This window comes from Gammaproteobacteria bacterium (assembly GCA_028819075.1).
Taxonomy (GTDB): domain Bacteria; phylum Gemmatimonadota; class Gemmatimonadetes; order Longimicrobiales; family Gaopeijiaceae; genus BD2-11.
Window position 1 is genome coordinate 1 of the sequence record JAPPMM010000040.1, and the last position, 230,686, is coordinate 230,686.

General features: G+C 68.4%; 187 protein-coding genes, 1 tRNA gene, 6 pseudogenes and 1 riboswitch (1 of these 195 cut by a window edge). Of the genes and pseudogenes, 88 read left to right on the forward strand and 106 right to left on the reverse strand.

Annotation, left to right across the window (positions count from 1 at the left end; all coding sequences use genetic code 11):
* The first annotated feature begins 253 nt into the window (after positions 1–253).
* The 4 genes from OXU32_09350 (at position 254) to OXU32_09365 (ending at position 7,045) form a co-directional block, all read left to right on the forward strand.
* Complete coding sequence (locus OXU32_09350; GenBank protein MDE0074153.1) at positions 254–787, forward strand: hypothetical protein; 534 nt, start codon at positions 254–256, stop codon at positions 785–787.
* Positions 788–962: 175 nt separating this feature from the next.
* Positions 963–4,547, forward strand: a complete 3,585-nt coding sequence (locus OXU32_09355) for an amidohydrolase family protein (protein ID MDE0074154.1) — start codon at positions 963–965, stop codon at positions 4,545–4,547.
* 39 nt (positions 4,548–4,586) lie between these two features.
* Positions 4,587–4,811, forward strand: coding sequence for a SelT/SelW/SelH family (seleno)protein (locus tag OXU32_09360; protein ID MDE0074155.1), 225 nt, complete (start codon positions 4,587–4,589; stop codon positions 4,809–4,811).
* A 167-nt stretch (positions 4,812–4,978) separates the two neighbouring features.
* A complete protein-coding gene (locus OXU32_09365) occupies positions 4,979–7,045 on the forward strand; it encodes a serine hydrolase (GenBank protein ID MDE0074156.1) in 2,067 nt (688 codons plus the stop codon).
* Positions 7,046–7,070: 25 nt separating this feature from the next.
* On the opposite strand, the gene OXU32_09370 is transcribed toward OXU32_09365, so the two are convergent.
* The 5 genes from OXU32_09370 to OXU32_09390 are packed head-to-tail and all read right to left on the reverse strand — an operon-like array spanning position 7,071 to position 12,228.
* On the reverse strand, positions 7,071–8,192 hold the full coding sequence (locus OXU32_09370; GenBank protein MDE0074157.1) for a DUF3667 domain-containing protein: 1,122 nt from the start codon (positions 8,190–8,192) through the stop codon (positions 7,071–7,073).
* 5 nt (positions 8,193–8,197) lie between these two features.
* On the reverse strand, positions 8,198–8,899 hold the full coding sequence (locus OXU32_09375) for an SDR family NAD(P)-dependent oxidoreductase (GenBank protein ID MDE0074158.1): 702 nt from the start codon (positions 8,897–8,899) through the stop codon (positions 8,198–8,200).
* A gap of 34 nt (positions 8,900–8,933) precedes the next feature.
* The gene (locus tag OXU32_09380; protein MDE0074159.1) at positions 8,934–9,899 is read right to left on the reverse strand and encodes an N-acetylmuramoyl-L-alanine amidase; all 966 of its coding nucleotides are present in this window, start codon (positions 9,897–9,899) and stop codon (positions 8,934–8,936) included.
* Positions 9,896–10,861 (reverse strand): L-histidine N(alpha)-methyltransferase, encoded by a 966-nt coding sequence (gene egtD, locus OXU32_09385; GenBank protein MDE0074160.1) that lies wholly within the window; start codon positions 10,859–10,861, stop codon positions 9,896–9,898. Before egtD ends, OXU32_09380 begins: the two co-directional genes overlap by 4 nt.
* Complete coding sequence (locus OXU32_09390) at positions 10,837–12,228, reverse strand: ergothioneine biosynthesis protein EgtB (protein ID MDE0074161.1); 1,392 nt, start codon at positions 12,226–12,228, stop codon at positions 10,837–10,839. The genes egtD and OXU32_09390 overlap by 25 nt, the downstream gene beginning before the upstream one ends.
* A gap of 214 nt (positions 12,229–12,442) precedes the next feature.
* On the opposite strand from OXU32_09390, the gene OXU32_09395 reads away from it, so the two are divergent.
* The 3 genes from OXU32_09395 to OXU32_09405 all read left to right on the forward strand — a co-directional run bounded on the left by OXU32_09395 (position 12,443) and on the right by OXU32_09405 (position 17,222).
* The gene (locus tag OXU32_09395) at positions 12,443–13,204 is read left to right on the forward strand and encodes an ATP-binding cassette domain-containing protein (GenBank protein ID MDE0074162.1); all 762 of its coding nucleotides are present in this window, start codon (positions 12,443–12,445) and stop codon (positions 13,202–13,204) included.
* A 2-nt stretch (positions 13,205–13,206) separates the two neighbouring features.
* A complete protein-coding gene (locus OXU32_09400) occupies positions 13,207–14,952 on the forward strand; it encodes an ABC transporter permease subunit (protein ID MDE0074163.1) in 1,746 nt (581 codons plus the stop codon).
* Between the two features lie 719 nt (positions 14,953–15,671).
* Positions 15,672–17,222 carry a DUF222 domain-containing protein gene (locus tag OXU32_09405; GenBank protein ID MDE0074164.1) on the forward strand — a complete coding sequence of 517 codons (1,551 nt, stop codon included), beginning with the start codon at positions 15,672–15,674 and terminating at the stop codon, positions 17,220–17,222.
* A 29-nt stretch (positions 17,223–17,251) separates the two neighbouring features.
* Here OXU32_09405 and OXU32_09410 read toward each other — a convergent pair whose 3' ends face one another.
* Complete coding sequence (locus OXU32_09410) at positions 17,252–17,680, reverse strand: VOC family protein (protein MDE0074165.1); 429 nt, start codon at positions 17,678–17,680, stop codon at positions 17,252–17,254.
* A gap of 37 nt (positions 17,681–17,717) precedes the next feature.
* Positions 17,718–19,028, reverse strand: a complete 1,311-nt coding sequence (locus OXU32_09415; protein ID MDE0074166.1) for an MFS transporter — start codon at positions 19,026–19,028, stop codon at positions 17,718–17,720.
* Positions 19,029–19,303: 275 nt separating this feature from the next.
* On the opposite strand from OXU32_09415, the gene OXU32_09420 reads away from it, so the two are divergent.
* Both OXU32_09420 and OXU32_09425 read left to right on the forward strand, forming a co-directional pair.
* The gene (locus OXU32_09420; GenBank protein MDE0074167.1) at positions 19,304–19,810 is read left to right on the forward strand and encodes a VOC family protein; all 507 of its coding nucleotides are present in this window, start codon (positions 19,304–19,306) and stop codon (positions 19,808–19,810) included.
* Positions 19,811–19,841: 31 nt separating this feature from the next.
* Positions 19,842–20,492 carry a sigma-70 family RNA polymerase sigma factor gene (locus OXU32_09425; GenBank protein MDE0074168.1) on the forward strand — a complete coding sequence of 217 codons (651 nt, stop codon included), beginning with the start codon at positions 19,842–19,844 and terminating at the stop codon, positions 20,490–20,492.
* Here the strand turns inward: OXU32_09425 and OXU32_09430 are convergent.
* On the reverse strand, positions 20,449–23,478 hold the full coding sequence (locus OXU32_09430; protein MDE0074169.1) for a hypothetical protein: 3,030 nt from the start codon (positions 23,476–23,478) through the stop codon (positions 20,449–20,451). The two genes, OXU32_09425 and OXU32_09430, sit on opposite strands and share 44 nt — an antisense overlap.
* A 94-nt stretch (positions 23,479–23,572) precedes the next feature.
* Positions 23,573–25,657, reverse strand: a complete 2,085-nt coding sequence (locus OXU32_09435; protein MDE0074170.1) for a S9 family peptidase — start codon at positions 25,655–25,657, stop codon at positions 23,573–23,575.
* 291 nt (positions 25,658–25,948) lie between these two features.
* On the opposite strand from OXU32_09435, the gene OXU32_09440 reads away from it, so the two are divergent.
* Positions 25,949–27,124 carry an aminotransferase class I/II-fold pyridoxal phosphate-dependent enzyme gene (locus tag OXU32_09440; protein ID MDE0074171.1) on the forward strand — a complete coding sequence of 392 codons (1,176 nt, stop codon included), beginning with the start codon at positions 25,949–25,951 and terminating at the stop codon, positions 27,122–27,124.
* Between the two features lie 160 nt (positions 27,125–27,284).
* A complete protein-coding gene (locus OXU32_09445; protein ID MDE0074172.1) occupies positions 27,285–28,481 on the forward strand; it encodes an ATP-binding protein in 1,197 nt (398 codons plus the stop codon).
* Between the two features lie 65 nt (positions 28,482–28,546).
* On the opposite strand, the gene OXU32_09450 is transcribed toward OXU32_09445, so the two are convergent.
* Both OXU32_09450 and OXU32_09455 read right to left on the reverse strand, forming a co-directional pair.
* On the reverse strand, positions 28,547–31,060 hold the full coding sequence (locus OXU32_09450) for an FtsX-like permease family protein (protein MDE0074173.1): 2,514 nt from the start codon (positions 31,058–31,060) through the stop codon (positions 28,547–28,549).
* Positions 31,061–31,104: 44 nt separating this feature from the next.
* Complete coding sequence (locus OXU32_09455) at positions 31,105–31,857, reverse strand: ABC transporter ATP-binding protein (protein MDE0074174.1); 753 nt, start codon at positions 31,855–31,857, stop codon at positions 31,105–31,107.
* On the opposite strand from OXU32_09455, the gene OXU32_09460 reads away from it, so the two are divergent.
* Together OXU32_09460 and OXU32_09465 are read left to right on the forward strand one after the other, a co-directional pair.
* On the forward strand, positions 31,856–32,617 hold the full coding sequence (locus OXU32_09460) for an arylesterase (protein MDE0074175.1): 762 nt from the start codon (positions 31,856–31,858) through the stop codon (positions 32,615–32,617). The genes OXU32_09455 and OXU32_09460 overlap by 2 nt on opposite strands.
* A 43-nt stretch (positions 32,618–32,660) precedes the next feature.
* Positions 32,661–33,170 carry an SRPBCC family protein gene (locus OXU32_09465; protein ID MDE0074176.1) on the forward strand — a complete coding sequence of 170 codons (510 nt, stop codon included), beginning with the start codon at positions 32,661–32,663 and terminating at the stop codon, positions 33,168–33,170.
* 24 nt (positions 33,171–33,194) lie between these two features.
* On the opposite strand, the gene rho is transcribed toward OXU32_09465, so the two are convergent.
* The 4 genes from rho to OXU32_09485 form a co-directional block, all read right to left on the reverse strand.
* The gene (rho, locus tag OXU32_09470) at positions 33,195–34,337 is read right to left on the reverse strand and encodes a transcription termination factor Rho (GenBank protein ID MDE0074177.1); all 1,143 of its coding nucleotides are present in this window, start codon (positions 34,335–34,337) and stop codon (positions 33,195–33,197) included.
* Positions 34,338–34,531: 194 nt separating this feature from the next.
* Entirely contained in the window at positions 34,532–35,635 is a 1,104-nt protein-coding gene (locus OXU32_09475; GenBank protein MDE0074178.1) for a PDZ domain-containing protein, read from the reverse strand.
* 180 nt (positions 35,636–35,815) lie between these two features.
* Positions 35,816–37,837 (reverse strand): pyrroloquinoline quinone-dependent dehydrogenase, encoded by a 2,022-nt coding sequence (locus OXU32_09480; protein MDE0074179.1) that lies wholly within the window; start codon positions 37,835–37,837, stop codon positions 35,816–35,818.
* A 158-nt stretch (positions 37,838–37,995) separates the two neighbouring features.
* Positions 37,996–38,463, reverse strand: coding sequence for an STAS domain-containing protein (locus OXU32_09485; GenBank protein ID MDE0074180.1), 468 nt, complete (start codon positions 38,461–38,463; stop codon positions 37,996–37,998).
* A gap of 236 nt (positions 38,464–38,699) precedes the next feature.
* On the opposite strand from OXU32_09485, the gene cysD reads away from it, so the two are divergent.
* Together cysD and cysC are read left to right on the forward strand one after the other, a co-directional pair.
* Positions 38,700–39,638 carry a sulfate adenylyltransferase subunit CysD gene (gene cysD, locus OXU32_09490; protein MDE0074181.1) on the forward strand — a complete coding sequence of 313 codons (939 nt, stop codon included), beginning with the start codon at positions 38,700–38,702 and terminating at the stop codon, positions 39,636–39,638.
* Positions 39,638–41,482 carry an adenylyl-sulfate kinase gene (cysC, locus tag OXU32_09495; GenBank protein MDE0074182.1) on the forward strand — a complete coding sequence of 615 codons (1,845 nt, stop codon included), beginning with the start codon at positions 39,638–39,640 and terminating at the stop codon, positions 41,480–41,482. The genes cysD and cysC overlap by 1 nt, the downstream gene beginning before the upstream one ends.
* Before the next feature lie 42 nt (positions 41,483–41,524).
* On the opposite strand, the gene OXU32_09500 is transcribed toward cysC, so the two are convergent.
* The 7 genes from OXU32_09500 to OXU32_09530 form a co-directional block, all read right to left on the reverse strand.
* Positions 41,525–43,261, reverse strand: a complete 1,737-nt coding sequence (locus OXU32_09500; GenBank protein MDE0074183.1) for a hypothetical protein — start codon at positions 43,259–43,261, stop codon at positions 41,525–41,527.
* Positions 43,262–43,926: 665 nt separating this feature from the next.
* Positions 43,927–44,832 carry an agmatinase gene (speB, locus tag OXU32_09505; GenBank protein MDE0074184.1) on the reverse strand — a complete coding sequence of 302 codons (906 nt, stop codon included), beginning with the start codon at positions 44,830–44,832 and terminating at the stop codon, positions 43,927–43,929.
* A gap of 154 nt (positions 44,833–44,986) precedes the next feature.
* A complete protein-coding gene (locus OXU32_09510; protein ID MDE0074185.1) occupies positions 44,987–46,165 on the reverse strand; it encodes a histidinol-phosphate transaminase in 1,179 nt (392 codons plus the stop codon).
* A gap of 117 nt (positions 46,166–46,282) precedes the next feature.
* Entirely contained in the window at positions 46,283–49,726 is a 3,444-nt protein-coding gene (locus tag OXU32_09515; protein MDE0074186.1) for an efflux RND transporter permease subunit, read from the reverse strand.
* A 54-nt stretch (positions 49,727–49,780) separates the two neighbouring features.
* Positions 49,781–50,857, reverse strand: coding sequence for an efflux RND transporter periplasmic adaptor subunit (locus OXU32_09520; protein MDE0074187.1), 1,077 nt, complete (start codon positions 50,855–50,857; stop codon positions 49,781–49,783).
* A 28-nt stretch (positions 50,858–50,885) separates the two neighbouring features.
* Entirely contained in the window at positions 50,886–52,364 is a 1,479-nt protein-coding gene (locus OXU32_09525) for a TolC family protein (GenBank protein ID MDE0074188.1), read from the reverse strand.
* A 56-nt stretch (positions 52,365–52,420) separates the two neighbouring features.
* Positions 52,421–53,104: a TetR/AcrR family transcriptional regulator gene (locus tag OXU32_09530; GenBank protein MDE0074189.1), complete on the reverse strand. Its 684-nt coding sequence runs from the start codon at positions 53,102–53,104 to the stop codon at positions 52,421–52,423.
* A gap of 241 nt (positions 53,105–53,345) precedes the next feature.
* Between OXU32_09530 and OXU32_09535 the strand changes: the two genes are divergently transcribed.
* The 3 genes from OXU32_09535 to OXU32_09545 all read left to right on the forward strand — a co-directional run bounded on the left by OXU32_09535 (position 53,346) and on the right by OXU32_09545 (position 57,289).
* Complete coding sequence (locus tag OXU32_09535; protein MDE0074190.1) at positions 53,346–55,790, forward strand: zinc-dependent metalloprotease; 2,445 nt, start codon at positions 53,346–53,348, stop codon at positions 55,788–55,790.
* Complete coding sequence (locus tag OXU32_09540) at positions 55,787–56,797, forward strand: alpha/beta fold hydrolase (GenBank protein MDE0074191.1); 1,011 nt, start codon at positions 55,787–55,789, stop codon at positions 56,795–56,797. The genes OXU32_09535 and OXU32_09540 overlap by 4 nt, the downstream gene beginning before the upstream one ends.
* A gap of 279 nt (positions 56,798–57,076) precedes the next feature.
* Positions 57,077–57,289 (forward strand): cold shock domain-containing protein, encoded by a 213-nt coding sequence (locus tag OXU32_09545; protein ID MDE0074192.1) that lies wholly within the window; start codon positions 57,077–57,079, stop codon positions 57,287–57,289.
* Positions 57,290–57,302: 13 nt separating this feature from the next.
* Here OXU32_09545 and OXU32_09550 read toward each other — a convergent pair whose 3' ends face one another.
* On the reverse strand, positions 57,303–57,815 hold the full coding sequence (locus OXU32_09550; protein ID MDE0074193.1) for a hypothetical protein: 513 nt from the start codon (positions 57,813–57,815) through the stop codon (positions 57,303–57,305).
* Positions 57,816–58,877: an AI-2E family transporter gene (locus tag OXU32_09555; protein MDE0074194.1), complete on the reverse strand. Its 1,062-nt coding sequence runs from the start codon at positions 58,875–58,877 to the stop codon at positions 57,816–57,818.
* Positions 58,878–58,938: 61 nt separating this feature from the next.
* Here OXU32_09555 and OXU32_09560 point away from each other — a divergent pair.
* A pseudogene (locus OXU32_09560) lies at positions 58,939–59,262 on the forward strand (peptide chain release factor-like protein).
* Here OXU32_09560 and OXU32_09565 read toward each other — a convergent pair.
* Positions 59,259–60,470, reverse strand: a complete 1,212-nt coding sequence (locus OXU32_09565; GenBank protein MDE0074195.1) for a hypothetical protein — start codon at positions 60,468–60,470, stop codon at positions 59,259–59,261. The pseudogene OXU32_09560 and the gene OXU32_09565 overlap by 4 nt on opposite strands.
* A gap of 152 nt (positions 60,471–60,622) precedes the next feature.
* Between OXU32_09565 and OXU32_09570 the strand changes: the two genes are divergently transcribed.
* Both OXU32_09570 and OXU32_09575 read left to right on the forward strand, forming a co-directional pair.
* Positions 60,623–61,351: a porin family protein gene (locus OXU32_09570; GenBank protein MDE0074196.1), complete on the forward strand. Its 729-nt coding sequence runs from the start codon at positions 60,623–60,625 to the stop codon at positions 61,349–61,351.
* Positions 61,352–61,415: 64 nt separating this feature from the next.
* Positions 61,416–61,937, forward strand: a complete 522-nt coding sequence (locus OXU32_09575; GenBank protein ID MDE0074197.1) for a DinB family protein — start codon at positions 61,416–61,418, stop codon at positions 61,935–61,937.
* A gap of 7 nt (positions 61,938–61,944) precedes the next feature.
* Here the strand turns inward: OXU32_09575 and OXU32_09580 are convergent, their stop codons facing one another.
* Positions 61,945–65,040 carry a hypothetical protein gene (locus OXU32_09580; GenBank protein MDE0074198.1) on the reverse strand — a complete coding sequence of 1,032 codons (3,096 nt, stop codon included), beginning with the start codon at positions 65,038–65,040 and terminating at the stop codon, positions 61,945–61,947.
* Between the two features lie 217 nt (positions 65,041–65,257).
* On the opposite strand from OXU32_09580, the gene OXU32_09585 reads away from it, so the two are divergent.
* The 4 genes from OXU32_09585 to OXU32_09600 are packed head-to-tail and all read left to right on the forward strand — an operon-like array spanning position 65,258 to position 68,574.
* Positions 65,258–65,947: a hypothetical protein gene (locus OXU32_09585; protein ID MDE0074199.1), complete on the forward strand. Its 690-nt coding sequence runs from the start codon at positions 65,258–65,260 to the stop codon at positions 65,945–65,947.
* A 5-nt stretch (positions 65,948–65,952) separates the two neighbouring features.
* Positions 65,953–67,179 (forward strand): DUF6384 family protein, encoded by a 1,227-nt coding sequence (locus tag OXU32_09590; protein MDE0074200.1) that lies wholly within the window; start codon positions 65,953–65,955, stop codon positions 67,177–67,179.
* Positions 67,180–67,181: 2 nt separating this feature from the next.
* Positions 67,182–67,685 (forward strand): hypothetical protein, encoded by a 504-nt coding sequence (locus tag OXU32_09595; protein ID MDE0074201.1) that lies wholly within the window; start codon positions 67,182–67,184, stop codon positions 67,683–67,685.
* A gap of 1 nt (position 67,686) precedes the next feature.
* Positions 67,687–68,574, forward strand: coding sequence for a hypothetical protein (locus OXU32_09600; protein MDE0074202.1), 888 nt, complete (start codon positions 67,687–67,689; stop codon positions 68,572–68,574).
* Positions 68,575–68,610: 36 nt separating this feature from the next.
* On the opposite strand, the gene OXU32_09605 is transcribed toward OXU32_09600, so the two are convergent.
* The gene (locus OXU32_09605) at positions 68,611–69,225 is read right to left on the reverse strand and encodes a molybdenum cofactor guanylyltransferase (GenBank protein ID MDE0074203.1); all 615 of its coding nucleotides are present in this window, start codon (positions 69,223–69,225) and stop codon (positions 68,611–68,613) included.
* A 35-nt stretch (positions 69,226–69,260) separates the two neighbouring features.
* Complete coding sequence (gene fdhD / locus OXU32_09610; GenBank protein MDE0074204.1) at positions 69,261–70,109, reverse strand: formate dehydrogenase accessory sulfurtransferase FdhD; 849 nt, start codon at positions 70,107–70,109, stop codon at positions 69,261–69,263.
* A 123-nt stretch (positions 70,110–70,232) separates the two neighbouring features.
* Here fdhD and OXU32_09615 point away from each other — a divergent pair, with 123 nt between their 5' ends.
* On the forward strand, positions 70,233–71,309 hold the full coding sequence (locus tag OXU32_09615) for a DUF3500 domain-containing protein (protein MDE0074205.1): 1,077 nt from the start codon (positions 70,233–70,235) through the stop codon (positions 71,307–71,309).
* A gap of 165 nt (positions 71,310–71,474) precedes the next feature.
* Here OXU32_09615 and OXU32_09620 read toward each other — a convergent pair whose 3' ends face one another.
* Genes OXU32_09620 through OXU32_09630 form a run of 3 tightly spaced genes read right to left on the reverse strand, consistent with a single transcriptional unit; the run spans position 71,475 to position 77,432 of the window.
* A complete protein-coding gene (locus OXU32_09620; GenBank protein ID MDE0074206.1) occupies positions 71,475–72,959 on the reverse strand; it encodes an amidohydrolase family protein in 1,485 nt (494 codons plus the stop codon).
* 29 nt (positions 72,960–72,988) lie between these two features.
* The gene (locus OXU32_09625) at positions 72,989–74,326 is read right to left on the reverse strand and encodes a RagB/SusD family nutrient uptake outer membrane protein (protein MDE0074207.1); all 1,338 of its coding nucleotides are present in this window, start codon (positions 74,324–74,326) and stop codon (positions 72,989–72,991) included.
* Between the two features lie 13 nt (positions 74,327–74,339).
* Positions 74,340–77,432 (reverse strand): SusC/RagA family TonB-linked outer membrane protein, encoded by a 3,093-nt coding sequence (locus OXU32_09630; GenBank protein ID MDE0074208.1) that lies wholly within the window; start codon positions 77,430–77,432, stop codon positions 74,340–74,342.
* 288 nt (positions 77,433–77,720) lie between these two features.
* On the opposite strand from OXU32_09630, the gene OXU32_09635 reads away from it, so the two are divergent.
* The 4 genes from OXU32_09635 to OXU32_09650 all read left to right on the forward strand — a co-directional run bounded on the left by OXU32_09635 (position 77,721) and on the right by OXU32_09650 (position 81,009).
* The gene (locus OXU32_09635) at positions 77,721–78,428 is read left to right on the forward strand and encodes a peptidylprolyl isomerase (protein MDE0074209.1); all 708 of its coding nucleotides are present in this window, start codon (positions 77,721–77,723) and stop codon (positions 78,426–78,428) included.
* 2 nt (positions 78,429–78,430) lie between these two features.
* Complete coding sequence (locus OXU32_09640) at positions 78,431–78,862, forward strand: hypothetical protein (GenBank protein ID MDE0074210.1); 432 nt, start codon at positions 78,431–78,433, stop codon at positions 78,860–78,862.
* Between the two features lie 239 nt (positions 78,863–79,101).
* Positions 79,102–79,812 carry a helix-hairpin-helix domain-containing protein gene (locus OXU32_09645; protein MDE0074211.1) on the forward strand — a complete coding sequence of 237 codons (711 nt, stop codon included), beginning with the start codon at positions 79,102–79,104 and terminating at the stop codon, positions 79,810–79,812.
* A gap of 54 nt (positions 79,813–79,866) precedes the next feature.
* Positions 79,867–81,009, forward strand: a complete 1,143-nt coding sequence (locus tag OXU32_09650) for a PepSY-associated TM helix domain-containing protein (protein ID MDE0074212.1) — start codon at positions 79,867–79,869, stop codon at positions 81,007–81,009.
* Here OXU32_09650 and OXU32_09655 read toward each other — a convergent pair.
* The 27 genes and pseudogenes from OXU32_09655 to OXU32_09785 all read right to left on the reverse strand — a co-directional run bounded on the left by OXU32_09655 (position 81,006) and on the right by OXU32_09785 (position 118,222).
* Complete coding sequence (locus tag OXU32_09655) at positions 81,006–81,443, reverse strand: TonB-dependent receptor plug domain-containing protein (GenBank protein ID MDE0074213.1); 438 nt, start codon at positions 81,441–81,443, stop codon at positions 81,006–81,008. The genes OXU32_09650 and OXU32_09655 overlap by 4 nt on opposite strands.
* 3 nt (positions 81,444–81,446) lie before the next feature.
* Positions 81,447–81,857, reverse strand: a complete 411-nt coding sequence (locus OXU32_09660; protein MDE0074214.1) for a TonB-dependent receptor plug domain-containing protein — start codon at positions 81,855–81,857, stop codon at positions 81,447–81,449.
* A 74-nt stretch (positions 81,858–81,931) separates the two neighbouring features.
* Positions 81,932–83,269 carry a RagB/SusD family nutrient uptake outer membrane protein gene (locus OXU32_09665; GenBank protein MDE0074215.1) on the reverse strand — a complete coding sequence of 446 codons (1,338 nt, stop codon included), beginning with the start codon at positions 83,267–83,269 and terminating at the stop codon, positions 81,932–81,934.
* A gap of 20 nt (positions 83,270–83,289) precedes the next feature.
* A complete protein-coding gene (locus OXU32_09670; GenBank protein MDE0074216.1) occupies positions 83,290–86,268 on the reverse strand; it encodes a SusC/RagA family TonB-linked outer membrane protein in 2,979 nt (992 codons plus the stop codon).
* 215 nt (positions 86,269–86,483) lie between these two features.
* Positions 86,484–86,609: a hypothetical protein gene (locus tag OXU32_09675; protein ID MDE0074217.1), complete on the reverse strand. Its 126-nt coding sequence runs from the start codon at positions 86,607–86,609 to the stop codon at positions 86,484–86,486.
* A gap of 119 nt (positions 86,610–86,728) precedes the next feature.
* On the reverse strand, positions 86,729–89,707 hold the full coding sequence (locus OXU32_09680) for a SusC/RagA family TonB-linked outer membrane protein (protein MDE0074218.1): 2,979 nt from the start codon (positions 89,705–89,707) through the stop codon (positions 86,729–86,731).
* A gap of 308 nt (positions 89,708–90,015) precedes the next feature.
* Positions 90,016–91,938 carry a threonine--tRNA ligase gene (thrS, locus tag OXU32_09685; protein ID MDE0074219.1) on the reverse strand — a complete coding sequence of 641 codons (1,923 nt, stop codon included), beginning with the start codon at positions 91,936–91,938 and terminating at the stop codon, positions 90,016–90,018.
* A 176-nt stretch (positions 91,939–92,114) separates the two neighbouring features.
* On the reverse strand, positions 92,115–93,758 hold the full coding sequence (gene groL / locus OXU32_09690) for a chaperonin GroEL (GenBank protein ID MDE0074220.1): 1,644 nt from the start codon (positions 93,756–93,758) through the stop codon (positions 92,115–92,117).
* A gap of 88 nt (positions 93,759–93,846) precedes the next feature.
* Positions 93,847–94,158, reverse strand: a complete 312-nt coding sequence (gene groES / locus OXU32_09695) for a co-chaperone GroES (GenBank protein MDE0074221.1) — start codon at positions 94,156–94,158, stop codon at positions 93,847–93,849.
* 195 nt (positions 94,159–94,353) lie between these two features.
* Positions 94,354–97,590 carry an amidohydrolase family protein gene (locus OXU32_09700; GenBank protein MDE0074222.1) on the reverse strand — a complete coding sequence of 1,079 codons (3,237 nt, stop codon included), beginning with the start codon at positions 97,588–97,590 and terminating at the stop codon, positions 94,354–94,356.
* Between the two features lie 40 nt (positions 97,591–97,630).
* Positions 97,631–98,812 (reverse strand): glycosyltransferase, encoded by a 1,182-nt coding sequence (locus OXU32_09705; GenBank protein MDE0074223.1) that lies wholly within the window; start codon positions 98,810–98,812, stop codon positions 97,631–97,633.
* Between the two features lie 27 nt (positions 98,813–98,839).
* Positions 98,840–100,390 (reverse strand): putative DNA binding domain-containing protein, encoded by a 1,551-nt coding sequence (locus tag OXU32_09710; protein ID MDE0074224.1) that lies wholly within the window; start codon positions 100,388–100,390, stop codon positions 98,840–98,842.
* Positions 100,391–100,467: 77 nt separating this feature from the next.
* Positions 100,468–101,658: an Ig-like domain-containing protein gene (locus OXU32_09715; GenBank protein MDE0074225.1), complete on the reverse strand. Its 1,191-nt coding sequence runs from the start codon at positions 101,656–101,658 to the stop codon at positions 100,468–100,470.
* A 127-nt stretch (positions 101,659–101,785) separates the two neighbouring features.
* Positions 101,786–102,571 carry a type III pantothenate kinase gene (locus OXU32_09720; GenBank protein MDE0074226.1) on the reverse strand — a complete coding sequence of 262 codons (786 nt, stop codon included), beginning with the start codon at positions 102,569–102,571 and terminating at the stop codon, positions 101,786–101,788.
* A 23-nt stretch (positions 102,572–102,594) separates the two neighbouring features.
* On the reverse strand, positions 102,595–103,419 hold the full coding sequence (locus OXU32_09725) for a biotin--[acetyl-CoA-carboxylase] ligase (GenBank protein MDE0074227.1): 825 nt from the start codon (positions 103,417–103,419) through the stop codon (positions 102,595–102,597).
* A gap of 11 nt (positions 103,420–103,430) precedes the next feature.
* Entirely contained in the window at positions 103,431–104,234 is an 804-nt protein-coding gene (locus tag OXU32_09730) for an undecaprenyl-diphosphate phosphatase (GenBank protein ID MDE0074228.1), read from the reverse strand.
* Entirely contained in the window at positions 104,231–105,193 is a 963-nt protein-coding gene (gene miaA / locus OXU32_09735; GenBank protein ID MDE0074229.1) for a tRNA (adenosine(37)-N6)-dimethylallyltransferase MiaA, read from the reverse strand. The genes OXU32_09730 and miaA overlap by 4 nt, the downstream gene beginning before the upstream one ends.
* A complete protein-coding gene (mutL, locus tag OXU32_09740; protein ID MDE0074230.1) occupies positions 105,180–107,033 on the reverse strand; it encodes a DNA mismatch repair endonuclease MutL in 1,854 nt (617 codons plus the stop codon). The genes miaA and mutL overlap by 14 nt, the downstream gene beginning before the upstream one ends.
* Positions 107,030–107,839 (reverse strand): TatD family hydrolase, encoded by an 810-nt coding sequence (locus OXU32_09745; protein ID MDE0074231.1) that lies wholly within the window; start codon positions 107,837–107,839, stop codon positions 107,030–107,032. Before OXU32_09745 ends, mutL begins: the two co-directional genes overlap by 4 nt.
* Positions 107,840–107,935: 96 nt before the next feature.
* Complete coding sequence (gene secF, locus OXU32_09750) at positions 107,936–108,976, reverse strand: protein translocase subunit SecF (protein ID MDE0074232.1); 1,041 nt, start codon at positions 108,974–108,976, stop codon at positions 107,936–107,938.
* A 20-nt stretch (positions 108,977–108,996) separates the two neighbouring features.
* Complete coding sequence (secD, locus tag OXU32_09755) at positions 108,997–110,673, reverse strand: protein translocase subunit SecD (GenBank protein ID MDE0074233.1); 1,677 nt, start codon at positions 110,671–110,673, stop codon at positions 108,997–108,999.
* A 314-nt stretch (positions 110,674–110,987) separates the two neighbouring features.
* The gene (locus tag OXU32_09760) at positions 110,988–112,202 is read right to left on the reverse strand and encodes a RagB/SusD family nutrient uptake outer membrane protein (protein MDE0074234.1); all 1,215 of its coding nucleotides are present in this window, start codon (positions 112,200–112,202) and stop codon (positions 110,988–110,990) included.
* A gap of 84 nt (positions 112,203–112,286) precedes the next feature.
* A complete protein-coding gene (locus OXU32_09765) occupies positions 112,287–113,816 on the reverse strand; it encodes a TonB-dependent receptor (protein ID MDE0074235.1) in 1,530 nt (509 codons plus the stop codon).
* A gap of 684 nt (positions 113,817–114,500) precedes the next feature.
* A pseudogene (locus tag OXU32_09770) lies at positions 114,501–114,944 on the reverse strand (TonB-dependent receptor plug domain-containing protein).
* 3 nt (positions 114,945–114,947) lie between these two features.
* Positions 114,948–115,346, reverse strand: a pseudogene (locus tag OXU32_09775) (carboxypeptidase-like regulatory domain-containing protein).
* A 439-nt stretch (positions 115,347–115,785) separates the two neighbouring features.
* On the reverse strand, positions 115,786–117,762 hold the full coding sequence (locus tag OXU32_09780; protein ID MDE0074236.1) for a S9 family peptidase: 1,977 nt from the start codon (positions 117,760–117,762) through the stop codon (positions 115,786–115,788).
* A 55-nt stretch (positions 117,763–117,817) separates the two neighbouring features.
* A complete protein-coding gene (locus tag OXU32_09785) occupies positions 117,818–118,222 on the reverse strand; it encodes a DUF393 domain-containing protein (GenBank protein MDE0074237.1) in 405 nt (134 codons plus the stop codon).
* 134 nt (positions 118,223–118,356) lie between these two features.
* Here OXU32_09785 and murB point away from each other — a divergent pair, with 134 nt between their 5' ends.
* On the forward strand, positions 118,357–119,295 hold the full coding sequence (gene murB / locus OXU32_09790; GenBank protein ID MDE0074238.1) for a UDP-N-acetylmuramate dehydrogenase: 939 nt from the start codon (positions 118,357–118,359) through the stop codon (positions 119,293–119,295).
* An 11-nt stretch (positions 119,296–119,306) separates the two neighbouring features.
* Here the strand turns inward: murB and OXU32_09795 are convergent, their stop codons facing one another.
* The 8 genes from OXU32_09795 to OXU32_09830 all read right to left on the reverse strand — a co-directional run bounded on the left by OXU32_09795 (position 119,307) and on the right by OXU32_09830 (position 125,611).
* Positions 119,307–121,349 (reverse strand): PQQ-binding-like beta-propeller repeat protein, encoded by a 2,043-nt coding sequence (locus tag OXU32_09795; protein MDE0074239.1) that lies wholly within the window; start codon positions 121,347–121,349, stop codon positions 119,307–119,309.
* A 126-nt stretch (positions 121,350–121,475) separates the two neighbouring features.
* A complete protein-coding gene (locus OXU32_09800) occupies positions 121,476–122,171 on the reverse strand; it encodes a phospholipase (GenBank protein MDE0074240.1) in 696 nt (231 codons plus the stop codon).
* Positions 122,171–122,596: a PIN domain-containing protein gene (locus OXU32_09805; protein ID MDE0074241.1), complete on the reverse strand. Its 426-nt coding sequence runs from the start codon at positions 122,594–122,596 to the stop codon at positions 122,171–122,173. Before OXU32_09805 ends, OXU32_09800 begins: the two co-directional genes overlap by 1 nt.
* A complete protein-coding gene (locus OXU32_09810) occupies positions 122,574–122,861 on the reverse strand; it encodes a ribbon-helix-helix domain-containing protein (GenBank protein MDE0074242.1) in 288 nt (95 codons plus the stop codon). The genes OXU32_09805 and OXU32_09810 overlap by 23 nt, the downstream gene beginning before the upstream one ends.
* 37 nt (positions 122,862–122,898) lie before the next feature.
* A complete protein-coding gene (locus OXU32_09815; protein MDE0074243.1) occupies positions 122,899–123,501 on the reverse strand; it encodes an LON peptidase substrate-binding domain-containing protein in 603 nt (200 codons plus the stop codon).
* The gene (locus tag OXU32_09820) at positions 123,498–124,889 is read right to left on the reverse strand and encodes an MATE family efflux transporter (GenBank protein MDE0074244.1); all 1,392 of its coding nucleotides are present in this window, start codon (positions 124,887–124,889) and stop codon (positions 123,498–123,500) included. The genes OXU32_09815 and OXU32_09820 overlap by 4 nt, the downstream gene beginning before the upstream one ends.
* 66 nt (positions 124,890–124,955) lie before the next feature.
* A complete protein-coding gene (locus tag OXU32_09825) occupies positions 124,956–125,450 on the reverse strand; it encodes a DUF2203 domain-containing protein (GenBank protein ID MDE0074245.1) in 495 nt (164 codons plus the stop codon).
* Positions 125,447–125,611, reverse strand: coding sequence for a hypothetical protein (locus OXU32_09830; protein ID MDE0074246.1), 165 nt, complete (start codon positions 125,609–125,611; stop codon positions 125,447–125,449). The genes OXU32_09825 and OXU32_09830 overlap by 4 nt, the downstream gene beginning before the upstream one ends.
* 207 nt (positions 125,612–125,818) lie before the next feature.
* Between OXU32_09830 and OXU32_09835 the strand changes: the two genes are divergently transcribed.
* The 14 genes from OXU32_09835 to OXU32_09900 all read left to right on the forward strand — a co-directional run bounded on the left by OXU32_09835 (position 125,819) and on the right by OXU32_09900 (position 142,863).
* Entirely contained in the window at positions 125,819–127,306 is a 1,488-nt protein-coding gene (locus OXU32_09835; protein ID MDE0074247.1) for a Gfo/Idh/MocA family oxidoreductase, read from the forward strand.
* Positions 127,303–128,034 carry a DUF1080 domain-containing protein gene (locus OXU32_09840; protein MDE0074248.1) on the forward strand — a complete coding sequence of 244 codons (732 nt, stop codon included), beginning with the start codon at positions 127,303–127,305 and terminating at the stop codon, positions 128,032–128,034. Before OXU32_09835 ends, OXU32_09840 begins: the two co-directional genes overlap by 4 nt.
* Positions 128,031–129,614 carry a M20/M25/M40 family metallo-hydrolase gene (locus tag OXU32_09845; GenBank protein ID MDE0074249.1) on the forward strand — a complete coding sequence of 528 codons (1,584 nt, stop codon included), beginning with the start codon at positions 128,031–128,033 and terminating at the stop codon, positions 129,612–129,614. Before OXU32_09840 ends, OXU32_09845 begins: the two co-directional genes overlap by 4 nt.
* Before the next feature lie 47 nt (positions 129,615–129,661).
* Positions 129,662–130,633, forward strand: a complete 972-nt coding sequence (locus tag OXU32_09850) for a sugar phosphate isomerase/epimerase (GenBank protein ID MDE0074250.1) — start codon at positions 129,662–129,664, stop codon at positions 130,631–130,633.
* Between the two features lie 59 nt (positions 130,634–130,692).
* The gene (locus OXU32_09855) at positions 130,693–132,411 is read left to right on the forward strand and encodes a GMC family oxidoreductase (protein MDE0074251.1); all 1,719 of its coding nucleotides are present in this window, start codon (positions 130,693–130,695) and stop codon (positions 132,409–132,411) included.
* Positions 132,411–133,256, forward strand: coding sequence for a gluconate 2-dehydrogenase subunit 3 family protein (locus OXU32_09860; GenBank protein MDE0074252.1), 846 nt, complete (start codon positions 132,411–132,413; stop codon positions 133,254–133,256). The genes OXU32_09855 and OXU32_09860 overlap by 1 nt, the downstream gene beginning before the upstream one ends.
* A gap of 26 nt (positions 133,257–133,282) precedes the next feature.
* Positions 133,283–134,773, forward strand: a complete 1,491-nt coding sequence (locus OXU32_09865; protein ID MDE0074253.1) for an MFS transporter — start codon at positions 133,283–133,285, stop codon at positions 134,771–134,773.
* 7 nt (positions 134,774–134,780) lie between these two features.
* Positions 134,781–135,968 carry a Gfo/Idh/MocA family oxidoreductase gene (locus OXU32_09870; GenBank protein MDE0074254.1) on the forward strand — a complete coding sequence of 396 codons (1,188 nt, stop codon included), beginning with the start codon at positions 134,781–134,783 and terminating at the stop codon, positions 135,966–135,968.
* Between the two features lie 67 nt (positions 135,969–136,035).
* Positions 136,036–137,493 carry an aminotransferase class I/II-fold pyridoxal phosphate-dependent enzyme gene (locus tag OXU32_09875; protein ID MDE0074255.1) on the forward strand — a complete coding sequence of 486 codons (1,458 nt, stop codon included), beginning with the start codon at positions 136,036–136,038 and terminating at the stop codon, positions 137,491–137,493.
* Positions 137,490–138,506 (forward strand): sugar phosphate isomerase/epimerase, encoded by a 1,017-nt coding sequence (locus tag OXU32_09880; protein MDE0074256.1) that lies wholly within the window; start codon positions 137,490–137,492, stop codon positions 138,504–138,506. The genes OXU32_09875 and OXU32_09880 overlap by 4 nt, the downstream gene beginning before the upstream one ends.
* Before the next feature lie 153 nt (positions 138,507–138,659).
* Positions 138,660–140,285: an amidohydrolase gene (locus OXU32_09885; protein ID MDE0074257.1), complete on the forward strand. Its 1,626-nt coding sequence runs from the start codon at positions 138,660–138,662 to the stop codon at positions 140,283–140,285.
* A gap of 25 nt (positions 140,286–140,310) precedes the next feature.
* Positions 140,311–140,814, forward strand: a complete 504-nt coding sequence (locus tag OXU32_09890) for a DUF3299 domain-containing protein (GenBank protein ID MDE0074258.1) — start codon at positions 140,311–140,313, stop codon at positions 140,812–140,814.
* A 100-nt stretch (positions 140,815–140,914) separates the two neighbouring features.
* Positions 140,915–141,598, forward strand: coding sequence for an ABC transporter ATP-binding protein (locus OXU32_09895; GenBank protein MDE0074259.1), 684 nt, complete (start codon positions 140,915–140,917; stop codon positions 141,596–141,598).
* Complete coding sequence (locus OXU32_09900; protein MDE0074260.1) at positions 141,598–142,863, forward strand: ABC transporter permease; 1,266 nt, start codon at positions 141,598–141,600, stop codon at positions 142,861–142,863. Before OXU32_09895 ends, OXU32_09900 begins: the two co-directional genes overlap by 1 nt.
* 6 nt (positions 142,864–142,869) lie before the next feature.
* Here the strand turns inward: OXU32_09900 and OXU32_09905 are convergent, their stop codons facing one another.
* Complete coding sequence (locus OXU32_09905; protein MDE0074261.1) at positions 142,870–143,748, reverse strand: MBL fold metallo-hydrolase; 879 nt, start codon at positions 143,746–143,748, stop codon at positions 142,870–142,872.
* 257 nt (positions 143,749–144,005) lie between these two features.
* Here OXU32_09905 and OXU32_09910 point away from each other — a divergent pair, with 257 nt between their 5' ends.
* Both OXU32_09910 and OXU32_09915 read left to right on the forward strand, forming a co-directional pair.
* Positions 144,006–145,283: an exo-alpha-sialidase gene (locus tag OXU32_09910; protein ID MDE0074262.1), complete on the forward strand. Its 1,278-nt coding sequence runs from the start codon at positions 144,006–144,008 to the stop codon at positions 145,281–145,283.
* 91 nt (positions 145,284–145,374) lie between these two features.
* Entirely contained in the window at positions 145,375–145,761 is a 387-nt protein-coding gene (locus tag OXU32_09915) for a hypothetical protein (GenBank protein ID MDE0074263.1), read from the forward strand.
* Here the strand turns inward: OXU32_09915 and OXU32_09920 are convergent.
* The 5 genes from OXU32_09920 to OXU32_09940 form a co-directional block, all read right to left on the reverse strand.
* Positions 145,756–146,007 carry a hypothetical protein gene (locus OXU32_09920; GenBank protein MDE0074264.1) on the reverse strand — a complete coding sequence of 84 codons (252 nt, stop codon included), beginning with the start codon at positions 146,005–146,007 and terminating at the stop codon, positions 145,756–145,758. The two genes, OXU32_09915 and OXU32_09920, sit on opposite strands and share 6 nt — an antisense overlap.
* 80 nt (positions 146,008–146,087) lie before the next feature.
* Entirely contained in the window at positions 146,088–147,389 is a 1,302-nt protein-coding gene (gene thrC, locus OXU32_09925) for a threonine synthase (GenBank protein ID MDE0074265.1), read from the reverse strand.
* Positions 147,386–148,399, reverse strand: a complete 1,014-nt coding sequence (locus tag OXU32_09930) for a homoserine kinase (protein MDE0074266.1) — start codon at positions 148,397–148,399, stop codon at positions 147,386–147,388. Before OXU32_09930 ends, thrC begins: the two co-directional genes overlap by 4 nt.
* Positions 148,400–148,407: 8 nt before the next feature.
* Complete coding sequence (locus OXU32_09935; protein ID MDE0074267.1) at positions 148,408–149,949, reverse strand: mercuric reductase; 1,542 nt, start codon at positions 149,947–149,949, stop codon at positions 148,408–148,410.
* A 35-nt stretch (positions 149,950–149,984) separates the two neighbouring features.
* Positions 149,985–150,707 (reverse strand): TVP38/TMEM64 family protein, encoded by a 723-nt coding sequence (locus OXU32_09940; GenBank protein MDE0074268.1) that lies wholly within the window; start codon positions 150,705–150,707, stop codon positions 149,985–149,987.
* A gap of 123 nt (positions 150,708–150,830) precedes the next feature.
* Between OXU32_09940 and OXU32_09945 the strand changes: the two genes are divergently transcribed.
* The 8 genes from OXU32_09945 to OXU32_09980 all read left to right on the forward strand — a co-directional run bounded on the left by OXU32_09945 (position 150,831) and on the right by OXU32_09980 (position 157,679).
* A complete protein-coding gene (locus OXU32_09945) occupies positions 150,831–151,202 on the forward strand; it encodes a cupin domain-containing protein (GenBank protein MDE0074269.1) in 372 nt (123 codons plus the stop codon).
* Between the two features lie 170 nt (positions 151,203–151,372).
* Complete coding sequence (locus OXU32_09950; GenBank protein MDE0074270.1) at positions 151,373–151,744, forward strand: cupin domain-containing protein; 372 nt, start codon at positions 151,373–151,375, stop codon at positions 151,742–151,744.
* A gap of 23 nt (positions 151,745–151,767) precedes the next feature.
* The gene (locus OXU32_09955) at positions 151,768–152,559 is read left to right on the forward strand and encodes an SDR family oxidoreductase (protein MDE0074271.1); all 792 of its coding nucleotides are present in this window, start codon (positions 151,768–151,770) and stop codon (positions 152,557–152,559) included.
* Between the two features lie 41 nt (positions 152,560–152,600).
* Positions 152,601–153,527 (forward strand): branched-chain amino acid transaminase, encoded by a 927-nt coding sequence (locus tag OXU32_09960; GenBank protein ID MDE0074272.1) that lies wholly within the window; start codon positions 152,601–152,603, stop codon positions 153,525–153,527.
* A gap of 69 nt (positions 153,528–153,596) precedes the next feature.
* Entirely contained in the window at positions 153,597–153,848 is a 252-nt protein-coding gene (locus OXU32_09965; protein MDE0074273.1) for a type II toxin-antitoxin system Phd/YefM family antitoxin, read from the forward strand.
* A complete protein-coding gene (locus OXU32_09970) occupies positions 153,838–154,257 on the forward strand; it encodes a putative toxin-antitoxin system toxin component, PIN family (protein ID MDE0074274.1) in 420 nt (139 codons plus the stop codon). The genes OXU32_09965 and OXU32_09970 overlap by 11 nt, the downstream gene beginning before the upstream one ends.
* Positions 154,258–154,311: 54 nt before the next feature.
* Complete coding sequence (locus OXU32_09975; protein MDE0074275.1) at positions 154,312–156,282, forward strand: S9 family peptidase; 1,971 nt, start codon at positions 154,312–154,314, stop codon at positions 156,280–156,282.
* A gap of 173 nt (positions 156,283–156,455) precedes the next feature.
* A complete protein-coding gene (locus OXU32_09980) occupies positions 156,456–157,679 on the forward strand; it encodes a 6-bladed beta-propeller (GenBank protein ID MDE0074276.1) in 1,224 nt (407 codons plus the stop codon).
* Positions 157,680–157,747: 68 nt separating this feature from the next.
* Here OXU32_09980 and OXU32_09985 read toward each other — a convergent pair whose 3' ends face one another.
* From OXU32_09985 to OXU32_10015, 7 genes are all read right to left on the reverse strand, one after another.
* Complete coding sequence (locus tag OXU32_09985) at positions 157,748–158,260, reverse strand: histidine phosphatase family protein (protein MDE0074277.1); 513 nt, start codon at positions 158,258–158,260, stop codon at positions 157,748–157,750.
* 6 nt (positions 158,261–158,266) lie between these two features.
* Entirely contained in the window at positions 158,267–158,434 is a 168-nt protein-coding gene (locus tag OXU32_09990; protein ID MDE0074278.1) for a hypothetical protein, read from the reverse strand.
* Positions 158,435–158,544: 110 nt separating this feature from the next.
* Positions 158,545–159,852 (reverse strand): SPFH domain-containing protein, encoded by a 1,308-nt coding sequence (locus tag OXU32_09995; GenBank protein MDE0074279.1) that lies wholly within the window; start codon positions 159,850–159,852, stop codon positions 158,545–158,547.
* Between the two features lie 54 nt (positions 159,853–159,906).
* Positions 159,907–160,479, reverse strand: a complete 573-nt coding sequence (locus tag OXU32_10000) for a hypothetical protein (GenBank protein ID MDE0074280.1) — start codon at positions 160,477–160,479, stop codon at positions 159,907–159,909.
* 12 nt (positions 160,480–160,491) lie between these two features.
* A complete protein-coding gene (locus OXU32_10005; GenBank protein ID MDE0074281.1) occupies positions 160,492–162,624 on the reverse strand; it encodes a S9 family peptidase in 2,133 nt (710 codons plus the stop codon).
* Positions 162,625–162,735: 111 nt separating this feature from the next.
* Entirely contained in the window at positions 162,736–163,161 is a 426-nt protein-coding gene (locus tag OXU32_10010; GenBank protein ID MDE0074282.1) for a putative toxin-antitoxin system toxin component, PIN family, read from the reverse strand.
* Entirely contained in the window at positions 163,158–163,382 is a 225-nt protein-coding gene (locus OXU32_10015) for an AbrB/MazE/SpoVT family DNA-binding domain-containing protein (GenBank protein MDE0074283.1), read from the reverse strand. Before OXU32_10015 ends, OXU32_10010 begins: the two co-directional genes overlap by 4 nt.
* Positions 163,383–163,544: 162 nt before the next feature.
* Between OXU32_10015 and OXU32_10020 the strand changes: the two genes are divergently transcribed.
* The 5 genes and pseudogenes from OXU32_10020 (at position 163,545) to metB (ending at position 169,428) form a co-directional block, all read left to right on the forward strand.
* Positions 163,545–164,792, forward strand: a complete 1,248-nt coding sequence (locus OXU32_10020; protein ID MDE0074284.1) for a DUF2891 family protein — start codon at positions 163,545–163,547, stop codon at positions 164,790–164,792.
* Positions 164,789–166,066 carry a serine hydrolase gene (locus tag OXU32_10025; protein ID MDE0074285.1) on the forward strand — a complete coding sequence of 426 codons (1,278 nt, stop codon included), beginning with the start codon at positions 164,789–164,791 and terminating at the stop codon, positions 166,064–166,066. Before OXU32_10020 ends, OXU32_10025 begins: the two co-directional genes overlap by 4 nt.
* A 298-nt stretch (positions 166,067–166,364) precedes the next feature.
* Entirely contained in the window at positions 166,365–166,781 is a 417-nt protein-coding gene (locus OXU32_10030; protein MDE0074286.1) for a DUF411 domain-containing protein, read from the forward strand.
* A gap of 122 nt (positions 166,782–166,903) precedes the next feature.
* A riboswitch (SAM riboswitch) is annotated at positions 166,904–167,027 on the forward strand.
* Between the two features lie 67 nt (positions 167,028–167,094).
* On the forward strand, positions 167,095–168,204 hold the full coding sequence (locus tag OXU32_10035; GenBank protein ID MDE0074287.1) for an alpha/beta fold hydrolase: 1,110 nt from the start codon (positions 167,095–167,097) through the stop codon (positions 168,202–168,204).
* A gap of 3 nt (positions 168,205–168,207) precedes the next feature.
* Positions 168,208–169,428 (forward strand): annotated as a pseudogene (gene metB / locus OXU32_10040) (cystathionine gamma-synthase).
* A 194-nt stretch (positions 169,429–169,622) separates the two neighbouring features.
* On the opposite strand, the gene OXU32_10045 reads toward metB, so the two are convergent.
* A complete protein-coding gene (locus OXU32_10045; GenBank protein ID MDE0074288.1) occupies positions 169,623–170,843 on the reverse strand; it encodes a hypothetical protein in 1,221 nt (406 codons plus the stop codon).
* Between the two features lie 289 nt (positions 170,844–171,132).
* On the opposite strand from OXU32_10045, the gene OXU32_10050 reads away from it, so the two are divergent.
* The 8 genes and pseudogenes from OXU32_10050 to OXU32_10085 all read left to right on the forward strand — a co-directional run bounded on the left by OXU32_10050 (position 171,133) and on the right by OXU32_10085 (position 177,879).
* On the forward strand, positions 171,133–171,540 hold the full coding sequence (locus OXU32_10050) for a BlaI/MecI/CopY family transcriptional regulator (GenBank protein MDE0074289.1): 408 nt from the start codon (positions 171,133–171,135) through the stop codon (positions 171,538–171,540).
* The gene (locus OXU32_10055) at positions 171,537–172,955 is read left to right on the forward strand and encodes a TonB-dependent receptor plug domain-containing protein (GenBank protein MDE0074290.1); all 1,419 of its coding nucleotides are present in this window, start codon (positions 171,537–171,539) and stop codon (positions 172,953–172,955) included. Before OXU32_10050 ends, OXU32_10055 begins: the two co-directional genes overlap by 4 nt.
* A 213-nt stretch (positions 172,956–173,168) precedes the next feature.
* Positions 173,169–173,468 (forward strand): annotated as a pseudogene (locus OXU32_10060) (TonB-dependent receptor plug domain-containing protein).
* Positions 173,469–173,811: 343 nt separating this feature from the next.
* Complete coding sequence (locus OXU32_10065) at positions 173,812–174,144, forward strand: integration host factor subunit beta (GenBank protein MDE0074291.1); 333 nt, start codon at positions 173,812–173,814, stop codon at positions 174,142–174,144.
* A 389-nt stretch (positions 174,145–174,533) separates the two neighbouring features.
* Positions 174,534–175,289 (forward strand): hypothetical protein, encoded by a 756-nt coding sequence (locus OXU32_10070; GenBank protein MDE0074292.1) that lies wholly within the window; start codon positions 174,534–174,536, stop codon positions 175,287–175,289.
* Positions 175,286–175,846 carry a sigma-70 family RNA polymerase sigma factor gene (locus OXU32_10075; GenBank protein MDE0074293.1) on the forward strand — a complete coding sequence of 187 codons (561 nt, stop codon included), beginning with the start codon at positions 175,286–175,288 and terminating at the stop codon, positions 175,844–175,846. Before OXU32_10070 ends, OXU32_10075 begins: the two co-directional genes overlap by 4 nt.
* A gap of 18 nt (positions 175,847–175,864) precedes the next feature.
* Positions 175,865–177,547 carry a hypothetical protein gene (locus OXU32_10080; GenBank protein ID MDE0074294.1) on the forward strand — a complete coding sequence of 561 codons (1,683 nt, stop codon included), beginning with the start codon at positions 175,865–175,867 and terminating at the stop codon, positions 177,545–177,547.
* A gap of 188 nt (positions 177,548–177,735) precedes the next feature.
* On the forward strand, positions 177,736–177,879 hold the full coding sequence (locus OXU32_10085; GenBank protein MDE0074295.1) for a hypothetical protein: 144 nt from the start codon (positions 177,736–177,738) through the stop codon (positions 177,877–177,879).
* Positions 177,880–178,063: 184 nt separating this feature from the next.
* Here OXU32_10085 and OXU32_10090 read toward each other — a convergent pair whose 3' ends face one another.
* The 3 genes from OXU32_10090 to OXU32_10100 form a co-directional block, all read right to left on the reverse strand.
* Positions 178,064–179,230 carry a tyrosine-type recombinase/integrase gene (locus tag OXU32_10090; protein MDE0074296.1) on the reverse strand — a complete coding sequence of 389 codons (1,167 nt, stop codon included), beginning with the start codon at positions 179,228–179,230 and terminating at the stop codon, positions 178,064–178,066.
* A 197-nt stretch (positions 179,231–179,427) separates the two neighbouring features.
* Positions 179,428–181,473: a S9 family peptidase gene (locus tag OXU32_10095; protein MDE0074297.1), complete on the reverse strand. Its 2,046-nt coding sequence runs from the start codon at positions 181,471–181,473 to the stop codon at positions 179,428–179,430.
* Positions 181,474–181,584: 111 nt separating this feature from the next.
* Entirely contained in the window at positions 181,585–182,733 is a 1,149-nt protein-coding gene (locus OXU32_10100) for a mechanosensitive ion channel family protein (protein MDE0074298.1), read from the reverse strand.
* 202 nt (positions 182,734–182,935) lie between these two features.
* Here OXU32_10100 and OXU32_10105 point away from each other — a divergent pair, with 202 nt between their 5' ends.
* From OXU32_10105 to OXU32_10120, 4 genes are all read left to right on the forward strand, one after another.
* The gene (locus OXU32_10105) at positions 182,936–184,597 is read left to right on the forward strand and encodes an amidohydrolase family protein (GenBank protein MDE0074299.1); all 1,662 of its coding nucleotides are present in this window, start codon (positions 182,936–182,938) and stop codon (positions 184,595–184,597) included.
* A gap of 60 nt (positions 184,598–184,657) precedes the next feature.
* A complete protein-coding gene (locus OXU32_10110; protein ID MDE0074300.1) occupies positions 184,658–185,455 on the forward strand; it encodes an enoyl-CoA hydratase-related protein in 798 nt (265 codons plus the stop codon).
* Between the two features lie 48 nt (positions 185,456–185,503).
* Positions 185,504–187,654: an acetate--CoA ligase family protein gene (locus OXU32_10115; protein ID MDE0074301.1), complete on the forward strand. Its 2,151-nt coding sequence runs from the start codon at positions 185,504–185,506 to the stop codon at positions 187,652–187,654.
* Between the two features lie 124 nt (positions 187,655–187,778).
* Complete coding sequence (locus tag OXU32_10120) at positions 187,779–188,180, forward strand: hypothetical protein (protein MDE0074302.1); 402 nt, start codon at positions 187,779–187,781, stop codon at positions 188,178–188,180.
* Positions 188,181–188,235: 55 nt separating this feature from the next.
* Here OXU32_10120 and OXU32_10125 read toward each other — a convergent pair whose 3' ends face one another.
* Positions 188,236–188,691: an arsenate reductase ArsC gene (locus tag OXU32_10125; GenBank protein ID MDE0074303.1), complete on the reverse strand. Its 456-nt coding sequence runs from the start codon at positions 188,689–188,691 to the stop codon at positions 188,236–188,238.
* A gap of 55 nt (positions 188,692–188,746) precedes the next feature.
* Between OXU32_10125 and OXU32_10130 the strand changes: the two genes are divergently transcribed.
* Entirely contained in the window at positions 188,747–190,012 is a 1,266-nt protein-coding gene (locus OXU32_10130; protein ID MDE0074304.1) for a PQQ-dependent sugar dehydrogenase, read from the forward strand.
* A 35-nt stretch (positions 190,013–190,047) separates the two neighbouring features.
* Here OXU32_10130 and OXU32_10135 read toward each other — a convergent pair whose 3' ends face one another.
* The 3 genes from OXU32_10135 to OXU32_10145 all read right to left on the reverse strand — a co-directional run bounded on the left by OXU32_10135 (position 190,048) and on the right by OXU32_10145 (position 196,366).
* On the reverse strand, positions 190,048–192,648 hold the full coding sequence (locus tag OXU32_10135; GenBank protein ID MDE0074305.1) for an Ig-like domain-containing protein: 2,601 nt from the start codon (positions 192,646–192,648) through the stop codon (positions 190,048–190,050).
* A 129-nt stretch (positions 192,649–192,777) separates the two neighbouring features.
* Entirely contained in the window at positions 192,778–193,542 is a 765-nt protein-coding gene (locus OXU32_10140) for an SDR family NAD(P)-dependent oxidoreductase (GenBank protein MDE0074306.1), read from the reverse strand.
* 73 nt (positions 193,543–193,615) lie between these two features.
* On the reverse strand, positions 193,616–196,366 hold the full coding sequence (locus OXU32_10145; protein ID MDE0074307.1) for a TonB-dependent receptor: 2,751 nt from the start codon (positions 196,364–196,366) through the stop codon (positions 193,616–193,618).
* A gap of 395 nt (positions 196,367–196,761) precedes the next feature.
* On the opposite strand from OXU32_10145, the gene OXU32_10150 reads away from it, so the two are divergent.
* The 3 genes from OXU32_10150 to OXU32_10160 all read left to right on the forward strand — a co-directional run bounded on the left by OXU32_10150 (position 196,762) and on the right by OXU32_10160 (position 200,122).
* Positions 196,762–196,947, forward strand: a complete 186-nt coding sequence (locus OXU32_10150; protein ID MDE0074308.1) for a hypothetical protein — start codon at positions 196,762–196,764, stop codon at positions 196,945–196,947.
* Positions 196,948–197,325: 378 nt separating this feature from the next.
* Positions 197,326–198,777 carry a serine hydrolase gene (locus OXU32_10155; protein MDE0074309.1) on the forward strand — a complete coding sequence of 484 codons (1,452 nt, stop codon included), beginning with the start codon at positions 197,326–197,328 and terminating at the stop codon, positions 198,775–198,777.
* 34 nt (positions 198,778–198,811) lie between these two features.
* The gene (locus OXU32_10160; protein ID MDE0074310.1) at positions 198,812–200,122 is read left to right on the forward strand and encodes a 6-bladed beta-propeller; all 1,311 of its coding nucleotides are present in this window, start codon (positions 198,812–198,814) and stop codon (positions 200,120–200,122) included.
* Between the two features lie 51 nt (positions 200,123–200,173).
* Here OXU32_10160 and OXU32_10165 read toward each other — a convergent pair whose 3' ends face one another.
* Complete coding sequence (locus OXU32_10165) at positions 200,174–200,860, reverse strand: SDR family oxidoreductase (GenBank protein MDE0074311.1); 687 nt, start codon at positions 200,858–200,860, stop codon at positions 200,174–200,176.
* A 183-nt stretch (positions 200,861–201,043) separates the two neighbouring features.
* On the opposite strand from OXU32_10165, the gene OXU32_10170 reads away from it, so the two are divergent.
* Positions 201,044–201,403 carry a phage holin family protein gene (locus OXU32_10170; GenBank protein ID MDE0074312.1) on the forward strand — a complete coding sequence of 120 codons (360 nt, stop codon included), beginning with the start codon at positions 201,044–201,046 and terminating at the stop codon, positions 201,401–201,403.
* On the opposite strand, the gene OXU32_10175 is transcribed toward OXU32_10170, so the two are convergent.
* From OXU32_10175 to OXU32_10210, 8 genes are all read right to left on the reverse strand, one after another.
* Complete coding sequence (locus OXU32_10175; protein ID MDE0074313.1) at positions 201,400–201,858, reverse strand: nuclear transport factor 2 family protein; 459 nt, start codon at positions 201,856–201,858, stop codon at positions 201,400–201,402. The two genes, OXU32_10170 and OXU32_10175, sit on opposite strands and share 4 nt — an antisense overlap.
* A gap of 3 nt (positions 201,859–201,861) precedes the next feature.
* Positions 201,862–202,569 (reverse strand): haloacid dehalogenase type II, encoded by a 708-nt coding sequence (locus OXU32_10180; protein ID MDE0074314.1) that lies wholly within the window; start codon positions 202,567–202,569, stop codon positions 201,862–201,864.
* A 4-nt stretch (positions 202,570–202,573) separates the two neighbouring features.
* On the reverse strand, positions 202,574–202,801 hold the full coding sequence (locus tag OXU32_10185) for a hypothetical protein (protein MDE0074315.1): 228 nt from the start codon (positions 202,799–202,801) through the stop codon (positions 202,574–202,576).
* Positions 202,798–203,154, reverse strand: a complete 357-nt coding sequence (locus tag OXU32_10190; protein MDE0074316.1) for a cytochrome c — start codon at positions 203,152–203,154, stop codon at positions 202,798–202,800. The genes OXU32_10185 and OXU32_10190 overlap by 4 nt, the downstream gene beginning before the upstream one ends.
* Before the next feature lie 92 nt (positions 203,155–203,246).
* Positions 203,247–204,500, reverse strand: a complete 1,254-nt coding sequence (locus tag OXU32_10195) for a sulfite oxidase (protein ID MDE0074317.1) — start codon at positions 204,498–204,500, stop codon at positions 203,247–203,249.
* Positions 204,497–204,769 (reverse strand): OsmC family protein, encoded by a 273-nt coding sequence (locus tag OXU32_10200; GenBank protein ID MDE0074318.1) that lies wholly within the window; start codon positions 204,767–204,769, stop codon positions 204,497–204,499. Before OXU32_10200 ends, OXU32_10195 begins: the two co-directional genes overlap by 4 nt.
* Positions 204,770–204,955 (reverse strand): hypothetical protein, encoded by a 186-nt coding sequence (locus tag OXU32_10205; GenBank protein ID MDE0074319.1) that lies wholly within the window; start codon positions 204,953–204,955, stop codon positions 204,770–204,772. It abuts the gene before it with no gap.
* Between the two features lie 118 nt (positions 204,956–205,073).
* Positions 205,074–206,276 (reverse strand): aminotransferase class V-fold PLP-dependent enzyme, encoded by a 1,203-nt coding sequence (locus tag OXU32_10210; protein MDE0074320.1) that lies wholly within the window; start codon positions 206,274–206,276, stop codon positions 205,074–205,076.
* Positions 206,277–206,459: 183 nt separating this feature from the next.
* On the opposite strand from OXU32_10210, the gene OXU32_10215 reads away from it, so the two are divergent.
* Entirely contained in the window at positions 206,460–207,941 is a 1,482-nt protein-coding gene (locus tag OXU32_10215) for an Nramp family divalent metal transporter (GenBank protein ID MDE0074321.1), read from the forward strand.
* 116 nt (positions 207,942–208,057) lie between these two features.
* Positions 208,058–209,737: a sodium:solute symporter gene (locus OXU32_10220; GenBank protein ID MDE0074322.1), complete on the forward strand. Its 1,680-nt coding sequence runs from the start codon at positions 208,058–208,060 to the stop codon at positions 209,735–209,737.
* A gap of 31 nt (positions 209,738–209,768) precedes the next feature.
* Here the strand turns inward: OXU32_10220 and OXU32_10225 are convergent, their stop codons facing one another.
* The 5 genes from OXU32_10225 to OXU32_10245 form a co-directional block, all read right to left on the reverse strand.
* A complete protein-coding gene (locus OXU32_10225; GenBank protein ID MDE0074323.1) occupies positions 209,769–210,230 on the reverse strand; it encodes a PIN domain-containing protein in 462 nt (153 codons plus the stop codon).
* Complete coding sequence (locus tag OXU32_10230; GenBank protein ID MDE0074324.1) at positions 210,223–210,477, reverse strand: type II toxin-antitoxin system prevent-host-death family antitoxin; 255 nt, start codon at positions 210,475–210,477, stop codon at positions 210,223–210,225. The genes OXU32_10225 and OXU32_10230 overlap by 8 nt, the downstream gene beginning before the upstream one ends.
* Before the next feature lie 150 nt (positions 210,478–210,627).
* On the reverse strand, positions 210,628–212,178 hold the full coding sequence (locus tag OXU32_10235; GenBank protein MDE0074325.1) for a peptide MFS transporter: 1,551 nt from the start codon (positions 212,176–212,178) through the stop codon (positions 210,628–210,630).
* A gap of 30 nt (positions 212,179–212,208) precedes the next feature.
* Positions 212,209–213,453: a formyl-CoA transferase gene (gene frc / locus OXU32_10240; GenBank protein ID MDE0074326.1), complete on the reverse strand. Its 1,245-nt coding sequence runs from the start codon at positions 213,451–213,453 to the stop codon at positions 212,209–212,211.
* Positions 213,454–213,589: 136 nt separating this feature from the next.
* On the reverse strand, positions 213,590–215,335 hold the full coding sequence (locus OXU32_10245) for a thiamine pyrophosphate-binding protein (GenBank protein ID MDE0074327.1): 1,746 nt from the start codon (positions 215,333–215,335) through the stop codon (positions 213,590–213,592).
* Positions 215,336–215,573: 238 nt separating this feature from the next.
* Here OXU32_10245 and OXU32_10250 point away from each other — a divergent pair, with 238 nt between their 5' ends.
* Positions 215,574–216,686 (forward strand): hypothetical protein, encoded by a 1,113-nt coding sequence (locus OXU32_10250; protein ID MDE0074328.1) that lies wholly within the window; start codon positions 215,574–215,576, stop codon positions 216,684–216,686.
* 106 nt (positions 216,687–216,792) lie between these two features.
* Positions 216,793–217,212: a DUF2384 domain-containing protein gene (locus OXU32_10255; GenBank protein ID MDE0074329.1), complete on the forward strand. Its 420-nt coding sequence runs from the start codon at positions 216,793–216,795 to the stop codon at positions 217,210–217,212.
* Positions 217,213–217,716: 504 nt separating this feature from the next.
* Here OXU32_10255 and OXU32_10260 read toward each other — a convergent pair.
* Positions 217,717–218,706, reverse strand: coding sequence for an NAD(P)H-quinone oxidoreductase (locus OXU32_10260; GenBank protein MDE0074330.1), 990 nt, complete (start codon positions 218,704–218,706; stop codon positions 217,717–217,719).
* Positions 218,707–218,908: 202 nt separating this feature from the next.
* On the opposite strand from OXU32_10260, the gene OXU32_10265 reads away from it, so the two are divergent.
* Positions 218,909–219,538: a DUF2911 domain-containing protein gene (locus tag OXU32_10265; protein MDE0074331.1), complete on the forward strand. Its 630-nt coding sequence runs from the start codon at positions 218,909–218,911 to the stop codon at positions 219,536–219,538.
* A gap of 51 nt (positions 219,539–219,589) precedes the next feature.
* Here OXU32_10265 and OXU32_10270 read toward each other — a convergent pair whose 3' ends face one another.
* On the reverse strand, positions 219,590–220,117 hold the full coding sequence (locus tag OXU32_10270; GenBank protein MDE0074332.1) for a hypothetical protein: 528 nt from the start codon (positions 220,115–220,117) through the stop codon (positions 219,590–219,592).
* A gap of 155 nt (positions 220,118–220,272) precedes the next feature.
* Here OXU32_10270 and OXU32_10275 point away from each other — a divergent pair, with 155 nt between their 5' ends.
* Together OXU32_10275 and OXU32_10280 are read left to right on the forward strand one after the other, a co-directional pair.
* Entirely contained in the window at positions 220,273–221,220 is a 948-nt protein-coding gene (locus OXU32_10275) for a hypothetical protein (protein ID MDE0074333.1), read from the forward strand.
* A gap of 129 nt (positions 221,221–221,349) precedes the next feature.
* Positions 221,350–224,157, forward strand: coding sequence for a TonB-dependent receptor (locus OXU32_10280; GenBank protein ID MDE0074334.1), 2,808 nt, complete (start codon positions 221,350–221,352; stop codon positions 224,155–224,157).
* Between the two features lie 116 nt (positions 224,158–224,273).
* On the opposite strand, the gene OXU32_10285 is transcribed toward OXU32_10280, so the two are convergent.
* A tRNA-Ile gene (locus OXU32_10285) sits at positions 224,274–224,347 on the reverse strand.
* Between the two features lie 291 nt (positions 224,348–224,638).
* Between OXU32_10285 and OXU32_10290 the strand changes: the two genes are divergently transcribed.
* The 3 genes and pseudogenes from OXU32_10290 (at position 224,639) to OXU32_10300 (ending at position 229,103) form a co-directional block, all read left to right on the forward strand.
* Positions 224,639–226,330: an NAD(P)H-dependent oxidoreductase subunit E gene (locus OXU32_10290; protein ID MDE0074335.1), complete on the forward strand. Its 1,692-nt coding sequence runs from the start codon at positions 224,639–224,641 to the stop codon at positions 226,328–226,330.
* A 64-nt stretch (positions 226,331–226,394) separates the two neighbouring features.
* Positions 226,395–228,500: pseudogene (locus OXU32_10295) on the forward strand (molybdopterin-dependent oxidoreductase).
* A gap of 15 nt (positions 228,501–228,515) precedes the next feature.
* On the forward strand, positions 228,516–229,103 hold the full coding sequence (locus OXU32_10300; GenBank protein MDE0074336.1) for a hypothetical protein: 588 nt from the start codon (positions 228,516–228,518) through the stop codon (positions 229,101–229,103).
* Between the two features lie 48 nt (positions 229,104–229,151).
* Here the strand turns inward: OXU32_10300 and upp are convergent, their stop codons facing one another.
* Together upp and OXU32_10310 are read right to left on the reverse strand one after the other, a co-directional pair.
* Positions 229,152–229,787 carry a uracil phosphoribosyltransferase gene (gene upp, locus OXU32_10305; GenBank protein ID MDE0074337.1) on the reverse strand — a complete coding sequence of 212 codons (636 nt, stop codon included), beginning with the start codon at positions 229,785–229,787 and terminating at the stop codon, positions 229,152–229,154.
* 16 nt (positions 229,788–229,803) lie between these two features.
* On the reverse strand, positions 229,804–230,373 hold the full coding sequence (locus tag OXU32_10310; protein ID MDE0074338.1) for a TM2 domain-containing protein: 570 nt from the start codon (positions 230,371–230,373) through the stop codon (positions 229,804–229,806).
* 223 nt (positions 230,374–230,596) lie between these two features.
* Between OXU32_10310 and OXU32_10315 the strand changes: the two genes are divergently transcribed.
* Positions 230,597–230,686, forward strand: partial view of a DUF2784 domain-containing protein gene (locus tag OXU32_10315; GenBank protein ID MDE0074339.1) — the start only. It continues 297 nt past the right edge of the window; only the first 90 of its 387 coding nucleotides appear in the window; the start codon lies at positions 230,597–230,599; the stop codon falls past the right edge of the window.

Genomic DNA, 230,686 nt, shown 5'->3' on the forward strand with positions numbered 1-230,686 from the left:
GATATAAACCAATCAGTGCCAATCGCTTACAAAAATCAATCCCATCGAGCCATTCAGTCGCCCGTCCGATCCGCCGATACTTCCCGGGATGCTTCGCGGCGATCAACGGACAGGTCGGAGGCAATCGGGTCTTACGGACGATCGCGCGCACCGTTGAAGCGCTACGGAGGCGACTGATTGCCGCCTCCTGTGAGTCGTCTGTACCTTGATCGAGTGGTTGCTCGGTGAGCGCCGAACCACAGGCGGAGGAGACATGGAGTGGTGGCAGCCGGTCAGCATGGCGGGAACGGTCGTCGTCACGTTGACTACCGTGTTGACGTTGGGGTGGCGGGTTCTCGAAAGGATGCGACGGGAGAACCGGATCGCTCACGACAGGATCGGAGACAGCATTGCCGGGCTACGCAGCGATCTGAGCCGTGACATCGGTGCGGTCCGGGGCGACCTCGATGGGAAGATCGATGGCCTCCGTGACGATCTCCATGGCAGGATCGGAGCCCTGCGCCACGATCTCACCGGCCGGATCGATGGTAAGACCGGAGACCTGCGCGACGATCTCACCGGCCGGATCGATGGCAGAATCGGAGGGCTACGCGAGGATCTGAGTCGCGACATCCAGAGTCTGGGGGACAGGCTCGGTGCCGAAATCGCCACCAACCGCCAGGGGATGGTCGCGGTCGGTGAGGGTCTCGCGGAACTCCGAGGTGAACTCAGAGGCGTGAATCGCTCGCTTCAGGACCTGCGGGAGGATTTTCGGGTCCACGTCCATGGAGGGAACGCCGCCGCCTAGCGCTGGCGCCAACACACTTCACGGCGGCCCCAGGACTCTCGCCGTGGTCCGCCTGGGAGTGACCGCCGCGGTCCTATGCGGTTGGCGAGTCATCCTTCCCTGGTGGTAGCCCCCCACCCCTCGGCGCACTACCGTGGCGGGAGTACCCTTCCCTCCCCCGCAACCGGGTGCCGCCATGAACTCCTATCGTCCCGCGACCGCAATCGCCGACGCGACCAGTCCCGCTCACGCGACCGCGACGGTGCGCGTAAGCGTACTCGCCGCCGCGACCACCCTGGCCGCTCTCACCACCCTGCTCGCCGCGGCCGCGCAGCCCCACCCCGCGGCCGCCCAGACCACCGAGCAGAACGACAGTTCCGCCGCGGAAGCGCGTCGCACCAACTCGCTGCCGCTCATTCCCACGCGCACCCTGGACTTCACCACCGACGAGGGTACGTGGATCTCGCTGGATCTGTCGCCGGACGGGGAGACGATCGCTTTCGAGCTGCTCGGCGACCTGTACACCCTCCCCGTCACGGGTGGCGACGCGACGCGCATTACCAGCGGACAGGCGTACGACATGCAGCCGCGCTACTCCCCGGACGGCTCGATGCTCGTCTTCGTGAGCGACCGCGACGGCTCGGAGAACATCTGGATCGCGGGCGCGGACGGGAGCGGGGCGCGCCAGCTCACCGACACCGAGCGCGAGAGCTACATGTCGCCGGTGTGGACGCCGGACGGCGAGTACGTGATCGCCAACAAGGGCACGCAGCTCTGGCTGTACCACCGGGACGGGGGCTCGGGCGTGCAGATGACCGGGCACCGGGAGGACGGGGAGCCCGCGCCGCCCGCCCACCTGGGCGCGGCCTTCGACGCCGACCCGCGCTACCTGTGGGTGAATGTTCGCGGCGAGGTCGCGGGCGGGTTCGAGACGGTGAGCCGGCAGAGCCTCATAAACTCCGGCGAGGTGCTCGAGTTCGGTCCCGACCACGCCACCGGGCGCAGTTCGGCGCGCCAGGTGGGGCCCTTCCAGCTCGCCCTGCTCGACCGCGAGACCGGGCGCGTGCATGTAAGAACACACGAGCACGAGGGCGCCTTCCGTCCGGTTCCGAGCCGCGACGGACGCTGGGTGGTGTACGCGACCCGCTGGGACGCGCTCGAGGCGCTGAAGCTGCTGGACCTGGAGACCGGCGGTGACAGCTGGCTGGTCACGGACGTGCAGCGCGACGACTCGCAGGGCGGCGGCATGCGAGATCGGGACGTCTATCCCAACTCGGCCTTCACCCCGGACTCGCGGGCACTCATCACCAGCTACGGCGGCCGGATCATGCGCGTGGAAGTGCCGTCCGGCGAGGCCAGCGAGATCCCCTTCCGGGCGCGCGTCCAGCAGGACCTCGGGCCGCTGGTCAAGTTCGACTACCCCATCAACGACTCCACCATGACGGTCTCACAAATCCGGGGGGCGCGTCCCTCGCCGGACGGCCGCCGACTGGCCTTCGCGGCGCTCGACCGCCTCTGGATCACCGATCTGCCCGACGTGGAGCACCCGCAGACCAGCCAACACCCCGACATCGCCGGGGCGCGCCGCCTCACCACCGCCACGGACGTCGAGCACGGCCCGGTGTGGTCGCCGGACGGCCGCCACATCGCCTACGTCACCTGGAACGACTCGACCGGCGGAGACATCTGGCGCATCACGCCGGAGGGAGGCGAGCCGGAACGCCTCACCCGCGCTTCCGCCTTCTACGACAAGCTGGCCTATTCCGGCGACGGCACCCGCCTGCTCGCCGCGCGCGGCTCGATGATGCACCGCATGCGCACCCTCGAGGACTTCGGGCGCCATCATCGCGCATCGGAGATGGAGTACATCTGGCTGCCCGCCGACGGCGGAGAGGCCACCCGCATCACGTGGGTGGGCGCGAGCACGACGCAGCAGAGCCGCAACACGCCCCATTTCGGCCCGGATCCGGAGCGGATCTACATCTGGGCGGGCTCCGAGGGGCTCCTCTCGATGCGCTACGACGGCACCGACGTGCGCACCATCGTCAGGGTCACCGCCCCCTCCCCCGGCCCCGGCGGAAGCGCCACCCCGGACGAGGTGGTGCTTGCCCCGGACGGTCGCCGAGCCATCGTGCGCGCCAACCGCAACGTCTTCCTCATCACCGTGCCACCCGTGGGCGGGAATCCGGCCACCGTGTCCGTGGCCGGCTCCACCACGGTGCCGACGCGTCGCCTCACAAAGGTGGGCGGCGATTTCGTGGGCTGGAGACACGACGGCGGCGCCGCCTACTACTCGATCGGGCGCTCCTTCTTCGAGTACGACGTCACCGCGGCGGATGCGCTGATCGCGGATTCACTGACCGCGGCACGCGCGGAGGAAGTGGAAGATGAGCCCGAGGAGGAACCCGGAGCCCGGGAGACGGATGAGGAAGGGGCGGAAGCCGGGGACGAGGAAGACTCCACCCCCGCCTACACCGCCGCCCGCTACGACATCAACATCACCCTCGCAAAGGACAAACCGCGTGGGGCCCTGGCCCTCACCAACGCCCGCCTTATCACCATGCGCGGCGAGGAGGTGATCCAGCGGGGCGACATCCTCATCGAGGACAACCGCATCACCGCCGTGGGCGGTTCCGGCAGCGTCGCCATCCCCGACGGCGCCGAGGTCCGCGACATGTCCGGCAAGACCATTCTTCCGGGACTCGTCGACATCCACGCCCACACCTGGGTGGCCTGGGGCGTGCATCGGAGCCAGGTGTCGCAGTTCCTCGCGCAACTCGCGTACGGGGTCACCACCCAGCGCGACCCGCAGACCTCGACCGAGGACATCCTTGCCTACAGCGATCTCATGGAAGCCGGGGAACTCATCGGCCCGCGTCTCTACTCGACCGGCCCGGGCGTCTTCAGCGCGGACCGTATCTCGAGCCTCGACGAAGCCCGCGACGTGCTGCGGCGCTACGCCGATCACTTCAACACGCAGACGATCAAGCAGTACCTGGCCGGTGACCGCAAGGTGCGTCAGTGGGTCATCATGGCCGCGCGCGAACTCGGCCTCACGCCCACCACCGAGGGCGGCTCGAACTTCACCATGAACCTGACGCTCGCCCAGGACGGCTATGCCGGCCTCGAGCACTCGCTCCCCATCAGCCCCTTCTACCGGGACGTGGTCGAACTGGGTGCCTTCAGCGGGATGGTCTACACGCCGACCCTGATCGTGGCCTACGGCGGGCCGTCGGGTCGGCAGCTCTACCTTACCAGCGTGAGCGTCGACGAGGCCGAGCGGCTCCGCTACTTCACACCGCACGACGAACTCGACAAGTGGAAAACCACCACCTGGTATCGCACCGACCAGTACCCTCACTTCCAGCAGGCGGAGCAGCTGAAGAAGTGGATGGACGCGGGCGGGCAGGCCGGACTGGGCTCGCACGGCGAGGTGCAGGGCCTCGGCACCCACTGGGAGCTCTGGATGATGGCGTCCGGGGGCATGGAGAATCACGACGCGCTGCGCATGGCCACGCTCATGAGCGCGGACGCGATCGGGCTCGCGGGCGACATCGGCTCCATCGAGCCCGGCAAGCTCGCCGATCTGCAGGTGCTGAACTCCAACCCCCTTGACGACCTGCACAACACGACCGACATAGAGTACGTGATGAAGAACGGCCGTCTCTACGAGGCCGCCACCCTTACCGAGGTGTGGCCGCGCCGGCGCCCCCTGCCCACCCAATGGTGGTGGCGAGTGGAGCCGCCGGGTAGCGCACCGCCGGCGAGGCTGCTGCCTTAGCAGGATGACACTACTCACCGAACAACAGGGAGGCGCCATATGCGCGTATCCATCGAATACTGCACCGCTTGAAACTACAAGCCCAAAGCCGTCAGTTTGGCGGCCACTCTCAGGAAGCGATTCCACGGCGTCGACATCGAGATGATCCCGTCCGGCGGCGGCCGGTTCGAGGTCATCGCCGACGGCCGACTGGTGTACTCGAAGGCCGCCAGCGGCCGCCACCCGACCCACGAGGAGGTCGTATCGGCGATCGAAGAAGCGTAACGACGATCCCGCACTCGGAATCGCACGCGGGTCCCGGGGTACAACCGGCTTGCCTCGCGAACCGCCTTGGGCAAAACCAGGCGGCCCGCCTTGTCGATGGTAGTTTCCATGGTGGTTGTTATGGTTTGCCTGATGCCAAAGATCCAGACCCTTCCCGAGAAGCATCCATGCGTGAACAGCCCGAAATGATCCTGAGCTCCCCCCGCCGCAGTGTCCTGCGCGCCGCCTTCACCCTTCGCGCCATCGCGGTTTCGCTACCGTTCGTGGCGGTCACGGTCAGCGTGCTGCTCTTCGCGGGCGACCTCTCCGCCCAAACCGCCCTCTCCGTCTGCCGCACCCTGTCCGGCTCCCTCTCCGAGGGCGACACCGCGCGCTACACCTTCGAGGCCGGGGAAGACTACTTCGTGCTCGGCGAGGTCGATCAGGTTTCCGCGGACATCGACGTGCGGGTGCTCGGATCGGACGGAGAGACGCCCTGGGGGAACTCTTCCGGACCGGGCCGCGGCGCAGAGCGCTTCGCGGTGCGTCCGCCGGAAGCCGGCGCGTACACGGTCGAGCTGACCCCCGCGGAGGGCGAATCGGGTGACTACACCATCACCCTGCTTCGCCTCGAGCCGCTCGAAACCGACCCGGAGAAGCTCACCGACCAACTCATGTCCCGATACGAGGGCGAGGAATCCCCCGGGGCGGCCGTTCAGGTCTGGCGCGACGGCGAGACGCTCTTCTCCAGGGCCTACGGCATGGCCAACCTCGGCTACGGCATCCCGTTCGCCACCAACACGCGCACCAACATCGGCTCGACCTCCAAGCAGTTCACCGCCTTCGCCATCATGCTGCAGGCCGAGCGCGGACTGCTCTCGCTGGACGACGACATCCGCAAGCACATCCCGGAGCTGCCCGAGTTCGACCACACCGTCACCGTACGCCATCTCATCACGCATACCTCCGGGCTGCGCGAGTTCCTGAACCTGACGCGCATGACCGGGCGGCGCCTCGACCGAGGCGACTGGATCGACCGATCCGAGATCATCGACATCGTCCAGCGCCAGCCCGCGCTCCAGAACGAGCCCGGCGCCGAGTGGAACTACAACAACACCGCCTTCGGGCTGGCCGCGGTCATCGTCGAGCGCACCTCGGGCCAGGACTTCCCCACGTTCATGCGCAACAACGTCTTCGAGCCGCTGGGGATGACCCGCACCCTGGTCCGTCCATCACCCATTCACATCGTCCCGGAGATGTCGGAGGGCTACACGCCCGGGCCCGACGGCTTCCTGCAGATCGGCGACCTGGGTGGCGCGGCGGGAGCCGGCGGCATGTACTCCACGCTGGACGATCTGCAGACCTGGGTGGAGAACTACGCGAATCCGCGGATCGGCAGCGCGGAGATCTTCGAGGAAATGATGACGTCCTACGTCCTTTCCGGCGGCGAGGAAACCGGCTACGGCTACGGCCTCTCCGTCGACGAGCAGCGCGGCCTCAGGCGGGTGTCGCACGGAGGCGCCGACGTAGCGCACCGCTCGATGCTGGCCTGGTACCCGGAGATCAACGCCGGCATCACCACCCAGAGCAACCATGCGGGCTTCAACAGCGCGGTCGCGTACGAGCTGGCCGAAGCGTTCTTCGCGGACGCGATGAAGCCGGAGGATGCCGTGGCGGAGGAAGCGGGTGAGGACGCCTTCGATCCCGCCGACTACGACCCCGAGGATTTCGACGACCTCGCCGGCCGCTACGCGCTCGACGAGACGCCCGCCTTCATCCTCACCTTCACCCGCGAAGACGACACCTTCTACGCGGAACCCACCGGACAGCCCCGGCTCGCGATGGTGCCGACCTCCGACACCACGTTCGCCATCGAGCGCGTGTCCGCGACCATCGTCTTCCACCGAAGCGAAGACGGCAGCGTGAGCCGCATGACGCTGGACCAGAACGGTCTCCATCCCGGGACGCGCGTGCCCGGCGCGGAGGAGGCCGGCGATCCCGAGGCGCTGGCCGACTTCGAGGGCCGCTACTTCAGCGAGGAGATCGAGACGTTCTTCGAGATCGTTCTGGAGGACGCCGAACTGGTCATGAAGCAGCGCCGGCTGGACGACGCGACGCTCGAGCCGGGCCAGCCGGACACGTTCTCCGGCGGCGGCTTCACCTTCCGCTTCGAGCGCGACCGCAACGGCCAGGTGATCGGGTTCTACCTGTCGAACGGGAGGACACGCGACGTGCGCTTCGGGCGGGTGCGGTGATGATACTATCGCGGGAGGCGCGACGTCAGGTTCTGATGAAGAGCGCCAGCGCGAGGCCCGGGAAGAGCACGAACGAGTACAGGTTCCACACCACGAACCCCTTGACCAGCGTCCGGCCCCATCCCTCGCCGTAGAACCTGCGCATGGCGATCAGGACATAGAGCGGGGAAACGACGACAAGGAAAAGCTGCACCCAGTTGCCGGCCCCTTCGCCGGGCACGAGCAGCGCGGCGGCCAGCATCAGAAACACGAAGGTGTGGATGTGCATGCCGAACACCAGGTGCTCGACGAAGAACCTCTTCCTGCGCAAGTAGCAGACCCCGAGGATCATGGCGAACACCGGGAGCAGAAAGAACATCGCGATGGGCAGGTTGCCGATGGCCTCCTGCAGGAAGGCCCGGGGGTCGTGAAAGAGGTCGATCAGGAGGCCCCGCCCGTAGCGGATGAGCCATCCGGGCACGCCGCTGGCGCTCTCGTCCGGATCCGCCGATCCGGCGAGGCCGCGGACCACTTGCTTCGCGGCCGGATCGCCGGGTCGGCCCATGATGTCATCGACCTTGCGCGCGTGTTCGGGCAGCAGGCGGGCCTTGAGGACCTCGAGCTGGACGGGATCGATCGCCTGGCCAACCGCACTGTCGGCTCGTGTGTCCGCCGTCAGCGTGCTATCCGCAAGCACGCTGTCCACAAGCGCACCCAACCCGAGTCCGGCCGGAAGCCCGCGATCGGCGAGCGCGCTGTCCACCACGGCCAGCACGCTGTCCGTCACCGCGAGGGCGCTGTCCGCTGCCACGGGATCGTCGTCACCGCCCATCTGCACATCCGCATCCGAGAGATCCAGATTCCGCAGCCATCCCCCCGCTGAAATCGACAGCACCAGGAAGAACACGAAGCTGATGAAGAGGTAGAGCCGGACCGGCGACATGTAGGCGGCTCGGCGGTTGCGCGAGAACTCGCTCGAAAGGTGTCCGGGCTTGAAGAGCAGGGACTTGAGGGTGCGGAAGAGCCTCGAATCCAGCTCGAACATCTCGCGGAAGAACTCGTACGCCACCGACCAGAGGCCGCGCATGTAGTCGCGGTCGTTCTGGCCGTAGTGGCTACAGAAGCGGTCCGGCCGGCCGGACCCGCAGTTGGGGCAGATTCCCGTCAAGACGCTCAGAACGGATTCGTCGCGAACACCGCCAGTTCGGGCACGAAGCCGCGGGAATCCACCTTGAGCGCGCCCACCACCGCGCTGGCGATCTCCCTGGGCGTGAGCTTCTTGTCGGAGCGCTCGCGCTCGACGCCCGCCTTGGCGGCGAAGTTGGTCATGACCTCGCTCGGATTGACGAGCGTGACCCGGATGTCGTGGCGGCGGAGTTCATCGCGCCAGCACTCGGTCATGCCGCGCAGCGCGAACTTGGACGAGGCGTAGGCGGTGCGTCCGCCGCTCCCCCGGAGCCCCGACGTCGACGCGATGTTGATCAGCTCGCCGCTTCCCCGATCGATGAAGTGACGGGCGGCCTCGCGCGCCATCAGGAAGGCCCCGAAGACGTTGGTGCGATAGACCCTCTCGAGCTCCTCGAGGGTCATGTCCACCAGCGGCTTGAAGAGGCCGAAGCCGGCGTTGTTGACGAGGATGTCGAGGTGGCCGTGCTTCCTGATCACCTCGCTCACGGTGTGCACGGCGTCCGCCTCGACGCTCACGTCGCCCGCGATCCAGTCCGCCCCGGTTTCCTCGGCGGTCAGTTGCAGGAAGTCCTTCCGGCGGCCGGTAATGGTAACGATCGCGCCCTCCGCGATCAGCGCCTCGGCGATGGCACGGCCGATCCCCTCGGACCCGCCGGTGATCAGCGCGACGGCATTGTTGAGTTCCATGGGTGTCTCGGCGCTGGATTGGAGGGATGGCGGATCAGGGCGACCCCGCGGCCCGTCCGGGCGGGGGCGTGATGGGGAACTCAATGACGCCCTCGACGATCCCGCGTGCGACCAGGTCGGGCTGTGACACGATGACTTCGCGGTCGGCGGCACTGGTGAGGAAGCCGGTTTCGATGATCACCGCGATGGTCATGGGATGCAGGGCGTGTTCGTAGCGGCGGAAGTTGAAGGCGTAGTAGTTGCGCATGCGCCGGGTCACGGTCGGGAGGCGCCTGATGCCGGTCACCTCGCCGTATTTCCGGTTGAGCAGGTCGACGAAGTCGGAGGCGCGGCCGGTGGCGTCGCGGCTTGGGGCCGCCACCCGGTAGCCGGTCGTGCCGGGGTCGTTGCTCGCGTCGGCATGGATGGCGATGAAGAGGTGGGCGCGATAGTCGGGGGGCACCACGGCGGGAAGGATGTCGACCATGTAGCCCAGTTCTTCCAGCATGGCGCCGGCGTGGCGCGCGATCTCGAGGTTGACCTCCCACTCGGCCAGCCCGTTCCAGTTGGCCCCGTTGCGCCGCAGTCCCGACAGCTCGCGGGGAGCCTCATCGGTTCGCCAGTGACCGACCTGCAGGGCGATCCGCACCGGGCCGTCGGGGGCGCGCCACTCCTCCGGGGTGGGAATGGGGCCGGGATAGCGGTTGTAGTTCCGCCAGCGGCGCCAGCGGCGGGGAGCTTCCTGGGGCGGGACCTCTTGGGCTTCCTGCACGATCGGGGACGTCGAGACCGCGGCGGTCGGCGGGATGGCCGCGGGTGCGTTGCTGGCCGCCGGCCCGTTCGGAGCCGCGCCGGCCGGGGCCGCAGCCTCCGTCTCCGGGGTTGGCGCGGTGACCTCGTGGGTCGGCTCGACCCGGTCCGCAGCAGCCGCTCCCGCAGCCGCGGCCTCGCCCCCGAAGAACATTCTCGTCAACACGATCAGCGCGAACATCCCGACACCCACCAACCCGATCTTCTTCACGGAGAGCCTCCTCCCGAGGTCACGGCGCCCAGCGCCAGCGCGAATCGACACCCTTCGTCCGTCCACCAGCGCACCATCTCGAGACCCGCCTGCCGCAGCAGCGAACTGACCGCCGCCCGGTCGTACTTGCAACTGATCTCGGTGCGCAGCGTCTCACCTTCCCGAAAGCATATCACCGGACCGCCGGGCAAGGCCACCGCATGCGCCGAGAGGGCCTCCAAGTGCATCTCGATGCGCGTATTGCCGGCATCATACCAGGCGCGGTGGCGAAAGCGCGAAGGGTCGAAATCGGTGCCGAAACGGGCGTTGAGCACCCGCAGCAGATTGCGGTTGAACTCCACGGTCACTCCCGCGGCGTCGTTGTACGCCGCCTCGAGCGACTCGAGCGACTTGCCGGGGCCCGGCTGGAGATCCGCGCCCAGCAGGAACACGTCCCCGTCGCGCATCCCCGAACTCAACCCGGCGATCATGCGCACCGCCTCCTCATGGGTGAAGTTGCCGATCGTGCTTCCCAGAAGCGCGTAGATGCAGGGCGCCGGCGGCCGAACCGCAGGCCGGAGGCCACGCGTCATGTCCGCCACCTCCGGGCACACCTTCAGCGTGGGGTATTCGTCGCGGAGCCCGCGCGCCGTGTCGAACAGGAAATCCTCGCTGACATCGACCGGAATGTAGACGGCGGCCCTTCCCCCCTCTGTCATCGCGCTGAGCAGGATCCGGGTCTTGCGCGCGCTCCCGGCTCCGAACTCGACCAGCGCGCGCGGTTGCACCTCCTCGACGAGTGCTGGCGCGATGCGCGTCAGAATCCGCCGTTCGGCGCGGGTGAGATAGTACTCGGGAAGCCGGGTGATGGCCTCGAAGAGCGCCGAGCCGCGCTCGTCGTAGAAGTAGCGCGACGAGACGGTCTTCGGCGTGCGCGCCAGACCGCGCGCCAGCTCGTCTAGCTCTTCGCGTCGCTCGCGCACCTGAACCCCGAGAAGATCTGCCGGCGCTGGGGGAAGTCCCAGTTGCGGAAGGTGTTCCGGATGGCACCCGGGCGGGTGGCCCAGGACCCGCCGCGCAGCACCCGGTATTCGTCCCCGAAGAAGACCTCCGAGTATTCCGGGTACGGGAAGGCCTGGAATCCCGGATAGGGAAGGAAGCGGGACGCAGTCCATTCCCATACGTCGCCGATCATTCCGTAGCAGCCGAGCGGCGAGACGTTGCCGGGATGGCTCCCCGGCCGGGCCGGTCCGGAGCGGACGGCGTCCAGGTTGGCGTGCGTTGGCGTGGCGGGTTCATCGCCCCAGGGGTAGAGAACGGCGCGCTCGCGGACCGGATCCCAGCTCGCGGCAACCTCCCACTCGGCTTCGGTGGGCAGGCGCTTCCCGGCCCGGCGCGCGAACGCGTCGGCCTCGTACCAGGAGACATGGCAGACCGGAAGTGCGGGGTCGACAGGCACTTCGCTGCCCATCGCGCGGGTCCACCACACGCCGTCCCGCCGGAACCAGAAGAGAGGGGCTTCCGCACGCTCCCGGGCGCGCCACGCGAGCCCGGCCTTGCTCCAGTGCCCGTCGGTCCGGTAGCCGCCCGCCGCGATGAAGTCCATGAAGGCGGCGTTGTCGACGGGATGGCGGTCGATGCGGAAGGGTTCCACCCGCAGGCGGGTGCGCGGGCGCTCGTTGTCGTAGGCCTGCGACCGGTCGTCGGTGCCGACGAAGACATCGCCGCCCGGGAAATGGACCATGTCGCCGGTCCGCGGCTCATTCACCTGCCCCATCCCACACCGATTCTCTCCCAGTCCCGCATACGGCTTTCCTCCGATTCCCGCATACGGCTTTCCTCCGATTCCCGCATACGGCTTTCCTCCGATTCCCGCATACGGCTCCCCCTCCATCAACTGCAGCGTCTGCAGGATGGTCTCGTTGTGCTGGTACTCGTGCTGCAGCACCATGTTGAAGACGTAGGCCCCGCGGAGGAGCGGGGTATCGGCGCGCGGGCCGATCCTGTCCATCCTTTGGAGCACCGCGCGGCGCACGTCGGCCAGGTAGGCGAGGCAGGTGGCCCGGTCCGGGAGCGGCAGCCGGTCGCGCGTGGCGCGCGGATGGCGGAACGCGTCGTAGATGCCGCGCAGCCCCTCGGCCCCGGAGCCGGTGCCGTCGATGTTCTCGAGCAGCCACACCTCCTCGAAGTGCGCGATGTGGCCCAGATCCCAGACGATGGGCGACATGAGCGGATCGTGCTGCCGCGTCACGTCGGAGTCGCTCAACGGAGCAACCAGTTCGAGGGTACGGTTACGGGCTTCGCACAGACGATCGCGCAGCAGCCCAAGCCGGAGGGCGGGGGCCGTCATTGTCCGGGACCTCGCTTCCCGGCTACCATGGAGCGCCCGTGCCGGAGAGGATGCGCGGAATGGGATGCAACCCCTTTGATGGATTCGACTCCTTGCGTCCGTCGTTGAGACAACGCCCAGATGGTCCTGGAGAGTGCCGAACCATAAGGTGCGGCTGCGGGACGCGAATGCAAGCCGGTGCCGGACGTAGTCCTGATCCTGCGGGCGTCGGCGCGTGACCGAGGGACGTCCAGCCGCGCACTCCGACGAGCCAGCCCTGCGCGCTCACGAAGTCGTGAAACGCTATGGCACCACAATCGCGCTCGATCGGGTTTCGCTGGATGTGGCGCAGGGATCGTGCGTCGCGCTTGTGGGTGAGAGCGGTTCCGGGAAGACGACGCTGCTCCGCTGCTTCAACGCAATGGTCAGACCGGACGCGGGTTCCGTGGATGTCGGTGGTCGACCCGTCGCGTCCTTCGATCCGGTGGCTCTGCGCCGGGGCATCGGCTACGTGCAACAGGAGGGCGGGTTGTTGCCGCACTGGTCGGTGCTCCGCAATGTGGCGCTGGTCCCCTGGCTGCGAGCGGAAGAGGATGCCGGGGAACGGGCCCGCGCGGCGCTGGATCGGGTGGGGTTGCCCCCGTCGCGCTTCGGCGACCGCTGGCCCCGGGACCTCTCGGGAGGCCAGCGCCAGCGCGTGGCGATCGCGCGGGCGCTGGCGGGCAGCCCGGAGATCATCCTGCTGGACGAGCCCTTCGGCGCCCTGGACGCCATCACGCGCAGCGAACTGCGGCGGAGCTTCCACAACCTGCGCGCGGGGATGGGGGTAACGTCGCTCCTGGTCACCCACGACCTCCACGAAGCCGTGGAACTGGCGGATGAGATCGCGGTCATGAAGGGCGGCGCCCTCATGCAGGTGGGACGGCCGGAGGAATTGCTGAGCGCGCCGGCGCATGGCTACGTGGAAGAGCTGCTCAAGCGGGCGGGAGTCGGGTGAGCATGGGACGCGTGATGCTGCTGTTGGTCGTGGTCGCTCTACTCGGGGGAGCCCTGGCCACGCGGCCGAGCCCCGCATCACACGCCCGCCAGCCCCCGGCACTGGCCGGCAATCCCACGGCATTTGCCAGCAAGGCGGCGCCCGTCAGCCAGCCCGCGCTACAGACGCGGGCCGCCCAATCCTCCCAGGACGAGGGCACGCCCGTCATCATCGCCTCCAAGCCCTTCGCCGAGTCCTACATCCTGGCCGAGATCTTCGCTCAGCTCCTGGAGGCCCGCGGCATCGCCGTCGATCGGCGCTTCGGCCTCGGGGCTACTGAAATCGCCTTCGGAGCGCTGCGCGAGGGCGCCATCGACATCTATCCCGAGTACACGGGCACAGCCCTCGCGGCCATCCTCGGAGAGGAAATGCAGGCCGATGCCGAAGCCGTCTATCGTCATGTGGCGGGCTCCTTTCGCGAGCGATGGGACGCGCGCTGGCTCGCGCCGCTCGGATTCGAGAACACCTATGCCATCGCCGTGCGCCGCGAGACCGCGGAGGAATTGGGGCTCGCCACGCTGAGCGATCTGGCGCGCGAGGCCGGCGGGCTCCGCGCGGGCTTCACGCCGGACTTCATCGGGCGCTCCGATGGGCTTCCGGGACTCCGCGCCGCCTATGGCTTCGAGGCGGCCGAGGTCCTGCCGCTGCTGCAGGCGGTCAAGTACGAGGCGCTGGTCGAGTCCGGGGTCGACGTCATCGACGGGTACTCGACGGATGGGTTGATCGCGCGCTACGACCTCGTGGTCCTCGAGGACGACCGTAGTTTCTTCCCACCCTACGAGGCCGCCGGGCTCGTCAACGGGGATTTCTGGCGCCGGCGACCGGACGCGATCGCCGCGTTGAGCGAACTCTCCGGCCTGCTCGACGAGGAGCGCGTGCGCGAGTGGAACCGACGCGCCGAATCGGACGGTGACCCCGTGGCCGAAATCGCCCGTGATGCCCTGGCGGAGCTGGGGCTGGTGGTCCCGGATGCGGAAGAAGCCGTGGAATCGGACCTGGCGGAATCGGCCCCGGCTCGGGAGTCGGAGCGGGAAGCAGCCACGGCCGCCGAGTCCGCCCGGAGCCCGGTCGTCGGCTTCGCGTCATACATGTGGCAGAATCGCACCGACATCCTGGGCCATGCGCGCCGCCACATCGTGCTGGTGATCATCTCCCTCGCGGCCGCCGCGCTGCTCGCCATTCCCGCGGGGTTGATGCTCGTGCGGGTCGCGGGAGGGGCGGAAGGCGTAATCCGCACCATCGGCCTGGTACAGACCATCCCCAGCCTCGCCCTGCTCGCCTTCATGATCCCCGCGCTGGGGATCGGGGTCGTCCCGGCCGTGTTCGCCCTCTTCCTCTACTCCCTCTTCCCGATCTTGCGCAACACCTACACGGGCGTGCGCGACGCCAACCCGGCAGCGGTCGACGCTGCGCGCGCGCTGGGCATGACTCCCGCGCAACTGCTCAGGCACGTGCGCCTCCCGCTCGCGGCCCCGGTGATCATGGCCGGCCTCCGCACCGCGGCCGTGATCAACGTAGGCACCGCTACCATCGCCGCGTTCATCGGCGCCGGCGGACTCGGCGACCCCATCGTGGCCGGGCTGGCCCTCTCGGACACGCGCATGATCCTGTCGGGCGCAATCCCCGCCGCCGCGCTCGCCCTCCTGGTCGACGGGGCCCTCGGTCTGGCGGAGAAGCGGGTGGCGCCGGGAGGGGTGACGGTGGAGTGAGCGCGGGGGCGGCGCGGAAAGGGCGTCGGAGTTCACGGCAGACGTCAGCTTGCCGGTTTCCGGCAGGCGTCCCCATCGATAGCCCGGTGGTCCGCTCGGTGGGTGAACGCCGGTTGGCGACGGGCGGTGGCTCGGGGACGGCCTGTCGCGACGCGTAAAAAGTTTCCGCGGAGATTTTCGGCACTCGATCAGCTTGCTGGTTCCCGGCGGGCGTCCCCACCGCAAGCCGAGTGGTCCGGTCGGCGTGGGACTACATCGTGCCGTGCGGTGACCGGCGTCGAACCGAGGACGCTCCGTTCACAGCTTCGCTTGAAACACGAACCTCGGTTCCAGCCTCCCTGGGACGCTCCGTTCGCAACTGTCGCCTTGGAGAGACGCTCCGTTCACAGTCTCGAAGACGGTCCGCTCGCGATTCCTTGAAGACCATCCCTCCCCGTGAAAGGAGTACAAGCGGGAATGTCCCCAATTTACATCTGATAGTCCCATTTTACCATTGACGGATTCTGGAGCCACGAGTCGATACCATCCGAGATCCTCGCTGGGATAGTCGTCAGACGCGCTACAAAGGCCTCCGCAGGCGCCTGAGCCGCAATCTCCTCCGCAAATGATCCGGGGAGTCGACATTTGCTCTCTGAGGGCATCTGAGAGAGTCGAATATGCTCCCGTTATATTTATCCATGTGACGAGGGTATCCCCAATCAAGGAGCAATCCCGTGATCATGCCCGCAACGACCCGCGAAAACGACCCGTGGAAGCGCGAAGTGATTGTCGATGGAAGCAGTTCCACATCTTCCGCGGACGGGGCTTCGCCATCCGATGAGCACGATGAACTCCATCAGTTGGGTGAGCGCATCGCGGATCTTGCGGCGAGCATCAATGCCGCTGAAGGACGGATGATGGCGCTACTCGCCAACTTCGATCGCCGGGGCGGATGGAAGGACGACTTCGGGTCCTGTGCCGAGTGGCTTGCCTGGCGGACCGGCATCAAGATCGGGCCAGCGCGCGAGCGGGTTCGAGCTGCGCGGGCGTTGGAGGACCTTCCTCGTACCGCGGAAGCGCTCAGAAGGGGCCGGCTATCGTATGCCAAGGTGCGCGCGATCACGCGCGTGGCAACGCCGGAGAGCGAATCGAAGCTGCTCGAGTTCGCGAGGACGGCATCGGCGGCGAGGCTTGAACAGAGGGTGCGGATGTGGAAACAGCTGTCGCGCGAGGGGGAATTGACGGCCGAGCAGGTGCGGCACCGCAACCGGGCTCTCTCGGTCTTCGTGGACGGAGACGGGATGTATGTCGTCAGGGGCCGGCTCGAGCCGGAGGTCGGGGCGGTCCTGAGGCGGGCTCTGGAAGCCGCGGGAGACGCGCTTTATCGGCGGGAGGAGCGTGTCGGGGAGGAAGTGCGGCAGGACGGACGCGCTGAGAGTCGGATGGGCACCGAGGCTTCAGCGCGCGAGGGAGCAAGGGCTTGGGATGCGGCTCCCACGCCAAAGCAGCGCCGGGCGGATGCCGCCGGGCTCGTGGCCGAGCGGGCGCTGGCGGCGGGGTTTGGTGAAGACTCCGAAGAGGGTACGGATGAATCGGGTACGCGCGCGGAGCGGTATCAGGTCGTGATCCATACCGAAGCGGCGACGCTGGCCGAAGAGGGCGAGCCCGGCCGTTCGGACCTCGACGGCGTGCGCGTTGCCGCGGAAACTTCGAGGCGCATGGCGTGCGATGCAGCGGTCGTCGAGATGGTGCACGGCAAGCCTGAAGCGCTGCATGGCAAGCCTGAAGCGGTGCATGGGAAGACGCCGACGCCGGGTGACGTGGCAACCCGCGGACCGCGCGCAGGAGGACAGGTGCTCAGCGTCGGCCGAAAGACGCGCACGGTTCCGCCCCATATCCGCCGTGCCCTCGAAGAGCGTGACCGCGGCTGCCGCTTTCCGGGGTGCGCCAGCCGCTTCACCGACGCGCATCACGTCAGGCACTGGGCTGATGGAGGCGAGACCAGGCTGAGCAATCTTCTGCTCCTTTGCCGGCGCCATCACAGGGCCGTCCACGAGGGGCGGGTGAGGGTATGCACGGACCGCGCCGGGCTGGCGCTGTTCTTCACGCGCAAAGGGCGAGCGATGGCGGATGCCCCGGAAGCGACCGGGATGATCGGGTCGGGCGCTCGAGCGAGCCTCCCGGCGGTTGCCTCGAGTCCGTTCTCCAACGGAGCCGCTCGGTATCGAGACTCCGATGTTCCCTGGGCGATCGAGGCCGCGGCGCGGGAGGCCGTGGAGGAGACGCTATAGGGACGCGCTATAGGTCCGTAAAGGAAACCTCACAGGCGCTGCAGGAACCACCAGTGATGCCCCTCGGGGTCACGGGCTTCGTAGGTGCGTTCCGTCCAGTAGCCCTCGCCGTAGTCCTGGGTCGCGGGCTCGGTCGTGATGGCGGCTCCGGCTTCACGGGCATGCGCGCAGTGGGCGTCGGCATCGTCTACGAACACGCACAGCGCCTGGGTGTTGGCGCCGCCCGCGGCCTGTGGAGATCGGGGGTAGGTGCGGCCCGGCGTCAGGCCCGCCTGCCCGACCATGATGAGGCCGCCGTTCATCGCAAGCTGCGAGTGGACGATCTGCTCCTCGTCGTTCTCGACTCGGACGCGAACGGTGAATCCGAAGACGCTGGTCAGCCAGTCGATCGCGGCTGCGGCGTCATCGTAGAAGACGGCGGGCGTGATTCTCGGCCAGCCTTCCGGGGGATTCTTCATGGGGGTTCTCCTGCGCAGAGGTGTCTGACGGGCGCGTTCAACGTCGCGTCGAGTCAGCGCGCAGCCGTTGCAGCCGGCGCATCGCCACGATACCTGCCCACGGTCCCAGCGCCAAGACTCCGAAGGCGACGCGCCAGCCGAAGCGGATCTCGAGTTCGACCGTCATCCAGATGGTGGCGGCGGTGAGCAGGAAGCCGAGTGAAGTCTGGAGGGTCAGGGCGGTGCCGACCGCGTGCCGGGGCGCCACCTCGGTGACCACCGCGCTGAACTGTGCGCTGTCCGCGACCACGGCGAACCCCCACACCCCCGCGACCACCGCGACCAGCCAGAGTGGAGCGGCGAGGAGCCAGCCCATCACGGCCGCGCAGGCCCCGCTCACCGCCATCGACCAGATGGTTACGCGCTCGCGGCCCAGGCGGTCGGCCCAGGTGCCCGCCAGCACCGCCCCCACCCCGCCGATGGCGATCGCGCCGAACCCCGCCACCCCCGCCAACCCCGCGGCGGAGACTGCGCCCGCGGCCGCGCCGGTGAGATCGCCCGCGCCCGTACTGGTGAGATCGCCCACGCCGGGGAAACCTCCGCCAGCCGCGGCAAGCCCCCCAACACCGGCGAAGTAGTCGCCGAAGAAGAGCGCGATCGTGGCCCACATCGGGTAGAGTTCCCACATGTGCCCCAGGTAGCCCGCGATGGCGAGCCGGGTCTCGCGGTGACGGACCACCACCCCCGCCAGCCGCCACGAGAAGGGGCGGCGTTCGAAACCGTGGGGCCCATCGCGATACGTCGCCAGCACCAGCAGTCCGCTTGCCGCGCAGGCCAGCGACGCGCCCGCGAGCACCAGTGCCGCACCCCCGCCCTCGACCGAAGTCAGCAGGTACGGGACCGCCTTCCCCACCGTCAGCGCCCCTACGATCGTGCCGATGGCGAAACCGCGCGCGTCCCGGAACCAGGTCGCGATCATCTTCATCGCCGGCGGATAGACCCCCGCCAGGAAGAAGCCTGTGAGGAACCGCAGAGCCAGCGCCGACTCATACCCCGGCGCGACGAGCACCAGCGCGTTCACGGTCGCACCCAGCAGGGCCGAGACACAGAAGTAGCGGGCCGCCGGAAAGATGTCCGCGAGGTTGAGGAACGCCGCGACCGCCGTCCCGGCGACGAACCCCAGTTGCACGACCGTGGTCAGCCACCCCGCCTGAGCCTCGCTCAGCCCCCACTGCGCTGCCAGCTCCGGCGACAGCGCACTGGCGGTGAACCAGAGCGACATCCCCATAAGTTCAGCCACCGCCAGCAGAATGAGGGTGCTCCAGGCGCGCGGCGTGGCGATGCGCGTGCGGCCGGCGATTCGGGCCATTCTGGTGACGCCCCTCCTGGGCATGTGTCCGGTTTCAGTCGGTCCTGAGCGCATCAAGCCTAGCAGTCGGTGGATGAATCCGCCCGTACACCGAGAGCGGCGGGCGCCCGGCTGGCAATGGCGCCTCGGAGGCCGTGCGGCTCGGACCGCCACGGGTCGACGGGCCGGTTGCGTCCTTTCGCCGGTTCGTGCGTCTATTCAGTCAGAACCCAACCGGCGAAGCGCGCCGGACCGCGCGACATCATTGCCGACACGAACTTCAGGGAGAACGCACCATGCGAATCCAACTCGCCCTCAACGTGCGCGACATCGACGAAGCCGTCGACTACTACGGCAAGCTCTTCGGCGCCTCGCCCCACAAGCGCCGCCCCGGATACGCCAACTTCGCCCTCGATGAGCCGCCGCTGAAACTTGTCCTGTTCGAGAACACCGACGCGCCGGAGCGCATCAACCACCTCGGCGTAGAAGTATTCGACGCCGCTCGTGTGCAGGAGGCGGGTTCCCGACTGGCAGCGGCCGACATTCTCGCCGAGACCGAGGAACAGGCCGTCTGCTGTCACGCCGAGCAGACCAAGGTCTGGTCCGATGAACCCCAGGGACTGCGCTGGGAGTGGTACGTGATCACCGACGATGCTCCAGACGTCGGTGAGGCCCCGGCCTGCTGCGATGGCAAGGTGGCGGAAGCAGCCACTCTCACCGCTGCCGCGCCTGCCGAACCCGCGACAGAAGCTTGCTGTGCCGGCTCGGCCGAAGTCTCCGCGCCGGCATGTTGTGACGCCTGATCGCGATGGCCCGGTTGGCGGATCCCACGGAATGAACCGAGGTCCGAGCACGGCAGGCGATGCCGATGAGGGACTGCGCTGGTCCGAGTTCCAGAGTCGGCTGCGTGGCTACGTGGCCGGCCGCGTCGACCCCGTCTGGACCGACGATGTCACGAGCGACATCCTGCTGCGGCTGCTCGAGAACAAGGAGCGTCTGGAACAGGCCCGCAACCCGCTCGCCTGGGCGTATCGGGTCGCCGCCAATTCCATCACGGATCACTACCGGCGACGCGCCGTCGAGTCGCGGGCCCTGGTACAGGCCCATGCCGAAGCCGCATCCTCGGCTCCGACCGCATCCTTGGCTCCGACCACGGCGGAGGAGGAGTCGAAAGCGGAGCGGCGACGAGTCGAGGCGTGCCTGATGCCATTCATCCTCGATCTGTCGCCGAAACAGGCTGAAGCCCTCCTCCTCACCTCGTTCCAGGGCCTCAGCCAGACAGAGGCGGCGCGCCGTCTCGGACTCAGCGTCTCGGGCATGAAATCGCGTGTCCAGCGGGCGCGCGCAGAACTGAAGCGGCGGCTGCTCGCCTGCTGTGAGTTCGAGATGGACCGCCGAGGCCGGGTGATGGGGATGCTGCCGCGAACCGCGTCGTCCCCCCCTACCGCATCAGCCTCAGCGGCCCCTCCGGCGGAAACAGCGTAAACCCCACAGCCTCCAGCCGCTGACGGAAGCGCGCCACGTCGCCCTGGAACACGGCGTTGACGTCGTCCAGAATGGTCTGGAGTGCGGTCAGGGCGTTGTTCATCGCCTGAAGCTCGTTGGGGGTGGGGGCGTCCCAAGAGCTGGCGAGGGGGCCGGCGGCGGCCTGCACTTGGCGCACGGTCGCCTGACCGCCGCAGCCGCCCTGGCACTCGGGGCCGGTGAAGTGGAGCTCCAGCAGCCCGCGCACGACCTCGGACACGGTGCGGCCCTCGCCGCTCAGGGCGTCGTCGTCCGCCAGGGTGGCGAACACCACGTCCAGCCCTTCGAGGGCTCGCTCCAGGCGGTCCTGCGCCTCGTTCGCGGTGGTGATCCAGCCGGCCACCTCCCTGCGCGCCGCGATCTTGGCCGCGCGCGCCTCCGGATCGTAGGGGAAGCGGTGGTCGGGGATCACGTCCAGCGTCTGCGCTCCCGAACCGGCGCCGGCGTTGACCCGCACCGAATAGGTACCCGGCATCACCTCGATGCCCCCGCCCTCGCTCTCGTCGCGCAGGTCCCACACCACCCGGTTGAGCCCCGGGTCGGTCGTGCCCATGAGCGTCCGCACCACCACCCCGCCCCCGTCGGCGATCTGCACCTCGGCGCTCGCCACCATCTCGCCCGGCGCCAGCCAGTAGTGAATCAGCGCGCCGTACGGCCGCCTGGGTCCGATGAACATGGTGTGGCCCACCGAACGGTATCCCGTGAGCCCCATCCCCTCCGACTGGGTGTGCTGGCGCACGGGCGCGACCGGCATGACCTCCACCGGCCGCGCGGCCACGGTCGCATCGGCCGCCAGCGCCCTCAGCGGACGCACGTCGTCCACCACCAGCGCCGCGCGCCCGTGCGTCCCCAGCGCCAGATCGCCGTCGCGCGGATGCACCACGATGTCGCGCACCGGGGTGGGGGGCACGCCTGGATGTTTCCACCAGCTCGCCCCGCGGTCCAGGCTCACGAACAGCCCGAACTCGCTCCCCACGAAGAGCAGGTTGGGCTCCTCCGGGTCCTCCTCGATGACGTGCACGAAGCCGAAGATGTCGTCGCTCGCTATCGACTGCCACGATGCCCCGTAGTCCTCCGTGCGGTAGACGTAGGGCGTCCAACTGCCGCGCCGGTGGTCGTCGTAGACCATGTACGCCGTGCCGGGATCGTGCTTGCCGGCCTCGATGTGCGGGATCCAGGTAGCCTCGGGCACACCCGGGACGTTTTCCTCGAGGCTGGTCCACGAAATGCCGCCGTCGCGGGTCACGTGCACCCGTCCGTCGTCGCTTCCCACCCAGATCAGCCCCTCCTCCAGGGCGCTCGGCGCGATGGTCAGGAGGGTCGTGTGCTCCTCGGCGCCCGAGGCGTCGATGGTGAGCCCGCCGCTCAGGTGCGCCTGCTGCTTGGACGGGTCGTCGGTGGTCAGGTCGCCCGAGATGATCTCCCAGCTCGAGCCCTGGTCGCGGCTCTGGTGCACGAACTGGCTGCCGATGTAGATCGTGGTCGAGTCGAAGGGATCGGTGGCGAAGGCCGCGTTCCAGTGGAAGCGGAGCGTCTCGCCCTCGGGATGCGCGGGGCGGATGGCCTTGCGCTGGCCCGTGACCCTGTCGAAGCGCTGCAGGTTGCCGCGCTGCGACGACGAATACCCGTAGCGCGCATCGCTCGGATCCGGCGCCGCCACGAAGCCGTCGCCGCTAACCACCCGGTGCCAGTGGGCGTTCATGACCCCGCGCCCGCCCCAGACGTCCGAAGGCCCCCACCACGAGCCGTTGTCCTGAAGGCCTCCGTAGACGTTGAACGGGATCTCGTTGTCGACCTCGATGTGGTAGAACTGGGCGAACGGAAGGTTCTCCACGAAGCGCCAGTTCCTTCCGCGGTCGTAGGTGAACGCGATGCCCCCGTCGTTGCCCAGGATCATCCGGCTCGGGTCGTCGGGATCGATCCAGAGCTCGTGGATATCGCCGTGGATGATCGCGCTGGGCACCACGGTGGTGAACGTGCGGCCCGCGTCCTCGGACACCGTCACGGCACCGTGCAGCGAATAGATGCGGTTTTCGTTGGAAGGATGGGCGCGCAGATCCGCGTAGTAGAACGGCCGGGGCGCCACTCCGGGCGCGTCGGAGATGGTCCTCCAGTTGCGGCCGCCGTCATCGGAGCGCAGCAGCTCGCTCCGCTCGGCCTCCACCAGCGCGTACACCACCGAGGGGTGCTCTGCCGGGATCGCCAGCCCGATGCGGCCGAGGTTGCCCGCCGGCAGCCCGTCGTCCTCGGTGAGCTGCGTCCAGGTGTCGCCGCCGTCGCGGGTCACGTGGAGTCCGCTGCCGGGCCCGCCCGACTCGAAGGCCCACGGCCAGCGCTGATGCTCCCAGAGCGCCGCGAAGAGCTTGTCCGGGTTCACCGGATCCATGATCAGCTCGCCCGCGCCGCTGCGGTTGTTCGACTGCAGGACCGCCTCCCAGGTCTCGCCCCCGTCGCGCGTGCGGAAGACCCCGCGCTCGCCGCCCGTTCTCCAAGTGGGCCCGAGCGCCGCGACGTAGACGATGTCGGGGTCGGACGGATGCGTGAGCACCCGATGGATCTTGCCCGAGTCCTCAAGTCCCAGGTGGGTCCAGCTCTCGCCCCCGTCGGTGCTCTTGTAGATGCCGTTGCCGACCCCGGCGCTGTTGCGCGGATTCCCCTCCCCGGTGCCCGCCCAGACGATCTCCGGGTTTGGCTGGAAGACGGCCACGGCGCCGATGCTGCCCACGGGCTGGTCGTCGAAGACGGGCCGCCACACGTGCCCGCCGTCGTCGGACTTCCACACCCCACCGCTCGCGGAGCCGACGAAGATGACGTTCCGGTCCGAGAGCACCACCTCGACGTCGGACACGCGTCCGCTCATACCCGCGGGCCCGATGGGACGGGCCTGCATCACGGAGAAGTGCTCCGGGGCAACGCTCTGGCTGGCCAGCGGGGCCCCAACTGACAATATCGGGGCTCCAACTGACAATATACTGACAACTACTGACAACCTGGTCCATCTCATGCGGCGCATGGGGGTACCTCTGGGTTTCGGGTCCGGTTCAATCATCGGTCACGGGACGTGGCTTCCCTTCTTCCTCGGGTCGCTCCGGCGCTTCCCAGTCCGGGTTGCCGCGCACATACAACTCGAGCCAGCGCAATTCCTCCACCAGGCGTGTGCGGTGGTGCCGGGGCTCGGAGATGCCGTGGCCCTCGCGCGGAAAGAGGATGAAGCGGCTCTCGACGCCCAGGTGCGTCAGCCCCGCGAAGAAGTTCATCGACTGCGCCATGGTGTCCGTCTGGTCCCGCTCGCCGTGGAAGAGGATGGTCGGGGTGGTCACCTGGTCGAGGTGGGAGTAGGCCGAGCGCTCGAGCCAGTGGTTCCGGTTCGACCACGGATCGCCGCCCAGGTACCAGCGCAGAACGTCGAAATGGAAGCCGGTGCCGAACTCGCTTTGCCAGTCCGACACCATCGCGCCCAGGCTCGCTGCCTTGAAGCGGTCGGTCTGCGTGATGGTCCAGCCGCCCAGGATGCCGCCGTAGCTCCACCCCTTCACCGCCAGCGAATCGGCGTGGGCGACACCGGCCTCAAGCGCGTAGTCGACCCCGGTCATGACGTCGTCGTAGTCGCCGCCGCCGATGTCGTTCATGTTGCCGCGCAGCAGCTCGTCGCCGTAGCCGGACGAGCCGCGCACGTTGGGCTGGATGATCGAGTATCCCGCCGCGGCCAGGATCTGCGCGTCGGCGTCGAAGCCGCGGGTGAAGACGCCCGCCGGGCCCCCGTGGATCTCGAGCACCAGCGACTGGGCCTCGGGATTGAGGCTGCGGTAGAGGATGCCCTCGATGGGGAGCCCGTCGCGGCTCGTCCACTGGACGACCTCGGGCTCCGCCAGCTGCCTCTCCGCCATCCATGGATTGGCTTCGGTGAGGCGGGTCGGGGCGCTTCCGTCGGTGCCGGCGGCGAAGATGTCGCCCGCAGAGGTGGGCGTGTTGTGCGTGAAGGCGTAGCGCGTGAAGTCAGCCGAGAAGCTGGGCGAGGACAGGATGCCGTCGCCCGACGAGACCGCCTCCAGTTCGCCCGAGTCCACGCTCAGCCGGTAGAGGTTGGCGACCGTCCGGTCGAGCCCCGCGAAGTAGAAGGCGTCGCCGGATGGATGCCACTCGGGCGTGCCGCGGATGTCGATCATCATGTCGGCCGCCATCTGGCGCACGTCGCCGCTCTCGACGTCCATGACGTACAGGTTGCCCTGGTCGAGCTCCCAGGTCTCGAGATCCGGAGCGCCGAAGGCCAGCCGTGTGCCGTCGGGAGACCACGCCAGCGAACTCTCGGGCGCCTCGTTGTCGGTCAGGTCGCGGGCCTCGCCCGTGGCCACGTCCAGCAGCGCGATCTCGGAGAGATTGCCGTCGTTGCGCCGGTTCTCGCTGCGGTAGGTGTAGGCGACGCGATCCGCCGCGGGCGCCACCGCGAACTGGCCGATGCGCAGGTTGCCGGTGGTGAGCCGCCGCGCCTCGGCGTCGTCCTCATCCTCGGAGTCCAGGGCGATCGTCCAGATGCTCGACCACTCGCCGCGCGTCTGCCCGTTGGGGGCCTCGTCGACGAAGATGGCGTCGTAGCCGTCCTCGCGCCGCTCCTCCTCCTCGTCGGGAAGCGAGTCGTTGGCGAGGTAGAAGATCGAGTTGGCGTCCCCCCACTGGAAGGAGCGCACCGAGGTGGGATGCTCGGTAAGCGCCCGCGCCTCCCCGCCGTCCGTGCGGATGATGAAGACCTGCCGCGTGCGGTCCCCGCCGTCCCCGGCGGAGCGCAGGAACGCCACCCAGCGCCCGTCCGGCGACCAGCGCGCGCCGGAGTCGCCGTCCTCCCCGGTGAAGCGGCGGGCATCGGTGCCGTCCGCGTTTACGATCCAGAGCGAGGTGATGCGCTCGTTCTCGTCCCAGTCCAGCTCGGAGCGCGAGAACAGCACCCGCTCCCCGTCCGGGGACATGCGCGGATCCGATACGCGCGTGAGGTTGATGGCGTCGTCGACGCCGAAGGCCGTCTGCTGCGCGGCGACCGCTGAGCTGCCGAGGGAGAAAGCGATGAGGAAGAGCGCGAGAGCGGCGACCCGATGCGCGCTTTCCTGAGCCCGAATGACCCGTAGACCGTACATGTTCCCGACCTGCCAAGGGTGATCGGATCCGGCTCGCGGATCCGTTGCCACGCGGGTCGGACGGGACGCTCCCGAGACCCGGGTGAGGTTGGCAATATGCCCGGAGCGGGTTCGGGGCTGCAAGCGGGAGAGTGCCGCTCCACCCTTGCCGATCCGCCCCTCTCCGCAGAGCTTGCAGCTTCGCCGCACCGGAGGCGCACCCCCACGTGCACAGAGGAACTCTCCACATCACACCGGGACGGCCCGCTCACGGGCGCCGGATCCGGCCCACACCAGCGAGCACGACACACCATGACCCAGAAGCCACGCACGGCGCGCCGCACGCGCCTGTTCACCGAGTCCGTGATCCGCGAAATGACGCGCGTCGCACAGGAGTGCGGGGCGCTCAATCTGGCCCAGGGATTCCCGGACTTTCCGGCGCCGCAGGTGATCAAGGACGCCGCGTGTGAGGCCATCCAGAGCGACATAAATCAGTACGCGATCACCTGGGGATCGCCGCGCTACCGCGACGCGCTGGTGCGCAAGTACCGCGAGTGGTACGGGATGGAGGTGAACGGCGAGCGCGAGATCACCGTCACCTGCGGGGCCACCGAGGCGATGGCGTCCATCATGCTGGCGGTCATCAACCCGGGCGACGAAGTGATCGTGCTGGAGCCCTTCTACGAGAACTACGGCCCGGACGCCATCCTGTGCGAGGCCACGCCCGTCTTCCATCGGCTGGAGCCGCCGGAGTTCCGGCTGGAAGCGGCAAGGCTCGAAGCCGACGTCACCCCACGCACGCGCGCCATCATCCTCAACTCGCCCAACAATCCCACCGGGCGCGTCTTCGACCGCGAGGAGCTGGAGGGGGTAGCGGACATCTGCCGGCGCCACGACCTGCTCGCCTTCACGGACGAGATCTACGAGCACATCTACTACGAGGGCGAGCACATCCCGCTGGCCACCCTCCCGGACATGCGCGAGCGCACGGTCACCGTCTCCGGCGCCTCCAAGACCTACAGCGTGACCGGCTGGCGGCTGGGCACCATCGTGGCCCCGGCCGACCTGACCGACGAGATCCGCAAGGTGCACGACTTTCTGACCGTGGGCGCGCCGGCACCGCTGCAGGAGGGGGTCGCCACGGCGATGAACGCGCTCGGGCCCGAGTTCTACGAAGATCTGAAGCAGAGCTACCAGGCGAAGCGGGAAGTCCTGTACCAGGGGCTGCGCGAGGGCGGATTCCGGTGTTCTCCCCCGGAGGGCGCCTACTACATCATGGCCGATTTCTCGGATCTCTCCGATGAGGACGACGACACCTTCTCGCGCGCGCTGGGGCGCGATGCGGGGGTGATCCCGGTGCCGGGGTCGAGCTTCTTCAACGTGGAAGCCGGAGACAGTACCTACGTGCGCTTCGTCTTCTGCAAGCGCATCGCCAGCCTGGAGACGGCGAGCGAGCGGTTGAGGGCGTACGCGCGGGCGGGGGCGTAGGGGGCGCGGAAAGCCGCTGTGTGACGGGATGCGGTGATCGGATGGGTGCATATTGTCATTCTAATTGACAATCTGCACCGAGATGGCCACGCTTCATGGGGCATCCGCTCGGATGCCCATCATCGAATCATGAGGCCTGTGTCGAAACCGGAGATTCCAGGTGCCTTCCGTCGAGCATGAGCCGCCGTTCATCGAGCGCGATCTGGCAGCACCTCTGCGCGAGCGGCTGCGCCACTATCCGGTCGTCACCGTCACCGGCCCCCGGCAATCGGGCAAGACCACGCTTTGCCGCACGCTGCTCGCCGACCGGCCGTACGTCTCTCTCGAGGGCATGGACGTGCGAGCCTACGCCCAGGAAGATCCACGCGGCTTCCTGCATGAGTACCGGGGCGGCGCCGTCATCGATGAAGTGCAGCGGGCGCCCGACCTGACTTCGTACCTGCAAGAGGAGGTCGACCGCGATCCCGCTCCCGGGCGTTTCGTGTTGACCGGTTCACAGCACTTCGGGCTGAGCGAGGCGGTGAGCCAGTCGCTCGCCGGAAGGGTCGGGGTGCTTCACCTGCTGCCCCTGGGATTCAACGAACTGGCCCGCTTCGGAGGACCGGCTCCGGAACTCCTGGATTGCCTCTGGACCGGTGCCTACCCGCGCATCCATCACCGGGGTATCCCCCCGGACGTGTGGCTGCGCGACTATTTCACCACCTACATCGAGCGCGATGTGCGGTCGCTGCGCAACGTCACCGACCTTGCGGCGTTCTCGGCATTCGTGCGCCTGGCGGCCGGACGCACCGCGACCGAAGTCAACCTGTCCGCGCTGGCCGGGGATGCGGGCGTCCGCCACAACACCGCCCGCGCGTGGCTGTCCGTTCTCGAGACGAGCTTCCTGGTCACCCAGGTTCCCGCGTTCCGGCGCAACCTGCGGAAGCGACAGATCAAGGCACCCAAGCTGCACTTCCTCGACTCCGGGCTCCTCTGTCACCTGCTGGGCATCAGATCCCCGGAGGAGCTGCGCCACCATCCGCTTCGCGGCCAGATCTTCGAGAGCTGGGTGGTGTCGGAGGTGTTCAAGACGATCACGCATCGGGGTCGGGAGCCCCGGCTGGGGCATTATCGAGCCCCGAGGATCGAGGTCGATCTCGTCGTGGACCGCGGGCTGCGGCTGATCCTCGTGGAAGCCAAGTCCGGGACGACCATGGTCCCGCGCTTCTTTGCCGGGTTGCGAGGTCTCGCCGCCTCTCTTGAGGAAGCCGGACAGAGCGTCGAGCAACGCCTCGTGTACGGCGGCGATTCCCGTCATCGCCGCAACGACACCGAGGTCTTTCCCTGGAACCGGATGCTGGAGGCGGAGTGGGGTTGAGCCCCCTGGACACGGCGAGCGAGCGGCTGCAGGCCTACGCGCGGGCCGGGGCGTAGGGGAAACGCCTACTCCGCCACCGCCCGCAGCGTCGCCAGCGGCTTCCGCCGCAGAACGCCGCGGCTGTTGGCGAACCCGGTGACCACGGTCAGAGCGACCACCACCAGCCACACGGCGGCGACGCGCCCGAGGGGCAGGTGGAAGTCGAGTTCGAAGAAGAACTCGACCAGCGCCCACGCGGAACACACACCGAGCAGCGCGCCCGTCAGCCCGGCGAGCACACCCAGGCTGGTGTATTCCGCGAGCAGGACCTGCCGCACGAGCGAGCGGCGCGCGCCCAGCGTCTTCAGGAGGGCGCTCTCGCGCATCCTCTGAAAACGGGACGTGGAGAGGGAGCCCACCAGCACCACCACGCCGGCGAGGGCGATGAAGAAGGCGAGGAAGCGGATGGCCCCGCCCACGCGGCCGAGGATGGTGTCGAGGGCCTCCTGGATGAGCGCGAGGTCGAGCACCGAGACGTTGGGGAGGCTGAGCACCAGGTTGCGCTGCATGCGCGCGCGGGCGTCCGGGTCGACGATGCGGGTGAGGCCCAGGTAGCTGCGCGGGGCCTGGTCGAAGACGCCGGGCTCGGCGACCACCAGGAAGTTGATGTCGAAGCGGTCCCAGTCGACGCGGCGCAGGTTCCTCACGGTGGTGGTCACGGGGACGCCCTGGACGTCCCATGTGATCCGGTCTCCGATCCCGACCCTGAGGTCGTCGGCCAGGTCGGCGTCGAGGGAGACGCCGTCGGGCGGGTCGCCGCCGTTATCGCCGTCGGGGGCCGTCCCCTCTCCCCACCAGCGGCCGGCCACCAGCTCCTCGGTGTCGGAGAGCTCGGCGCGCGAGGTGTTGCGGTAAAGGCGGCGCACCGCCCAGCGGGCCGGGCCGCCGTCCCTGCGGTCGCGCAGGATCTCCGCGGCCGGACGGCCGTTCAGGCTGGAGATGCGGGCCGGCACCACGGCGGTCAGGTCGACCGGGCCGCCCCCGGCCGCCGCCACCAATTCGGTCACGCCGTCCCGCTGGTCGGGCTGGACGTCGAAGAAGAGCAGATTGGGCTGTTCCTGCCCGCCGTCCACCGAGAGCGCGCGGCCCAGGCTGGCCTGCACCGCGAGCACGGTGGTGATGAGGAAGGCGCCCAGTCCGAGCGCGAGCATGACGGCCGCGGTCTGGTTCTGAGGCCGGAAGAGGTTGGCGACGCCCTGGCGGACGGCGTACGACGCGCGCGCGGGGAAGTACCGGCGGGTAAGGCGGGTCAAGGCAACCGCTGTGCCGTAGAGCAGCAGCAGGGCGGCGCTCAGGCCGCCCGCGAAGGCGAGGCCGTGCTCGGGCTCGGGGGCCTGCCACAGGCTGAGGAGCAACATCCCGCCGACCAGAGCGCCGAACGCGAACACGCGATCCAGCCGCGCCCGCGCCGTCACCTGCGGCTCGAAGTCGGCGCGCAGGGCCTGGAGGGGAGCGATGCCGCGGATGCGGAGAAGCGGGACGAGCGCGAACAGCGCGGCCGCCGCCATCCCGGTCACCATCCCCGCGACCACGGCCGTCCGGTCGACACGCGCCTCGATCGCCACGGGCAGCACATCGGCGATCAACAGGGGCAAAAGGCGCTGCAGCCCGATCCCACCCAGCACCCCCGCGACCGAGCCGACGAGCCCGAGCGCCACCGCCTGAAAAAGGTAGGCGTTGAAGACGCTCCGCTCGCGCGCGCCGATGCAGCGCAGCACCGCGACCGACGTGGTTTTCTCCTTCACGTACACGTGGATCGCGCTGGCCGCGCCGATGCCTCCGAGCAGCAGCGCGGTCAACCCCACGACCCGCAGGAACCAGGCGAGCATGCGCGTGCCCCGGGTGAGCCTCCGGGCCTGGTCCTGGGCGGTCACCGAGGTCACCGCCTGGTTGCGGAAGAAGCGCCAGTGGCGGCCCTCCAGATCCTCGGGGTCCTCTCCCGCGGGCATGCGCACATAGATGTGGTAGCGGGCGACGCTGCCGAACTCGAGCAGCCCGCTGGCGGCGAGGTCGCTCCGGGCGACGAACACGCGCGGCCCGATGGCGCTCTGGAAGCCGATGTCGGTGGGCAGCCCGCGCACCGTGCCCAGAATGACGAAGGAGGAGGTGCCGACCTGCAGGGTGTCGCCGGCGCCCACCCCCAGCTGGATGGGGATGGCTTCGTCCACGATCGCGACCCCGGGCTCGCCCAGGCGCGACCAGATACCCGGAGGCGTGGTCTCCACCCGCCCGTAGAGCGGGAAGCCCCCCTCTACCCCCCGCACCTGGGTCAGCCGGGTGGCCCCGCTCCCCGGCGCGTACACCATGGACACCAGTCCGGTGACCCGGGAGAGGCGCCCCCCCTCGGCCACCACCGAGTCGGCGATGGCGCCCACGCTGTCCGAGATGGGCGCGTTCGAGCTGAGGCGCAGGTCGGCGCCCAGCAGGAGCTGCGACTCCTCGCGTATCGACCGGATCACGTCGCCGCTGAAGGAGTGCACCGCCACCAGCGCGGCGACCCCGAGCGCCACCGAGGCGGCATACGCCCCGATGCGGCGCATGCCCGCGCGGCCCTCCCTCCAGGCGAGCCGTAGCGAGAAGGGAATCACTCCGCCTCGCGGCGGTTCGGGTGATCCGGATGCCCGTTGCGGCGGTCCGACGTGATGCGCCCGTCCCGCAGGGTGATCACCCGCCTCGCGTGGGCGGCCAGCTCGAGATCGTGGGTCGCGAGCACGACGGTGGTGCGGCACTCGCGGTTGAGCTCCTCCATCAGCTCGACCACCACCGCTCCGGCCGCCGAGTCCAGGTTGCCCGTGGGCTCGTCCGCGAACAGCACCAGCGGCCGGTTGGCGAAGGCGCGGGCGAGAGCCACCCGCTGCTGCTCGCCGCCGGAGAGCTGCGCCGGGTAGTGGTGCATGCGTTCGGCGAGCCCCACCCGTTCGAGCAGCTCGCCGGCCCGCACGCGCGGCCTGGCCCTCGACCCGGGTCCGCGCCCGGCACTCCCCGCCGCCGTTGCGCGCGGGGCCAGCTCCAGCGGCACCATGACGTTCTCCAGCGCCGTGAGCGTGGGCAGCAGGTGGAAGGTCTGGAAGACAAAGCCTACCTTTTCCGCCCGGAACGCTGCGCGCTCGTCGGCGGTAAGGGCCGACAGCCGTTCGCCGCCCAGGCTGACCGAGCCCGTCGTTGGCGCATCGAGGCCGGCGAGCAGGCCCAGCAGGGTGGTCTTGCCGCTTCCCGAGGGACCCACGAGGGCGATAAAGTCTTCTTCGGGGACGCGCAGGTCGATGTCGCGCAAGACGACCAGCGAGCGGCTGCCGCGCCCGTACGCTTTGCTCACACCTTCGGCGACGATCATCATGTGGAGACGCCTGACGGCAATCGGCCTGCTCACGTTCCTGCCCGCGTGCGGGGGAGCAGAAGACCCCGGAGCGTTACGTTCGCCGGATCGGGAAGTTGCGGCAACGGACGCCGCCAGGGAGGCCGCCTCGTCGTCCTCGCCGGCTGGGTCACAATCCGCCGTCTCTACGACAGACATCTCGCGCGAGCGCGGTGTTGTCCTCTTCCTGGGCACGAGCCTCACCGAGGGCTACGGCCTGGGCAACGCACAGGAACACGCTTTCCCCGCGAGGGTCCAGGCGCGCATCGACCGGGCCGCACTACCCTTCCGGGTGGTTAACGCGGGCGTCGGCGGCGACACCAGCGCGGGAGGCTTGCGGCGTCTCGAGTGGCTGCTGCGCATGCCGGTGCGCGTGCTCGTGATCGAGCTGGGCGCCAACGACGGCCTGCGGGGGCAGGATGTCGATGCCCTGCGCGGCAACCTGCTGGCCGTCATTGGGCAGACCCGGGCCCGATATCCGGAGGTAGAGATCCTGCTGGCGGGCATGCAGGCGCCCCCCAATCTGGGTCAGCGCTACACCGAGAGCTTCAGGGCCGTCTTCCCCGAGGTGGCCCGCGAGGCGGAGGTCGCCCTCATCCCCTTCCTCCTGGAGGGCGTGGGCGGCATCCGCGAACTCAACCAGCCCGACGGCATCCACCCCTCGGTGGAGGGGCACGAGATCATCGCCGAAACCGTCTGGTCCAGTCTGGAGCCGGTGCTGCGGCGCATCGACGCCCGCTGACCGCGCTTTCCCTCCTCGCCCTCCTCGATCCCGGAGCCACACCATGGCGGTGAAGTTCTTCAGTTTCCTCGCGGTGGTCTTCATATCGCTGCTCGCCATCGGGCTCATTCTCCCCGGCACCTGGGAGGTCGAGCGCTCGCTGGAGATGCCCGCGGTCCCGGAGCAGGTGTTCGCCTACGTCAACGACGTGTCGCTCTGGGATGCGTGGACCGACTGGCCGGACGCCGCCGCGGAGCGCTTCGGCCCGCCAAGCGGAGTCGGAGCGGGGCGCAGCTGGAACGATCCGGAGTTCGGCGACGGCGTCTTCACCATCGTCGAGAGCGTCTCGGGGGAGCGGGTTGGCTACCGGGTCGAGGTAGAGGGCGGGTCGATGATCACCGAGGGGACCATCGACCTGGACCGCCTCGGCGACGGCACCCGCGTGACCTGGAGAGAAACCGGCGACTTCGGGTGGAATCCCATCCTGGGGTACGTGGCGCGCGCCATGGATCGGCTGCAGGGCCGGGAGATGGAGGTGGGGCTGGAACGGCTGCGTGACGCGAGTTCGCCGTGATCCGGGCTCTCTGACCGGCCGGCGTCAGTTGAGCTGGCGCGCTATCTCCAGCAGTTCGTCGTTGCCGCGCGTCCGCCCCATCAGGCCGAGCAGCTCCGTCATGGCCTCCGCCGGAGACTTGTGCGACAACTGGCGGCGGAAGGCACGCGAGAGGGTGAGCGCCTCGGGCGAGAGCAGGAGCTCCTCGCGCCGGGTGGCCGAGGCCACCAGGTCGATGGCCGGGAAGATGCGCCGGTCGGCCAGGTCGCGTGAGAGCAGCAGTTCGCTGTTGCCGGTGCCCTTGAACTCCTCGAAGATGACCTGATCCATGCGCGATCCGGTGTCCACGAGGGCGGTGGCCACGATGGTCAGCGAACCCCCGCCCTGCACGTCGCTGATATTGCGCGCGCTGCCCAGGAACCGCTTGGGCTTCTCCATCACGCTCGCGTCCAGCCCGCCCGAGAGCGTGCGCCCGCTTCCCTCCTCGACGTTGTTGTGGGCACGGGCGAGGCGCGTGATGGAGTCGAGAATCACGACCACGTCCTGGCCCATCTCGACCCGCCGGCGGGCGCGCTCCATGGTGATCTCGGCGACCGCCACGTGGCGTTCGGGGGGATAGTCGAAGCTGGAGGCGATGACCTCGCCGTACCCGCACATCTCCATCTCGGTGATCTCTTCCGGCCGCTCGTCCACCAGAAGGATGTAGAGATGGCAGTCCGGGTGGTTGGTAACGACGCCCTGCGCCACCCGCTGCAGGATCGTCGTCTTCCCCGCCTTCGCCGGAGCCACGATCATCGCCCGCTGACCCTTGCCGAAGGGACAGAAGAGGTCGATGACGCGATTGGTGAAGTCGGGCTGCCCATAGTGCGTGATCTCGCACTCGAGCTTGAGCTGATTCCTGGGGTGGAGCGCGCTCAGACGCGTGAACTCGGGCCGGTCGCGCAACACATCGGGCGGCTCGCCGTTAACCGCGATCACCCGCGTGAGCGGGGGCGCCTTGCCGTTGCGCGGCCGGTTGCCGACATCGCCGGCGATCTCGTCCCCCGTGCGCAGTCCGAAGCGCCGGATGACCTTGGGGCCGACGTACACGTCCTGCTTGGACGCGGTGTAGCCGAATTTCTGCAGGCGGATGAATCCGGATCCGCTGCCGAGAACCTGAAGTATGCCTAGGGATTGCCTGTCCGACACGATACGGGTAGGGGGTTGCCGGGTGCGACGGGCTCTCGCGGCCCCTGGAGCGCGGCCGCGAAACGGAGAGACTGCGGTACTTCTCCTTTACAGATTGGACAAGGTACCGCGCGCGCACAAGTGCAACCGGCGCCGGAACGCTTTCGCGCCCGGCGCCGGCTCCCCGCCCCGCCACCCTTCCGCCCCACCCCAGGTTACAGGCTCATGCCCCTCCACGGCCGCCCGACGCGGTTCGACGTCCGCCAGAACACCGCGCGTCGAGGCGCCGTGCGCCGGACCGAAATCCTCCGGCCCACGGGGCCGGCCGGCGCCCCGCGCATGACCCCGCCTCGCCGCAGGTTCGCCTGATCCTCCACCGAGCCGCTCACCTGCATCTCGCCGCCGTCGCGCACGATGGTGAGCGTCATGGCCTCGCCCTCTTCGTAGGAGCGCAGGATGCGGCGCACGTCCCCGGCCGAGTCTATGGTGCGCCCGTCGATGGCCTGAATCACGTCACCGGCCTCAAGCCCCAGCGGGTTGTCTTCCTCCACGTCGGTGACCAAGGCGCCGGACTCGGCGTCGAAGTAACGTCCCAGTGCGGGGTTCAGCGTCACCAGGCTGATGCCGTGCGAAGCGCGCAGCCCCATCACCGCAATCGCCGAGCCTCCCTCCGGGTACCAGGCATAGTCGTCCCACTGTTCGCGCATCTGCTCGGCCACCTCGCGCGCCCGCTCGCTGGCCTCCCGGGCGCGCTCGCGGGCCTGATCCATCACTACCTCCATGCGGTCCGCGTCGAACCCCAGCCGCATCCAGGTCGAGCGAGGCTCGACGGTGGCCGACGCCGTCGTGCCGTCGCGCAGGTATTCCACCACGACCTGCTCGCCCGGCTCCAGTTCGCGCGCCAGAAACAGCAGCCGCTGACTGGGCACGGACCGGTCGGAATCGACACGCTCCTCCAGGTCCGGGTCGGCCAGGGGCTCGAGCAGGCTGTGACCGTCGAGCGAGGTGATGATGTCGCCTTCCCGGAGCCCCGCCTCGTCGGCCGGGCCGTCGCTGGTGACCCCCTGCACCTCGGCGCCCTGCGCGTCCGTGTCCGCCGAGCGCATGCTCAACTGGATCCCGAGCAGGCCGCGCGACATCAGATTGCCCTGAAGGCGAATCAGACCACGCTCCGGGCCACCCCGGCCCCGCCCACGATTGCGCTCCTGCGCCTCCAGCACCGCCGGCGCCGTCAGCGCCATGAGCAGTCCGGTCATCCAGAGTGCCGCGCCGATCCGTCTGGTTCGCCCGCTTCCCGTCTTCCGCTTCTTCCTCAACATGCGATCCTCCCCTCGGTTGCCCCACCCGTTGTCGTCCACGATGCGAGCGCTGTGGCCGGAAACCTTCGCGGCCCTGGCGCGCGCCATCAGACCATCAGACGCGAGGGCAGACGGGAGGGTTGCACCGTGACGGAGGTGCCGCGCAGGTGCCCGGCTGATGCTTCCGGGGAGGCCCGGGTCCTATTGCGGGAGCGCGAGCGCCACAAGCTCGGCCGCATGGCCGCGGTCGCCCACCGCCACCACGATGAACTGGCGGCCATCGGCCAGGTAGGTCATCGGGATGCCGGTCTGGTTCGCGGGCAACTCGAACTCGTGCACGATCTCGCCGGTCGCCTTGTCGTGGGCGCGCAGCTTGTTGCCGCCCGACCCGAAGGCCGCGAACATGCCGCCCCCTTCCCCGGCGAAGAGCAGGGTCCGGGTCACCATGGTGCCGCCGCGGTCGGGCTTGCCCGTGGGCGGGATGTCGACCCCGGCCGTGGCGGGGTGCTCGAGCACGTAGTCGGGGGTGTCTCCGTTGGGCCTCATCCAGACGTGGTCGCCGGTGTTCAGGTCGATGGCGGTGATCCGTCCCCACGGCGGCTTGATGAGCGGCAGTCCCTGCGGGCCGCCTCCCCGCACCCGGCGGAAGGCGCGCCCGGAGATGTAGTCCATGCTGGAGATCTCCGGGTCGTTGATAAGCCCGTGCACGGACGGCGACGTGACCGAGGTGACGTACAGGATGCCCGTCTCCGCGTCGACCGAGCCGCCCGGCCAGTTGGCGCCGCCCAGCGACCCGGGCAGCACCAGCGTGCCCAGGGTGCCGTTGGGATCGTCCAGATCGATGACGGAGGGTGGCGTGTAGAGCGGCCCGATCACCAGCCGGGAGACCATGTCCAGCGCCTCCGCGCGCAGCTCCGGGGTGAAGTCGATGAGGTCGTCCACCGACACGCCCTGGCGGTCGAAGGGGGCGGGGCGGGTGGGGAACGGCTGGGTGGGCGCGGTCCACTCGCCAGGCACCTCGCTGGGCGCCACCGGCCGCTCCTCGATGGGCCACACCGGCTCGCCGGTGTAGCGGTCGAAGACGTAGGTGAACGCCTGCTTGGTGACCTGCGCCACCGCCGGGATGGTGCGCCCGTCCACGTTGATGTCGAGCAGGATCGGGGGCGCGGGCGGATCGTAGTCCCAGATGCCGTGATGGACCATCTGGAAGTGCCACACGCGCTCGCCGGTGCGCGCGTCCAGGCACACCAGGCTCTGCGAGAAGAGATTGTCGCCAGGGTGGTGGCCGCCGTAGTAGTCGCCCGTCGGGGCTTCGATGGGCAGGTATACGTAGCCGCGTTCCAGATCCGCCGAAAACGGCGTCCAGACGGCCGCGTTGCCGGTGTAGCGCCAGGACCCTTCCAGCCAGGTGTCGTTGCCGAACTCGCCCTCCTGCGGGATGGTGTGGAAGATCCACAGCCGTTCGCCGGTGCGCACGTCGTAGCCGCGCACGTGACCGGGCGGCATGTCGGGCTTCGGGGGCGAGCTTCCCGAGGGCAGCGCGGTCCCCACCACCGCCACGTCGCCCACGATCACCGGCGGGGAGCTCGAGCCCAGCGGGTCGTTGTCGATGTCGACCTCGCGGGGGCCGAACTCCGCGCGCAGGTCGACGACCCCCTCCTGGCCGAAGGCCGGATCGGGCCGCCCGGTCTTCGCGTCCAGCGAGACCATGTGGTAGGCCGGGGTGATCACCAGGACGCGCTCCGCCTGGCCGTCCGTCCAGTAGGCGACCCCGCGTCCGGAGTTGGCGCGCGGAGCGGTCTCGGCGCGCACCCCCTCGTCCATGCGGTACATCCACAGGGTCTCGCCGGTGGCCCCGTCGATGGCCACGACCGCCCGCCGGTAGCCCGCCGTGACGTACAGGGTGCCGTCCACGGCGAGGGGGGTCACCCGGTAGTTGAACTCGGGCCGGTCGCCGAAGTTGCGCGACTCCCAGCGCCACGCGACCTCCAGGTCGGCGACGTTGTCGGCGGTGATCTGGTCGAGAGGAGCGTACTTGGTGCTCCCCGCATCACCTCCGTAGTAGAGCCAGTTGCCGCCGGTCGTCCCCTGCTGCGCAGCGAGTTCCGGCGCGGCTGACGGTCCCGCCAGCACGGCGGCGAACAAGACCGCCACGGCTGGCAGGAGGGGGGGACGGGGACGGGCGCAGTGGGTGGACCGGGGGCGACTCGAAGTGCCGGGCATCGGGGGCTCCTGGCTGCGGGGATGCGCACGCGGCATGCATGCGGGCACAGGAGCGAATGTCGTGCGCGAAGGGCCGCTTCACAACCGTACGGCCGGGGTGCCTGCGAGTCTTGAGGACGAGTTGCTACCGGCCTCCTCGGGCGAGGAGCCCCCGATGCTCAGTTCGAGTGCATCTTGAAACTCCACCGCCGCGGACCGGATCGCTTCCGGTTCGAGTCGGTCTCCTCGTCCGAAGCGGCCAACGGCGCCTCGGCAGGCTGGTGCACCGAATCGGCATCCTCAGGGAGGGACATCGCCTCGAGTGCCGCGTCACGCGTGTCGTACACGGGGATGATCTTGTCGAAGCCGCTGAGCGTGACGACCGCGGCAATCGCCGCCGGAAGCCCGCACATCCCCATCGCCTTGCCGGATCCGCGGAATCTCTTGGCCAGCACCAGCAGGACGCTCAGGCCGGCGCTGCTCATGTAGGAAAGACCGCGCAGGTCGAGGAGGAGGGCTCTCTCGTCCGCCGGCACCTCCGACACCAGCGCTTCCCGGAATGCCGCGCTGTTCACGCTGTCGACACGACCCGCGGGCGAGGCGATCAGCACGCCATTCATCCTTTCCCAACTGACCTTCAGGTCCATGGGTCTACCCGGGCACTTGCATGGTATGGGGATTCAGCGCGCACTCCGACAGAATACCAATGCCACAAGCTGCAGGCTTCGTCACCCGGTGTCAACACGACTCGGGTTCACCTCCGGCTGATCCACCCAAGGCGCGGATTGTGCCGCCGGAACCAGTTGAACCGGTCCCGGAACGGTGGTACGATCCCGTCGCCAAACGTCTCCGGGACGAATTACACGATGCAATCTGCGAGAACATGAGCGGGAAGCGGGAGAGCAGCGGCCGCACCGACCGTTCGGGTGCCCACTGGCTCTCGGCGCTCGAATCCGAGGCCATCGAGATCATCCGCGAGGGAGCCGCGACGGCGGCCCGACCCGTCATGCTGTATTCGATGGGCAAGGACTCGTCGGTGTTGCTCCATCTCGCCCGCAAGGCGTTCTGGCCCGCGCGCCCCCCGCTTCCCCTGCTGCACATCGACACCACCTGGCAGTTCCGGGAGATGATCGCCTTCCGCGACCGCATGGTCGCCGAGACGGGCGTCGAGCTGCGGGTTCACGTGAACCGGGCGGGCCTGAAGGCCGGCGCAGACCCCTTCACCGACGGATCGGAACGCTATGCCGACGTGATGATCACCGAAGCGCTGCGACAGGCGCTGGACGCGGGGAAGTACGACATCATCTTCGTGGGTGGGCGGCGGGACGAGGAGAAATCGCGGGCGAAGGAGCGGGTGTTTTCCTTCCGCAACGCGGCCCATCAGTGGGATCCCAGGGCCCAGCGCCCCGAACTCTGGAGCCTGTACAACACGCGTGTCCAACAGGGTGAATCGCTCCGGGTTTCGCCCCTCTCCAACTGGACCGAGGCCGATGTCTGGCGCTACATCGCGGCGGAAGGGATCCCGGTGGTTCCGCTGTACTTCGCGAAGAAGCGCCCGGTCGTCGAACGTGAAGGCCAGTGGATCATGGTCGACGACGAACGCATGCCTCTGGAGCCCGGCCAGGAGCCGCGGCTGCTTCCAGTCCGCTTCCGCACCCTGGGATGCTACCCGCTCACGACCGCCGTCGAGAGCGGCGCCGACACCCTGGAGGCGATCCTCGCCGAGACGCTGGCGACCCACGATTCCGAACGCCGGGGACGCCTGGTGGACCATGACGGGGACGCCTCCATGGAACGCAAGAAGCGGCAGGGCTACTTCTGATGGCATCCGGTCCGGCGCCGGCGCGACCGCCCCTGCGCTTCGTCCTGTGCGGCGCCGTGGACGACGGCAAGAGCACCCTTCTCGGCCGGCTGCTCTGGGACTGCCGGCAGGTCTTTGCCGATCAGATGCGCAAGGTGGAGGAGGATTCCCGGCGCTGGGGAACCCGGGGCGACCAGGCGGATCTGGCGCTCCTGGTCGACGGTCTGCGCGACGAGCGCGAGCAGGGCATCACCATCGACGTCGCCTACCGGAGCTTCGAGACGGCCCGGCGCCGTTTCATCGTCGCCGACGCGCCCGGACACGAACAGTACACCCGCAACATGGCGACCGGCGCCTCGAACGCCGAACTGGCGGTCGTTGTGGCCGACGCCCGCAAGGGGATCCTGCCCCAGACCGCCCGGCACACCCGCATCGCCGCCATGTTCGGGATCCGGCACGTGGTCCTTGCGGTCAACAAGATGGATCTGGTGCTCTGGGACCGGAGCATCTTCCAGGCGATCGCCGACGAGTACCGGTCGCTGGCGCGGGATTCGGGTGTCGAGAGCCTGCGGATCATGCCCGTATCTTCGCTTACGGGAGAGAATCTCACGCGCCGCCGCGATTCGGCCGAGTGGTATGCCGGCCCGACGCTGCTCGAGCACCTGGAGACGGTCGATGTCGAATCGTCCATCGAAAGGGAGTCCTTCCGGATGCCCGTCCAGTACGTCAACCGGCCCAGCCCCGATTTTCGCGGCTACAGCGGCCGGATCACGGCCGGCAGGGTCGCCGTGGGGGACCGTGTGCGCATATCCCCGTCGGGAGCGGAGACCGTCGTGGAGTCGATCGTGGTTTGGCAGGGGGCCCGGGAGCGGGCCGAACGGGGCGACTCGGTGACGCTGACCCTCGCCAACGAGGTGGATGTGACGCGCGGAGACGTGATCGCGGAAGCCTTCAATCCGCCGGGTGTGACGGACCAGTTCCAGGCCAACCTGATCTGGATGAGCGACCGCCCTCTGGTGGTCGGCCGCTCCTACCTGCTGAAGATCCATTCGCGGGAGGTGACCGCGACCGTCACCCGCATCAAGTACCGGCTGGACGTCTCGCGGGGAAGCAGGCTGGCAGGCGCCACGCTGAACCTCAACGACCTCGGCACGGTCAACATCGCGACCAACCGGCCGATTCCCTACGCGCCCTTCGACCGATACCCCGGGCTGGGCAGCTTCATCCTGATCGATCTGGCCACCAACGAGACCGCAGGCGCCGGCACCGTCAACTTTGCGCTCAGGCGCGCGTCCAACATCCGCTGGCAGGACTTCCACGTCACCCGGGAGGCCCGCCAGGAACTCAAGCTGCAGCGGGCCCGGTGTCTGTGGCTCACGGGACTCCCGGCGTCGGGCAAGTCCACGATCGCCGACCTGCTCGAGAAGCGCCTTCACGCGGAGGGCCACCACACCTACCTCCTGGACGGCGACAACGTCCGCCACGGACTCAACCGGGACCTCGGCTTCACCGAGGCCGACCGGGTGGAGAACATCCGCAGGGTGGCCGAGGTGGCTCGACTGATGGTCGATGCGGGGCTGATCGTCATCGTGTCCTTCATCAGCCCCTTCCGGTCGGAACGGGCTTTCGCCCGCGGTCTGTTCGCACCCGGTGACTTCAACGAGATCTTCGTCGACGCGTCCATCGAAGTGTGCGCGGCGCGCGACCCGAAGGGACTGTATGTCAGGGCGATGAGGGGCGAGATCACGAACTTCACCGGCATCGACAGCCCCTATGAGCAGCCCGAGAACCCGGACCTGCACCTCGACACCGAGGAGCTGGGGCCCGAGGAGTGCGCGGAGTTGATTCTGCGGCGGCTGGTCTGAGCCGGCCTGCGCCTCGGTCGCGAGCCTTCCGTCCGGCTGGCGCTACCTGTCCACGCGAATCGTGACGACATCCGCGTTGTGGTACTGCTGGTGCTTCACGGATGACGCGTAGTGGCGAAGGAGCCGCAGCGACAGGTCGCGCTTGCTCTCCAGGTCCGGGATGTCGCCGAGCAGAACGATCTGGTTCTCCAGATTCCCGGCGTCGGTCGCCGCGCTGAACTCGAGGATGGCTCCCGTGCGGTCGTTGCGCGCGACGACGCGCAGCCGCCGGTCATCGGCATGGCTCCCGTCCTCCTCCTGCCGGGCCAGGCTGAGGAGCGCTTCCTCCGATGCCGCTCTGAGGCGCCCCCTTCCCTCGCCGTCCCATCCGTACTTCCCCGCGAACCCGACCACGAACTCGTCGAGGGCGCGAAGGCTGTCCGGACTGAGCAGCATCTCCGTCCTTCGCCGCCGGGGCCCGGTCAGCTCCAGGAACAGGTTCAGCAGGAGGATGGTCACCCCGCCGGCCGTCAGTCCGTTCGCCAGCATCTGCGCGGCGGGGGTTCCCAGGTGCTGCGGGAATATCGCCTGGAACTGGATGCCGACGCCGACCCAGAAGGAGAATCCCGCGATCAGCCAGCTGTTGCGCCCTCCGTCCGCCTGGAAGACGACGCGCATGCCGCGGGCAAAGACGAGCCCGATTACGACGACGATGTAGGCACCGAGCACGGGCCCCGGGATGGCCAGCACGAGGGCGCTGATCTTGGGAACGAACGCCAGGCCGATGAAGATGGCTCCGATGTAGACGCCCACCCTTCTGGCCGCCACGCCGATGCCCTCCGCCAGGGCGATGCCGGCTGGATAGGGCCAGATCGGCAGGACGCCCGCGACCCCCGACAGCAAGGTGCCCGCGCCGCAGGCGGCCACGGCCCCCTGGACCCTGCGGAAGTCGATCGCCTTCTGTTCGCGCCGCGAGAGACGCTGCATGACGATGGCGTCGCCGATCTGCCTGACCGTGATGACCAGGGTGACGAACAGAAAGGCCGGCAGGAGCAGCCAGAAGCTCGCATCGAACCCTGCGTCGAGACCGGGCAACGCCGTGGCGGGGATCCCGAACCAGCCGGCCTCGCGCACCGGCGTGAGATCGAATATCCCGAAGAGAGCGGCCGTGGCGCACCCCAGAGCGAGCGCGACCACCGGGGTCCACGCTCTCAGGAGCCGGGGGGCGCGCAGCATCAGGCCCAGCACGGCGGCCGCCGTGACGAGCGTGATGGTGGGCGCCGCGGCCGTGGGCGCCTGCAACGGAACCTCGATCAGCAACGCGAACCCCATGGGCATCACCGTGACCGAGATGAGCGCCATGAGCGTGCCCGACACCACCGGCGTGATGATTCGCCGGAGCAGGATCAGGCGGGCCGCCAGGCCGAGCTGGAAGAGCCCCGAGGCGATCACCAGCACTGCGAGCAACGCGGGACCGCCCGCGGCCAGCGCCAGCACGGCGACGCCGATCGAGGCTCCGGAGGCTCCCATGACCATCAGGCTGGCGCCCCCCACGCCCGCCACTCGCCGGGCCTGGACGATGGTCGTCAGCCCGCCGATGACCATGCTGGCGAAGATGGCCCAGGAGAGGTAGGAGCCAGTCAGATTCGCCGCGCGCGTAACGATCGCGGTGACCACGACCACGGGCGTGCATACCAGCACGGCCACCTGCAGCCCGAGGATGAACGAGGCGGGATGCGGCGGCGGTTCGTTGGCCGCGTAGCGGAGGCCTCCTGCCGGCTTTCCGGGGCCGGATTTCACAGGCGTCGCTCCTGGATGCCGGTTCGTGGTTCTGTCGGAACGCGAGGGGGCATGGCGAGTATAGCTACCGGCGCCCGAATCCGGAAAACGAAGCCGGGGCGCGGCCGGTCACGGACGAGCTTTCGATGGGAGGAGGAGTGCAGCAGGCACTGCTGAGGAGTCCCCGCCAGTCCGCGTGGCTGCGCACGCTGGCGGTCTCGGCCCTGACAGCGGTGTTGCCGCTGGCGCCAGGTGCTCATTCCCTGCGGGCACAGGTCTCACCGGAGATCCTCCAGGTCCTTCAGCAGGGGGGAGCGTGGGTCGCGCTGCCCATCGAGGATGGCGTCGGCTCCTTCCAGAGCCAGCCGGTGCCAACCCTGGGGATCCAGCTTCAGGGTCATCTGCAGATCTGGGAGGAGCACACGGGAAGCTGGCATGTCGTCATGCGCGATCTGGCGCGCGCCGAGGATCCGGTGATCCTCGAACGCCTGATGGTGCCGGGGGAGCGCGTGGAATTCGACTACCAGACCGGGATGCTGGGGCAGATCCAGATCGACGTGCGGTGGAGCGAGGCCCGCGACACGACGCTCCGGGTCTGGGTGGGAACGGAGTTGACGCCCGGGGAGTCGGACGCACTGACATCTACTGACGTCTACTGGAATCATGCCGGGAGCGGAGGCTCCGTGCTATCGGCGGGAAGCCAGAGACTCCGCGAGCAGGCACAGGATCTCGTACATCAGCGAGGCGCCGACCAGCGCCGTGCCCCCGCTGGGATCGAGGGGCGGGGCGACCTCCACCACGTCGGCCCCCACGAGGTTGAGGCCGCGCAGGCCGTGCAGAAGCGCGACCGCCTCGCGCGTGGTTAGCCCGCCGATCTCGGGCGTTCCCGTGCCCGGCGTGAAGGCGGGATCGATCCCGTCCACGTCGAAGGTGATGTAGGTCGGGCCGTCGCCCACCACCCGGCGGGCCTCCTCCACCACTCCCTCCACCCCCAGCCGCCGGAACTCGTCGATCTTGACGACGCGCATGCCGTGTTCCATCGAGAACTCGAACCCGTCCAGGAAGTTCTGGTAGCCGCGGATGCCGATCTGGATCGAGCGCTCGGGATCGAGCACCCCCGCCTCCACGGCGCGGCGGAAGGGAGCGCCGTGGTGGTATTTCGAACCGCCGATCGCGTCCCAGGTGTCGAGATGCGCGTCGATCTGCACCATGCCGAGCGGCCGGCCGGCCCCCAGCGCCTTCAAGATGGGATAGGTGACGGAATGGTCTCCGCCGGCGCTCAGCGGCACCGGGCCGGCCGCGCGGAGGCGGGTGAAGAGGGCTTCGATCTGCCCGACCACGTCGTCGAGATGGTAGATGCTGTCGAATCGCACATCCCCCACGTCGGCGATCCGGCACAGCGAAAAGGGATCGACCCCCGTCAGCACGTTGATCCTGCGCACCACGTTGGACCTGTTGCGAATCTCGCGCGGCCCGTGGCGCGCACCCGGCTGGAAGGTCACGCCGTGGTCGGTCGGCACCCCGACGAGCGCGATGTCGAGGCCCTCGAGGGTCGTGGCGAGCGGCGCGCGCAGGAGCGTGGCCCCGCCCATGAAGCGCAGGTCGTCGAGCGGCCGGTAGGACTCGCCCGTTACGGGTGAAACGGCGTCGTAGAAGTCGCTCACTCGGGCGCCTCAAAGAAAACGGGGCCGGCCCCTGCCCGGGACCGGCCCCTTCCTGTTCCGGAGGCCGCGGATGCCGCCGCGATCAGCCGGAGGTCGTCGTGGTGGCGGTTCTGGGCGGCATGATCTCCTTCCACGCCGTCATGAAGCGCGCCATCTCCTCCTCGGTGCCGACCGATACCCGCAGGTAGTCGAGCATGGGCGGGAAGTCGCGGCCCACGAGCACGCCCCTCTCCCGGAACGCGGCCCGGACTTCGGCGGCCGGACGTCCGGTGTTCACCATGAAGAAGTTGGTCTCGGAGGGGAGCACCTCGTAGCCCAGGGCCTGCAGCTCCTCGGTGGTCTGCTTGCGCAGGCGGAGCGTCGTCTCGCGCACGAAGCGCTCGTTCTCCAGGTCCTCGAGCGCGGCGACCCCGCCCCACCTCACCAGCGCGTTCACGCTGCCGGTGGTGTAGGTGCGCATGTCGCTGATCATGTCGGCGGGCGCGATGCCGTAGCCGAGGCGCAGCCCGGCCATGCCGTAGATCTTGGAGAAGGTGCGCGCGACGATGACCTTGCGCCCTTCGTTCACGTAGGGCACCGCCGTCTCGTAGGAGGGATCCTCGACGAAGTGATGGTAGGCCTCGTCGATGAGGACCGGGATGTCCTCGGGGATTTCGTCCAGCACCCGCCGGACGTCGTCGGCCGGGACCGCCATGCCGGTCGGGTTGTTGGGGTTGCACAGATAGAAGAGCCCGACATCGCGGTAGTTCTTGAGGGTGGCGTCGATCATCGCCGGGATGTCCTGCGAGTAGTCGTCGAGCAGCGGCAGCATGATGGCGTCCGCGTCGATCCCGGTAGCGACGCCGAAGACGCTCAGGTAGGTCGGCCGCACGCCGATGACTTTCTTCTTGTGCCCGAGGTAGGTGTGCGCCACCACCCGGAGGGTCTCGCCCGAGCCCGCGCCCAGCAGGATGTTCTCCGATTCCACGCCGTGGTGCTCGGCGATCTTCTGCTGGATGTCGCCGTCGGGATAGCCGTACCGGTTCGCGTACTTCCACGCGCCGTTCATCGCCTCCATCATCCGCTCGGACGGGCCGTACGGATTCTCGTTGGAGGAGAGCTTGGCGAAGGAATCGTAGTCGTACTCCTGCGGGGTGAGGCTGAGCGGGCGCGGGCGCGAATCCCACCCCAACAGTCCGGTGGGCCTGAGCCCGGCGTACCCCAGCGCCGCTGCCGCTCCTCCCATGAAGCGGCGGCGAGTAACGGAATTCCTCGAGTGCATGGCAACCTCCTCAGACATGAGAGCGCGACGAACGCGAACGGTACGAAATCCAGCCTATAGAGTGGCCGCGGGGGCCCTTAAACGCAAATCCCCTGGCACGGTCCCGGGCGCGGCTCATCAGGCGGTCTCCGCGGCCCGCGAGGAGTAGTGCCGGCGGAAGAACCGCCCGATGTCGTCGACCACCTGGTACATCACGGGCACCACGATCAGGGTGAGGAAGGTGGCGAAGATGATTCCGGCGATCACCGCGATCGCCATCGGTCCCCACCAGGCGGCCTGGTCGCCTCCCCAGTACAGGTCCGGAGTGAGGCTTCCGTACAGGCCAAAGAAGTCGAAGTTGAGCCCGATCGCGAGCGGCACCAGGCCGAGCGCCGTCGTCACCGCGGTCAGCACCACCGGGCGGAAGCGGGTCATGCCGCCCAGCACCAGCGCGTCCCGCCGGTTCACTCCGTCGCGCCCGCGCAGCACGTCGATGTAGTCGATGAGCACGATGGCGTTGTTCACCACGATTCCGGCAAGGGAGATGATGCCCACCCCGGTCATGATGATGCCGAAGGGCATCTGGAACACCATCAGCCCCAGCAGCACGCCGACCGTGGACATGATCACCGAGGTCAGGATGATGAAGGGCTTCACCAGCGAGTTGAACTGCGAGATGAGGATGAAGCCGATGAGGAAGAGCGCCATCAGGAACGCGGTGGTGAGGAAGGCCTGGGCCTCCGCCTGCTCCTCGTTCTCGCCCGTGTAGCGGATCTGGTATCCCGGCGGGAGCGACTCCGCGAACTCCGCGAGCGCCGCCTGCACCTCGCCCAGCACGGCGTTGGAGTTGAAGCCGGCGCGCACCTCCGACGACACCGTAACCGAGCGGTCCATGTCGAGGCGCTGGATGGACCCCGCCCCTTCCCCTACCTCCCAGGAAGCCACCGAGAGCAGGGGGATGGGGTCGCCGTCCGACAGCACCGTGAGTTCGGACAGGGTGCTGAGCTCGTCCCGGTCCTCCTCCGCCAGGCGCACGATGATGTCGTATTCGTCGTTGCCGGTCCGGTACTTCGCCGCTTCGATGCCCTGGATGGCGCCCCGGATGGCCTGGCCCACGCGACGGGTCGAGAGCCCGTAGAGCGCGGCCTTCTCCCGGTCCACGCGCACGCCCAGTTCGGGACGGGCGTCGTCGAGGTTGCTGTTGAGGCGGACAAGCTTGGCGTAGACGGGATCCGCCTGCAGGGTGGCGATCATCTCGTCGGCGAGCTGGTTCAGCAGCTCGGGGTCCGAACCCGACAGTTCGACGTTCACGGGCGGGCCGGTGGCGGGTCCCTCTTCGGCCTTGTCGACCGAGATGTCGGCTCCCGCGAGGTCGCTGCCGATCGTTTCCTGCAGCATCGCCAGCGTCTGGAAGGCGTCGGTCCGCTGGTCCTGGAATTCCACCATGGAGATGGTCACGAGTCCAGCTTCCGGGCCGCCCGGGCCGCCGCCCATCGGACCGCCTCCGCCACCTCCGCCCACGGTGGCCACCACCGACTCGCCGTCGAGCGCAACCCCCTCGTAGGCGGGCAGTTTGTCCTCGATGCGGCGCACGAGCCGGTCGGTGAAGTCCGCGCGGGTACCGGTCGGGGCGTCCACGTCGATCATGATCTGGCGGGGCGGAATGGCCTCCGGGAAGTACTCCACCCCCGCGTTGAACCGCCCGAACAGGACCACGGTCACCACGAGCATCGCCGCGCACCCGGCGAGCACGAGGACGGGGTGGTTGAGCGCGCGCGTCAGCTGGGCTTCGTACAAGACGATCGCCCGCTCGAGCCACCAGTGCTGGAAGGCCAGAGCCGCGCGCTTGATCGCGAAGTGGTAGAGGGCCCACAGCAGCCCCGCGGTGACGAGCAGCAGCGCGGCAGTGAGCGGATTGGCGAGCGCGAAGCCGAGAATAACCCCGGCGCTGACACCGACCAGGGTGAGGCGCGCCGCCCGCGTGAGCGGCGGAGGCTCCTCCCCTTCGCGCAGGATGAACATCGAGCACAGCGTCGGAACGATCACCAGCGCCACGAAGAGCGAACTGGAGAGCGTCACGATGAGGGTCGTGGGCAGGTAGCCCATGAACTCGCCCGAGATGCCCGGCCAGAACAGGAGCGGCGCGAATGCGGCCAGCGTGGTGAGCGTCGCGGCGATTACCGGACCGGCCACTTCGCCCGTCGCCTTCTTGGCGGCGAGCCTCCGGTTCCACCCGCGTTCCACGTAGCGGTAGATGTTCTCTACCACCACGATCGCGTTGTCGACCAGCATCCCCAGCGCCAGGATGAGCGAGAAGAGCACGACCATGTTCATGGACACGCCCAGCAGCCTGAGCACCCCGAAGGACAGGAACATCGACGAGGGGATCGAGATGGCGACGAAGAGCGACGTGCGCAGCCCCAGGAAGAACAGCAGCACGCTCACGATCAGGATGAGCCCGGAGATGATGTTGTTCTCGAGCGAGCTCACCATGGAGAAGATGTCGCGCGACATGTCCCCGGTGATCTTCACCGTCATGGTCGCCGGGAAGAGCGGCGTCATCTCGTCGATGACCGCCCTCACCCGATCCGCGGTCTCGATGATGTTCTCTCCCGACCGCTTGACGATGTCCAGCGTCACCACCGGCGACCCGTCCAGCCGGGCGTAGCTCTCGCGCTCCGAGAACCCGAACTCGACGTCCGCCAGGTCGCGCACGTAGATGGGGCCCGCGTCGTCGGCGGTTATGACCAGATCCTGAATCAGCTCGGGATCGTCGAACTCGCCGTCCACCCGCACGAGGAACCGCTGGTTGCCCACGTCGATGGAGCCGCCCGGGATGTTGACGTTCTCGGCCGCGATCGCGTCGATGACGTCCTGGAGCGCCAGGTTGTAGAACTGGAGTCTCGACAGGTGGACGTCCACCTTGACCTCGCGTTCGAGCCCGCCCCGCACGTCCACGCGCAGAATCTCGGGAACGCTCTCCAGCTCATCCTGCAGATCCTCGGCGATCTCCTTCAGGTAGACCAGGTCGAAGTCACCCGCGAGGTTCACCTGCATGATCGGGAGTTCGGAAAAGGTGAACTCCAGGATGCCCGGCTCCTCCGCGTCCTCGGGCAGTTCGGGCTTGGCCAGGTCGACCTTCTCGCGTATCTGCTGGAGCGCCTCCTCGATGTTGACCGTGGTCTCGAACTCGGCGGTTACGCTGGAATATCCCTCGATGGAAGTGGAGGAAAGCTCCTTGATGTCGGAGATGGTGCTGAGTTCCTCCTCGATCGGGCGGGTGACCAGTGTTTCGATGTCCGCAGGCGACACCCCCGGGTAGATGGTGTTGACGGCAATCAGCGGGATCTCGATCTCGGGAAACGACTCCTTCGGGATCACCTGGTAGGAGGTCAGGCCGGTGATCGTGATGAGGATCAGCAACACCACGGAACTGGTGCGGTGGTCGATGGCGAAGCTGGTCAGCACGAATTCCTTGAAGCGCGCCAGGTAGCCCGCGTCGCTGCGGGGCCGGCCCGCGCCCACGTCCTCGCCCTGCGCGTTCGCCTCTCCGGCCGTCCGTTCGTCCCTGAACTCTGACATATCCGTCTCTCTTGGGTTCCGTCTCTCTTGGGTTCAATCCGTTGGATTGCGCAGTCAGTTCACCACCCGCACCCGGTCGCCGTCGGCGATCAGTTGCTGGCCGATGACGACGAGCCGGTCTCCGGCCCGAAGGCCTTCCTCTATGACGACCAGGTTGCGCTGGGCGGGTCCCAGCTCAACATCGCGCAGCCGCGCCACTCCCTCGTCGCCGGAGCCTTCCACCACGTACGCGACGTAGCCGTCCTCGACCCTCAGCAGCACCTCGCGGGGAACCACCACCACGTCGGAGCGGGTCTCGCGCACGATCTCGATGTTGGCCACCATCTCCGGCTTGATGAGCCCGCCGGGGTTGGCGAGGGTCAGCTCGACCGGAAAGGTGCGGTCCTCGGGATCCACCGCGGCACCCACGTAGGTGATGTCGCCCTCGAAGATCTCGCCCTCGAGCACCTGGAAGGTCACGGTGGCCCTTGAGCCTGGCCGTACGTCGAGCGCGAACCGCTCGGGCACGCCGCCGCGGATGCGCACCGGGTCAAGGTCCACCACGCGGGCCACCGGCGTCCCCGGCATGATCATGCTGCCGAGTTCGATGTCCCGGGAGTCGAGCACGCCCTCGAAGGGTGCCCTGATGACGGTGGCGTCGAGCCGGGCGGAAAGCGCGGTCAGGCTCGCCGCCGACTGCTCGGCCGTGTAGCGGGCCTCCAGGTACTGCAGCTCGGACCCGACCTGATCCTCCTCGAAGAGCCGCCTGTACCGCTCCCAGGTCTCCTGCGCCAGGTCCGCGCGGGCGCGCGCCTCGTCCACCTGCGCCCGCAACTGCGTATCGTCCAGCCGGGCCACCGCCTGACCAGCCCGTACCGGACTCCCCTGGTCCACCAGGATCGAGGCCACGAGCCCTGCTTCGGTGGCCGACACGACTACGTCGCGGTTCGCGCGCACGGTGCCCGTGAGCCGGATCAGCTCGGTGAAGCCGGTGGGCGCGATCGGCTCCACCTCCACGTTGATCACGCGCGTGGCGCCTTCGATGATGGGCGGAATGGTATCGCCCGCCTCCGCGCTGCTGCTGCAGGCGGCCACGACCCCCGCAAGCCCCAGCGCCACTCCCCTTGTCATCCGCCGTACTGCTCGATTCATCGTCGTTTCCTCGAAGACTTCGTGTTGTCTACTGTCCGTCAGCCTGCCTGAATTGCGAATCCACCATCGGCACGGCGCCAACCGCTTCGTCGAGCTGCGCCCAGGCCACCAGATAGTCGTACACGGCCTGCGCGTAGTTGAACTCGCTCTGTCTGAGCGCCACCTCGGCGTCCGTAAGCTCGAGCTGGCCGCTCAGACCCTCGCGGTATTGCGCGGAGGCGATCTCGAAGCCGCGCTGCGCCTGTTGGACCGCCAGCTTCTGCCCGCGCGCCCGGGCCCGCGCCTCATCGGCCAGTTCGATCAGCGACTTTACCTGGCTCGCCGCCTGGTCGCGCGCGAACCGGAACTGGGTCTCGGCCTGCCGCCACGCCGCCCGGCGCTGGTCGACGCGGGCGTCCTTGCGGAAGCCCTCGAAGATCGGGACGCTCACCGAGATCCCGACCGCCTGCGCCGACGCCCGCGACATCGGGTCGCCGAAGAAGTCCGGCGGTCCGTTCTGCTGCGCCTGAAGCACGTAGTTGCCGAAGAACGAGACCGTGGGCAGGTACTGCATCTGTTCCAGGCGCATCTCGGAGTGGCGCAGACGCTCGGCCATCTCCAACTGGCGCAGATCCGACCGCCGTTCCCATGCCTGCTGGACCCGCTGCTCGGCGGCGCCCTGCAGCGGCGCCGAACCGGCGAACGCCAGGATCGCACGGTTGGCCGGCGTGTTGCCTGCGGGATCGTCCAGATCCATCGAGGCCAGGGACCCGGCCACCTGCAGGCTCTCCTGGTCTTCCAGCGCGAGTTCCACCGCGAGCACCCGGCGGAACTGCATCGCGGCGTTTTCTGCGCGGCGCAGGTTCGGCTCCAGATTGGCCAGTTCCACCTCGATGCGGAGCTGGTCGTAGGCAGACGCCAGCCCGGCCCGGTTCATCGCGCTGGTCTCCTTGACGGACTGGCGCACCCGCGTGACGGAATTGCGCGTGAGCCGCTCCTGTTCCTGCGCCAGGAGCAGATCGTAGTAGGCCAGCCGCACCCGCGTGACCAGGTTCTGGCTGCGCCCGCGGACGAATTCCTCCTGGATCGACGCCAGGCGCTGGGCCGCTCCCAGGCCTACGAACACACGCGCATCGAAGAGCGGCTGCTCCACGTTGATGCTCGTGTTCCAACTGTTGTCGGCCCCGAACTGTACCTGGAGGAGTTCGTCGGGACCCGCATCGGGATTGAAGAAACGGGCCGGAAGGAAAGATACGGCGGGAGAGACGTTGCGGGTGTAGTTGGCATCCATGCTGACGGTCGGCAGGACGCCGCCCCAGGCTTCCGACACCTGCTCCTGCGCCAGGTCCAGGGCAAAGCGCGCATCGCGAACGTCGCGGTTGCGCCGGAGCGCCATGGAGACCACGTCCGGTAGCGTCAGCACCTCGCCCGACGGGGCTGCGGCCGAAACCGGCTCCTGGGCACCAAGAAAGGCCGGCAACGCGGTCTCAACGGCCACGATCATGAAGAGAACAGCGTTCACTACCATCCCCAGGATCCCCACATTCCGCCTGACTCCCGTCCACCGCCGCCCGCTATCGTTCATCATCCGTATGCCTCGCTGTATTCGGTTTGCTGGTATTCGTCTGTTTCCCCGGCACGGTTCGATCCGGCCTGCTCCCCGCCCTGCACCTCGCTGAGCAGCTTGCGGGTTCCGAGGCCCAGCAGCATCCGCCGGGCGGAAGCCCGGTAGGCGTCCCGGAACTCGGTCTCGCTCAGGCTCAGCAGTCCCCGCATGTAGATCGTGATCAGGCCATGGGAATGGGCCCACATAGTCATCCCCACGTCGCGGATGTCGGCTTCGGCCCTCAGGTACCCGGCATCCACGCACTCGCGCACCCGGTCCATCCAGAACTGGTGTGTAGCGTGAGCATGGGCAGCCACTTCGGGCGGGTAGTCGGACCAGCCGAAGCGCTCCGGCGAGAGGTACATCATCTCGTACCAGCGCGGATGCGTCAGGGCGAAATCGAGGTTCTCCTCCCCGGCGCGCCGGAACCGTTCCAGGGGCGTGGCGGCCGAGAGCGCCCGGTAGATGTAGGCGGCCGACTGCCGGTAGGCCTCGCGCACCATATCGCGCAGCACTTCGTCCTTGCTGGCGTAATGGCGATACAGCGCAGGCGCGGTCACGCCCAGCCTGGCCGCCAGGTTGCGCATGGAAAGCGCCCTGAGCCCTCCACAAAGATAGAGTTCGGTCGCGTGGCTTCGGATATCGTCTCGCTGAATGGCCATGTGAACAGTGTAAACAAATCGCTCGGCGGGTTCAACGGCCCGGACTCGCCTGCCCCGGTCCTCCGGGCACATCATCCGCACGGTTGTCTGCTGCGCCGGCCGAAGCGCGGCATCGCGCCCCGCTCCGCGACGTGGCATGGGCCCTCCCGGTTTTCTAACTTCCGAGCGGTCCCCTCGCGTTCGACAACCCCCGCCACGTTCACAGACCCCCGCCACGCCGAATCTGCTGCCGGAGACTCCCATGCCACGCTCTGACGTTTCGCTCCGCCTGATGCCCGTTCTTCGCCTGTTGCCCCTTTTTCTAGTGCCGCCTGCCCTGGCCGCCTGCACCGCCGGGCACGCGGATCCCGGGCCCACCCCCTCGCCTGCGGGATCGGATCGGGACGATGACGCCATGTCGTCGTACTCCGAGGTCATCACCGGCGACGCCGTCAGCGACGACGGCCTGTTCGCCGTCCACCAGGTCGATACGGACTTCTTCTACGAGATCCCCGTCGAGCAGTTCGGGCGCGAGATGCTGGTGGTGTCACGGATCTCCCGCACCGCGGAGAACGTGGGCTGGGGCGGCGCCAAGGAGGGGACCGCGGTGGTGCGCTGGCAACGGCGCGGCGACCAGGTGATGCTGCGCCAGGTGAGCCACGAGAACTACGCCGACCCGGAGAGCACCATCTATCAGTCGGTGCTGAACTCCAACTTCGAGCCCGTTATTCACGTCTTCGACGTCGAGACCGTGTCCGAGGACTCATCGGCCGTCGTCATTCAGGTCAACGACCTGTTCGAGAGCGACGTGCCGCTTTTCGGCATTCGCCCGCAGCGGCGGGAGCAGTACGAGGTTCGCAGCCTCGACGGGGACCGCACCTTCATCGAGTCGGTGCGCAGCTTCCCGCGCAACGTCGAGGTGCGCCGGGTGGTCACCTACCAGGCCACCGAGGCTCCGTCCGACGCCGAGTCGAACACCCTCTCGCTCGAGATGAACCACTCCATGCTGCTGCTGCCCGACGAGCCCATGCAGCCGCGCCTGTGGGACGAGCGGGTCGGCTATTTCTCCGTGACCCGCACCAACTACGGGCTGGACGAGCAGCGCGCCGAGCAGGAGCGTTTCATCACCCGCTGGCGGCTCGAGCCGTCGGACCCGGAGGCGTGGGCGCGCGGAGAGCTGGTCGACCCCGTGCAGCCCATCGTCTACTACGTGGATCCCGCGACGCCGGAGAAGTGGCGCCCGTACATCATCCAGGGGGTGAACGACTGGCAGGTGGCGTTCGAAGCGGCGGGATTCAGCAACGCCATCGAGGGGCGCGAGCCCCCCTCGCCGGAGGAGGACCCCGACTGGAGCCCCGAGGATACGCGCTACTCGGTGATCCGCTACCTGGCCTCATCGGTCCAGAACGCGTCGGGACCTCACGTCCATGATCCGCGGACGGGGGAGATCCTCGAGAGCGACATCCAGTGGTATCACAACGTGATGAACCTGCTGCGCAACTGGTACCTGGTGCAGACCGCGGCCCGCGAAGAGAACGCGCGCGGGATCAAGTTCGACGACGAGGTGATGGGCGAGCTGATCCGCTTCGTGTCCGCGCACGAGGTGGGCCACACCATCGGGCTGCCGCACAACATGAAGTCATCGGCCGCGTATCCGGTCGATTCGCTGCGCACGAGCTTCACCTGCACGATGGGGACGGCGCCGTCTATCATGGACTACGCCCGCTTCAACTACGTGGCGCAGCCCGGGGACGACGCCTGTGTGCTCCCGCGCGTGGGCCCGTACGACATCTACTCGGTCAGCTGGGGCTATCGGCCCATCCCGGAAGCGGGTTCTCCGGAGGAAGAGAAGCCGACGCTGCACAAGTGGATCCTGGACACGGGCGATGACCCCGTGTATCGCTTCGGCGATCCCAGCCAGGCCGACCCGGAGTCGCTCACGGAAGCCATCGGCGACGACGCCATGCACGCGTCGGAACTGGGCATCGCCAACCTGAGGCGCATCGCCGGCTCGCTGCGCGACTGGACCTACGAGGAAGGCGAGGGATACGCCCAGTTGCGCGAGCTTCACCAGCAGATCGGGGCGCAGTGGAACCGCTACTCGGGACACGTGCTGACCAACGTCGGCGGGGTGCACTGGAACCGGAAGAGCCAGGACCAGGACGGCTACCCGTATCAGCGCGTGGAGCGGGAGACCCAGGAACGGGCGATGGCCTATCTGGACGAGCAGGTCTTTCGGACGCCGTCGTGGCTGATCGATCCCGACATCCTGGACCGCGTGCAGGGGTCCGGGGCGCCCGACCTGCTGGGGGGCTGGCAGGCCTCCGCCCTCAACCGCCTGCTGGACGTGAACCGCATGAAGCGCCTGATCGAGCAGGAGGCGTTCGACGGCGCGGCGGCCTACGGGCTCAACGAGATGCTCGACGACCTGCGCGGCGCGCTCTGGCGCGAGACGGCGAGCGGCGAGGCCACGGACACCTACAGGCGCAACCTGCAGCGGGTCCATCTGGAGCGCTTCTCCGAGCTGATGGAGGACGAGGACGCCCTCGCCACCGACATCGTGCCGGCGGTGCGCGGGCAGCTTGCGACGCTGGCCGGGGAGGTGCGCTCAGGTGCCGGGCGCACGGGCGACCGGGCGACCCGGCTCCACTACGAGGACGTGCTGGTGCGCATCGAGGCCATGCTGGATCCGGCGAACGGGAGTTGACGCGTGGAGCGGGGGCCGCGGCGCCCTTCCGGCCGCGGGCGTTCCGGCCCCCGTGGTGGCTGAAAAACCCGCACGCCCAGACGCTCGCGGGGTCATTCTTCCGTCCCGCCGGCTGGCATCCGCTCGAGCGTTGCCGGCTGGATACCCCGGACGGCGACTTCCTCGACCTCGACTTCACCCCCGATCCGGGCCCGGACGCCCCCATCGCGCTCGTGCTCCACGGTCTGGAGGGCTACATCCGGCGTCGCTACGCTGCAGGGGTGCTGAGCCGCCTGTTCGACTGCGGCGTGCGGGGCGTCGGGCTGAACTTCCGCGGCTGCGGGGGAGAAGTGAACCGGACCGCCCGCTTCTATCACGCCGGGGAAACGGGCGACCTGTCCTTCGTCGCGGAGCACCTCCGGCGCCGCCATCCCGGCCGGCCCATCGGCGCGATCGGCTTCAGCCTGGGAGGAAACGTCCTCCTCAAGTACCTGGGCGAGAGGGGAGCGGAAAGCCCGATCGGCGCCGCCGCGACCATCTGCGTCCCCTTCGATCTGGCGGCATCCTGCGACCGGATCAGCCGCGGCTTCATGGGCGGCTTCTACACCAGCTACTTCCTGCGTTCACTGCGAAGGAAGGTGCGCGCCAAGCAGGCGCTGCTCGACGGCACCATCGACACCGCGCCGGCGCTCCACGCCCGCACCCTGCGCGAGTTCGACGATGCGCTCACGGCGCCGCTGCACGGCTTCGCCGACGCCGCCGACTACTACGCCAGGGCGGACGCGCGCCCGTTCCTCGCGCGCATCCGGGTGCCGGCGCTGCTCATCCAGAGCCGCGACGATCCCATTGCGAGCCCCGACGCCATCCCCTGCGAGCAGGTGGCGTCCAACCCTCATCTTGTGGCTGCGTTCGCCCCCGGCGGCGGCCACGTCGGCTTCGTCCAGGGCGAGACGCCATGGCGCGCGTCGATCCACGCCGACGGCGAGGCCGTTCGCTTCCTGGTGCACCATCTGAGCCCGAAAAGCTGACCACGTCTGCCCCAACCACCTCGGTGTTTTTCGCCCGCAAGCGATCACGTCCCTTGACGAGTTGCGGTTGTCCTTGTAGCGTTTGCGCGCTTGCTCCGCCGGGCACTCACGATCCGGCGCCCCGATCCGCAGCTTCAGAATCATCTGCCGTACGCATCATCCGCCGTAACCAATCGCCGCACAGGCCTTTCGCATTAGTCTCACCACCGTCGGGATCGCGCCGCTTGCGGCAATTTCTCGCCCTCTGCCGGTCCCGCGTCATCAGGAGGAAGAAGTAGAATGAGAACGACTGGAACCGTGAAATGGTTCAACGACGCCAAGGGGTATGGATTCCTGGACCCCGAAGGGGGGAACCAGGATTGCTTCGTCCATTACTCGGCCATCTCGGGAGACGGCTTCCGCTCCCTGGCCGAGGGCGAGCGCGTCGAGTTCGACATCGTAGACGGCCCCAAGGGCCCCGCTGCGGAGAACGTGGTCCGGCTGGAGTCCTGACCTCAGCCGCGGCTCAGACCCGGAAGAAGGCTCGGCCCTGCCAGCTTTGGCGGGCCGGGCCTTCCCATTTCCCGCCCCTGAACTCCTCCAGCCGCGTGATGGTGTTGTTGAACACGGGCGTGTCCAGCGTCACCTCCCCGGCATCCGCCAGCTTCCTGAACCCTCCCCGGCTCACCCGCTCGACGCCGCGGGACGAGCGGTAGTAAACAGGCGTGTTGTCGACCAGCCGGGACCCTATCTCGGCTTCCAGTTCCTTGAGCATGTGCACGAGGGCGTCGATCGAGCAGCCCGAAGGAGGCGTCACGCTCTCGTCCACCGCAACCGCCAGGAACCGGTCGTAGAGCCAGGCCCGTCCCGCCGCCAGAGGGGCTCCATGGGCCTTCCAGCGGGACAGGAAGCCGTCCACGCGCTCGAACAGCGCGGCGCACTCCCGCTGAGACAGGGGTCGCTCGCTCGCGAACACCCAAAGCCGCGCCTGATCGGGCAGGCGCTCGAAGACGGAATCGGTCTGCTGTGTCCTGGTCACCTATTCCTCACGTGCGAGGGAATCGCCCGCACCCTTCCCGAGCAGGACCGCCATCCAGCGGAGATCGGGGGTGTTTTCGAGCAGGATCTTGAGAATCATGGTCAGCGGAATCGACAGGAACATCCCCAGTGGGCCCCAGACCCATCCCCAGAAGATGAGGGAGAGAACGACGACGAGGGTTGAAAGGCCGAGCCGGCGTCCCATCAGGTTGGGTTCGATGATGTTTCCGAAGACGGTGTTGATGCCCAGGTAGACGACGCCCACGCCCAGCGCCGAGCCCAGGCCGAACTGGATGAGCGCCAACAGTACGGCGGGCACGGAGGCGATGACCGACCCGATGGTGGGGATGTAGTTGAGGACGAAGCCGATGAGCCCGAGCAACACCGGGAAATCGAGGCCGATGGCCGCTGCGAAGAGACCGATGGTGATCCCCGTGGCCAGGGAAACCAGGGTCTTGATGGTCAGGTAGGTCTGGACTTCGCGAACGATCTTGGTCAGCCTGATCGAGTCGTCCCCGACATCGCCCAGCGCCATGCGCAGCTTGCGCGGGAAGACCGCCGCCTCGGCCAGAATGAAGACCATGATCAGCAGGACCAGGAAGGTGTCGGTCACCAGGGCCAGGACCCGCTGGATGGTGCCGGTGGCGAAGTCGAGCGCTGCTTCGAACGAGAACAGGTCGGTCAACGCCGCGAAGACGTTGCCCACGAGGGGAAGCTCGACCTCGGCCAGCCTCGCCTCCCATACTTCCCAGAGCAGAAGCAGACGAATCTCGTATGCGGGATAGCGGGCCTGGAATTCGGCGAACGCCTGACTCGCCAGCAGGAGCAGGCCTCCCACGACGGCGGCCACCAGCAGCACGGAGATCAGGATTGCGAGCGGGGAGGGCACGCCATACCGGCGCAGCCACATCATCACCGGAAGGGTGAGGAACGCGAGGACCAGTGCGAGGAAGAAGAGCGAGAGAATGCTGGCCGCCAGCTTCAGGCCGGCGACGACGACCACGACCGATGCGAGGACCCCCAGCACGCGCGCGCCGCGCTTGTCTTCCTGTCGTTCCAGCATTCGCGATCTACCGGTGAGCGAGACCGGAGCATCCGGGCGCTACGCCCTCCCCGAGTCCGACGAGGTGCTCCTGCGTGAATGTAGGGTCGACACGCTGCGCGCCGGAGGCAAGGGCGGGCAGCATCAGAACGTGACCGACAGCGCCGTCCGCCTCACACATCTCCCCACCGGCATCGTGGTAACGGCCCGGGAGCGCCGCAGCCAGCACCGCAATCGGCAGGTCGCGCTGGTCAGGCTTCGCCGGCGCCTCGAGGAACATCTGGCGCGGAAGCCGAAGCGAATTCCCACGCGCGTGCCCGAGGCCCAGAAGCGCAAGCGGCTGGAGGCGAAGCGCAGGCGCGGTAAGGTGAAGCGGTTGCGGCGGAGGCCGGAGGAGGAAGGCTAGGGCATCCTTTCGATCCTCCAGACGTCGACATGGTCCAGGTCGAGGCTGTCCTGGCGGATCGTTATGAGATGATCGGCGCTGAAGGCGGGAGCGGCGCGTTCCTTGCGCGCGGGGGCGGGAACGGTGCCGAGCAGTCGCCCTTCGGGATCGAAGAACTCCCAGCGGTTGCCGGCCGTTCGGATCACCTCCACCCAGAGCTTGCCGTCGGGGGCGATGAAGAAGCCCTGGATGAAGGACTTCGCCTCCGGCCGGCTCGGTCGTCGGGGATCGCACTCCGCATCCGGCCGCTCGGCAAGGAGTTCCTCGAAGTCCCGATTCCCGGCCGCCCATTCTTCATCCGAGATGGGCTCGGGCGGAAGAGGGCGTTCGATCACGCGCAGGGTATCGCCGTTGCGTCCCGTGACCGCAATTCGATAGGCGTCCGTCATCGCCGAATACATCACGGCGCCGGGGCCGGGGTGTTGAGCCAGCCCCGGACCGAACGGGACGGAGAAAGAGGTGATCATTCCACCGTACCGGCAAAGGATGAAGCCAGCCGGACCCGGCGGGGGCTGGAGCCACGACAGCGTGTCGCCCGTCTCCCCGCGGACGTCGTGGCCGACGAGCAGAGACTCGACTCCGGTCGCATCCCTGAGAAGTCCGAGTCGATAGAACTCGTCCGGGCCGACGGGCATGAGCCGAATGCCGGCGGGGTCGCCGCTGAAGCTCCCCTCGACCCGCTGTTGTCCGAGCCACTCGCCGTCGGCGGAGAACGCTCCGATGCGACCCAGACTGGAATCCAGGGTCAGGAGACGGTCGCCCATCCATGCAACCGAATACAGACTTCGAAACTCGCCCGGGCCATCACCGTTCCGGCCGAAGGTGCGTCGATGGACCCCGTCCAGGCCGAAGACCCGGACTTCGTCGTTGAAGCCGTCGGCAACGAACACGGCCTCATCCGGCCCGAGAGCGGCGCTGTTGACCCGGCCGAACTCCTCCGGAGCGCCCGTTTCCGACAGGGACTTCGGGCCGATGGACACGACCGGGGTGAGCTGCCATTCGGGCGCGGTCCCCGTGTTGGTCACGCGCACGATGCCACCGACGGTGTCGGTCGTGATCGTGAGGTCGGTGGCGCGCGGGGCTTCCGAGACGCAGGCCGCGGCGACCACCGCGAGGAGCGCCAGTACGTGACAGGCGAACGGGAGCCTGCCGGGCGAGTCGGGGTTCATGGTGTCCTCCCCAGGGGACAGCTCGGGTGAGAGTGAAGCTGTTCACTCGGAATCCTCTCATGGTCCGAATATTGCTCAACCGATGTCTGTCCGGCCAGCATGCCGTCCGGGCCCTCGAATGCCCTTCTTCAACCTCCACCGGCGGGATCCTCATGCAACGGTTTTCCACACTTCTGGGTCCTGCGCTCCTGACCGCCGTCCTGCTCGCGCCGGGAGCGCCTGTTCGCGCGCAGACCACGTTGTCCCTCACGGGCGGGGTGAACCGGACCTCCCTGAGCACCGACGCGGACGGAGCATCTTCGGTTTTCGAGTCTCTTACGAGGATGTCGATCGGTCTCGCGGCCACCCTTCCGGTCTCGGACCACTTCGGGCTCCAGCTTGGGGGCCGCTACGTCCAGAAGGGAGGACGCCTGGACGTGCTCGGGGTATTGGGGATGATGGGTGACATGTTCGGCGGATTCGAGGAAATGCCGCCGGGCGCGAGCTTCGACGCGGACTACGAGATGGACTATGTCGAGCTCTCGGCCCTGGCCAGAGTCGAATTCCCGCTGTCGGGCGACCGCGTGTCCGGACACCTGCTCGCGGGACCGGCGCTGGGCCTGCAGTCATCATGCGAGGGAGTCGCCCGCCTCAGCGGTCTGGACGAGCCGGCCGCATTCAACGTCCGCACCGATTGCGATGAAGGCGAGCTCAATTTCCAGAAGATCGATTTCGGCCTCGCCGCGGGCGCCGGAATCGACATCGGGTTGACCGATTCAATCGACGCCAGTCTGGGCTTGCTCTATACTCTGGGGCTTTCCAACGTCTCGTGGGACGCTGGCGGATCGTTGAAACACCGGGCGCTCACGGTGCAGGCGGGTCTGGTGCTGCCGATCGGCTAGAGACGGGAACGGTGGGAGCACCCGGGCTCCCGCACCGACAGACTCGACGGAGAACAGACAGAGCATGGTGAATCCAACCCGAAAACCCCACTCGGACGAGTACGCCGACTTCTACGCGAGCTACGTCGCGGCCGTCGAGGCACCGCTTCTCGAGCGGCTGGAGAGCGAGGGCGCTGAGTGGCGCGATCTTCTGGCGGCAGTGCCTCCCGACCACGAGGGATATCGCTACGCCCCGGGAAAGTGGTCCATCCGCGAGGTGGTGGGACACGTCATCGATGCCGAACGGATGTTCAGCGTGCGCGCAATGGCCTTCGCGCGCGGCGACGCGTCACACTATCCGTCGTTCGACGAGAACTCCTACGCGGCCGAGTCCGGGGCCGACCAGCGCACCCTTGCCGACCTCTCCGAGGAGTTGTCGGCGGTCCGGACGGCCACCCTCCTGCTGCTGCGCAGCTTTCCGGAGGACGCGTGGAACCGGCGCGGCGTCGCCAGCGGCTACGAGTTCACCGTCAGGAGCCTGGCCTGGATTATCGCCGGGCACTCGCGTCATCACCGGCAGGTGCTGATGGAGCGCTATCTGGCGTAGTCCGGGGCTATCCGACCTCCCGCGCCTCCCGCGTCAGCGTCTCCAGCATCTCCATGTAGAACGCGCGCTGCGCCTGCTGGTCCTGGGTGAGCGGGGCGACCACGCCTTCCACCGCCCCGGTAAGGCGGGCGAACCGGCTGGCCAGCTCCCCGAATTCGCGGCCCAGGTCGCGCAGCTTGGCGGCGCGCGGGCCGATGTCGTCCGCAGCGATCCCTTCCAGCGCCTCCTCGATGCGCGATCCTTCGGAGGCGACCCGGGCTCTCGCCTCGGCCAGCTCCAGCAAAGTGGCTGTCCACGCTGCCCTTACGTCGGCGGGCGCATCGATTCGCGGATCCTCACGCACCAGGAAACGTTGCGCGGACTCCACCCCCGTAGCCTGCAGGTGCGCGGTGTAGGTGCCGGGGATGACCAGCGGGCCCCGTCCGGCTTCCACCTGATGGCGCATGTCCCACACCACCCGGTTCATTCCCTGCCCCGTGGTCCCGTCCACCGTCGCGACGAGGGCGCCGCCTTCGTCCTCGATGGCAATGCTAACCGTCCCGTCCGCGGTCGCGTCGCCGAGCCAGTAGTCGAGGATGGCGCCGTTGGGCGGATTCTCGCCCTGGTAGTGGATGTCGCCGGCGTGAGCGGCTCCGCCCGCGCGCCGGATCTGGGTGGCGGGCTCGATGGTGAACAGGTGGGCGGCGCCGGCCATGACCTCCGGCGTCAGCTCCTGCAGCGCGTTGATCTGGTCGAGGATCCAGATTCCGCGCCCGTGGGTCCCGAGCACGAGGTCGTTGTCGCGCGCATGGATCACGAGGTCGTTGAACGGGAGCGTAGGCATCCCGCCCCGCAGTTCGGTCCAGTGTTCCCCGCCGTCCATCGTGTAGAAGAGCCCGATCTCGGCCCCCAGGAAGAGCACCGAGGGATTGCGCGGGTCCTCGCGCACCGTGCGCAGCACGCGCTCGGCCGGCAGGTCGCCGGTGATCGAGACCCAGGTGTCGCCGTAGTCGTCGGAGCGGTACAGGTAGTTGGCGTAGTCGTCGTTGCGGTAGTTGTTCCAGACCGCGTAGACGCGCGCCTCGTCGTGCCGGGAGGGCTCGATGCCGTTCACCCACGCCCCCGGAGGAAGGCCGGGAAAGTCGGGGAATACGGAGGGCTCGTCCGAATCGGACACGTCGCGGGCGGCCACATCGGTCCAGCGCTCGCCCCCGTCGCGCGAGACGTGGAGGCGGCCATCGGCGGTGCCGGCGTATATGAGGTCCTGCCTGAGCGGGCTCTCGGCGACGGCCGAGATGGTGGGATAGTAGGGGACGCCGTCGTCCAGGGATGGCGTGAGGTCGTCCGGCATCTGCCCCATGACCGGCAGGGTGCGCCGGTCCACGCCGGTGGTGAGGTCGCCCAGCGCCTGCCACGAGTCGCCCTGGTCGGTGGTCTTCCACATGGTCCGGGTCCCGGCGTACAGGGTGGACCCGTCGTGCGGAGAGATGATGAAGGGGCCGTCCCAGTTGGCGGGCTCCATGGCGTTGCCGAGGCGCTGCTCCTCGAAGGTGCCCACCTCCCTCCAGGTCTCCCAGTTGCGGCGGCCCGCGATATTCCCCTCGGGATTGCCGGGCCGGATGCTGGTTCGCTGCCCGCTCCGAATATCGAGTCTGGATAGTCCCAGATATTGTGATTCCGTATATATGATATAGTTGTTGGTTGTATCCGGTATATTCACAAAGCCATCGCCGCCGCCGAGGCGGGTCCAGTCGCTGTTGACGATCCCCTCCGTGCGGTACGTCTCGCTGGGCCCCATCCAGGAACCATTGTCCTGGAGGCCTCCATAGACGTTGTAGGGCTCCGCCATATCGACCTGGACGCGGTAGTATTGGCTCACCGGCAGGTCGGAGATGTAGAGCCAGTTCAGGCCGCGGTCGTAGGAGATGCCGAGCCCGCCGTCGTCGGCCTTCATCACGTGGCGCGAGTCGTCGGGGTTGACCCAGACCAGGCGGTCGTCGCCGTGCAGGCTCTGGGGCGGGACGGTGAAGGTGCGTCCCCCGTCGTCGGAAAAGGAATAGCTGTTCATCATGTATATGCGCTGGTCGTCGCTCGGATCGACCAGGATCTGGCTCGCGTACATGGGCCGGGGATTCCAGTCGCTCATGAACTCCCAGGTCTGGCCGCGGTCCTCGGACCGGTAGATGCCGGCGCGGCGCTCGGTGTAGGCGGTGGACGCGTTGTAGCGGTAGCCCTGCTCGACGCTCGCGTAGACGATGCGCGGGTCGCTCCGGTATATGGAGATGCCGATGCGTCCCAGGATCCCATCCGGGAGCCCGCGGGCAATCCCCGGACCCGACAGCCGATCCCAGGTGTCGCCGCCGTCGGCACTGCGGTAGAGCGCGCTCCCGGGGCCGCCGCCGTGGAATCCCCAGGGACGCCGACGCCGCTGATAGGTGGCGGCGTAGACGATGCCCGGGTCCTCCGGGTCCAGCGCCACGTCCACCACGCCGGTGTTTTCGTCGACCTGCAGGATGGGTTCCCAGGTCGCGCCCCCGTCGGCGCTCCGGTACAGGCCGCGCTCGTCGTTGGGACCCCACAGGTGGCCCATCGCCGCGACGTAGACGAGATCGGGGTCGTCGGGGTGGAGGGCGATGCGCCCGATGTGCTTGCTGTCGCGAAGCCCCACGTTCGTCCACGTCTCGCCGCCGTCGGTGCTCTTGTACACGCCGTCGCCCCACGAGGAGCTCTGCCGGTTCGCCCGCTCGCCGGTGCCGACCCATACGACCGAGGTGTCCCGCTGGTGCAATGCGATCGCCCCCACCGAGTGGGTGCCCTCGTCCTCGAACACCGGCACCAGGGTGATGCCGTTGTCGCCGGTCTTGTAGACGCCCCCGGTCGAGGAGGCGACATAGAACTTGATGGGGTCGGACTCCGCGACCGCCAGGTCCACGATCCGCCCGCTCATGACGGCGGGGCCGATGTTGCGGGGGCGGAGGGCGTCCAGCTGGCCGGTCGTGACCTGGCCAGACAAGGGAGCCACGGCCACGATGCCGATGCAGAGACAGGTGAAGCCGAGCATGGAGGCGAGGAGGCGGCGAGGATGGGCGCGGGGGCAGGCGGTCGCTGGGCTTGGATGGATCATCGAGCGGTCCGTGGCCAGGGGGATGCAACTCCGGGACGACTTCCAACTTCGGCTGCGGCACGGAGGCGATCAACCTCCCCTCCATCAAGCCACGCGGGTGCACGAACGCCGAGTGCTGGTGTACCACGTGCCGGCGCCAGAGAGTGCAAGTCAGACGCTTCCGCTGGCATATGCACTCGTCTCGCAGGAGCCACCGACGAACCTGATCGGAGCCCAAATGAAACAATTCACGTTGGTTCTTTTCGCCGTGCTTTCCTTGCTTGCGCCCGCGCAGCCCGCGCGCGCCCTCCAGGAGAACATCGCTCTCGGCGCGCATTTGGGGACACTTGGCATGGGTGCCGATGTCGGGGTTGCCTTCAACGAGACCTTCGCGCTCCGAGGTGGAGCCGGTCTTTACGGATTCGGCCTGGACCTGACCGGCAGGTTCGGGCTCGCCGACAACCGTACGGCCGAATTGTCCCTGCCGAGCGCAATGATCACGATCGGCGCGGAGGTCTCGTCTGGGGCTCTGCGCGCCGGAGCGGGTCTATTGATCCGCGCAGGCGACCCCGTCTACGAAATCACCTACGGAAACGGCGCCTCGATTGACATAGGCGGGGGCTACTACACACAGCCTGAGGTTCGCACGCTGGCGACGACGCTGGTCGCCGGGTCGATCACTCCCTACGCGCTCCTCGGCTATGGATCGCGCCGGTCGCGGAGGCTTGGCTTCGTGGTGGACGCTGGCGGCGCCTTTCCACTGGACGCGGGATTCGAGATGTCCGCGACGGGGGATCCGGCGGTGCTCGGCTCGGCCCGATTCCGGACCGACCTCGAGACCGAGAGACGGGACGCCGAGGACGACGCCGGTGGGTGGCTCAGCTTCTGGCCCATCATCAGCATCGGCCTGCGCTATGGGCTGAGGTGAACGGAATGACGCACAAGGGCAGGACACCGCTGGCTCCCCACGAAGTGCTGCGCGTGATGGATGCCGCGCAGGTCATCCACAGGCGGCGGCAGGCGCTCGAGGAGCACGAGGCCTTCGACCGCGATGCCGCGATCCGCGACATACAGCGCATGTACGAGGAGTTGGGCGACCTCGTGGACAGCGAGACGATCGAGAAGGCGCTCGACGACTACCTTTCCCAGCGCTACGCCTTCACCCCGGCGCCGCCCGGTGTCGGGAGGAGCCTGGCGCTTCTCTACATCCGCCGGGGCTGGATCAGCCGGCGCGTTCTGCTGCCGGCCGCCGCGGTTGCGGCTCTCGTCTGGGGGAGCATTGCGGGCGCCGGGATGATATCCGAGCGCGCTTTCGCGCGAGACGTTGAGCGCCTCAGGGGGGAACTGGCCGACATCCGCGCGGCCCGGGCCACGGAACTCGCAGAACTCGAGGCCCTGCTGTCACAGGGCACGCCGCCCGACCTGCCCGCCGCAGAAGCCGATGAGTTCGCGGCCAGCCTGGCGGCCGCCGGGATCCGGTTGTCCGTGGTCGAGGAAGCACTCGACCCCATCGCCCGGGAGGCCGCCCGGGAAGATCTTGCGCGCCCTGATCTCGACCGGCTTCGAGAGGGGACCACGGCCGTGGAGGGCGACCTGGTGCTGGCTCGGGCCGGGATCGGCCGGGCGGACGCAGCGCTCGAGCGTCACGCCCGCCTGGGCGCCCTCGAGGCCGATATCGTCGGTCTCCACGCCGCCGTGCTCGCGGAAGCCGCTGAGGACCTCGTCCGGGAGCGTGCCGGAGAGCTCGCCCGCGAGGCCGAGTCCCGCATCGCCGCCCGGGACGTCGTGGGGCTCGACGCCGCCGCGGGGCGCTATCGGGACCTGCTCGACGCGGTCTCCACGGAGTACCGCATCGTCGTCACGGGGGGTGTGTGGCGCTATCCAGACGGCGCGCGCGATATCCGCAACCACTACCTGCTGGTACAGGCGCTGGGGACCGACGGCGAGCCGGTGCCGGTGACGATTCGCAGCGAGGAGGACGGCGAGACGAGACGCGTGCGGCAATGGGGAGAGCGGGTTCCGCAGGAGGTGTACGATCGCGTCGCCGCCGACAGGGCGGACAACGGCATCATCGACGACGAGGAGTTCGGCTTCAAGGCCAGAGGTTTCGTCACGGCAGAGCGCCGCTACGCCGACATCGGCCAGATCACGGAGTGGTAGCCATGCAGACCGGCAGAGACATCCACCGCGGCATCGTCAGGCGCATCCGGCGGGTTCGGCGTGGGCTGGACGAGCGGGAGCAAAGCATCGACGGGCTGCAACTCGCACTGAGCGAGGCGGGCGGACGCAGGTGCGCCGCCATTCGTGCGCTGGCCGAGTTCCATCTTCCGGCCATGCGGGAGGACGCCGTGGCAGCCACCCTCGCCGGGATGGAGTCCAGCGTGCGCGCCATCTTCGACGAGAAAAAGGACCGCCTGCGCGAGGTCGAGAGGCGTATTCCCGAGCAGCGCGACGAGGTCGCGGCGGCCGAGGCGGCGCTGGCATCGGTGACCGAGGCGCTGAACGAGACCGGCGAAGAGCGGGCGCGGCTGGCGCGCGTGGTGTTCGGGGAACTTCAGGCCATGCCCCGGTGGCAGCGCCTGTTCGAGCGCGCCCGCCTGCTCGAGGCCCGGGTCACCGCCTCGGAGCAGCGCCACGAAGCGGCCGAGCGCGAACAGGCGGAATAAGGTGCCCGCATACGAGGGCGACGCCCTGTTTTCCTACCTCGCGCGCCGGCGGTACGGCACGGCCAGGGCTGCCGGCAACGTGCTCACGCGCCGCCTGGACGGGTGGGTGGCGGAGGTGACGCGATACGAGGACGTTCGCGCCAGCTACGACTTTCTCAACGCGCTGCCCGGTCACGCCGCCGTCGTCCTCGAGGAGGATCGCGCGGCCCTCGCCACGGCGCTCCCGCCGCTGGCCGGCCTGGAAGAGGAGGTCATGGACAGGAACGGGCTTACCCCGGTGCTCGCACGTGGGGAACAGCTCTACGCGGAGCGGGAGGCGGCGCGTCAACAGGTGCGCGAGGCCGAAGCCGCGCTGCGCGAACTCACCGACGAGCTGGCCGCTCTCCACGACGAGCGTGGATCCTACTACGAGTCGGCGATCGACGGCCTGGAGGCGTTTCTGGAGGGCCGCACGCTGGAGGAACTGGTCGCCATGGCGCGCGCCACCCGCGATCCGCGCGACGACGTCCTGGTCGCGCAACTGCTCGAGATCGACGAGCGGCTCACGCAGCTGCGGGCGGAGCTCGCCAGGCGCCGGAAGGAGCGTACGCGTCTCGCCGAGCGCCTGGCGGGCCTGGAGGAAATCCGCGACCGCTTCGAGGCCGACGACTGGAACGGGCGCCGGTCGCGCTTCGACGACGGGCTCGACATCAACGCCTTGCTCCTGGGCTTCGTCGCCGGGCGCCACTCTTCCCTGCACGTGCATCGGATGCTGGGGCGCAACCAGCACTTTCTGCCGGTCCACAGCTCAAGCGGGGGTGTCTTTGGCGCGGGTGGCTTCGGAGGCGGTGGTTTCTCGACCGGGGGTGGTTTCGGGGGCGGCGGCTTCTCGACCGGCGGTGGCTTCTGAGCGGAGGGCCCGGCGCCGACGATGGCATCGGCGAGGTCAGTCCGGTCCGGCTTGCAGGCTCAGAAGGTCGGCCGCGCGGTCGCGGTCGACGGGGGTGTTCACGTTGAGGAAGGCGTTTTCCGCGCCCGCGACGGATGCGAGTTCGTCGCGGGCCACCACGACCGGGTCGTGCGCGTGCACGAACTCCCCCATGCCGAACCGGCCTGCCGCCAGCCATTCCTCCGCGGCCGCCACCAGGCTGGCGGGATAGCAGGCGCACAGCGGCTCGATGCCGAGCGGGCCGGGGCTGGCCGGCACGGTCGGGCGCGCGGCGTCGAAGGCGCTGGCAAGGCGCGCCACCAGGGTGGGCGGCACCAGGGGCAGGTCGCACCCGAGCAGGAAGACTCCCGCGTCTCCCCGCTCCCGCGCCCACGCAAGGGCCGCGTGCAGCCCGCCGAGCGGGCCGGCGCCGGGTGTGAGGTCGGGGCGGACGGGCGCTGCCGCGGAGAGAGCGGCGGCCGGCAGATCATCCACCCGGTTGGCGATCACTCCCGTTTCCAGACCGGCGGCGTGCAGGATGGCCAGGGCTCGCTCCAGCAACGTCAGCCCGGCCAGCCGCACCCGCGCCTTGGGGCTGCCGTAGCGGCGGCTTTGCCCCCCCGCCAGCACCACCCCGAAGAGCCGGGGGCGGGGCCGGTCCAGCCCGCTCAGGTGCGCACCCGGGCGCGCCCCGCGTACACGTTGAAGCCGGTCGCGCGCGTGAAGCCCACCAGGGTGACGTTGAAGCGCCGTGCCAGCTCCACCGCGAGCGAGGAGGGCGCGCCCACCGCCGCCACCACCGGCACTCCGGCCATGGTGGCCTTCTGCATGAGTTCGAACGAGGTCCGGCCGCTGACCAGCACGATGCGGTCGGCCAGGGGGAGCCGGCCGGCCAGGAATTCCCGCCCGATCAGCTTGTCCAGCGCGTTGTGCCGACCCACGTCCTCGCGCAACGCGAGCAGTGCGCCGTCGCGGTCAAACAGCCCGGACGCGTGGATGCCTCCCGTCTTCTCGAACACAGGCTGCGCCGCGCGCAGGGAATCCGGCAGGCCCTTGAGCACATCCGCCCGCACCGACAGCGTGCCGTCCGCGACCGGCGCGCACCCCTGCACTTCGATGGCCTCGAGCGACGCCTTGCCGCACACCCCGCAACTGGAGGTCATGTAGAAGTTGCGGTTCAGGAGGCCGGCGTCGAACGACGCGTCGGGCGCCAGGCGCACTTCGAGCAGGTTGTACTCCTGCTGCTCGTCACCCGTGCAGTAGGAAATCTCATGAACGTCGCGCCGGTCAGACACCAGCCCTTCGGCGAAGAGGAATCCGGCCGCGAGCTCGAAGTCGTCGCCGGGCGTGCGCATGGTGACCGACACGCTGCGCGTCTGCCACTCATCCCCCTCGGCGAACCGCACCCGGATCTCGAGGGGTTCCTCGACTGCCACGACATCCTGGCGCATAGTGCGGTCCCGGTCGCGCAGGCGGGTGACCCTGAGTCGCGTGATACGGCGGCGTGGAACGATCATGGCGTAAAGTCAGCCGGTCCGATGGGGATGGTCAAGAAGTCCCGTACTTGCGGGACCTCGGAAACTCCGGGCAAGTTGACAGGCATAATCCGGACCCGCAGTCCCCGAGAGAGGAGCCTCATCATGAAGAATCTGAACCTGTCCTGGCGCGCGATCGCGCTTCCGGTCCTGATCCTGGCCGCGACCTCGGCGCTGGGCGGCGTCGTGCTCGCCGGGGTATCCAGCACCACCGACGAAGTCGCGACCGCGGCTACCAGCTTCGTCGCCACCCTGGACGCCGAGGGCCGCGACCGGGCCATGTACCCCCTCGGCGACGCGGAACAGTTCAACTGGCACTTCGTCCCGAGAGAGCGTAACGGGCTCCCGCTGAAGGCGATGACGCTCGCGCAGCGGACCGCCGCGCATCAGTTGCTCCAGTCGGCGCTGAGCACCCAGGGCTATCTCAAGGCCAACAGCATCATCGAGCTCGAACGCGTTCTCGGCGTCATCGAGGAACGCGAGGAGTTCCGCGATCCTGAGGACTACTACTTCACCATCTACGGGTCCCCCTCGGCCGACGAGCCCTGGGCCTGGCGCTTCGAGGGACATCATCTCTCGATGAGCTTCTCCTCCCTGGGGGATGAAATGCTGGTCATGGGCCCTGCCTTCATGGGAAGCAACCCGCACACCGTATCGTCCGGCCCCAAGGCGGGGCTGCGCGTGCTCGGCAACGAGGAGGATCTCGCGCGCGGGCTCGTCATGATGCTCTCCTCGAGCCAGCGCGGGTCGGCGGTCATCGCCAGCGAAGCCTACGACGACATCATCACGGGGGCCGAGCGCACCGTGGATCTGGCGTACGACGGGATCCGGGCCTCAGCGCTCAACGCCGCCCAGCGCGCGCAACTCGACCGGATCATCGGCGAGTACGTGCACAACATGGACGACGAGTCCGCGAGCCGCTGGATGGAGCGCATCGCCGCCGGCTCCGACGACGAGCTCTACTTTGCCTGGGCGGGCGCCACCGAGGCGGGCGAGGGCCACTACTACCGCGTCCATTCGCCCGAATTCCTCATCGAGTACGACAACACCCAGGGCAACGCCAACCACGTGCACTCGGTATGGCGCGATCTGCGGGACGACTTCGGCGGGGACGTGCTGCGGGCGCACTACGAGCAGGCACCGCACCACAACGAGGCGCCGCACGATCACCCGCACCGTTAAACCGGAACGGGACCTCGGCTGCGCACGAGGAAACTACCGCGCGGCGGGCACAGGCTTCGCCGCCAGCCGAGACCCGGCAGCCAACAACAGACCCACTACCGGCAGGGGGTAGCCTACTACCGGTAGTGGGTCCGTGTCTGTTCGCCCGGTCCGGTCGACCTCCCCTCACTCCCCTCCCGGCGGCGGCACGTCGACGGCGGCGAAGTCCGGCAGGTCCTCCGGCCCCTGGGGACCGATCCTGCCCTTCGAGGACTCGAGCAGCTCGGCCGGGTCGTACGCCACCCCGTCCTTGAACACCATGCGCACGTCGCGGGTGTTGCGGATGTCGTCCAGCGGATTCGCTCCGAGGATGACCAGGTCGGCGATCTTGCCGGCTTCGATGGTGCCCAGGTCACCGTCCACCCGAAGAGCCTCGGCCGCGTTCCTGGTGGCGAACCGGAGCACGGCGGCCTCGGGGATGCCCGACTTCACGAACAGCGCCAGCTCCCGGTGCACCGAGAAGGGCGAGAAGAACTCGCCCGTGGACGGGTGGTCGGTTCCCATCGTGATCAGGTGCCCGCCCCCCATGTCGTAGAAGCGCTGGACGAGCTGCTGCTTGACGTTGTAGATGCGCTCGAACTGCTCGCTCACCTGGCGGGGCTCCGCGGCGAGGCGCTCCTCGACGAGTTCGCGGGCGTATGGGGTCAGGTAGCTCATCTCGTCCGCGAAGTTCTCGAAGATGTCGGGGTCGCGGCCTCCCGAGTATCCGTACGCGCTCATGGTCGCGTTGTAGTTGACGCCCTCGTCGAGGTAGAGCTGGACGATGCGCTCGAACTCGGGCATGTCCGGAGTCATCTCCTCGAACGAGGCGTAGGCGGAACGCACCGCCGGCATCGCATCCCCGCCCATGAAGTGCTCGATGCGGTCGATCCCCATGCGGATGGCGTCGCGCGGGTTGACCGAGCCCCCGAAGCCCGAGCCCAGGTGGCCGGTCACGCTGAGGCCGTGGTAGTGGGCCCGCTCGATCAACGCCTCCAGCTGCGGGGCCCGAATGGTCTTGGCCTTGAAGCCCGTCACCCCCTCCTCGACCAGCGCGTCCACCTGGCGGTGGACCTCCTCGGCCGTGAAAAAGGGATCCCACCCCACCCGCGACGAGCCGAAGTAGGGCCCGGACCGGAGCAGCCGCGCGCCCACCTGCTCGCCCGACTGCAGGCGCTCCTGCAGGGCCCGCATCTTGTCCGGGCTGGCTTCCCCGTTCGGGAAGGTGCTGGTCACCCCGTTGGCCAGGAAGAGCGCGGGATAGACGGTGGTCTCGTCGACGCGGCCCTCCCCCAGCAGGTCGAGGTGGAAGTGGGCGTGCAGGTCGAGCATGCCGGGAAGGATCACCTCCCCTTCCCCGACCTCCACCACCGTCGCCCCGGCCGCGACCGCCTCCGATGCAGCCACGGCGTCCACCGCATGGAAGCGCCCCTCCGCCATCACGATCCCCGGGTTGGGAACCACGGCGTCCCCGGTCCCGTCGAACAGGCCGCCGCCCCAGACGACCGTCACGTCCGATGCGGCGGGCTCCCCCTCCTCCGCCGGCGAACATGCCGCGGCGACGAGCGCGAGGAAGGCGCAACCCAGCGCCGCATGTCCCGCGGCGATTCCGTATGCCCTGAACCCGATCATGGTGCGTACTCCTGAAGACTGTTTCGGGTCTAGCCCGAAAGGTTGACGTTGTTGTTCACCTCGATGTCGGGCAGCGGCATGCAACTGTAGGGCTGGAAGCTGTTGCCCTTGTGGTTCACTCCCTGCGGGAACTGGATGTTGTGGCGGATCATGTCGCTGTGCCAGTGGCCCTCCAGGAAGAAGGTGCGCTTCCGCTCCTCCAGGATGGTCGCCAGCATGTCGTCGACCTCACTCATCTGGATGTGGGGAATCCCGTACACGTCGCGCACCCGGTTCAGCGCGTCGAGGGCGGCCTGTCCCATGCGTGCCTCGGCGATGATGAATTGGGCCTCGCGCCATGACGCGATGGGAATTGGATCGTCGCGCGACGTGTACTTGAGCTGGTCCCACTGGTCGGTCTCGCCGTCCTGGCCCTTGCGCCCGGTGTTCACCACCGGCACGCGCGGATCCGGCATGCCGGCGACCTCCAGGTCACGCCAGGCGAAGCCCACCGACAGGTAGTCGGTCTCGGTGCGGTTGTAGGTCGAGTTCTCGCGCCGGATCTGGGCGGTCGAGTATTCGGCGTTGCGCACAAACCCCTCGGGCACCTGCTCCGCGTCCGCTGCGGCTTCCGACAGATTCCCCAGGTCGAGGTTCGCGCGCGCCCGTCCCACCCGCGCCATGTTGACGATGGATGGATCCGAGGCCTGGCTCATCGCGGTGGTGAAGCGCTCCGCGGCGAGCGCCAGGACCTCGCGAGGCTGCATGAGCGGCCCGTTGTCGAGCGCCATCTCGCAGTAGTTCTCGCCCAGGTGCACCAGGCTGTAGCCCGCGTACGCGTTCAGGGTGCCCAGCACGTTGGACTTGTCGGGAACGTCCGCGTCGCTGAACTCGGTGATGCGGCGCACGGCGTCCTCGGCCAGGAAGCGGGCCCGCTGGAAGGGCGTGTAGTAGCCGTAGTTGGTAGCCGCCCGGGAGGTCGAGCAGGCGCCCGAGGTGGCCCGGATTTCGGTCTCCCCGCGCCAGCCCCAGACGTTGGAACTCAGGAAGAAGTTGGAGGCGATGAACTCGCCCGTGAGAAACGCGTTGGTGGGAACCAGGGTGTTGAGGGCGCACTCGAACTCGCCCAGCGCGCTGATCACCATGGTGCCGGCCAGCGCCGGATCGTCGAGCGCTGCGTCCTCGACCTGCCCGGGGATCTCCACCTCCAGAAGGGATTCACAGGCCACCGTTCCCGCGAGCAGAATGCCGCTCAGGATCGCCATCGCCCGGGAACCCCTTCCCTGCCGGCGAGCCCGGCGCCGGCGTCCGATGTATTCGCTGTACCGTCTCATTGTCGTCACCTCGTGCCCGTGCGGACTGGATTCGCTGCTTCGAAGGTCGATCATCGTGCCACCTCCCTCAGAAGCTCAGGCGCACGTTCGCCGTGAAGCTGGCGAACGGCGGCATGACGGTCTGCTGATCCGCGCGGATGTTGCCGGTGCTGCGCAGCTCCGCGTCCCAGGACCATCTCCCTCCGAATCCGCCCGGAGGCATCACCCGGCCGTCGCGCCAGGTGCCCCATCCGTGGGCCTTGGTCCAGAGCATGGCCATGTTGCGCGCGGACACGCTGATGACCCCGCGGGAAGCTCCTATGTGGGTGAGCAGGTCCCCGGGAATGCTGTGGCTCGCCCCGACCTCGCGAAGGCGCAGGAATCCGCCCTCGTGGAAGCCCATGGTGTTGTTCTCGTACTGGCGCCGGGCCTGCACCTCGGGAATGCAGCGGCAGATGACGGCTTCGGTCACGCCGATGTTGTGGGCGGCGCGCAACTCGGAATTGAAGTTCCAGTGGCCTCCGTTGCCTTCGATGCGCGCGTAGAGGCGCAGGTTGTTGATGCTGAAGCTGTTGGTGATGCCGACCTGCCAGGTGGGCGTGGACGGGGCCCAGTGCACGTCGGGCGCACCGCCGCAGGCGACCGGAGAGCCGCCCGAGTCTATGCCGCCGACACCGGTTCCGCCGTCGCACATCGCCGAGGTCACGAAGCCGCCGGCGTCGATCTGCGCCGACACCACCCGCTTGGCGAAGAAGGCGCCGATGGAGTAGCCCTCGTAGTGGGACTGCTGGCCGCCCGCGGGCACGAAGGACAGCCCGCCGAGGTCCTGGATCTCGTTGTTCATGGTGGCGAACTGGCCGCTGATGTCCCAGTTGAACACCGGGCCCTCGATGGCTCGGAAGTCGACGCCGACCTCGTTCCCCCAGGCCTTGACCTCGGCCAGGTTCACGATCTGGCGCCCGGAGAAGCCCGTGGAGGTGGGGACCGGGCGCTGGACGATGGCATCCTTGATGGTGCGGTCGTAGCGGCTGACGATGAGTTCCAGGCGTCCGCCCAGCAGGCTCAGATCGAAGCCGTACTCCAGCTCCTCGCCGCGCTCCGGCTTGAGCTGCGGGTTGCCGAAGGAGCCGGGGAGCAGGCCGGGCTGGTCGCCGAAGCCCACGCCCGGGACGTAGAGGCGCGCCGCGTCGAAGGTGCCGGGCTGCTGTCCGGCGGCGCCCCAGGCCGAACGCAGCCGCAGCTGTTCGATCCAGCCCACGTCGAAGAAGTCCTCTTCGGTGACGACCCAGGTGGCGCTGAACTTGGGGTAGACGGCCGCGTCGAAGTCGGCCCCGAAGGCGCTGTTGTCGTCTCCCCGCACGGCCGCGGTCAGGAAGACGCGGTTGTTCCAGTCCAGCTGCTGCTGGACGTAGGCGCCCAGGGTGATGTTCTCGGTGAAGTTCTCGCCGCTGTCGCGATCGGCGCCGCCGCTCACGGTCGTGATAGGCACCGCCGGGAACTCCGATCCCTCGGCTTCGATGATGGAAGTCTGGCGCTGGTAGTACTGCACGCCCACCGAGCTGGTGAGCCGGAGGCCGGGACGCACATCCAGGAAGGCCGATCCGCTGTAGTCGAGCGTGGTGAAGCGGTTGGCGATGCGCGCAACATCCTTCAAGCCGAGACCGCGCCTTCCCCAGAAGTGCGAGCGGCCCTCGGGCTGCCGCGGGATGAGCACCCAGTCGACAGCCTCGCCCCGGTCCAGACCGAAGGAGAGCCGGTGCGTGGTCCAGTCCGCGGGATTGTATCCGAACTCGAGGCTCGTTGTGATGCGGTCGTTGTCGGCCCGTGTGACGTGCTTGGACCACTCCTCGGGCGGCGCCACCATGAAGCCGCGCTGCGGCGTCTCGATGGTGCTCGGGAATCCCCAGATGATGCCGCTGAAGGGCTCGGCGCCGAACCCGCCCCGGTTCTGGGCGAGCCGGACCCGGTTCTGCATGTATCCCGTGCTGGTCCGCAGCGAGACATCCTCGGAGAGCACCAGGTCCAGGTTGACCCGGCCGTTGAGGCGGGTGGCGAAGTCGTAGCCGACGATGCCTTCGTCGTCGTCCCAGGAGAGCGACGTGTAGTAGCGCACGTCCTCGGTGCCTCCCCTCAGCCCCAGGTTGTAGCCCTGCTGGAGGCCGGTGCGGAAGATGGGCGGGCGTCCCGCGTCGATCTCCTGTTGGACGAGGTTGAAACCCTCGAGCTGCCCGGTGTTGGCGTTTCTGCGCCACTGGAGGCCGTTGGCGCACGCGAGCGCGTCCAGCGATGCAGGGTTATTGTAGCAGGAGTTCGGATCCCCGCCCGCGCGGCCCGCCGAGTTCTGGAGCCAGTTCGCGCCGCTGCGCACGCTGATGTCGAACCGGGGGGCGCCCACCGCTCCGCGCTTGGTGATGATCTGGATCACCCCGTTGGAGGCCTCGGTGCCGTAGAGGGTGGCCGCCGAGGGCCCCTTGATGACCTCGATGCTCTCGATGTCTTCGGGGCTCAGGTCGTTCAGGCGGCTGACCCGGGCCCCGCCGCGCACGCCCGGTCCGCCGCGCGGGTTGGAGTCCATGCGGATGCCGTCGATGTAGACGATGGGGTCGTTGCCGAGCGACATGCTGGTGGTGCCGCGGATGCGGATCGGCGAGCCGGTGCCGACCTGGCCGGCCGACGGCAGCATGATCATGCCGGGGGTGCGCTGGGCCAGGAGCGTCTGGACGCTGGTGACCGGCGCGACCTCGAGCACGGCGGCCGCGTCCACCGTCTCCACCACGTTGCCGATGGCGCGGCGCTGGGTTCCTCCGGCGGTGCCGGTGACCACGATCTCGTCGAGCGCGAGCGCCTCCTCGCGCAGCGACACGTTGATCTCGGTGGCCAGGTCGGCGGTGACCGTGGCGGTCACGGTCTGCGTGCCGAAGCCCAGGCTTTCGAAGGCGACCTCGTGGCTTCCGGCGGGGACGCTCAGGATGTAGCGCCCGTTCTGGTTGGTGGCGGTGCCCAGGTCAAGTCCCTGGATGTAGACCTGGACTCCGGCGAGGGGTTGGAGGGTTTCGGCGTTGACTACCTGGCCGACGAGATTGCCCGTTTGGGCAGCGGCGGGCGTGCCGGAGGCAAGGACCACAGCCAAGGCTCCGGCCAGGCAGGCAAGCGCCCGTGCGAACGGACGAAACTTACCCATGCGTACTCCTCTGGAGGCGCGTACTGCCGAGTGAGCCGCCAGGAGGTAGACCCGTCGGAGAAACGGGTCGCGTGGAAGAGCTGCCTGGCGGGGGTCCAAACTGTCCGAGAACGCCTCCACGGTGATTCTACGACTCGTGTCAAGCGGCGGCCAGTCGGCGGGTGGCCGGCGCGGGGCACCGGGGGGGCCGCTCTACGGATTGGACACGCCCTCCCGGCGGCGTCAGGTTCAGACAGGCGGGGTGGTGGAGGGCCGGCCCGCCGTCCATGCCGATCCGTGAGGTGGCCGGTGGCTCCAGCAGTTGGAAGCGAGAGCGGTCGGCGGTGGTGGGCGGTGGCGCTGGCGGCGCTCGTCGGGGCAGGTTGCGCGCCCGGGGACGAGCGCTCCGCCCTCTCCTCCCGCGAGATCCTGCTCGATCCCACCCTCCCGGCGTGGAGCGAGGCCGCTCCCGACACCTTCCTGGCTCGCTTCGAGACCAGCGCGGGTGACTTCGCCATCGAGGTGGTGCGAGCCTGGGCGCCCGTGGGGGCCGACCGATTCTACAACCTGGTGCGCCACGGCTACTACGACGACGCGCGCTTCCACCGCACCGTACCGGACTTCATCGTGCAGTGGGGACTGGCGGGCGATCCCGAGGTCACGGCCGCCTGGATCGGCGAGACCATCCGGGACGACGACGCGGTGTTGGCCAGCAACGTGCGCGGCACCATAGCGTTCGCCTTCACGGAGCCGCACACCCGCGCCACACAGGTGTACATCAACCTGGTGGACAACAGCCGCCTGGACGCGCAGGGCTTCCCGCCCTTCGGCCGGGTGGTGGAGGGGATGGAGGTTGTGGACCGCATCTACCCGGGGTACGGCGAGAGCTCGGGGGGCGGGCTGCGGCGCGGCGACCAGAGCGCGATCGTGGCGGGTGGCAACGACTATCTCGACCGCGAGTTCCCGATGCTCACCCGCCTCCTGAGGGCCACGGTGGAGCGCGGCTCGAAGGAGTGACCATGGAATCCATACGGGTGAAGGACCGCCCGACCGGCGCATGGCGGTGGCTGCAAATGGTGCTGCCGCTCGCGCTGGCAGTCGTCTCAGCCTGCGTCGTGGGTGCCCCCGGACCCGCGCGCAGCACGTCACAGGGAGACATCACGCGTCCCGAACTGGAACAGATTCTGAGCGAGAGCGCGTACCAGGCGGTCGAGCAGCTGCGGCCATCGTGGCTCTTCTACCGGCGCACTCCCACCATCTCGAACCCCAACCCGGAGCCGGCCGTGTACGTCGACCAGGCGAAGCTGCTCGCGCTGGACGATCTGCGCAGCATTCCCGTGCAGGACGTCGAGCAGATCCGCTTCCTCTCCTCCCGGGACGCGACCACGATCTACGGGACCGGCCACATGTGGGGCGCGATCGTGGTGACCACCCGACGGCCCGGGGGATAGACCTGACACAAGCGTCGGCTGACGAGCGGACCTGGCGGCCGACCCGATCGGCGAGCATCGAAAAGCCTGACGCGGGACCGATGCCGGTCGATCGAATTCGACGTGCCGGACACTTGACCTTACCCCTCTGCCTGTGGATCTTCAGAGCAAGTTGAGAATGAGTCTCATTTTATTCAGCTCGCGCTCGGCGCACTTGTGACGCCACACGCAACGAGACTCACTACAGGAAACGGAGGAACATGTCCCGCAGTAACACCGCAATGCTCGTCCTTGCCGTGATTCCGCTCCTGTCGGCCGGCTGTGCCGGGGATAGCGATGCGGCGGAGTCCGAGCCCGCCGCCGCCGTGGACGTCGAGGCCATGGGCGGTATGAACGCCGCCGATGCAATGGCCGCCCTCTCCAACCCCAACCTCGCCACTGAAGACGAGCTCACCGCGGTCCCGGGGATCACGGCGGAGGCCGCCGCGGCGGTTGCCGGCGGACGGCCCTACCTGCGGGCGGCGGATCTGCACGCGGTGCTGGCGGGGGCGATCGGAGAGGAGGCGGCGGTAGGGGCCTACCGCGCGCTCTGGCTGCCGATCAACCTCAACGACGTGACCAACGACGAGATCCTGCTGATTCCGGGTGTTGGGGATCGGATGGCCCACGAGTTCGAAGAGTACCGTCCATACGTGGACATGGGCGAGTTCCGCATGGAGATCGGGAAGTACGTGGACGAGAACGAAGTTGAGCGGCTCGCCCGGTATGTGTACGTCCCTATCGACCTGAACACGGCCCCCCGCGAAGAGATCATGGCGGTTCCCGGGATGAGCGAGCGCATGGCCCACGAGTTCGAGGAGTACCGCCCGTACACCGACCTGGACCAGTTCCGGCGCGAGATCGGAAAGTACGTGGACGAAAACGAAGTCGCGCGGTTCGAGCGCTACGTGACGCTGAACCAGGGCGGATAAGGGGCGCAGCCGGGCGGGGCGCCGGCTTCGTCGACCCGGCGGCGTCAAGTGCGGATGATCCGCGCAGTCATCTTCTGGCTGCATCTTTCTGTAGCCGCGGCCGCCGGGGTGGTTATCCTGATGTTGGCAGCGACGGGGGTGGTGCTGTCGCTGCAGGAGACGGCGACGGGGCTTGCGGAGCGGCGGTACTTCGTGGCCGCGCCCGAGACTGTGGAACGGCTGCCTCCTGAGGAACTCGCAGGGGCGGCCGGGTTCACGACGACTTCGCTGAGTTACCGTTCGGATCCGCGCGCGCCGGTGCGCGTCTACGAGGGGCGGGACCGGTACGCCCGCGTCAATCCCTACACGGGGCAGGTGTTGGCAACGGGACCGGGCGGACTCGAGCGGTTCTTCGAAGGCGTTCACAACTGGCACCGCTGGTTCAACGTCTCCGGAGGCTCGGTGCGTCGTGCCCGGGCGGTGACGGGAGCGGTCAACGTGGCCTTCCTCTTTCTGCTGCTTACCGGACCGATCCTGTGGATCCCGCGGCCCGTCACGCGGCGGTCGCTCGCCAACGCGATCCTCCTCCGTCCCGGGGCGAGAGGCGCCGGGCGCGACCTCAACTGGCACCAGGTGGTCGGGATCTGGTCCGTCCTGCCGCTGGCCGCGATCGCCGCAACCGGGGTCGCCACATCGTATCCGGCTGCGGGAGATCGGGTCTACCCGATGGTGGGAAACGCTATGTCCGCCGGGTCATGGGCGGTCGCATCAGCGTCCGGAGGGATGGGGTTCGACGAGGCGGCGATTCCGGAGGACTCGGCTCGCGTGGCGGAGCCGGACCTGAGGGCCGTGCTCGCAACGGCCGAGGGATGGGCGCCGGAGTGGCGGACCATGATTCTGAACATGCCGCGCCCGGCGGACAGCGAGGTCCGCGTCGAGGTGCAGGCGGGCCGCGCGGGCCAGCCTCACAGGACCGGCTTTCTCACCGTGGACGCCGCCTCCGGCACGGCGCGCGCATGGGAGTCCTTCGCCGACGATTCGCCCGCACGGCGCGCGCAGCAGTTCCTTCGATACGCGCATACGGGGGAGTACTGGGGGCTGGGGGGCCAGCTGTTGGCAGGACTCTACTCGTTGGCGGCCGCGGTGATGGTGTGGACCGGCCTTTCGCTGGCGGTACGCCGGCTGCGACGCTTCGTCAGCTCCCGGCGGACGAACTAGTCTGGAGGTGCGCGCCGCGTAGTGATCATGATGGCCCCCGCCGTGTGATTGGTGCCGAAGCGCGTCGTGGCGTCGGTGGGGGAGAGCAGCGAAATCCGCTCGATGTGATCGTCGCTGATGCTGCGCAACTCCCGGAATTCCATACGGACCCCGTTCAGGTAGACCGCGGGCCGATTGTCCAGGTTGTATGCGGTCTGGGCGCCCCGGCGCCGCAGCCAGGTGCGCCTGAGCCGCTCGATGGCGGTGTAGGCGTTGCCGAAGGCGTCCCTGTCCAGCTCCTCTCTCGTGATGTCGCCGAAGCCGCCCCCTGTGGACGGCGTGGCTCCTTCGGGACCTCCCGCTAAACAGCCCGCCAGGCAAAGCGTTGCCGCGAGCGTCAGCGTCCCGATCCAGCGAGCCGCGACTGGCGCAGGGCTTCGTCGATCGACGGGCATTGACTACTCCGGAGGACCTCTGCGGGTGACGATCACGATCGCCCCCGAGGCGTGACCGGTGCCGAACCGGGTGGTGGCATCGGTGGGGGAGAGCAGCGAGATCCGCTCGATGTATTCGGCGCTGATGCCGAAGAGTTCCTCGATGCGCCCGACGCGCACCCCGTCCATGTAGACCAAAGGCCGGTTGTCCGGGTTGTTCGGGGTGCGGGCGCCCCGGCGCCGCAGCCAGCTGCGGCGGAGCCGCTCGATGGCGTGGTGGGCGCTGGTGTACACCTCCAGGTTCAGCTCCTCCCTGGTGATGTCGCCGGTTCCGCGGACGGGTGGGGGGCCGTCTCCCCCGGCACCCGAACCGCCGGCGCAAGCGCCGAGGCAGAGGAGGCCTGAAAGCGCCAGGGTCCACGCCCACAGGGACATACCTCTCCCGCCCCCGTCCGGGGAGAGCCCTTGCGGGATCCCCCCGGACGGGTGCCGGGCCCTGCGAGCCGGTGTCAGCCGCTCGTGTTGGGGTTCAACTCGAGTTCGGTTTCGTCGATGGGAAGGCACGTCGTCGGCCCGTAGGCCACTCCCTTGTGGTTGAAGTTCTGGCCGCGCGGGAACCACAGCCCGTAGCGCAGCTTGTCGGCGTGGTGCCGTCCTTCGAGGAACATCTCGCGGCGCCGCTCCTCGACGATGACGCCCATGTCCACGGATGAAGCGTGGGGCAGGCCGTGCCGGTCGCGCAACGCATTGATACGGCTCAGCGCGGAGGCCGCGTCACCGGACATGACCTCGACCTCGGCCAGGATCAGCTGCGCCTCGGCCCAATCGCCGAGCGGAATATCGTACCCCTGGTCACGGTACTTGGTCTGGACCCAGTGCGGGGTGACGCCGTCCTGACCCACCTGACCGGTGTTTACCACCGGGACGCGGGGATCGGGCATGCCGTCGTCCACCGTCTGGCTCCCGTCCGCGGCGATGGTCAGGTTGCGGAAGCCGGGCGCCACCTCGACTCCGTCCACCATCACGGGAGGAGTGATGGTGCCGTACTTGTTCTCGTTGAGCATGTGGTAGACCTGGTTCCACCGCTTGCGCACCGAGTTGTCGCGGGTGACCCAGGCGATGAAGTTCGGGTCCGTGACCTGGGCCGCATCCGCCGCCGCTCCGGACATGTTGCCCTGCGAAAGGCGGTTGCGGGCCCGGGCAAGGTGCGCCAGCTGGCGCGCGCTCGAGGTCACTGCGGTGATGTCGAAGTCGCCGCCCATGTGGCCGATGGCGGTGCCGAGCCACTCCTCGCCGCCGGCCAGCAGCTGGGACGGGGTCATGAGCGGTCCTACGTCCACGGTGTTCTCGCACCAGTGCTCGCCGAACACGGTGTAGACGAGCCCGGCGTAGAGTGCCGCGGTCGCGAGCAGGTTGTCCTGGTCCGGAACGGCCTCCTCGAACCCGCTGATGGTGTTGTACGCCTGCTCCGCCTGGAAGCGGGCCTTCTGGAAGGAGGTTGCGAACGCTGCGTTGGTATTGCTCTGGCCGCAGTTGCCGCTGGTGGAGGTGATGCGGTACTCGGACCAGGCTCGCGTGAACCAGCCGGTCGACTCCCAGTAGGCGTCCTCGAGGCCTCCGATGGAGACCGAGAAGTCCGAGTACGAGCACTCGAAGTCGGCGATCGCGGACACGACCATGGTATTGGCCATGTCGGGAATGAGGAGCCCGTCCTCGGTCAGGTTGCCCGGCAGCTCCACCTCGAGCAGGCTGTCGCATGCTCCGGCCGCCGTCGCCGCCAGAACGAGCGCGGCGATCTTCGTGAATCGTCCGCGGGCGGGTCGCTTTCCATTTCTGATTGTCTTCATGGCTCTTTCTCCCTTGCACATCAGAACGTGACCCGCATGGTCAGGTTGAACGACGCGGTGGGCGGGACATTCGAGTTGGAGCCCGTGTTGGTGTCCGAGGTGCGCCGAGCCTCCGGATCGTGGATCGGTTCACCCCAGATGTCCGGCTGGGATACCCAGAGCATCGCGAGGTTGCGCGCGCCGAGGCTCACGGACGCCCGCGAGGCTCCCGAGCGCTCCACCAGCGACTGGGGCAGCCGGTAGTTGGCGCTGATCTCGCGGAGGCGGGCGAAGCCTCCGTTGTAGACCATGCCGCTCCCGAAGTTCTCGTCCGCGCGCGCCAGGAAGAGCGGGTTGGTGCGCTCGTTGGCCGCGAGCGAGGTCTGGAAGTGGATGTGCTTGCCGGCAACGTCCGACGAGGTGGCGTAGCCGCCGATGCGGTGCTCGACCAGGGCATGGAGCCTGAGGTTGTTGAAGAAGGTGAAGGTCAGGTTGTAGCCCATCTCCCACGGCATCTGGAGCGGTCCGTAGAAGACTTCCATCCGGCTGTTGCACGGAGCCGGCGACCCGCCCTGCTCCCAGCCGTTGATTCCGGTGCCGCTGTCGCACATGATCGACGACTTGATGAGCCGCCCGGTTGAGGGATCGATCTCGGCGCTCACCGCCAGTTCGTCGAAGATGGCCGGGAAGGGGAAGCCTTCGCGCAGCGTGTTGGTCGGAGGCAGGTCGCCGACGTCCTCCACGCGGTTCCGGTTGTGCGACAGGCTCGCGCCCAGGTCCACGGCGAGGGCGCCGCCGTCGAAGACCCGTCCGTTGAGGTTGACCTCCCAGCCCCAGTTCTTCAGGTGCCCCAGATTCACGGACTGGGAGCCGGGGAAGCCGCGGCTGGGAGCCACGGGCAGGGAGACCAGCGCGTCCCGGATGTCCTGCTGGTAGTAGGTCACCTGGGCCAGGAGGCGGTCGTCGAACAGACCGGCGTCGAACCCGGTCTCGATCTCGGTGCTGACCTCGGGGCCCAACTCCGGGTTGCCCACTTCGTCGGGGGTGACCGCGGCCTGCGAGGCCGGGCCCACCGCCGGCTCATAGAGCCGCACGGCAGCGAACACGTCGGGCTGCTGCCCGGCCTTGCCCCACGCCGTCCTCAGCCTCAGCGAGTTCACCCAGCCGACATCGAAGAAGTCCTCTTCACTGAGGACCCAGGTGCCGGAGAGCTTCGGATAGATGGCCGCGTCGAAGTCGGCGCCGAAGGCGGAGTTGTCGTCGCCGCGGATGGCGCCGGTGACGAAGATGCGGTCCTGATAGCCGATCTCCTGCTGCACGTAGGCGCCCATCGTCTTGTTCTGCACGAAGTCCTCGGTGGACGTCGTGCTGGCCGCGCCTGCGAGCGAGGTGATGGCGGGAGCCGGGAAGGTCTTCCCGGTGCTGATCACGGTCTCGAGCTGCTTGGAGTAGTACTGGGCGCCAACGGAACTCCGCAGGGTCAAGTCGCTCAGGTTGACCGTTCCCGTGGCGGCGTAGTCGAAGGTGATGTAGCGGGTGTACGGGCGCTCGACGACGACATCCCCCAGCGAGAGGCCGCCGAAGTCGTGCTGTGCTCCGGTCGGATGGCGCGGGAAGAGCCTGCGGTTCTCCTCATGGGCCTGGTCCAGCCCGATCACGGCCCTGTGGGTCAGCCAGTCGAACGGCGTGTGGTTGAGCGTGAGGCTGCCGATGAAGCGCGAGTTGTCGCGGGTCGCCTCGACTTCCTCAATGGACTCGGGGCGCGCGCGCAGGAATCCGCGCAGCCGGGTGTCGACGCCCTCGGGAGTCGACCACTGCGCCTGTTCCCAGACGCCCCACGAGGTCCGCTGCTGCATGAAGCTGGTGGTGCCGTTCACGTAGCCGGTGCTCATGTCGATCTGGAGCGACTCGTGCGGCACCACGGAGACGTTCGCGCGCGTATTGAACACCTTGTTCCAGTTGTAGTGGACGATGCCGGTCTGGTCGTCCCAGTCGGTGGCCAGGTAATAGCGCACCCGCTCGGTGCCGCCCCTCATGCTGAGCGCATAGCCCTGGGAGTGGCCCGTGGTGAAGAACTGGCGTCCGGCATCCCTTTCCTGGTCCCAGATGTTGAAGGAGATGATGTTGCCGGCGCTGTCCTTGCCGTAGGCGAAGTTGACCTGGTCGCGTGCGTTGGGGAGCCAGGTGGCGCCCTGCTTGATGGTCAGGTCGAACTGGGGCGCGCCCTCGACGCCGCGCTTGGTGATGATGTTGATGACGCCGTTGGAGGCCTCGGTGCCGTAAAGGGTCGCGGCCGAAGGGCCCTTGATGACCTCGATGCGCTCGATGTCCTCGGGGTTGATGTCGTCGAGCTTGCTCACCTGGCGGCCGTCGCGGAGGCTCGGCCCCGCCTGGGTCTCGTTGTCGACCCGGATGCCGTCTACGTAGATGAGCGGGTTGTTGCCGACGTTCAGGCTGGTGTAGCCGCGGATGCGGATGGGCGACCCGGTGCCGACGTTCCCCGACACTCGCTTGAAGCCCACGCCGGCCTCACGTCCCTGCAGGAGGTCCTGCATGGTGTTGATGGGGGCGACTTCCGCCACGTCGGCGGCCTCCACGCGGGCCATCGCGTTGCCGAGCGCGCGCTGCCGGGTGCCGCCCGCCGTGCCTGTCACCACCACCTCATCGAGCGCGAGCGCTTCCGCCGTGAGGTTGATCTCGATCTGGCTGGTCTGGCCGCCGGTCACGTCGATCTGCACGGTGGCGGTGCGGAACCCGATCCGCGTCGCCCGCAACTGATGCGTGCCGGCCGGAACGTTGAGGAGCAGGAACTGACCGTTGGCCTGGGTCAGCCCCCCGATCTCCAGGGTCGGGATGTCCACCTGGACGACGGACATCGGTTGCAGGGTGCGGCCGTCGACCACCGTTCCGGTGACGGTGCCGGTTCCCTGCGCACCTGCCCCGACCGCTGTGGCCAGCAGGAGCGCAAGGAGCGCGACGGCTGCGCTTGCGGGTTGGAATACGACGATACGAGAGCCCATGAGCGGTCCTCCGGACAGAGGTGGAACAGGCACCTCCGGCGGCGGCTCGAACACCCTCGGAGGTGATCGATTGGGCCATTAGTTGACACCCGGGACCGCGGTTTTGCTGGCGGTCGAGGTCATGCCAGGCCGGTCCGCGAACGACGGATGAGCCCGTATCGAGAGGGTCGACCCTCGCCCGGCCACGTCAGTTGGCGACCGGCGCGAACGAGTCGCTACCAGCGCGCCCGCGTGCGGATGTCTTCGGCGACCTGCCCGGCGAACGCCTTCCGGCCCATGACCACCACGTTGTGGCGCTGGTTGTCAGTGCCCACGTAGTCGAGGCCGATACGCTGCGGCATCAGCAAGTCTGCTGGGGCCGGGTGACGCCGTCCTGTCCCACCTGACCCGTGTTCTCAACGGGGACGCGGGGATCGGGCATGCCATCGTCCACCGTGAGCGGCTGTTTCTCCCTTGCACATCAGAACGTGACCCGCATGGTCAGGTTGAACGACGCCGTGGGCGGCACATTCGAGTTGGAGCCGGTGCTGGTGTCCGCCGTGCGCCGCGCTTCCGGATCGTGGATCGGTTCACCCCAGATGTCCGGCTGGGATACCCAGAGCATCGCGAGGTTGCGCGCGCCGAGGCTCACGGACGCCCGCGAGGCTCCCGAGCGCTCCACCAGCGACTGGGGCAGCCGGTAGTTGGCGCTGATCTCGCGGAGGCGGGCGAAGCCTCCGTTGTAGACCATGCCGCTCCCGAAGTTCTCGTCCGCGCGCGCCAGGAAGAGCGGGTTGGTGCGCTCGTTGGCCGCGAGCGAGGTCTGGAAGTGGATGTGCTTGCCGGCAACGTCCGACGAGGTGGCGTAGCCGCCGATGCGGTGCTCGACCAGGGCATGGAGCCTGAGGTTGTTGAAGAAGGTGAAGGTCAGGTTGTAGCCCATCTCCCACGGCATCTGGAGCGGTCCGTAGAAGACTTCCATCCGGCTGTTGCACGGAGCCGGCGACCCGCCCTGCTCCCAGCCGTTGATTCCGGTGCCGCTGTCGCACATGATCGACGACTTGATGAGCCGCCCGGTTGAGGGATCGATCTCGGCGCTCACCGCCAGTTCGTCGAAGATGGCCGGGAAGGGGAAGCCTTCGCGCAGCGTGTTGGTCGGAGGCAGGTCGCCGACGTCCTCCACGCGGTTCCGGTTGTGCGACAGGCTCGCGCCCAGGTCCACGGCGAGGGCGCCGCCGTCGAAGACCCGTCCGTTGAGGTTGACCTCCCAGCCCCAGTTCTTCAGGTGCCCCAGATTCACGGACTGGGAGCCGGGGAAGCCGCGGCTGGGAGCCACGGGCAGGGAGACCAGCGCGTCCCGGATGTCCTGCTGGTAGTAGGTCATCTGGGCCAGCAGCCAGTCGTCGAAGAGCGCGGCGTCGAACCCGGTCTCGATCTCCGTGCTGACCTCGGGGCCCAGCTCCGGGTTGCCTACTTCTTCGGGGGTGACCGCGGCCTGGGAGGCAGGGCCCACCGCGGGTTCGTAGAGCCGCACCGCAGCAAACACATCGGGCTGCTGGCCGGCCTTGCCCCAGGCGGTGCGCAGCCTCAGCGAACTCACCCAGCCGACATCGAAGAAGTCCTCTTCACTTAGAACCCAGGTGCCGGAGAGCTTCGGATAGACGGCGGCGTCGAAGTCGGCTCCGAAGGCGGAGTTGTCATCGCCGCGGATGGCGCCGGTGATGAAGATGCGGTCCCGGTAGCCGATCTCCTGCTGCACGTAGGCGCCCAACGTCTTGTTCTGCACGAAGTCCTCAGTGGAGGTCGTGCTGGCCGCTCCTGCGAGCGAGGTGATGGCGGGAGCCGGGAAGGTCTTCCCGGTGCTGATCACAGTCTCGAACTGCTTGGAGTAGTACTGGGCGCCAACGGAGCTCCGCAGGGTCAAGTCGGTCAGGTTGACCGTTCCCGTGGCGGCGTAGTCGAAGGTGATGTAGCGGGTGTACGGGCGCTCGACGACGACGTCTCCGAGCGAGAGGCCGCCGAAGTCGTGCTGTGCTCCGGTCGGATGGCGGGGGAAAAGCGTACGGTTCTCCTCGTGGGCCTGGTCGAGCCCTACTACGGCTCGGTGGGTCAGCCAGTCGAACGGCGTGTGGTTGAGTGTGAGGCTGCCGATGAAGCGGGAGTTGTCGCGGATCGCCTCGACTTCCTCGATCGACTCCGGACGCGCGCGCAGGAATCCGCGCAGCCGGGTGTCGGCGCCTTCGGGGGTGGACCACTGCGCCTGCTCCCAGACGCCCCACGAAGTTTTTTGCTGCATGAAGCTGGTGGTGCCGTTCACGTAGCCGGTGCTCATGTCGATCTGGAGCGACTCGTGCGGCACCACGGAGACGTTCGCGCGCGTATTGAACACCTTGTTCCAGTTGTAGCGGACGATGCCGGTCTGGTCGTCCCAGTCGGTGGCCAGGTAGTAGCGCACCCGTTCGGTGCCGCCCCTCATGCTGAGCGCGTAGCCCTGAGAGTGGCCCGTGGTGAAGAACTGCCGCCCGGCATCTCGCTCCTGGTCCCAGATGTTGAAGGAGATGATGTTGCCCGCGGTGTCCTTTCCGTAGGCGACGCCCACCTGGTCGCGGGCATTGGGAAGCCAAGTGGCGCCCTGCTTGATGGTCAGGTCGAACTGGGGCGCGCCTTCGACGCCGCGCTTGGTAATGATGTTGATAACGCCGTTGGAGGCCTCGGTGCCGTAGAGAGTCGCGGCTGACGGACCCTTGATGACCTCGATGCGCTCGATGTCCTCGGGGTTGATGTCGTCGAGCTTGCTCACCTGGCGGCCGTCGCGGAGGTTGGGGCCCGCCTGCGTCTCGTTGTCGACCCGGATGCCGTCCACGTAGATGAGCGGGTTGTTTCCGACGTTCAGGCTGGAGTAGCCGCGGATGCGGATGGGCGATCCGGTGCCGACGTTCCCCGACACTCGCTTGAAGCCCACGCCCGCTTCACGTCCCTGCAGGAGGTCCTGCATGGTATTGATGGGCGCGACTTCTGCCACGTCGGCGGCCGCTACGCGGGCCATCGCGTTGCCGAGTGCGCGCTGCCGGGTGCCGCCGGCCGTGCCGGTGACGACCACCTCGTCCAGCGCGAGCGCTTCCGCCGTGAGGTTGATTTCGATCCGGGTGGTCTGGCCGGCGGTCACGTCGATCTGAACGGTGGCGGTGCGGAACCCGATTCGCGTCGCCCGCAACTGATGCGTGCCTGCCGGAACGTTGAGGAGCAGGAACTGACCGTTGGCCTGGGTCAGCCCCCCGATCTCCTGGGTTGGGATGTCCACCTGGACGACCGACATCGGTTGCAGGGTGCGGCCGTCCACCACCGTTCCGGTGACCGTGCCGGTTCCCTGCGCGCCGACCCTTGCCGTCGCGGCCGCGATAGTCGCGACAAGCGCAATGGTCGCGCGCCCGGGTCTGATTCCAACGAAGCGAGCGCGCATGGGCAGGCCTCCTGCCAAGGGGTGAGACGGACAGGGGCGAGTGCCGGGTGGGTGGCGTTCGGTCGGGTAGCCGGGTGCACGGTTCCTCCGCCGAAGGAGATGCAACTCGCCGACGATACGTATCCCCGAGTGCGATCGACGCGAGGTCGAGGCGGCATCCGTCCATTGTCCGGAGCGGAGATTGCAACTGTCAAGTAGGGTCCGGCGCGCCACCCACTTGTTGCGCACGTCGGGCGAAACGAAGGTGAGCCCGTGTTTGAGATCGGCCTCTCGCCGGCGGCGAGCTGAAGGGCCGGCGGGACCGGCCGCTACCAGCGCGCCCGCGTGCGGATGTCTTCTGCGACCTGCCCGGCGAACGCCTCCCGGTCCATGACCACCTGCTTCCTGCCCGCGCCGCGCCGGCGTACCGCCACCGTCCCCGCCTCGGCTTCGCGCTTCCCCACCACCCCCATGTAGGGCACCTTCTTGACCTCCGCCTCGCGGATGCGGTACCCGAGGGTGTCCTGGTCGTCCAGGTGGGCGCGCACCCCCTTCGCGCGCAGAAGCTCCACCAGCTCGCGGGCGCTCTCGCTCCACACCTCCGAGACCGGGAGGACGCGCACCTGCTCCGGGGCCAGCCACACCGGGAAGGCGCCCGCGTAGTGCTCCACCAGCCCGCCGATGAAGCGCTCCATCGACCCCAGCATGGTGCGGTGGATGACCACCACGTTGTGGCGCTGGTTGTCGCTGCCGACGTAGTCGAGGCCGAAGCGCTCGGGCATCAGGTAGTCCAACTGGAACGTCGGCCCCTGCCACTTCCGCCCCAGCGCGTCCACCAGCCCGACATCCACCTTGGGGCCGTAGAAGGCACCCCCTCCCTCGTCCACCTCGTAGTCCAGTCCGCGATCGGCCAGCACCCCGGCCAGGGTCTCCACCGCGGCGTCGTAGACCGCCGGGTTACCGATCGCCTTCTCGGGCCGCGTGGACAGCGACACCTCGAAGTCGTAGCCGAAAACGTCCAGCAGGTACTCCAGCAGGTCCAGCATGCGATGGTACTCGTCGCTGATCTGGTCCTCCCGCACGAAGAGGTGGGCGTCGTCCTGGGTGAATCCCCGCACGCGGAGCATTCCATGCAGGGCGCCCGCGCGCTCGTAGCGGTAGCAGGTGCCGAGTTCCGCATACCGCAGCGGCAAATCCCGGTACGACCGGCTGCGCGACCGGTAGATCATGAAGTGATGCGGGCAGTTCATCGGCTTCATGCGGAAGCGGTTCCCCTCGTCGTCCATCGCGGGAAACATGTCTTCGCTGAAGACCTCCAGGTGTCCGGAGGTCTCGTACAGTTGCTCGCGCGCGACGTGCGGGCTGTAGACCAGGTCGTAGCCGTGTTCGAGCAGGGTCGTCTTGAGGAACTCCTCGACCGTGTGGCGCACCAGGCCCCCGTTCGGGTGCCAGAGGATGAATCCGGCCCCCACATCCTCCTGGACGCTGAACAGGTCCAGCTCCTTGCCGAGGACGCGGTGGTCGCGCTGGCGCGCTTCCTCGAGCCGCTCCAGGTGTTCGTCCAGCGCCTTCCTGCTGAAGAAGGCGGTGCCGTAGATGCGCTGCAGCATCTGCCGCTTCTCGTCTCCCCTCCAGTATGCCCCCGCGGTGGAGAGCAGCTTGAAGTGCTTCACGCCGCCGGTGGAGGGCACGTGCGGCCCGCGGCACAGGTCCAGGAAGGGACCGTCCCGGTAGACCGTGATCACCTCGTCGTCCTCAAGTTCCTCCAGGCGCTCGAGCTTCAGGGGATCGTCGGCGAAGAGCTCCCTGCCCTCCTCCTTGCTGACGCGGCGCCGCTCGAAGGGAAGGTCGGCGGCAACGATGTCGCGCATGCGGGCCTCGAACACCTCCAGGTCTTCGGGCGTGAAGGGTTCGTCGACCTCGAAGTCGTAGTAGAAGCCGTCCTCGATCGGGGGACCGAAGCCGATGCCCGCGGTGGGATGCAGTTCGCGCACCGCGGTGGCGAGGACGTGCGCGGCGGAGTGGCGCAGCACGGGGAGGGCGTCGTCGTCCCGGCTGGTGAGGATGCGCACCTCCGAGTCCTCCGGCACGGGGCGTCCCAGGTCGACCGTTTCGCCGTTCACGACGGCGGCCAGGGCGGCCCGGGCGAGTCCGGGGCCGATGCCGGCCGCAATGTCGGCGGCGCTGCTGCCGCGAGGCGCCTCGACGGGGCTGCCGTCGGGAAGCCGCACCTGGATGGATTCGTCAGGCATCTGTCATCTGGAGATTTGCGGGGATTCGGATGCTTCGGAACAACGGTCGCCGAACATACACGGCGGAACGCGAATTGTGCGCGCCGCCGACGGAACGGCAGGGAGCCCGGACGACCATCGCCGCCCGGGCTCCCGTGTGTCGGGCCGGACCAGGGGCCGGCCGCGCGGGTCGAAGGCTAGTACATGCCTCCGCCCATGCCCTCCATGCCGGCGCCGGCACCGGCGGGCGCCTTCTCCTCTTCGGGCTGCTCGACCACCACGGCCTCGGTGGTCAGCATCAGGCCCGCGATCGAAGCGGCGTTCTGCAGCGCCGTGCGCACCACCTTGGTGGGATCGATCACGCCCGCCTTCACCAGGTCCTCGTAGGTGTCGGTCTGGGCGTTGTAGCCCCAGTTGGTGTTCTCGTGCCGCCGGATGTGCTCGACCACGATCGAGCCCTCGGCGCCCGCGTTCTCCGCGATCTGCCGGAGTGGCTCCTCGAGCGCCCGGCGCAGGATCTGCACGCCCACCTGCTCGTCGTGCCGCTCGAGCTCGAGGCCGTTGAGCGCGCCCTGGGCCCTCAGCAGCGCCACGCCGCCACCGGGGACGATGCCTTCCTCGACGGCCGCGCGGGTCGCGTGCAGCGCGTCCTCCACCAGAGCCTTGCGCTCCTTCATCTCGGTCTCGGTGGCCGCGCCCACATGGATGACCGCCACGCCGCCGGCCAGCTTCGCCAGCCGCTCCTGCAGCTTCTCGGTGTCGTAGTCGGAGGTGGACTTGTCGATGGCCACCTTGATCTCGTCGATGCGGCCCTTGATCTGGTCGGCCATCCCGGCCCCGTCGATCACCGTGGTGTTGTCCTTGTCGATCACCACCCGCTTGGCGCTGCCGAGGTCGGAGGAGACGGCGTTCTCGAGCTTGAAGCCGACTTCCTCGGAGATCACCTGGCCGCCGGTCAGGATCGAGATGTCCTGCAGCATGGCCTTGCGCCGGTCGCCGAAGCCGGGCGCCTTGACCGCGCACACCTTGAGCGTTCCGCGCAGCTTGTTCACGACCAGCGTGGCCAGCGCCTCGCCTTCGACGTCCTCGGCGATGATCAGGAGGGGCTTGCCCATCTGCGCGACCTTCTCGAGGATCGGCAGGAGGTCCTTCATCGACGAGATCTTCTTGTCGTGGATGAGGATCATGGGGTCGTCCATCACTGCTTCCATCCGCTCCGGATCGGTGACGAAGTAGGGCGACAGGTAGCCGCGGTCGAACTGCATGCCCTCGACGGTGTCGAGCGTCGTCTTGAGGCCGCGCGCCTCCTCGACCGTGATCACGCCGTCCTTGCCCACCTTCTCCATCGCGTCGGCGATCAACGCGCCGATCTCGTTGTCGTTGTTGGCGGAGATGGAGCCGACCTGGGAAATCTCGCGCTTGCCCTGGGTCTCGACGGAGAGACCCTCGAGCTCGCGCACCACGGACCCGACGGCCTGCTCGATGCCGCGCCGGATGCCCATGGGGTTGGTGCCGGCGGTGACGTTCTTGAGCCCCTCGCCGAAGATGGACTGAGCGAGCACAGTGGCGGTGGTGGTACCGTCACCGGCGACGTCGGAGGTCTTGGTGGCGACCTCCTTCACCATCTGCGCGCCCATGTTCTCGACGCCGTCCTCGAGCTCGACTTCCTTCGCCACCGACACGCCGTCCTTGGTGACCTGCGGGGAGCCGAACTTGCGGTCGAGCACTACGTTGCGGCCCTTGGGGCCCAGGGTGACCTTCACGGCCCTGGCCAGCTTGTCGACGCCGGCCTTGAGGCGCGTGCGGGCATCCACTTCGAATCTGAGATCCTTGGCTGCCATGCTTTGTTTCTCCTCTGTTTAGAGCCGCGGGCGGCGCCCGGCCGCCACCGGCCCGTCGTGTTGCCGTTCGGTTTCTCGGGGGAAGCGGTCAGTCGGTGATGATGGCGAGGATGTCCGACTCGCGGAGGATGAGCAACTCCTCGTCGTCCACCGTGACCTCGGTGCCGCTGTACTTGCCGTACAGGACGGTGTCGCCGACGGAGACGTCGGCCGCGATGCGCGTGCCGTCGTCGGAGAGCTTGCCGGGGCCGACCGCGAGCACGGTGCCCTGCTGGGGCTTCTCCTTCTGGGCGGTGTCCGGGATGTAGAGGCCGCCGCGGGTCTGCTCCGTCTCCTCGGCCGCCTGGACGACGACCCGGTCGGCGAGCGGCTTGATTCTGTTCGCTGCACTCGTTGCCATGCGTGGGTTCTCCTGTGGATGGTGGTCCGAATACAGGTCTTTCCGGCCGGATCTCCGGCGCGAGCGTTTGTTAGCACTCGACGCCAAGGAGTGCTAACGGCCAGAAAGGTACCCTGGGGATAACGGATGTCAACCCTTCCGGAGAGCGCCGGGACACCGGGCTGGACAGGTTCCGCCCCGAGAGGCGACGCGGCGTTATTCGGGAGGCCGGAGCAGCTCCTCCAGCGTATGCACGACTCCGCCCAGGATGACCGTGTGCACGGAGCGGGTCGCGGCGATGTCCTGCAGGGGATCCTCGTCGAGGACGATCAGGTCGGCGAAGGCACCGGGGGTGACCACGCCGAGGCGTCCCTCGTACCCGAGGGCGTCGCCCGACTCCGACGTGGTGGCACGCAGGATGTCGACGGGACGCATGCGGCCGTATCGGACCAGGATCTCCATCTCGGCGTGCAGGCTGAGGCCGCGCGGGATGATGGGCGAGTCGGTGCCCATGATCACCCGGCCCCCGCCCTCGTGCACCCTGCGCGGGAGAGAGGACATGCGTTCGACCATGCGGCGCGCCAGGGCCAGATCGGGAGGGATGCGCGCGCTGGCGGACGCGTCCGGGAAGAAGGTCTCGACGCGCGGGTCGTCGAAGAGGTCGGGCGCCTCGGCGGCGAGCAGGCCATACCCCCCGTAGATGCCGACCGTGGGCGTGAGGGTCATGCCCGAGGCGGCCAGGAGATCGACCGCGTCCGCATAGATCCCGTTGGTCTCGGAGACCTTGGTCGAGTAGCCGCGCCGGCTGGTGCCGCGCACGTGCTCGACCCCGTCGCCTCCGTACGCGACCGCCGGATAAAGTTCGTGCGAGCTGACCGGGATCCCGAGGGCATGCGCCTCGGCGATGGCCCGGCGCTGCACCGGGTCCGAGAGGCGTACGTAGGTCTTGATCATGTCGTGGCCGAGGGTGGCGGCGCGCCCCATCTGCAGCTCGACCTGCGCGCTCGCGCCCAGGGCGGGCGCGTTGGGATAGTAGATGCGGCTGCCGTCGATGGTGCCGCCGGTCCCGAAGATGCGCGGCGCGATGCGCCGGCCGGACTCGCCGGCCTCCTTGGCTTCGGTGAGTTCGTAGCCGTCACAGGCGGGGCAGCGGGTGGCGGTCACCCCCCACGAGAGCCAGAGCCGCCCCTTGGCCTCCCCGTCGGCGAGGCCGCCGTGGGTGTGCATCTCGATCAGGCCGGGCATGACCACCTGCCCGGCGGCGTCCACGACCCGGTCGGCGGTGCGCGCGGGGTCGCGGTCGGCCACCTCGGTGATGACGCCGTCCTCGATGACGATGTCCACGTCGCGGCGGAGCGTCTCGGAACGGCCGTCGAAGAGGGCGCCGGCGCGAACCAGCACCGAGGCCGGAGGCGCCGGGCGCGTCCAGGCGAGGGTGGGCGTGATGTCCTCGGCGGCGCCGGTGAGCACGTCGATGCGGCGCAGGCGGTCGTCGCTCAGGTAGACGAGAGAGCGCGAGTCGCCGGTCCAGGAGGGATCGTCGGCGGCCTCGTTGGTGAGGCGGCGGGGGAGGTCGGCGGTCTCGCCCTCGGGGGTCATGGCGACCGTCCAGAGCACGCCGTCGGAGATGTAGGCGACATGGCGGCCGTCGGGCGACCACGCCGGGCCGTCGTTGGCGCGGCTGCCGACCGACCCGTGCAGGGGCAGGTCGAGGTAGCGGTCGGCGGCCTGGAAGGGGTTGGCGGGCGAGGCGGCCGGCTCCGGGTCGCCGCCCACCCAGGCGGGCAGATCGTGGGTGTGGCCGTGGCCGCGGGGGACGGGGAGGGCGGGCACCGTGGTGGTGGCCGTGCGCAACCCGCGCTCGGCGACCCGGTCAGGTTCACCCGCGGTGGACGCACGCGCCCCTCCGCTCGGAACCGGAAGAGCGTCGGCTCCGGGCATCCCGGCCGCGTCCGCGGTGCGGAGCGGGCGGGCGGGCACCACCAGCGCTCGGTTCACGCCCTCCCGGAAGCGCCCCGAGTAGGGCGAGAGCGCGGAGACCAGCACGGAGGCGCCGTCGGGCGACCAGGAGGGCCGCCCCGCCCCGTTCAACCCGGCACGCAGCGTCTCCACCGTCCCGGTCGCCAGATCGACCACCTGCACCGCCGTCCCGGCCGCCGATCCCACGAAGGCGATACGGCTCCCGTCCGGCGACCAGGCCGGCATGGTGGCGGCGGCGCCCTCGGTCACCCGGCGGTCGCTCCCCGCCCCGAGGTCGCGCACGTACAGGTCGAGCGACCCGTCCCGGTCGGAGGCGAACGCCAGGCGGCCGCCATCGGGCGACCACGCGGGATCGGCCTCGATCCAGGGATCGTCGGTGAGGCGCGCCGCTTCCCCGCCGATGGTGTGCAGCCAGAGGTCGCCCAGCGCGGAAAACGCCACCTGCGTCCCGTCGGGCGAGACCGCCGGCGATACGATGCCGCGCACCTGGAACGGGCCGGACGCCCGCAGATCGCGCGGCCGCCTCGGGTAGCCGGTCCGGTCCAGAGCCACCGTTGCCGAGAACGCCACGTCCCGCCGGCCGCTGCCGTCGCCCCGGCGCCACCGCACCAGCCCGTCCCCGGTATGGTACAGATCCCCGTCCGCCGTCCATGATGCCCGGAACGGAAAGACATCCTCTTCCTCGCCGGTAAGGGTACGCGGTTCGCCTCCGCTCACCGCCACCGCGTACAGGCGCGACCGCCCTTCCCCTATCGAGTTGAACGAGAGCGTCCCGCCGTCCGTGCTCCACGAAGGCGCATTCAACTCACCCCCATCCCCTTCCGCGACCCTTCGCGGCCCGCCGTCTCCGGCCACGACCCCGGGTCCCCCGCTTTCGGTCACCCAGATCCCGGACCGATCCCCATCCGCCGCGAAGGCGACCTCCCCGCCATCCGGAGAAAACGCGGGCCCGTATTCGTTGCCGGGCCAGTCCGTCAGGCGCTCGAGTCCCCCGCCGTCCAGTCCCGTCACCCACACGTCGTAGCTCCCGCCCCGGTCCGACGAAAACGCGAGGCGGCCGCCGTCCGGCGACCAGTGCGGCTCGCGGTGGTCGAACCGGCCGCGCGTGTGCTGGCGCAACTCCGTCCCGTCCGTGCCCACGCTCCAGATGTGGTAGTTGCCGTCCCAATACGCCTGGAAGGCGATGCGGCTTCCGTCCGGCGACCATGCCGGCTGGCGCGCATCCCCCACGGGATCGGTGAGGGCCGTTGCGGCTCCCCCGATGGCGGGCATCACCCAGATGCGGCCCAACAAATCGAGCGCGAGCGTGCTCTCGTCCGGCGAGAGGGCGACGGCCACGTTGGTGCCCTCCGAAATCGTGACCTCGATCGTTCTCGCGGGGTCGCCCGCGGACGGGGTCTGCGCACCGGCCGGGACGTGAGCGGCCCCGGCGGCGCAACCGATCGCAACCACGACGGCAAGGTATCTCGACACTATATTCTCCTGGCTGAATCATCGCCGGCTTCAATGATACTCACGCATTTCCACGTTCGTCCATCGCCCGCACGCGGGCCGCGCGCAGCTCGGACAATGGAACCGCAGGACCTCCCCAGGCCAGGCGTCCCCGGAGTGTGACGATCATGGAGCGCCACCAACTCCAGGCGATGACCGCACTGGCCACCGGAAGCGCCAGTCCGCTCCACCAGCGGAAGCGGGAAACTCTGGCGATGCATATGGCGAACCCCCAGGCAATCATCGCGGAAGCGGCGAACAGCGCAGCGACGAAAGCGTCCACGGGGACGAGCGCGATACCCAGCACGACGGGCGCAATCCCGGTCCACAGCAGTCCGGCCGTCTGCACGAGGACGGCCGCGATCCGGTAGTCCCTGAACGCGAAGAGGTTCTTCTCCGTCCCCCGGATCAGACTCCGGACGTCCGGATACCACTCGCACCGCACGCTGGATTCGGCCCGGACGAGGTCCGAACGGTGGCCGGTCAGCTTCACCAGTCGGCCCAGTTGATAGTCCTCGTCGGGACGCAGGGCCACCTGCCTGTGTCCTCCGATGGCGCGGTAGGAGTCCGTCCGGAACAGGTTGTAGGCACCCACGCCGAAAGAGGCCGTGCTCCGTGGGTCGCGAACCTGCCACAGCCTCGCCGTGACGTGCGCGCCCCAGTGGAACACGATCATGCAGGCCTGCAGCATGGGACTTCGCATCTCCAGCGCGGGCAGGACGGCGACATGGTCCAGCCTGCTTCTCAGGAGATGGCGCACCCCGCGCCTCACCGCCTCGCGGCCGAACACCACGTCCCCGTCGGTAAAGAGAAGCAGGTCCCCCCTGGCCGCCAGCGCCCCGCGCCAGGACGCGTGGTTCTTCCCGAACCATCCCGCGGGCAATTCCTCGACGTGGAGCACCCTGAGGCGGTCGTCTTGCGCGCTCAGCCGATCCGCGATCTCGCCGGTGCGGTCCTGCGAACGGTCGTCGACGAAGATGACCTCGTAGTCCGGATAGTCGAGGGCGAGCAGCGACGTGAGCGCCTGTTCCACGCGCGCTTCCTCGTTCCGGGCGGCCACCACCACCGACAGCCGGGGGAGAGGCGGATCGCCGTCGCGGGCGTCTCCGATCCGTTCGAGGCGGGCGACGTGCCGGTAGCTGTACAGGGTTACGAGCGTCATGGCCACCCAGACAGCCAGGGTGGCGGCGGCGACGATGAGCATGGCGGTCAATGTCGCCCGGGCTTCTCGTCAATCAGGGCCAGGAGAGGCGGATCCGCCGGCGCCGCGGGCGCGCGCGTCTTCTTTCAGCGCCAGCCGCAACTCACGCCCCATGGGAGTGAGCCGATACCTCTGTCTGCCGCTCGTGGGCTTGTCCGGGATCGTCATCTCGATGAGCCCGGCGTCGAGCGCCGGCCGCAGGTAGTTGACCACCAGGTTGCTCCGGTTCCTGAGGCCGAGGCGCTGGAGAATCTGCACCCGGGATCGATCGCGATCCAGAACTCGTACCAGATCCCTGACCTGGACCGTGGTCATGCGCTCCCAAACCGGCGTGGGATCCGTGTGTCGGTCAGGGCCTTTCGTCCCTGCATCCTGCGGGTTGAACAGGCTTGCCTGCATGGCGGCGAAGTCGTCGTCGTCGATGCCCGAGGGCTGGAGCCGGATGGCGGGCGGGCGCCGGAAGCTTGTGGTGACTTCGGTTCCGGAAGACTCGATCCGAGGCTCCAGGACCCCGTACTCCCGGCAGAGCGACTTCATGCGCTGGATGCCGGTGCCCATTCCTCCAACCAGGCCCATGCGGGCGAGCATGCTGTAGAGCAGCGGATTGCGGGGAACGCTCCTGGTTCCCAGATCGCCCTCGTTCATGCCCTCGGGCAGCCCTCCGGGGCTGGCGATCACCACGCGGTCCTTGAAGACACGTACCTGCACGTGGTTGCGGGAACGGTAGTCACGGTGGGCGATCGCGTTCGCGAGCGCCTCGCGCAAGGCCTCTTCGGGGAGCTCGGGACGGCGCCTGGCGTCTTCACGCCAGATCGTGAACTGGACGTCGATTCTGCGCAGAACCCACGCCAGCACTTCGTCCGCGATGTCGGGCAGCGAGCCGTGAAAGTCCTGCCGTTCGAGGCTTCCCGCCTCCTCGGTCCCCCGAAAGAGAGCACAGGATACGTGCGCGCGCTCGGTGAACTGGCGGATGTCCCGGGCGAGCAGCCACGCGCCGGCGTACGTCATCCGGTCCTCGTTGTCGACGAGGCCGAGGTTGCGCAGCGCCAGCATCGCGTGCATGGCTTCCGGAATCTTCACCCGACCGATGAACCGCTCCCAGACGTCGGCCTTGAGATGAGCCTCCATCGAAAAAGCCTCACAGGGCTCCTTGTCGAAGTGAGCGCGTCCGACGGCGTAGTAGAGATCCTTGATCTCCGCATTCGTCAGTCGCCTGCTGCTGCTCCCCTCGCGCACGAAGGCGCGCCATCCGATGGAATAGGGCTTGTTCTTCTGGGGCGGGACGGTCACGCGCATCACTTCGCCCACGCTCTCGACCTCCACCACGATCGGCGGGTCCCCCGACCGGGCAACGGTGAGCACCTTGACGCGCGTCCGGCGGTGGTTCCCTACGCCCACCACCTCCCCGGACTTGGACACCCCGAGCAGGACGATCCCACCGTCTCCGTTCGCGAACGCGCACAGCTCCCTGCCGAAGTCTCGCCCGAGCGAACGTTGGAACTCGACCTCGGGGCTCTCGCCGCCGGCGATCAGGTCGAGGAGCTCCTGCCGCGTCAACGGGAAGCCAGCTGTCCCGGGCACGCCCGCCGGGACATCACATCCTGTATGCTCACTTGTATCATGATGGCTCTAAGGGCTTGCGCGCGCGGACGGCGTTGTCAAGGGTCCGCGCCGCTTCCCCCAGCCGATGACCCGAGCACCGTGATGGTCGCGGTGCCGACGTAGTTCGCGCCCCCGCGGGTCGCTTGGGCCTTGATGTTTCCGGTTCCCGGCCCCACGGCCGTCACCAGGCCGGTGTCGTCCACCGTCGCCGCCGTCGGGTTGGATGTCGACCAGAGATAGTCGGTGTCTTCGACCTCATGTCCGTTCGCGTCGAGCGCGACGGCGGTCAGGCGTAGCATGTCGCCGACCGCTAGGGTGTCGACCTCCGGGGTGACGCGCACCTCCGTCGCAAGCTGCGCGACGGTGACGCCCGCGGAATCGAGCAGCTCCGCGGCGGTCGCGAACACGTCCGTGCTGCCGGTGCGCACCGCGGTGATCAGCCCCATCGCATCGACCGTCACGACGGCGTCGTTTTGGGAAACCCAGCTTACGGCCATGGCCGGGCCGGGGTGGCCGTTGGCGTCCACACCGCTCGTGACCAGGCGGATGGTATCGCCGAGCGAGAAGAGCGTCGTTGCGGCCGGCACCACGTCCATCTCGACCATCACCTGCGAGACGGTGACCGCGGCGGCCCCACTCGCGGCGCCCGCTTGAGCGGTGATGCTCGCAGTGCCGTTTCCGGCCGCGGTGACCAGGCCGCTGGAATCGACCGTGGCGACGGCCTCGTCTCCCGAGGACCAAGCAACGGTTGCGTCTTCGACGGCATTGTCGTTCGCGTCGAACGGCGCGGCTGTGAGCTGCAGGGAATCGCCGAGGGACAAGAATTCCACGGAAGCCGGTGAGACGCCGACGCGTGCCGTCCGCTGGGCGACGGTGACGGAGGCGGTACCGGCCGCGCTGCCGGAGGTGGCCGTGACGGTGGCGCTTCCGTTCGCAACCGCGGTGACCAGTCCACCGGCGCTCACGCTCGCTACCGAGTTGTCGCTGGTCGTCCAGCTGACGGGCGCCCCCGCCATCGTCTGGCTGTTCTGGTCGACGACGGCCGCAGTCAACTGGAGCGTCTCGCCGAATGAGGAGAAGTCGAGGGCGGCCGGCGAGATGCTGACGGTTGTGGCGACGGGAGGCTCCGGAGGCCCGGTCGGCGCCGCCTCGTCATCGCCGACGCAGGCGACGATCAGAGCCAGCGCCAGGGTGGGCCATGCAACGGTGCGAGCGGGCGCGGCCCGCCACGGCTCAGGTCTCCTCATGGCCTTCTCTCCCGGTTACAGGACGGGCTCGGGGTCGTGGGTCGTGCCACCATGCATACCCCCGCAAGTCGGGCTTCGTGCGGCTCCGGTTCGCGCCGGGCTACATGGATGCTCCGTCAGATCAGCGCTACCCCGAGTGTTCCGCCACATACTCGCCCGCCAGCTCCAGCCCGATCAGCGTGAGCAGCGGGTCCACGTGGTCGAAGGCGGGCACGTGCTTCGCCACCAGCGGAGAGAAGCCGCCGGTGCCCACGACCATGGGATCGGCAGCGTCCCATTCCGCTCGAACTCGCTCGATCATCCCCGCGATCGCGTCCATGGTGGTGAAGAAGATGCCGGAGTGGATGCAGGATTCGGTGCGTTTGCCGATCACCCGCTTCGGGGGAATGAACTCCACGGGCGGAAGCTTGGCGGTCCGGGCCGCGAGCCACTCCTTGCCGGACATGAGGCCCGGCGCGATGACACCCCCCTGGAAGCGGCCATCGGCGGTGATGCAGTCGTAAGTGGTGGCGGTGCCCAGGTCGACGACGATGCAGTCGCGCCCGAAGAGCCGGGAAGCGGCCATGGTGTTGGCGACGCGGTCGGCGCCCACGGTGCGCGGCTCCTCCACGTCGAGGACGATGGGCAGGGGTGTGGACGCGTCGATGACCACCAGCTCCGCGGAACCAAGCCGGGCCGCGGCTTCCCGCAGGACATCGGAGGCGGAGGGGACCACCGAGCCCAGCACCACGCGGGTCAGGGCGCCGGGATCGCAGCCGTCCGAGCGGAGGAGCGCGCCGAGCAGCAGCACGTATTCGTCGGGGGTGCGCGGCACGTGGGTGCTCACCCGCCAGCGGCCCGCGACCCCTTCCTCGCCGGGGACGAAGAGCGCGAGCACGGTTTCGGTATTGCCCACATCCATTACCAGATGCATGTCGTGGTTCCTCGGGTGGATGCCTACGGATCCGGCAACAGCCTCACGCTGCCGGAACGAATCTCGCGCCTCGCGCCTCCGGATTCCTCGAAAAGGAGCGCCCCCGCCGAGCTGATCCCGCGGGCCGTTCCGGTCTCGCCGCTCCCCAGAACGACGCCGCGGCCCCCGAAGGCATCGCGCCAGGTGAGCTCCCGGTGCAGCGCTCCCTCGAGCCGGGCCGCTTCCGGGGTCAACAGCTCCCGCATCCGCGCGAGCAGCGCACCCGCCAGGGCGGGCCTCGACAGGGAGGTTGCGCTCATCATGCACAGCGACCCGGCGCGGCCGCGGAGTTCCGGCGGGAAGTCCGCCGCGCGCTGCGAGGTATTGATGCCCGTTCCGATCGCCATGCCCCGGCCCCCGGCACCGTCGTCCCATGATTCGCACAGGATGCCGCCGACCTTGCGGCCCGCCACGACAAGATCGTTCGGCCACTCGATCTCCGCCCGCAAGTCCGGACAGACTTCCTCGATCGCGCGCGCGGCCGCGATTCCGACCAGGAGCGGGACGATGGGATGTCCGGATGGGCGCCTCGCGAGCACCACGGTCATCCACAGCCCGGAGCCGGGCGGCGACAGCCAACGCCGCCCTTCCCGCCCCCGCCCCCGGGTCTGTTCGTCAGCGATGACCACCGAAAACGTTGGCGCGCCCCCGCGCGCGATGCGGCGGGCGCGGTCGTTGGTCGAGCCGAGGCGGCGGTGCACTTCGAGGAGCGGCAAGCCCCACCGCTCCGCCCAGCGGGCGACCGGTTCGCCCTGCCAGATCCGGGAGCCGCGGTCGCCGGAACGCCGGACCGGCCTGCCGCCACGCATGGCTCCGCCGCCTACCCGATCCACAGGTACCCGAGGAAGAGCAGCCCCAGAACCCAGGGGTACGGGGCGAAGCGGTGGAACGAACGGGCGCGCAGCGCGGCCAGGAAGATCCTGATGGCAACCAGACCGGTCGTGGCGGCCGCCACCGCCCCGAATGCGAGCGGCGCGGTGCCGAGGGCCGGCGCCGTGGCCCCGGCGTCCACGAGCTGAAGGAGGGCGGCTCCGAGTATGGCGGGCACAGACATCAGGAACGAGAACTCGGCCGCGTCGTCGGACTCGACGCCCAGCCAGAGGGCCGCCACCACAGTGGAACCCGAGCGCGAGATGCCCGGAAGGAGCGCGAATGCCTGGGCGACCCCGATGAGCATCGCGACGCCCAGCCCGCGCGCGCCCGGGAACGGTGCAGGCTGCGGCGTCGCGCGCCGCATCGCCGCGCGTGCGCTCCACAGCACCCCGCCCGTGACCAGGAACGCCACGCCCGCCGCGGCCGGCGTCTCGAACGCCGCCTCCACGACATCCCCCAGGAGAAAATAGACCGCTGCCGCCGGCACGTTGGCGAGGGCGATGAGCCCGATGTAGCGCCACGTCCCGGGGTCCAGCCGGACCGACCCGAGGATGAGCGCACCCACGCGCCGCCGGTATGCGACCAGCACCGACACCAGCGTCGCGAAGTGCACGGCGACCTCGAAGGCAACACCGGGAAGTTCGATTCCGAGCAGCGCCTGGCCGACGACCAGGTGCCCTGAACTGGAGACCGGGAGGAACTCGGTCAACCCCTGGACCACACCCAGCAGGACGGCTTCCCAGACGCTCACCGGTCCCGCGTCTCACGGCCGGCGCCGCCCCGCGCCCGCCAGGCCCCCAGCACCTCGGCGCATTGAGTTTCAAGCGGCTTCAGGCCATCGATTCTGACTGCGTCCGGGGGCAACTGGTTGCGGAACCAGGTGAGCTGCCGGCGGGCGTAGCCACGGGTTGCGCGCCGGGTCGCGTCCAGAGCCTCCTCGAGGCCAAGACGTCCCTCCAGGTGTCCGAGGATCTCGCGATAGCCTGTGCCGGACATCCCGGGATCGTCCGCCCCGTAGCCGCGAGCCGCGAGGACTCGGACTTCTTCGATCATTCCCCGCTCGGCCATCGTGCTCACGCGCTCGTTGATCCGGCCGTAGAGTTCGTCGCGCGGAAGTTCCAGCACCACGACCATGCCCTCGGCGGCCGGAGCGTTCGCCTGCGCGGTTCGGTGCCACCACGACAGCGGGCGGCCCGTGAGCAGGGTCACTTCGAGGGTGCGCTCGATGCGCTGGATCCCGCCCGCGACTGCTAGCCGGGCTCGTTCCGGATCCAGCACGCGCACCCAGCGCTCCAGCTCTTCCAGCCCGCGCTGCGCAAGGAAACGGCGCAGGCGCGCCACCCGACCCGGGTCCAGTTTCGGCTCCTCGAAGAGGGGTTCCACGAGAGCCTTCAGAAAGAAGCCGGTGCCTCCCGCCAGTACCGGCACCCGGCCGCGCGCGCGGATTCGGCTCATCCAGCGGACGGCGTCGCGGGCAAACTCGCCGGCGCTGTAGGATTCGTCCGGATCCCGGATGTCGACGCCGTGATGCGGGATGCGGGCGCGGATGCCGCCGGCCACCTTGTCGGTGCCGATATCCATGCCGCGGTAGATCTGTCGCGAGTCCATGGAGATCACCTCGCCGTCCAGCGCCTCGGCGACCGCCAGCGAGAGCGCGGTCTTGCCCGTGGTGGTCGCGCCGATGATGGCGAGGAACTCAGGTGCGGCCAAAGCGGCGCTCCAGCTCCGACAGGGACAGGCGCACGGCGGTCGGACGCCCATGCACGTCGTGATGCGGGAGATCGGTGGCGAAGAGCCGATCGATCAACTCCCGCATCTCCTCCTGCGCCAGCTCCCGGCCGGCCTTGATGGCGCCCTTGCAGGCGAAGGTCATCGCGATGCGCTCGTGCTGGTTGCGGGCGGCGCGCACCAGTTCCGAGCCGTGGGTCAGCTCGCCGATCATCTCGCGCAGACACCGCTCGGCGTCGAAGTATGGATGCGGGTTCGGAACCGCGTGCACGATGATCGAGTTGCCCCCGAACCCGTCGACCTCGAAGCCCGCCCGGGCGAACATGCCAAACAGCGGCTCGACGTGCTGGTATTCGGCCGGCGGCAGGGTCAGGGTGATCGGGAACAGCAGGCGCTGGCCGGGCTGCCCGCCCTTGCCGAAGGCCTCCATCAGCTCCTGGAAGAGGATGCGTTCGTGGGCGGAGTGCTGGTCGATCATCATCATCCCACCGCGCACTTCGACGAGGATGTAGGTCCCGTGAAGCTGCCAGAGGCGCGCGGGTTCCACGGGAACTTCCTCGGCCGGAGCGAGCGGCCTGGCTGCATCGGCGGCCGCGGGCGCCCCGCTGGCGAAGAGCGCGATCTGCGCTTTGGCGGATTCGGAGGATGGGTCGGACGACCGGTCCGCCGTCCCGGGAGCGTACTTCGCCGACTCGCGCACCCTGGCCGTGCCTGCGCCATCGCCAACCGGCGGAGCGGAGGACGGGCTCGATTCCGGCGCCGGGTTCTGCGCGCCCGAAGCCGTGTCGTGGGACTCGCCGGGAGCGTCGAGCGTGGCGGCGCTTTCCTCACCCGCGAGCGCGCGCCGGATTTCGTCCTCGATGAAGCCTTCCACAGCGGTCCGGTCGCGGAAGCGCACCTCCAGCTTGGCCGGGTGCACGTTCACGTCGACCTCACCGGCAGGGAGGTCGAGGTAGAGAAAGAACCAGGGGCGCACGGCCTCCCGAATGGTGGTGCGGTAGGCCCGGCGTACCGTGTCCCTCAGGCCCTTGTCCCGGAACGGTCGGCCGCCCACGAAAAGGTAGGTGCGGCGCGGGCCGGGACGTGCCTGGTCGGGGCGCTGGAGGAGGCCGCCAACCCGGCCGACCTTCCCCGTCCCCGCGAACCCGAACATGGAGGCGCGGGCGTCTCTGCCCCACAGCCGGCCGACCCGGCGCGCGGGGCCGGGGTCTGCCGGCAGATCAATCAGCGTGCGCCCGTCGGAGGTGAGGGTGAACGCGACCTCGGGATGGGCCAGGGCGAGCGACGTGAGTTCGGCGGCCACCACCCGGGTTTCCGCGGATCCGCTCTTCAGAAAGCGTCTGCGCGCGGGCGCGTTGAAGAAGAGGTTGGCCGCCTCCAGGGTGGTGCCGCGGGCGCGCGCGTGATCGTCGACGCTGGTGATGGTCCCGCCGGTCGCCCGAATGCGGGTGCCCGCGCGCGACTCGTCGCAGGTCTCGAGCGTCAGCCGCGTTACCGCCGCGATCGAGGGCAGCGCCTCGCCGCGGAATCCGAAGCTCGCGACCCCGCGCAGCTCGCGGGCGTTCGTGATCTTGCTGGTGGCGTGGCGCTCGAGGCACATGATCGCATCCTGGCGCCCCATGCCGGCCCCGTCGTCGATCACGCGGATGCGCTGCCTCCCGCCCCGCTCCACCTCGACCCGGATGTGCGCGGCGCCGGCGTCCAGGGCATTCTCGACAAGCTCCTTCACGACCGACGCCGGACGCTCGACGACCTCGCCGGCGGCGATCTGGTTCGCCACCGAGTCCGGAAGCACCTGGATGGGGCGGGCGGGCGGCGTCACTGCGCGGCCGACGAGTGCTCGACGCGGCCCTCTGCTTGCGCGGGTTGCAGGCCGAAGAATCGGAGGGCGTTGCGGGCGGTGTAGCGCTCCACCTCTTCCGGGCTCTCACCCCGCACATCCGCCACGCCGTCCCGCACCCGCGCCACCCAGGCGGGCTCGTTGCGCCGGCCCCGATGCGGCACGGGCGCCAGGTAGGGCGAGTCGGTCTCGATCATGAGACGGTCCGAGGGCACCGCCCGCAGAGCTTCCTGGCCGTCGAAGTTCCTGAAGGTGACGAGCCCGGTGAACGAGATGTGCCAGCCGGCGTCGAGCGCTTCTTCGAGCAGCCGCATCCCGCCGGTGAAGCAGTGGAGCACCCCTCGTGCCGCGCCCCTGAACTCATCGATCACCGCGCGGGTGTCGTCATCCGCCGACCGCGAGTGCACCACCAGCGGCAGCCCGGTCTCGGCTGCCAGGCGGGCATGGGCGCGGAACAGGTCGCGCTGGCGGTCGCGCGGACAGAAGTCGTAGTGGTAGTCCAGGCCGGTCTCGCCGACCGCGACAAGGCGCGAGGAGGCATCCAGCAGTTCCGCCACCCGCCGCACGTCGTCCGGGCCGGCCCGTCCCGCCTCGTGGGGATGTACGCCCGCCGTCCCCCACACCAGCCGGTGCGCCCGCGTGAGCTCCGCCACCCGCTCCGCGTCCGTCACCGAGGATGCGATGGAGACGATCGCCCCCACCCCGGCGGCGCGCGCCCGCTCGATGGTCTCGACCCGGTCGGCGTCGAAGCGCCGGTCGGTCAGATGGCAGTGGGATTCGAACAGCATCGTGGTCGTGGACCCGGCGGGCCTTGCGACTGCACACGCAGGGCCGGGAATCCGGGATATGGTGGCCGGCACATCCGCAGGCCCGGCCTCGCCGGCTCAGGCGCGAGCGCCAGCGACCTTCCGCCCTTTCCTGCCTCGCTTCTTTCTCTTCCCGGGCCGCCGAGACGGCGGGGTTCTGCCCACCGGCCCTCTCGGGCCTCCGCGCTGCGCTTCGACCAGATCCTTCGTGCCCCAGCGCCTCTGGATCTCCAGCAGCGCCGGCGAGGCGACGAAGATCGAGGAGTAGGTCCCGACCAGGACCCCGAGAATCAACACGGTGGTGAAGTCGCGGATCACCGCGCCCCCGAAGATGAGCAGAGCCATCAGCACCCCGAGCGTCGTGCCGGAGGTGAGCACCGTCCTCGGAAGGGTCTCGTTGATCGACCGGTTGACGAGCGCCACCGGGTCCTCGCGGCGGCCGCCCTTCGCGTTCAGGTTCTCCCGCACCCGGTCGAATACTACGATCGTGTCGTTGAGCGAATACCCGATGATGGTCAGAATGGCCGCCACCGTCGGAAGTGCGATCTCGACCCGGAAGAGCGCCAGGAAGCCCAGCGTGATGAGGCTGTCGTGGACGGTCGCGATGACAGCCGCCACGCCGAAGCGGAATTCGAAGCGGATGGCCAGATAGATGAGGGTCAGTGCGAACGAGAACAGGATCGCGAGCGCCGCCTTCTGCTGGAGTTCCGCGCCGATCTTGGGGCCAACCAGTTCGGTGCGGACCACCTCGATATCGCTATTCGGGAAGGCGCCCTGGATCTGCCCGCGTATCTCCAGCGCCACCGCCTCCACCTCCCGGTCCTCGGCCAGCGGGGCGCGGATCACGAACTCGTTTCCTTCGTTGCCGATGCTGGTGATTGGAGGGGCCTGGGCGCCGCCCAGCGCGGACCGCAGCTCCGCGGCGTCCATCGTCTCGTCGAAGCGCACCTGCACCAGCGAGCCGCCCGTGAAGTCCACGCCGTAGTTCTGCCAGCTGCCGATGACCACAATGTTCGCCACCATCGACGCCAGCGCGATGACGAGTACCACGGCCGAGAAGACGTAGGCCTTCCTGCGCGCCTCGATGAAGCGGTATCGCGCGTTTCCGAAGAGTCTCATGATTCAGATGGTCTCGCGATTCAGATGCTGATGGGATCCGTGGCCCTCTTCCGGGACAGGTACATGAAGAAAAAGCTGCGCGTCACGTAGAGCGCGGTGAAGAAGGAAGCCAGAATCCCGATGGAGAGCGTGACGGCGAAGCCGCGCACGGGCCCGGTGCCGAACTGGAACAGGATCAGCGCCGTGATCAGGGTCGTGAGGTTGGCGTCCACGATCGCCGACAAGGCGTTGCCGAAGCCGTCCTCGACCGCGGTGCGCACGGCCCTTCCGGCATCAAGTTCCTCCCGGATGCGTTCGAAGATGAGCACGTTGGCATCCACCGCCATGCCGACCGAGAGGATGAGCCCCGCGATGCCCGGCACGGTCAGCGTCGCCCCGAACATGGCCAGGCCGCCCAGCACCAGGACCACGTACACGCCCAGTGCGAACACCGAGAGGATGCCGGCAACGCGGTAGTAGGTGCACATGATCAGGACCACCAGAACGAGACCGATCATCCCGGCTATGCGCCCCTGGTCCACCGAGTCCTGACCGAGGGAGGGGCCGACCGTGCGCTCTTCCATGATGCGCAGCGGAGCGGGCAGGGCGCCGGCGCGCAGCACCAGGGCGAGGTCGCTCGCCTCCTGCAGGGTCGAGCCGCCGAGCTCGATCTGACCGCGCGCGCCGATGCGGTCGCGGATGACCGGGGCGCTCACCACCTCGCCGTCGAGCACGATGGCGAGGAACTCGCCGACGTTCTGCCCGGTCACTTCGGCGAAGCGGCGGCCTCCCCGGCGGGACAGCTCGAACTGCACCTGCGGCGTATTGAACTGTTGATCGCGCGCGGAAACCGCGTTCTCGAGCATCTGGCCGGTAATGAAGGCGTCCTCGTTCAGGACATACAGCTGGCGATAGATCCTGCCGGTGAGGCCGACGGGATCCATGCCCCACTGGAGGGAAATGTCGCGCGGCATGGCGCGCTGGACCTCCGGGATGCTCAGGAACAGCTCCGCCGCCTCCACGTCCTCTTCTGCCACCAGGTAGACGCCGTCCTCGCTGCCCTGGTTGAGGAGCGCGGTGAACGGGCTCAAGACGGCGGAATCGTCCTCCGCGGCCTCGGCAGCGTCATCCTGGGCGACCTGCTCGCCCTCCGCATCCACGGCGGCATCCTCCCCGGCCTCGGCTCCGCCTTCCTCGGCTGCCGCGGAATCTCCTTCTTCCGACGCGGCGCCGAAGAGCAGTTCCTCGATCGAGGATGTCGGGGCCTGCACGTCGCGGCCAAGGCTGCTCAGCGAATCGGCCCCCAGGGTTGCGACGATCACGCGGTCGATGCGCGGAAGATCGGGGGCGAAATCCACCCACGAGCGCACCAGCTTGAACTCGAGGAAGGCGGCGCGCCGGATGACGTCCTTGGCCTGATTCTCGTCGCTGATGCCCGCGAGTTCGACGATGATGCGGTCGCTGCCCACCTTCTGGATGAGCGGCTCCTCGACCCCGAGTTCGTCGATGCGCGTGCGCAGGACCGTCTCGGCGCGGTCGATGGCGTCGGCGCGCGCCTCGTCGGTGAGGGTGCCGTCCGGGTCGTCGATCTCGACCACCAGGTGCATGCCGCCCTGCAGATCGAGTCCCAGCTTCAGGCCGTTGGCGTAGATGTAGTAGCCGCAGATCCCGAGGATCACGGCGATGAAGATGATCCGGCCACGAAGAGACTTCAGCATGGTGCCACCGCTGGCTCCGGGAGGGTTTCGCGGGTGTGATCCGGCTCGCGTACCGCCCGGGGGGACCTCCTCTGAACCCTCGAGGCTCCTTCCCGCGAGCGGGATGGGTAGCTATGTAAGCTCGCCAAGCGCCAAACCGGTGTCAATCTGACGCGAACCGGCGCGAGAGGGGGCGCAAGCCCCCTTCGGCCGCTGACGCACTGGCACCAGAACGGATGACGAGCCCGGGCAGGCCGGAAGCCCCGGGACGCGATGCCCGGGACTACCGGCGAACCTGTCCGGGATACGGAGCAGGCCGTGTCCGGGTTTCCTCCTCAGGTGATGTTAGGGTTCCCGTTCCGTTCCGTGTCGGGCAGCGGGAAGCACTCCATTCCGCCGTAGGCGTCGCCCACGTAGGGGTGCGATCCGCTGGTGAACTGCGTGATCCTGCCAAGTCGGCGCAGCACGGCCATGCGATGTCCCTCCACGAAGAGCTCGCGACGGCGCTGCTCCTGCACCTGCTCCTGGATCTCCTGCGCGTTCATGCTCGCGAAGTTGCCGGGCAGCCCCGCCTCCTCGAGCAGCTCGTTGATGATGGCGACGGCGGCCGCGCCCCCTTCCACCTCGGCGACGATCAGACGTGCTTCGGTGTAGCTGGCGAGCCGGATCTCCGCGTCCCGGCTGGTATACTTCTGCTGGAACCACATCGGCGTGAGCCCGTCCTGCCCGAGAATCCCCTGATCCGTTACGTGAACCCTCGGATCGGGCATGCCTGCCCACTCGAGGTTCCAGAAGGCGGGGTCCACCGAGACCGCCTGCTCGATGTGATTGCGGTTGAAAACCTTGTTCTCGCGCACGCTCGCGGCGGTGGAACGGGTGATGAAGAACTCGAATCCCTCTGGAACCGCGCGGGCGTCGGCGAGCGCGCCCGCAGTTTGTCCCAGGCTCATCTGGGCTCGAGCCCGGCCCATGTACGCCGCGTTGCGAATGTCGGCATCCGGCGACTCCAGGGCCATGCTGAAGCGCTCCTTGGCGAGTTCGAAGACTGCCGCGGGCTGCAGTTCGGGCCCGAGATCGAAGGCCGCGCTGCACCATCCCTCGGCGAACGTCGTATAGCTGTAGCCGGCGTAGAGCGCGTTGGTGGCCAGGAGCGACGAGCGGTTCGGCACGTCGCCGTCGGAGAACCCGCTGATGCGGTTGATGGCGTCATCCGCGATGAAACGGGCCTGCGCGAGCGGCGTGTGCAGCGAAGTCGAACTTCCGCATCCGGAGGTGGCGAACGACGCATCCAGGGGACGCACGTCCCTGCGCTGATAGGGGACCTGGCCCAGGAAGGTCTGTGAACCCATGAACTCGCCCGAGACCAGCCCGGAGAGCAGCGCGTACTGTGTGTAGGCGCACTCGAAGGCCCCCTGCGCGCTTACGGTGAGCAATGGCGCGGCCGAGGGATCGTCCAGGGCGTCGGCCGGCGTTTCCCCGGGGAGCGTCACCGACAGGTCGCACGCTCCCAGGAAGAGGGTGAGCAACAGGAAGAGAAGTCCTCCCTTCATCTTCTTTCGATTATCAAATATGCCTGACATCTATTCCTCCCTTGTTTCCATATTGAGCATTGAGCTTCGCGCGAGACGCGGCCATCAGAACCTGACCCTGAAGGACAGGAGGAAGCTGTGCGGGAGCGGCGCCTGGGTCTGCTGCCAGCCCCAGGGATTGTCCCGCGTGCGGCGCGTCTCGGGGTCGAGCCCGGGCTGGCTGAAGCTCTCGTGGACCCACGGGGTCCAGATGTTTCGCCCGCTCAGGGTGATTGCGGCCCGGGAAACGCCGTACCCTTCGACGAAGTCACCGGGAAGCTCGTAGGTAAGGGAGAGTTCGCGCAGGCGGAGGTGATCGTCCCTCTCCATCCAGGGGTGCTCGATGTCGAAGGTCTGGATTTCCGCGGCCTGGATCGGGTCAAGGGTGCCCATGAGATAGAGCTGGGCGCGCTCGGTGTTGCGGGTGTTGCGGTCGCGCTGCCAGGTGGTCGTGCTGAAGCGCCGGCTCTCCCAGGTGTAGTTCCAGAGCGCGTTCAGCGTGAGTCCCAGGTTGGGAAGCGCGAGGGACTGGGTGAACGATCCCTGCCAGACGGGTCCGGGCGGCCCGAGATAGTGGAACGGCGCCTGGGAGCAAGGAGTGGGCGCGCGGGAGGGGTCCGGCCCCTCGCACATGACGTCGATCAGCCGTGTCGGATTGTTCGGGTCCCAGCGGGCCGAAGCGATGTACTTGCTCCAGTACCCCCCGAGAGGATACCCGACGCGGTGCTGGAAGCGGCCCCGGGTGTCGGCCTGGATGCGCTCCCGGCCTTCGCCGAGCGAGACCAGCAGGTTGTCGTTGTAGGCGGCGGTCGCCCCGAGGTCGAAGCTCATGCCCGGAGTCCGGATGACCTGGGTGTTCAGGGTGAGCTCGATGCCCTTGTTGTTGACTTCTCCGACGTTGATGAAGCGGGAGCCCGGGAAACCCAGCGAGGGCGCGACCAGGTCGGCCAGAATCGCGTCGCGGGTGGTCTGGTTGTAGTACGTGAACTCGATGCCCAGGCGGTCGGAGAAGAGACCCGCGTCGAAGCCCAGCTCGAGTTCGGTGCCGACCTCGGGCTTGAGGTCGGGGTTGCCCAGGTTGCCGGGCAGAAGGGCGGGCTCGTCGCCGGGGCCGGTGGTCGGCGAATAGGTGCGCACCGCCGCGAAGGCGTCCGGCTGCAGGCCGGACTTGCCCCACGCCGCGCGCAGGCGGAAGCTCTCGGCGAAGCCTACGTTCCAGAAGTCGGTGTCGCTCAGCACCCACGAGGCGCTCAACTTCGGATAGTAGACCGCGTTGAAGGTCTCCCCGAAGGCGCTGTGGGCGTCGCCGCGGAGCGCTGCGGTCACATACAGCTGGTCCCGCCAGCCGATCGTCTCCTGGATGAAGAGCCCGGCGCTCTTGGTCTCGACGAAGTCCTCGTCACCCCGTGTGCGCGCCGCCGCCCCCACAGTGGAAACCGCCGAGTTGGGAAGCTCGTCCCCGCGCGACAGAAGCGTGAGGCTTTCCTTGGTGAAGTACTGGGCTCCGAAGGACGTCGCCGAAGTGATGTCCGCGGTGAGATCGAAGCTGGCCGTGACGTTGTAGTCGAACGTGGACTGAAGTCCGCGGTCGTATATGACGTCCTTGCGTCCCTAGCTGAGCCCGGCGTAGGCGAGGAATCCCCCCGATGGTACGCGGGGCCAGAAGCGCGAGACCTTGGCGTCGGTGAAGTCCAGGCCGGCCACCAGCCTGTGGGTGAGCCAGTTGAACGGGCGGTGGGTCGCGGTGATGGACGCCGTGCCGCGGTTCAGCTCCTCGGCAAAGTCGATGTCGTTCTGGGCCTCGGGCGGGCCGACCATGAAGCCGCGCGAGCCGGTTTCGCGCGATGCCGGGGTGCCCCACAGGAACATGGCGAACATGCCGTAGATGCCGCCCTGGCCGTCCGGGGCGAACCTGCCGTCGCTGCTGATGACCCCCAGATCCGCGGCGAGGTCGAAGTCCTCGGAGACCGCGAGCCCGAGGTTGGTGCGGACCGAGGTCTTCTCGATCTGGTTGTTGAGCATGTAGCCCTGCTCGTTGTCGTGACCCACCGACAGGAAGTAGGTGAGGTCGTTGGTGCCGCCCGAGACGCTCAGGTCGTAGTTCTGGAGGTGTCCGGTGCGGAACATCTGCCGGCCGGCGGCGACCTCCTCGGCGTACAGGTCCTGGCTGATGATCCGCCCGCCGACCAGGCCGTAGTTGGTGGGGATGCGCCCGTCCGGATTATTGAACCAGTTGCCGCCCTGGCGGACGGTAAGGCTGACGACGGGCCGGCCGGTCTGGCCCTTGCGGGTGATGATCTGGATGACGCCGTTGGACGCCTCGGTCCCGTACAGCGTCGCCGCGGCCGGGCCCTTGATGACCTCGATGCGCTCGATCTCCTCGGGGTTGATGTCGTTCAGGCGCGAGGTGCCCGCACCGCTTGAAGGCCCGGCGCGGTTGTCGGCGTTGATGCGGACCCCGTCGACGTAGACCAGTGGCCCGGTGTTGGCCTGCCTCGTGCTCGATCCCTGCGTGAGGGTGCCGATGCCGCGGATGAGGACGTTGCCGCCGGTGCCGACGTTGCCCCCGCCGATCTGCACCCCGACCCCTGCCACCTGCCCGGCCAGCAGTTGCTGGAAGCTGGCGGGCGCGATCTCCTCGATCTGCGCGGAGACCTCGAGGGTGCCGACGACGTTGGCGACCGCCCGGCGCTGCTGACCTCCGGCGGTGCCGGTGACGATGATCTCGTCGAGGCCGAGGGCTTCGGAGGAGAGTGTGAAGTCCTGCACCACGGTCTCGCCCGCGGTCACGGTGACCTGGGTACTCACGGTGCTCATGCCGATGCGCTCGGCGCGCATCTCGTAGGTGCCCGCCGGCACGTTGACGAGCAGGTAGCGGCCGTCCTGGCGGGAGAGAGTGCCGAGACCGGCGCCGGCCAGGTAGACCTGGACCTCGCCGAGCGGGGTGCCGGCGGTCGCGTCGGTGACCTGACCGGTGATATTGCCGGGTTCCTGGGCGGTTGCGGGGGCTGCCAGGGCGAGCGCCGCGGCCGCGAGAAGAAGGGTGAAGTGAACGGGACCGGCGGCGCGGTGTCGCCGCCCGCGCGACGGTTGGGTGTTCGAGTCAGTGGACCATCGTTTCGTCATGGATCCCCCCGGGTGGTGAGAAAACGGACAGAAGCAGTTGGGGTGGGGGACGCAGGCCGGGTGGGGCCGGACCTGATCGACGGATGGTGCGTCAGTGCCCTCCTTGGTCGGGGTGGTCAGGAAAGGGGCGTCGCCCGGGCGGGCGGGGCGACGGGATTCCGCCGCACGGGAGGGAAGCGAATCCGGGCCGCGAGGAGGATGGCGGATGCGGACGAACGAGTACTTGTCCGCTTCAGGCCCCGGGCGTGAGGCCGCAGGAAGCCCCTGAAATGCCAGCGTTGGGCCCCCTCACCGCCGCGAGCGACGGTGCGGACGGGGGTCGCCCGGTACAGCATACCCATCTCCCCGAATCCCGGTACAAACGTCCGTTCAAGCTACGGCGGGGCGGGTCCGGACGCCATCAGGGACGTGGCCCTAAGCGAGCCGCCGCGCGGCCCCCTCAGTAGCTCACCCCTTCCAGCTCCTCCAGGTAGCCGACGCCGGGCAGCTCGGTGTCGTTCCCGAGCAGGTAGAAGTCGAAGAAAGCCTGCATGTCGGCGAGCATCTGCCTCGTGTTGTCGAAGCCCCGGACGTAGAAGTTCTCGCCGGGATAGGCCTTGTAGCGGGCTGGCTTGTAGAGGCGCTGCAGTTCGCGGAAGAACTCGGTCATCTGGGGTGAGCCGGGGTAGCGTCCCTCGCCGTGGAGCACGAAGACGGGTACCTGGGCATCGGCGATGTGGTAGTAGGGGGAGTTCGCCAGATAGCGGTCCCGGTGCTCGTCGAGCCGCCCCATCTCCTTGCGCAGCTGCTGCAGGTGGCGGAACTCGCCGTCCTCGAAGAAGGTGACGCGGTCGCAGTAGCCGGACGCCGCGATCACGGCCTGGAAGATCTCGCCGCCGAAGCTCACCGCTGCGCACGACATGAAGCCGCCGTAGCTGGTGCCCGTCGTGCCGATGCGCTCCGGGTGGACGTAGGGCAGGGTTCGGAGATACTCGGCGGCCGCCACCGCATCCGAGAAATCGCACTTCCCCCAGCAGCCGTCGTTGGCCTCCTCGAAGTCGCGTCCGTAGCCGGAGCTGCCCCGCACGTTGGGGAGCAGGACGACGTATCCGCGCTGCGCAAAGTACTGGATCGAGCGCTCGAAGCTGTCCTCCCACTGGGACGTGGGTCCGCCGTGGGTCCACACGATCGCGGGATGGCGGCCCCCGTCATCGCCAGACCCCTCGGGTGGCCGGTAGAGATAGGAGGGGATGATGAGCCCGTCCCCGCTCTGGAACTCGACCTTCGTGGGCATGACCAGCCGGCTCTCGATCCCCTCGACCGGCATCGAATCGGTCAGCCAGGATTCCTTCCCCGAATCGAGCGCGTGCACGACCAGATCGCCGGGGCGGGTCGGCGTCTCGAGCGTGTAGGAGATGTGGTTGCCGTCCGGCGACCACTGGGGCGAGCCGATGACTCCGGATACGGGACGGGCGACGACGCGGGACTCACCGCCATGCACGGCCACGGTCCGGAGCTGATAGGTGCCGCCGTGGTTCTCGACGTACGCGAACGAGCCGCCGTCCGGCGACCAAACGCCGTCAGTCTGGTCACCTTCGGCCGCAGCGAACGGCCGGGCTTCGCCTCCCGAGCGGGGGACGCTCCAGTAGTTGATCCATCCGGAGCGGTAGGACGGGAACACCACCGTGGATCCATCCGGCGAGATCAGCGGATAGCCGAACGTCCCTCCTTCCCCGTAGTCGAAGAAGTCCTTGTCCTCGACGATCACCCTTTCCTCACCTCCGTCGGCAGGAACCTCGACGATGGTGTGGTCCATCCACTGGTCATCGAGTCTCACGAAGAGGACAAAGCGCGAATCGGGGCTCCAGGTCGGGTAGACCTCCAGTTCGGGGCCATCCGTCAGTCGCCGCGCCTCGCCGGAGGCGACTACCACCGTCCACACGTCATATTGTCCGTGGCGGTTTCCGGCAAATGCGATCCGACTTCCGTCCGGCGACCAGGAATAGCCCTTGATCAGCCGGCCGCCGTTGCCCGTGATGCGCATCTCTTCGCCGTCCCGCGGGGACCAGAGCCAGATCTCCGGTGTGCCGCTCCTGTCCGACACGTAGGAGATCCATTGGCCGTCCGGCGACCAGCGTGGCTCCGCGGAGGCCAGAAAGTGACCGCTGCCCCCCGTTGAGACCGGAAGTTCGCTGATGGCGCCGCCTTCGGGACGAATCAGGCGCAAGTTCGAGCCACCCAGGAGGATCCAGTCGCCGGCGGGGGCCCAGCGCGGGGTCTCGCCGCCTACCGTGGACGAGAGGGACAGGAGGGTCTCCACCGGAAGCGGGCCGGTCGCGACCTGGGCCGGCAACGGCGCCAGCCGCGTCGAAGATGTCAGGACGAGGCATAGCAGGAGCGGGACGATTCTCAGCATGTTCTCGGCGGGTCGTCGCATGGCGGTACTCCGGAACGGCAAGGTTGTAGTCGGGCGAGCGCGGGCGTTCGTGATCTCAGTCGCGGGCAGTCTCCAGCGAACAGTGCTTCCCGCAGCCGAAGCGGCGGCGGTTGCGGGCGAAGTTGCGGTAGCCCCAGGCGAAGAGGGGGCGTGCGAGGGGGAGGCGGAAAACCCAGCTCAGCCTTGGACCGCTTGGGAGTACCCGCAGCAGCTCCTCGATGGCCCGTGCGCCCTCCCAGGTGTCGCGGGGAGCCGAGCCCGGCGCCACTAGCTGCAACGCGTCCTCGAAGCGGGCCGGGTCGATCCACGGGAAGCGGGCCGGTACGCCGTCTTCCTGATACGCGACGATCTCGATCGTTCCCGCCGGATCGCGGCGCCGCAGGTAGTCGATGAAGCGCAGGCAGACGGCACAGTCGCCATCGTAGATGACGGTGTAGCCGGCGGACGTGCGCGGGATCATATGCCTCGGGTTTGCGGGTAGGAGTTCTGCGGAGACTACCCGTAACGGGCGAAACAGTGACAGAAACGGCAACCGCCCGGCCCGATTCGCTATCTTTGCGCCGGAACGCGTCCCTCTCGTCCCCCTGGAGAAGCGTGGATACGGCGGAATTCTGTCGCGAACTCGAACGGCGCCTCGGGCCGGGCCGGATCGAGCGCGACGTGCCGCTCGGCCCCATGACGACGTTCAAGATCGGCGGACCGGCGGACCTGTTCGTGCGGGCGCGCACTGCCGACGAGTTGGCGGACGCCATCATGGCGGTACGGGAACTCGGCATCCCGCACTTCCTGCTGGGCCGGGGCGCGAACATTCTCGTCGGGGACGGCGGCTTCCGCGGCCTGGTGATCCGCTCGGACGTGGGCGGAATCGATTTTCTCGATGACGTGCGCGTGCGCGCCGGCGCCGGCGTGGACAGCTTCCCCGACCTCATTCACGCTACGGTGCGGCGCGGACTCGGGGGACTCCACCACTTCGTCGGCATCCCGAGCACCATCGGCGGGGCCATGTGGCAGAACCTGCACTTCCTCGCCCCGGAGCGGGATCGGACGGTCTTTCTCGAGGAGGTGGTGGAATCCGCGGAGATTCTCACCGAGGAGGGAGAGCGCAGGTGCGTCGATCTGGACTACTTCCGGTTCGGCTACGACTACAGCATCCTGCACGAGCGCGACGACGTTGTCCTCACCGCCACCTTCCGCCTCGAACCCACTCCCGCGCGCGAGTTGCGGCGGGTGATCCGCGAGAACCTGCGCTGGCGCGACGACCGCCATCCCGACCTGTGGCTGTATCCGTGCGCGGGGTCGATCTTCCAGAAGATCGAGGGCATCGGCGCGGGCCGGCTCATCGACGAGTGCGGGCTCAAGGGTCACTCCCACGGCAACGCCCAGATCTTCCACCGGCACGCGAACATCATCGTGAACCTGGGTGGGGCGTCGTCCGCCGAAGTGCGTGCGCTCATCAACCTGTCGCAGGAGACGGTTGCGCGCGAGACCGGTTACGAACTCGTCCCGGAGATCGTGTTCGTGGGAGAGTTCTGAGCGCTTCTTGCCTACGGCAGGGCCAGCGCTACGTACTCCGCGGGGCTCTCGCTGCCGCCGACGGCGACCACGATGTACTGCCTGCCCTCGTGCATGTAGGTCATGGGGCCGCCGGTGGTGCCCGACGGGAGGTCCATCTCCCACACGACCTTGCCCGTCGCCTTGTCGTAGGCCCGGAACTCGGTTCCCCAGTGAGTATCGGGGGTGCCGATGACGGCGTCGCTTCCCTCCCCGATGAAGAGCAGCGTGGCCGTGAGCAGCGGCGCCGGCCGGTTCGCGTTCCCGAGCGGCGGCAGATCCAGGCCCTCGAGCAGGGGATGATCGTTGGGGGCGTCGCCGTTGGGTGCCATCCAGAGGTGCTCGCCCCGGTTCATGTCGATGGCCGTGATCCGTCCCCACGGCGGCTTGACGATGGGCAGGCCGTCGATCTCGGCGCTCGGCCACCCTCCCTGCGTGCCGAACTCCATCTCGCCCGGTTCATCCGTCCTGGACAGGCGCCAGACGTTAGGCAGCGTGAGGGAGACGGCGTAGTAGGTGCCCGTCTCCGGATCGAACGCGCCGGTGTGCCAGTTGCCCGCGCCCCACGCTCCCGGGACGACGTAGGTGCCGATCTTCCCTTCGATCGAGCCTTCTTCCATCGGCGGTGTGAAGAGCGGGCCCAGCACCAGTGAATCCGCCAGCGCGAGAGCCCGCCTGTGGATCTCGGGGGTGAAGTCGATCAGGTCCTTCCCGGAGACGCCCTGCCGGTCGAACGGCGGCGGCTTGCTCGGGAAGGGCTGGGTCGGGGAGGTCGCCTCGCCGGGGACCTTCGACTGTGGCACTTCCCTCTCTTCGATGGACCACACCGGTTCACCCGTGCGGCGGTCGAAGGTGAAGAGGAAGCCGGTCTTGCTCGCCTGCATCACCGCATCGATCGCTCGCCCGTCCACGTTGATCCGTCCCAGGACGGGCGGGCCGAGGGTATCGTACTCCCAGATGTCGTGGTGCACCATCTGGAAGTGCCAGAGGCGCTCGCCCGTCGCGGCGTCGAGCGCCACGAGGCTGTTCGAGAAGAGATTGTCGCCGGGCCGGTGCCCCCCGTAGTAGGCGGAGGTCGGGGCGCCGAGAGGAACGTAGACGATGCCCAGTTCGTCGTCGGCGCTCAGGCAGCACCACGAGCCCACGTCTCCGGACAGCTCGCGCGAGCCGTCGCCCCAGGTGTCCGCGCCGAATTCTCCCTCCTGGGGGATGACGTGGAAGGTCCACGCAAGCTCGCCCGTGCGGGCATCGTATCCGCGGATGTCCTCGGGCTCGCTGTCGCGCCACTCCGTGCCCGAGTCCCCGGCGCCGTCGACGGTGCCCGCGATGACGATGATGTCGCCGACGACGATGGGTCCCGAACTCCAGCTGAACCGGTCGCGGCCCTCGGGCACGAGGTTCACGCTGCCGCCGTCGCCGAACGACGCCACGGGCTTCCCGGTCCCGGCGTCGAGCGCGTGCAGCCAGGATCCGCGCACGGAGATGATGCGCCCGCCGGCGTTGCCGTTGTCGGAGGCGAGGTCCTCGGCACCGTCTCCGCTCCAATAGGCGACGCCACGGAAGCTGCGTCCGCGCGCCTCCTCCAACGAGGCGGCTTGCTGGACCCAGCGGGTCTTCCCCGTCCCGGGGTCGAAGGCCTCCACGAGACCCACCGCATTGGGCGCGTACAGCGTCCCGTCGACCAGAATCGGGGTCCCGCGCAGGTAGTTGTTGAACGCGAGCTCGGGGAACTCTTCCTGCAGGCTCGCATCGACGCCGGGGCGTTGCCATGCGACTTCGAGCGACGCGACGTTCTCCGCGCTGATCTGAGTGAGCGGCGAGTAGCGGTTGAAGGAGTTCTGGCCGCCGTAGTAGGTCCACTCGGCGCTGGGTGGAGGATCGCGGTCGGGATTCTCTCCGGAACCGTCATTCCCTCCGAGATCGGCGTCCGTGCAAGAAGAAGCCAGGAAAGAGGCCGTCGTGACGAAGCAGGCTGCGAGCGCCATCCCGTTGCGGTGCAGGTCTGTTCCCGTGCTCTTCGTTCGACTCGTGCGCATGGAGGCCTCCGTATCCGGTGCGCTGACTTCCGGCTGCCGGGCTGAACGTAATGCGCGGAGGGATGCGAGGCACCCGGTGGGGACCGGAGCTGCAGGACCAGCGGCGTCTCCCGTGAGGAGCCGGAATCAGCCTTCGAGCACTTCAGCTTCGGCGACAGCCAGAAGCGGCTCGGGCGCGATCTCGTGCTCGCCCGGATGAACCAGCACGCGGAAGGACACACCCAGCTCCTTCAATATCGCTTCCTGAGCCTCCTCCTCCCGTCTGTCACGGAACTGGTCGCGCGCGCCCCGCACGAACGTGACCTGCACGGCCTCCAGCCCGGCCGCCAGGGCATCCCGGGTCAGGTCGGTGGCGAGGCCGGCGCCCCAGAGCACCAGCTCGTGCACGTTCCTGTGCCCCAGCACCACCCATCGGGACGCAGTGTGCGCCCCCTGCGAGAAGCCGAGCACGACCCTGCGGCGGGCCGCCGAGGCGGCCGTGGCGCCCACCTCGCCCGCGAGCGCATCCAGGTACGCCACGTAGTCCGCGATCTCGTTGTCCCGGTCCTCGCGCGTCATCCAGCTCGCCCCCACGCGGTGCTCCGGCCCGTGCCTCCCCGGACTCGGATCCACGTAGAAGCGCGACAGCCCTTCGGGCACCACAACGATGCGCCCTGGAGCATCCAGCACCTCGAAGCGCCGCGCGAAGCGGCGGGCCGCCTGCCGGTAGCCGTGAAACGCGAACCACACCTCGTCGACCCGGTCGCCCCGGCCTCCTAGCGTGTAGTAGCGGGCCGTGCGCGTGACCCGGATGTGGTGCGGCAGGATGGAGGTGTCGGTCATCAGGTCTCTGGAAACAGCACCCGAATGGTCCTTCGCCGAGCTTGGCGGTAGACGTGGAAGTCGGAATCCAGCGTCATGATGGAACCGTTTTCGGTCCGCTCGAGGATGCGCACGAGGCACGCGTCGGCAAGAGACATCGGCACGTTGGCGTACCGACGCATCAGCGCGGTCACGGCGTCGGCATCGTCCGCCGTTCCGAGAACGTCGACCACCCTCAATACGCCGCGACGGAGAAGCGCAATGGGCAGGCCTGCATCAACGCCAATGCGCCGGAGCAGGAAGCACGCCTCGGACAACACCGACTCGGACGTGAGCAACGGAGGCGCGAGCGACTCGAACTGCTCGCGCGCCCACCGGTGATGTGTTTCGTCGGCGTCGAGCAGAGCCACGATGGGCCCGGTGTCAACGATTACGGCCGGCCGCATCCGCGAGCGTCGCCTCCCGCAGCAACTCCTTGTTGGTCGCCAGGTCGTTACGGCCGCTTCGGAACGCCCCGACGAGATCGCCGGCGAGCTCGGCACAGCTGGGCGGCTGTCCCTCCGCATCCCGAGCCAGAGCGTCGGCGAGGATTTCGCGCACCAGCGCAGAGCGGGTCAGGTTGCGACGTCGCGCCTCACTGGAGAGCGACGCGTACAGGTCGTGGGGCAGCTTGACGGAGAGGGCGCTCATGCCGAGATCGTAATACGACATGCTGCAAATCGCAATACCTCGTCAGTGCCGCTCATCATCATTCCTCCGCCTCCGGCGCGCTGCGCGCGATCACCTGCTCGAAGATCTCGTCGAGTCGCCCCAGGCGGGCTTCCTCTTTGCGCATCTCCAGGAGATCCTGCCGCCACTCGGGGTCCACCTGCACGAACACGGCCAACCGAAACGACACTTCGTTGTTCGCATCGAAATCCGGAGACGCGGAGGACCGGCGCTGCCGGGCGGAGACGGCGGCGCGGAAGAGATCGATGGATGCCTGTCGCCGCGCCGTCAGCTTTCGCGGGCCGGGCTCGTCGTCGTACTCCGCGACGACGGCCTCGTAGTACGGCTCGCCGGACTCGAGCCCATCGTGAATCGCGAACCGGCCCATGCCCTTCACCAGGATGACGGAGCGGCCGTCCTCGAGCCCGTGATGCCGTTCTATTGCCGCCAGCGCGCCCACGCGCCCCTCCTCCATGAGAAAGGGGCCGAGGCGGTCGGAGTCGTGATAGATGAGCCCGAAGCGATGGTCGGTCTCGAGGCAGCGCGCCACCATGCGGCGGTAGCGGGGCTCGAAGATGTGGAGGGGGAGCAGCTCTCCGGGGAAGAGGACGACGTCGAGCGGGAAGAGGGGCAGGCGCCTCACGCCACCCGTCTCCGCCCGGCCGCGCGGGAGGCGGCCGGATCGTCGATGACCACGCGGCTGATGTCGTGCGCGAGCAGGCGGCGGACGCGCGCGAAGAGGAGAACCGCGACCGCCCCCAGCCCGACTGCCAGGCCCCACCACAGGCCCTCCCCCCCCATTCCGAGAGGAAAAGCCAGTACCACGCTGACCGGAATCCCGAGCCCCCAGAAGCCCAGCGCATTGAAAAGGAAAGGGGAGCGGGTGTCGCCCGCGCCACGCAGCACCCCCGCCGCCACCGCCTGCAGGCCGTCTGCAACCAGGAAGATTCCGGCGATAGGCAGCAGAACCACCGCGACCGCGAGGACCTCGCCATCCGATGTGTAGATGCCTGCCAGGAATCCGGGCGCCCACAGAAACACGCTCGCCGTCGCGACCATGAACGACCCGCCCAGAAGCGTCCCCGCCCCGGCGGCCCGGCGCGCCTCCACCATGTCCTGCCGGCCGACCGCCCGGCCCACCAGCACCGCCGAGGCGCCCGCGATCCCCAAGGCGACCATGAAGGCGAGCGCCGCAAGGTTGATCGCCACCTGGTGTCCCGCCATGGCGATGGTGCCGAACCAGCCCATCATCACCCCGATGATGGCGAAGGCCCCGAACTCGAGCTGCTGCTGGAAGGCGAGGGGAGTTCCCAGCCACGCCATGCGCCCGAGTGCAAGCACATCGAAGGCCTCGCGCCGCACCCTGGACAGGAACGGCCTCACTGCGGACCACGAGAGGGCGAGCAGCAGCGCGGCCATGAACCAGCGGGCCACGCTCGAGCCCCAGGCCGAGCCCACGGCGCCCATCTGCGGAAAGCCCAGATTCCCGAAGATGAGCACCCAGTTGAGAAAGACGTTGAGGAGGTTGGCGGCCACGATGGTCAGCACGATCGGTGAGACGCGCCCCAGGGCTTGGAGGCTCTGGCGCAAGACCACGAACGCGTAGAAGGGGAACATCCCGGGGATGGACCCGAAAATGTAGCCCGCCGCAACCGGAACCACGTCCGCAGGCTGTCTCAGCAACACGAAAACGGCCCGGGAAGGAAGAAAGAGCACAGACGCCGCCAGGGCGAGGAACAGGGTGAGCACAAACCCGCGCTGCATGCCGCGCGCGATTCCCTCGGCGTCCTCCGCCCCGACCGCCTGGGCGACGATCGGATCGAGGGCCATCAGCATGCCGATTCCGAAGACGGCGATCGTGTAGAAGTAGGCGTTGCCGAGGGCTACGGCGGCGAGATCGATGGCGGACAGCCGGCCGACCATCATCGTGTCCACCACGCCCATGAACATCATCCCCACCTGCACCGTCACGATGGGCAGCGAGAGCCGCATCATGCTGGCCAGCTGGGCCCGGCGGGGCATCAGGTCCATGAGGAGTCCCGGGATCCGCGCGGCGGCGGGTGTGGAATGCGGGGCGAGGCTACCGGGAGCGGCCCCTCAGAAATCCAGCATCGAGTCATCGACGTCGCCGGGATCGTCCTCGATACCCATGCGCGCGGCTTCCGCGGGGCGGATCGGGCGGCGTCCGGAGAATCCTGCGTCCACTTCGTGCCACTGCGAGATGCGCGGCTCTCCGCGGCGCCAGCACAGATAGACCCACCGCCCCTCGAACGTGGTCGGAAAGTCGAGCAGGCCGTGCTCCAGCCCTCCCGACGGAAACCGGATGCCTCTCCCCAGGATCTCCTCCTCAACGCAGCGCCGGATGCGCGCACCCGCCTGTCCCACGCCTTCGCGATGCTTGAGGAACTCGGCGTGATCCGGGTTGGTCGGCGCCATGACTAGACGTCCCCAGAGAGCCTCGAGGATCTTGAGCTGCTCGACGTGGCGCTCCAGGTCCTGGCGCGCACGGGCGAGGTCGGCCAGGACGGTCTCGAGTGCGGGCAGGAGGGCGTTGGCCTCGGCCAGGGTGAAGGCCTTGCGCGGGAACTTCACCTGGCGCGCGCCTCCAGAGCCGCGAGTCGCCGCTCGATCTCCTCCAGCTTGTAGAGGATCATCACGTGCGTCTTCTTCGCATCGATCCCGACAGGGCTGGCGTCGCTGGCGATCTCGCGCGCGATGCGCCGGTAGTCCTTTGCGGATGGCTGGCTGCTCATGCGTCGGCTCCCGTGGGTGTTGCCGCGAATCCTCGGGGAGAAGCGCCGGATTGGCAAGCCGGACATCGTCCCGGCGCCGACAGCCTAAGCGGCGCACCGGCAGTCGGGTTGGCGGATCGGCGACCGCTGCGCGATCTTGCCGGAGCGACGGCGTTCGACTCCGATACTTCGACCACATTTGAGACCCCAGCGACGACAGGCGGCCCGATGACCGACATCACGCGCAGGGAATTCGTATCCGGGAGCGCCGCTCTGGCGATGGGCGCGACGGTGGTGCCCCGCCACGTGCTGGGCGGCCCCGGATACCAGGCGCCCAGCGACACTCTGGCGATCGCCATCGTGGGCGCGGGCGGAATGGGCGCCGAGAACGCCCAGGAGCTCGGCAGCGAGCGCATCGTCGCAGTGTGCGACGTCGATCATCGGCTGGTGGAGAACAAGGTCGAGGAGCGCTCGGTCGACCGCGACGGGAACCCGCGCGAACCCGGCGTGCGCTGGAAAGAGCAGTACGCCGCCGCGCGCAAGTACACCGACTTCCGCGTCATGCTGGAGCAGCAGGAGGAGGTCGACGCGGTGCTGGTCGCGACCCCCGACCACACCCACGCGGTCATCGCCGGGGCCGCCATGCGGGCGGGCAAGCACGTCTATGTGCAGAAGCCCCTGACCTGGTCGGTGCACGAGGCGCGCGAGCTCGGCCGGCTGGCGGAGTCGACCGGGGTGGTCACCCAGATGGGCAACCAGGGCCACTCGAACGACGAGGCGCGCCTGATCAACGAGTGGGTGCAGGCCGGAGTCATCGGCGTGGTGCGCGAGGTCCATGTGTGGACCAACCGCCCCATCTGGATGCAGGGGCTCCCGCGCCCGGCGGCGTTGCCGGACGACGCCAGCATTGCCGACCCCGGCCGCTCGTGGTGGCCCGGCTCGGCGCAGGAAGCGGTCGCGGCGGGGCTGTGGGCCGACTTCAGGGTGCCCGCGCACCTCCACTGGGACCTGTATCTGGGGCCGATCGCGCGCGAGGTCGCGTACCACCCGATGTACCACCCCTTCCACTGGCGCGGATGGGTCGACTTCGGGGTGGGGGCGCTGGGCGACATGGGAGCGCATCTGATCGACCATCCGTTCTGGGCGCTCGACCTCGGGCTTCCCCACGCCATCGAGGCGACCTCGACCCCCTGGGGCGGTCCCGCCGACGACCCGGTCTCGTATCCGGTCGCCACCAAGGTGCACTTCGAGTTCGGCCGTCGCGGCGTCCTGCCCCCCGTCGACATGCACTGGTACGACGGCGGGCTGATGCCCAGGCGCCATCCGTGGCTGCCGGACGACGTGCCGCTCGACCGCGGCGGCGGCGTGCTTTTCGTGGGCGAGCGCGGGCTGCTGCTGCACGAGACCTACGGCCGCAACCCCAGGGTCTATCCCACGGAGCTGCAGGAGGAAGCGGACGCGGTGCCGCCGACCTACGCGCGCGTCGAGGGCACCCACGAGATGAACTGGGCCAACGCCTGCAAGGGAATCGGCGAGGCCGTTTCCCCGTTCTCGTACGCGGCGCCGTTGACCGAGACGATGCTGTTGGGGCTGGTCGCGCTGCGTGCGGGCCAGGGCGAGCGCATCGAATACGACGCGGCCAACATGCGCGTCACCAACCACGAGAAGGCCAACGAGTACCTGGTGCGCGAGTATCGGGAGGGATGGAGCATATGAGAACCTTGGCAAGAATATGGCGTGGGGCGGTGCTTCGCCCCTCCCTGTGCGCGGTCCTCCTGGGCCTCGCCGTGTCTCCCGGGTTCTCCGGCGCGCAGGAGCACAACACGCTCACCGCAGCCGAACGGGAGGCGGGGTGGCGCCTGCTCTTCGACGGGCGTTCGCTCGATGGCTGGCGGCGCTACGACGGCGAGCCCATGACGGGGGGCTGGGTCGTGGAGGACGGCGCGCTGGCGCACGTGCGCGGAGGACGCTCCATCATCACCGACGACATCTTCGAGGACTTCGAGCTGGCGCTCGAGTGGAAGGTCGAGCCCGGCGGCAACTCGGGCGTCTTCTACCGCGCGGCGGCGGGGGCCGAGGAGATCTTCCACAGCGCGCCGGAGCTGCAGGTGCTGGACGACGCGGGGCACGCCGACGGGCGCAGCCCGCTCACCAGCGCGGGCGCCAACTATGCTCTGCACGGTGTTCCTCGGGGGATCGTGCGTCCGGCGGAGGAGTGGAACCAGGTCCGGATTCTGGCGCGGGGAGACCACGTCGAACACTGGCTCAACGGCGAGAAGGTGGTGGAATACGAGCTGGGCAGCGACGACTGGAAGGCGAAGGTGGCCGCGAGCAAGTTCGTCGAGTGGCCGGAATACGGGCAGGCGGCCCGGGGGCACATCGGCCTTCAGGATCACGGGAACCGGGTCTGGTTCCGCAACATCAAGCTGCGGGAGATTCGATGATGGCCGGGATTCGGCCGCGTGGATGGGCATCCGGGGCTGGAGCGGCGGCGCTGCTGGCGGCGGTTTCGCTGAGTGCGGCTCCGTCGCAAGCGCAGTCCGGCACCGACGTGGCGCGCGCCTGGCGGCAGGCTCGCGAGGCCGAGCTGCTCGACGACTTCCGCGAGCTGCTGACCTACCCGAACCGCGCGCGCGACATCGAGGACGTGACCCGCGCCGCCATCTACATCCGCGACCTGCTGCGCGAGGCCGGGGCCGAGTCCGAGCTGCTCTCCATCGACGGCGTGGCGCCCGCCGTCTACGGTCGGCTCATGGTCCCCGGCGCGACTCGCACCCTCGGCATCTACGTGCACTACGACGGCCAGCCCGTCGACCCGTCGAACTGGACTCATCCCCCCTTCGAGCCGACGCTCTACTCCGCGTCGATGGAGGCCGGAGGCGCACCCATCCCCTTCCCCGCAGCCGGTGACGCGGTAGACCCGGAGTGGCGCATCTACGCGCGCTCGGCAGGGGACGACAAGGCGCCCATCGCCGCGGTGCTCCCCGTCCTGCATGCCTTTCGCGAAGCGGGCATCTCGCCCACCTCCAACCTCGTCTTCCTCTTCGACGGCGAGGAGGAGGTGGGTTCGCGCAACCTGGGGCGGTACATGGAGATGCGGGCCGAGGCGCTGGACGAGGTGGACATCTGGCTCTTCTTCGACGGGCCGGTGCACCAGAGCGGACGCCCGCAGCTGACCTTCGGGGTGCGCGGGGCCATGGGAATGGAGGTCACGGTATACGGCGCCAGCCGCAACCTGCATTCCGGGCACTACGGCAACTGGGCCCCGGACACCGGCAACATCCTGGCGCACCTGCTGGCTTCGATGAAGGACGAAGAAGGACGGGTGCTGGTCGAGGGCTGGTACGACACCACCGATCCCATCGGTTCGGAGGAACGCGCCGCGCTCGAGAACATGCCCGATATCGAAGCTGAGCTGAAGCGGGAACTGGGGCTGGTCTGGACGGAGGGCGAGCCCGAGACGCTGCCCGAGCGGCTCCTGGTGCCGGCGCTGAACGTGCGCGGCATCACCAGCGGCAACACCGGGGCTCTGGCCCGCAACATCATCCCCAACACCGCGGTGGCGGCGCTCGGCATCCGGCTGGTGCAGGGGAACGACGCCGGCCACCTGCGGCAGCTGATCGTGGACCACATCGAGGGGCAGGGCTTCCACGTGGTGTCCGAGGATCCGGACATGGAGACCCGGCTGCGCTACCCGCGCATCGCCAAGGTCACCGGAGGCGGGGGATCGCCGGCATCGCGGACGGAGATGGCCAACCCGTTCGTGCAGGAGATCATCGCGGCGACTTCCGACGCCGCGGATCGCGCCTTCGGGCCCGGGTCGCTGGTGCTGGCTCCGGGGATGGGCGGGACGCTGCCCCTCTACCTGTTCACCGACGTCGCGGGCAAGCCCGCCATCAACGTGCCCATCGCCAATCACGACAACAACCAGCACGCGCCCGACGAGAACCTGCGCATCGCCAACCTGTGGTATGCGATCGATCTCTACGCCGCGCTGCTGACCATGCCGAGGGGGGTCTCGTGAGCGGGGCGAGCGCGGGGAGCAGGGATCGGCGCGGGGATTCAGGACCGATGAGCGCGGCCGCGCAGCGGCATGGCCGGGAGGGCCCGGGCAGCGGCATGGACCGGCGGAGCTTCCTGGGGGCGCTCCCCGGCGCGGCGGTGGTTGTGGGCGGGCTCGCGGAGACGCGGGCCTGGCCTTCGGACGGCCGAAGCAACCCTTACGTTACGTCAGGGTTGGTCCGGGAAGAGCTTCGAGACGGGCGTGGGTCCCGCGCACCCAGCGCGATCGGGGTGCAGCTATACACGGTGCGCTCGGTGATGACGAGCGACCCGGACGGCACCCTCGCCGCGATCGCCGCGATCGGCTACGAGGAAGTCGAGCTGGCGGGCCTCTACGGGATGTCTGCGCGGGAGATGAAGGCCCGGCTGGACGCGGTGGGGCTGGCGGCCACCTCGAGCCACCACTCGGTGGAGGAGGTGCGGGGCAGTTGGGAGGCGACCCTGGAGGCCGCCGTCGCACTCGGCCAGAGCCTGGTGGTGGTGCCGGCCCTCCCGGTCGCCGAGCGCGACGGGGAGGCGCTGCGGCGGGTCGCGGACGATTTCAACCGGGCGGGTGACGCCGCCCGCGCCGCCGGCCTCCGCTTCGGCTACCACAATCACGACTGGGAGATGCGCTCGGGCGCGGACGGGGTGCGCCCCATCGACCTGCTGCTGGACCGCACCGACCCGGAGCTGGTCGACTGGCAGATGGACATCTTCTGGACGGTGCACGGCGGCGCCGACCCCATGGCTGACCTGAACGCGCGCCCGGGCCGGGTGACCAGCGTCCACGTGAAGGATCGTACCGCCGCGGGCGAGATGGCCGACGTGGGCGCGGGAGTGATCGACTTCCGCCCCGTGCTGGCGCGCGCCGGCGAACTGGGGCTGCTCCACCAGTACGTGGAACACGACCATCCCGGCGACCCGATCGAGAGCGTGCGCGCCAGCTACCGGGCGCTCGCCGCCATGGTGCCCGCGGGCATGGAGGATCACGCGGCGTGAAGCCACGCACCCAGGACGGCTACGACGCCATCGTGGTGGGCTCGGGCGCCGGGGGCGGCATGACCGCCTACGTGCTCGCCTGCTCCGGGCTCAGGGTGCTGATGCTCGAGGCGGGCCGGCACTACGACCCGGTCGCCGAGACCCCCATGTTCCACCTTCCGCGCGATGCGCCCCTGCGCGGGGGCGGCACCCGCCACAAGCCCTTCGGCTTCTACGACGCGACCGTCGACGGGGGCTGGGAGGTGCCGGGCGAGCCCTACTCGAGCGCGGAGGGTACCGACTTCCGCTGGTGGCGCGCGCGCATGCTGGGCGGGCGCACCAACCACTGGGGCCGCATCTCGCTGCGCATGGGCGAGTACGACTTCAAGCCGTACTCCCGCGACGGGCTGGGCTTCGACTGGCCGCTCTCCTACGACGATCTCGCGCCCTGGTACGACAAGACCGAGGCCCTGATCGGCGTCTACGGCTCGAACGAGGGACTGGAGAACACCCCGAACTCCTCCCCGGGCGTGCTGCTCCCGCCTCCGGCGCCCCGCGCCGAGGAGCTGCTGACCCGGCACCACTGCGGTGACCTGGGCATCCCCGTCATTCCCGCGCACCTCGCGATCCTCACCCGGCGTCTCGACGCCGCCCGCATCGCGCGCACGCTCTGGCCCGGCAACGCGCTGGCGCAGCGGGTGACCGAGGAATCAATGGCGGCGCGCGCCGCGTGCTTCTACGCGACCCCCTGCGGCCGCGGCTGCTCCATCAAGGCCAACTTCCAGACGCCGACCGTGCTGCTGCCCCCCGCCCTGGCTACCGGCAACCTGGACATCATCACCGACGCCATGGTGCGCGAGGTCACCATCGACGCGCGCGGGCAGGCGACCGGGGTGCACTACATCGACAGGAACACACGCCTCGACGAATATGCCGGCGCCCGAGTGGTGGTGCTGGCCGCCAGCGCCTGCGAGTCGGCGCGCATCCTCCTCAACTCGAAGAGCTCGCTTCATCCGGACGGGCTGGGCAACGGCAGCGGTCTGGTCGGCAAGTACATCATGGACACCGTCGGCGCGGGCGTCGGCGGCCAGATTCCCGCCCTTGAGAACATGCCCCCGCACAACGCGGACGGCGCCTCGGCGATGCACCTGTACATGCCCTGGTGGCTCTACCAGGAGCAGGCACGGGGCCAGCTCGATTTCGCGCGCGGGTATCACATCGAGTTCGGCGGGGGGCGGCGCATGCCCGGCTTCGGCTTCATGGGCGGACTCGCGGAGCTCACCGGGGGCAGCTACGGCCAGCGGCTGAAGGACGAGTGCCGCCGCTACTACGGCTCGTTCCTCTGGTTCGACGGGCGCGGCGAGATGATCCCCAACGAGGATTCCTTCTGCGAGATCGATCCCGAAGGCGTGGACCGATGGGGCATCCCGACCCTCAGGTTCAACTGGAAGTGGTCCTCGCACGAGCTGAACCAGGCCCGGCACATGCAGCACACCTTCGCCGACATCATCCAGGCGATGGGCGGCCGGGTCACCAGCGACGTCCACGACGACGGAGCGCGCGCGATCGCCGCCCCCGGCGTCATCATCCACGAAGTGGGGGGCGCGATGATGGGCGACGACCCGCGCACCTCGGTGCTCAACCAGTTCTGCCGGTCGTGGGAGGTCGACAACCTGTTCGTGACCGATGGAGGCTGCTTCGTGTCGAACGCGGACAAGAACCCGACCCTGTCGATCCTGGCGCTGGCCTGGCGCGCGTCGGACTACATCGTGGAACAGTTGCGAACCCGGAGCCTGTGATGAGCGAAGAGCGCACGAAGCCCGGGGGGCAGCACGAACGGACCCTGCCGATGGCGGGGACGGCACACTCTGCCGAGCCCTCTTCGCCCGCGGCGCCGCCGAAGCACAGCCAGGACGGCCCCGTGGCCACCGGCACCCTCGCAATGGACCGCCGCCACGCCCTCAAGGTGATGGCGCTGGCCGCCGCCGCGCCCGGTCTTGCATCGTGCGGTCCCGGAGCTGGCGACGAAGCCGGGGCCGCAGGCGCATCCGCGGGAGTTCCCGGCATCCCCGCCGGCGCGCCCCCCGGCCAGGTCACCAACCCCAACGCGCGCGGCGACCTCTGGGATCCCGACCTGCTCTCCCCCGTGGTGCCGTGGGAGCGGACACTGGAGTCCGACGAACTCGAATCGCTGGCCGCGCTGTGCGACGTGATCCTGCCCGCCGACGACCGCTCTCCCTCCGCGAGCGAGGTCGGCGCCCACGACTTCATCGACGAGTGGGTGAGCGCGCCCTACGAGGCCCTCCAGGAGGGCGGCGTGCTGATGCGGGGCGGGCTGGTGTGGCTCGACCGCGAAGCCCACACGCGTTTCGGCAACGGCGCCCCGTCCGCAAGCGTGCGCTTCCGCGATCTCGCACCCGCGCAGCAGCGCGCCATCTGCGACGATATCTGCGATCCCGAACGGGCGGAAGGCGGGCCGTTCGAGGCCGCTTCCCTCTTCTTCGACCGGGTGCGCTACCTGACCCTCACCGCCTTCTGGACCACGGCCGAGGGCATGGACGACCTCCAGTACATCGGCAATACCCCCCTTACCCAATGGGATCCGCCGCCGCCCGAGGTGCTCCGCCACATCGGGCTCGCCTGACCGGCCCCCTCAACCTGAATCACGCCATGGCCCGTTCCGACGACCAACCATCCGCCAACGCCGGACGCCTCTTCCGGGGCAGTTGCGTCGCCCTCATCGCGACATCGGTTGCGTTCGCGACCGTGGGCGCCGTCATGCTCGACCTCAAGAACGAGTTCGTGCTCACCAACGAGCAGGTGGGCTGGATCGGAGGCGCCGCGCTGTGGGGGTTCGCGCTCTCCCAGGTGGTCTTCGCGCCGCTGGCCGACACCCTGGGCTTCCGAACCCTGCTGCGCACGGCGTTCGCGGCGCACCTCATCGGCACAATTACGCTGATGCTCGGGGGGAGCTTCGCGTACCTCTTCACCGGCGCACTGATCATCTCCATGGGGAACGGGCTGGTGGAAGCCGCGTGCAACCCCCTGGTGGCGGCTCTCTACCCCGGCGACAAGACCGTCAAGCTGAACAACTTCCACGTCTGGTTCCCCGGCGGGATCGTGCTGGGCGGACTGGCCGCGTTCGGGCTCGATCAACTGGCGGCTTCGTCGGCGGGACTGGAGGCCCTGGGGGAGTGGCGGGTAAAGATTGCGCTGATCGTCATCCCGACCCTGATCTACGGCCACATGCTGCTGCGGGAACGGTTCCCGCCCACGGAAGGGGTGCAGGCGGGCGTGTCGGTAGGGGAGATGTTCCGCGCCGCGCTCACCACGCCGTTCATGCTGCTCATGCTGTTCGCGATGACGATGACCGCTTCCATCGAGATCGGGCCCACCCGCTGGGTCCCGGCGGTGCTGGAAGCGGGCGGCATTCCCGGCATCCTGGTGCTGGTATGGATCAACGGGCTGATGGCGGTGCTGCGCCACCGGGCCGGGACGGTGGTCCACCGGCTCTCGCCGCCGGGCCTGCTGCTGGTGTCGGCGGCCCTCTCCGGCGTCGGGTTGCTCGCCTTCAGTTACGCGTCCGGGACGGCGGCGGTGTTCCTCACCGCGACGATCTTCGCCGTGGGCATCTGCTACATCTGGCCCACCATGCTGGGCGTGGTCTCGGAGCGGGTGCCGAAGAGCGGCGCGCTCGGGCTCGGGCTGATGGGTGCGGTGGGGATGGCGACGACCGGGCTGGTGACCGCGCCCCAGATGGGCCGCGTCGCCGACGTGTACGCCCACGACCAGCTTCCGGTGGCGGAGGTGGTGGCGCTGTTCGAGCGCGCCGAGGGCGAGCTGGCGACCGTGCCGGGACCGGACGCGAGCGCCGCGCGCGCAGCGGCTGTCGAGGTGGTGGACGAATACCAGGCGGCGGGCGCCCTGCCCTCCCCCGCCACCGCCAACGCGCTCCGGCAGATCATCGACTCCGGGGCGGGTGAAGGCCTCACCGGGGATGCGCAGGCGATCCTCGGTCCGGCGGACAACTTCGGGGGACGCATCTCCTTCCGTTACCTGGTGCCGCTTTGCGCCGTCCTCATGGTGATCTTCGGCGTGTTGCAGGCGCGCGCCCGACGGGAAGGCGGATATCGGGCGCGGCGGATCGCCGACGCCGCATGAGGCGGCCTTGATTCTCCGCTACGGCATGGTCGGAGGCGGACCGGGCGCCTTCATCGGTCCGGTGCACCGCATGGCCGCCGCCCTCGATGGCGATTGGCGGCTGTGCGCGGGCGCATTCTCGGCGGACGCGGACCAATCGCGAGGCACCGGCGCCCATCTGGGGCTTGCGTCGGATCGTGTATACGGGTCCTGGCGGGAGATGGTGGAGACGGAGGCGACACTTCCGCCCGATGAGCGCATCCACACGGTGGCGATCGTCACCCCCAACCACCTGCACCATCCGATGGCGCGCGCTTTTCTGGAGCGGGGCATTCACGTCGTCTGCGACAAGCCGTTGGCGGTGACCGTGGAGGAGGCCGACGACCTGTGCCGCATGGCCGCGTCGACCGGCCTCGTCTTCGCGGTGACCTACAACTACTCCGGCTACCCACTGGTTAAGGAGGCGCGCGCGCGGGTGCGGGGCGGCGCCGTCGGCAAGGCGCGCAAGGTCGTGGTGGAGTATTCTCAGGGGTGGCTCGCGGAGCTGCTCGAGGCGGAGGGACACAAGCAGGCGGAGTGGCGCGCCGACACCGCGCGGGGGGGGCCGTCCGCGGTGCTGGGGGACATCGGATCTCACGCACACCACCTGATGCGCTACGTGACCGGCCTGGAGGTGCAGCGCCTGTTCGCCGACCTGGGCACCGTGGTGGCCGGCCGCACCGCCCACGACGACGCGGTGGTGCTGCTCGAGCTGGACGGCGGGGTCCGTGGCGTGCTGATGGCGTCCCAGATCGCCACCGGCGAGCGCAACCACCTGCGCCTGCGCGTCTACGGCAGCGAGGGCGGACTCGACTGGAACCAGGAGGAGCCGAATCGCCTTCGCCTCCTGCGGCCGGACGGCTCGGTGGAGGTGGTGCACCGCGCCGCCGGCACCCGCGCGCCCATGGCCGCGGCCGCCACCCGCCTGCCCGGCGGCCACCCGGAGGGCTTCGTGGAGGCGTTCGCGAACCTCTATGGTGAAGTGGCGAGGGCGGTGCGGGGGCGGGACTGCGGGGGCGGTCCCACGGTCCACGATCCGGCGACGGGAGGCGACAAGGCCCCCGAGCCCGACTTCCCCACCGTCCGCGACGGCGCCCGCGGGATCCACTTCATCGACGCCGCGATCCGGAGCCAGGAGGCGGGCGCCTGGATCGAGACAGACTACACGCCTCCCTGATTCCGCGATTTCGCCGTGCCCAACCAGGGCCAAAACGTTCCAGGCCGGTTCGGAGTCGACCCCGATCATGACATCAAGCAGCCCACAACCTCACCCCCACGCGACCGCGAACGCGTCCGGCGATCTCCAGATGGAGCCGCCGGAGATGCTCGCGCTGGCCCGCGAGACCGCCGAACTCCTGGTGGAGCGGATCGCAAATCTGCCTTCCGAAGGCGCCTGGGACGGCGAATTCAAGCAGGGACTCGACCACCTGATGGTGGAGCCGCCCGAACATGGCTCTCCGGCAGCGGACGTGCTCCGGCGAGCCACGCGCGACATCCTTCCCCTGACGTTGCGCCTGGACCACCCGCGCTGCTTCGGATTCGTGCCGTCATCACCCACCTGGCCCGGCGTCCTGGCCGATTTCATCGCCGCGGGCTACAACGCCAACACCATCAGTTGGCTGGTCGCGAGCGGCCCCAGCCAGATCGAACTGGTCGTAGTCGACTGGATGCGCCGGTGGCTGGGATATCCCGGGAGCGCCGGAGGGCTCATGACGAGCGGTGGCTCGGCAGCCGCGCTCGACGCCTTCGTCGCCGCCCGCGAAGCGGCAGGAAACCCGGAGCGCGCCGCCGTATACATGAGCGACCAGAGCCACAGCGCACAGATCCGCGCGGCCAGGATCGTCGGCGTTCGGCCCGAGTGCGTGCGGCGGGTGACGAGCGACGCCCACTTTCGACTTGACATGGAGGCGCTGGCGGACGCCGTGGCCGGCGACCGCGCCGCCGGCCTCCATCCCATCGCCGTGTGCGCGAATGCCGGCGCCGGCAGCACGGGTGCCATCGACCCCCTCGAACCGATGGCGGACTACTGCGAGGCCGAGAACATCTGGATGCACGTCGATGCCGCGTACGGCGGATTCGCGGCCATTACCGAGAAGGGCAGGAAGATGCTGAAGGGGATCGAGCGGGCTGACTCGATCGGGCTCGATGCGCACAAGTGGTTCTTCCAGCCGTACGAGGCAGGCTGTCTTCTGGTAAAGAACGCGGAAACCCTCGAACATGCGTTCCGCGTTCCACATGACATGCTGCAGGACTCGGTGTGGGGTGCAAACCACCCGAACTTCTCGGACCGTGGCCTGCAACACAGTCGCCTGTTTCGCGCGCTCAAGATCTGGATGTCGGTCCAGACCTTCGGGATGGCTGCGTTCCGGCGCGCGGTTTCGCTGGGGATGGAGCTGGCCAGCCGGGCGGAGGACTACATCAGCGCGAGCCCGGTCCTGGAAGGGATGACGCGCGCCTCGCTGGGCATCGTGTGCTTCCGGGTCAACCCCGCAGGCGGCGGCCTCGATGAAGCATCCCTGGACGCGATCAACCGCAAAGTACTCTCCCGGGTTTTCTGGGAGGATCGCGCGTTCATGTCGTCGACGCTTGTCGCCCGGCGTTTCGCGCTTCGAATGTGCATCCTCAACCACACGACCACCTGGGACGACGTGCGAGAGACCCTGAAGACCGCCGAGCGGTTCGGGACCGAGGCGCTGGCTTGACCCGGCCCGTCACCCTCTTCACGGGCCAGTGGGCCGACATGCCGCTGGCCGAACTGGCCGCGAAGGCGAGCGGCTGGGGCTACGACGGCCTCGAACTCGCCTGCTGGGGCGACCACTTCGACGTGGTGCGCGCCGCCGCCGACGCCGGCTACTGCGCCGCCCGCCGCGAGCTGCTGAAAGCCCACGGCCTCGGGGTGTGGGCCATCAGCAACCACCTGGTCGGCCAGGCCGTGTGCGACCCGATCGACGACCGCCACCGCGCCATCCTGCCGCCTCACGTGTGGGGCGACGGCGACCCGGAAGGCGTTCGCACCCGCGCCGCCGCAGAGATGAAGGCCACCGCGCGCGCCGCCGCCAACCTGGGCGTCGAGGTCGTGAACGGCTTCACCGGCAGCTCCATATGGCACCTGCTGTATCCGTTTCCGCCCGTCTCCGAAGCCGTCATCGACGCGGGCTTCGCCGACTTCGCCTCTCGCTGGCACCCCGTCCTCGACGCCTTCGACGAAGCGGGCGTCCGTTTCGCGCTCGAGGTGCATCCCACCGAGATCGCCTTCGACATCGCCAGCGCCGAGCGCACAATGGAGGCCATCGACAACCGCGATGCCTTCGGCTTCAACTACGACCCCAGCCATCTCGCCTATCAGGGCATCGACGCGGTTGAGTTCATCCACCGCTTCTCCGACCGCATCTACCACATGCATGTGAAGGACGTGTGGTGGGCCGACCGTCCGATGCCCTCCGGGGTTTTCGGGGGGCACCTGCCCTTCGGACACCGGAACCGCTCCTGGGACTTCCGCTCCCCCGGACGCGGAAAGGTGCCCTTTGAGGACATCGTGCGCGCCCTCGCCCGCATCGGCTACGCCGGACCGCTCTCCGTCGAATGGGAAGACATGGACATGGACCGCGAGCACGGCGCGAAGGAAGCCTGCGCCTTCGTGCGTTCCCTGGACTTTCCGCCTTCGAGCGCCGCTTTCGATGCCGCCTTCGAGCAACGAGAGACCGGCGCGGGCTGACTCACGCCGCATCACTCGGGCGACAAGGGGTTGACGCACCCGCATGGGCCATGATCGTCCGTCAGACGGCCGCCTACAGTCTTTCGGACTCGGGTCGCCCGCGCTTATGTTGCGGCGTCTCTTGTCTTCCGGTCTCCTTCTCGCGGTGGGTCAATGGTCACACGAACGATCACAGCGATACTGGTCGCCTTGGTAGTCACTCCCACGGTCCTGTCGGCCGCGCAGAGCCTCTCCGACGATGAACTCGAGCCTCTCGTGGCCCGTGTGGAAGAGGGCGTACTCGAGCGCGCCAAGCTGGCCCAGGTCATGGTGGACAAGATCTTCTCCTTCTCCGAGCTGGGGCAGCAGGAGATCGAGACCTCGGCCTACGTTACGGGGATCCTGGAGGAGAACGGCTTTACCATCGAGCGCGCACCCTCCGGAATTCCGACCGCCTGGTTCGCGCGCTGGGGAAGCGGCAGGCCGGTCATCTCCTTCGGGTCCGACATCGACGGCATCCCCAAGGCCAACCAGAAGCCCGGCGTGGCGTACCACGACCCGCTGATTCCCGGCGCCCCCGGCCACGGCGAGGGCCACAACTCGGGACAGGCCGTAAACGTGGTGGCGGCGCTCGCGCTCAAGGACGTCATGGAGGCCGAGGGCATCGAGGGCACGCTCGTGCTCTGGCCCGGGGTCGCCGAGGAGCAGCTGGGCTCGAAGGCCTGGTACGTGCGCGACGGCTATCTCGAGGACATCGACATCACCCTCTTCACGCACGTGAGCAGCAACCTGTCGGTGAGCTGGGGCCAGGGCGGCGGGACGGGGCTCGTCTCCGTGGAGTTCACCTTCGCGGGCGAGGCGGCGCACGGCGCCGGCGCTCCCTGGCGGGGCCGCAGCGCGCTGGACGCGGTCGAGCTGATGAACGTCGCCTGGAACTTCCGGCGCGAGCATCTGCGGCCCGACCAGCGCTCCCACTACGTGATCAGCGACGGTGGCGATCAGCCGAACGTCGTGCCGCCGAGCGCCTCGGTATGGTATTTCATCCGCGAGATGGACTACGAGGACATCAAGCGCAACTTCGACACCGCGATCCGCATCGCCGAAGGCGCGGCCATGATGACCGACACCGAAATGTCGTACCGGATCATCGGAACCGCCTGGCCGAGGCACTTCAACAGGGTCGTGGCCGAGACCATGTACGAACACATCGAGGACGTCGGGCTTCCGGAGTGGACCGACGACGACCACGACTTCGCGAGCGCGGTGCAGGAATCGGTGGGAAGCGTCCCGTCGGGGATGCCGATCACCCTGTCGCCCCTGGGTGAGCCGGGGCCGCGCCGGAGCGGCGGATCCGACGATATCGGCGATATCTCGTGGAACGTGCCCACGGTGACCCTGCGCTTCCCGTCCAACGTGCCGGGGCTTCCGGGCCACCACTGGTCGAGCGCCATGGCGATGGCCACCCCGATCGCGCACAAGGGCGCGGTGGCCGGCGCGCGCGTGATGGCCCGCACCGCGCTCCAGCTCTTCGCCCAGCCGGAGCTGGTCGACGAGGCCTGGACCTACTTCCGGGAGGAACAGACGGCGGCCGTGGAGTATATCCCCTTCATCGGCCCCGACGACCCTCCGCCCATCGATCTCAACAAGGAGATCATGGACGCGTATCGTCCGCTCCTCGAGCAGTTCTACTATGACGAAACCCGCTTCGAGACGTATCTTGAGCAGTTGGGGATCACGTATCCCACGCTCTCGCGGCCGGTTTCCCAGGAAGACCGGCAGGACACCCCGGGATCGAACTGAGGACTTTCACAACCGGAGTTTTCCGATGATCGACGCCAGCCGCAGGCTTCTCTCCGCTGCCGCCGCCATGCTGTTTGTGGTGCCCCTTACCGGCGCGGGCGGCCTCCCGGAGGCCGTAGCGGAACCCCCGGTCGATGCAGCCTCCGTTGTTTCCGCCGACGATCCCACCGAGGTGGGCTGGCGCCTTCTGGCCAGCCTCAACTACCGCACCGGCGAGACGGGCGAGGAGCTGGCCGCTCTTTCGGGCAAGCTCGTCAAGATTCCCGGGTTCACGGTGCCGCTCGAGGACTGGGCGTCTTCGGCGACGGAATTCCTCCTCGTGCCCTACGTCGGCGCCTGCATCCACACGCCGCCTCCGCCGCCTAACCAGCTCGTCTACATCCAGATGGATGAAGGAAAGCGCGCGACGATGGACGGGTGGAACCCGGTGTGGGTCGAGGGCGTGCTCGAGATCGAAATGACCGAGAGCGTGTACGGCTACGTCGGCTTCACCATCACCGGCCAGCGCGTCTATCCGTACGGTTCCTGATCCGCGGATGCAGCCAGCTGCTTGCATCAAGCGCGCCCTCGCCTGAGTCGAGGGCGCGCGTTTTTTTGGTGAGACGACGTTCGCAGGGAGACCCCAATAGATGAGCCTCGCGATCGATCTCCGGCGTCTGCGCTTCCGCTACGGTGGAGGTCCCTGGGTGCTGGACATCCCCGAGCTGACTCTCGAACGCGGCGAGCGCGCGTTCCTGTTCGGCCCCAGCGGCAGCGGCAAGACCACGCTGCTCGGGGTGCTGGCGGGGGTCCTGGAAGCGAACGAGGGCGAGGTCAGGGTGCTGGGCGAGGACCTCGCCTCACTCTCGGGCGCACAGCGGGACGCCTTCCGGGCGGAGCACATCGGCTATGTCTTCCAGATGTTCAACCTCATCCCCTACCTGTCGGTGCTCGACAACATCGCGCTCCCCGCGCGGATGGACCCCGCACGCCGGGCCCGGCTGGACGGCGCTGGAGTCAAGGAGACCGCCGCGCTGCTGGCCGATCATCTCCAGATCGGCGATCTGCTGAAGAAGCCGGTTACGGAGCTATCGGTGGGTCAGCAGCAGCGCGTGGCCGCCTGCCGGGCGCTCATCGGCGCCCCGGAGCTCATCGTCGCCGACGAACCCACCTCCTCCCTGGATTTCGACCGCCGTGAGGCCTTCCTCGAACTGCTCTTCCAGGAGTGCGAGCGCGCCGGCGCCACGCTGGTGTTCGTGAGCCACGACCGCACGCTGGAGGGCATGTTCTCCCGCACGATCTCCCTCCCCGACATCAACAGGGCGGTGCTCTGATGCTGGTTTTCGACCTCGCACTCAAGTCGCTCCGCAACCGCGCCTTCAGCACCTCGCTCACGGTGGGCTCCATCGCGCTCAGCGTCGCCCTCCTGATCGGCGTCGAGAACGTGCGCGTGGGCATGCGCGAGAGCTTTTCCAACACCATCAGCCAGACCGATCTGATCGTGGGTACCAAGGGCGGCACGATTCAACTGCTGCTGTATTCGGTCTTCGGCATGGGATCGCCGACCAACAACCTCACCTGGGACACCTACCGCGAGTGGGCCGAGCATCCCGCCATCGAGTGGACCATCCCCTACGGCCTGGGCGACAGCCACAGGGGATTCCGGGTCATCGGCACCAACGAGGACTTCTACCGCCACTACCGGTATCGCGGGGGGCAGGCCATCGCGCTGGCCCAAGGCCGGCCCGGCTCCGGGGTGTTCGATGTAACCCTGGGCGCGGATGTGGCGAGCGAACTGGGCTACGAGCTCGGCGACGAGGTCGCGGTGACCCACGGGATCGGTGAGGTGGGCTTCCTGAACCACGACCAGATGCCGTTCACGGTCGTGGGCATCCTCGACAAGACCTTCACCCCGGTCGACCGCGCGGTCTACGTCACCCTGGAGGGCATCGAGGCCATCCACTTCGGATGGGAGGACGGCGCGCCGCCCATGCCGGGCGAAGAGCAGACGCGCGAGGAAGTGCTCGCGATGGGTGAGATAGAGATCACCCAGGTGACGTCGTTCTTCGTGGGGGCGACGAACCGGAGGGACGTGCTCCGGCTGCAGCGCGAGGTCAACGACTACGAGGGCGAGCCGATGATGGCTGTCATCCCGGGGCTGGCATTGAACGAGATGTGGCAGGGGATCGGCTACGCCGAGACCGGACTCCGGGTGGTGACGATCTTCGTCGTGCTGGTGGGACTGCTGGGCATGCTGGTGTCGCTCTACACGTCGCTCAACGAGCGCAGGCGCGAGATGGCGATCCTGCGGGCCGTCGGAGCCGGACCCAACCGGATCGTCTCGCTGCTGGTGCTCGAATCGGTGTGCCTGGCCGCGGCGGGGGCGATCGGCGGACTGGCGCTGGTGTACGTGCTGCTCTCAGCCGGGCAGCCCATCGTCGAGGCGCAGGTGGGGCTCTTCATCCCGATCCGGCCACCCGGCTCGATCGAGTTGCTCTTCCTCGGCGCCGTGGTGACGGCCGGATTCCTGATGGGCTTCGTGCCCGCTCTCAAGGCCTACCGCACCGCCCTCCACGACGGGCTGGCGGTGCGGGTGTAGGGGGGCTCAGCTCGAAGCCAGCCAGCGGTAGACGGCGCCGACGTTCAGCGGGAACCACTCCTCGTACTGACCCCAGTGGGCGTAGTCGTCCAGGCGCACCTGGGCCATGGCTTCCTCTTCGGACAGGCCGTCGTCGAGCGCTGCCTGGACGGCGTCCCGCAGGTCCGCGTAGTAGGCGAGTTGACGCTCGATGGTGCCCCGGTCCCCCACGGTTCCGTGCCCGAAGACCATGGTCTCGAAGGGGATTTCCATCAGCAGGTCCAGCGCCACGTAGAACTCGTCGAAATACCAGCCCGGGAGGTCACGGAACCCGACTCGGTCGTTGCTGACGAAGTCCACCGCGAAGGCGATGCGCTCCTCGGGGAGAAACGTCACGATCAGGTTGTCGCTGTGGCTCCGCCCCAGATAGTGGAGTTCGATGGCACGGCCGCCGAAGCGGAGCGTCATCTCGTCGGAGAAGGTCAGGTCCGGAGGCGGCAGATCGGGATCGGCGCGCTCCAGGATGATGGGCAGCGCGTTCTCCTGGGCGATGATCGGGACGTCGTCGCCGAACTCGGCCAGGAGCGCGGGTGCCCCGGTGGCGTGGTCGGCGTCGCTGTGGCTGTAGACGATGGCCGCGAGCGGCTTGTCCGGGACCGCGCCGCGAATGGCGCCCGCGAGGCCGGCGGCCGCCTCCATCGAGATGGGGTCGACCGCCACCACGCCGTCGTCGGTGTCGACGAAGAACGCGTTGTGCGTGCCCGCGTTGTACCAGAAGACTCCGTCGGCTACCTGGCTGGTGGCGGGGTCCATGGCGGGAGTCTGTTCGGCTGTGTCGGCACAGGCGCCGAGGGTCAGGACGAAAGTGGCCGCAATCGGAATGGGGGTACGAATGGGACGGGTCATGCGGTCATCCTCCTCCGGGGGCGGGATGGGATCGAGCAGGGCTCCCTCTCGGCAACCGCACTCTGTAATACTCCTGTAATACTCCGCTGCCGATGTCCCACGTGCAACAGGCCGGAGACTCGGCAGCAGTTGCAGCGACCGCGCGTCGTAGCGCTCCATGCGCGGCTGCGTCTGCAATCCCTTTCGACATCCGGTCGGTCTCGACATCTTTGACGTTGATGCCGAACACGCAACGAGTCTCCTTCAAGGAGTGGGCCTTGCCCCCAACGTGTCTTTCGTTCTCCCCCGGCAAGAGGCGGCGAAGCTTTCAGCTTGCGTGCGTCGTGTCGGTGGCTGTTGTCGCAGGCTGCGCAGCGCCGGAATCCACCGTCACCGAGCTCGCCCTGGAGGAAGTGGCCGTTGAGGCGGCGCCCGGAGCGCGCTTCCCGTCGCTTGAGCGCCACGGCGATGCGGTTGTGTTGAGCTGGCTCGAGCCGCACATGGTGGAGGGCGAGGAAGTGTGGGCGCTGAAGGGAGCGCCGTACGAGGACGGCACCCTGGGCAAGCCCTTCGAGGTGACCCGCTCGGGCGGGGGCGCGACCTTCTTCGTGAACTGGGCGGACTTCCCGGTGGTGTGGCCCGTGGGCGACGGGCGGCTGGCGGCGCACTGGCTCCAGCGGGGCGGTCCGGCCACCTACGACTACGGGGTGCGGGTCTCCTTCTCGGAGAACGGCGGGCACTCGTGGAGCGAGCCGTGGACGCCGCACGAGGACGGCACCCCCTCCGAGCACGGGTTCGTGTCGGTGTTCGGGCTCGGGCATGGGGAGGCGGGGATGGTCTGGCTGGACGGCCGGCGCTTCTTCGAGGCCGACGGTTCGCGAGCGGCCAGCCCCCGCATGACGCTGCGGTACCGCACGGCCGGCGCGGACGGGACCAGGACCGCCGAGGTCGAACTGGACGACCGTATCTGCGATTGTTGCCAGACCGACGCGGCGATGACCTCCGAAGGGCCGGTGGTCGTCTACCGCGACCGTACCGAGGAGGAGGTGCGCGACATCTCCGTGGGCCGTTTCGTGGACGGGAAGTGGACGGGCGGCGTCCCCGTGCACGACGACGGCTGGGTGATCCCGGGCTGCCCGGTGAACGGCCCTTCCGTGGCGGCCGCGGGCGATGAGGTCGTGGTGGCGTGGTTCACCGGCGCCGGCAACACGCCCCGGGTGCGGGCGGCCTTCTCCAGCGACGCGGGCGCGAGCTTCGCACCGCCTGTCACCATCGACCTGGGCAACCCGGTGGGGCGCGTCGCGACCGTGATGCCCGAGCCGGGAACGGCGCTGGTCGGCTGGCTGGAAGACGAGCGCCTGTTCGTGCGAGGCATCACGGTGGACGGGAACTTGGGTCCCGCGCGCGAGGTAGCAGCCTCCTCCAACGCTCGCGCGAGCGGCTTCCCGGCCATGCTGGTGGACTCCGCCGACCGGGTCGTCTTCGCGCAGACGGTGGTGGACGAGGGCATTCGCGTCCTGCGGTCGCGAGAACCGTGGACGGACTGGCAGGACTGAGACTGCGCAACTGCGGAACGTCGCGCGCTCAGCCCGACTCCTCCCGGCGACACCCGATCCCGGCCTCGCGCAACCCTGTCCGGAGACCATCATGACCGACCAGCCGTTCGGTTCGGCAGGAAAGTTCTGGCTGCTGTCCCTCGCGTGGCTGCCCGCAGGGATCGTGGCGGTGTCGCTCGCCCGCGGGGTGACCCCTCCGCTCACGCCCGAGACGCTGTTCATGCTCCCCGTCGCGCTGATGTCGCTTGCGGTCACCGCCCCGTGCGGGCTGCCGCTCGCGCTGGCCTTCCGGGGGATCTGGCGGACAGGATCCACACGCGCGGCCTGGAAGACCTTCGCGATCCTCGCGCCCATCACCTCGTTCGCGGCGCTCTTCGCCGGTCTGCTGGGCCCGATCGCGATCGCGATCTACGCCATCGTGCTCAGCGTCCCCGCGTGGATCGTATACGCGGTCGTGCGCCGGAACTCACCGTCATAGGCCCGGCGTCCCCGGGGTCGGCGGGGCTTCGTCACGGGGCGCTTCGATGGTCCCCGTGCAGTAGCTGACGATGACCGGGAGCCCGCGGCACCTGATCGCCTCCGTGCGCTCCCGAGCCTCGCCAGGATCGTAGTATACCGTTGTCGTCCGGCTGTAGCCGAAGGCCGCAGGGAAACGGAAGAAGCCGCTCAGACCGACAAAGAGGTAGAAGAGTACGGCGAGCGCGATCATTCCCTTCTTCTTCATCGGCGATGTCCTCGTCTCAGGGAAAGAGGGACTCATTCGGACCGGACGCTGCCGGGAACACGCGCGGTGGAGCGGCCCGGCTACCGGCCCGCCCAACTCATTACGACGCGCTGCAACTCCGCCAAGTTGGGGGGAATCCGCGTGAAGCGCGAGGGCTTCTTCTCTCCCGCCGCCAGTTGCTCCGGCACGGGTACGGGCCGCCCGATGGCCTCCTCCACGATGTCCTCGAACTTGGCCGGATGAGCCGTGGCCAGCACCACGCCGTGGGCGTCCGAATTGTCGGCGAGGGCCTCTTCCAACGCCAGCCATCCCACGGCGGTATGCGGATCCAGGATGTACCCATGCTCGTCGAAAACCCGTCTCATCGCCTCCCGCGTATCGGCGTCGCTCCAGGCCGAGCCCGACAAACACCCCCGCAGGCGCATCAGGTCGCCATCGAACAGCGCGAGGATGCGCGCCAGATTCGACGGCGCCCCGACATCCATCGCGCTGGATAGCGTGCGGACCGACGCCCGCGGCTCGTAGCAGCCCGTGCGCAGGTACTCGGGCACAACGTCGTTGGCGTTGGTGCCCGTGACGAATCCCGCGACGGGTAGGCCGAGTTCCCGGGCCATGAGCCCGGCCGCCAGGTTGCCGAAGTTGCCCGACGGCACCGAGAAGACCAGCGGCTCGGGCCGGCTCAGCTGCGCCCACGCGTGGAAGTAGTAGAAGATCTGCGGCAGCAGGCGTCCGATATTGATCGAATTCGCGGACGTCAGCGCGAGGGCCTCCCGCGCATCCGGATCGCGGAACATCGCCTTGACGAGCCGCTGACAGTCGTCGAACGCGCCCGCCACCGCCACCGCGAGCACCTGGTCGCCCAGCGTCGTGAACTGCCGCTGCTGCCGCTCGCTCACCTGTCCTTCCGGGAACAGCACCACCACGCGCGTCCGCGGCAGACCCAGGAAGGCGTGCGCGACCGCCCCGCCCGTGTCGCCCGAAGTCGCCACCATGACCGTCAGGGGAGGGCCGGAGCGCTGCAATCTCGACATCAGACAGCCCATGAAGCGCGCGCCCACATCCTTGAATGCGAGCGTGGGGCCCTGGAACAGCTCCAGCACATGCGTGCGCGGGCCCAGCGGAACCAGCGGCAACGGAAAGCCGAGCGCGTCGCGCACCGCGGACTCCAGCACTTCATCCTCCAGTTCATCGCCGAGAAGATGACGCGCCACGGCGAGCCCGCAGCGGATCGCGCCTGCGCCCTTCAGCGCATCGATCTCGCTCGCGGCAAGGGGCGAGAGCCTTTCCGGCATGAAGAGCCCGCCGTCGGGAGCGAGTCCCCGGAACAGCGCTTCGCCGAAGGAGACCGGCGCGGCCTGGCCCGACGTGCTGACGAGCTTCAATCTTCCTCCGGTGAGACGTCCTCGACGCGCACCCCATGCCGGTTGACGGGGGAGGCCCAGGCCTGGCAATCAAGCGCCGCGGTCTCGCCGAAGGCCCGGCGGATGGCCTCGGCGACGTGTTCGGCGGCGTCGCCGCCCCGGCACAGCGCGAAGACCGAGGGCCCGGACCCGGACAGGGAGAAACCGAGGGCGCCGCGAGCCAGCGCCGCTTCCCTGGCCTGGGCGAAACCCGGGATGCGGCCGGCGCGCAACGGCTCCGCCACGACATCCCTGATCGAACGCGCGAGAAGGTCCCAGTCGGAGGCGTAGAGCCCGGCGGTGAAGGCCGCGGTGTTGGCCCACTGCGTGACCGCGGCCTTGAGCGGCACGTGTTCGCCGAGCACGCGGCGGGCGTCCTCCGTGCGGGTCTCCAGGTGCGGGCGCACCACCACCGCCCAGAGTTCCGGTGGGACGGGAAGCTCCACGACCTGCAGCGACCTCCCGGGCAGGACGAGCACGATCCCTCCATAGAGGGCGGGCGCGACGTTGTCGGCGGCTGGCGATCCGGAACCCGCGAGCTCGCCGGCCAGCGCACACTGGAGCAGCTGCCCGCGGGAAAGGCCAGCCCCGATCGCGCGATCCGCCGCCACCGCGCCCGCCACCGCGCTGGAGGCGCTGCCGCCCATGCCTCCGGCGAGCGGAATGCCTTTGTGAAGCTCGATGGCGACTCCGGCTGCGGCGTTCCCGGAGTCCGAGGCCTCGGCCGTTGCGCCGGCTCGTGCCAACCCCAGCACCGCGCGGGCGGCCGCCCCGGCACTGTTGCGGGCAGGGTCCACCGGAATGCGTCGCTCGTCGCCCGTGATGCGCTCGATGATGACCCCGGGCTCCCGCGTTGCGCGCGCCACCACCGCGTCGGACGGCCGCGCGACGGCCATGCCGAAGACATCGAACCCGCACGCGATGTTGCCGATGGTGGCGGGGGCGGAGACGCGCACGGCAGCCGCGCCGCCGGGAGGGTGCGTGCCGGTCATGGTGGCGTTTACTTGAACACGCGGAAGAAGGCCCGGAACACCTTCTGGGCGGTGGGCGTCAGCTTCTGCTTGCGCCAGGCGTTCGCCGCGCGCGCAAAGACGTCGCTGCGCGTGGGATAGGGGTGGATGGTGCTCCCGAGCTTGCCCAGGCCGAGGCCGGCCGTCATCGCCAGCGTGACCTCGCCGATCATGTCCCCCGCCTGCGCGCACACGAGCGTCGCGCCGAGGATGCGGTCGCTGCCCTTCTTCAGATGGACGCGGAAGAAGCCATCTTCCTCACCCTCGAGGATGGCGCGGTCGATGTCGTCGAAGTGGATGGTGATGGTCTCGACGTCGTGGCGCGCGGCGATGGCCTCGTCTCGATGGAGGCCTACATGGGCGACCTCCGGGTCCGTGTAGGTCGCCCACGGGATCACCAGGCGGCTCGCCCGGCCGCGGCCGAAGAAGAGCGCATTCTGCACGGCGATGCGTGCCTGGTGGTCGGCCGCATGGGTGAACTGGTGCTTCGACGCCACGTCGCCCACCGCGTAGATGCCCTTCGCCGTCGTGCGCAGCTGATCGTCGACCTGGATGCCGGTGCGGTCGCATGCCACGCCGGCGGCCTGGAGGCCCATCCCGTCGACGTTGGGTGCACGGCCGGCGGCCACCAGCACCGCCTCGGCTGCGAGTTCCTCCTGATGTCCGCCGTGCTCCACCGCCAGCACGGTGGCGCCGTCCTCGCGGCGCGCTCCGAGCACGGCCGCCGAATTCAGAACGCGCACGCCGTCGGCCTCGATGGCGCGGGTGACGATGGCGGCAGCGTCCCGGTCGTCGCGCGGCAACGGATGCGGGTCTGCGTGCACCACGGTGACCTCGCTGCCGAAGCGCGCGAAGGTCTGCGAGAGCTCCACGCCGATGGGACCGGCACCGATCACGATCACGCGCGGCGGCAGCTCGGTGAGCGAGAAGATGGTCTCGTTGGTGTAGACGTTCGGGCCCTCGAGTCCCGGCACCGGGAGGAGCGCCGCGCGGGCGCCCGTTGCGATGACGGCGCGGCGGAAGTGCAGTTCGTCCCCGTTGACGCGCAGCCGGTCCGGGCCCACGAACTCGCCGTGGCCGAGGAAGACGTCCACCCCCAGCCCGGCGAACCGCGATGCCCCGTCGACCGGGCTGATGCGGGCGCGCAGCCGCCGCATGCGCTCCATCGCGGCGGTGAACTCGCCCGCCGGGCCGTGATCCGTCCCCCGGCCGGCCGCCGATCCGGGGCGGCCGTTGGCGGAGGCCGCGCTCGCCGCATGCACCCGCCGGGCCGAGCTGATCACCGCCTTTGAGGGAACGCACCCGAAGTTGAGGCAGTCGCCGCCCATGAGGTGCCGCTCCACCATGGCGACCTTTGCGCCCAGCCCCGCGCCGATGGCGGCGCTCACCAGCCCCCCCGTCCCCGCCCCTACCACGACCAGGTGGTAGCGGTCGCGGGGTTCGGGGTTGCGCCAGTCGGACGGGTGCACATGGCTCACCAGTTCGCGGTTGTGCACGTCGTCGGGAAGAATCACGACTCTGTCTGCCGACACGATCTATCGCTCCGTTCCTGTTGGTCTCATAGTGGTCAGTCCCCCGTGATCTCTTTCAGCGCGCGTCGCGCGATGCGCGTGACCAGGGTGGTGACCACGATGGTCGCCGCCAGCCCGACCCCGAGCACCGTGTAGTAGCCGGCACCCCGCGCCACCTGCACCCCGCTCGCCAGCGCCGCCACGTCGCCGATCACCTGGCCGTAGTACACGTACAGCAGCGTCCCCGGTATCATCCCCAGCGACGCGATCAGGTAGTCCACGAAGCGCACCCTGGTCAGGCCCAGGGCATAGTTGAGCAGGTTGAAGGGAAAGACCGGCGACAGCCGCAGGAGGACGACGATCTTGCGCCCCTGTTCGCCGATGGCGCGGTCGATGGCGGCGAAACGCGGATAGTCGGCCACCTTGTTCTCGATGGCGGACCGGGCCAGGTAGCGCGCCACCAGAAAGGCGAGCGCGGCACCCGTCGTGGCCCCGACGAACACGATCACCGTTCCGCGCCCGATGCCGAAGATCGCTCCCGCGGCCAAGGTCAGAATCGATCCCGGCGCAAAGGCCACCGTCGCAGCGGCGTAGGCGCACACGAAGACCACCGGACCCCACACCCCCATCTCCTCGATGCGCTCCGCGAGCGCGGGGATGACCCCGGCCAGCTGCCTTCCCGCAAACACCAGCAGCACAACCACCGCCACCGCCACGAGCGCCAGCAGCCACGGTCGCCGCCGCCGCGACTCCCGGGCCTCCGAATTCGCCTCGGTCACCTTGCCTCCTCCTTCATCGGGGCAGCCGTGTCCGCGCCACTTGCCGGATGCGGCCGGCTACGGTATTGAGGTGGTTCGTCCGGACGATCGCCGGCACTCCCCCAGCCATCACAAGGAGAACCAATGAGCCCCGAACGGCGCGCCCGTCATTTCCGCTGGGACGATATGCCAATGGAAGAGGTGAAGGAAGGTCTGGGAAGGCGCGTGGTGACCGGCGAGCGCATGATGCTCGCGCACTGGTACATGGTCAGGGGCACCGTCGTCCCGCTGCACGAGCACGACAACGAGCAGATCGCCCATGTGCTGGATGGCGCGCTCAGGCTCCGGCTCGGCGATGACGAGGGCGAGGAGGTGATCGTTCGCGCCGGCGAAGTTCTCTACATCCCGTCCGGACTGCCGCACAGTGCGCTCGCGCTCGAGGACACGCTTGTGACGGACGTCTTCTGCCCGCCGCGCCAGGACTGGCTGGACGGCACTGACAGCTACCTGCGGTGAGGGCCCCGAGCTCTCCGCGCCAACGGACCGGGCACCGCCCTCGGCACCATCGACCTCCGCTACTTGCCGAAGTCCCGCGGTTACGGTATTGAGAGGGTTCGCCCGGCCCATCTGCCGGTCGTGATCCGGTCCACTACAGCGTTCATGCAACCCACTGCCGAGGAAACCCAATGAGCTCCGAACAGAGCGTACGCCACTTCCGCTGGGACGACATGCCGATCGAACAGGTCAAGGAAGGACTCGGACGGCGCCTGGTGACGGGCGAGCGCATGATGCTCGCGCACATCTATCTCGACAAGGGCTCCGTGGTGCCGCTGCACTCGCACGACAACGAGCAGCTCACCTATGTGCTCGAGGGCGCATTGCATTTCTGGATCGGGGAGGATGAGAGCGAGGAAGTGGTCGTGCGCGCCGGAGAGGTGCTGCACATTCCCTCGTGGGTGCCGCACAAGGCGGTCGCGCTCGAAGACACCCTGGACGTGGATGTCTTCTGCCCGCCCCGGCAGGACTGGCTGGACGGGACCGACGCGTACCTGAGATGAATCACCCCGTCGCGTGAGGTGACATGGACCTCGGGCTGACCGGCAAGGTCGCGCTGGTGGCGGCCTCAAGCCGCGGGCTGGGACGCGCGGTGGCGGAGGAGTTCGCGCGCGAGGGGGCGCGGCTGGTAATGTGCGCCCGGGGTGAAGACGACCTGAACCGTACACGCAACCGCATCGCACGCGACACCGGCTCCCGGCCCGTGGCCGTGGCCGCCGACCTCACCGACCCGGAGGGCGTGCGGCGCGTCACCGACACCGCCGTCGAGGCCTTCGGACAGGTCGACATCCTGGTCACCAACACTGGCGGCCCTCCCTCCGGCCCCTTCGAGGCGCATAGTCCGGAAGCGTGGCGCACCGCCGTCGCCCAGAACCTGGAGAGCGTGCTCAACCTGACCCGCGTCGTCCTTCCGGGCATGCGCGAGCGAGCCTGGGGCCGGATCGTCAACGTCACCTCGATTGCGGTGAAGCAGCCGGTCGACGGGCTCATTCTCTCCAACAGCGTGCGCGCCGCGGTGACCGGCTTCGCCCGCACCCTGGCCAACGAGGTGGCGCGCGACGGCGTCACCGTGAACAACGTGATGCCCGGCTACACCCGCACCGCCCGCCTGGACTGGCTGGCCGGCCAGATCGCCGCGCGCGAGGGCATCGACCGGGAGGCTGCGTTCGACCGCTGGGCCAGCGAGATCCCCGCGGGACGCGTGGGCGCCCCTGCGGAATTTGCAGCGTTGGTTACCTTTCTCGCTTCCGAGCGCGCGAGTTACATCACCGGCACCTCCATCCCGGTTGACGGGGGATGGATCCGCGCCCTGGTATGACGACACCGAGGCCAACCTGATCCCCAAGACCGAGAAACCCGATGGCCCTTGAGCTACAGGAATCCGAATTCATCTGGAAGGACGGAACGTTCATCCGCTGGCAGGACGCCCGGGTGCATCTGCTCTCGCTGGCCGTACAGTTCGGCGTGTCCCTGTTCGAGGGCATCCGCTGCTACGAGTCCGGGGGACGGCGGGCCATTTTCCGCCTGGGCGCGCACATCCGCAGGCTCTACAACTCCTGCATCGTGTATCGCATGGCGCCGGAATACTCGCGGGAGGAGTACGCGCGGGCCTGCGTCGACGCGGTGGCGAAGAACGGCCTGGGCAGCTGCTACATCCGTCCCATGGTGATACGCGGATACGGCGCCGCGGCGCTCGATCCCCGCGCGAGCCCCATCGAGTCGTACGTGGCCTGCTGGCCGCTGGACACCTACCTGGGCGCGGGAGCTCTGGAGAAGGGCGTGGGAGTGAAGGTCTCGTCCTGGCAGCGCGCCGAGCCCAACACCTTCCCGATGCGCGCAAAGGCGGCCGGCCACTACAACGCCGCCATGCTCATGAAGATGGAGGCGCACGCGGACGGTTACGCGGATGCCATCGCGCTCGGCCCCAACGGGCTGGTGAGCGAGGGCAGCGGGCAGAACCTGTTCCTGGTGGTGGACGGCCAGCTCATCACACCCATTCTCGACGGCACCTCCCTCCAGGGCATCACCCGCGACACGGTGCTCAAGCTCGCGGCCGAGATGGGCATCCCGGCGAGCGAGCAACTCGTCGCCCGCGAAACCCTCTACACCTGCGACGAACTCTTCTTCTCGGGCACCGCCACCGAGGTGACCCCCATCACGAGCGTCGACCGCATCCCGGTCGGGTCCGGCAAGGCGGGCGAGGTTACGCTGCAGATCCAGCGGCGCTTCATGGACATCGTCAAGCAGCGGGCGGAAGACCCGTACGGCTGGCTGACGCAGGTGTAAGTCAACAAGGCATGGAGCCTGGCACCAAGGTCGATTTGACCATCAGGACCATAATAGCTATTATGCCCCATGCGAGAAATCACTGCCAAAGAGGCCAAGAACCGGTTCGGCCAACTGCTTCGGTCCGCCCAGCAGGGACCCGTGCGGGTCACCCGGAACGGCACGCCGGTGGGCGTGATGCTGTCGGTGGAGCAGTTCGAACGACTGCGCGGGACTGCCTGGGACCGGTTGGCGGCTGCTATGGACGCCATGAGCCGGGAGGCAGCCGCCAACGGCCTGACGCCAGCGGCGTTGGAGTCCCTGCTCTCCGATGAGAGCTGACAGGGTCGTACTAGATACCAACGTCCTGATCAGCGCCGCCCTCACCCGGACCGGTCCACCTCGCAGGGTCGTCGATCTGGTCAGGGCGGACAACGGGGTCCTTCTCTTCAGCGACGAGACGTTCGCCGAGCTTCGCCGTCGGATCCTCGGCTTGAAGTTCGACCGCTACGTGGGCAAGGAATCCCGGGCAGCCTTCGTCGCGCTGCTGGCCGCGGTTGCGGAATGGGTGCCGATCGCCGGTGCCAGGCTCGGCTGTCGTGACCCCACCGACGACAAGATTCTGGAGACGGCCCTCATGGGTCGCGCCGATCATCTGGTGACGGGAGACGGCGACCTGCTCGCCATGTCGCCGTTCCATGGGATACCGATCATCACACCGGCCCGCTTTCTGGCGCTCCACGCAGAGTAGGCGGGTGACCCTCCACGACCTGGCCGCAGCCGGCAACGCCACATGGAGTAAGCCATGACCAGCTATCGGAACCCGAAGGTGGTCCTCCGCCAGCGACCCGCCACGAACCTCGCGTCGGCCCTCATCCTCGCGGCCGCCGCGGCCGCGGGCATCCCCGCTCAGGCCGGCGCCCAGGAGGCCGATGTCCTCACCATCGACCAGTTGCTTGCCATCGAGTCGGTCGTCTCCGGCTCGCCCGCCTGGTCGCCCGACGGCACGTCGATCCTCTTCCAGTCCTCGCTCTCCGGCGGGCTGGTCACGCTCTCGCCGGATGGCGGATTTCCTACCCGCGTCCCGATCGACATGGGCAGCTCGGGCCACTTCCTGGCCTCCCAGATGCCCGGCTGGTCACCGCAGGGCAACTGGATCTCGTACGTGTCGGACAAGGGCGGCTCGCCGGAGATCTGGATCTGGTCCACCCGCGACGGCAGCGAGATCCGGCTGACAAACCTGGGAGGGCGAATCAACTCGATGACCTGGTCGCCCGACGAGCGCTCGATCGCCTTCGCCGGCGACCGCTACGGCAACTACGACATCTGGACGGTCGATGTCGCAACCCGGCGCGTCGGGCGCATCAGCAGCGAGAAGAATTACGAGGTCTTCCCCACCTGGACCCCGGACTCCCGGCGCATCCTGTACGTGCGCCTCGACGACGCCTGGGAGGATCACGACGTGATCGCGGTCACTCCGGACGGATCGGGCGCGCGCACCGTGCTTCGGGACCGGGATTTCTTCGACTACGGCGCCGGCAGCACCTTCGGCTATCCGCAGGTCTCGCCCGATGGCGGCCAGGTTCTCTTCCGCTCTCATCGCAGCGGCTGGATCAACTACTGGATCGCACCGATCGAGGGCGGTGAGCCCCGTCCGGTTGCGGCCGCGGACGCCGACCAGGGCGGCGCGGTCTGGTCGCCCGACGGCCGCTCGATCGCCTACATCGAGAACCACAACGGTCACCACGACCTGCGCGTGGTCTCCTCCGGCGGCGGCAAGCTCCGCGTGCTGGCCTCACCCGACGGCGGGGTGGCGTCGAGTCCCTCGTGGTCGCCCGACAGCCGCTCGATCGCCTACCTGAAGGCCGATCTGGTCACTCCGCAGGATCTGCACGTGGTCTCCGTGGAGAGCGGCGAGAGCCGCCAGCTCACCTTCTCCATGCCCGCCGGGAACCTTGCCGACCGTCTGGTCCTGCCGGAGAAGGTCCACTACCCCAGCACCGACGGATACTCGATCCCGGCCTACCTGTACCGCCCGGTGGGAGTCCCCGCCGGCGGACGCGCACCCGGCATTCTGTGGATCCACGGCGGCCCCACCTCGCAGTTCAACGACACCTTCCAGCAGCACGTGCAGTTCTTCGCGCAGCGCGGATACGCGGTGCTGCTGCCCAACATCCGGGGCAGTTCAGGCTACGGGAAGGACTTCGCCGACGCGAACAACGGCTGCTGGGGCCACTGCGACCTCGAAGACGTGCTCGCGGGCGCCGACTTCCTGAAGGCGCAGCCCGGGATCGACCCCGACCGGATCGGCCTCACCGGTACCAGCTACGGCGGCATCATGGGAATGTACGCCGCGGCCTTCGCCCCGGACGCCTTCCGCGCGATCGTCCCCGGCTCGGGCTACTCGGACTGGGTACACTTCTACCGCAGCGAGAACGAACTGCGGCACGTCCAGCTCCTCGAGCACGAACTCGGCCCCTTCGAAACGAGCCAGGACGTGTGGCGCAACAGCTCGGCGATCTACGAGATCGACAAGGTGTCCACACCGATCTTCCTGGTGCACGGCGAGGGACGGTACCCCGGCTCCGACCAGTCCGAGATCTTCGCGCGGGCGCTCGAGAACCACTACAAGCCCTTCGAGTACACGACCTACCCGAACGAGAACTACTATGTCCGCGGCAAGGCCAACCGGCGCCAGTTGCTGCTCGACATGCTGGACTTCTTCGGTCGGTTCCTGAAGGACGAGATGGTCGACGCGGGTGAGCGCATGAAGTGAAGGCGCACCTCATCCCTGGCGGCTGAGAACCGTTGACGTCCGACGTATTGTCGACTACCCTTGTCTACGAAGGATTTCGTGGTACAGCAAGGGAACCAGTAATGAATCGAGAGCGATTGGCCCGCGCCAGGAGACCCCGGCACACGCCCGCCGCGTGGTCATGCAGTGTACTGTTGCTCCTTGGCGCCTGCGGAGACGGCGGCGAACGCATTCCTTCCCCGGCCCAATTCACCGACTCGGCGGGCGTCGCCATCGTCACCAACCCGTCCGGCGGTGCCATCTACGCTACCATCGCACCTGAACCGGTCCTCTCCATCGGCGCCATCGACGGCCCCGCGGAAGTGCTCTTCGGGCGCATTGCCTCGGTCGCGGTCGACGGGGCGGGCAATCTGATCGTCGCCGATGCGCAGATGGACGAGATTCGCATCTTCGACGGGAGCGGCACCCACCTCCAGACCATCGGGGGCCCGGGAGAGGGGCCGGGCGAATTCCGGGCGCTCGCGGGAGCCTGGCCCACGGCGGGGGGCGCCATCGTCGCGGCGGACCAGCGGCTCGACCGCATCACCCGCTTCGGTCCGGACGGCGAGCTGCTGGCCACCGCTACCTTCCAGGGCCCGGGCGAGCAGCCCGTGATCCGCCCGATCCGCGTGGCGGGACCGGGCCTTTTCCTCAGCCGGGTGGAATCCCTGAGCCTCCCCTCGCTGGAGGGAGCCTTCAGCCTGGAAGACGCCCTCGAATCGATCTCGGACCCTTCCGGGAGCAGATCCGAGTACCTGGTCCGGCACGACCTGGAGGGCACCCTGATCGACACGATCACGGCGGTGCCTGGGCAGGCTACCCAGACTTCCGCACAGGGCAGCGGAACCAATCTGTCGATCCAGATTCTGCGGCTGCCCTTCTCGTCCGCTGCCGCCGCCACCGCCTCCGCGGAAGGGCGCATGGCCGTGACCACGGGCCGATCCTACGAGTACTCCACCTACAGCCCCACGGGCACTCTGGAGCGCATCGTGCGCCTCACCGAAGAGCCGCCCCTGCGAACCGACGCACACCTCGAAGCATGGGTTCGGGGTTCAACCGGCGGCCGCGAGCCGATGGACGACACCCAGGTGGAGGCAGCCCTGCGCCGCTTTCGGGAGATGCCCCTTCCCGACCGGCTCCCCGCCTGGAACTCGCTGGTCATCGCCGACGGAGGCGAGATCTGGGCGCGCCGCTTCGCGATCAGGGGCGCCGAGACGGTCGTCCGCGATGTGTTCGCCGCCGACGGTCGCTTCCTGGGCCAGGTGGTGGGCCCCGCCGGGCTTCGCATCCAGCACATTGTCGGTGGCAGGCTGACCGTCATATCCACCGACGATCTTGGCGTCGAGCGCGTGGAGGTGTACGAGCTGCAGATGCCCTGAGGTTCGCTGCAGCCGCCACCATATCGGAGATAAGCGAGCCCGGTCGCGCAGCTCGTCGACCATCGGCGCTACTTGAGCTGCTTGGGTCGCACGTAGTACTCCAGGGTTCCGCTCGCGCCCGGGAGATCGGCCCACTTGTCGATCTTGAACGAGAGGACGGCCAGCGCGCCGGTGGGATACTTGCGCCGCATGCGCGCGATCTTCTTCTCGTTGCCGAAAACGGAATAGCGCCAGGCGAATTCGGCGATGCCCGGATTGTGCCCGACCACCGCCACCGTGTTCGCCTCGTCGTCCTGTTTGACCAGCTGCTTCAGGATCGCCTGCATGGACGCGTGGTAGAGGGCCCGCCGGTGCACGACCGGCACCTCGCCCAGCTCCGGCACCATGCGCTCCCAGGTCTCCGAGGTGCGGCGGGCCGCCGAGCACAGCACCCGGTCGGGAACCAGATCGTGGTCACGGATCCAGGCTGCGACGCGGGGTGCGGCCGCGCGGCCGCGTGGGGCGAGCGGCCGGTCGAAATCCGCAAGAGTGTAGTCCTTCCAGTCGGACTTGGCGTGGCGGAGCAGAAGGATCCTCTTCAAGAGCGCTCAGCGGTTCTTCCTTCGTCGCCACTCATGCCCCGGCGGGGCAGGCGGCTTCGGAAGACGGAATGGGTTGTCGGGTTTCTCGGCGGTGGGCGGCTTGGGCTTTTTCGGATGCTGGACGCGCGGCTTGTCGAAGACGCCTCCCTTCTTTGTGATCAGCTTCCAGATCATGATGCGGGCTCCTTGGGAATGCGTGGGGATGCTACACGAATACGGCTCGTTACGACAGGGGTCGGCCGGCCGTTTCGGTCCGCGCAGCCCTGAAGGGGCGAGCCACCACGCTAGGAGTCACCCGACGGCAGCTCGCGAAGCGGCTCCTCTGCCGTCTGCCCCGCCGCCCGGCGCAGCACCTGCTGGATGTCGAGGCCGAGCACCGACGCCAGCCCCTCGAGCGTCCCGTAGGCGCCCCGGACCCGCTGGTTCAAGGCGTTGGAGACCCCCTCGCCCTGACCCCCGTCCATGACCACGACGCGGTCGATGTCGACCCCTTCCACTGCGCCCACCGCGATCTCCAGCAGCTCCGGCAGCTTCTCGGCGATGAACACGGCGAAGGCCGCGTCGCCTCCGGTCTGAACCTCCGCGTAGAGCCGTTTGAGCACCTCCACCTGGGCCTTTCCGCGCTCCAGGATCGGCGCCGCTTCCGCCTGGGCGCGGGCGAAGGCGGCCATCTTCTCGGCCTTGGCGGGCTCCACCACGTCCGCGCGCAGGCGCTGCTCCTCGCGCTCGACGCGCTTCATCTCGAGGATCTTCTCGGCCTCGACCTCGGCCTCCTGCGCCTTGACGCGCGCGATCTTCTCGGCAGTCTCGCCCTCTCGGTCGAGTTCGGCCTTGCGCACGCGGAGTTCGTTCTGGGCTTCCGCCACCTTGATCGAGGCCGCCGCCTCGCGCACCTGGGCGCGGCGGCGGGCCTCGGCGCGCGCTTCGCGGGTGTCCGCTTCGGCCTGCGCCTCCGCGATTTCGGCCGCCCGAATGGCCTCGGCCGACTTCTCGCGTCCGATCGCCTCGAGATAGCCGCGCTCGTCGCTCACGTTCTGGATCTTGAGGACGTCCAGGTGGAAGCCCAGCGAGGCCAGGTCCTCGCCGGCGTCATCGGCCAGGGCCTTGGCGAAACCGAGCCGGTCCTCGTTGACGGCCTCGGGGGTGAGGGTGGCGAGGACGCCGCGCAGGTTGCCGGTGAGGGTGTCCTGGGCCAACTCCCGCACTTCGGCCTCGGTCTTCCCGAGGAGGCGCTCGACCGCGTTGTTGAAGACCCATTCAGGCTCCGACGCGATCTTCACGTTGGCGATCGCCTCGACGCTGAGGGGAATGTTGCCCTTGGAGAAGGCGTTGTTGACCGAGACCTCGATGGGGATGGTTTCGAGGTTCATGTGCTGTACCGTCTCGATGATGGGCACGCGCAGCGTGCGGCCCCCGGAGATGGAGCGGTATCCAACCGTCTGACCATCCGAGGACGTTCGGTTCCGGCCGGTGAGCACCGCGGCCTGGTTGGGGGGCACGATCACGATCAGGCTCTTGATGGTGATGACAAACACGATCACCGCCACCAGGATCACGATGGCCATCGTCAGGGGTGCGGCGAGAAACTCCACTATGTGCCTCCTCTTGTATTGTTCCTGTATGACAATCTTGTATTATCCTGTATGTTACTCATCGATCAGCTTCATCTCGATTGGAACCACGGCTGCGATTCCGGACTCCATGCCGACCACCACCACGGACTGACCGGGGCTCAGCGTCCGGTCCGGCGGGCAGCTCGAATCGAGCCGGGCGCGGATGCCGTGGCGCCTGTCGCCGCGCAGCACCCGTATCGAGCCGGGGCTCGAAGCCGTGATCTCGAGCGACACCTCCGCGGTGAGCCCCACGAAGGACTGCTCCCCCAGCATGGCTCCCGCGCTTCCGCGCTTGAGGAACCCGAACGCCGCCCCGATCAGCGCTCCCGTCGCCAGCCCGGTGACGCCTGCGACGATGGCGGTCAGTCCGGGGCGGCCCCCTCCCCACACCAGGTGGAGAAGGGTGCCGGAGGCGCCGAAGCCGAAAAGGGCGTAGACGATGGCCCGCAGCGAGAAGAGCTTTGCGACATCGCCGGCATCCCCGATGCTGAGATCCGCGTCGGCGTCCAGGTCCACATCCGCGTCAGCTTCCAGGAAGTCGCCGAAGAGCGACAGGAGCAGGAAGCCGCCGCCCACGACGAGGCAGAAGATATACGCTGCGAGCATCGAAGGTCCTGCCTACATCGCCGGGCGCGCTTTGAGCCACTGCTCCCACCAGTCGAGCTGTACCCAGGTGCGGTGCACCATGCGCCAAGGCGTCCAGCCGCCGTGGTAGGACTCGGGATAGCGTACGAACTTGGCCGGCACCCCCTGCTTGTGCAGGGCGACGTACATCTGCTCGGCCTCCTCGATCGGCACGCGATGGTCGGTCTCGCCGTGTACGAAGAGGGTCGGCGTGGTCACCCCGTCGGCGTGGATGATGGGCGACGAGCGCAGCAGGTGCTCCAGACCGCGCTCCTCCCAGGGCGGGCCGTAGAACTCGCTCTCCTTGGTGCGCGGGATGTCGGCGACCGCGTAGTCGCTCACCCAGTTGGAGATGGAGGCCCCGGCGATGGCGGCGGCGAATCGATCGGTCTGGGTGATGACCCAGTTGGTCAGGTAGCCGCCGTATGAGTAACCGGTCACGCCCATGCGGCCGGTGTCGATGCGGTAGTTGTCGATGGCGTGGTCGACGCCGGCCATGACGTCGTCGTAGTCGTTGAAGCCCCATCCGCCCCAGGTGCCCCACCGGAAGTCCTCCCCGTAGCCGGTCGACGCGCGCGGGTTCGTGTAGAGCACCATGTAGCCCTGCCCGGCCAGCAACTGGCGGTCGAACGAGAAATCGTTGCCGTACATGCCGTGCGGCCCCCCGTGCATCACGAGGATCATGGGGAAGTCGCCGCCACCCGCCTCGTAGCCGCGCGCGGGCAGCATCCAACCCTCGACCTCGGTGCCGTCCGGGCTGTGGAAGACGAGGTTCTCGGGTTCGAAGAGTTCGAGCTGGGCCAGCAGCGCCCCGTTCACCTCGCTCAGGCGGGTCTCGGTCGCGGCGGAGATGGGCGCCGCGTAGATGTCGCCGGGCTCGATGGGAGCGGTGACGCGGTAGGCCATGCGGGAGAAGTCGGCCGAGAAGGAGAAGCCGGCGAGCCGGCGGTCGCCCTCGGTGACCTGTTCGACCGCGCCGCCGCCCACCGGCACGCGGAACAGGTGCGTGTTGCCGCGCACGCCGGTCGAGAAGTAGACGTGGCCGTCGGGTGACGTGACCGGTCCGCCCGGGATCAGGTCCCAGTCCGCGGTGAGGTTGCTCCTGCCGCCCCCGTCGGGGTTGAACGCGAACAGGTCGTTGGCCGCCCCCCGGTCACGGGCCTCGCGGATGACCACGTCCAGCCCCTCGTTGCCGCGCACCACGATGCGGTCGCCGTCTGCCGACCACGCGGGCCCGGAGTAGTTGTATTCGTCGTCGGTTAGTCGGGTGACGGCGCCGTCCAGGTCGACGGTCCAAAGGTCCGCGCGCTCGTAGCTGAGCTCGTCGCGCTGGTGCATGTCGGCGGTGAAGGCGAGGCGGCTGCCGTCGGGGCTCCAGGCCAGTCCAGAGGCGTCCACGTTGAGGTCGGTCAGGCGGCGGGGCTCACCTCCGGTGGCCGGCAGCACGTACACCTCCCGCGGCGGGGTGGCGGCGGGGTCGCGGGGATCGGGCAGGTAGCCGCGGCGGTCGAAGCGGTAGTTCATCCAGTCGTACATGCGCCCGTCGAAGCGCTCCGCCGTGCGGCGCTCGAAGTCCGACGCGTACACCGGCTCGGGAGCCGGCTCCGGCGGGGTGGGCCGCGTGAACGCGATCCACTCGCCGTCCGGGCTGAACACCGGCGACCCGCCCAGTCCTTCGATCTGGAAGGCTTCGCCGGCAGGCTGGTCCATGCGCAGGAACCAGGTGCTGCCGCCGCTCTCGCCATCGCCACCCGGGCGGTTCGATGTGAAGACGAGCAGGCGCCCGTCGGGCGACCAGCCGGGCCCGGAGGCGCTGAAGCTCGGGCTGGTAAGCCGCACCGGTTCACCGGTTCCCGCGGCGTCCGCGAGCCAGATCCCGCTGTGGCTGCGGTTTTCCTCTTCGAGGACCGACGTGATGACGAACGCAACCCGCGACCCGTCCGGCGAGATGGCCGGGCTGTTCGCGTTCTTCAGCCGGTAGTAGTCCTCGAGCTCGACGGGCCTCCGCTCCTGGGCGGCCAGCCCCGTGGCCAGCGGTTGTACGCTCGACAGACCGAACGCGAAAAGCGACAGGAACGCCGCGGCGAAGGCGAAGCGGCACAGGGCGGACGATGGACGCGGAATCATGGGATCCTCCGGATGCGATGGACTTCCGTGCAATGTGAATGGTGAGCGCGTGGGAGTCCAACGCAAGAACGGGCGTCCGTGGAGCGGGTCTGCTCTGCGGGCGTCCGGCAGCTAAGGTCGCCGGCGGACGCGCTCCTTCAGGGCGGTCGGAGTCATGGTCGGGACAGCGAAGTCGGGGGCGAGGGCGAGCAGATCCGCGTCACCGGTCACGAGCACGTCCGCCGCGCCCGTGACGGCCAGGGCGAGGAAGGGTCGGTCGAAGGGATCCCGGCAGTCGGGAAGCGTCAGAGGTTCTTCAACCACAACCGGCTCACAATACGGAAGGTAGTCGGCCAGAAGATCCTCCTGCTCATCTCTCGTCAGGTTGAACTTCGGATAGCCGAGCACCCTGATCAGCTCCGAGGCCGTTTCGCGGCTGACCAGGGGCACGACGGCCCTTGATCTCCACATCCTGCGCAGCCAACTCGCGCTTCCCGCGGGGAAGAGCAGGGCCGAAACCAGCACATTGGTATCGAGAACCGCCCGTAGCGGCGTCATTCACCCCGGCGAGCCCACGACACGGCGCGGTCCACATCCGCTTCGGAAAGACCGAGTTCCGCGAGTTTGGCCCGAACCGCGTCGGCCTTTGTCAGCCGCACGGGCGTCAGGACGATGCGACCGCGCTCGCGGGTTACGTCGAAGTACTCGGTGTCCGGAAACGTAGAGATGACGGCCTTGGGAAGCGTAAGCTGGTTCTTTGACGTGAGCTTGGCGAGCACGCTCCCTCCTTCTATCTTTCCGTGAATCCATGATACAAGGATTCCTTACCTACACACAAGAGACTGCCATTGGCAAGCGCCAGGGGCGCGGACAAGGCTCAGCCAACTTGACCGCATCCAGCCGGTCCTGAATGCTAACGGCAGGGATTTCATCAAAGGCTGATGATGGCACCAGCACCCAGGCACATCCGGTTGTCCGCTCTCGCCCCCTTGGCGGTGGTGCTCGCCGCCTCATGTGCGACCGATGCTGCCGACCAGCCTGCGGAAGACCCCGATGCCGTCGCCGCGGCCTCGTCGCCGGCCCCCACGGATCCCGGTTCAGGTCCAGTGCTCGACCTGGAGACCGCGTTGTCTCTCGCCGCGATGCCCCTCTCCTGTGTGGACCGCCCCCACGCGCTGCGTCCGGACCGGGCCGGCTACCTGGACGACATCAGCTACACGCGGCGTCGCGACTTCGACCGGAACCGAGCCTTCTACGGCTGCTGGGACTGGCACTCGGCGGTGAACTCGACGTGGGCGATGTTGCGGCTGGTGAAAGAGGTGCCCGACCTGCCCGTGGCGCTCCTCATCCGCGAGAAGCTGAGAGACCATCTCTCCGAGGAAGCCCTCGCCGGCGAACTCGAGTATCTCTCGGACAACCCGTCCTTCGAGCGCCCTTACGGCTGGGTGTGGCTCCTCCTCCTGCACGGGGAGCTGGCATCCTGGGACGATCCTTTCGCCGCCGTCTGGGCCGAGCGTCTCGAGCCCGTGGTGAGCCACCTGAGCGACCGCCTCATCGACTACCTCGAGGACTTGGAACGGCCGGTGCGCACCGGCGTCCACCCCAACACCGCCTTCGCCATCGCGACGGGCCTGCAGGCCGAGCAGATGGCGGCGCGCCCCGAGCTGGCGGAGGCCTTGCGCACGTCCGCCGAGCGCTTCTTCGGCGAGGACCGCAACTGTCCGGTCGCGTACGAGCCCGGCCGCTCCGACTTCCTTTCGCCCTGCCTGGAGGAAGCCGCCCTCATGGGGATGGTGCTGGACCCGGATGCCTACGCCGCGTGGCTCGACGGCTTTCTCCCCGCCCCTGACTCCGACGAGTTCGAGCCGCTTCTCGAGACCAATCCGGCGGGGGCGGGCGACGAGGAGCCTCCCGAGGGCGACGTGGTCACCAACGACTCGCTGAGGTCCGCGTACGGCACCTACTCTCACCTCATCGGGCTGGCGTTCACCCGCGCGGACGCCATGCTGCGCATCGCGGCGGCGCTTCCCGGCGACGACCCCAGGGTCCCCGAGCTGCGCGCATTAGCGACGCGGCACGCCCGCACCGGCTACGACACCATGTTCGACGCCGACTACGCCGGATCCCACTGGATCGGCTCGTTCGCGCTCAAGTACCTGGTTCTGACGACAGGAGGCCCGTCCCCATGAGGCAACGCCGCCAACACTTCGACGCACCCCACTGGACCGCCCGCGACTGCAGCGGAGCCATCGCTGCGGCCCACCGCCATGACGCTCGACTCCTCACGGCCTGTCGGCACACGATCCTGGTGTTCACCTCCATCCTGGCTTCGGCCATCGCCGTCGCGGCCCAGGGCACCGTCGTCACGCGTGCGGCTCCGGCGGATGTGGGCATGTCCGAAGGAGTCCTAGCCGGGGGCGTCGCGCTCTACGAGGAGGCCATCGAGCGGGGCGACCTCGTCGGCGCCGTGCTGCTCGTGGCGAAGGATGGCAAGGTTGTCCTGCACGAGGCGCTGGGGTGGCGGGACAAGGCGCGCGGCATCCCCATGGAGCCGGGCACCATGTTCCGCATGGCCTCCAACACCAAGCCCCCGGTGGCCACCGCCATCGCGACGCTGGTGGAGGACGGGAAGCTCGCCTACGACGATCTCGTGCGCGAACACATGCCCTCGTGGGACAACTATCGCGCCGGCTTCATCAACATCGGCCATCTGCTGTCGCACGCGAGCGGGCTTCGCATTCCGACGCTCTTCCTCCAGCCCTACATGGAGCCGTCCGCCGAGCATCCCGACGCTCCCACCCTCCAGCTGGAAGCTGCGCGCTTCGGCGGCGTGGGCGCGGAGGCCATCCCCGGCACCACCTACAGCTACAACAACCCCGGCTACAACACGCTGGGCGCGCTCGTGGAGATGGTGTCGGGGATGCCGCTCGAGGAGTACCTCGACCGCGAGATCTACACGCCCCTCGGCATGCACGACAGCTACCATCATGAAGTCTCGGAGAAGATGGACGGGAAGCTGGACCGAATGGGGGTCGTCTACTACGAGCGTGACGGCGAGGGCGGCTGGATGCCCGGATGGACCCCCGGCGATCCGCCCCAGGTCCCGTTCGTGCGGGCCTCGGGCGGCATGATCTCGACCGCGGACGACTATGTGATCTTCTGTCAGATGTTCCTGAACGGTGGCGTCTACGACGGGCAGCGGATCATCTCCGAGGAGACCGTGGCGTTGATGACATCGCCGAAGATCCGGACCAACCCCGAGGCGGAGGGGCCGGCCCGGTCCTACGGATACGGATGGTCCGTGTCGGAGGACGGGGTGTATTCGCACACCGGATCCGACGGGACGGGCGCCTGGGTGGATCCCTCGACCAACCTGATCGTGCTGGTGTTCACGCAGACGCCGCGGGGCCGCGATCCGGTCGCGCGCTTCCGCGAAATCGTGAACCTGGCGATCGAGGGATGAGTAGCCACAAGTCGGCTCGGCGATTCGAGTGACGTCGTGCTAGATTGGGAGGATGTACGCGCGGATCTGCTCCGCTAAGTCGGTCCGCTCAGCCCTCTGATCCGAGGATCCCATGACTCAGCCTCGCCCCAGCATCATCTTCCCCCTCCTGATCCTCGTTGCCGCCTGTGGAACCGGCGAGGCGCGAGACGCGGACGGCGCCCGCGTGTCGGATGGTGCGCCGGCGTCGCATGACGCCCATGCCCTGCACGCGTCCGGGGAAGTGGCGGCGGGTGCCGCCGGCGAGGCACCCACGACCCTGGCGGCTGCACCCACACGGACCGTCGCCGACGCCCTGCCCAGGGCGCTGGTCTACAAGACGCCCAGCTGCGGCTGCTGCAACCTGTGGGTCGATCACATGCGGGAGGCCGGCTTCGAGGTGGACGCGCGCAACCTCAACGACATCATCCCGATCAAGATCGACGCGGGCGTGCCGCCCCGGATGTCGTCCTGCCACACCACGTTGATCGATGGCTACGTGGTCGAGGGCCATATCCCGGCCGAGCACGTCAAACGGCTGCTGGAGGAGCGGCCGGACATCGTCGGCATCGCGGTTCCCGGCATGCCAATCGGCTCCCCGGGCATGGAAGGAATCGGCGCGCGGCCCTACCAGGTGCTCTCGTGGGATCGCCAGGGCAACGTCGAGGTCTACGCGGAGGTGGATCCGCGCCGTTGACCGATCGGCAGTCCGTGCGGCGCTCGTCCGCGGACTGCTTCGTGAGCCCGAACTTCTCTCCGCCTACAGGCCCGCTTCCCGTGCACCCTTGACACGCCCGCAAGGGCACCACATTCTCACCCAACTCATCGAGACCGGCTGAGGGACTGGCCCTGTGAAGCCGGGGCAACCGGATCGCTTTCTCTGGAGAACGATCAACGGTGCCAACTCCCGCGGATTCCCGTGATGGAATCCGAGAGATGAGTGCCTCGGTCGGTTTCGCCGGCTGGCGCATCCAGGGGTTGGCACCGCGCCCAACCTGTGGAGAGCCAGGATGCGAACGACAACCTCCCCTCCCCAAGCGTACCCGCTTCCGTACCCGCCCGCCCGCAACGGGAGCGTTCCAGACCATCGCGAGCCCCCGCGCGCCCGGGCACTGCCGCACGCCCGCCGCGGAGCGGTCTACATGCGCCCTGGGTGGAAGCCGGAGCTCGAACCCGAGCTGGCGGCGCGCTTCCGGGTCCCCTTCGAGGTCGCGGGGCCGGAGGACGCCCCGGTGCTGGTCGCGATGGGTGGGATTTCGGCGAATCGGCATGTGGCCGCCAACGCCGAAGATCGCTCCGAAGGCTGGTGGCGCAAGATCGTCGGACCGGGGCTCGCCATCGACTCGCGCGAGTGGCGTGTCCTGGGCATCGACTTCATCGGCGCGCCGGGCACCATCGAGCCCCTTGGACGCGATGGGTCCCGCACCCAGTTCCACATCACGCCGGGGGATCAGGCCGACGCGGTGGTGGCCGTGCTGGATCACCTCGGCGAACAGAAGGTCCATCGCGCCGTGGGTGCCTCCTACGGGGGTAACGCCGCACTGGCCCTGGGCATACGGTATCCGGCGCGTGCGGAAGGCGTCGTCGTCATTGCGGCCGCCCACCGCCCCCATCCCCTCGGGACCGGAGTGCGCAGCGTGCAGCGCGCGATCCTCGAGTTCGCTCGCGACCAGGGCCGCGAAGCGGACGGCGTGGCCATCGCGAGGGCGCTGGCCTTCACCACCTACAAGACCGACGCGGGATTGGATGCGCGCTTCCCCTTCGAAGCCGACCTCTCGAGCGGCAAGCCGGTCCACCCGGTGGACCACTACCTGTGGAAGCGCGGACGGGCGTTCGCCGGGCGGTTCGATGCGAGAACCTACCTCACGCTGTGCGCCTCGATCGATCTGTGCGACCTCCAGCCCGAGGAGCTGACCGTCCCCTCCTGGCTGATCGCCTGGGAGGAGGACAGGTCGGTGCCGCTCTGGCTGGTCGAGGAGATGCACCGCCGGACCGGGGCCCGTTCGCGCCTCCGGACACTCCATTCGGACGGCGGGCACGACGCCTTTCTCCTACACGCACCCGAATACCAGTCTGTTCTCAGGGAAAGCCTCGAGCTTTCCGTCGGACAGGAGGCATAGACCATGAAAGAGCACTGTACCCGAGATCGCGGATTCGCCGGGAGTAGCCTCGGCGCGACGACACCTGGTCCCGATGACAAGGGCCGCATCTCCGCGCGGGCGACCAATGTCGTCCGCGCCGGGCTCGCCTCGGACACCGCCTATGGCGCGGTCATGCCCCCGCTCTATCTGTCGAGCAACTTCCGCTTTCGGGCGTTGGGGGACACCCCGGAATACGACTATACCCGCTCCGGCAATCCCACCCGCGAACATCTCACCGGCGCGCTGGCTCAACTGGAAGGTGGCGCGGGCGCGGTGGCGACCTCCTCCGGAATGTCCGCGGTGGGCGTCGTCCTCAACCTGATGCACGCCGATGACCTGGTGCTGGCGCCGCACGACTGCTACGGAGGGACGCACCGCCTGCTGGTCGGGCTTGAGCGCCAGGGTCGGCTGCGCGTGCGCTTCGTGGACTTCACGGACCCGGCGTCGCTCGCGGCTGGGCTGGAGCGGGAGCCCCGCATGATCTGGGTCGAGACGCCCAGCAACCCGCTGCTGCGCATCACCGACCTGGCCGCGGTGGCGCGCGAGGCCCGGCGCGTCGGAGCGATCGCCATCGCCGACAACACCTTCCTCTCACCCGCCCTCCAGCAGCCGATCAACTTCGGCTTCGATCTGGTCGTGCATTCGACGACCAAGTTCATCAACGGCCATAGCGACGTGGTGGGGGGAGCCGTAATCGCGGCCAGCGACGAACTCTTCGAGGAGATCGCGTGGTGGACCAACGCCACCGGCGCGGCCCAGAGTCCCTTCGACAGCTACCTGGCGCTACGCGGCGTGCGCACGCTGTTTGCGCGCACCCGCATCCACGAGGAGAACACGCGCGCGGTCGTCGATCTGCTCGCTTCGCATCCGGCGGTCGCAGGGGTCTATTACCCGGGACTCACGACGCACCCCGGCCACGACCTCGCCCGCCGCCAGCAGTCCGGGTTTGGCAGCCTGTTCAGCTTCGAGCTGAAGGGCGGGCGGGCGGCAGCCGAAGAACTCCTCGCCCGGCTTCGCCTGTTTACCCTGGCGGAGTCGCTGGGCGGAGTCGAGAGCCTCATCTGCCATCCGGCCACGATGACCCACGCGGCCATGGACGAGGCCGCCCAGGCCATCGCCGGGATCGGCAAGGGCCTGCTCCGCGTCTCCGTCGGCATCGAGTCCGCGGACGACCTGGTCGCCGACCTCAGGCAGGCGTTGTCGGCGTGTCGGGTGGCGGCGCCGGAGGGTGGTCCCCGTGCCGCCGATGTCGTGCCCATCGGTTCGGTCGCGGGGGAGCTCGGTCTCTCGCGGGCGAACATCGGAGGGATCGGCTGACCGTCCCGCACGCGGGCATCGGGGGGATCGGCTGAGACCGTCCTGGGACCAAGCCCAGCGCGCTGACCGGCGGGCGTCGGCTACATTCCGGTCGGCGTCCGCGCGAGAGTCAGCACCTGAGGGTGCTCCACGCCCAGTTCGTCCGTCCAGACGCCCAGGACGGCATCCATGGTGATGTCCATCACCGCGAAGTCGTTCGGCGCGTCAACGGTGCCGAGCCAGGTGCCCTCCGCATCCAGCACCAGCCACGCCTGCGGCCAGTCCTGCTCGCTCCGTCCCCGGTACAGCTCCAGCCAGACCGCTCCCGAAGGGTCCACAAGGATGTCCGCGTAGGCGGGGCGAGTCGCCGGGGCCGGGAGTTCCTCGATGAATTGGCGCATGAAGGGAGGAAAGGTCACCCCGGGAGGCAGTTCCACATCGAACTGGGCTTCGCGTTCCGCGGCGACCTCCTCATCGCTGAGGCTCAGCGGATAGTCCGAAATGCGCAGGATGCGAACGATATCGCCGGTGACCGAGAGTTCCCGCACCTCCATCAGGTCCGCGGACCCCTGCAGAATCACGTCGTCGCTCACGGCTACGTGGCCCTCCCTGCCGAACAGCGGCCTACCCGAGATGTACTGATCGTCGATAACGCGGGATACCTCTTCATAGCCAGGTGTCTCCGCAAGGCTGTCGACGCGCGCGCCGGTCAGGTCGAAGCGCACCAACGCGCTCGACCCTCGAACGACTTCGGTTCCAGGCTCGGTTTCCGTGAGCGGGCGGACTTCCACGAGAACCGTGCCGTCGTGAAGGTCGTGCAGATCGAAAACGCGGTCCGCCACATCGAAGGTGCGCGCCGGCATCAGATCGGGCGTGAACACCGCGACCCGGCCTCGCTGGTCGAGCGCAAGAATCCGGTCCGCCGATGGCTCCACTTTCCAGAGATTGCGGAATTCGCCGGGTCCGTCTCCGACACCTCCTGCGGATCCCAGGAATTCGCCCTGCGCCGAGTAGAGGCGCACCTCCTGGGAGCCCCGGTCGGCAACCACCACCGATCCATCCGGACGCTGCCGGACGTCGCGGACGCGGAAGAACTCGTGGGAGGGACCGCTCCCGGAGCGCGTCAGGTCGACAAGAGGATCCGGATTAATCCTCCACAGGCTGGAATCGCCCCACAGCGGTCTCATCGCCTCGACGATCCGAACGCCGGCGCTGTCCCGCTGGACGATCAGCGGCGCACCGAAGTCGCGGGGCGCGCACGAGACGAGGCCGGACAGGAGGAGAACCGTTACGGACTGGAGAACCGGTCTGGCTCGACGCACGAGCACCTCACGACTGCTGGTGGACGGTAAGCGGACCGCTCTGCTGGCGCGGCCAGCGCCGGAGAAGCGTGGGGATCGTAGCGGTCCCGACGGATCTCGGCAAAGGACTCGGAAACCAATCCTACGAAGATCCTCGTTGACATCCGGGGAACCATCGGTTACAGTACTGACTACGAAAAACTTCGTGAAGCGAGAGCCCGGAGATGGGCTCCGGAGCCTGAAATCGGTCCAAAACCAACGAGCGCGATGGTTACATCGGGCGACAGCTGGACGGTGCGGGGAGAGCAACATGGCGAGTGAATCAGCCGAACCGAGGCGGGAACCGAATCGATTCACCCACCGCGAACTGGACATCATGAGCGTCCTCTGGCGCACGGGCTCGGGGACGGTGGCGGAAGTTCGGGACGTCCTCGGGGAGGATGTCGGCTACACCACCGTCCTCAAGATGCTGCAGATCCTGGAGGCCAAGAACGCGGTTCGCCATGAGAAGGAAGGGCGGGCCCACCGCTACTACCCACTGGTTGAATCGGCGGATGCCGGGGGCAGCGCGCTCCGGCGGGTCATGAACAAGATCTTCCACGGTTCCGCAGAGCTGCTCCTGGCGACGCTGGTCGAGAACCGGGAATTCAGCGACGAGGAGATTGAGCGCATGCGTTCGATCCTGGATCGAGCCCAGGACAGGGAAGAAGACCGATGATCTTCTGGTGGATGGGCTACGCGGCGGGCATTGGAGCGCTGCTGGCGGGGGGCGCCTGGGCGGGTGAGCGACTGTGCGAGAACATGGGCTGGCCGCGCCGGTTCCCCTGGGTCGCCGCGCTCACGCTCGCGGTCGTCATCCCCCTGTCGGCGCGGGCGCCGGCGCCGGTGCTGGAGGTATCGGCCGCCGCGCCATCGCCCATCACATCGGTGGTGCAGGCAGCGGATCCGGCGGTTCCTGCGATCTTCGGGACGGGATGGGAGCGGGCGGCGATCTTCGCGTGGGGCGCCGCCTCCCTGGGCACGCTCCTGGTTTTCGGGGCAATCATGGGCCTCATGGCCCGCTCGCGCCGCCGCTGGCCCCGGCGGTCGGTGGACGGCGAAGACGTCTACGTCTCGGAGGGCTTCGGCCCGGCGCTGATCGGCGTGACGCGTCCCTCCGTGGTCATCCCCGACTGGCTCTTGTCCGCGGGTGACCGGGCCGGCCGCGTCGCGATCCTGCACGAGCGCGAGCACGCCCGCGCACGCGACCACCTGACCCTCCTCTACGGAGCACTCATCGCCGCGCTCTTCCCTTGGAGCCCGGCGGTCTGGTGGATGGTGCGCAATCTGCGGGGCGCGGTCGAAATCGACTGCGACCGGCGCGTCATCGCCTCCGGCATCCCGGCGGACGACTACGGGAAGCTGCTGCTCGCCATCGGCGTGGGACAGCATCGGCGATGGATGTTGACACCCGCTCTTCTCGAATCCCGACATTCCCTCGAACGGAGACTGAAGATCATGGCTTCCAGGAAGATGAAGTGGAGCCCGCTGCGCGCGGTGACGCTGGCCGGTCTGACGCTGGTGGCGGTGGTGATCGCCTGTGACACCAACGCCCCCACCGCTCTCGACGACGCGCTCCTCGACGTGCTGGCGAGCCCGGAGGCGGAGGCCAGCGCTGACGGATCTCTTACCCCGCGTGCCCTGGCCGAGCAGGTCGAGGTCGCGCGGCAGGCCGCGGCGGCGCAGATAAAGGGCAACCTCCTTGGAATCGAGCCGCGGCCCCTGATCTTCATCGATGGCGTCGAGGTGTCGAATTCGGACCTCTCGCTTGAGGCCGGCAAGTACACGGTCAGGACCGGCAGCGCCCCCTACTCGCCACTGAATTCCCTGAACCCCGACTACATCGAGCGAATCGAGATCATCAAAGGCGAGGCTGCGCGCGGCCTGTTCGGCGACGGGGCCGAGAACGGCGTCATTCAGATCTTCACGAAGGAGCCCGAGGCTTCTGAACCCGCAGAACCGTCGGCGAGCAGTTCACCGCCCGAGGAAGGCGGTGACGTGGACGAAGTCAGGCCGATTGACATCGCCTACTATGTACAGTTGGGGTCTCCCGCCTTCGTCCTCCGCACAAACAAGCTGTCGCTCGTGCCGTAGGCGGCATCGCCCGCGGCGCCGACGCGCGCTATTGTGTAGCCGTTCAGCTCGCCACCGGCATCGGACAGGGCAGGCCGTGGGTGTTCCCGGACGTCCTCGTCGAATCAGGACACGCTCTCGAACCGGAGATTCAAAGTCATGGGCGGAAGCAAGATGAAACGGAGCCCGCTGCGCGGGTTGACCCTCGCCGGTCTGACCTTGACGGCCGTGGTCATGGCCTGCGACACCGAAGCGCCCACGGCTCTCGACGGCGCGCTCCTCGACGTGCTGGCGGACCCCGAGGCGGCAGTCGACGCGGACGGGGCCGACAATCCGGGAGCACTTCAAATCAGGGGCGCGCTCGCAGAAGGAGCTCCGCTGATCTTCGTCGACGGCGTCGAGCTCGAGACGGGCAGTGACGCGCTCAGCTCCCTCAACCCCGACGACATCGAATCCATCGAGGTCATCAAGGGCGAAGCGGCCGCAGACCTGTACGGCGAGCGCGCCGAGAACGGCGTCATCCGGATCCTGACGATCGAGTCCCCGGGCGGCTGAACCCGGGAACCGTCGCTGAGCGATGCTCAGATCGTCGTTTAGGTCACAACTCTATGTGGCACATGGTTTTATATCGGTACACGCTGACCGCCGATCACCCCCGCAATCACCCTTTCCACGCGCGGTAGCGTCACCCCCGTTTGTCCGGGCGCGCCCCCCGCTTTCCCGACCGTCCCGTGAAGGCTCCCCTTATCCCAAGGCGTCTGGTGACCCACGCTGCATCGGCGGCAGTCCGAAGCCTTCTTTTCGCGGAGGCCGCGCCATGCAAGTTATCATCCACGAAGCTGCCGGACTTGGTTACACTGCGGGGGAGGAGAAGAGAATGACGAAAGCCGACCTCGTTGAGCAGGTCGCCGTTGTGATCGGACCACGGGTCACCAAGAGGGATTGCGGGCTCGTGGTCGACGCCTTCCTCGACGCCGTGAAGGACACGCTGGCGCGCGGCGACCACATCGAGATCCGGGGCTTCGGCACCTTCAAGGTGCGGCACCGCAAGGCTCGCACGGCGCGCAATCCCAGAACAGGCGAGCCGGTCGGGGTTCCACCGCGTGTCGCGCCGGTCTTCAAGCCGTCGAGTCACTTCCGCAGCCTGGTGGACCGCGGCTTGGGGGTTCTTGGGAAGGAGGCGCGCGGGGAGGTCGTCCGCGACCCATAGTCTCGCCGTCGATGCCGCGATGCGGCCCGCCGGTCGTTCCGCCGTCGAGACGACGGTTTCCGCTGGCTTGGACCACGCTTTAGGTGGTCGAGCCACCCTACCTTTCGTGGCCACGCTCCGCGCGACCCCTGCAAGGCTGACGAGGGGCTCTGCCCCCTCGACCCCCAAGAGGTTCTCTGCGATGCAGGAACGGCGCGGACCGTCGCCGAGCGCGCCGCCTTGGCGGGCAAGGCCGGTTCCGCAGGAGATCGCCATGTGAGACCCTCCGTCCACGCGTTGTCACGGCACCTCGCAACGGACGCTGCCGATTTGGCATCCCCTTATGTAGAACAGCCGCATTCGGCGCGAGCGTCGGACCGGGCACGATCAACTGCGTACGGGGGGTGCACATGACCGAGACCAAGTCCCATCCCAAGCCTGAATCCGGTTTCTCCAGGCGTGTCGCCATCTGGGTTGTCTTCCTTCTGGCCGTGTACCTCGCGTATTCGGCAACCCACTTCTGGGGGCGGCCGGATGCGGTCGCGGACTTCCTCGCGATGGTGGCGAGACGCCTCCCCGTCATGGTCGTCCAGATCCTGCCGCCTGCCGTGTTCGCCGGGGCTCTGAACGGGTGCGCAATCTTCAGCGCGGATTCTACCGGTTCGCAGCGTCGCCACTGGATCCTGCTCGCCATGTTGGCGGCGGTGGCATACGCCCTGCCGTCGCTCTTGATACCCATGTTCACGACTGGTGACGATTGGCCGCTTCCCTCCGCGCTCGTCCATTCTGCGAGGTCTGCTCAGGCTGCGGCGGACGCCGCGACGGGAAACGAGGCCGCAAGGTACTTGCGTAGAGCGGCCAACCATCTGGGAACGCTGCTCGTGCCGATCGCGAACGCGGGGTTCGTTTTGCTTGCCGGCGTACTGGGTGATCTGACCGGAAGATTGACCGGCAGTTTGTCCACTTGGTCCCGCTACGCGACGCGGTGGCTCTCGGGCGGATTGCTTTTCGCGGCTTTCTGGATTCCTGTGGCCATGGCCGCCGAATTGGTTGGGTATTACGCGGTCTGGGGTGGCGTGCTGTTCGTACTCCCTCTGTCCGTGCCGCTTGTCGCAACGGGGATCCTGTTCGCTGTGACGCGCCCTGATCGCAGGTCCGCCCGTTGACTCCCCAGGTTGGCAGCGACGACTTCGACCGGAAGCGATTCCACGCGGGAGACCGTGCGCTGTTTCGCCGTCTGGTCCGGGAGACGTCGCCGCGCATGCTGCGAGTGATCCGTGGTTACGCCAGGGATGACGACCACGCGGCCGACCTGTTGCAAGCCTGCTGGATCCGGATCTACCGGAAGCGTGCGCGCTTCTCCGGCACCGGATCCTTTCTCGGGTGGGCGCTGACCGTGTGCAGGAATGTGTGTAGGGCGGAGGCACGCAAACGTCGGCATGCCCCCTTTGTCCGCCTTGACCACCACCCCGATCTCCCTGACCGCGCACCCGGCCCGGCTGAGCAGCTGAAACGTCAGGAGCGGGCGGCTGCCCTCTACGCGGCGCTGGAACGACTCAGGGAGCGCGAGCGCGACGCAATCCTGCTGCGCATCCTCGAAGGCCGGAGCACTGCCGAGGTGGCGCGGATACTGGAGGTGAAGGAGGCGTCGGTTCGCTCGCTGATCCATCGGGGCCTGAAGAAGCTGCGCCAAATGGATTGGCTTGCCGAAGAAACTCAATAGCCAAAGGAGAACCCCAAGATGAAGAAGATGCGAATGCTGTCGGGCCGTCGCGGCGCCGGGGCCAATACGGACGCTGAGAAGACCGACCGTCTTGTCTCGGTCGTCGTGGAAGGCGACACAGGTCCGGCGGCGGAGCCGGAGCCGGTGGATGGAACTGCTGATGCGGAGGTGGTCGAGACACTGCGAATGATCGCCTCGATCCGGAAGATTGGCGCTTCCGACACACCGCTGGCGGAGTCCAGTGTGGACACGATAATGGACGCCTTGGAGCGCGAGGTACGTTCCCGAGTGGGTGCGTGGCGGGAGCGGCTGGGCATGCTTTCCGGCTTCCTCGCCTGCACAATGACGCTCGGATCCGGCCTGCTTCTCATGGGTGGAACCGGCGCCCTCCGAGCGACTGATGCGGCCACGGCACCTGTTCTGGCCGCCGCAGTCGCATCTCTCGCAGCCCTGGCAAGCGTTCTCGTTCACAGACAACCCCAATTGCCACGGCCAGTCCTTCCGCTGCTGGTGCTCGTGACGCTCGGTATTGGGGCATGCGCCCCGAAGCTCCCGGATACATCGACGGGTGAGGTCGAGATTGCCCCTTCGGCGCTCACGACCTTCACCGAGGGCGAGGAGTTGTGGGGTGTGCGCGACATCATCGAGTCCGGCGAGGTGATCTGGGTGCTCACCGCCACCGCACCCTTTCTGCGGGCGTATCATCACTCAGGTCGCATGCTCGCCGACTTCGGCAGGTCGGGCGACGGGCCGGGGGAACTCCGCAACCCTTGGACCCTGTCCGCAGCGACTTCTTCCGGCGGGGTGGTCGCGTGGGATCTCGCCACGCGTAGGCGTTCCCTGTTTGATGCAGCGGGCAACTTCGTGACTTCAACGGCCACAGCCATCACCCGGGAATCCGTTCGCGCCGACATAAGGAGCGTGACCTTCGGGGATCCGTTCCGGGTCGTCGAGGACAACACCGGAGTCTGGACGGCCAGCTATCCGGGTGGGATCCGCCAGGGCGACGACTTCTGGGGCGGCAAGATCCTGCGCTATGCGCACAGTGATGTCGAGCCGGTCGTGGTCGTGGATTTCGCCGTTGATCTTCCCGGAGCCGCAAGCCGCGTTCCGGCCATGGGGCTCGGCCCCGTGCCGCTCTGGGACGGGTGTGCCGGTGGCCTCCTGGTCGTGCTCGATCCGGTCGACCGCAGTCTTCATCTGTACCGCCCCGGCGGCACGAAAGACAGGCAGATCGCGCTGCCGTGGACCGGTCGGCCGCTGTCGCATGAGGAGCGTTTGGGATATGTCCGCGCGATGATGCGTAACGAAACGCAAGGAACGAACGTCGCCGACGAAGAGATCGACCGCGCCGCCGCGGACATGCTCGCACGTGCGGGCGACCACCTGGCGGCGGAAGCCCCGCTCGGGATCGATCTGCGCTGCTCCCCCGGACGGATCTGGATGCAGGAGTTCGACGGTTCGTCCCATCCTCTCGGATATGGCAGGACTTGGACGACTGTTGCTCTGGACGATGCAGCCGGACAGTTCCAGAGGGTCGTGTTCCCCGATGGGTTCACACCCTACCGCTTGACGGACTCCATGGCCATCGGCGTGGTGACGGACTCCTTCGAGCTACAACGCATTGCGGTCGTGCGTCTGGCCACTGCCACCGTTCCCCCAGCGCCTATGCCTACTCTGGCACGCGTTGAAGAGCGGTGACCCACCCAAACCGACCACGCCGCAGCCGGGATGGAATCCGGATCATCAGGATGCTGCGGATGGGGGGCGAGAACCGCGTTGGGAACTCCTTCGAGGCGCGGACGTTCCGGGGGTCTAAGGGGGGCAGAGCCTCCCCTTGCCAGCCGCGATGTTCAACATCGCGTGTGCTGGCTCACACCCTAAAGAGCGTGAGCCAGCCCCTCGGCGGAGCCGCCGAACACGCCTCTCCGGGCACCGCCCGGAACAGCCTCGACCAGGCCGTCGCGGGCAAGCTCCTCAGCCTTGTCGTCGCCAGCCTCAAGGACGGGGAGGGCGACCGGCCCGGCTCCTGACTCCTCGGGACTGCGCCACGCTCTGCCGAGCGCCCGGTTTTCGGCCTACCCGTACCCCTCGGAGACCCGAGATCGTGCGTCAGCGGCGATCCTGTGGCCCGTAGATCCCCCGAACAGCCCCCGGATCGACCGGAAACAGGCTCTGAGCCCGTCGAGGCAAGGCAGACGGGACCGAATGGCCGCATCAGGCTCCGTTGCTCGCTCCCCGCCCTGCAAGATACTCGGCCCACTGCTCCATCAGGACCCGGCGGCGCTCGAAGAGGTCGGAGCGGGCGTACGCCGCCTCCACCTTGTTGCGGACCGCGTGCGCCAGCGCCGCCTCCATGACCGCGTGGGGCGCGTCGGTGCGCTCCGCCGCCCAGTCGCGGAAGCTCGAACGGAACCCGTGAGGCACGGCCGGGATCCCCAAGTCCCTGAACAGGGCGCTGAGGGGCGTGGGTTGCAGCTGCACTCCTCTCGCGGACGGGAACACCAACTCCGACCGGGGCGCGTTCGCCTTCGCCTCGGCCAGAACCTCCAGCGCCCGCCCCGACAGCGGCACCCGGTGCTCCCGGCGGCTCTTCATCCGCTCCGCCGGGATCGTCCACTCCCCGCCCTCGATGTCGATCTCCGCCCAGCGAGCCCCGCGCACCTCCCCGGACCGGCAAGCCGTCAGCGCCAGAAACTCAAGGGCCAGCTTTACCGATGCCCGCGCCCCGGATCTCCGGATCGTCTCGATGGCCCCGGCGACCTCCCCGTGGGGCAGCGCCTTGAGGTGCTTCTGGACATGGCCGGGCTTGGGCAGCGCCGCCCTGATCGCCTCGCCCGCCGGGTTGTCCACCCGGTAGCCCTGCGCGATCGCCCACTTCATTACCGTCCCGATCCGCTCCCGAATCCGCTTGGCCGTCGTGTGCTTTTCGGTCCAGATCGGCATCAGCACGCCCATGACGTCCGCCGACGTGATCCGGTCCACCCGCTTCCCTCCGATCCTCGGGTGCGCGTACATCCGGAGCGTCGAAGCCCACTGGACCGCGTGCTTGTCGGTCCACGTCGTCCGGTGCATGGCGAAGACCTTCGCCGCCGCCTGCTCGAAGGTGGGAACCGAGCGCCGCCGCGTCTTCCTCGGGTCGCCGCCCGCGCGGGCCACCTTGCGGTTGGCCAGCGCCGCGTCCCGCGCCTCGGCCAGCGTCACGAGGCGGACGGAACCAAGCCCCAGCTCCCGGCGCTTGCCGTGGATGAACAGCCGCTGAATCCACTGCTTGTACCCGGACGGCTTGACCCGGAGCACGAGGCCGTGCTCGTCCCAGTACAGGCCCGGTTGATGGACGCTTCGCACGAAGGCGGCGGTGAGTTTTCTGCCGTGTTTGCCCATCTGGTCACCCTTTCGCGATCACCCTGCTGATCACCCTTTCGGTACTGGAACGTACCGAACATCCTAACACGGCAGTATAACGTAAGTAATGCGATCACAACAACTTCAATTACCTTATCGGACTTCTCAAGATCACGCTGGATCACGCAATCGCGGAGCGATGCGCCGCCGTCCGGCGACGCCAGCTGTTTTCCGCCCTACCCGTCCTGCGTCACCGGCGTCTTGTGCGTCCCCCACTTCTCGAACCACTTGCGCAGGTATAGCTGCGTGCGCAGGAAGTTGGAGGGCCGCGAGCTGGTGCCGTGCCACTCCTCCTGGAAGCGGATCATGACGGTGGGCACGCCCACGTACTGCAGCGCCTGGTAGAACTCCTCGGTCTGCCCCATCGGGGTGCGCAGGTCCATCTCGCCGGTCAGGAGCATGGTCGGCGTGGTCACGTTGCCAACGTAGAAGATGGATGAGCGGTCGATCCACTCCGCCGGGTCCTCCCAGAAGGGCTTCTCGAATGTGCGCGTGTAGCTGATGGCGTCCGAGGTGCCCATCGCCGACATCCAGTTGACAATGGGGCAGTTGGCGGATGCCGCAGTGAAGCGGTCGGTGTTGCCCACGATGTAGCTGGTGAGGATGCCGCCGCCCGAGCAGCCGTAGACGAAGAGGTTGTCCTCGTCCACGTAGCCGCGCCCGAGCATCTCGTCGACGCCGGCCATCAGGTCCGGGAAGTCGGCCCCGGGATAGTCGTGGTTGATGGCGTTGGCGAACTCGGTGCCGTAGCCGGTGCTGCCGCGCGGGTTGGTGTAGAGCACCACGTAGTCGTTGGCGGCGTGCTCCTGGAAGGCGAAGTTGAAGCCGCCGTTGTACATGCTGTGCGGGCCCCCGTGGATGACCAGCATCATGGGGTAGATGCGGGACGCGTCGAAATCGGGCGGCTTCACGATCCATCCCTGGATGCGGAAATCATCCTCCGAGTCGTACCAGATCTCCTCGACTTCACCCAGCTCGACGTACGCCAGCACGTCCGCGTTCACGTCGGTGAGGCGCCGGATGTCGTCCGGGCTGTCTAGGCCGAAGCGGAAGACATCGCCCGGCTCGTGCGCGCTGGAAATGACCCCCACGCCCACACCGTCATCCGAGAACGACGACAGGCCGAAGAGGTGCGCGCCGGAGGTGAGCTGCGTCACCCCGCCATCGACCGAAACGAAGTGAAGCTGCCCGTAGCCGTCACGGCGCACGTTGAAGTAGAGACCGCTGCCGTCGGGTGCCCACATCATGCCTCCGACCTGCCGGTCGTAGTCCCCGGAGATCACGCGCGAGCCGGAGCCGTCCCGGTTCATCAGGTGGATCCTCTGGTTGCGGTAGGTATCCCGGTGGGCGTCGATGCCGGTGTAGGCGATGAGCGAGCCGTCGGGTGAAGGAACCGGACCCCCGTCGGGGCCACGTCTGTCGGTAAGCTGCCGGATGTCGCCACTCGTCACGGAAACCGCGTAGATCTCCGACTCCTGCCAGTGCTCGGGGCGGTCCCAGTCCTCTTCCCGATAGGAGGTGAAGTAGATGTCGCTGCCGTCCGGGCTCCACTGGATGCCGGAATGGTTCCAGTCCCCGTCGGTCAGTTGGCGCGCCGTGCCACCCTCGGCCGGGACGACGAAGACGTGGGTCCAGCCGGTGTCGACGTATCCCTGCCGGTCGCGCTTGTAGCCAGCCCGCTCCACCACCTTGGGCTCGCGCACCCACTGGGCGCCCTCCGGCCGGCGCGGAAGCTCGACGCCGGCGAAGTCGGCCCGGGCAGGCACCCGGCTGGTGAAGGCGATCCACTCCCCGTCGGGGGACCACTGCGGCCCCGACGGCCCGTTCTCGAGGCGCGTGATCTGGCTGACCGCGCCCTCGTCGTCCATCCAGCGGACGAAGAGCTGGGAGCCGCTGGGCTCGCCGCGCGCGGTGAAGAGGATGCGCGTGCCGTCGGGCGACCAGCGGGCGTTGCTGCCGTCGAGGAGATGCCGGGCACGGGACCCGTCGGCGTTCATGATCCACAGCGACGACTCCCGGCGGTCGCCCTGCTTGTCGACCCAGCCCCGCGTGTAGACGATGCGCTCTCCGTCAGGGGAGATGCGCGGATCGGACACGCTCTCCATGTCGAGGTAGTGTGTGAGCGAGAGCCGCTCCTGGGCTGCCGCGGGCGCGGTGGCGGACAGGACGGCGATAGCTGCCAGGGCGACTGCAATCCGGGTGATGGTGCGTGAACGTCTCATCAGATGCTCCTCCACTTCCGTTTTACTCACTTCGTTGCATCGGAATACTCATCATGTTGACCGATTCGCATTCCAGGTAACTCATCTCGCATTCCTGCTCTGTCAGTTATATCACCCCGGCCGGGGCAGCCGCCGAGGTTTCTGCTCCGACTCCCCGTGGATGATCAGCTCGCGTTTCGGATACGGGATCTCGACCCCCGCTTCGGCAAAGGCGGCGACCGCCTTCCCGGTGATCTCGTCGGCGATGCGGCGGCGGTTGCGGGCCTCGAGGATCCACACGCGCAACTGGATCTGGACATCGGAGGGTCCGAAGCCGCGCACGATCACGATAGGCTCCGGCTCCAGCTTCACCCCCTGCACCTGCTTCGCGGTCGCGATCAGCAGGACCTTGGCGCGTTCGATGTCGGACTCGTACGCCACGGAGAAGGGAATGCGCAGGCGAATATCTTCGCCCGACATGGTGTAGTTGATGATGTCGCGCACCATGATCAGGCTGTTGGGCACGATGATCACCAGGTTGTCCGGGTTGCGGATCTTGGTGGCGCGCAGGCCGATCTCGATCACGTCGCCCCAGGTGCCGGTCTCGTTGGGCGCGCTCCAGAGCTCTATGCGATCGCCCACCTTGAAGGGGCGGTCCATGATGAGCAGCACGCCGGCGATCAGGTTCGACAGCGTGTCCTTGGCCGCGAGAGAGAGGGCCAGCCCCATGACCCCGGCGCCGGCCAGCAGCGGGGCGATGTTCAGTCCCAGCAAATCCAGCGCCAGCACGACCCCGAGGGCCAGCACCAGGAACCGAACGGTGCGGTTGATGAGGGGAAACGCCGTCTCGTCGAGCGTCGTCTCTCCGGTTGCCAGCACCCGGCCCTCTACCAGGTCGAGCACATCGCCGATGAAGCGGCTGAGCGGAAGAAAGAGGAGCCCGACCCAGATGGCCAGAACCCAGTTGGCGACCAGCGGCGGCGTCCCGGCCTGATTCGGAATCGACCAGATGATGACAAGTCGCCACACGGCCCAGGCGACGATCGAGAACAGTCCCGCGCGGAGCAGGAACTCCACCAGGTAGTCGTCGAGCCGGGTGTCGGTGCGCGTCACCCAGCGCTTCTTGGCGCGGCCCAGGATCCCCCGTACCACGAAATAGCCCACGGTTGCGAGTACGACCGCGAGCCCGCTGGGCGTCCAGCGCGGAGCCGCGTATTCAAGGGCCGTCCTCCACAGTTCGCCGATTTGGGTGAACTCGATATTGAAACCCAGGAATTCCAAGCCCGCCTCGCTGAGTGGGGTTGCACAGGATGATTGAGACGCCGGAAGGCCTAGCCTAATCGTTTGGTCGCTCGTATATCAACCGAATCGACGGATCGCGTCCCGGTCGTCCGCTCCGCTCGTAGCTCGAATCGCGGAACATAACCGGCAACCCCGGGCGGGACACCGCCGTCATGGGACTCCTCCTCCGGAGAACTCGCCGATGAAGGTGCACGCTGTCGGGTCCGGGCCTTCGCTCCACGCCATCCGGTTCGTTCCGTGGATCCGGGCGCTCCGGTTCGTACCTCTCATGGCCCTCCTGCCTGCGGCCTGCACGGCGGGCGGGGGGCCGGCCGACGTCCTCATCCTCGGGGGCTCGGTGCTGGACGGATCGGGGGGCGAGGCGATGACGGCCGACGTGGCGGTGGCCGGTGACCGGATCCACTTCGTGGGGGATGCCGCGAGCGCTGGGATCACGGCGCTGGACACGGTCGACGCGCGCGGGCTGGTGGTCGCGCCCGGTTTCATCGACATGCATTCGCACGCCGAGCTCGAAGCCGATCACGGGCGGGACGCGCGCGCCTTCCTCTTCCAGGGCATCACGACCGTCGCGCTCGGGCTGGACGGGGGCGGGTCGGCGCACGTGGCGGACCGGCTGGCCCGGTGGACCGAGGACGGAATCGGGGTGAACGCCTTTCTCTCCGTGGGCCACAACTGGGTGCGACGGCAGGTGCTGGGGATGGCGGACCGCGCGCCCACCGGGGCCGAGCTGGACGAGATGCGCGCCCTGGTGCGCAAGGGCATGGAGGAAGGGGCTTACGGACTCTCCTCCGGGCTCTTCTACCTGCCCGGCAACTACGCCGAGACCGAGGAGGTGATCGAGCTGAACCGGGTCGCCGCCGAGTACCCGGGGGCGATCTACGACACCCACGACCGCGATCTCGGCGCCTCCTATCCGTCCTTCGGCTACCTGAAGTCGATCGAGGAGGGCATCCGCATCGGCGAAGAGGCGGGCACCAAGGTCATTTTCAGCCATTTCAACGCCCAGGGGGCCCACAACTACGGCCGGGCGCCGGAGGGAGCGGCGCTGATCGAAGCTGCGCGGGCGCGCGGGGTCCAGGTGGCCGGAGCGCATCACTCCTATACTGCGACCCAGTCCAACCTGCGCTCGTACACGATCCCGAGCTGGTTCGTGGCGGGGGGCGACACGGCGATGCTGCGGCGCTTCGACGACCCGGACACGGTCCAGGTGATCGACCGCCAGACGCTCGAGATGCTCAGCATCCGGGGCGGGGCCAACCGCCTTCTGTTCGCCGACCGGCGGCCGGAGCTGAACGGCAGGACGCTCCAGGAGGTGGCCGACGAGTTGCGGATGGAGCCCTCGGCCGCGGCCCGGCATGTCCTGCGCGACGGGAACGCCGCGGTGATGAACCTCGGGCTCTACGACATCGAGAACGTGCGCTATCTGGCGCAGCTCGACTGGATGATGACGTGCACGGACGGGCGCGACCCGGGCCCGGCCCGGCCCATCACCCACCCGCGCGCCTTCGGGTCGTTCTCGAAGAAGATCCGCGAGCTGGTGCTGGACGAAGGACTCATCACGCTGCCCTTCGCGGTGCGCTCCATGACCGGGCTGGCGGCCGACTTTCTCGAATGGCCCGAGCGGGGCTATCTGCGCGAGGGATACTTCGCCGACATCACCGTGCTGGAGCTGGATGCGGTGCGCGACATGGCCACCTACGAGGATCCGCACCAGTACTCGGAAGGCACCGTGCATGTGCTTGTGAACGGAGGATTCGCCATCCGGAACCGGGAGGCCACGATGGCGCTGGCGGGACGCGCGCTGGTGCGCGGCGGGGCGGCCTTCCAGGCGGGGACGCCGTAATGCGCGCACGGGAACGTTCGCGAACGGATTCCGGGCGTCGGCGCGGGAGAAGCCGGCTTCGTGGCTGCTGAACTCGAGGGGCGCGAAGTCCTCGCGTCGCGGGAGGGAGCGCTGCTTACGCTCACCCTCAATCGCCCCCACCGGCTGAACGCGGTGAACCTGCCGCTCTACGAGAAGCTGGTCGCGGAGCTGGAAGATGCGGAGCGGGACGCTGCCCTTCGCTGCGTTGTTCTCACAGGCAGCGGGCGGGCGTTCTGTGCCGGCGCCGACCTTAAGGCGCACGCCGAGACCCCGATGACCGGGGAGGACCGGGAGCGCTATGTGCGCACCGCCCAGCGCGCCAACCATCTGATGCAGACGATGGGCACGCCGGTTGTTGCGGCCGTCAACGGGCACGCCATCGGGGCGGGGCTCGAGCTGGCCTTGTCCGCGGACTTCGCCATCGTCGCCGAGGAGGCGAAGCTGCGGCTGCCCGAGATCGCGCTCGGCACCTTCCTGGGCGGGGGCGTCGTGTACACGCTGGCCGAGCGGGTCGGGGTGCTCAAGGCGCGCGAACTCGTCTACTTGGGGGATTTCTTCTCCGGAGCGGAGGCGGCCTGCATGGGGGTGGTCAACCGCGCTCTGCCGGCGGAGGAGGTAGTGCCCGCGGCCCGGGAGCTGGCGACGCGTCTGGCACGCCGCGCGCCGATTCCACTCGCGGAGGCCAAGCGCCTCATCGGGCCGGCGGGCAACCTGTCGCGCGAGCAGGCGCTGGCGCGCGAGCGAGCCGCGCTGGAGGAGATCTTCCGGACGGATGACTGGGCGGAGGGGGTGGCGGCGTTCCGGGAAGGGCGGGCTCCCGATTATCGGGGTCGATAGTCGCCGGCCGGCCAGCTGCTTGCGGACCATCGTCTCACGGATTCTGAAATGACCCTCCGGCGCATCTTCGAGCCCGCTTCGATCGCGGTGGTGGGGGCCAGCGCCAATCCCACGAAGAGGGGCTACCAGATCCTGCGCGGGCTGGCGAAGTCGGGCTATCCGGGGCCGGTCTACGCGGTGAATCCGCGCGGCGGACGACTGTTGGGACACGTGCTGCTCACATCCGTGGAGGCGCTGCCGGCCGGGGTGGATCTGGCCGTGCTGTGCACCCCCGCCCGGATGGCGCCCGCGCTCGTGCGCGCCTGCGGGGAGCGGGGCGTCGGGGGGGTGGTGGTGCTGGCGGTGGGCTTCGGCGAGTCGGGAAGCCGGGGCACGGAACTGGAGGCCCGCCTGGGCGAGGCGGCGCATGCGCACGGCGTTCGGGTGATCGGTCCGAACACCTCCGGGATGATGAACCTGCACCAGGCAGTAAACCTGATCGGCGTGCGCGGTGTGCGGGCCGGCGGGATCGCGCTGCTGGTGCAGTCGGGCAACATCGCGCTGGGGCTCATGAACGAGATCGGCGCGCGCACACGGGAGGGGGTTTCCGTCTGCTGCGGGCTCGGCAACCAGGTCGACGTCGGGTTCGACGAGGTGCTCGAGTACCTGGGTGAAGACGCGCACACCAAGGCGGTGATCGCGCATGTGGAGGGGTTCACGGACGCGCGCGCCTTCCTGCGGGCCGCCGCCCGGGTCACGCCCCGCAAGCCCGTGGTGGTGATCAAGTCGGGGCGGACGGCGGTGGGGGCCAGGGCGGCCCTTTCGCACACCGGGGCGGTGGCGGGTCCGTACGACCGGTTGCGCGCGGGACTGGCGCAGGCCGGAGTGACCGAGGTGCGCCGCACCGACCAGCTGGTGGCCGTCGCGCATGCACTGGCGTCGCAGCCCGCCGCGCCGCCCGGGAGCGGGATCGCCATCCTCTCGGACGGCGGCGGGCAGAACACCCTGGCGGTAGACTCGATCACCGAGTCGAGGGCGCGGCTGGCGACCCTTGCGCACGAGACCCGGGACCGGCTGACGGAGGTGCTGGGCCCGGCCGCCGCGGTGGCCAACCCGGTAGACGTGGCGGGAGCGGCGGACACCGACCCGGGTGCGTTCGCGCGCGCCCTGGATGTGCTCGCCCCCGACCCGGCGGTCGGGATCGTTCTGGTGGTGGGGCTCTTCGGGGGCTACGGCATCCGCTTCTCCGATACCCTCACCGCCTCCGAGACCGAGGCCGCCCGGGCGATGGCGGCCAGGATGCGCGCCCTCGGCAAGGTCATGGTCGTGCACTCCATGTACACGACCCACGACAGCCCGCCCCTGGAGGCCTTCGTCGACGCCGGCATTCCCGTGATCGAGTCGCTGGAAGCGGCGTGCCGCGCCGCGGTCGAGCTCGAGCGCAGATCGCGGCGGGCGCGCGCGCACCGCTGGGATCCCGAAGGCCATCTTGGGGGGATCGGCCCGATCTCGCCCCATCTCGCGATCCGCGCAGCCCGCGAGGAAGGGCGCATCACCCTGATCGAGGTGGAGGCGCGCGCCCTGCTGGAGGCGGCGGGACTGGCCTTCCCGGCCGCCGAGGTCGCCGATTCGGGACACGCAGCGGCCCGGGCGGCCGAGCGCCTCGGGTGCCCTGTGGCGGTCAAGCTCCTCTCCCGCCGGATCACCCACAAGTCGGACGCCGGCGGGGTGGTGCTCGACGTGGCGGATGGCGCCGCCGCCGCCCGCGCCTTCGAGGCCATCGTCTCAAATGCACATGCCCATGCCCGCGCCGAAGGCCTGCCTCCTGAAGCCTGGTCCGTACTGGTCACCCCGATGCTGCCCGCACCCACGGCCGAACTGCTCATTGGGGCGTACCGCGACCCCCAGCTCGGTCCCATGCTGACCGTAGGCATCGGCGGCACCCGGGTGGAGGTACTGCGCGATGTCACCCACCGGGTGCTTCCCATCCAGCCCCGTGACGTGGAGATGATGATCGGGGAACTGCGCGCCCGTCCTCTGCTTGACGGTACCCGGGGCCATCCACGCGTCTGCCTCGCCGGAATCATCCAGGCCGCCGAGTCCGTAGCCCGCTGCATCATGGAGTGGAGCGACGTCGCCGAAGTCGAAGTCAATCCCCTGTTCGCCTACGCCGACCGCGCCGTGCCAGCCGACGCGCGCGTGGTCCTGTCCCCTCCGTGACGACGCCCATCCATCGAGTCCGGAGATGTCCCGCACTCCCGGGCCAACGTTGCAAGCCCGCGAGCCGGACCCCCATCTTGCCATCTGTCGAAGTGCACGCCCCACCCTCACCCTGGAGGCATCCATGAACAAGAACTTCCTCATGGCCACGATCGCGGGCGGCATTACCCTGTGGGTACTGGGGTTCGTCATCTACGGCGTGCTGCTGGCGGACTTCTTCGCCAACGACGCGATCAACCCCGAGCCCATCATGTGGGCGGTGACGCTGGGTCAGCTCCTTTCCGCGGCGTTCCTCACTATCATCCTCGGATGGAAGGGCGTCGCCAACGCGAAGGAGGGCTTTCAGGCCGGAGCGATCATCGGGGCCGTGATGGGCCTTGCCTTCGGCCTGATGATGTATGGGACGATGGTGGGCATGCACACGATGGCCACCCTCCTCGGCGATACCGTGGTCTCGCTGGTCGTCTACGGGGTCGGCGGCGCGGTGATCGCGATGGTGCTCAACCGCGGAGGCGCCGAAGCCTGATCCGGGCTCCGGCAGCATAGTCGCCCGAAGTCCCTCCAGGGGCGGATTGATGCCATTATCGGCCGAACACCACCGACAGGCGCCTATGCAGCTCGTCCCGCACCTCCCGGAAGGCCTCCAGTTGCTCCTGCGGGCTCCCGGTAGCCGCCGCCGGGTCGGGCAGGCCCCAGTGCACCCGGTGCGTGTCCCCGAGCCAGACCGGACACACCTCCTCGGCGCACAGCGTGACCACGGCGTCCACCGGACGCGCCACCTCGTCCACGCCCTTCGAGTAGTGACCCGAGATGTCGATTCCGACCTCGGCCAGTGCCGCCACCGCCTGCGGCCGCACCGACGCCAGCACCGAGCCCGCGGAAGAGACCCTGACGCCGGCGGGCGCAAGATCACGCGCGATCCCTTCGGCCATCTGACTGCGCGCCGAGTTGGCTACGCAGAGGAAGAGGATGTGCCGGAATCCCGGTTCGCGCAGCGCGTCGGCATCCGAGCGCCAGCTCTCGCCGAGCCCCGTCATCCGCTCCGTTTCCTCCTGTCCCGACCGGGATCGTGGAAGTAGGATTGCAAATCCCATGAGACACGATACCGACCGGCCGGTTCGCCCCGCCACACCCATCCTCCTGGCAGCCCACGGACTGCTGGGCTTGCTGGCCGCCTGCACTCCGCCCCCGGAAGCGCCGTCCACAGACGGCGAAGCCACCGTGCAGACGGCCCTCCACGACTTCCGCGTCGAGGAAGTCGCCGACGGCCTGGTCCGCCCCTTTGCCATGGCCTTCACGCCTGAGGGCGATCTGCTGGTGACGGAGCGTCCGGGCCGGCTGCGCATCATCCGAAACGGAGAGCTGCTGCCCGACTCCGTGGACGGATTGCCGGAGATACGCGCCCTGGGACGCGGAGCGCGATCCATGGACGGGTTCGAGCAGGCCGGGCTGCGCGACGTCGTTCTCCATCCGGACTTCGGCGCGAACCGCCTCATCTACCTCAGCTACACCAGGCCCGGGCCCGATTCACTGGGCAACATAGCGATCGCGCGCGGCCGATTCGCCGACGACAGGGTGACCGAGGTCGAGGAGCTGTTTCACGCCGACGCCCCGGGAAACGGAACCGACCGCAGCTCGATGTGGGGAGGACGACTCGCGTTCGACGGCGACGGGTACCTCTTCATGACGCTGGGAGACCGGCAGTGGCCTTCCGTGGGCGACCTGACGGCGCATCCCGCGCAGGACCTCTCGAATCACAACGGGACCACGATCCGGATTCACGACGACGGCCGGATCCCCGCCGACAACCCGTTCCTGGGCGTGGAGGGTGCGCGCCCGGAGATCTGGACCTACGGCCACCGCAACGCCCAGGGGATGGCCATCGACCCCGAGACCGGCGACCTGTGGCAGAACGAGCACGGCCCGCAGGGCGGAGACGAGCTCAACCTGATCGAGTCCGGCCGCAACTACGGCTGGCCCGTTGTCGGCTACGGCGTCCACTATCGGAGCGGCCTCCGGATCCACGCGGGCACACAGCACGAGGACATGCAGGCGCCGGCACACGTCTGGGTGCCCTCGATCGGCGTATCGGGGATGCTCTTCTACACGGGCGGAGCGTTCCCCGAATGGCGCGGCGACGCCCTGGTGGGCGGACTGCGCGGCCAGCGCCTGGTCCGGCTGCGCCTCGATCAGCGTCGGGTGGTCCGCGAGGAAACGCTGCTTCAGGACATCGGCCGCATCCGCGATGTTCGCCAGGGCCCCGACGGGCTGATCTACCTGGCCATCGACGGCACCACCCGCGACATCGATGGCCCGCCCACGAGGATCGTCCGAATGGTGCCGGCGGGCCGGCGGTAGGGGCGCGCCGGGCGGGGGCCTTCAGCCGATTCGACTCAGGAGCCCGCCGGATCCGGGATCCGCGCCACGATCACGCGCACGTCGAAGTCGTGGGCCCCGACCTCGACGAGGAATGTCGCGCTCGCACCTCTTTCCGCCGCACGGAAGTCGTGGAAGCGCACGCCGCTTCCGGTCAGTTCACCGCGGAAGGGGCGGCCTACCGAGAAATCCGCCCACAGCACCGCCGTGTCGTCGGACGATCCGGTTCGCGTCACCGGCCAGGGATAGTGCCCGGGCGCGTTCAGGGAGGGAGCGAACTCCCCGACCTCCGGAAAGTCATAGGAAGAGAAGCGCGGTACGCCGTCCGCCAGGCGGTCCTCGGCCCCCGCCACCGACATGGCCACCGCGTGTTGGGTCAGCAGATCCCCGAAGGACAGACCGCTGACGCTCTCGATGCCCGAAAGGCCGGGGGCGGTGAGGGAGTCGTTAAGCGCCGTGACGAACGCCTCGTCGCCGGCGGGCGAGCTTCCGGCCGCGCCGAACCAGTCTCGCAGAAAGCGATGATAGTGCCAGCCGCTCCCGTACACGTTGCCCCGGTCCCTGGGCTGGAACGTGACCGCGTTGGGACGATCGGTGAACCAGGCGAAGGCGGATGCGGTGCGGCCGATCAGGTTGACGATCCCGTACACTTCCGGATACGACCCGTTGATCCCCGCCTCGAGCTCCTCGCCGGTCACCCGGGCGTGCACCGCCGGTCCCCCGGCGGCCTCCCAGGCGAGGCGGGAACTCATCTCCTTGGCGATCTCCGCCGTGCCCTCTTCGATCCAGGTCGGATGAAAGTCGGGAGACGTCCCGGCCGCTACGCCGAGCGAATGCCGTACCCGCTTGTAGAGCGAGCTGACGTGCTTGACTTCGTGGACGAGCCCGCCAAAGGCCCAGTAACGCTCGCTGTCGAGCTGAGCGAAGGCGGCGGCACTCATGCGCACCAGTTCCATTTCGTTGGACGAGGCGCATTCCTCGCGGGGGAGGGTATGGTCTCCTCCCCATACGAACGCACGGATGCCGTTGAGCAATGGGTCCACCACCACGACGACCCGGCCATCGCCGTTGACGTCGCTCGTGCCGCCGAAGTAGCGCTCGATCACGGGGGCTCCGTAGTCCGCGTAGTAGGCGATGATCCGGTCGGCGTTGGCCCTGGAGATGCCTGCCTCTTCGCCTGCGTCTTCGTAGACGGCAATGTGGCGGTTCTGAGTGACCAGGCGGGCCTCGAGGGTGGTGTAGGTATCGCAGCGGTCCCATGGTTCGGCCGTCGGATTGTACAGACGGAACGTGCGTGTCGACGGGATCCGCCCTGCATCAGCGGCCACCGTTCCACCGACCCAGGGTGAGCGGTCGGGCAGGATCTCCAGACGACCATCCACCGACAGGCGCGAGAAGAGCTCGTCTTCCTGCCGTCGTATCTCTCGATGGAGCGCCGCGTTGGCGCGCTCGATCTCCTGGATCTCCTGCAGTTCACGGGCGGAGATGGCCTGACGGAGCGCGCGCGAGGCCGAGGCCCGGGGAGCGATCGGTGCCCGCGCCGGTGCCGCGACGGCAGCGGCCCCACTGTCCGCGGCATCCGGCTCGACGTGCAGCGCCACCGGCATGATGGCGGCGCTCCCGCCATCGGTTCCCGCCAGCGTAACCCGGTAGTACGCGCCTGCCCGGGGCGCGCGCACGTAGAAGCCGCATCCACGCATCGCGTCCTCTTCCAGAATCCGCACTTCCCCCAGCTCCAATCCGAGTGGAGCATCGCACGCGCGCAACGTGAACTCGCGAACCGCTTCCCCGCCCTCCGAATCGGCGAGCCGCACCTCGAGCACGACGGTGGCCGTATCCTCCGGAACGCCGCTAATGGTCCCGCGGGGATCGAACGCAAGGCCCGCGGGCAGGCTGCCACCCTCCCCGAGGCTCCACGCATACCCCTCGGTGGAGCCGCCCCTGGCGCGCAGGCGGACGAAGTAGGGGAGCGTAAGCCGCGCCCGCGAAAGGGAGTCGGTCTCTATGGTCAGGGGCAGCCGCTCCCCTGTGGCCCGGAACTGCGCAGTCACGCTCCCCGCGCTGGCGGCCAGCGTGTGCGCGGTGGCCGTGCCCAACGTCCAGGTGGTCTGGGCGAGGCCGGCGGGGTTGGTGACGGCCGACGCGGGCATCACGGAACCGCCGCCCGAAGTGACCGCGAACCGCACCTGAACCAGCCCGGCCGGATGTCCGTTGGCATCCGTCACGCGCACCACGGCCGCGACCGGCAGCGCCTCGCCGATGAAGCCCGCCTGGAGGTCGCCGGCCACCTTTTCGACTGCCTGCGGCTCCTGGGCCACCGTCACCTGGATTCTCGAGTTGAGCGTTCCGGAGGCGGCGGTCACGGTCGCTGTCCCCGCAGCGACCGCCGTGGCCACCCCGGTGCCGAAGTCGACCATGACGGTCCCGGGCCGGTCGCTCGTCCACGCCACCCGCTGGCCGGACACCGGATCGCCGTAGTGGTCGACCACCTCCGCCTGCAGTTGCCGGGTCTGGCCGATGGCGGTCAGCGTCAGGTCGGCGGGGGACACGACCAGGGTGGCGGGGATTCCGGGCGGCGGCCCCGCCGGCTCGTCGCTGCAGGAAAGCAGCACGGCCACGCAAAGACACGCGCGAAGCGGGCTTGGCAGCAAGATGGGAAGTTGCGTCAGGACTCGATGGGGCATGGACCTAAGATAGGGAAACCCACGGTTCGGGCACGTTCGCGCGATGCGCTCGCAACCGCGCCGCTACCCAGCCAGCACCGCCCCGCCGTTGACGTTCAGGATCTCGCCGGTGACGTGCCGGCCCAGCTCGGAGCAGAGGAAGACCACCGGGCCCGCCACGTCCTCTGCGGTCGCGATGCGCCCGATGGGGATGGCGGCGGCGATCCGCTCCCGACCGCCGTTCCGGAAGGCGGTAGCCGACATCTCCGTGTCCACCCAGCCCGGCGCGACGCAGTTGACCGTGATGCCCCGGGGCGCGAGTTCGATGCAGAAGCTCTTCACGAACGAGCCCATCGCGCCCTTGGCCGCGGCGTAGTCGGCGTGATACGCCTCACCCCGCTGCCCGGCCGTGCTGCCGATCAGCACGAGCCGGCCGTCAGCCCGCAGCAAGCGCGCGGCGCTCCGGCAGGTGTAGAACACAGAGTGCAGGTCGGCCGCCATGGTCTCGTGCCAGCGCTCGTCGCTGATCTCCGCCACCGGAGTATCGGCAGTCGGCCAGATCCCGTGGTTGCCGACAAAGATGTCGAGGCCGTCGAATTCGCGCGCCGCCCTCGCGAACAGCGCATCGGCAGCTTCCCGCCGGGACAGGTCGCCCGCCGCCGTCCAGGCCGCCACGCCGTGACCCCGCACTTCCGCGGCAACCGCCTCCGCCTCGTCGCGGCGGCTGCGGTACGCGATGCCCACGGACGCCCCGGCCCGCGCCAGCTGCAGCGCGACCGCCTTTCCGACGCCGCGGGATGCGCCTGTGACCAGGGCGTTCCGCCCACGCAGATCGATCAGATCGTTCATCAGAGTCCCAGCCTTCAGTGCAGGTCTCGCGATTTCACCACGGGCTCCACCCGTCGGACGGCCGCATTGGGCGTTACTCCCACCGATAGCCGAATCGAAGGTAATAGAACCCGCCGTTCGACCCGAACGGCGAATTGGGACCGTATCGATTGCCCGAAAAGACGGCGTTGGCGTTCTCCTGCGGATAGTGGTTGAGGGCGTTCTGCCCCCCGACCGTCACGGTCGCCGCTTCACTCAACGAATACGACGCCTCCAGGTCGACGAGATGATTGCCGCCGTAGGACGTATCATCTCTCGAATCGAACCAGCCGGCGTAGTAGCTGAGCCGCGCCAGCAGGCGCACGCCGCCGAGGGCATGCTTGCCGGTCACCAGCCAGCGGTATCTCGGGAGGCCTTCCTGCAACTGCCTGATGCGGGTGTCGTTCACCACATCGGGATCGTACCGGGTGACGCGCGTATCGGTGTGATTGAAGGCCAGGCTGAGCTCCGTATCGCTGGACGAGGGAGGCGCCCAGGTCGCAACGATGTCGATCCCATGCGTGCGGGTCTGGAAGTCGTTGGTGAAGAAACGGAAGTTCTGCAGATTGGTCGCGCTCGAGATGCCTTCCGCGACAAGCTGGGTCTTCTGGACGTCGGTCAACTCGAACGACTGGGTGAGCGCCAGGCGGTCGGAGACGCGCACGTGGAAGTAGTCCGCGGTAAGCTGAAAGGCACCCACCCCGACTACCGCACCCAGCGCCAGGTTGCGCGACTTCTCCGCGTCCAGCGGCTCCCCGCCGTTCAGCTGGGCGACCCGCGAAGTCGAGGGGATGGTGCCGTTGTTTACCAGGTCGCGCAGCTCGCGGTTGAACTGGGTCGACACGTTGAAGGCGTTCTGCTGGCCGGGGGTCGGAGCCCGGAAGCCGGTGCTCAGGCTGCCGCGCAGCGCAAACCCCTCCGCGAGCGCGTAGCGGGCGGCGAGCTTTCCGTTCAGGGTGGCGCCGAAGTCCTCGAAGTTCTCGAAGCGGAGCGCTCCCCCGAGGTTCCAGCGGCCATCCGCCGGATCGAGCACTTCAGCGTCGCCATAGAACGCGAAGTTGATGCGGTGCCAGCCCCCGGCCGCGATCGTGCTGAAGCCGGGAAAACCGTTGGACCCCGCGCTGAACCCCTGGGGCGCGTAGGGCCCGATGACCCAGGACTCGTCCTGGCCCAGGCCGATGGTGAAGTGCTCGTCGCGCCATTCTGCGCCGGCGGCGAGGTTGACCATGTCGCTTGCGGCGTATCCCAGATCGACGTTGACGCCGACTTCCTCCTGCCGGTACAGGCCGGGGTCGAATTCGTCGGGCGTGTCGGGGCCCAGCGAGGCGTTGACGGTGTTGAAGATGAAGAAGTCCACCTCGTTGGCACCGTAGCTGGCGCTGGCGTCCCAAAGCAGCCCGTCCGCGGTCTGGCCCTTCACCCCGGCGACCACGGAGGCGTCGGTGACGTCGGCTCCGAACTGGGGCGTGAACCCGCCGGGGAACCTCTTCTGGAAGGTGAAGCAGTTCGGGTCGGCCATGACCCGGGCGAGTGCGGCCTGGTCGGGCAACCCGTCGTTCACCCGGACGGTGGGACATCCCGCCGACCCGTCCAGCACTCCGTCCTTGGCGTCGAGCACATCTCCGATGAGAAGAGTCTCGCCCCCGTCGATGCTGAAGACGGCCGCGCGCGTGTTGGGGTTGCGGAAGAAAAAGCCGCCGGTGACCCGTTCGCCGGCGTAGTTGGCGTGCCCGTACAACTGCGTGCCGCCGCGCAGCAGGTGGCCGAAGTTGCCCCACAGCTTGAAGTCGTCCTCGATCTTCGGGGAACCCCAGATCTGCGCGGGATCGCGGACGTGCGTGTTTCCCACCGACGTCAGCAGAGCGGCGTCCGAGCGCTGCACGCTGCGGCTGGTCGCGTCCGCGCTCCCGTACTCCGCGCTCAGGTTCGCGAACCCGAACGCGCCGACCGGCAGCCCGATGTTGCCGGACACGGTGTACGACTCGCCCCCGCCGTCCGCGAATCCTCCCCCCCGCATCTCGATCCCGCCGCCCGAACGATCGTTCCTGAGCTGGAAGTTCATGACTCCGGCGATGGCGTCAGAGCCGTATTGTGCCGAGGCTCCGTCGCGGAGGACCTCGGCCTGGCGCAGCGCGATGGCCGGGATGCTGGACAGGTCCGGTCCCTGGGCGCCGTCGGAAACCCCGTTGCCGATCCACAGGATGGCCGCCGCGCGGTGGCGCCGCTTTCCGTTGACCAGCACGAGCGTGTGGTCGGGCGCCAGCCCGCGCAGGTTGGCCGGGCGGACGATCTTGGCCGCGTCGCCAGTGGCCTGCGGGTTGATGTTGTAGGAAGGCACCACGGTCCGCAGCAGGTCGGCCACGTCGGTGTCGCCCTGGTCGACGAAGTCCGAGGGCGGGATGGCGTCGATGGGCACCATGGACTCGGTGACCGTGCGAGGCCGTGCCCGGGTGCCGATGGCGACCACCCCCTCCAGGGCGATGGCCTCCTGTGCCAGCACCATGTCCAGCCGGGTCGTCACGGCGTCGGTGACCACCACTTCGCGACGCTCCGTGTGGTAGCCGATGAGCCGGATCTCCACCGCCCGGGTGCCCGCCGGGATGCCCGCGATCCGGTAGTGGCCCTCCGCGTCGGTGATGCCCCCGGTCCCGAGTTCCGGCAGCGAGATCTGGACGCCGGCAAGGGACCGCCCGGTGGCCACGTCGCGCACCTGTCCTTCCAGCGCACCCTGCGCCGACAGTGCTTCCGCGGGCCCGAGGAGGAGGGCGGAGACCTGGAGAAAATGCTTCAAGATTCGCCTGCTCATGGGGCGAGGCTCCCTTCTTCCGATGTAAGGTGCGGACACGTTGTCGCTGAAGCGGAAACGGGTCCAGGCATCGTTGCTGTCACAAGCTCACGTCCAGCGTCACGGAGTGGTTACTTGCGCGAACCCCCGGGGGATCCCATTGTGACGGATTGCTTTGCCTGTTTGTCCCTGCCGTCCAGTGTCGCGGGGCCTCCTTCCCGCGATGGCGGGAGAGCCTACCCCGACCGCCCGGCGCCGTTGTTCCCGCCAGCCGTATCCCCTTCCGAGGAGTTGCCATCGACTGACTCGGTACCGAACCAACCAGCGGCCCCTCCGGGGACGTACGGCATGCTTCGCGTGCACGGCGAGCCCGGTCGAGCGTTCTTCCGGCAGGTTTACTCCAGGAAGGAGGCAATGTGGACAGGAATTTTGCAATTGGAACCGTCGCGGTTGCCGTCGCGCTGCTGGTTCTCGGCTACGTCGAGGGCGCGGTAGGTGTCGGAGAAGCGGCCAACCTTGACCTCAACGGTATCCTTGGCCTCCTCTTTGCTGGAGCATTCTACACTCTTGTCCTTGGCTGGAGGGGCGTTGGCAACGCCTAGGACGGCTTCAAGGGCGGAGCGGTGCTCGGCGCCGTGATGAGCTTGATGAGCAATGGCATCATGAGCGGCGATGCGGTGATGGCACTCGTGGTTGCGGCGGTTGTGACGGGTATAGTCGGTGCCGTGCTGGGTGTTCTCGCGGGCAGAGGAAGTTCCGGCTGATCTCGATCCCTTAGGATGGCGGCGGCCGCGTCCCGCAGGGGCCGCCCGGACGCTTGGGGCGCGGCCGCCGATCCAGACTTCACCACTGTACCGCAGTCCCGGACCGCCCCTCCTTCCCGGTCGTTCCGGTCAATTCGCTTGCTTCGGTGGCTTTCCCCGGGTAGCGTGCGCCCTCCCCGAGTCCCGCGCGCTGCTCCTCGAAGAAGGAATCCTACGATGTACCGCTCTCCCCGTGTCTTGCTCGTCGCCCTGACCACATCTTCCGTCCTGGCTCTCGCGGGCTGCGGTCCGGCCACCCAGGCCTCGCCCGCAACAGCAGTCACCGACGGACCCTCGCATCCCGGGGTCGACGCCGTGTTCGCGGATCTGGACCGTGACGGCCCGGGTGCGGCGGTCGGAGTCCTGCTCGCGGGTGAAATCGTCCATCGCGCGGGATACGGCATCGCGCACCTCGACCACGGCGTCCCGATCACGCCCGGGACGGTGTTCGACATCGCCTCCATCTCCAAGCAGTTCGGCGCCATGGCGGCCCTCCTCCTCGAAGCCGACGGAAGGCTCGACCTGGACGAGGACGTGCGTGCCTACGTTCCCGAACTCCCCGACCTCGGGGTCCGGATCACACCGCGGCATCTCATCCACCACACCAGCGGGATTCGCGACTGGGTGCACGTCATGTCGCTGGCCGGGCTCGAGAGAAGCGACGTCATCTCCTTCGACCGGATCCTGCGCATGCTCTTCGAGCAGCAGGCGGTCAACTTCGATCCCGGTGCCGAGTACGCCTATTCCAACACGGGGTACAACCTGCTCGCCCGGGTGATCGAGGCGCAGTCGGGGCTGAGCTTCCGCGAGTTCACGCGGCGGCGGATCTTCGAGCCCCTGGGGATGAGCCGCACGCATTTCTCGGACGATCATCTGGAGGTCGTGGCGGGACGTGCCGAGTCCTATTCGCCGGACGGGGACGCGGGCTTCGTGCGCCAGCCCAACCAGCTCACGGCGCTGGCCTCGAGTTCGCTCAACACCACCATCGACGACTTCATCCTGTGGATGCAGAACTACGAAACCGGCGAGGTCGGAGGCGAGGAGTTGGTGAGGACGATGGTCGAGCAGGGCGTGCTGAACGACGGCGAGACGCTGGCGTACGCGCATGGGCTCACCATCGGCGCTTATCGGGGGCTGCCCAACTTCGGCCACGGCGGGTCCTGGGCGGGATACCGCACCAACTTCGTTCGCTTTCCGGAGCAGGACCTGTCGATCGCCGTGTTCTGCAACGTGTCGGACTGCGATCCCGCGGGGCGCGCGCGGCGCGTGGCAGAGGTCTTCGCCGGCGAGGCCATGGGCCCTGAACCCGAGCCGGTGGGCAGCGCCGAGATCACCGATGCGCCTCCGCCCATGCCCACGGAGGCCCAACTGCGCGAGTACGCCGGACGCTACCGGAGCCCCGAACTCGACATGACGTACGAGATCGTGGTCGATCGCGGCGGCCTGGTCGCCCGGCACTGGCGCACCGGCCCTTCGGCGCTGGCGCCGGCAGGCGAGGATGCCTTCTCAGGCAACCCGCGCCTCTTCCCGGAGCTGCGCTTCCGGCGGGACGGATCCGGTCGGGTGGTGGCGTTCACCGTCACCGGCGGGCGGGTGCGCGACCTGATCTTCGAGCGCGTGGGGGGATAGGCGGACCATGCGCTACCCGGCGGTAGTGTTCTTGATGACGCTCGCAGCAGGCGGATGCGGCGAGGATGCGCCCGGTTCCTCACCACCGGGCTCTTCGCGGCAACTGGGCGATACGACGTTCGTATTCTCGTCGGCGCCGCTGCGAGGCACGGCTTCCCTTCGCGAGGTGTCGCGTATCGGCATGGTCGACGGTCCACCGGAGTATCTGCTGGGCATGTTCCCGACGTTCACCGTGGGCCCGGACGGCAGTGTCGTCGTCGCCGACGGAGGCAACCTTCGACTCTACGACAGCGACGGCGCATACGTCAGGATGATCGCTCGCCAGGGCCAGGGACCCGGCGAGGTGAGGGCCCTGACCGGCATGGATGTCTCGGTCGACGGGCTGCTGGCCGTGCTGGACCTCGGGAATCGGCGCGTCAGCGTCTTTTCGCTCGACGGCAACCTCGTACGGGAGATCAGGCTCGATCGGACCGCTGGAAGACCCGGGTACGGACGGGACGCCATCCGATGGGACGATGAAGGTGACCTCTGGATCGCGCTCAACCCGCCCCGGAGTGGCGCGGATACGCTCCGCAGGGAGCAGCAGAGACCGCTGTTCGGCCGCCTGGTCGACCACGAGCAAGTCACCGACACCGTTTTCCTGCCCACGCGAGCCTGGGACGGGTGCGAGCGGCGACTCCCGATATTCGCCGCCGGGTTCATGGAAGACGGCCGTCTCTGGCACATGCCCTTCGCGCAATGGTCGCAGAATCGAATGGGCTCATTGGCGTTCGGGTGCTCGGCCGGCTACGCGATGGATGTCGCCCGGCCGGACGGGGGAGTAATTCGGATCTCGAGAGAATGGGAGCCCCCGGTGAGGACGGACGAGGAGCATGAGTACTGGTCCGAGCGGGAGCGAATGGCGGTTTCACAGCGTCGCAGTCTGAACCAGACTCTCGAGGGCACCGGACGAGGAGATCTGGTAAGGCCCATTCCTCCTGTTTCGATCCTTCCTCGGGATCGTCCCGCCTTCCTTCGACTCTGGCAAGCAGACGATGGCCGACTGTGGGTCTGGCCGGGAGCAACGGGCTCGAGCCGCGCAACGACCGAAGAAGAACGTCGCCAGCAACCGGGGCTGCCACGAACGATCTGGGAATACTGGAGTCTGACGGACGGCTTCGACGTGTTCGACGCGGACGGTCGATGGATCGGGCACGTCAACACGCCGGGAAGCTGGGACGCCGACCCCTATCCCGGGATTATCGATCCCTATTTCAAGGGCGACACGATCTGGGCCGTGGTCAAGGAGGAGTTCGACGTGCGCTACCTGGTACGGTTCGAAGTTGAATGGCCTTCTCCGGACTAGCGTCCAACGATCCTGCGGACCAGCGCTCGCCGATGCCGAGGGGCGCTTCGGCTACGACAATCCCCCGTCCACCAGCAGGCTCTCGCCGGTGACATAGGACGACGCGTCCGAGATCAGGAAGGCCACCGCCTCGGCCACCTCGCGGGTGCGCGCGGGGCGGCCGGCCGGGATCGTGGCACGCACGGCCTCGTCCACCGGGTAGCTGTCGACGTAGCCGGGCAGGACATCGTTCATGCGGATGCCGTCGGCGGCATAGCGCGTGGAGTACATGCGGGTGAAGGCGCTCAGCCCCGCGCGGATCGCCGACGAGATGGGGAAGGCGGCGGTGGGCCGCTCCGCCCCGAACGTGGAGATGTTCACGATGGAGCCGCCGCCGCCGGCCTTCAGGATGGGGGTCACCAGGCGGCTCATGCGCACCACGTTGAGGAGCAGCAGATCCAGGCCGTCGTGCCACGCCGCATCGTCGAGGTCGAGCAGATCGCCGCGCGCGGCGTGCCCGGTGTTGTTCACCACCCCGTCCAGACGCCCGAATCGGTCGAACGCGCCGTCCACCAGGCGGGCCAGGTCATCCGGCTCGGTGACCGAGCCCCGCATGCCCCACCCCCCCAGCCGCCCCGCCAGCTCGCGCGCCTCCGTCGACCGCGACATTAGCGCCACCCGGTAGCCGCGCTCGGCGAGCAGTTCAGCGCACGCCGCCCCCATCCCCCGCCCCGCCGCCGTAACCACGGCGACGGGCATGCCGGTGGAGCCGTCGGGCGCGCTCACGGGACGCGCACCCGCGAGGAGGCCCGCCCGACCCGCGCCCGGCCGCGCAGACGAGGCCGGTTGGCCGGCGACCCGGGTGAACGCGCGAATCCTTCCCCGGGTAGGACCGTATCGGTCACTGGATCCGCACCCCGCCGATCACAACCGGACTTGACGTTGCGCAGACTCATCCTCTCACTCGGCATCAACGCGGCCGCGCTCTGGGTCGCGGCGCAACTGGTCGCGGGCATCCGGCTCGGCGATCGGTTCGAGGAGGTCGTTGTGGTCGCGGCGATCTTCGCCCTGGTGAACGCCTTCATCCGACCGGTGGTGAAGTTCTTCGCCTTTCCGGTCATCCTCCTCACCCTGGGGCTCTTCACCCTCGTCATCAACGCCGGCATGCTCATGCTCGCCGACCTGCTGGCGGAAGGGCTGTTCGTGGCCGGCTTCGCATCGGCTCTCCTGGGCAGCGTGATCATCTCGTTCGTGAGCGTGGTGCTGGGGTCCATCCTGGACGTGAAGAAGAAGCGGGACTAGGGCACGACCGGATAGTACCACACCCGCTGAATCAGCCCGTCGCGCACGTGGTAGACCGCGAGCGAGGCCTGGGACCGTTCTTCTCCGTCCGGGGCCGTCCACGACGCCCGTTCGCGCACCGCCACGTAGTCCCCGGTGACGACGGCCTCCTCGATCTCGGACCGCACCGTCGGTTGCGCCTCGAAGTAGGTCGCCATGTAGTCGCGCAGCATCTCCCGGCCCCTCACTTCCACCGAGGTGATGCTTCCCTGCACATTCACCCATTCCACGGCGGGCGACACCCACGAAAGCAGATCCTCGGCATCGTGCCGGTTGAAGGCGTCCACATGCCCCTGCACCACCGCCAGCGGCCCGACCACCTCCGCTTCGGTCTCCGCCTCCGAGGGTCCGGAGCATGAGGCGCCCGCCCATCCCGCCATGAGGGCCGCGCCGACGGCCAACCACATCCTGCCCATCCTCTACTCCTCTGCCAGCACCATCTCCGCCAGCGTCCCCAGATCAGGCACTTCCAGATCGGGCCGGGCGCTCACGGGCATCGTAGCCCCCGATCCGCCATGGAGGGAGACCCTGTTCACATGCACCGTGGCCAACCCGAGACGCCTGGCCGGGGCGATGTCGTGGAAGAGGCTCTGGGCGACGTGCAGAATGGCGTCGACGGGCAGGCCGAGGCGCTCGAGCGCCAGTTGGAAGTTGCGCGCATCGGGCTTGTAGCTGCCGACCTGCTGGGCCGTTACGACTTCGTGGAACTCGACCCGCAGGCGGCGCGCCGAGAAGGCGAACAGGTCGTCATCCACGTTGGAGATCACCGCCAGCCGATAGCGCGACGCGAGGATGCGCAGGGCGGCCACCGTGTCGTTGAAGGGAGCCCAGCGGGCGATCGACTCCGGTAGCGAGGCCCGCTCCCCGGGGCCGGGCACGAACCCCAGCTCGCGCCCGAACTCGTCCACCACCCTGGAGAGGACATCCCGGTAGGTGCGGTAGGGACCGGCCTGGATGGTCGACTCGAAGCGCGCGAAGTGCTCCAGGATCTCCGCGGGAGGAAGGTCGTGGCCATGCGCGCCCAGCACGCGCTCGACGGCACGCAGAATCCCGCTCTCCCAGTCGATGAGCGTGCCGTAGCAGTCGAAGGTGAGAACCTCGAAGGAGGAGAGCTTGATCGCGTGCACGGGCCTATCTCCTTCTCTGCGCGCGCCGCTGCCGCGAGCGGGCCACCGCTTCCCCCACCAGCGGTCCGGCCAGCCCGCCGATGGTGCCTCCCAGGACCATCATGAACCCCAGCGGACCGAGGGTGCGCACCAGCCCCACCCCCGAGCTGATCGCCTGGTAAACGCTCGCGAGCCCGAAGGCGAGCGCGCCAACCACGAACCCGATCAGGGTGCGCCGCACGATTCGGTTCATCGACCGTCTCCCGTGGTGATTCCCTCGCGGGTTGCGCCGTTCACGCCCGACCCGTCCGCCAGCCCGCGCGTCTCCAGCAGATAGCGCGCCGTCGCACGGTATTCCTCATCCGTCATGGTGCCCGGAGCCTCGTAGGGCATCGCCAGGCGCAGATAGCGGGTCAGCGTCTCCTCGTCGCCGCGGGACGCCAGGGTCGCCGCGGTGATTTCGGCCCCGACCTGGCCCTCCACATCGTGACAGAAGGCGCAGCGTTGGGCGTATACCAGGGCGCCGTCGATCTCGGGGCCATCGCTACAGCCGACCGGCAGCGCGGTGGCGGAAACCGCGGCCCCGGCCAGGACGAGTGCCACCATCGTTCGCCTCCGGCCAGTCACCGCGATCCCGACCCGATCCTGCACAAGCCGGTCACCTTGGGCCGCGCCCCGACAGGTCGCCCGTCTGCCACTCAGGCCACCTCCACCGGGTGCGGAAGTGCCAGGTTGAGCAGGTAGCCCTTCTGGTTCCACACGCTCTCCATGGGCTGGGTGTTGCCCGCCGCATCGGTGGCGCGGGTGCGCAGCGTGTAGGAGCCGGGCGAGGCCTGCCACTCGAACTCGAAGCGCGTCCAGGCGTAGCGCAGGCGCGGTCCCATCAGGCGCGCGGGCGCCCAGGTGGCGCCGTCGTCCGCGCTCCATTCCACGGACTCGACGGGACCGTCGTTCGAGTAGGCAAAGCCGCGCAGCCGGGTTCTCCCCGCCGGGACCGTCCCCGGCCAGGGAAGGGCCAGCGCGCTCTTCACCGGGAGCGCCGTCACAGGGGCGCCGTCGGCGGGCGCGTACTGCTCGGCCGGCCAGTCCGGGCCGATCAGGACGTACGAACTGGTGTTCGCGCCCACCCAGATCGGCTCGGTGGAGACCTGGATCTCCCCGACCCACTTGATGCTGTTGCTTCCTGCCCAGCCGGGAACCACGCCGCGCACGGGGAACCCGTGGTCGGGAGGCAGCGATTCGCCGTTCATCGACAGGGCGAGCAGGGTGTCCGGGTCCATCGCCTTGTCCACCGGCATGGGCCGGCTGAAACCCCCGTCGTCGAGGCCCACGAGGTTAACCGCCACCGCCTCCGGCCGCAGTCCGGCCGCCCCGAGCACCGACGCCAGCGACAGTCCCGACCACGCAGCGCATCCGACCGCCCCCGTGCCCCACTGCGTGCCCTCGGCCGCCTGTCCCAGCACGCGGGCGTAGAAGCCTCGCCAGTTGCCGGCGCACTCCAGGTACGCGATCACCGACTGGCTCGGCAACGCGCGCAGGTCGTCCAGGCCGAGCTCGATGCTCCGTTCGATGCCGTCGCCGGTGACGCGCAGCCGGTAGTCGCCCGCCGCGATTGCCGGGGTCGGGGCATGGTTGCGTACGAAGAAGAGGTCGTTGGGGGTGATGAGCCCGTCCAAGAGCTCGAGCCGGCTCTCCAGGTTGAGGGCGTGGCGGATGAAGGGATCGGGATCCTTGAACCACGCCGTGTCCAGTTCGGGATCGACGGCGCCGGTATCGGAGCGGCAGCCGGGGAGGAAGGCGGATGCTCCGCCCGCGGCCAGCAGCGCCGCGAACTGCCGGCGGGAGAGCTCCGCGCCAGCCAGAGCCGGCCACTCCAGCGCGCGCGCCCTTCCCGGGGCTTTCGCCGGCTTCGCTCCAAACCCGGCCTCCCCGAACCCCTGCCCCCCGCTCACGACACGATCTCGATTTCGAGTTCGGTGGAGAACTCGATGCACCCGACCAGGGTGCGGTAGACCGGGCAGTAGGGGTGATGGATCTCGTGGGCCCGCCGCGCGCGGTCCTCCTTCCCCGCCTCCATGCGCAGGTGGTACCGCACATGGACGGTGCGAATCACGAGCACGCCGTCCTCCTTGTCAATGCCTCCCACGACCTCGGAGGTCAGGCGATCATGCCCAGCCGGTATCCCGCGCGCCTCCAGCGCGCCGCCAAGGGTTCCCGTCAGTCAGCCGCCGGCCGCCGCCACGATGTAGTCGAGGGTGGTGGCCACCGGCGTTTCGGGCTCGACGCCGTAGTGGCTGGCGATCTCGCTGTGCACCCCGAACAGGACGGGGTCGGGCGTGGCCGGCAGATGCGCATGGCGCAGCGGGCCCGCCTTGCGCTCGATGCGAACTCGGGAGGTGTAGACCACGGTTTGTCTCCTGTCCTGAAGGCTTGTGGTGGCAGCCGGGTGCTTGCTGGGGCTTCTGGCGGGCGTCGGGTTCCTGGGCCGGGGCTGAGGGCGCTGCCGGATCGGGTAGCGAGCGCGGTTACACGGCGACCGCGCGGGACCCGAGCTCCTCCATGGCTGCATCGACCGCACCCGCCGTGTCGACCGTGCACCCGCTCGCTCCCAGGGCGTCGCCCACGGCGCGGATGGTGCGCCGCAGCAGGTCCGGCCGGGTGGTCACGTAGCCCATGTGCCCCACGCGGAAGTACCGGTCGGCCATGGCGGGATGCAGTCCCGCCGCGACGATCACGCCCCGCTCGACGATGCGGCCCACCAGGGAGGCGTCCACGCCCGCCGGGTACCGGACCGCACTCAGGGTATTCGCGCAGTGGGCGTCGCTGGCGGGGACAACACCGAGTTCCATGTGCGCCCATGCCGCCCGCATGGCCCGGCCCACGCGCGCATGGCGCTCGATGCGCGCGTCTACGCCCTCAAGCCCGTCCAGCCGGTCGGACAGGATCTCGTCGAGCGCGACGTCGGCCGCGACGACGAGGTTGGTCGCGGGGGTGGCGAAGTAGCTCATCCGGCCCGCCTCGTGGGTCTCCATGATGGGCAGCCAGACGTTCCAGTCGAGGTACAGGGGGCAGGGTGTGCGGCGCGTCCGGCTCGCCTCCATCGCGCGCGGGCCGGCGACGAAAAGCGCCAGCCCGGGCGGAAGCCCCATCGCCTTCTGCGAGGCGGTGAAATACACGTCGGCGCCCCATTCGGACATCTCGAAGGCCTCCGCCGCGGTGGCGCACACCCCGTCGAAGACGGACAGCACCCCGCGCGAGCGCGCGACCGCCGCCAGACCGGCCGGATCGACGAGCACGCCGGTCGAGGTATCGACGTGGGTGGCGAACAGCGCCTTCGCCGCGCAGGCGTCCAGGGCGGCCGCCACCTCCTCCGGCTCCGGCCGCTCGCCCGGCGGGCCGACCACCGTATGGACCTTGACCCCGCGATGCTCCAGTACCAGCCGCATGCGGTCGGCGAAGTAGCCGGTGTCCACGAGCAGGGCTTCGTCGCCCGGGTCGAGCAGGTTCACCGCCGCCATGTCCATCGCCAGCGTCCCGCTTCCCGCGACCATGAACGGCTGCGCGCCCTCCCCGGCCCGCCACACTTCGCGCATTCGGCTCAGCGACTCGCCGAACGCCTTCACCACAAAGGGTTGGCCGTGGCCGGGAGGCGGCCTCGAAAAGGCGCGCAGCACCTCCGGGGAGACCTCGATGGGTCCGGGGATCATCAGCAGGGGACGTTCGCTCATGGCACCTGGTAAACGGTTGAAGTCTTGAGAGCGCCGCATCTGGAATCGCTCTCGCCCGGGTGCCGAAGCTAACAAATCCGGCGGAGCCCCGGAAAGCCGGCCGGCATCCCCGATCTTTCTGTTCTTCCCCGTGCTTCCCATTATGCCCGGCGGACGCTCCCCATCATCCAGCGGAGAAACCCCATGGCCCAGAACCCCGGCGGCACCCCGGCGGACTCCTCCGAATTCGACCAGCTCGAGCTTCCGGACCGCTCGGTTCGCGGACTTCTCCGGCATTTCGGACCGGGGATCATCCTGATGATGACCGGGATCGGCACGAGTCACCTGGTTACCGCGCCCACCGCGGGAGGCCGGTTTGCCTACGCGCTGCTCTGGTGCCTGCCCGTGGCCTACATCTTCAAGTACTACGGCTTCGAGATGGCCTTCCGCTTCACCAACGCCACCGGCAAGAGCCTGATCGAGGCGTACGCCACGGCGCGCGGAAAGTGGCCGCTCTGGTACGTGCTGGTGACGACGCTGATCCAGTGCGCGATCGGACAGGCGGGGCGCCTCATCGCGGCGGCCGCGGTCGTCTACTACGTGGCGTCGGAAGTGATGGGCTGGCCCGTCACCCTCACCGGGGCCGCGGTGGGGCTGGGGGTGGTGTCGGTGGGCATTCTGCTCATGGGGCGCTACAAGGCCGTGGAGAACTCGGCCAAGATCCTGGCGGCCATCATGGTGGTGTCCACCCTGGCGGTGTACTTCTACCAGCCCGCGCCCTTCTCCGAGATGGGCACCTTCTTCCTGGTCGAGATCCCCGACGGCTCCTGGCTGGTCATCGCTGCCTTCCTGGGCCTCCTGCCCACCGGCATGGACGTCTCGCTGCAGGCCTCGGAGTGGGGGAAGGCCAAGAAGGCGGGAATGAGCAAGATCCGCGACCGCATGGAGGAGCTGGGCATCGCGCGCTCGTTCAACCCCTTCTCGCCGCGCCTGCGCGACCTGACCGTTCACACCGACCGCCTCCCCGCGCACGCACAGGAGTACTGCCGGCGCTGGTTCCAGATCGGCCTCTGGGACTTCCGCCTCGGGCACGTGGTGTCGTTCGTGATGGCCGCCGTGTTCATGCTGCTTGCGGCAGTGTGGCTCTACCCAAGCGCGGTGGAGGGCCAGGCAGTGATGGGCGAGATCGCGGGCATCTTCACCAACTCGGTGGGCCCGGGCATGATGGGCCTGTTCATGTTCGGCGCCTTCGCGGCCACCTTCTCGACCGCATTCAACTACTTCGACGGCTGGCCGCGCATCGTCGGGGCCTGCGCCCGCAACCTCTTCCGCGGCACCGCGCAAACGGCGGGCATCGACAGGAAGCAGAAGGGCTGGTACTCGGAGTACAACCTCTACCGCGCCACCATGATCTACTCGCTGATCGGCTCGGTGGCCGTGATCGCGGGGATGCCCCGGCCGGTGTTCCTGGTGCTGGTGGCGTCGGCGCTGGCGTTCTTCATCGCCCCGGTGATCTTCTTCCTCAACTTCTACTACTGCCTGGTGGTGATCCCGAAGGAGGACCGCGCCTTCTACCCCTCGACCTTCGCCCGCTGGTTCGGCTGGTTCAGCCTGATCGTGTTCACCGCGATGAGCGTGCTGCTGATCTTCGCGCGAGTGTTCGAGATCCCACTGTTCGGGGCGTGATATGACGAAGAATGCCCGCTTTCGCCCGACGCTGCTCAAGGTCCTTCTGGTCCAGGTGGTCGCCCTGATTCTGCTCTGGCTCCTGCAGGCCACCTACCACAGCTAGCGACCCGCCCATGCATCCCATCAACTGGCTGATCGTTGTCGCGTACGTCACCTACGTACTGGTCGACGGCGTCCGGCGGGCGCGCGGCACCACGGAGGTCGAGGGCTACTTCCTGGCGAACCGCTCGCTGCCCTGGTGGGCGGTCGGGCTATCGGTCATGGCGACGCAGTTGTCGGCGGTGACCATGATCGGCACCACGGGACAGGGCGCCACCGACGGGCTGCGCTTCGTGCAGTTCTACTTCGGGCTGCCGCTCGCGATGGTTCTTCTGGGCGTCACGCTGGTGCCGTTCCTGCGCGGAGCCGGGGTCTTCACCGCGTACGAATACCTGGAGCGCCGTTTCGGGCCGCGTACGCGCGCGCTTACCGCCTTCCTCTTCCTGCTGTCGCGCGGGATGTCGTGCGGGGTGATCATCGCGGCGCCGGCGGTCGTCTTCTCGGCGGTGTTCGGATGGCCGCTCCTCTGGTGCGTCGCGCTGATCGGCGTTCCGACGGTCGCGTACACGATGCTGGGTGGCATTCAGGCGGTCACCTGGGCCGATGTCAAGCAGATGGTCCTGATCGTGGTCGCGCTGCTGGCCGTGGTGGTGGTGCTGGTCGTGCGGATGCCGGTCTCGCCGGGCGAGGCGCTGCACATCGCGGGCGCGACGGGCCGCCTGAGGGTGTTCGACTTCTCGTTCACCGTCACCGAGACGTACACCTTCTGGTCGGGGCTGATCGGCGGCACCTTCCTGATGCTGTCCTACTTCGGCACGGACCAGTCCCAGGTGCAGCGCTACCTGGCCGCGAAATCGGTCGGCGCCGCGCGCACCTCGCTCCTGATGAGCGCGTACTGGAAGATCCCGCTGCAGGCGCTCGTGCTCCTGGTGGGGGTGATGGTGTTCGTCTACTACCAGTTCCAGCCGCCGCCGCTGCTGTTCAACCCGGCCCACGAGAACGCGGTGGTGGAGATGCGGGGGACGGAGTACGCCGCGCTCCAGGGCCGCTACGGTGAAGCGCTGGTGCTGAGGGAAGACGCGGCACGCCGCGCGGCGGGGCTGGCCGCTGCCGCAGGCGCGGATGCCACCGGCCAGACCGCCCTCGACGAATTCCGCGGCCGCGAAGCGACCGTCCAGGAGATCCGCGGCGAGGCGCTCGCCATGGCCGAGGAGGTCACCGGCGAGGCATCCCGCGACGTCAACTACATCATCCCCCGCTTCGTCCTCGGCGAGCTGCCGATCGGCTTGGCGGGCCTCTTCATCGCGGCGATCATTGCGGCCGCCATGTCGAGCATCTCGTCGGAGCTGAACTCCCTTTCCACCACCAGCATCATCGACTTCTACCGGCGCTGGTTCCGCCCGGAGGCGAGCGACGCCCACTACCTGGCGGTCTCGAAGGCCGCGACCGCGTTCTGGGGGGTGTTCGCCTGCTTCGTCGCCCTCTACGCGGTCAGCCTGGGCTCGCTGATCGAGGTGGTGAACCGGTTCGGCTCATTCTTCTACGGCTCGATCCTGGGCGTCTTCCTGCTGGCGATGGTGCCCCGGGCCAGGGCGGCCGGCGCGTTCGTCGGTCTGCTCGTGGGGATGGGGGCAGTCGCCGCCGTGACCTTCGGCGCACCGGACGTCTCGTTCCTGTGGCACAACGTGATCGGCGCGCTGACCGTGGTGGGGGTCGGGGTGGTGCTGTCGCTGCGTGGGGCGGCCCGGGCTTAGGCGCCTCAAGGCCATAGCGGCACCATCCACCTCAGGGCATCCGCGGACTGCGCGTCCCGCCCCGGCCGGGCGGATATCGTCCCGGAAGCGGATCGAACCCGGCCTGCGAGAAGTGGCGGTCCGTCGTCAGGACCGTCCGGACGCGCAACTCCCGCATGACGACAAAGCTGGTGCAGTCCGTGAATGAGAACGCCTTGTCATTCCAGTCGAAGAACCAGCGCCTGGCCTTCCCGGCGCGCGCAGGCGTGATCCACTCCCACCGAAGCCGGGAACTGGCATCGATCTGTTCCCACCAGCGGGCCGCGGCGCCGAGCCCCAGCCGCATCCGAATCAGGGTCAGGGTCTCGTCGATCACATAGTCGGTGGAGAGGAGGTTCCCTCCGCTCCGCAACCACGCGTCACGCGATCCCCGGCTGGCCTCGTGCATGGGATCCGCCGCGTCCGCCATGGCCATCCAGCCCGCGGTGTCGACGAAGAGCGTGCGGTCAGGCACGCGGTGGCCCGTAGAGCGAGCGATCGTGTTCTTCCGCCGTCAAGCCATCGTCCGATCTGCCAACCGCCTCGGCCCGGTAGAGCGAATCGTCCTCGGCGACGCCGTGGGTGAAGACGCCGCTCAGCGGCACGATCCGGAACGCGGGGCGGCTGCGATAAAGCACGGTGAAATCCTCGCCCTTGCGGACGCGCTCGATGATCCGCCCCATCTCGTTGCGGAGCGTCTTGACGTTGATCGTGCTCGACATCGCTCGGGCATCTCCATCAGGCGGTTAGCAGTAGATCATGTTAAGATAATCTACAGTTGCCGACAAGATGCCTTAGCGGACGGCAGAGAGCGCCAGCCGCTCCACGAGCGTGACGATGACGAGGAACGACAAGCCGGTCCTGTAGCGGTTCTAGCTCTTCCCCCCCGTCAACCGCTTGACCCAGGGCGCCGCCAGCAGGCCCACGATGCCCACGATGCCGATGGTCATCGCGACGTTCTGGAAGAGCGCTCCCGGGGCGAGGTCCACCAGTTGCCCGGCAACCAGCCCGGCGAACAGGTTCCCCAGCGCCGCGCCCACGAACCACACGCCCATCATCTGACCCACCCGCTTCACGGGCGACAGCTTGGTGATCGCCGACAGGCCGATGGGCGAGATGCACAATTCACCCACGGTGTGGAAGAAGTAGGTCACCACGAGCCAGGAGGGACTCACAAGGTTGTCGGTTGTGGCGTTCGCAGCGCCCCAGGCCAGCACGAAGAACCCCATCGCCAGCCCCACCAGCCCCAGCCCAGCCTTCATGGGAATCGACGGGTTGCGGTTGCGCCGCTCCAGCCAGACCCAGAGCGATCCGAAGACCGGCGCCAGCAGGATGATGAAGAAGGAGTTCACCGACTGCAAAAAGCCGGCGGGCATGAGCCACCCGAGGATGTTGCGGTCGGTATAGTCGCGGCCGAAGAGGTTGAGGGAGGAGCCGGCCTGCTCGAAGCCGGACCAGAACACGGCGATCAGCAGGAAGAGCCAGAAGATCACCCCCAGGCGGCGGTTTTCCTCCCGGGTGTGGCCTCCCATCGTCCACAGGTAGACGAAGTAGGCCGCGATGATGATCAGCACGCCATAGCCCAGCACCGTCGCGATCTGCGACAGCGTGGCCGGAATCACCCCGTTCGACACCAGGTAGCCGAACGCCACGACGCCCACGACCACGGCGAAGAAGGTGCCGAAGAACCTGCGCGACTTCGTCGCCAGTTGCGCCGGGCGATCCTCCGTCTTCAGGAGCCCCGCGTCGCCCAGCAGGCGGGCCCGGTTGCGGTACTGGATGAGGCCGAACACCATGCCCACGCCGGCCGCACCGAAGCCCCAGTGCCAGTTGTAGCCTTCGGCCAGGAAGCTCGTGATGAGCGGTCCCAGCAGCGCCCCGACGTTGATCCCCATGTAGAAGATGGAGAAGCCGGCGTCGCGCCTCGCGCCCCCCTCGGGATAGAGCTCGCCCACGATGGTGCTGACGTTGGGCTTGAGCAGCCCCGTGCCCAGAACGACGAAGACGAGACCCAGAAAGAAGGCGAACGTGCTCGGCACCGCCATCGTGAAATGGCCCAGGGCGATGATCCAGCCCCCGACCCAGACCGCCTTGCGCTGGCCCCACAGGTTGTCGGCCACCCAGCCGCCGGGGAGCGCCATGATGTAGACGAGGCTCGTGTACAGGCCGTAGATGGCGGCGGCGGTTCCTGCATCGAGTGCCATGCCGGGGTTGGCGACCTCGGACCCGTCGCCCCGCAGGACCACGTGCGTGGTCGCAGTGGTCATGTACAGGATGAGCAGGGCGCGCATTCCATAGTAGGAAAAGCGCTCCCACATCTCGGTGAAGAACAGGGTGGAGAGCCCGGCGGGATGCCCGAACCAGGCTCCGTGGCGCTCCAGGATGTCGGCGTTCGAGGCGGATTGGGTCGTGGGATTATTCAAGGTCCCGGACTCCTGGCTAATTGAGATGGCTCAGCGCTTGAAGGTGAAGGCCCCGGCTTCCTTCATTTCGGCGATCTCGTCCCCGCCGTACCCGAGCACGTCCCCGAGAATCTCGTCGGTGTGCTCGCCCAGCAGCGGCGAACGCGTGATCTCCGCGGGCGAGTCCGAGAGCTTGATGGGACAGCCGAGGTTCCAGTACGGCCCGCGCTCGGGATGGTCGAGTTCGACATACATCTCGCGGCCGCGCACGTGGTCGTCGTCCGCCAGGTCCGCGGTGCTCATCACGGGACCGCAGGGCACGTTCAGCTCGTTCAGGATGGCCATCAGCTCGCGCTTCGTATACCGGCTCGCGAAATCGTTCAGGATGTCCCACATCGCGCCCTGGTTCTTGCGCCGCACGGTGATGTCCGAGAAGCGCGGATCGTTGACCAGCTCCTCGCCTCCGACGCGCGTCGCCAGCGCCTCCCACACGTGCTCCTGCACGACGATGTAGAGGTAGTCGTTGATGCCGCCCGGCTTGCAGTGGATGCAGTTGCCCAACTGCCCGCCTCCCGAGTCGTTGCCGGCGCGCGGGGTGAAGTCGTCGAACTCCTGAATCGAGTACTCCGCCAGCGGACCGCGGGTGATGCGCTGATGATCGCGCCACTTCACCCGCACCAGGTTCATCACGCAGTCCATCATGGCGCACTCGACGTACTGCCCCTTCCCGGTCTGCTCACGATGGAGCAGCGCCGCAAGGATGCCCAGCGCCAAATGCACCCCGGTGCCCGAGTCACCGATCTGCGCGCCGGTCACGACGGGCGATCCGTCGAACATCCCGGTCGTGCTCATCGAGCCGCCCATCGCCTGGGCGATGTTCTCGTAGGCCTTGAAGGCAGCGTAGGGACCCTCGGTGCCGAAGCCCTTGATGGAGGCCATTACCATGCGCGGGTTGATCTCGTGCACGCGCTCCCATCCGAAGCCGAGCCTGTCGAGGACGCCCGGCCCGAAGTTCTCCATGAGCACGTCGCACTCCTGCACCAGCCGGGTGAAGACCTCCTTCCCGCGCTCGTTCTTCAGGTTCACCGTGATCGAGCGCTTGTTGCAGTTGAGCATGGTGAAGTAGAGGCTGTCGGCCCCCGGCACATCGCGCAGCTGCTTGCGGGTGGCGTCCCCGAAGGGCGACTCCAGCTTGATCACGTCCGCGCCCATGAAGCCCAGGAGCTGGCTGGAGGTGGGGCCGGCCTGGACGTGGGTCATGTCCAGGATGCGGATGCCGTTGAGTGCTTTGCTCATTGACGGGTGGCTCCGATTGCTGGTTAAGGGTTGATCGATGGCGGAAGGGTGCCGGTCACTCGTATCCGGACCCCTTCATCGCCGGTCCGGGTCACGGGTTGCCGATGCTCGCTCGGTTATGGCTGGCCGGCTGCGACTACTTGTACATCGTCTGGCGCTTGGTGCCCGGCGCCCATTCGCCGGGATCCACCCAGATGTTGATGACCGCCGACTTGCCACTGCTGCGCACCGACTCGCGCGCCCGCTGGAGGGCCGGCTGGATCTGGCTTGGATCGCGCACCTCCTCGCCGTATCCACCCAGCATCTCCGCGAACTTCGAGAAGGGCACGTCGCCCAGCAGGTTGCCCACGTTGCCGCGCTCCTGCCCGTACTTGGCCAGTTGCCCGTAGCGGATCTGGTTCATCGCCGAGTTGTTGCCGATGACGGCGATGTAGGGCGCGCCGAAGCGGTTGCAGGTCTCCATGTCGAAGGCGGTCATGCCGAAGGAGCCGTCGCCGTAGTAGCAGAGGATCTCCTTGTTCGGATGCGCGAGCTTGGCCGCCATGGCGAAGCCGGTGCCGACGCCGAGTCCGCCCAGGGCGCCCGGATCCATCCAGTTGCCCGGCGCGCGCGGCTTGACCGCCTGGGCGCTGATGGTCACGACATCGCCGCCGTCGCCGATGTAGACGGTGTCCTCGGTGAGGAACTCGTTCAGCTCCCACGCCACCCGATAGGGATGGATTGGGTCGGCGTCGGAGAGGAAGAGCGGCATCAGCTTCTCGGTCTTCTGCTCCTCGATGGCGCGCAGCTCCTTCATCCAGCCCAGGCGGCGGGCCGGGCCGTCGCCGAGGTTGGTGCTGGCCTCCGCGAGCACCGCCTCCATGACGGCGCCGGGATGGCCCACCACCCCGAGGTCCACGTCGCGGTTCTTGCCCACCGTGCGGTAGTCGAGGTCGATCTGGACTACCTTGGCGCCGGCGGGCAGCCGCTTGCCGTACCCCATGCGGAAGTCGAAGGGGGTGCCCACGATCACGATCACGTCGGCGTTGCCGAAGGCGGCACCGCGGGTGCGGTGGAAGTAGTGGGGATCGTCCGGGCCGAGCAGCCCGCGGGAGGCGCCGTTGGTGAAGGTCGGGATGTTCAGCGTGCGAACCAGGTCCCAGGCCTCCTGGTGGGCGCGGCAGCCCCACACCTGCTGCCCGAAGAGGATGGCGGGGCGCTCGGATTTGACCAGCAGGTCGGCGAGGCGCTCGATGTCGCGGGGGTCGCCCACGGAGCGGGTCGAGGCGCGGTAGCGGCCCGGCTCGGGGATGGTCGCGCTGGCCAGCGGGATCTCGCGGTCCAGGATGTCGCGCGGAATCTCGAGGTAGCTCGGCCCGGGTGTGCCCGCGAAGCATTCGCGCGCGGCCATCGACACCATGTCCGCGATGCGCTCGGTGGAGCGGACCCCGCCCGAGAACTTGGTGATCGGGCGCGCGATGTTGACGTGGGGCAGGTCCTGAAGCGACCCCATCTTGTGCTGGGTGAGCGCGCCCTGCCCGCCGATGTGCAGCACCGGGCTCTCCGACCGGAACGCGGTGGCGATCCCGGTGAGCGCGTTGGTGAAGCCCGGGCCCGCCGTGGTGATCACGCACCCGAGCCCGCCGGTCTGGCGCGCGTACCCGTCGGCCGCGTGCGCGGCGACCTGCTCGTGCCGCACGTCGATGATGCGGATATCCTCGTCGATGCACCCGTCGTAGGTGTCGATGATGTGCCCGCCGCACAGCGTGAAGACGGTGTCGACGCCCTCGTTGGCCAGCGCCCGGGCGGCCAGGTGTCCGCCCGAGATGACGTCCTCGTCGCGGCTCTTGCGAGCCAGCGTGTCTTCGGCGGTCCTGGATTTCAGTGCGGTTGCGGTCGTCATGAACGGATCCTCCGTGATGGCTTTCGAATCGAGCCCGCGGGCCTCCCCGCGAGTCCGGGCAAACCTAGGGAGCCGCGCGCGGCCTGCCAAGGAAGGCGGGTGGCGTGTACGACCGTCAGCAAACCACGTTCTGCGACGCATGCAACTACGTCTGCATGCCCAGGGTACCGGATCCGACTACGGAGCTTGCGGATTCCCGTGGGTATCCCGGTAAGGACATCTGTTTCGATGGTCTCACGTGACTAGACAACTGGATCCCCGGGCTCGTCTTCGAACCCCGGCAAGGCTCGTCCCCATCCTGGCCGTGGCCGTGTCGGTCAGTGGTTCCTGCACTGAGCCGGAGTCGGGCGAGACTGCGCTTCGCCTGGTTCCGGTAGCCAGCTCGGGTTCGCCGCTCAGCGAGGGCGAATCGATCGCGTTGGTGACGGAGGTGGTGGCGTGCGTGATCGACTCCTACGAGGTCCGCATCCACTGTACGGGAAAGGATGATGTCCAGATCGGCGTATTCGGGCGGAGCGGGGAGGGTCCGGGCGAATTCGAGACGCCTTTCTTCCTCATCCGGGGACCAGACGAGACCGTCGGAGTGATCGACTGGGGCCTGATGCGGATTTCGGTCTTCACGCCCACGGGAAGATTGATGTCGGACAGATTCCTGGCCGACCTCTTCACGCCTTCCGGGCCATTCGGGACCTCATTGGTCGGGACCGTCATGGATCTGGCGGGGATGCAGTGGCGGCATGTCGAGCTGGACCTGGCGTCGGACGAAGTCCTGTGGGAGAGAGTCTTCCCCAGGGACCTGGCGGATGAGGCCGGGTGCGAGTCGTCCTCGTTTCGGGGGCTCGCGTTTGGCGTAGTGTCCCCCGGAGGTCAAATGGTGTTCTCGGCCTGCGACGGGCACCTTCTTCACTATGCAAGCAGGGATCATAGTGGCGGCCAGGTAATCCGGGCCCCCACCTATACCCTCGAACTGCCGAACGAACGCGACATCCAGTACGTCGAGGAACTCAGGCGAAACGCCGCCCAGCGTGGAGAATTCGTGCCCCCTCCGCCTTCCCGGGACACGCCAAAGGCGTATTCCAGGCACCTCTGGTTTGACGGTCAGGACCGGCTTTGGGTCCTGACCAACCGAGACCGCGACGAGTGGTCCTACCTCGATATCTACGACCGGGACGGCCAATACGCCGGCACCGTCAGGATACGAGACCGGGCGCACGGCTTCGACGTGCTTGGATCGACCCTGGCCGTCCTGGTCGAGCGGCAGGCGGGACCGGACGATGCCGACGGCGTCCCCGATCGCGCGATAGACTGGTACGACATCAGCGGTGTCGACCTGGGCCTGCGCGCTCCCTGACCAGGAACTCTCGGTTCCCACCACAGCTTGCATTGCCGGTCCGGGCAACTGACGTTACCATGTCACCATATGGAAGTTGGCAAAATACCATTTGGGGGACATCGAAATGAGATATCCGCCGCCGGAGTCGCGGTCAGCCCTGAACCGTCTTCTCGTTCGCGAGGGAGCGGTGGCCCTGGTACGGAACGGCCTCCCGTTCTCGACGCTGGACGAGGTCGCGGCCGCCGCTGGAGTGGGGCGCCTTGCTCTCGCGCGGGTCATCGATCTGTCCCCCACCACCCTGGCCCGGCGGCGCAACGCGGGAGTGCTGACCCCGGAGGAGTCGGATCGCCTGGTGCGCGTGGCCCGTCTGGTGGCGTTGGTCCACGACATGATGCTGGGCGATGGCAAAGCGGCCAGCCGCTGGCTCAGGGATCCGCACGATCTGCTCGAGGGCGAGTCACCGCTTGAACGGGCATCCACGGAGGTGGGGAGCCGCGAAGTGGAACAGGTCATCGGACGGATTCGCCACGGGATTTTCAGCTAGAGGTGCCTGAACTGATCCAAGGGTGGCGCCTCGCCTCGCCGGTGTACTCCCGCACCGTCAAAGCCATGCTCTCCGGGGACGGCACTCTTCGGAATGGCGGGCGCTGGAACAGCCCGGGGCGGCGGGTCGTCTACTTGGCAGCCAGCCTGGCGCTGGCGAGCATGGAGTTGCTCGTTCATCTCCGGGAAACCGATGTGCTGAAAGGGTACCGGAAGCTTCCGGTTGGTATCCCGGAGCACCTTGTGAAGGCTGCGGATCTGCGGGCGCTGCCCGCCGATTGGGCCCGTACCAGCCTGCATCCCGCTACCCAGAGGATTGGGGATCGATGGCTCGCCTCGCTGGAATCCGCCGTCCTCGCAGTGCCAAGCGCGGTGGTCATCGGTGAGGTCAACTACATCGTCAATCCCGCTCATCCCGATTTCGCGCGGCTTGAGCCGGGTGAGATTACGGATTTACCGCTACGATCCCAGGATCCTGAAAACCTCCGCCGGGCGGTAGTGCGAGCTACTCCTCCCGCACTCTCAGCACCAACTTGCCGAAGTGTGCGCTCGCCTCCATCTGGCGGTGCGCTTCGGCGGCATCCCTCAGTGGCAAGACCTTGTCAATCAGAGGCACGATGCGCCGCGCGGCGAAATGCGGCACCACCACCCGCTCGAACTCGGCCATGATGTCGGCTTTCTCGGGCACCGGACGCGAGCGCAGCACCGAGCCGATGACCGTGTGCCGCTTCACCATCAGCAGGGCCAGGTTGAGTTCGGCCTTGAGCCCGCCCATCAGGCCGATCACGACGAGGCGGCCGCCGGGCGCCATGGCCTTAAGGTTGCCGTTGAGGTAGGCCGCGCCGATGTGGTCGAGCACCACATCCACCCCCCGCCCCCCCGTGAAGGCGCGCACCGCCGGGGCGAACTCCTCGGCCGTGTAGTCCACCACGTGGTGCACTCCCATCGCCCGCACCCGCTCCACCTTGCCCGGCGAGGCGGTCACGACCATGCGCGTGGCCGGGACCAGCGTACGGCACAGGTGGATGGCCGCCGTGTTCACCCCGCCTCCACCACCGTGCAGCAGCACCGCCTCCCCGTCGCCGAGGCCGCCCAGCATGAACAGGTTGAGGTACGCGGTCACGTAGGTCTCGCACACGCACGCGGCCTCCTCCCATGAGAGAGCCTCGGGGACCCGCACCAGGTGGTCCTCGTAGGCGCACGCGAACTCGGCGTACCCCCCGCCGGCCACCAGCGTCATCACCCGGTCGCCGGGCCGGAAGCGTTCGACCCCGGCGCCCGTTTCGCGCACCACGCCCGCCACCTCGAGGCCCAGGATCTCCGACTCGCCCGGGGGCGGAGGGTACTTCCCCTCCCGCTGGCTGACGTCCGCCCGATTGACCGAAGTCGCCACCACCTCGATGAGCACCTGGCCCGGACCCGGCTCCGGCCTGGGGGCATCACCCCAGCGCAACACGCCGGCATCCCCGAAACCGTCCATCAATACGGCCTTCATGGCGTCTCCCTGGGCCAGTTCCCTTGGGTGCTCCTCGCGGAGCCGACCGACGACCCGCCGTCCGACTTGACCGGACTTCCGGCGCGCATCATCCTATCCGGAGCCGCCTTTCCGGGCGAGCCCGTGTTTTCGCGTCGCGTGTCGGGACGTGTCCCCGCCCGACGTATTCGCTGTACAGCATTCCCTCTGGTGGAGGAACCGCATGAAGCTCTTCACGCCCCTGACAGCCGCGTTCGCCCTCGCCCTCCTCCCCGCCTGCGCGCAGGAAGCCGCGGAAGAGGCTGCTTCTGACGAAATGGCCATGGAGTCCATGGCGCAGGAGCCCGACTGCTTCGTGCGCGGTGACCTGGAGGGCCGGCTCAGTTCGCTCGAGTCCGCCTCCACGTCGTTCGGCGACGTGATGGTGAAGGTCTGTTACGGCGCACCGCTGCGCCGGGACCCCAACAACCCCGACGTGACCCGGGAGATCATGGGCGCCCTGGTCCCTTATGACGCCCCCTGGCGCATGGGAGCCAACGAAGCGACCGCGATCTACCTTAGCGCGGGCGCGAGCGTGGGCGGCATCGCCCTGGACGCCGGCGCGTACTCCATCTACGCCACGCCCACCATGGGCGACTGGACCGTCCACATCAACTCGGTCAACGAGCGCTGGGGCATCCCGATCGGCCCCGAGGTGACGGCTAACGACGTGGGCAGCTTCACGGTGACGCCGGGCATGGTGGGCGACGCGGTCGATCAGCTTCGCTACACCTTCTCGGACGCCGACGGCGGCGCCGACCTGGTCATGGAGTGGGAGCAGACCAGCATCAGCATCCCGATCCGTTCGGGCTGACCGGAGCCGCCCGACCCCCTGCTCGGGAGGCCGCGACCCCGCGGCCTCCCCTCAAGCCACGCGGTCCTGCCGACCGGGGAGCCACTCCGCGAACCGCCGGTACGCCGGTTCCTCCCGGCCGTACCGGCGGGAGCACTGCTCCACCAGCCACTGCATCCACTCGTTGAATTTCTCGTCGCCGCTCCGGTCGCGGATCTCGTGCGTCCAGTCCTCGAGCCGCTCCCAGGAACCGAGCAACGCCCCGCCCATGAACTCCCACACCAGCTCCAGGGAAACCATGTGGCGATGGGCCATGAGGCCTACCGATTCGAAGGTCAGACAAACCAGCATGGCCGCGTCCTCATACTCGCTGCCGCGCTCGCGAATCTCGGACGCGTCGAGACCCGGCGGGAGCGTGAAGACCAGGCGAAGGGCCCGCGCCATGGGGGGATTCTGCAGAGATCGCGCGAGCTCGATGGCGGCTGTTGCCCGCCGCTGGATGCCGTATTGCTGGATCTGCAGGTAGCCGAAGAGGAAGCCCGCGATCACGACGAGAACGCCGACGATCTCCGCGAGATTCCCAAGGGATTCGAGGCTCATGGCTCAGTCGGCACCACCGAAAAAGGAAGCGTTGCCCGCGCGGCAAACTAGTGAGCCGGCGAGTCCCGGGACACCTTGCCGCGGGACGGAGCGCAATTCCTGACGACATGCTAGATTGCGGAACCCACAACGTACCCAACCAGGAGAGCCGATCGATGTCAACGTCGAACCGGGGGTTCACCGGCCGTGTCCTGCTGCTCGTGCTGATCGCCTTCCTTCCGGCGGTCGGCATCTACCTGTACGCGAATGGCGAGATCCGCTCACTCCAGCTGGCCAATCAGGAGCAGGAGCTCCTGCGCGCCACGCGGGAGACGTCGGTGGAGTACAACCGGCTGCTCGAAGAGAGCCGCGTACTGCTCGCGACGCTCGCGGAGTTCCCGCAGGTGAACGGGATGCAGCAGCCGGAGTGCACCAATATCCTGGGACGCGTCTTCGACCAGGCCAACGACCTCAATGGCATCTGGGCCATCGGACTCGACGGATACGTGGGGTGTGGCTCCGTACAGCCGGACGGGGTGCTTTACCTGGGCGACCGCACCTACTACATCCGCGCCATGAACGAGAACCGCCACATCATCGGCAGCTACCAGATCGGACGCGTCACCGGGCGCCCGGGCGTGGCGTCGGCGATTCCGGTTCCCGATGAGAGCGGGATGCCCGGCGGGGTCCTGATCGCGAGCATCGACCTGCGCGCCCTGAGCGAGACCGCGCAGGACATGGAGTTGCCGCAGTCGTCCACCTTCACGGTGCTCGACCGGGAGGGCCGCGTCCTGGTTCGCTACCCTTCAGGGCAGAGCGAGGGAGACACCATCGGCGCGATGCGGACGGAGGGATTCCCCGACGCGGCCGACGAGCCCGGCATCGTGCACGGCGCCGACCTTGACGGGAGCATGTCGGTTTTCGCGGTCGCGCCGCTTACAGGTGAAGGTGCGACGCCCGAGGGCTACATCGCCATCGGACGTCCGGAAGGACAGATCAGCTCGGAGGCATCCGATGTCGTGAACAGGACGCTCGGACTGGTGGCGCTCGCCGGACTCGCCCTGCTCACCGCCGCCTGGATCTTCGGCCGCTACCTTATCGCGAGACCGTCCCCGGCAGCCTGACCCGGATGCGCGCCCTGCCGGACGGTCCAACCTGGGGTCCCGCAGCCCCATTCGAGTAGCACACGCCCACGGGCGGAAGTCGATGGAACCAGATTCGTCATGCAATCTCTAGCAAAGGGAGGATAGCCGATGTTGTCCAGAAGTCGTCTGAATGCAGTTCTCGCCGTGCTGGTCGCGGTGTGCGCCGGCGATCTGGCCGCGCAGCAGGCCGCCACCATAACGGGCCGGGTCACCGGGGATGGCGGCGCCGGCATCGCCAGCGCGCAGGTGGTGGTGACGCACGAGGTGACCGGAGTCCAGACGGGGGCGCTGTCGGCGAGCGACGGCGCGTACCGGGTGGAGGGAGTTCGTCCGGGCGGGCCGTACACCGTCGAAGTGATCATGATCGGCTACGGGGGCCAGTCCGCGACCGGCGTCTCACTGGAGGCGGGCCAGTCGCTGTCGCTGGACTTCAGCCTGAGCCAGGAGGCGATCGCCTTCGACGCCCTGGAGGTCTTCGCCACCCGCGCCCAGGACCGGAAGACCCCGGTGGCGTTCACCAACGTGAGCAAGACACAGCTCCAGAACCAGTTGGGTTCCCGTGACCTGCCGCTTGTGCTCAACGTGACCCCCAGCGTCTACGCGACGGCCCAGGGGGGCGGCTCCGGGGATGCCCGCATCAACGTGCGCGGCTTCAACCAGCGCAACACCGCCGTGATGATCAACGGCGTGCCCGTCAACGACATGGAGAACGGGTGGGTCTACTGGTCCAACTGGGACGGCGTGGGTGACGCGGCCACCAGCCTCCAGCTCCAGCGCGGCCTGTCGGCGGTGAACCTGGCCACGCCATCGATCGGAGGCACGATCAACGTCATCACCGATCCCGCGGACCGGGGCAGCGGCCTGATGTACAAGCAGGAATTCGGTCTCGGCAGCCTGGACGATGGCGGTGGCTGGGGGCTGGGCAACAACATGCTGAAGGAGACCCTGGTGGTGAACACGGGCCCCATGGGGGCGTTCGCAGCCACGGCTCAGATGGTGCGCAAGACCGGGAGCGGGATGTACACCGGTTTCGCCGGCGGTGACGCGCTCTGGACGGACGCCTGGGCCTACTACCTGGCCACGTCGTTCCAGTTGAACCCGAGCAACCGGCTAGAAGCCTACGCGGTCGGTGCACCGCAGCGCCACGGCCAGAATCTCTACAAGCTCAACCTGGCGAGCCTGGACCCGGACTTCGCGCGTTCGCTGGACGGATTCGACGCGGGGGCCTTCGACGACTATCCCGAAGTGGGCAGGGGACGGAGTCCGAACGTGGCTCCGGTGAGCGCCAGCTACGCAGGAAGCCAGTACAACAGCACCGGACCGGACGCCGGGCACCGAGACCGCTTCAACAGCGGTTACCTGAACGAGCGCGAGAACTACTTCCACAAGCCGCAGGTCAACCTGAACTGGTATTCCTTCTTCGGCGACGGCCTGAGCCTGTCGACGGTGGGCTACTATTCCGGCGGCCGGGGCGGCGGTACCGGCACGTACGGATCGCTCAGGTGGAATACCGACTACGGCCAGCGCTTTGCCGACTGGGACGCCACCATCGAGCGCAACCGTTCCAACTCCACCGGGTCCCGCGGGATCCTGCGCAACTCGGTCAACAACCAGAACACGCTGGGCGTGATCTCGAAGCTGCGGAAGAGCTTCGAAGGAGGCCTCACCGCCGAGGTCGGCATCGACTGGCGCACCGCCACTATCGAGCACTACCGGGAGGTGCGCGACCTGCTGGGCGGCGCCTACTACAACGATTGCTTCCGCAGCTGCAGCTCCGACTTCTGGACGGAAGCCGAGCAGAACCGCGGCCTGGGCGACAAGATCGCCTACCACAACGAGAACACGGTCGGCTGGCTGGGCGGGTACGTTCAGGCGGAGAAGAGCACCACCGCAGGCTCTGTCTACGGTATGGCCGGGTGGGCGCAGAACTCCTACACCTTCGTGGACTTCTTCAGGCAGGATGCGGCGTCCGGAGGCTACCGCACGCTGGAAAGCGGCAACATCGGCGGCTACCAGTTCAAGGGCGGCGCCGTTCGCAACCTCAACGACCAGTGGTCCATCTACGCGAATGCAGGCGTCATCTCCAAGGTGCCGATCTTCGATGGCGTGATCGACGACAACAACGGCACGCTGAACGCGGATCCGAAAAACGAGAAGTTCCTCTCCGGCGAAGTCGGCAGCGAGTTCCGCTCCGCCGCGAGGGACATCTTTCTGAGGCTCGGTCTCTACCACACCACCTGGAGGAATCGGACCCTGACCCGCTTTGTCCAGAACATCGGCGGCGTGGAGGGAGTGGACGGGCTGGTCAACCTGCTCGGCGTCGACGCGCGCCACATGGGCGTCGAGGCCGAAGGATGGTTCCAGCCCAGCAACCTGGTGCGCTTCGACTGGTCGCTCTCGCTCGGCAACTGGAAGTACCTGGAAGACGTGTCCGGCACCTATCGGCCCGATGACCAGTCCAGCGAAACGGAGAACTACAACTTCTACATCTCCGGGCTCAAGGTCGCCGACGCGCCACAGCACCAGATGGCGCTCATGGCTTCCGTCTATCCGTCGGACGCCGCCTATCTGTCGCTGGTGGGCATGTTCTACGGCGATCACTTCGCGCAGTTCGAGCCTTTCAGCCGCACCAGGGCGGACGACAGGGCTCAGTCCTGGCAGCCCCCGGGCTATTCACTGTTCCACCTGCACACCTCGTATTCGCTCGGCGACGTCCTGCCGATTGCGAATGGCGGAAGCCTGCGCCTGTTCGCCAACGTGTACAACCTGTTCGACACCGTGTACATCCAGGACGCCACCGATGCGTCCAGGTGGAACGGCTACCACGACGACGGCGACCGTCACGATGCGGACTCCGCGGAGGTCTTCCTGGGCTTCCCGCGCAACCTGAACGTGGGGTTCCAAATCATCTTCTAGCCGACGCCGCCGGCCCCGGGACCGGGATGCCGGGAACAGGCCGGGATCAGCAAGGAACGGCCCCGCCAGTCAAGTGCTGGCGGGGCCGCGTTGCTGCGGGGAAGGCGGACGGGCGATGGGCCCAGCAGGACTCGAACCTGCGACCGTCGGATTATGAGTCCGCTGCTCTGACCAACTGAGCTATGGGCCCGTCCTGAACCTGCTCGCCCGCCCGCGCTCCCCGCGTCACAAAGGTACGCAATCGAAACCCCGGCGTACAAGCAAAGGGAGCGAGATGTCCGCGGAGAGCATATGTTTCCGGCCCCTGGAGGCGAGGGATTTCCCTTTGCGCGGTCTCTTGCCCACTTTGTTGTCCCCCAGGCCCCATCGAAAACCGCCTACGAGCGAACGGAGCGCCGCATGACCGGACGGGATCACAGCATGACGGGAGAGAGCGCCCCATGACCGGACAGGACCACCGCATGACCGACGCGGGCGCAGCATGACCGACCAGGACATCCTGGCCCGCTGGAAGGAGGAGCCCGCCCCGCTCCTCCCGGTTCTGCATGCCTTCCACGCGCGCGACGGCTACCTCTCCGAGGATGCCATCCGCGCGGTGTCCAAGGGGTTGCGCATCCCGCTCGCCGATCTGTACGGCACCATCACCTTCTATCACCACTTCGCGCGCGTGCCGGGTGGGCTCGACTGCCCGCGCGTCTGCACGGGACCCGTGTGCGTTCAGGAGGGCGCGCTCGACATCCTCGCGGCGCTCGCGCCCGAGGGGGCGACCGGCATGCCGTGCTCGGGCCGCTGCGACGACCCGGTCCCGGTCATCCGCGGCCATCTCACCCTGGCCGGACGCTCGGCCGCCGACCTCACGGCTCGGCCAGCTCCCCTCCCCCCGCCCGCCCGCGACGGCCACCGCGAGTGCGTCTTCCGCACCATCCGCGAGCCGGGGCACGCCACCCTGGCCGGATACCGCCGCGACGGCGGCTACGAGGGCCTCGCGCGCGCGGTGAGCGGAATGTCTCCCGCGGAGGTGATCGAAGCCATCGACCGGAGCGGGCTGGCTGGCCGGGGCGGCGCCGGCTTCCCCACGGGCCGCAAGTGGCGCGCGGTCGCCGAAGCGAACGGGACGCCGAAGTCCATCGTCTGCAACGCGGACGAGGGCGAGCCGGGCTGCTTCAAGGACCGCGCCCTCATGGACTACGATCCGCACGCGGTCATCGAGGGCATGATCGCCGCGGGGTACGCGAGCGGCGCGCACCGCGGCTACATCTACCTGCGCTACGAGTACCCCGAGACCGAGCACATCCTCGCGGAGGCCATCCGCGAAGCGGAGGAAGCGGGCATCCTGGGGCCGTCCGTGATGGGCAGCGGCTTCGCCTTCGACCTGCACATCCGCCGCGGCGCCGGCGCCTATATATGCGGGGAGGAGACATCGCTGCTGAACTCCATGGAGGGGAAGCATCCCTTCCCGCGCAACCGCCCCCCCTTCCCCGTCACCCACGGCTTCGAGAACCTGCCGACGGTCGTCAACAACGTCGAGACGCTGGCCTCCGTCCCGCATATTCTCGCGCTTGGCGCCGAGTGGTATGCCGGACTGGGCCTGAACGGACACGCCGGCACCAAGGTGATCTCGCTTTCCGGGGACATCCTCCGGCCCGGGAACTACGAAGTCCCCATGGGCTTCCCGCTCGAAAGGCTCCTCTACGACTGGGCCGGCGGCCCCTTCGAGGGCCGCACCATCCAGGCGGTTACGATGGCCGGGCTCTCCGGGGGCTTCCTGGCGGGTGACGATCTCTTCGTCACGCTGGACGAGCCCGCCATCCGGGCGCGCAAGTCGTTCCTGGGCGCGGGCGGCATCATGGTGTTCGACGACTCGCGCGACATGGTCGAGGTGGCGCACGCGGCGATGGAGTTCTTCGCGCACGAGTCCTGCGGGAAGTGCTTCCCCTGCCGCATCGGCACCCAGCGCCTGACCGAGCGGCTCGCCGGCGAGGCCGGCCCGGATGCGCTGGTGGCGTGGGTGGACGAAGTTGCGGATATTGGGTATACCATGAAGGAGACGAGCGCCTGCGGCCTGGGAACCGCGGCCCCGCTCATCACCGAGAGCCTCATGCGCTATTTTCCCGAGGCGGTTTCGCGCCACGTCACTGCCCATGGCCCCCTCCCCATGGCGGGCCGGGGCTAGGGCGGGCCGCATGGGACTGGGCCCTGGAGGGTCCAGGCAGCAAACTCGAATCAGGACCACACCGATGAGCACGAACGGGACAGGACCCACCATCGTCCTCGACGGCGAAAAGGTCGCCTACACCCCGGGGGAGACCGTCTACGAGGCCGCTACGCGGCACGGCAAGGACATCCCCACGCTTTGCTACGACCCCAGGCTGGAACCCTTCGGCGGATGCCGCCTGTGCGTGGTGGAGGTGGAGGGCGCGCGCGCCCCGGTCGCGTCGTGCACCGCTCAATGCCAGGCGGGAATGGAGGTGCGCACCAGGAGCGCGCGCGTGGAGGTGCATCGCCGCACGCTCATGGAGATGCTGGCCTCGGAGAACCGCGAAGTGGACGTGGACGAACTCACCAGCCTCGCCTCGCAGGAGATGACCGAGCTGGTGGACCGCTACGAGGCGCGCACCGGGCGCTTCCAGGGCAGGCAGTCGGGCGCGAGCCGCCCCGACGACCCGAACCCCTTCATCATGCGCGACTACGACAACTGCATCTCCTGCTACCGATGCGTGCGCGTGTGTGCGGAGCAGGAGGGCGACTACGCCATCTCGGTGAAGGGACGCGGCTTCGACACCCAGATCACGGTCGAGTTCGACGGCCACCTCAAGGATTCGGCCTGCACCTTCTGCGGGCAGTGCGTTCAGACCTGCCCGACCGGGGCGCTGGGGGACCTGAAGGCGCTGGCGTACCGCGACGTTGCCGGCGAGACGAAGAAGACCCGCACGGTCTGCCCCTATTGCGGGGTGGGCTGCGCGGTGGACCTGCTCACCCGCGGCAACACGCTCATCGGCGTGCAGCCCGCCATGGACGGCCCCGCCAACAAGGGCGCCCTGTGCGTGAAGGGCCAGTTCGCCTTCGACTTCGTGCAGCACCCCGACCGCCTGGCCCATCCGCTGGTGCGGGGTGAGGACGGCGAGCTGCATCAGGCCGGCTGGGACGAGGCGCTGGACCGGGCCGCAGAGGGGTTCCTGCGCGTGCGCGAGCGCTACGGGCGCCATGCCGTTTACGGAGTTGCCTCGGGGCGGGCGCCGCACGAAGCCGCCTACACCATGCAGAAGTTCATCCGGGGGGGGTTCGGAACGAACCACATCGACAACTGCAGCCGTGCCTGACACGCTCCCACAGTCGCCGGTCTGGCGGCAACGATCGGTCGGGGCGCAATGTCGAACCCGCTCGAGGACATGGAAAAGCCCGATGTGATCTTCTGCATCGGGACCAACATGACGGAGTGCCACCCCGTGGCCGCGACCCGGCTCAAGCGGGCCATCGCCAACGGGGCCAAGCTCATCACCGCCGACCCGCGGCGCATCGCCCTCGCCGAACTGGCCGACGTGTATCTGCCGCTCCGGGTCGGCTCTGACGTATCGCTCCTGCTGGCCATGGCGCACGTCATCCATCGCGAGGGCCTGACCAACCAGGGCTTCGTCGAGGGACGCACGACCGAGGCGGAGGCCTTCCTCCAGCACATCGAGAAGTTCACCCCTGAATGGGCCGAGACCATCACCGAGGTGCCTGCCGCCGACATCGAGCGCGCCGCCATCCTGTACGGAAAGGCGGAACGTGGCGCCATCTACTACACGCTGGGCATTACCGAGCACATCTGCGGGGTCGACAACGTCCAGAGCCTGTGCAACCTGGCGCTCATGACGGGCAACATCGGGCGCGAGGGCACCGGGGTTAACCCGATGCGCGGGCAGAACAACATTCAGGGCGCGGGAGACGCGGGCGCCCTGCCCAACAACTACCCCGGCTTCCAGTCCGTGCTGGATCCGGCGCACCAGAAGAAGTTCGAGCCGGTGTACGGGCGCAAGGTGGACCTCGAGATCGGGCCCACCAAGGTGAGGGCGCTGGAGGCCTGCGGCGACGGCATCCACGCGATGATGATCAACGGAGAGAACACCGTCGTCACCGACCCCGAGCGGCACCACTGCGAGGAGGCGCTAAAGAGCCTCGACCAACTGGTGGTGATCGACCTCTTCCTCACCGAAACCGCCGAGCTGGCGGACGTGGTCTTCCCGGCCACGGCATGGGGCGAGACCGACGGCGTGCAGACCAACACCGAGCGGCGCGTGCAGCGGCTGCGCAAGGCGGTCGAGCCCCCGGGCGAGGCCATGCCCGACTGGTGGATCGTGTCGCAGATCGCCCGCCGCATGGGCACGCCCGGCTTCGACTTCGAGAGCGCGAAGGACGTCTTCAACGAGCTTTGCGAGCTATCGCCCCTGTATGCGGGGCTGGACTGGGACCGCATCGACCGCGGCGAGTACCACTGGCCGGTGCCCTACAAGGATCACCCCGGGACGCCGATCCTGCACCAGGGGACCTTCGAGAACGGGCGCGGCATCTTCAAGCTGATCCGCTACCGGGATCCCGCCGAGGTAATCAGCGACGAGTTCCCGGTGTGGCTCACCACGGGCCGGCGCCTCCCCAACTACCACACCCGCACCCAGACCGGCCGCGCCGCCGGCATCGACTATCTGGCGCCGGGCGAACGGCTGGAGATCCATCCGGAAGACGTGATGGACTGGGGGCTCGAGGATGGCGGCTGGGCCAAGATGACCAGCGCGCGCGGATGCATGATGGTCCGGGTGGAGGCCAACGCCCGCTCGCCGCGCGGGACCGTCTTCACCTCGTTCAGCTTCAACGACGCCCCGGTCAACGTGCTCACCGGCGGAGGATACGACCCGGTAACGGACACGGCGGAGCTGAAGGTGTGCCCGGTGAGGGTGGAACGGCCGTAGCCGTCAGACCGAGCGAGCCTCGCGGCATCGACCCGGGAGCGGTCTCCGTCAGTCCGACCCGAAGATGCGGTCTCCGGCGTCACCCAGTCCCGGCAGGATGTAGCCGTTCTCGTTCAGCTGCCGGTCCAGAGCGGCCGTGAAAACCGGCACGTCCGGATGCGCTCGCTCAAGGGCATGCACGCCCTCCGGGCAGGCCACCAGGATGGCCAGGCGGATGTCGCGCGCGCCGTGTTCCCTGAGCAGCGTAATGGTCGCCGACGACGACCCGCCCGTGCCCAGCATCGGATCGACCACGATGAAGTGGCGGCCCGCGGGCTGCGGAACGTTGAAGTAGTACTGGACAGGCTGGAGCGTTTCATGGTCCCGGTACAGCCCCACGTGCCCGATGCGCGCGCCCGGCAGCACTGTGGTGAAGCCCTCGAGCATCCCCAACCCGGCGCGCAGGATCGGCACCAGCACGACGTCTTCCTCGCGCACGCGGAGGCCGGTGGTGGTCTCAAGCGGGGTCTCGACCTCCACTTCCTCGGCGGGCAGGTCGCGCAGGACCTCATAGGCCATCAGGGCGCCGATCTCGCGGATCAGGTCCCGGAACTCCCGGTGTCCGGTGCGGTGGTCGCGCAGTCGGGTGACCTTGTCGGCAACCAGCGGATGGTCGAGTACCGTGAAATGGGGCCGGTCGGGCACGGCGCCTCCGCGGTCGTTAGCTCCCCGACAGCTCCGGGAAGCGATACACGATGACGCCGCTGCCGGGCGCATTGTCGACGTCGACGTAACCCTGGTCGACCATGCCGCGCAGGCACTTCTCGACCTCTTCGAAGGACTTCCCTGAGGCCATCACCCCTTGGGTGACCGTGAGTTCGCCGCCCTTCTTCTCCGCGGCCTCGAGCAGCACGAGCCTGAGGTCCGTGTGTTTGGGCAGGGCTGCGGGCGGCGCGGAACCGGGGTTGGCGCGGGCGGCCAGCATGGGATGGGGAATGTAGCCCTTGCGCACGTTGGCATCGCGAATCAGCGCCTTCATGCGGAACAGGTCCACCAATTGGCCGACGCCCGCGAGGCCGAAGGTCAACAGCCAGAGGATTCCCGTCCCCCACTTGCCCATGTAGATGCGATGGGCACCGCAGACCCCGGCGAGGCACAGACACCAGAGCCCGTACCCCAGGACGTCCTTGTATACGGACTCGTAGGCCGCCGGCGCGTCCGGGAGACTGAGGTTGACGTTGACCGAGATGTCTCTCGGGTCTCTGGCGCCGTGCGTGGAGTCTTGTTCCATCAGCAGTGCTGCGCTTTGCGGGTGTGCAGGGAAGGGATCGCCCCTCTGGCAAAACGCCACCTCCCAGAGTGCGAAGCCCCGCGGCCATTCAATGTCTCGCGATCATCGGCTCCGGTCCAGCCCCGGTGACCGGCAATGGGTGCCTGTGTCACCGGGACAGGTCCGGCTGTCCCCTGCTGCCTACGCAGATCGCGCCGGCAGGTGTCGGCACCTATCGTTACCCATGACCGAACCGGCCCTCTATCGGCTTCTCGATGTGCTGTTCGTCGTCTTTCATACGGCGCTGGTGAGCTTCAACATGCTCGGATGGGCC

Bases quoted from the DNA above. Each gene is read 5' to 3' on its own strand.
- OXU32_09350 (MDE0074153.1), top strand. From the start codon at position 254: ATGGAGTGGTGGCAGCCGGTCAGCATGGCGGGAACGGTCGTCGTCACG.
- OXU32_09355 (MDE0074154.1), top strand. From the start codon at position 963: ATGAACTCCTATCGTCCCGCGACCGCAATCGCCGACGCGACCAGTCCC.
- OXU32_09365 (MDE0074156.1), top strand. From the start codon at position 4,979: ATGCGTGAACAGCCCGAAATGATCCTGAGCTCCCCCCGCCGCAGTGTC.
- OXU32_09375 (MDE0074158.1), bottom strand. From the start codon at position 8,899: ATGGAACTCAACAATGCCGTCGCGCTGATCACCGGCGGGTCCGAGGGG.
- OXU32_09390 (MDE0074161.1), bottom strand. From the start codon at position 12,228: ATGACGGCCCCCGCCCTCCGGCTTGGGCTGCTGCGCGATCGTCTGTGC.
- OXU32_09400 (MDE0074163.1), top strand. From the start codon at position 13,207: ATGGGACGCGTGATGCTGCTGTTGGTCGTGGTCGCTCTACTCGGGGGA.
- OXU32_09405 (MDE0074164.1), top strand. From the start codon at position 15,672: ATGCCCGCAACGACCCGCGAAAACGACCCGTGGAAGCGCGAAGTGATT.
- OXU32_09410 (MDE0074165.1), bottom strand. From the start codon at position 17,680: ATGAAGAATCCCCCGGAAGGCTGGCCGAGAATCACGCCCGCCGTCTTC.
- OXU32_09415 (MDE0074166.1), bottom strand. From the start codon at position 19,028: ATGGCCCGAATCGCCGGCCGCACGCGCATCGCCACGCCGCGCGCCTGG.
- OXU32_09420 (MDE0074167.1), top strand. From the start codon at position 19,304: ATGCGAATCCAACTCGCCCTCAACGTGCGCGACATCGACGAAGCCGTC.
- OXU32_09425 (MDE0074168.1), top strand. From the start codon at position 19,842: ATGAACCGAGGTCCGAGCACGGCAGGCGATGCCGATGAGGGACTGCGC.
- OXU32_09435 (MDE0074170.1), bottom strand. From the start codon at position 25,657: ATGTACGGTCTACGGGTCATTCGGGCTCAGGAAAGCGCGCATCGGGTC.
- OXU32_09440 (MDE0074171.1), top strand. From the start codon at position 25,949: ATGACCCAGAAGCCACGCACGGCGCGCCGCACGCGCCTGTTCACCGAG.
- OXU32_09450 (MDE0074173.1), bottom strand. From the start codon at position 31,060: ATGCGCCGCATCGGGGCGTATGCCGCCTCGGTGGCGCTCGGGGTCGCC.
- OXU32_09460 (MDE0074175.1), top strand. From the start codon at position 31,856: ATGTGGAGACGCCTGACGGCAATCGGCCTGCTCACGTTCCTGCCCGCG.
- OXU32_09455 (MDE0074174.1), bottom strand. From the start codon at position 31,857: ATGATGATCGTCGCCGAAGGTGTGAGCAAAGCGTACGGGCGCGGCAGC.
- OXU32_09465 (MDE0074176.1), top strand. From the start codon at position 32,661: ATGGCGGTGAAGTTCTTCAGTTTCCTCGCGGTGGTCTTCATATCGCTG.
- OXU32_09475 (MDE0074178.1), bottom strand. From the start codon at position 35,635: ATGTTGAGGAAGAAGCGGAAGACGGGAAGCGGGCGAACCAGACGGATC.
- OXU32_09480 (MDE0074179.1), bottom strand. From the start codon at position 37,837: ATGCCCGGCACTTCGAGTCGCCCCCGGTCCACCCACTGCGCCCGTCCC.
- OXU32_09485 (MDE0074180.1), bottom strand. From the start codon at position 38,463: ATGGACCTGAAGGTCAGTTGGGAAAGGATGAATGGCGTGCTGATCGCC.
- cysD (MDE0074181.1), top strand. From the start codon at position 38,700: ATGAGCGGGAAGCGGGAGAGCAGCGGCCGCACCGACCGTTCGGGTGCC.
- cysC (MDE0074182.1), top strand. From the start codon at position 39,638: ATGGCATCCGGTCCGGCGCCGGCGCGACCGCCCCTGCGCTTCGTCCTG.
- speB (MDE0074184.1), bottom strand. From the start codon at position 44,832: ATGGGCGGGGCCACGCTCCTGCGCGCGCCGCTCGCCACGACCCTCGAG.
- OXU32_09510 (MDE0074185.1), bottom strand. From the start codon at position 46,165: ATGCACTCGAGGAATTCCGTTACTCGCCGCCGCTTCATGGGAGGAGCG.
- OXU32_09515 (MDE0074186.1), bottom strand. From the start codon at position 49,726: ATGTCAGAGTTCAGGGACGAACGGACGGCCGGAGAGGCGAACGCGCAG.
- OXU32_09520 (MDE0074187.1), bottom strand. From the start codon at position 50,857: ATGAATCGAGCAGTACGGCGGATGACAAGGGGAGTGGCGCTGGGGCTT.
- OXU32_09525 (MDE0074188.1), bottom strand. From the start codon at position 52,364: ATGGTAGTGAACGCTGTTCTCTTCATGATCGTGGCCGTTGAGACCGCG.
- OXU32_09530 (MDE0074189.1), bottom strand. From the start codon at position 53,104: ATGGCCATTCAGCGAGACGATATCCGAAGCCACGCGACCGAACTCTAT.
- OXU32_09535 (MDE0074190.1), top strand. From the start codon at position 53,346: ATGCCACGCTCTGACGTTTCGCTCCGCCTGATGCCCGTTCTTCGCCTG.
- OXU32_09545 (MDE0074192.1), top strand. From the start codon at position 57,077: ATGAGAACGACTGGAACCGTGAAATGGTTCAACGACGCCAAGGGGTAT.
- OXU32_09555 (MDE0074194.1), bottom strand. From the start codon at position 58,877: ATGCTGGAACGACAGGAAGACAAGCGCGGCGCGCGCGTGCTGGGGGTC.
- OXU32_09565 (MDE0074195.1), bottom strand. From the start codon at position 60,470: ATGAACCCCGACTCGCCCGGCAGGCTCCCGTTCGCCTGTCACGTACTG.
- OXU32_09570 (MDE0074196.1), top strand. From the start codon at position 60,623: ATGCAACGGTTTTCCACACTTCTGGGTCCTGCGCTCCTGACCGCCGTC.
- OXU32_09575 (MDE0074197.1), top strand. From the start codon at position 61,416: ATGGTGAATCCAACCCGAAAACCCCACTCGGACGAGTACGCCGACTTC.
- OXU32_09580 (MDE0074198.1), bottom strand. From the start codon at position 65,040: ATGATCCATCCAAGCCCAGCGACCGCCTGCCCCCGCGCCCATCCTCGC.
- OXU32_09585 (MDE0074199.1), top strand. From the start codon at position 65,258: ATGAAACAATTCACGTTGGTTCTTTTCGCCGTGCTTTCCTTGCTTGCG.
- OXU32_09590 (MDE0074200.1), top strand. From the start codon at position 65,953: ATGACGCACAAGGGCAGGACACCGCTGGCTCCCCACGAAGTGCTGCGC.
- OXU32_09595 (MDE0074201.1), top strand. From the start codon at position 67,182: ATGCAGACCGGCAGAGACATCCACCGCGGCATCGTCAGGCGCATCCGG.
- fdhD (MDE0074204.1), bottom strand. From the start codon at position 70,109: ATGATCGTTCCACGCCGCCGTATCACGCGACTCAGGGTCACCCGCCTG.
- OXU32_09615 (MDE0074205.1), top strand. From the start codon at position 70,233: ATGAAGAATCTGAACCTGTCCTGGCGCGCGATCGCGCTTCCGGTCCTG.
- OXU32_09620 (MDE0074206.1), bottom strand. From the start codon at position 72,959: ATGATCGGGTTCAGGGCATACGGAATCGCCGCGGGACATGCGGCGCTG.
- OXU32_09625 (MDE0074207.1), bottom strand. From the start codon at position 74,326: ATGATCGACCTTCGAAGCAGCGAATCCAGTCCGCACGGGCACGAGGTG.
- OXU32_09630 (MDE0074208.1), bottom strand. From the start codon at position 77,432: ATGGGTAAGTTTCGTCCGTTCGCACGGGCGCTTGCCTGCCTGGCCGGA.
- OXU32_09640 (MDE0074210.1), top strand. From the start codon at position 78,431: ATGGAATCCATACGGGTGAAGGACCGCCCGACCGGCGCATGGCGGTGG.
- OXU32_09645 (MDE0074211.1), top strand. From the start codon at position 79,102: ATGTCCCGCAGTAACACCGCAATGCTCGTCCTTGCCGTGATTCCGCTC.
- OXU32_09650 (MDE0074212.1), top strand. From the start codon at position 79,867: ATGATCCGCGCAGTCATCTTCTGGCTGCATCTTTCTGTAGCCGCGGCC.
- OXU32_09655 (MDE0074213.1), bottom strand. From the start codon at position 81,443: ATGCCCGTCGATCGACGAAGCCCTGCGCCAGTCGCGGCTCGCTGGATC.
- OXU32_09660 (MDE0074214.1), bottom strand. From the start codon at position 81,857: ATGTCCCTGTGGGCGTGGACCCTGGCGCTTTCAGGCCTCCTCTGCCTC.
- OXU32_09665 (MDE0074215.1), bottom strand. From the start codon at position 83,269: ATGAAGACAATCAGAAATGGAAAGCGACCCGCCCGCGGACGATTCACG.
- OXU32_09670 (MDE0074216.1), bottom strand. From the start codon at position 86,268: ATGGGCTCTCGTATCGTCGTATTCCAACCCGCAAGCGCAGCCGTCGCG.
- OXU32_09675 (MDE0074217.1), bottom strand. From the start codon at position 86,609: ATGCCGCAGCGTATCGGCCTCGACTACGTGGGCACTGACAACCAGCGC.
- OXU32_09680 (MDE0074218.1), bottom strand. From the start codon at position 89,707: ATGCGCGCTCGCTTCGTTGGAATCAGACCCGGGCGCGCGACCATTGCG.
- thrS (MDE0074219.1), bottom strand. From the start codon at position 91,938: ATGCCTGACGAATCCATCCAGGTGCGGCTTCCCGACGGCAGCCCCGTC.
- groL (MDE0074220.1), bottom strand. From the start codon at position 93,758: ATGGCAGCCAAGGATCTCAGATTCGAAGTGGATGCCCGCACGCGCCTC.
- groES (MDE0074221.1), bottom strand. From the start codon at position 94,158: ATGGCAACGAGTGCAGCGAACAGAATCAAGCCGCTCGCCGACCGGGTC.
- OXU32_09705 (MDE0074223.1), bottom strand. From the start codon at position 98,812: ATGCTCATCGTCGCCGCCGCCACCCTGGCTGTCTGGGTGGCCATGACG.
- OXU32_09715 (MDE0074225.1), bottom strand. From the start codon at position 101,658: ATGAGGAGACCTGAGCCGTGGCGGGCCGCGCCCGCTCGCACCGTTGCA.
- OXU32_09720 (MDE0074226.1), bottom strand. From the start codon at position 102,571: ATGCATCTGGTAATGGATGTGGGCAATACCGAAACCGTGCTCGCGCTC.
- OXU32_09725 (MDE0074227.1), bottom strand. From the start codon at position 103,419: ATGCGTGGCGGCAGGCCGGTCCGGCGTTCCGGCGACCGCGGCTCCCGG.
- OXU32_09745 (MDE0074231.1), bottom strand. From the start codon at position 107,839: ATGCTGTTCGAATCCCACTGCCATCTGACCGACCGGCGCTTCGACGCC.
- secF (MDE0074232.1), bottom strand. From the start codon at position 108,976: ATGAGACTCTTCGGAAACGCGCGATACCGCTTCATCGAGGCGCGCAGG.
- secD (MDE0074233.1), bottom strand. From the start codon at position 110,673: ATGCTGAAGTCTCTTCGTGGCCGGATCATCTTCATCGCCGTGATCCTC.
- OXU32_09760 (MDE0074234.1), bottom strand. From the start codon at position 112,202: ATGAAGGGAGGACTTCTCTTCCTGTTGCTCACCCTCTTCCTGGGAGCG.
- OXU32_09780 (MDE0074236.1), bottom strand. From the start codon at position 117,762: ATGCGACGACCCGCCGAGAACATGCTGAGAATCGTCCCGCTCCTGCTA.
- OXU32_09785 (MDE0074237.1), bottom strand. From the start codon at position 118,222: ATGATCCCGCGCACGTCCGCCGGCTACACCGTCATCTACGATGGCGAC.
- OXU32_09795 (MDE0074239.1), bottom strand. From the start codon at position 121,349: ATGCGCACGAGTCGAACGAAGAGCACGGGAACAGACCTGCACCGCAAC.
- OXU32_09800 (MDE0074240.1), bottom strand. From the start codon at position 122,171: ATGACCGACACCTCCATCCTGCCGCACCACATCCGGGTCACGCGCACG.
- OXU32_09805 (MDE0074241.1), bottom strand. From the start codon at position 122,596: ATGCGGCCGGCCGTAATCGTTGACACCGGGCCCATCGTGGCTCTGCTC.
- OXU32_09810 (MDE0074242.1), bottom strand. From the start codon at position 122,861: ATGTCGTATTACGATCTCGGCATGAGCGCCCTCTCCGTCAAGCTGCCC.
- OXU32_09820 (MDE0074244.1), bottom strand. From the start codon at position 124,889: ATGGACCTGATGCCCCGCCGGGCCCAGCTGGCCAGCATGATGCGGCTC.
- OXU32_09830 (MDE0074246.1), bottom strand. From the start codon at position 125,611: ATGAGCAGCCAGCCATCCGCAAAGGACTACCGGCGCATCGCGCGCGAG.
- OXU32_09835 (MDE0074247.1), top strand. From the start codon at position 125,819: ATGACCGACATCACGCGCAGGGAATTCGTATCCGGGAGCGCCGCTCTG.
- OXU32_09840 (MDE0074248.1), top strand. From the start codon at position 127,303: ATGAGAACCTTGGCAAGAATATGGCGTGGGGCGGTGCTTCGCCCCTCC.
- OXU32_09845 (MDE0074249.1), top strand. From the start codon at position 128,031: ATGATGGCCGGGATTCGGCCGCGTGGATGGGCATCCGGGGCTGGAGCG.
- OXU32_09850 (MDE0074250.1), top strand. From the start codon at position 129,662: ATGAGCGCGGCCGCGCAGCGGCATGGCCGGGAGGGCCCGGGCAGCGGC.
- OXU32_09855 (MDE0074251.1), top strand. From the start codon at position 130,693: ATGACCGCCTACGTGCTCGCCTGCTCCGGGCTCAGGGTGCTGATGCTC.
- OXU32_09860 (MDE0074252.1), top strand. From the start codon at position 132,411: ATGAGCGAAGAGCGCACGAAGCCCGGGGGGCAGCACGAACGGACCCTG.
- OXU32_09865 (MDE0074253.1), top strand. From the start codon at position 133,283: ATGGCCCGTTCCGACGACCAACCATCCGCCAACGCCGGACGCCTCTTC.
- OXU32_09875 (MDE0074255.1), top strand. From the start codon at position 136,036: ATGACATCAAGCAGCCCACAACCTCACCCCCACGCGACCGCGAACGCG.
- OXU32_09885 (MDE0074257.1), top strand. From the start codon at position 138,660: ATGGTCACACGAACGATCACAGCGATACTGGTCGCCTTGGTAGTCACT.
- OXU32_09890 (MDE0074258.1), top strand. From the start codon at position 140,311: ATGATCGACGCCAGCCGCAGGCTTCTCTCCGCTGCCGCCGCCATGCTG.
- OXU32_09895 (MDE0074259.1), top strand. From the start codon at position 140,915: ATGAGCCTCGCGATCGATCTCCGGCGTCTGCGCTTCCGCTACGGTGGA.
- OXU32_09900 (MDE0074260.1), top strand. From the start codon at position 141,598: ATGCTGGTTTTCGACCTCGCACTCAAGTCGCTCCGCAACCGCGCCTTC.
- OXU32_09905 (MDE0074261.1), bottom strand. From the start codon at position 143,748: ATGACCCGTCCCATTCGTACCCCCATTCCGATTGCGGCCACTTTCGTC.
- OXU32_09915 (MDE0074263.1), top strand. From the start codon at position 145,375: ATGACCGACCAGCCGTTCGGTTCGGCAGGAAAGTTCTGGCTGCTGTCC.
- OXU32_09920 (MDE0074264.1), bottom strand. From the start codon at position 146,007: ATGAAGAAGAAGGGAATGATCGCGCTCGCCGTACTCTTCTACCTCTTT.
- OXU32_09930 (MDE0074266.1), bottom strand. From the start codon at position 148,399: ATGACCGGCACGCACCCTCCCGGCGGCGCGGCTGCCGTGCGCGTCTCC.
- OXU32_09945 (MDE0074269.1), top strand. From the start codon at position 150,831: ATGAGCCCCGAACGGCGCGCCCGTCATTTCCGCTGGGACGATATGCCA.
- OXU32_09950 (MDE0074270.1), top strand. From the start codon at position 151,373: ATGAGCTCCGAACAGAGCGTACGCCACTTCCGCTGGGACGACATGCCG.
- OXU32_09955 (MDE0074271.1), top strand. From the start codon at position 151,768: ATGGACCTCGGGCTGACCGGCAAGGTCGCGCTGGTGGCGGCCTCAAGC.
- OXU32_09960 (MDE0074272.1), top strand. From the start codon at position 152,601: ATGGCCCTTGAGCTACAGGAATCCGAATTCATCTGGAAGGACGGAACG.
- OXU32_09965 (MDE0074273.1), top strand. From the start codon at position 153,597: ATGCGAGAAATCACTGCCAAAGAGGCCAAGAACCGGTTCGGCCAACTG.
- OXU32_09970 (MDE0074274.1), top strand. From the start codon at position 153,838: ATGAGAGCTGACAGGGTCGTACTAGATACCAACGTCCTGATCAGCGCC.
- OXU32_09975 (MDE0074275.1), top strand. From the start codon at position 154,312: ATGACCAGCTATCGGAACCCGAAGGTGGTCCTCCGCCAGCGACCCGCC.
- OXU32_09990 (MDE0074278.1), bottom strand. From the start codon at position 158,434: ATGATCTGGAAGCTGATCACAAAGAAGGGAGGCGTCTTCGACAAGCCG.
- OXU32_10000 (MDE0074280.1), bottom strand. From the start codon at position 160,479: ATGCTCGCAGCGTATATCTTCTGCCTCGTCGTGGGCGGCGGCTTCCTG.
- OXU32_10005 (MDE0074281.1), bottom strand. From the start codon at position 162,624: ATGATTCCGCGTCCATCGTCCGCCCTGTGCCGCTTCGCCTTCGCCGCG.
- OXU32_10010 (MDE0074282.1), bottom strand. From the start codon at position 163,161: ATGACGCCGCTACGGGCGGTTCTCGATACCAATGTGCTGGTTTCGGCC.
- OXU32_10020 (MDE0074284.1), top strand. From the start codon at position 163,545: ATGATGGCACCAGCACCCAGGCACATCCGGTTGTCCGCTCTCGCCCCC.
- OXU32_10025 (MDE0074285.1), top strand. From the start codon at position 164,789: ATGAGGCAACGCCGCCAACACTTCGACGCACCCCACTGGACCGCCCGC.
- OXU32_10035 (MDE0074287.1), top strand. From the start codon at position 167,095: ATGCGAACGACAACCTCCCCTCCCCAAGCGTACCCGCTTCCGTACCCG.
- OXU32_10050 (MDE0074289.1), top strand. From the start codon at position 171,133: ATGGCGAGTGAATCAGCCGAACCGAGGCGGGAACCGAATCGATTCACC.
- OXU32_10055 (MDE0074290.1), top strand. From the start codon at position 171,537: ATGATCTTCTGGTGGATGGGCTACGCGGCGGGCATTGGAGCGCTGCTG.
- OXU32_10065 (MDE0074291.1), top strand. From the start codon at position 173,812: ATGACGAAAGCCGACCTCGTTGAGCAGGTCGCCGTTGTGATCGGACCA.
- OXU32_10070 (MDE0074292.1), top strand. From the start codon at position 174,534: ATGACCGAGACCAAGTCCCATCCCAAGCCTGAATCCGGTTTCTCCAGG.
- OXU32_10080 (MDE0074294.1), top strand. From the start codon at position 175,865: ATGAAGAAGATGCGAATGCTGTCGGGCCGTCGCGGCGCCGGGGCCAAT.
- OXU32_10090 (MDE0074296.1), bottom strand. From the start codon at position 179,230: ATGGGCAAACACGGCAGAAAACTCACCGCCGCCTTCGTGCGAAGCGTC.
- OXU32_10095 (MDE0074297.1), bottom strand. From the start codon at position 181,473: ATGAGACGTTCACGCACCATCACCCGGATTGCAGTCGCCCTGGCAGCT.
- OXU32_10105 (MDE0074299.1), top strand. From the start codon at position 182,936: ATGAAGGTGCACGCTGTCGGGTCCGGGCCTTCGCTCCACGCCATCCGG.
- OXU32_10115 (MDE0074301.1), top strand. From the start codon at position 185,504: ATGACCCTCCGGCGCATCTTCGAGCCCGCTTCGATCGCGGTGGTGGGG.
- OXU32_10120 (MDE0074302.1), top strand. From the start codon at position 187,779: ATGAACAAGAACTTCCTCATGGCCACGATCGCGGGCGGCATTACCCTG.
- OXU32_10125 (MDE0074303.1), bottom strand. From the start codon at position 188,691: ATGACGGGGCTCGGCGAGAGCTGGCGCTCGGATGCCGACGCGCTGCGC.
- OXU32_10130 (MDE0074304.1), top strand. From the start codon at position 188,747: ATGAGACACGATACCGACCGGCCGGTTCGCCCCGCCACACCCATCCTC.
- OXU32_10140 (MDE0074306.1), bottom strand. From the start codon at position 193,542: ATGAACGATCTGATCGATCTGCGTGGGCGGAACGCCCTGGTCACAGGC.
- OXU32_10145 (MDE0074307.1), bottom strand. From the start codon at position 196,366: ATGAGCAGGCGAATCTTGAAGCATTTTCTCCAGGTCTCCGCCCTCCTC.
- OXU32_10155 (MDE0074309.1), top strand. From the start codon at position 197,326: ATGTACCGCTCTCCCCGTGTCTTGCTCGTCGCCCTGACCACATCTTCC.
- OXU32_10160 (MDE0074310.1), top strand. From the start codon at position 198,812: ATGACGCTCGCAGCAGGCGGATGCGGCGAGGATGCGCCCGGTTCCTCA.
- OXU32_10165 (MDE0074311.1), bottom strand. From the start codon at position 200,860: ATGCCCGTCGCCGTGGTTACGGCGGCGGGGCGGGGGATGGGGGCGGCG.
- OXU32_10175 (MDE0074313.1), bottom strand. From the start codon at position 201,858: ATGGGCAGGATGTGGTTGGCCGTCGGCGCGGCCCTCATGGCGGGATGG.
- OXU32_10185 (MDE0074315.1), bottom strand. From the start codon at position 202,801: ATGAACCGAATCGTGCGGCGCACCCTGATCGGGTTCGTGGTTGGCGCG.
- OXU32_10190 (MDE0074316.1), bottom strand. From the start codon at position 203,154: ATGGTGGCACTCGTCCTGGCCGGGGCCGCGGTTTCCGCCACCGCGCTG.
- OXU32_10210 (MDE0074320.1), bottom strand. From the start codon at position 206,276: ATGAGCGAACGTCCCCTGCTGATGATCCCCGGACCCATCGAGGTCTCC.
- OXU32_10215 (MDE0074321.1), top strand. From the start codon at position 206,460: ATGGCCCAGAACCCCGGCGGCACCCCGGCGGACTCCTCCGAATTCGAC.
- OXU32_10220 (MDE0074322.1), top strand. From the start codon at position 208,058: ATGCATCCCATCAACTGGCTGATCGTTGTCGCGTACGTCACCTACGTA.
- OXU32_10230 (MDE0074324.1), bottom strand. From the start codon at position 210,477: ATGTCGAGCACGATCAACGTCAAGACGCTCCGCAACGAGATGGGGCGG.
- frc (MDE0074326.1), bottom strand. From the start codon at position 213,453: ATGAGCAAAGCACTCAACGGCATCCGCATCCTGGACATGACCCACGTC.
- OXU32_10245 (MDE0074327.1), bottom strand. From the start codon at position 215,335: ATGACGACCGCAACCGCACTGAAATCCAGGACCGCCGAAGACACGCTG.
- OXU32_10255 (MDE0074329.1), top strand. From the start codon at position 216,793: ATGAGATATCCGCCGCCGGAGTCGCGGTCAGCCCTGAACCGTCTTCTC.
- OXU32_10260 (MDE0074330.1), bottom strand. From the start codon at position 218,706: ATGAAGGCCGTATTGATGGACGGTTTCGGGGATGCCGGCGTGTTGCGC.
- OXU32_10265 (MDE0074331.1), top strand. From the start codon at position 218,909: ATGAAGCTCTTCACGCCCCTGACAGCCGCGTTCGCCCTCGCCCTCCTC.
- OXU32_10270 (MDE0074332.1), bottom strand. From the start codon at position 220,117: ATGAGCCTCGAATCCCTTGGGAATCTCGCGGAGATCGTCGGCGTTCTC.
- OXU32_10275 (MDE0074333.1), top strand. From the start codon at position 220,273: ATGTCAACGTCGAACCGGGGGTTCACCGGCCGTGTCCTGCTGCTCGTG.
- OXU32_10280 (MDE0074334.1), top strand. From the start codon at position 221,350: ATGTTGTCCAGAAGTCGTCTGAATGCAGTTCTCGCCGTGCTGGTCGCG.
- OXU32_10290 (MDE0074335.1), top strand. From the start codon at position 224,639: ATGACCGACCAGGACATCCTGGCCCGCTGGAAGGAGGAGCCCGCCCCG.
- OXU32_10300 (MDE0074336.1), top strand. From the start codon at position 228,516: ATGGGCACGCCCGGCTTCGACTTCGAGAGCGCGAAGGACGTCTTCAAC.
- OXU32_10310 (MDE0074338.1), bottom strand. From the start codon at position 230,373: ATGGAACAAGACTCCACGCACGGCGCCAGAGACCCGAGAGACATCTCG.